This window comes from Bacillus sp. BSL6 (assembly GCF_052928345.1).
Map to the genome: position 1 here is coordinate 459,615 of NZ_JAVGCW010000001.1, position 228,025 is coordinate 687,639.

Annotated in this window: 260 protein-coding genes, 1 tRNA gene, 3 pseudogenes, 2 riboswitches and 1 other annotated feature (2 of these 267 only partly in view); of the genes and pseudogenes, 206 read left to right on the top strand and 58 right to left on the bottom strand. The window is 36.2% G+C overall.

Going from position 1 to position 228,025, the window contains the following annotated elements; genetic code table 11:
- From RCJ96_RS02540 to RCJ96_RS02565, 6 genes are all read left to right on the top strand, one after another.
- Positions 1–884, top strand: the 3' portion of a protein-coding gene (locus RCJ96_RS02540) for a cysteine desulfurase family protein (protein WP_000439909.1). 262 nt of this gene lie to the left of the window's left edge; only the last 884 of its 1,146 coding nucleotides appear in the window; its start codon lies off the left edge, out of view; the stop codon is at positions 882–884.
- Positions 885–900: 16 nt separating this feature from the next.
- Positions 901–2,016, top strand: coding sequence for a tRNA 2-thiouridine(34) synthase MnmA (gene mnmA, locus RCJ96_RS02545; RefSeq protein WP_316149181.1), 1,116 nt, complete (start codon positions 901–903; stop codon positions 2,014–2,016).
- A 110-nt stretch (positions 2,017–2,126) separates the two neighbouring features.
- Positions 2,127–2,786 (top strand): tetratricopeptide repeat protein, encoded by a 660-nt coding sequence (locus tag RCJ96_RS02550; protein ID WP_000066395.1) that lies wholly within the window; start codon positions 2,127–2,129, stop codon positions 2,784–2,786.
- A 95-nt stretch (positions 2,787–2,881) separates the two neighbouring features.
- Positions 2,882–5,218: an SF1B family DNA helicase RecD2 gene (recD2, locus tag RCJ96_RS02555; protein WP_074607709.1), complete on the top strand. Its 2,337-nt coding sequence runs from the start codon at positions 2,882–2,884 to the stop codon at positions 5,216–5,218.
- Positions 5,219–5,345: 127 nt separating this feature from the next.
- Positions 5,346–5,534 (top strand): hypothetical protein, encoded by a 189-nt coding sequence (locus RCJ96_RS02560; protein WP_000469281.1) that lies wholly within the window; start codon positions 5,346–5,348, stop codon positions 5,532–5,534.
- 18 nt (positions 5,535–5,552) lie between these two features.
- Positions 5,553–5,681, top strand: coding sequence for a YrzQ family protein (locus RCJ96_RS02565; RefSeq protein WP_446699719.1), 129 nt, complete (start codon positions 5,553–5,555; stop codon positions 5,679–5,681).
- 35 nt (positions 5,682–5,716) lie between these two features.
- On the opposite strand, the gene RCJ96_RS02570 is transcribed toward RCJ96_RS02565, so the two are convergent.
- Positions 5,717–5,929 carry a hypothetical protein gene (locus tag RCJ96_RS02570; protein ID WP_000242545.1) on the bottom strand — a complete coding sequence of 71 codons (213 nt, stop codon included), beginning with the start codon at positions 5,927–5,929 and terminating at the stop codon, positions 5,717–5,719.
- A gap of 176 nt (positions 5,930–6,105) precedes the next feature.
- On the opposite strand from RCJ96_RS02570, the gene RCJ96_RS02575 reads away from it, so the two are divergent.
- Positions 6,106–7,173, top strand: coding sequence for an AI-2E family transporter (locus tag RCJ96_RS02575; protein WP_000793117.1), 1,068 nt, complete (start codon positions 6,106–6,108; stop codon positions 7,171–7,173).
- A gap of 38 nt (positions 7,174–7,211) precedes the next feature.
- Here the strand turns inward: RCJ96_RS02575 and RCJ96_RS02580 are convergent, their stop codons facing one another.
- Positions 7,212–7,556 (bottom strand): PH domain-containing protein, encoded by a 345-nt coding sequence (locus tag RCJ96_RS02580; RefSeq protein WP_316149186.1) that lies wholly within the window; start codon positions 7,554–7,556, stop codon positions 7,212–7,214.
- A gap of 222 nt (positions 7,557–7,778) precedes the next feature.
- Positions 7,779–7,998, top strand: a binding site (T-box leader).
- A gap of 40 nt (positions 7,999–8,038) precedes the next feature.
- Here RCJ96_RS02580 and alaS point away from each other — a divergent pair.
- The 12 genes from alaS (at position 8,039) to RCJ96_RS02640 (ending at position 20,125) form a co-directional block, all read left to right on the top strand.
- Entirely contained in the window at positions 8,039–10,681 is a 2,643-nt protein-coding gene (alaS, locus tag RCJ96_RS02585) for an alanine--tRNA ligase (RefSeq protein WP_000811836.1), read from the top strand.
- A gap of 76 nt (positions 10,682–10,757) precedes the next feature.
- Complete coding sequence (locus RCJ96_RS02590; protein ID WP_000348590.1) at positions 10,758–11,024, top strand: IreB family regulatory phosphoprotein; 267 nt, start codon at positions 10,758–10,760, stop codon at positions 11,022–11,024.
- Between the two features lie 3 nt (positions 11,025–11,027).
- Positions 11,028–11,441, top strand: coding sequence for a Holliday junction resolvase RuvX (gene ruvX / locus RCJ96_RS02595; RefSeq protein WP_001221197.1), 414 nt, complete (start codon positions 11,028–11,030; stop codon positions 11,439–11,441).
- Between the two features lie 12 nt (positions 11,442–11,453).
- Positions 11,454–11,732 carry a DUF1292 domain-containing protein gene (locus RCJ96_RS02600; protein WP_000392247.1) on the top strand — a complete coding sequence of 93 codons (279 nt, stop codon included), beginning with the start codon at positions 11,454–11,456 and terminating at the stop codon, positions 11,730–11,732.
- A gap of 218 nt (positions 11,733–11,950) precedes the next feature.
- Entirely contained in the window at positions 11,951–13,021 is a 1,071-nt protein-coding gene (mltG, locus tag RCJ96_RS02605) for an endolytic transglycosylase MltG (RefSeq protein WP_074607712.1), read from the top strand.
- A 202-nt stretch (positions 13,022–13,223) separates the two neighbouring features.
- Positions 13,224–13,865, top strand: coding sequence for an O-methyltransferase (locus RCJ96_RS02610; protein WP_000389089.1), 642 nt, complete (start codon positions 13,224–13,226; stop codon positions 13,863–13,865).
- 7 nt (positions 13,866–13,872) lie between these two features.
- On the top strand, positions 13,873–14,802 hold the full coding sequence (locus tag RCJ96_RS02615) for a peptidase U32 family protein (RefSeq protein ID WP_000742781.1): 930 nt from the start codon (positions 13,873–13,875) through the stop codon (positions 14,800–14,802).
- 18 nt (positions 14,803–14,820) lie between these two features.
- Positions 14,821–16,101 (top strand): peptidase U32 family protein, encoded by a 1,281-nt coding sequence (locus tag RCJ96_RS02620; protein WP_000217969.1) that lies wholly within the window; start codon positions 14,821–14,823, stop codon positions 16,099–16,101.
- A 17-nt stretch (positions 16,102–16,118) separates the two neighbouring features.
- Entirely contained in the window at positions 16,119–16,757 is a 639-nt protein-coding gene (gene udk / locus RCJ96_RS02625) for a uridine kinase (RefSeq protein ID WP_000537087.1), read from the top strand.
- A 277-nt stretch (positions 16,758–17,034) separates the two neighbouring features.
- Complete coding sequence (gene greA, locus RCJ96_RS02630; protein WP_000179966.1) at positions 17,035–17,511, top strand: transcription elongation factor GreA; 477 nt, start codon at positions 17,035–17,037, stop codon at positions 17,509–17,511.
- 92 nt (positions 17,512–17,603) lie between these two features.
- Complete coding sequence (locus tag RCJ96_RS02635; protein ID WP_316149193.1) at positions 17,604–19,358, top strand: peptidoglycan D,D-transpeptidase FtsI family protein; 1,755 nt, start codon at positions 17,604–17,606, stop codon at positions 19,356–19,358.
- A gap of 116 nt (positions 19,359–19,474) precedes the next feature.
- A complete protein-coding gene (locus tag RCJ96_RS02640) occupies positions 19,475–20,125 on the top strand; it encodes a YrrS family protein (RefSeq protein ID WP_074607716.1) in 651 nt (216 codons plus the stop codon).
- Between the two features lie 35 nt (positions 20,126–20,160).
- On the opposite strand, the gene RCJ96_RS02645 is transcribed toward RCJ96_RS02640, so the two are convergent.
- Positions 20,161–20,376, bottom strand: coding sequence for a YrzA family protein (locus RCJ96_RS02645; protein WP_000010984.1), 216 nt, complete (start codon positions 20,374–20,376; stop codon positions 20,161–20,163).
- 136 nt (positions 20,377–20,512) lie between these two features.
- Between RCJ96_RS02645 and RCJ96_RS02650 the strand changes: the two genes are divergently transcribed.
- From RCJ96_RS02650 to RCJ96_RS02710, 13 genes are all read left to right on the top strand, one after another.
- On the top strand, positions 20,513–21,151 hold the full coding sequence (locus tag RCJ96_RS02650; protein WP_000536319.1) for a class I SAM-dependent methyltransferase: 639 nt from the start codon (positions 20,513–20,515) through the stop codon (positions 21,149–21,151).
- 14 nt (positions 21,152–21,165) lie between these two features.
- Positions 21,166–21,861 carry a 5'-methylthioadenosine/S-adenosylhomocysteine nucleosidase gene (gene mtnN, locus RCJ96_RS02655; RefSeq protein WP_001217039.1) on the top strand — a complete coding sequence of 232 codons (696 nt, stop codon included), beginning with the start codon at positions 21,166–21,168 and terminating at the stop codon, positions 21,859–21,861.
- Between the two features lie 82 nt (positions 21,862–21,943).
- A complete protein-coding gene (locus RCJ96_RS02660) occupies positions 21,944–22,867 on the top strand; it encodes an O-acetylserine dependent cystathionine beta-synthase (RefSeq protein WP_074610332.1) in 924 nt (307 codons plus the stop codon).
- Positions 22,868–22,870: 3 nt separating this feature from the next.
- Complete coding sequence (locus RCJ96_RS02665; RefSeq protein WP_001201908.1) at positions 22,871–24,004, top strand: bifunctional cystathionine gamma-lyase/homocysteine desulfhydrase; 1,134 nt, start codon at positions 22,871–22,873, stop codon at positions 24,002–24,004.
- A 258-nt stretch (positions 24,005–24,262) separates the two neighbouring features.
- Positions 24,263–26,866, top strand: coding sequence for a bifunctional acetaldehyde-CoA/alcohol dehydrogenase (gene adhE, locus RCJ96_RS02670; protein ID WP_416503958.1), 2,604 nt, complete (start codon positions 24,263–24,265; stop codon positions 26,864–26,866).
- 126 nt (positions 26,867–26,992) lie between these two features.
- Positions 26,993–27,220 carry a YrhC family protein gene (locus RCJ96_RS02675; RefSeq protein ID WP_000661445.1) on the top strand — a complete coding sequence of 76 codons (228 nt, stop codon included), beginning with the start codon at positions 26,993–26,995 and terminating at the stop codon, positions 27,218–27,220.
- Between the two features lie 156 nt (positions 27,221–27,376).
- Positions 27,377–28,324, top strand: coding sequence for a helical backbone metal receptor (locus RCJ96_RS02680; protein WP_000748469.1), 948 nt, complete (start codon positions 27,377–27,379; stop codon positions 28,322–28,324).
- Positions 28,325–28,329: 5 nt separating this feature from the next.
- Entirely contained in the window at positions 28,330–29,358 is a 1,029-nt protein-coding gene (locus tag RCJ96_RS02685) for a FecCD family ABC transporter permease (RefSeq protein ID WP_242304697.1), read from the top strand.
- Positions 29,345–30,163 (top strand): ABC transporter ATP-binding protein, encoded by an 819-nt coding sequence (locus RCJ96_RS02690; protein WP_446699720.1) that lies wholly within the window; start codon positions 29,345–29,347, stop codon positions 30,161–30,163. Before RCJ96_RS02685 ends, RCJ96_RS02690 begins: the two co-directional genes overlap by 14 nt.
- Positions 30,130–30,528 carry an ankyrin repeat domain-containing protein gene (locus tag RCJ96_RS02695; protein WP_001258469.1) on the top strand — a complete coding sequence of 133 codons (399 nt, stop codon included), beginning with the start codon at positions 30,130–30,132 and terminating at the stop codon, positions 30,526–30,528. The genes RCJ96_RS02690 and RCJ96_RS02695 overlap by 34 nt, the downstream gene beginning before the upstream one ends.
- Before the next feature lie 306 nt (positions 30,529–30,834).
- Positions 30,835–31,341, top strand: coding sequence for a GNAT family N-acetyltransferase (locus RCJ96_RS02700; RefSeq protein ID WP_000469134.1), 507 nt, complete (start codon positions 30,835–30,837; stop codon positions 31,339–31,341).
- Between the two features lie 56 nt (positions 31,342–31,397).
- Complete coding sequence (locus RCJ96_RS02705) at positions 31,398–31,856, top strand: GNAT family N-acetyltransferase (protein WP_000276116.1); 459 nt, start codon at positions 31,398–31,400, stop codon at positions 31,854–31,856.
- Between the two features lie 111 nt (positions 31,857–31,967).
- On the top strand, positions 31,968–32,345 hold the full coding sequence (locus tag RCJ96_RS02710; RefSeq protein ID WP_000025006.1) for a MaoC/PaaZ C-terminal domain-containing protein: 378 nt from the start codon (positions 31,968–31,970) through the stop codon (positions 32,343–32,345).
- Between the two features lie 32 nt (positions 32,346–32,377).
- On the opposite strand, the gene RCJ96_RS02715 is transcribed toward RCJ96_RS02710, so the two are convergent.
- On the bottom strand, positions 32,378–32,923 hold the full coding sequence (locus tag RCJ96_RS02715) for a helix-turn-helix domain-containing protein (protein ID WP_001020702.1): 546 nt from the start codon (positions 32,921–32,923) through the stop codon (positions 32,378–32,380).
- A gap of 156 nt (positions 32,924–33,079) precedes the next feature.
- Here RCJ96_RS02715 and RCJ96_RS02720 point away from each other — a divergent pair, with 156 nt between their 5' ends.
- The gene (locus RCJ96_RS02720) at positions 33,080–33,484 is read left to right on the top strand and encodes a DoxX family protein (RefSeq protein WP_001071557.1); all 405 of its coding nucleotides are present in this window, start codon (positions 33,080–33,082) and stop codon (positions 33,482–33,484) included.
- A gap of 21 nt (positions 33,485–33,505) precedes the next feature.
- Positions 33,506–34,363, top strand: a complete 858-nt coding sequence (locus tag RCJ96_RS02725; protein ID WP_074610313.1) for a VOC family protein — start codon at positions 33,506–33,508, stop codon at positions 34,361–34,363.
- A 16-nt stretch (positions 34,364–34,379) separates the two neighbouring features.
- Here the strand turns inward: RCJ96_RS02725 and RCJ96_RS02730 are convergent, their stop codons facing one another.
- From RCJ96_RS02730 to RCJ96_RS02740, 3 genes are all read right to left on the bottom strand, one after another.
- Positions 34,380–34,694 carry a 4a-hydroxytetrahydrobiopterin dehydratase gene (locus RCJ96_RS02730; RefSeq protein ID WP_074610311.1) on the bottom strand — a complete coding sequence of 105 codons (315 nt, stop codon included), beginning with the start codon at positions 34,692–34,694 and terminating at the stop codon, positions 34,380–34,382.
- A complete protein-coding gene (locus tag RCJ96_RS02735; RefSeq protein ID WP_074610309.1) occupies positions 34,675–36,429 on the bottom strand; it encodes an aromatic amino acid hydroxylase in 1,755 nt (584 codons plus the stop codon). Before RCJ96_RS02735 ends, RCJ96_RS02730 begins: the two co-directional genes overlap by 20 nt.
- 190 nt (positions 36,430–36,619) lie before the next feature.
- Positions 36,620–39,373, bottom strand: coding sequence for a S8 family serine peptidase (locus tag RCJ96_RS02740; RefSeq protein WP_316149208.1), 2,754 nt, complete (start codon positions 39,371–39,373; stop codon positions 36,620–36,622).
- Positions 39,374–39,601: 228 nt separating this feature from the next.
- On the opposite strand from RCJ96_RS02740, the gene RCJ96_RS02745 reads away from it, so the two are divergent.
- The gene (locus RCJ96_RS02745) at positions 39,602–40,834 is read left to right on the top strand and encodes an eIF2A-related protein (protein WP_242304701.1); all 1,233 of its coding nucleotides are present in this window, start codon (positions 39,602–39,604) and stop codon (positions 40,832–40,834) included.
- 47 nt (positions 40,835–40,881) lie between these two features.
- On the opposite strand, the gene RCJ96_RS02750 is transcribed toward RCJ96_RS02745, so the two are convergent.
- Positions 40,882–41,004, bottom strand: a complete 123-nt coding sequence (locus tag RCJ96_RS02750; protein ID WP_316149211.1) for a DUF4023 domain-containing protein — start codon at positions 41,002–41,004, stop codon at positions 40,882–40,884.
- A gap of 70 nt (positions 41,005–41,074) precedes the next feature.
- The gene (locus RCJ96_RS02755; protein WP_000871756.1) at positions 41,075–41,413 is read right to left on the bottom strand and encodes a hypothetical protein; all 339 of its coding nucleotides are present in this window, start codon (positions 41,411–41,413) and stop codon (positions 41,075–41,077) included.
- 164 nt (positions 41,414–41,577) lie between these two features.
- On the opposite strand from RCJ96_RS02755, the gene RCJ96_RS02760 reads away from it, so the two are divergent.
- From RCJ96_RS02760 to RCJ96_RS02770, 3 genes are all read left to right on the top strand, one after another.
- A complete protein-coding gene (locus tag RCJ96_RS02760; protein ID WP_139302932.1) occupies positions 41,578–42,186 on the top strand; it encodes a histidine phosphatase family protein in 609 nt (202 codons plus the stop codon).
- Positions 42,187–42,204: 18 nt separating this feature from the next.
- Positions 42,205–42,741 carry a delta-aminolevulinic acid dehydratase gene (locus RCJ96_RS02765; protein ID WP_074611021.1) on the top strand — a complete coding sequence of 179 codons (537 nt, stop codon included), beginning with the start codon at positions 42,205–42,207 and terminating at the stop codon, positions 42,739–42,741.
- 264 nt (positions 42,742–43,005) lie between these two features.
- Positions 43,006–43,506 (top strand): DoxX family protein, encoded by a 501-nt coding sequence (locus RCJ96_RS02770; protein WP_000236600.1) that lies wholly within the window; start codon positions 43,006–43,008, stop codon positions 43,504–43,506.
- 36 nt (positions 43,507–43,542) lie between these two features.
- Here the strand turns inward: RCJ96_RS02770 and RCJ96_RS02775 are convergent, their stop codons facing one another.
- Positions 43,543–44,427, bottom strand: a complete 885-nt coding sequence (locus tag RCJ96_RS02775) for an alpha/beta fold hydrolase (protein ID WP_242304705.1) — start codon at positions 44,425–44,427, stop codon at positions 43,543–43,545.
- A 15-nt stretch (positions 44,428–44,442) separates the two neighbouring features.
- Positions 44,443–45,276: a GNAT family N-acetyltransferase gene (locus RCJ96_RS02780; RefSeq protein WP_000691523.1), complete on the bottom strand. Its 834-nt coding sequence runs from the start codon at positions 45,274–45,276 to the stop codon at positions 44,443–44,445.
- Positions 45,277–45,537: 261 nt separating this feature from the next.
- Here RCJ96_RS02780 and RCJ96_RS02785 point away from each other — a divergent pair, with 261 nt between their 5' ends.
- Positions 45,538–46,923 (top strand): alkaline phosphatase, encoded by a 1,386-nt coding sequence (locus RCJ96_RS02785; RefSeq protein WP_316149219.1) that lies wholly within the window; start codon positions 45,538–45,540, stop codon positions 46,921–46,923.
- Positions 46,924–46,977: 54 nt separating this feature from the next.
- Complete coding sequence (locus tag RCJ96_RS02790) at positions 46,978–47,445, top strand: hypothetical protein (RefSeq protein ID WP_074607066.1); 468 nt, start codon at positions 46,978–46,980, stop codon at positions 47,443–47,445.
- A gap of 53 nt (positions 47,446–47,498) precedes the next feature.
- Here the strand turns inward: RCJ96_RS02790 and RCJ96_RS02795 are convergent, their stop codons facing one another.
- Positions 47,499–48,149 (bottom strand): GTP pyrophosphokinase, encoded by a 651-nt coding sequence (locus RCJ96_RS02795; RefSeq protein WP_000456225.1) that lies wholly within the window; start codon positions 48,147–48,149, stop codon positions 47,499–47,501.
- 338 nt (positions 48,150–48,487) lie between these two features.
- Between RCJ96_RS02795 and rpmG (RCJ96_RS02800) the strand changes: the two genes are divergently transcribed.
- Complete coding sequence (gene rpmG / locus RCJ96_RS02800; protein ID WP_001265617.1) at positions 48,488–48,637, top strand: 50S ribosomal protein L33; 150 nt, start codon at positions 48,488–48,490, stop codon at positions 48,635–48,637.
- Positions 48,638–48,725: 88 nt separating this feature from the next.
- On the top strand, positions 48,726–50,219 hold the full coding sequence (locus RCJ96_RS02805; protein WP_316149226.1) for a YcdB/YcdC domain-containing protein: 1,494 nt from the start codon (positions 48,726–48,728) through the stop codon (positions 50,217–50,219).
- Positions 50,220–50,273: 54 nt separating this feature from the next.
- On the opposite strand, the gene RCJ96_RS02810 is transcribed toward RCJ96_RS02805, so the two are convergent.
- A complete protein-coding gene (locus RCJ96_RS02810; protein ID WP_000667453.1) occupies positions 50,274–50,504 on the bottom strand; it encodes a hypothetical protein in 231 nt (76 codons plus the stop codon).
- Positions 50,505–50,762: 258 nt separating this feature from the next.
- Between RCJ96_RS02810 and sigK the strand changes: the two genes are divergently transcribed.
- The gene (gene sigK, locus RCJ96_RS02815) at positions 50,763–51,476 is read left to right on the top strand and encodes an RNA polymerase sporulation sigma factor SigK (RefSeq protein WP_000051382.1); all 714 of its coding nucleotides are present in this window, start codon (positions 50,763–50,765) and stop codon (positions 51,474–51,476) included.
- 290 nt (positions 51,477–51,766) lie between these two features.
- Entirely contained in the window at positions 51,767–52,555 is a 789-nt protein-coding gene (locus tag RCJ96_RS02820) for a phosphatidylserine decarboxylase (protein ID WP_001254997.1), read from the top strand.
- Between the two features lie 146 nt (positions 52,556–52,701).
- Here RCJ96_RS02820 and sda read toward each other — a convergent pair whose 3' ends face one another.
- Positions 52,702–52,857 (bottom strand): sporulation histidine kinase inhibitor Sda, encoded by a 156-nt coding sequence (gene sda, locus RCJ96_RS02825; protein WP_000850094.1) that lies wholly within the window; start codon positions 52,855–52,857, stop codon positions 52,702–52,704.
- 247 nt (positions 52,858–53,104) lie between these two features.
- Here sda and RCJ96_RS02830 point away from each other — a divergent pair, with 247 nt between their 5' ends.
- From RCJ96_RS02830 to RCJ96_RS02865, 8 genes are all read left to right on the top strand, one after another.
- On the top strand, positions 53,105–53,617 hold the full coding sequence (locus tag RCJ96_RS02830) for a YqeG family HAD IIIA-type phosphatase (RefSeq protein WP_000765311.1): 513 nt from the start codon (positions 53,105–53,107) through the stop codon (positions 53,615–53,617).
- A 3-nt stretch (positions 53,618–53,620) separates the two neighbouring features.
- Complete coding sequence (yqeH, locus tag RCJ96_RS02835) at positions 53,621–54,727, top strand: ribosome biogenesis GTPase YqeH (protein ID WP_000140795.1); 1,107 nt, start codon at positions 53,621–53,623, stop codon at positions 54,725–54,727.
- Between the two features lie 15 nt (positions 54,728–54,742).
- Entirely contained in the window at positions 54,743–55,576 is an 834-nt protein-coding gene (gene aroE, locus RCJ96_RS02840) for a shikimate dehydrogenase (RefSeq protein ID WP_074607062.1), read from the top strand.
- A 5-nt stretch (positions 55,577–55,581) separates the two neighbouring features.
- Positions 55,582–55,875 (top strand): ribosome assembly RNA-binding protein YhbY, encoded by a 294-nt coding sequence (gene yhbY, locus RCJ96_RS02845; protein WP_000955224.1) that lies wholly within the window; start codon positions 55,582–55,584, stop codon positions 55,873–55,875.
- Between the two features lie 131 nt (positions 55,876–56,006).
- The gene (gene nadD / locus RCJ96_RS02850; protein WP_001233255.1) at positions 56,007–56,576 is read left to right on the top strand and encodes a nicotinate-nucleotide adenylyltransferase; all 570 of its coding nucleotides are present in this window, start codon (positions 56,007–56,009) and stop codon (positions 56,574–56,576) included.
- Positions 56,566–57,135: a bis(5'-nucleosyl)-tetraphosphatase (symmetrical) YqeK gene (gene yqeK / locus RCJ96_RS02855; RefSeq protein ID WP_001078246.1), complete on the top strand. Its 570-nt coding sequence runs from the start codon at positions 56,566–56,568 to the stop codon at positions 57,133–57,135. Before nadD ends, yqeK begins: the two co-directional genes overlap by 11 nt.
- Positions 57,132–57,488: a ribosome silencing factor gene (rsfS, locus tag RCJ96_RS02860; protein WP_000653200.1), complete on the top strand. Its 357-nt coding sequence runs from the start codon at positions 57,132–57,134 to the stop codon at positions 57,486–57,488. The genes yqeK and rsfS overlap by 4 nt, the downstream gene beginning before the upstream one ends.
- Positions 57,485–58,234: a class I SAM-dependent DNA methyltransferase gene (locus RCJ96_RS02865; protein ID WP_074607060.1), complete on the top strand. Its 750-nt coding sequence runs from the start codon at positions 57,485–57,487 to the stop codon at positions 58,232–58,234. The genes rsfS and RCJ96_RS02865 overlap by 4 nt, the downstream gene beginning before the upstream one ends.
- A gap of 171 nt (positions 58,235–58,405) precedes the next feature.
- On the opposite strand, the gene comER is transcribed toward RCJ96_RS02865, so the two are convergent.
- Positions 58,406–59,233: a late competence protein ComER gene (gene comER / locus RCJ96_RS02870; protein WP_061132138.1), complete on the bottom strand. Its 828-nt coding sequence runs from the start codon at positions 59,231–59,233 to the stop codon at positions 58,406–58,408.
- A gap of 77 nt (positions 59,234–59,310) precedes the next feature.
- Between comER and RCJ96_RS02875 the strand changes: the two genes are divergently transcribed.
- The 3 genes and pseudogenes from RCJ96_RS02875 to RCJ96_RS02885 all read left to right on the top strand — a co-directional run bounded on the left by RCJ96_RS02875 (position 59,311) and on the right by RCJ96_RS02885 (position 62,779).
- Positions 59,311–59,910: a helix-hairpin-helix domain-containing protein gene (locus tag RCJ96_RS02875; protein ID WP_074607057.1), complete on the top strand. Its 600-nt coding sequence runs from the start codon at positions 59,311–59,313 to the stop codon at positions 59,908–59,910.
- 63 nt (positions 59,911–59,973) lie between these two features.
- Positions 59,974–60,531 carry a ComE operon protein 2 gene (locus RCJ96_RS02880; protein WP_000439783.1) on the top strand — a complete coding sequence of 186 codons (558 nt, stop codon included), beginning with the start codon at positions 59,974–59,976 and terminating at the stop codon, positions 60,529–60,531.
- A 14-nt stretch (positions 60,532–60,545) separates the two neighbouring features.
- Positions 60,546–62,779: pseudogene (locus tag RCJ96_RS02885) on the top strand (DNA internalization-related competence protein ComEC/Rec2).
- Positions 62,780–62,805: 26 nt separating this feature from the next.
- Here the strand turns inward: RCJ96_RS02885 and RCJ96_RS02890 are convergent.
- Entirely contained in the window at positions 62,806–62,940 is a 135-nt protein-coding gene (locus RCJ96_RS02890; RefSeq protein WP_000997609.1) for a YqzM family protein, read from the bottom strand.
- Between the two features lie 345 nt (positions 62,941–63,285).
- Between RCJ96_RS02890 and holA the strand changes: the two genes are divergently transcribed.
- Positions 63,286–64,296: a DNA polymerase III subunit delta gene (gene holA, locus RCJ96_RS02895; RefSeq protein ID WP_001279918.1), complete on the top strand. Its 1,011-nt coding sequence runs from the start codon at positions 63,286–63,288 to the stop codon at positions 64,294–64,296.
- An 83-nt stretch (positions 64,297–64,379) separates the two neighbouring features.
- Here the strand turns inward: holA and rpsT are convergent, their stop codons facing one another.
- The gene (gene rpsT / locus RCJ96_RS02900; RefSeq protein ID WP_001274011.1) at positions 64,380–64,637 is read right to left on the bottom strand and encodes a 30S ribosomal protein S20; all 258 of its coding nucleotides are present in this window, start codon (positions 64,635–64,637) and stop codon (positions 64,380–64,382) included.
- Positions 64,638–64,818: 181 nt separating this feature from the next.
- Here rpsT and gpr point away from each other — a divergent pair, with 181 nt between their 5' ends.
- The 32 genes from gpr to RCJ96_RS03060 all read left to right on the top strand — a co-directional run bounded on the left by gpr (position 64,819) and on the right by RCJ96_RS03060 (position 95,936).
- Positions 64,819–65,922: a GPR endopeptidase gene (gene gpr, locus RCJ96_RS02905; protein WP_000662626.1), complete on the top strand. Its 1,104-nt coding sequence runs from the start codon at positions 64,819–64,821 to the stop codon at positions 65,920–65,922.
- Positions 65,922–66,284: a YqxA family protein gene (locus RCJ96_RS02910; protein ID WP_270795249.1), complete on the top strand. Its 363-nt coding sequence runs from the start codon at positions 65,922–65,924 to the stop codon at positions 66,282–66,284. Before gpr ends, RCJ96_RS02910 begins: the two co-directional genes overlap by 1 nt.
- Positions 66,285–66,494: 210 nt before the next feature.
- On the top strand, positions 66,495–68,318 hold the full coding sequence (lepA, locus tag RCJ96_RS02915) for an elongation factor 4 (RefSeq protein WP_001030955.1): 1,824 nt from the start codon (positions 66,495–66,497) through the stop codon (positions 68,316–68,318).
- 131 nt (positions 68,319–68,449) lie between these two features.
- The gene (locus tag RCJ96_RS02920) at positions 68,450–68,824 is read left to right on the top strand and encodes a winged helix-turn-helix transcriptional regulator (RefSeq protein WP_001293546.1); all 375 of its coding nucleotides are present in this window, start codon (positions 68,450–68,452) and stop codon (positions 68,822–68,824) included.
- A gap of 52 nt (positions 68,825–68,876) precedes the next feature.
- Positions 68,877–70,016, top strand: a complete 1,140-nt coding sequence (gene hemW, locus RCJ96_RS02925) for a radical SAM family heme chaperone HemW (protein WP_074607051.1) — start codon at positions 68,877–68,879, stop codon at positions 70,014–70,016.
- A 133-nt stretch (positions 70,017–70,149) separates the two neighbouring features.
- Positions 70,150–71,166, top strand: a complete 1,017-nt coding sequence (hrcA, locus tag RCJ96_RS02930; RefSeq protein ID WP_000954949.1) for a heat-inducible transcriptional repressor HrcA — start codon at positions 70,150–70,152, stop codon at positions 71,164–71,166.
- A gap of 114 nt (positions 71,167–71,280) precedes the next feature.
- Entirely contained in the window at positions 71,281–71,847 is a 567-nt protein-coding gene (grpE, locus tag RCJ96_RS02935) for a nucleotide exchange factor GrpE (protein WP_000392709.1), read from the top strand.
- 26 nt (positions 71,848–71,873) lie between these two features.
- On the top strand, positions 71,874–73,709 hold the full coding sequence (gene dnaK, locus RCJ96_RS02940; protein ID WP_074607049.1) for a chaperone protein DnaK: 1,836 nt from the start codon (positions 71,874–71,876) through the stop codon (positions 73,707–73,709).
- Positions 73,710–73,913: 204 nt separating this feature from the next.
- Positions 73,914–75,029, top strand: a complete 1,116-nt coding sequence (gene dnaJ / locus RCJ96_RS02945) for a chaperone protein DnaJ (RefSeq protein ID WP_074607047.1) — start codon at positions 73,914–73,916, stop codon at positions 75,027–75,029.
- Between the two features lie 28 nt (positions 75,030–75,057).
- A complete protein-coding gene (prmA, locus tag RCJ96_RS02950; protein WP_074607044.1) occupies positions 75,058–75,996 on the top strand; it encodes a 50S ribosomal protein L11 methyltransferase in 939 nt (312 codons plus the stop codon).
- 144 nt (positions 75,997–76,140) lie between these two features.
- Positions 76,141–76,890 carry a 16S rRNA (uracil(1498)-N(3))-methyltransferase gene (locus RCJ96_RS02955; RefSeq protein ID WP_416503955.1) on the top strand — a complete coding sequence of 250 codons (750 nt, stop codon included), beginning with the start codon at positions 76,141–76,143 and terminating at the stop codon, positions 76,888–76,890.
- A gap of 6 nt (positions 76,891–76,896) precedes the next feature.
- Positions 76,897–78,249 carry a tRNA (N(6)-L-threonylcarbamoyladenosine(37)-C(2))-methylthiotransferase MtaB gene (gene mtaB, locus RCJ96_RS02960; protein WP_000108677.1) on the top strand — a complete coding sequence of 451 codons (1,353 nt, stop codon included), beginning with the start codon at positions 76,897–76,899 and terminating at the stop codon, positions 78,247–78,249.
- 393 nt (positions 78,250–78,642) lie between these two features.
- A complete protein-coding gene (gene rpsU / locus RCJ96_RS02965; RefSeq protein WP_000048061.1) occupies positions 78,643–78,816 on the top strand; it encodes a 30S ribosomal protein S21 in 174 nt (57 codons plus the stop codon).
- 15 nt (positions 78,817–78,831) lie between these two features.
- Positions 78,832–79,275, top strand: a complete 444-nt coding sequence (locus RCJ96_RS02970) for a GatB/YqeY domain-containing protein (RefSeq protein WP_000054571.1) — start codon at positions 78,832–78,834, stop codon at positions 79,273–79,275.
- Between the two features lie 107 nt (positions 79,276–79,382).
- Positions 79,383–79,676, top strand: coding sequence for a sporulation protein YqfC (gene yqfC / locus RCJ96_RS02975; protein WP_000732266.1), 294 nt, complete (start codon positions 79,383–79,385; stop codon positions 79,674–79,676).
- A gap of 296 nt (positions 79,677–79,972) precedes the next feature.
- Entirely contained in the window at positions 79,973–81,172 is a 1,200-nt protein-coding gene (yqfD, locus tag RCJ96_RS02980) for a sporulation protein YqfD (protein ID WP_000792485.1), read from the top strand.
- A 3-nt stretch (positions 81,173–81,175) separates the two neighbouring features.
- Complete coding sequence (locus RCJ96_RS02985; protein ID WP_000840516.1) at positions 81,176–82,135, top strand: PhoH family protein; 960 nt, start codon at positions 81,176–81,178, stop codon at positions 82,133–82,135.
- A gap of 193 nt (positions 82,136–82,328) precedes the next feature.
- Positions 82,329–84,473, top strand: a complete 2,145-nt coding sequence (locus RCJ96_RS02990) for an HD family phosphohydrolase (protein ID WP_000946450.1) — start codon at positions 82,329–82,331, stop codon at positions 84,471–84,473.
- Positions 84,470–84,940, top strand: coding sequence for an rRNA maturation RNase YbeY (ybeY, locus tag RCJ96_RS02995; protein WP_000054692.1), 471 nt, complete (start codon positions 84,470–84,472; stop codon positions 84,938–84,940). Before RCJ96_RS02990 ends, ybeY begins: the two co-directional genes overlap by 4 nt.
- The gene (locus tag RCJ96_RS03000) at positions 84,937–85,290 is read left to right on the top strand and encodes a diacylglycerol kinase family protein (RefSeq protein WP_000715482.1); all 354 of its coding nucleotides are present in this window, start codon (positions 84,937–84,939) and stop codon (positions 85,288–85,290) included. Before ybeY ends, RCJ96_RS03000 begins: the two co-directional genes overlap by 4 nt.
- A gap of 99 nt (positions 85,291–85,389) precedes the next feature.
- A complete protein-coding gene (locus RCJ96_RS03005; RefSeq protein WP_074607036.1) occupies positions 85,390–85,788 on the top strand; it encodes a cytidine deaminase in 399 nt (132 codons plus the stop codon).
- Positions 85,781–86,686 (top strand): GTPase Era, encoded by a 906-nt coding sequence (gene era, locus RCJ96_RS03010; protein ID WP_001080241.1) that lies wholly within the window; start codon positions 85,781–85,783, stop codon positions 86,684–86,686. Before RCJ96_RS03005 ends, era begins: the two co-directional genes overlap by 8 nt.
- Before the next feature lie 176 nt (positions 86,687–86,862).
- Positions 86,863–87,006 carry a YqzL family protein gene (locus RCJ96_RS03015; RefSeq protein WP_000883924.1) on the top strand — a complete coding sequence of 48 codons (144 nt, stop codon included), beginning with the start codon at positions 86,863–86,865 and terminating at the stop codon, positions 87,004–87,006.
- A 33-nt stretch (positions 87,007–87,039) separates the two neighbouring features.
- Positions 87,040–87,786, top strand: a complete 747-nt coding sequence (gene recO / locus RCJ96_RS03020; protein WP_000487010.1) for a DNA repair protein RecO — start codon at positions 87,040–87,042, stop codon at positions 87,784–87,786.
- Positions 87,787–87,893: 107 nt separating this feature from the next.
- On the top strand, positions 87,894–88,526 hold the full coding sequence (locus RCJ96_RS03025; RefSeq protein WP_000583759.1) for a helix-turn-helix transcriptional regulator: 633 nt from the start codon (positions 87,894–87,896) through the stop codon (positions 88,524–88,526).
- A 29-nt stretch (positions 88,527–88,555) separates the two neighbouring features.
- Positions 88,556–89,368 (top strand): pyruvate, water dikinase regulatory protein, encoded by an 813-nt coding sequence (locus RCJ96_RS03030; RefSeq protein WP_000368943.1) that lies wholly within the window; start codon positions 88,556–88,558, stop codon positions 89,366–89,368.
- Between the two features lie 47 nt (positions 89,369–89,415).
- Complete coding sequence (locus RCJ96_RS03035) at positions 89,416–89,547, top strand: hypothetical protein (protein ID WP_001110543.1); 132 nt, start codon at positions 89,416–89,418, stop codon at positions 89,545–89,547.
- Positions 89,548–90,219: 672 nt separating this feature from the next.
- Complete coding sequence (gene dnaG / locus RCJ96_RS03040) at positions 90,220–92,016, top strand: DNA primase (RefSeq protein ID WP_000528216.1); 1,797 nt, start codon at positions 90,220–90,222, stop codon at positions 92,014–92,016.
- A gap of 59 nt (positions 92,017–92,075) precedes the next feature.
- On the top strand, positions 92,076–93,203 hold the full coding sequence (gene rpoD / locus RCJ96_RS03045) for an RNA polymerase sigma factor RpoD (protein WP_000764060.1): 1,128 nt from the start codon (positions 92,076–92,078) through the stop codon (positions 93,201–93,203).
- Between the two features lie 385 nt (positions 93,204–93,588).
- The gene (gene cccA, locus RCJ96_RS03050; protein ID WP_000828145.1) at positions 93,589–93,945 is read left to right on the top strand and encodes a cytochrome c550; all 357 of its coding nucleotides are present in this window, start codon (positions 93,589–93,591) and stop codon (positions 93,943–93,945) included.
- A 165-nt stretch (positions 93,946–94,110) separates the two neighbouring features.
- Positions 94,111–94,818 carry a tRNA (adenine(22)-N(1))-methyltransferase gene (locus tag RCJ96_RS03055; RefSeq protein ID WP_001006540.1) on the top strand — a complete coding sequence of 236 codons (708 nt, stop codon included), beginning with the start codon at positions 94,111–94,113 and terminating at the stop codon, positions 94,816–94,818.
- Positions 94,815–95,936, top strand: coding sequence for a Nif3-like dinuclear metal center hexameric protein (locus RCJ96_RS03060; protein WP_242304715.1), 1,122 nt, complete (start codon positions 94,815–94,817; stop codon positions 95,934–95,936). The genes RCJ96_RS03055 and RCJ96_RS03060 overlap by 4 nt, the downstream gene beginning before the upstream one ends.
- 40 nt (positions 95,937–95,976) lie before the next feature.
- Here RCJ96_RS03060 and RCJ96_RS03065 read toward each other — a convergent pair whose 3' ends face one another.
- Together RCJ96_RS03065 and vrrA are read right to left on the bottom strand one after the other, a co-directional pair.
- Positions 95,977–96,927 (bottom strand): 4-hydroxy-3-methylbut-2-enyl diphosphate reductase, encoded by a 951-nt coding sequence (locus RCJ96_RS03065; protein WP_000706669.1) that lies wholly within the window; start codon positions 96,925–96,927, stop codon positions 95,977–95,979.
- 89 nt (positions 96,928–97,016) lie between these two features.
- On the bottom strand, positions 97,017–97,760 hold the full coding sequence (vrrA, locus tag RCJ96_RS03070) for a VrrA/YqfQ family protein (protein WP_316149416.1): 744 nt from the start codon (positions 97,758–97,760) through the stop codon (positions 97,017–97,019).
- 180 nt (positions 97,761–97,940) lie between these two features.
- Between vrrA and RCJ96_RS03075 the strand changes: the two genes are divergently transcribed.
- On the top strand, positions 97,941–99,251 hold the full coding sequence (locus tag RCJ96_RS03075; RefSeq protein ID WP_000194030.1) for a DEAD/DEAH box helicase: 1,311 nt from the start codon (positions 97,941–97,943) through the stop codon (positions 99,249–99,251).
- A gap of 230 nt (positions 99,252–99,481) precedes the next feature.
- Positions 99,482–100,378: a deoxyribonuclease IV gene (locus tag RCJ96_RS03080; RefSeq protein WP_000912469.1), complete on the top strand. Its 897-nt coding sequence runs from the start codon at positions 99,482–99,484 to the stop codon at positions 100,376–100,378.
- A gap of 26 nt (positions 100,379–100,404) precedes the next feature.
- Here RCJ96_RS03080 and RCJ96_RS03085 read toward each other — a convergent pair whose 3' ends face one another.
- Positions 100,405–100,659: a DUF2624 domain-containing protein gene (locus tag RCJ96_RS03085; RefSeq protein WP_001048963.1), complete on the bottom strand. Its 255-nt coding sequence runs from the start codon at positions 100,657–100,659 to the stop codon at positions 100,405–100,407.
- Between the two features lie 150 nt (positions 100,660–100,809).
- On the opposite strand from RCJ96_RS03085, the gene RCJ96_RS03090 reads away from it, so the two are divergent.
- From RCJ96_RS03090 to RCJ96_RS03105, 4 genes are all read left to right on the top strand, one after another.
- Positions 100,810–101,688, top strand: coding sequence for a YitT family protein (locus tag RCJ96_RS03090; RefSeq protein WP_000435966.1), 879 nt, complete (start codon positions 100,810–100,812; stop codon positions 101,686–101,688).
- Between the two features lie 180 nt (positions 101,689–101,868).
- Entirely contained in the window at positions 101,869–102,639 is a 771-nt protein-coding gene (locus RCJ96_RS03095) for a metal ABC transporter ATP-binding protein (RefSeq protein ID WP_001059652.1), read from the top strand.
- Entirely contained in the window at positions 102,639–103,472 is an 834-nt protein-coding gene (locus RCJ96_RS03100) for a metal ABC transporter permease (protein WP_000613831.1), read from the top strand. The genes RCJ96_RS03095 and RCJ96_RS03100 overlap by 1 nt, the downstream gene beginning before the upstream one ends.
- Positions 103,473–103,485: 13 nt before the next feature.
- A complete protein-coding gene (locus tag RCJ96_RS03105) occupies positions 103,486–103,899 on the top strand; it encodes a Fur family transcriptional regulator (protein WP_001054512.1) in 414 nt (137 codons plus the stop codon).
- A gap of 80 nt (positions 103,900–103,979) precedes the next feature.
- Here the strand turns inward: RCJ96_RS03105 and ispG are convergent, their stop codons facing one another.
- The 3 genes from ispG to RCJ96_RS03120 form a co-directional block, all read right to left on the bottom strand.
- Positions 103,980–105,083, bottom strand: a complete 1,104-nt coding sequence (ispG, locus tag RCJ96_RS03110; RefSeq protein ID WP_011040674.1) for a flavodoxin-dependent (E)-4-hydroxy-3-methylbut-2-enyl-diphosphate synthase — start codon at positions 105,081–105,083, stop codon at positions 103,980–103,982.
- Between the two features lie 164 nt (positions 105,084–105,247).
- Positions 105,248–105,613 (bottom strand): hypothetical protein, encoded by a 366-nt coding sequence (locus RCJ96_RS03115; RefSeq protein WP_000825406.1) that lies wholly within the window; start codon positions 105,611–105,613, stop codon positions 105,248–105,250.
- 53 nt (positions 105,614–105,666) lie between these two features.
- On the bottom strand, positions 105,667–106,431 hold the full coding sequence (locus RCJ96_RS03120) for a DUF1189 domain-containing protein (protein WP_074610557.1): 765 nt from the start codon (positions 106,429–106,431) through the stop codon (positions 105,667–105,669).
- Positions 106,432–106,673: 242 nt separating this feature from the next.
- On the opposite strand from RCJ96_RS03120, the gene RCJ96_RS03125 reads away from it, so the two are divergent.
- From RCJ96_RS03125 to glcK, 14 genes are all read left to right on the top strand, one after another.
- Positions 106,674–106,747, top strand: a tRNA-Ile gene (locus RCJ96_RS03125).
- A 221-nt stretch (positions 106,748–106,968) separates the two neighbouring features.
- The gene (sodA, locus tag RCJ96_RS03130) at positions 106,969–107,580 is read left to right on the top strand and encodes a superoxide dismutase [Mn] (protein WP_446699721.1); all 612 of its coding nucleotides are present in this window, start codon (positions 106,969–106,971) and stop codon (positions 107,578–107,580) included.
- A gap of 116 nt (positions 107,581–107,696) precedes the next feature.
- On the top strand, positions 107,697–108,974 hold the full coding sequence (locus tag RCJ96_RS03135) for an MFS transporter (protein WP_000871368.1): 1,278 nt from the start codon (positions 107,697–107,699) through the stop codon (positions 108,972–108,974).
- A gap of 109 nt (positions 108,975–109,083) precedes the next feature.
- A complete protein-coding gene (locus RCJ96_RS03140; RefSeq protein WP_074610554.1) occupies positions 109,084–111,204 on the top strand; it encodes a peptidoglycan D,D-transpeptidase FtsI family protein in 2,121 nt (706 codons plus the stop codon).
- A gap of 322 nt (positions 111,205–111,526) precedes the next feature.
- Positions 111,527–112,444, top strand: a complete 918-nt coding sequence (gene phoX / locus RCJ96_RS03145; RefSeq protein WP_074610551.1) for a phosphate ABC transporter substrate-binding protein PhoX — start codon at positions 111,527–111,529, stop codon at positions 112,442–112,444.
- Between the two features lie 27 nt (positions 112,445–112,471).
- Positions 112,472–113,422, top strand: a complete 951-nt coding sequence (gene pstC, locus RCJ96_RS03150; RefSeq protein ID WP_000323875.1) for a phosphate ABC transporter permease subunit PstC — start codon at positions 112,472–112,474, stop codon at positions 113,420–113,422.
- 1 nt (position 113,423) lies between these two features.
- Positions 113,424–114,290, top strand: coding sequence for a phosphate ABC transporter permease PstA (gene pstA / locus RCJ96_RS03155; RefSeq protein ID WP_001242545.1), 867 nt, complete (start codon positions 113,424–113,426; stop codon positions 114,288–114,290).
- Positions 114,291–114,318: 28 nt separating this feature from the next.
- On the top strand, positions 114,319–115,134 hold the full coding sequence (gene pstB / locus RCJ96_RS03160) for a phosphate ABC transporter ATP-binding protein (RefSeq protein ID WP_000226683.1): 816 nt from the start codon (positions 114,319–114,321) through the stop codon (positions 115,132–115,134).
- Between the two features lie 168 nt (positions 115,135–115,302).
- Entirely contained in the window at positions 115,303–115,959 is a 657-nt protein-coding gene (gene phoU / locus RCJ96_RS03165) for a phosphate signaling complex protein PhoU (RefSeq protein ID WP_000251231.1), read from the top strand.
- A 379-nt stretch (positions 115,960–116,338) separates the two neighbouring features.
- Positions 116,339–118,693: a sugar phosphate nucleotidyltransferase gene (locus RCJ96_RS03170; protein ID WP_316149250.1), complete on the top strand. Its 2,355-nt coding sequence runs from the start codon at positions 116,339–116,341 to the stop codon at positions 118,691–118,693.
- A gap of 69 nt (positions 118,694–118,762) precedes the next feature.
- Positions 118,763–118,912 (top strand): 50S ribosomal protein L33, encoded by a 150-nt coding sequence (gene rpmG, locus RCJ96_RS03175; protein ID WP_001265616.1) that lies wholly within the window; start codon positions 118,763–118,765, stop codon positions 118,910–118,912.
- Between the two features lie 104 nt (positions 118,913–119,016).
- Positions 119,017–119,595, top strand: coding sequence for a 5-formyltetrahydrofolate cyclo-ligase (locus RCJ96_RS03180; RefSeq protein ID WP_061132151.1), 579 nt, complete (start codon positions 119,017–119,019; stop codon positions 119,593–119,595).
- Positions 119,596–119,698: 103 nt separating this feature from the next.
- A complete protein-coding gene (locus RCJ96_RS03185; protein ID WP_000949156.1) occupies positions 119,699–119,899 on the top strand; it encodes a YqgQ family protein in 201 nt (66 codons plus the stop codon).
- A 19-nt stretch (positions 119,900–119,918) separates the two neighbouring features.
- Entirely contained in the window at positions 119,919–120,902 is a 984-nt protein-coding gene (gene glcK, locus RCJ96_RS03190) for a glucokinase (protein WP_000391706.1), read from the top strand.
- 80 nt (positions 120,903–120,982) lie between these two features.
- On the opposite strand, the gene RCJ96_RS03195 is transcribed toward glcK, so the two are convergent.
- Complete coding sequence (locus RCJ96_RS03195; RefSeq protein WP_000524853.1) at positions 120,983–121,156, bottom strand: DUF2759 domain-containing protein; 174 nt, start codon at positions 121,154–121,156, stop codon at positions 120,983–120,985.
- 170 nt (positions 121,157–121,326) lie between these two features.
- On the opposite strand from RCJ96_RS03195, the gene RCJ96_RS03200 reads away from it, so the two are divergent.
- Together RCJ96_RS03200 and RCJ96_RS03205 are read left to right on the top strand one after the other, a co-directional pair.
- Positions 121,327–121,956 (top strand): MBL fold metallo-hydrolase, encoded by a 630-nt coding sequence (locus RCJ96_RS03200; RefSeq protein WP_000871248.1) that lies wholly within the window; start codon positions 121,327–121,329, stop codon positions 121,954–121,956.
- A 9-nt stretch (positions 121,957–121,965) separates the two neighbouring features.
- Positions 121,966–123,078, top strand: coding sequence for a class I SAM-dependent methyltransferase (locus RCJ96_RS03205; RefSeq protein WP_074610544.1), 1,113 nt, complete (start codon positions 121,966–121,968; stop codon positions 123,076–123,078).
- A gap of 143 nt (positions 123,079–123,221) precedes the next feature.
- On the opposite strand, the gene RCJ96_RS03210 is transcribed toward RCJ96_RS03205, so the two are convergent.
- The 4 genes from RCJ96_RS03210 to metI all read right to left on the bottom strand — a co-directional run bounded on the left by RCJ96_RS03210 (position 123,222) and on the right by metI (position 126,894).
- Positions 123,222–123,512: an ArsR/SmtB family transcription factor gene (locus RCJ96_RS03210; RefSeq protein WP_000894375.1), complete on the bottom strand. Its 291-nt coding sequence runs from the start codon at positions 123,510–123,512 to the stop codon at positions 123,222–123,224.
- 433 nt (positions 123,513–123,945) lie between these two features.
- Positions 123,946–124,458 (bottom strand): cysteine hydrolase family protein, encoded by a 513-nt coding sequence (locus tag RCJ96_RS03215; protein WP_316149253.1) that lies wholly within the window; start codon positions 124,456–124,458, stop codon positions 123,946–123,948.
- Positions 124,459–124,621: 163 nt separating this feature from the next.
- Positions 124,622–125,785, bottom strand: coding sequence for a cystathionine beta-lyase (gene metC / locus RCJ96_RS03220; protein WP_316149254.1), 1,164 nt, complete (start codon positions 125,783–125,785; stop codon positions 124,622–124,624).
- Positions 125,782–126,894, bottom strand: coding sequence for a cystathionine gamma-synthase/O-acetylhomoserine thiolyase (metI, locus tag RCJ96_RS03225; protein WP_000103875.1), 1,113 nt, complete (start codon positions 126,892–126,894; stop codon positions 125,782–125,784). The genes metC and metI overlap by 4 nt, the downstream gene beginning before the upstream one ends.
- Positions 126,895–126,987: 93 nt before the next feature.
- A riboswitch (SAM riboswitch) is annotated at positions 126,988–127,097 on the bottom strand.
- 203 nt (positions 127,098–127,300) lie between these two features.
- A riboswitch (SAM riboswitch) is annotated at positions 127,301–127,410 on the top strand.
- A gap of 70 nt (positions 127,411–127,480) precedes the next feature.
- On the opposite strand from metI, the gene RCJ96_RS03230 reads away from it, so the two are divergent.
- The 6 genes from RCJ96_RS03230 (at position 127,481) to RCJ96_RS03255 (ending at position 135,178) form a co-directional block, all read left to right on the top strand.
- Positions 127,481–129,313 carry a bifunctional homocysteine S-methyltransferase/methylenetetrahydrofolate reductase gene (locus RCJ96_RS03230; RefSeq protein WP_316149257.1) on the top strand — a complete coding sequence of 611 codons (1,833 nt, stop codon included), beginning with the start codon at positions 127,481–127,483 and terminating at the stop codon, positions 129,311–129,313.
- Entirely contained in the window at positions 129,313–132,711 is a 3,399-nt protein-coding gene (gene metH, locus RCJ96_RS03235) for a methionine synthase (RefSeq protein ID WP_316149259.1), read from the top strand. The genes RCJ96_RS03230 and metH overlap by 1 nt, the downstream gene beginning before the upstream one ends.
- An 18-nt stretch (positions 132,712–132,729) precedes the next feature.
- The gene (gene murG / locus RCJ96_RS03240) at positions 132,730–133,788 is read left to right on the top strand and encodes an undecaprenyldiphospho-muramoylpentapeptide beta-N-acetylglucosaminyltransferase (protein WP_242304720.1); all 1,059 of its coding nucleotides are present in this window, start codon (positions 132,730–132,732) and stop codon (positions 133,786–133,788) included.
- 96 nt (positions 133,789–133,884) lie between these two features.
- The gene (locus RCJ96_RS03245) at positions 133,885–134,145 is read left to right on the top strand and encodes a DUF3966 domain-containing protein (RefSeq protein ID WP_000817964.1); all 261 of its coding nucleotides are present in this window, start codon (positions 133,885–133,887) and stop codon (positions 134,143–134,145) included.
- 90 nt (positions 134,146–134,235) lie between these two features.
- Positions 134,236–134,610, top strand: a complete 375-nt coding sequence (locus RCJ96_RS03250; protein WP_242304721.1) for a nucleoside 2-deoxyribosyltransferase — start codon at positions 134,236–134,238, stop codon at positions 134,608–134,610.
- A gap of 79 nt (positions 134,611–134,689) precedes the next feature.
- Complete coding sequence (locus RCJ96_RS03255; protein ID WP_242304722.1) at positions 134,690–135,178, top strand: hypothetical protein; 489 nt, start codon at positions 134,690–134,692, stop codon at positions 135,176–135,178.
- A gap of 36 nt (positions 135,179–135,214) precedes the next feature.
- Here RCJ96_RS03255 and RCJ96_RS03260 read toward each other — a convergent pair whose 3' ends face one another.
- The gene (locus RCJ96_RS03260) at positions 135,215–135,526 is read right to left on the bottom strand and encodes a hypothetical protein (RefSeq protein WP_001093243.1); all 312 of its coding nucleotides are present in this window, start codon (positions 135,524–135,526) and stop codon (positions 135,215–135,217) included.
- 254 nt (positions 135,527–135,780) lie between these two features.
- Here RCJ96_RS03260 and RCJ96_RS03265 point away from each other — a divergent pair, with 254 nt between their 5' ends.
- Both RCJ96_RS03265 and RCJ96_RS03270 read left to right on the top strand, forming a co-directional pair.
- Complete coding sequence (locus RCJ96_RS03265; RefSeq protein ID WP_001008320.1) at positions 135,781–135,996, top strand: DUF3912 family protein; 216 nt, start codon at positions 135,781–135,783, stop codon at positions 135,994–135,996.
- Between the two features lie 87 nt (positions 135,997–136,083).
- Positions 136,084–136,476 (top strand): hypothetical protein, encoded by a 393-nt coding sequence (locus RCJ96_RS03270; protein WP_242304723.1) that lies wholly within the window; start codon positions 136,084–136,086, stop codon positions 136,474–136,476.
- 79 nt (positions 136,477–136,555) lie between these two features.
- On the opposite strand, the gene RCJ96_RS03275 is transcribed toward RCJ96_RS03270, so the two are convergent.
- From RCJ96_RS03275 to RCJ96_RS03285, 3 genes are all read right to left on the bottom strand, one after another.
- Positions 136,556–137,950 carry an L-cystine transporter gene (locus RCJ96_RS03275; RefSeq protein ID WP_001094339.1) on the bottom strand — a complete coding sequence of 465 codons (1,395 nt, stop codon included), beginning with the start codon at positions 137,948–137,950 and terminating at the stop codon, positions 136,556–136,558.
- Positions 137,951–138,057: 107 nt separating this feature from the next.
- Entirely contained in the window at positions 138,058–138,300 is a 243-nt protein-coding gene (locus tag RCJ96_RS03280; protein ID WP_000440717.1) for a DUF2626 domain-containing protein, read from the bottom strand.
- 125 nt (positions 138,301–138,425) lie between these two features.
- Positions 138,426–139,121 carry a helix-turn-helix transcriptional regulator gene (locus RCJ96_RS03285; RefSeq protein WP_316149265.1) on the bottom strand — a complete coding sequence of 232 codons (696 nt, stop codon included), beginning with the start codon at positions 139,119–139,121 and terminating at the stop codon, positions 138,426–138,428.
- Positions 139,122–139,325: 204 nt separating this feature from the next.
- Here RCJ96_RS03285 and comGA point away from each other — a divergent pair, with 204 nt between their 5' ends.
- The 10 genes from comGA to RCJ96_RS03335 all read left to right on the top strand — a co-directional run bounded on the left by comGA (position 139,326) and on the right by RCJ96_RS03335 (position 144,942).
- Positions 139,326–140,369, top strand: coding sequence for a competence protein ComGA (comGA, locus tag RCJ96_RS03290; protein ID WP_316149267.1), 1,044 nt, complete (start codon positions 139,326–139,328; stop codon positions 140,367–140,369).
- Entirely contained in the window at positions 140,362–141,393 is a 1,032-nt protein-coding gene (comGB, locus tag RCJ96_RS03295) for a comG operon protein ComGB (RefSeq protein ID WP_316149269.1), read from the top strand. The genes comGA and comGB overlap by 8 nt, the downstream gene beginning before the upstream one ends.
- Positions 141,394–141,404: 11 nt before the next feature.
- Positions 141,405–141,704, top strand: coding sequence for a competence type IV pilus major pilin ComGC (gene comGC, locus RCJ96_RS03300; RefSeq protein WP_074607108.1), 300 nt, complete (start codon positions 141,405–141,407; stop codon positions 141,702–141,704).
- The gene (comGD, locus tag RCJ96_RS03305) at positions 141,701–142,156 is read left to right on the top strand and encodes a comG operon protein ComGD (RefSeq protein ID WP_000810388.1); all 456 of its coding nucleotides are present in this window, start codon (positions 141,701–141,703) and stop codon (positions 142,154–142,156) included. Before comGC ends, comGD begins: the two co-directional genes overlap by 4 nt.
- Positions 142,149–142,451: a competence type IV pilus minor pilin ComGE gene (gene comGE / locus RCJ96_RS03310; protein WP_316149272.1), complete on the top strand. Its 303-nt coding sequence runs from the start codon at positions 142,149–142,151 to the stop codon at positions 142,449–142,451. The genes comGD and comGE overlap by 8 nt, the downstream gene beginning before the upstream one ends.
- Entirely contained in the window at positions 142,421–142,891 is a 471-nt protein-coding gene (gene comGF / locus RCJ96_RS03315) for a competence type IV pilus minor pilin ComGF (protein WP_139302741.1), read from the top strand. The genes comGE and comGF overlap by 31 nt, the downstream gene beginning before the upstream one ends.
- Complete coding sequence (gene comGG / locus RCJ96_RS03320; protein ID WP_208735414.1) at positions 142,888–143,259, top strand: competence type IV pilus minor pilin ComGG; 372 nt, start codon at positions 142,888–142,890, stop codon at positions 143,257–143,259. The genes comGF and comGG overlap by 4 nt, the downstream gene beginning before the upstream one ends.
- A 175-nt stretch (positions 143,260–143,434) precedes the next feature.
- A complete protein-coding gene (locus RCJ96_RS03325) occupies positions 143,435–144,085 on the top strand; it encodes a 2OG-Fe(II) oxygenase (protein WP_212804234.1) in 651 nt (216 codons plus the stop codon).
- A gap of 120 nt (positions 144,086–144,205) precedes the next feature.
- Complete coding sequence (gene aroK, locus RCJ96_RS03330; protein WP_242304728.1) at positions 144,206–144,703, top strand: shikimate kinase AroK; 498 nt, start codon at positions 144,206–144,208, stop codon at positions 144,701–144,703.
- Between the two features lie 38 nt (positions 144,704–144,741).
- Positions 144,742–144,942, top strand: coding sequence for a YqzE family protein (locus tag RCJ96_RS03335; RefSeq protein WP_000106079.1), 201 nt, complete (start codon positions 144,742–144,744; stop codon positions 144,940–144,942).
- Positions 144,943–145,009: 67 nt separating this feature from the next.
- Here RCJ96_RS03335 and RCJ96_RS03340 read toward each other — a convergent pair whose 3' ends face one another.
- Both RCJ96_RS03340 and RCJ96_RS03345 read right to left on the bottom strand, forming a co-directional pair.
- Positions 145,010–145,642 carry a VC0807 family protein gene (locus RCJ96_RS03340; protein ID WP_103141794.1) on the bottom strand — a complete coding sequence of 211 codons (633 nt, stop codon included), beginning with the start codon at positions 145,640–145,642 and terminating at the stop codon, positions 145,010–145,012.
- 128 nt (positions 145,643–145,770) lie between these two features.
- Positions 145,771–145,887 carry a hypothetical protein gene (locus tag RCJ96_RS03345; protein ID WP_003279814.1) on the bottom strand — a complete coding sequence of 39 codons (117 nt, stop codon included), beginning with the start codon at positions 145,885–145,887 and terminating at the stop codon, positions 145,771–145,773.
- Between the two features lie 73 nt (positions 145,888–145,960).
- Here RCJ96_RS03345 and RCJ96_RS03350 point away from each other — a divergent pair, with 73 nt between their 5' ends.
- A complete protein-coding gene (locus RCJ96_RS03350) occupies positions 145,961–146,188 on the top strand; it encodes a hypothetical protein (RefSeq protein WP_000032699.1) in 228 nt (75 codons plus the stop codon).
- Between the two features lie 104 nt (positions 146,189–146,292).
- The gene (locus tag RCJ96_RS03355; RefSeq protein WP_074607115.1) at positions 146,293–146,424 is read left to right on the top strand and encodes a hypothetical protein; all 132 of its coding nucleotides are present in this window, start codon (positions 146,293–146,295) and stop codon (positions 146,422–146,424) included.
- Between the two features lie 35 nt (positions 146,425–146,459).
- Here RCJ96_RS03355 and RCJ96_RS03360 read toward each other — a convergent pair whose 3' ends face one another.
- Together RCJ96_RS03360 and RCJ96_RS03365 are read right to left on the bottom strand one after the other, a co-directional pair.
- Positions 146,460–147,254, bottom strand: a complete 795-nt coding sequence (locus tag RCJ96_RS03360; protein ID WP_070172262.1) for a YqhG family protein — start codon at positions 147,252–147,254, stop codon at positions 146,460–146,462.
- Positions 147,241–148,923, bottom strand: a complete 1,683-nt coding sequence (locus tag RCJ96_RS03365) for a DEAD/DEAH box helicase (protein WP_316149281.1) — start codon at positions 148,921–148,923, stop codon at positions 147,241–147,243. Before RCJ96_RS03365 ends, RCJ96_RS03360 begins: the two co-directional genes overlap by 14 nt.
- Before the next feature lie 391 nt (positions 148,924–149,314).
- Here RCJ96_RS03365 and gcvT point away from each other — a divergent pair, with 391 nt between their 5' ends.
- The 12 genes from gcvT to RCJ96_RS03425 all read left to right on the top strand — a co-directional run bounded on the left by gcvT (position 149,315) and on the right by RCJ96_RS03425 (position 158,404).
- On the top strand, positions 149,315–150,415 hold the full coding sequence (gene gcvT, locus RCJ96_RS03370; RefSeq protein ID WP_000631771.1) for a glycine cleavage system aminomethyltransferase GcvT: 1,101 nt from the start codon (positions 149,315–149,317) through the stop codon (positions 150,413–150,415).
- 20 nt (positions 150,416–150,435) lie between these two features.
- Complete coding sequence (gene gcvPA / locus RCJ96_RS03375) at positions 150,436–151,779, top strand: aminomethyl-transferring glycine dehydrogenase subunit 1 (protein ID WP_000903231.1); 1,344 nt, start codon at positions 150,436–150,438, stop codon at positions 151,777–151,779.
- Positions 151,776–153,251: an aminomethyl-transferring glycine dehydrogenase subunit 2 gene (gene gcvPB / locus RCJ96_RS03380; RefSeq protein WP_000795699.1), complete on the top strand. Its 1,476-nt coding sequence runs from the start codon at positions 151,776–151,778 to the stop codon at positions 153,249–153,251. The genes gcvPA and gcvPB overlap by 4 nt, the downstream gene beginning before the upstream one ends.
- 291 nt (positions 153,252–153,542) lie before the next feature.
- Positions 153,543–153,746 carry a DUF3929 family protein gene (locus tag RCJ96_RS03385; RefSeq protein ID WP_000262496.1) on the top strand — a complete coding sequence of 68 codons (204 nt, stop codon included), beginning with the start codon at positions 153,543–153,545 and terminating at the stop codon, positions 153,744–153,746.
- A 70-nt stretch (positions 153,747–153,816) separates the two neighbouring features.
- Positions 153,817–154,008 carry a hypothetical protein gene (locus RCJ96_RS03390; RefSeq protein WP_000535933.1) on the top strand — a complete coding sequence of 64 codons (192 nt, stop codon included), beginning with the start codon at positions 153,817–153,819 and terminating at the stop codon, positions 154,006–154,008.
- Between the two features lie 118 nt (positions 154,009–154,126).
- Positions 154,127–154,501 carry a GntR family transcriptional regulator gene (locus tag RCJ96_RS03395; protein ID WP_001021352.1) on the top strand — a complete coding sequence of 125 codons (375 nt, stop codon included), beginning with the start codon at positions 154,127–154,129 and terminating at the stop codon, positions 154,499–154,501.
- Between the two features lie 3 nt (positions 154,502–154,504).
- Positions 154,505–155,377, top strand: a complete 873-nt coding sequence (locus RCJ96_RS03400) for an ABC transporter ATP-binding protein (protein ID WP_316149286.1) — start codon at positions 154,505–154,507, stop codon at positions 155,375–155,377.
- 82 nt (positions 155,378–155,459) lie between these two features.
- Complete coding sequence (locus tag RCJ96_RS03405) at positions 155,460–156,023, top strand: ABC-2 transporter permease (RefSeq protein ID WP_316149288.1); 564 nt, start codon at positions 155,460–155,462, stop codon at positions 156,021–156,023.
- An 11-nt stretch (positions 156,024–156,034) separates the two neighbouring features.
- Positions 156,035–156,667 carry an ABC-2 transporter permease gene (locus RCJ96_RS03410; protein ID WP_046946787.1) on the top strand — a complete coding sequence of 211 codons (633 nt, stop codon included), beginning with the start codon at positions 156,035–156,037 and terminating at the stop codon, positions 156,665–156,667.
- Between the two features lie 69 nt (positions 156,668–156,736).
- Positions 156,737–157,360, top strand: a complete 624-nt coding sequence (locus RCJ96_RS03415) for an ABC-2 transporter permease (RefSeq protein WP_074607118.1) — start codon at positions 156,737–156,739, stop codon at positions 157,358–157,360.
- Between the two features lie 13 nt (positions 157,361–157,373).
- Positions 157,374–157,967, top strand: a complete 594-nt coding sequence (locus tag RCJ96_RS03420; protein ID WP_074607120.1) for an ABC-2 transporter permease — start codon at positions 157,374–157,376, stop codon at positions 157,965–157,967.
- Positions 157,968–158,218: 251 nt separating this feature from the next.
- Entirely contained in the window at positions 158,219–158,404 is a 186-nt protein-coding gene (locus RCJ96_RS03425; RefSeq protein ID WP_139302737.1) for a hypothetical protein, read from the top strand.
- A 16-nt stretch (positions 158,405–158,420) separates the two neighbouring features.
- Here the strand turns inward: RCJ96_RS03425 and RCJ96_RS03430 are convergent, their stop codons facing one another.
- The 5 genes from RCJ96_RS03430 to RCJ96_RS03450 form a co-directional block, all read right to left on the bottom strand.
- On the bottom strand, positions 158,421–158,678 hold the full coding sequence (locus RCJ96_RS03430; protein ID WP_074607125.1) for a DUF3975 family protein: 258 nt from the start codon (positions 158,676–158,678) through the stop codon (positions 158,421–158,423).
- A gap of 15 nt (positions 158,679–158,693) precedes the next feature.
- A complete protein-coding gene (locus RCJ96_RS03435) occupies positions 158,694–159,008 on the bottom strand; it encodes a DMT family transporter (RefSeq protein WP_074607127.1) in 315 nt (104 codons plus the stop codon).
- Between the two features lies 1 nt (position 159,009).
- Complete coding sequence (locus RCJ96_RS03440) at positions 159,010–159,342, bottom strand: DMT family transporter (protein ID WP_000312349.1); 333 nt, start codon at positions 159,340–159,342, stop codon at positions 159,010–159,012.
- 71 nt (positions 159,343–159,413) lie between these two features.
- Positions 159,414–159,995, bottom strand: a complete 582-nt coding sequence (locus RCJ96_RS03445) for a TetR/AcrR family transcriptional regulator (RefSeq protein WP_316149294.1) — start codon at positions 159,993–159,995, stop codon at positions 159,414–159,416.
- A 96-nt stretch (positions 159,996–160,091) separates the two neighbouring features.
- Positions 160,092–161,069 carry a LacI family DNA-binding transcriptional regulator gene (locus RCJ96_RS03450; RefSeq protein ID WP_416503953.1) on the bottom strand — a complete coding sequence of 326 codons (978 nt, stop codon included), beginning with the start codon at positions 161,067–161,069 and terminating at the stop codon, positions 160,092–160,094.
- Between the two features lie 314 nt (positions 161,070–161,383).
- Here RCJ96_RS03450 and RCJ96_RS03455 point away from each other — a divergent pair, with 314 nt between their 5' ends.
- Positions 161,384–161,920, top strand: a complete 537-nt coding sequence (locus tag RCJ96_RS03455; protein WP_139302743.1) for a DNA polymerase III subunit delta — start codon at positions 161,384–161,386, stop codon at positions 161,918–161,920.
- A gap of 39 nt (positions 161,921–161,959) precedes the next feature.
- Here the strand turns inward: RCJ96_RS03455 and RCJ96_RS03460 are convergent, their stop codons facing one another.
- Positions 161,960–162,343 (bottom strand): rhodanese-like domain-containing protein, encoded by a 384-nt coding sequence (locus RCJ96_RS03460; protein WP_000108655.1) that lies wholly within the window; start codon positions 162,341–162,343, stop codon positions 161,960–161,962.
- 170 nt (positions 162,344–162,513) lie between these two features.
- On the opposite strand from RCJ96_RS03460, the gene RCJ96_RS03465 reads away from it, so the two are divergent.
- On the top strand, positions 162,514–163,350 hold the full coding sequence (locus RCJ96_RS03465) for a lipoate--protein ligase family protein (RefSeq protein WP_000514083.1): 837 nt from the start codon (positions 162,514–162,516) through the stop codon (positions 163,348–163,350).
- A gap of 28 nt (positions 163,351–163,378) precedes the next feature.
- On the opposite strand, the gene RCJ96_RS03470 is transcribed toward RCJ96_RS03465, so the two are convergent.
- The 4 genes from RCJ96_RS03470 to RCJ96_RS03485 form a co-directional block, all read right to left on the bottom strand.
- Positions 163,379–164,221 carry a hypothetical protein gene (locus RCJ96_RS03470; protein ID WP_074607133.1) on the bottom strand — a complete coding sequence of 281 codons (843 nt, stop codon included), beginning with the start codon at positions 164,219–164,221 and terminating at the stop codon, positions 163,379–163,381.
- Between the two features lie 200 nt (positions 164,222–164,421).
- The gene (locus tag RCJ96_RS03475) at positions 164,422–165,090 is read right to left on the bottom strand and encodes a DUF1129 family protein (protein WP_316149308.1); all 669 of its coding nucleotides are present in this window, start codon (positions 165,088–165,090) and stop codon (positions 164,422–164,424) included.
- A gap of 7 nt (positions 165,091–165,097) precedes the next feature.
- Positions 165,098–165,784, bottom strand: a complete 687-nt coding sequence (locus RCJ96_RS03480; protein ID WP_062923522.1) for a DUF1129 family protein — start codon at positions 165,782–165,784, stop codon at positions 165,098–165,100.
- Between the two features lie 5 nt (positions 165,785–165,789).
- Positions 165,790–166,107, bottom strand: coding sequence for a PadR family transcriptional regulator (locus tag RCJ96_RS03485; protein ID WP_000556083.1), 318 nt, complete (start codon positions 166,105–166,107; stop codon positions 165,790–165,792).
- 156 nt (positions 166,108–166,263) lie between these two features.
- On the opposite strand from RCJ96_RS03485, the gene splB reads away from it, so the two are divergent.
- From splB to RCJ96_RS03500, 3 genes are all read left to right on the top strand, one after another.
- Complete coding sequence (splB, locus tag RCJ96_RS03490) at positions 166,264–167,289, top strand: spore photoproduct lyase (RefSeq protein WP_000802117.1); 1,026 nt, start codon at positions 166,264–166,266, stop codon at positions 167,287–167,289.
- A gap of 144 nt (positions 167,290–167,433) precedes the next feature.
- Positions 167,434–167,862, top strand: coding sequence for a transcriptional regulator MntR (gene mntR, locus RCJ96_RS03495; RefSeq protein ID WP_001143076.1), 429 nt, complete (start codon positions 167,434–167,436; stop codon positions 167,860–167,862).
- Positions 167,863–167,915: 53 nt separating this feature from the next.
- Complete coding sequence (locus tag RCJ96_RS03500; protein WP_139302738.1) at positions 167,916–168,578, top strand: HAD family hydrolase; 663 nt, start codon at positions 167,916–167,918, stop codon at positions 168,576–168,578.
- Here the strand turns inward: RCJ96_RS03500 and RCJ96_RS03505 are convergent.
- Both RCJ96_RS03505 and RCJ96_RS03510 read right to left on the bottom strand, forming a co-directional pair.
- Positions 168,575–168,976, bottom strand: coding sequence for an SA1362 family protein (locus RCJ96_RS03505; protein WP_001014446.1), 402 nt, complete (start codon positions 168,974–168,976; stop codon positions 168,575–168,577). The two genes, RCJ96_RS03500 and RCJ96_RS03505, sit on opposite strands and share 4 nt — an antisense overlap.
- A 79-nt stretch (positions 168,977–169,055) precedes the next feature.
- The gene (locus tag RCJ96_RS03510) at positions 169,056–169,976 is read right to left on the bottom strand and encodes a DUF1385 domain-containing protein (RefSeq protein WP_000807112.1); all 921 of its coding nucleotides are present in this window, start codon (positions 169,974–169,976) and stop codon (positions 169,056–169,058) included.
- A gap of 244 nt (positions 169,977–170,220) precedes the next feature.
- Between RCJ96_RS03510 and RCJ96_RS03515 the strand changes: the two genes are divergently transcribed.
- From RCJ96_RS03515 to efp, 4 genes are read left to right on the top strand one after another with little or no spacing between them, the layout of a single operon-like run.
- A complete protein-coding gene (locus RCJ96_RS03515; protein WP_316149319.1) occupies positions 170,221–170,709 on the top strand; it encodes a YqhR family membrane protein in 489 nt (162 codons plus the stop codon).
- 52 nt (positions 170,710–170,761) lie between these two features.
- Positions 170,762–171,202, top strand: coding sequence for a type II 3-dehydroquinate dehydratase (gene aroQ / locus RCJ96_RS03520; RefSeq protein ID WP_000757087.1), 441 nt, complete (start codon positions 170,762–170,764; stop codon positions 171,200–171,202).
- Positions 171,203–171,206: 4 nt separating this feature from the next.
- Positions 171,207–172,268: a Xaa-Pro dipeptidase gene (gene pepQ, locus RCJ96_RS03525; protein ID WP_000411043.1), complete on the top strand. Its 1,062-nt coding sequence runs from the start codon at positions 171,207–171,209 to the stop codon at positions 172,266–172,268.
- Between the two features lie 21 nt (positions 172,269–172,289).
- Positions 172,290–172,847 carry an elongation factor P gene (gene efp / locus RCJ96_RS03530; RefSeq protein WP_000626512.1) on the top strand — a complete coding sequence of 186 codons (558 nt, stop codon included), beginning with the start codon at positions 172,290–172,292 and terminating at the stop codon, positions 172,845–172,847.
- Between the two features lie 34 nt (positions 172,848–172,881).
- Here efp and RCJ96_RS03535 read toward each other — a convergent pair whose 3' ends face one another.
- Together RCJ96_RS03535 and RCJ96_RS03540 are read right to left on the bottom strand one after the other, a co-directional pair.
- A complete protein-coding gene (locus RCJ96_RS03535; RefSeq protein ID WP_074607140.1) occupies positions 172,882–173,184 on the bottom strand; it encodes a hypothetical protein in 303 nt (100 codons plus the stop codon).
- Positions 173,165–173,744: pseudogene (locus RCJ96_RS03540) on the bottom strand (GNAT family N-acetyltransferase). The gene RCJ96_RS03535 and the pseudogene RCJ96_RS03540 overlap by 20 nt, the downstream one beginning before the upstream one ends.
- Before the next feature lie 188 nt (positions 173,745–173,932).
- Here RCJ96_RS03540 and RCJ96_RS03545 point away from each other — a divergent pair.
- Genes RCJ96_RS03545 through RCJ96_RS03585 form a run of 9 tightly spaced genes read left to right on the top strand, consistent with a single transcriptional unit; the run spans position 173,933 to position 179,455 of the window.
- On the top strand, positions 173,933–174,214 hold the full coding sequence (locus RCJ96_RS03545) for a YqhV family protein (RefSeq protein WP_000816054.1): 282 nt from the start codon (positions 173,933–173,935) through the stop codon (positions 174,212–174,214).
- Between the two features lie 28 nt (positions 174,215–174,242).
- Positions 174,243–175,169 (top strand): stage III sporulation protein AA, encoded by a 927-nt coding sequence (gene spoIIIAA, locus RCJ96_RS03550; protein WP_316149322.1) that lies wholly within the window; start codon positions 174,243–174,245, stop codon positions 175,167–175,169.
- On the top strand, positions 175,163–175,678 hold the full coding sequence (spoIIIAB, locus tag RCJ96_RS03555; RefSeq protein WP_000238697.1) for a stage III sporulation protein SpoIIIAB: 516 nt from the start codon (positions 175,163–175,165) through the stop codon (positions 175,676–175,678). The genes spoIIIAA and spoIIIAB overlap by 7 nt, the downstream gene beginning before the upstream one ends.
- A gap of 14 nt (positions 175,679–175,692) precedes the next feature.
- Positions 175,693–175,896 carry a stage III sporulation protein AC gene (spoIIIAC, locus tag RCJ96_RS03560; RefSeq protein WP_000020914.1) on the top strand — a complete coding sequence of 68 codons (204 nt, stop codon included), beginning with the start codon at positions 175,693–175,695 and terminating at the stop codon, positions 175,894–175,896.
- Between the two features lie 23 nt (positions 175,897–175,919).
- Positions 175,920–176,303 (top strand): stage III sporulation protein AD, encoded by a 384-nt coding sequence (spoIIIAD, locus tag RCJ96_RS03565; protein ID WP_077317075.1) that lies wholly within the window; start codon positions 175,920–175,922, stop codon positions 176,301–176,303.
- A 10-nt stretch (positions 176,304–176,313) separates the two neighbouring features.
- Positions 176,314–177,486 (top strand): stage III sporulation protein AE, encoded by a 1,173-nt coding sequence (gene spoIIIAE, locus RCJ96_RS03570; protein ID WP_000943695.1) that lies wholly within the window; start codon positions 176,314–176,316, stop codon positions 177,484–177,486.
- Between the two features lie 12 nt (positions 177,487–177,498).
- The gene (spoIIIAF, locus tag RCJ96_RS03575; protein WP_001161050.1) at positions 177,499–178,131 is read left to right on the top strand and encodes a stage III sporulation protein AF; all 633 of its coding nucleotides are present in this window, start codon (positions 177,499–177,501) and stop codon (positions 178,129–178,131) included.
- Positions 178,121–178,783: a stage III sporulation protein AG gene (gene spoIIIAG, locus RCJ96_RS03580; RefSeq protein ID WP_000368876.1), complete on the top strand. Its 663-nt coding sequence runs from the start codon at positions 178,121–178,123 to the stop codon at positions 178,781–178,783. The genes spoIIIAF and spoIIIAG overlap by 11 nt, the downstream gene beginning before the upstream one ends.
- 15 nt (positions 178,784–178,798) lie before the next feature.
- Positions 178,799–179,455, top strand: coding sequence for a SpoIIIAH-like family protein (locus tag RCJ96_RS03585; RefSeq protein WP_000914701.1), 657 nt, complete (start codon positions 178,799–178,801; stop codon positions 179,453–179,455).
- A gap of 98 nt (positions 179,456–179,553) precedes the next feature.
- Here the strand turns inward: RCJ96_RS03585 and RCJ96_RS03590 are convergent, their stop codons facing one another.
- Entirely contained in the window at positions 179,554–179,742 is a 189-nt protein-coding gene (locus tag RCJ96_RS03590; protein ID WP_074607145.1) for a DNA recombination protein RecO, read from the bottom strand.
- A gap of 471 nt (positions 179,743–180,213) precedes the next feature.
- Here RCJ96_RS03590 and accB point away from each other — a divergent pair, with 471 nt between their 5' ends.
- The 14 genes from accB (at position 180,214) to spo0A (ending at position 194,740) form a co-directional block, all read left to right on the top strand.
- Positions 180,214–180,702 carry an acetyl-CoA carboxylase biotin carboxyl carrier protein gene (accB, locus tag RCJ96_RS03595; protein WP_000472870.1) on the top strand — a complete coding sequence of 163 codons (489 nt, stop codon included), beginning with the start codon at positions 180,214–180,216 and terminating at the stop codon, positions 180,700–180,702.
- 16 nt (positions 180,703–180,718) lie between these two features.
- Positions 180,719–182,071 (top strand): acetyl-CoA carboxylase biotin carboxylase subunit, encoded by a 1,353-nt coding sequence (gene accC, locus RCJ96_RS03600; protein ID WP_000592876.1) that lies wholly within the window; start codon positions 180,719–180,721, stop codon positions 182,069–182,071.
- 22 nt (positions 182,072–182,093) lie between these two features.
- A complete protein-coding gene (locus tag RCJ96_RS03605; protein ID WP_000807630.1) occupies positions 182,094–182,486 on the top strand; it encodes an Asp23/Gls24 family envelope stress response protein in 393 nt (130 codons plus the stop codon).
- Positions 182,487–182,833: 347 nt separating this feature from the next.
- The gene (gene nusB / locus RCJ96_RS03610) at positions 182,834–183,226 is read left to right on the top strand and encodes a N utilization substance protein NusB (protein WP_000830249.1); all 393 of its coding nucleotides are present in this window, start codon (positions 182,834–182,836) and stop codon (positions 183,224–183,226) included.
- A gap of 23 nt (positions 183,227–183,249) precedes the next feature.
- A complete protein-coding gene (folD, locus tag RCJ96_RS03615) occupies positions 183,250–184,110 on the top strand; it encodes a bifunctional methylenetetrahydrofolate dehydrogenase/methenyltetrahydrofolate cyclohydrolase FolD (RefSeq protein WP_000226728.1) in 861 nt (286 codons plus the stop codon).
- 26 nt (positions 184,111–184,136) lie between these two features.
- Positions 184,137–185,495, top strand: coding sequence for an exodeoxyribonuclease VII large subunit (xseA, locus tag RCJ96_RS03620; RefSeq protein ID WP_000415266.1), 1,359 nt, complete (start codon positions 184,137–184,139; stop codon positions 185,493–185,495).
- Positions 185,485–185,715 (top strand): exodeoxyribonuclease VII small subunit, encoded by a 231-nt coding sequence (gene xseB, locus RCJ96_RS03625; protein ID WP_000428423.1) that lies wholly within the window; start codon positions 185,485–185,487, stop codon positions 185,713–185,715. The genes xseA and xseB overlap by 11 nt, the downstream gene beginning before the upstream one ends.
- A complete protein-coding gene (gene ispA / locus RCJ96_RS03630; RefSeq protein ID WP_000150362.1) occupies positions 185,715–186,605 on the top strand; it encodes a (2E,6E)-farnesyl diphosphate synthase in 891 nt (296 codons plus the stop codon). Before xseB ends, ispA begins: the two co-directional genes overlap by 1 nt.
- A 302-nt stretch (positions 186,606–186,907) precedes the next feature.
- On the top strand, positions 186,908–188,800 hold the full coding sequence (gene dxs, locus RCJ96_RS03635) for a 1-deoxy-D-xylulose-5-phosphate synthase (protein WP_000366458.1): 1,893 nt from the start codon (positions 186,908–186,910) through the stop codon (positions 188,798–188,800).
- A gap of 3 nt (positions 188,801–188,803) precedes the next feature.
- On the top strand, positions 188,804–189,643 hold the full coding sequence (locus RCJ96_RS03640) for a TlyA family RNA methyltransferase (RefSeq protein WP_001274745.1): 840 nt from the start codon (positions 188,804–188,806) through the stop codon (positions 189,641–189,643).
- A 142-nt stretch (positions 189,644–189,785) separates the two neighbouring features.
- Positions 189,786–190,235, top strand: a complete 450-nt coding sequence (gene argR / locus RCJ96_RS03645; RefSeq protein WP_001032581.1) for an arginine repressor ArgR — start codon at positions 189,786–189,788, stop codon at positions 190,233–190,235.
- A 266-nt stretch (positions 190,236–190,501) separates the two neighbouring features.
- A complete protein-coding gene (gene recN, locus RCJ96_RS03650; protein WP_074607153.1) occupies positions 190,502–192,241 on the top strand; it encodes a DNA repair protein RecN in 1,740 nt (579 codons plus the stop codon).
- Positions 192,242–192,359: 118 nt separating this feature from the next.
- Positions 192,360–193,658, top strand: a complete 1,299-nt coding sequence (spoIVB, locus tag RCJ96_RS03655; protein ID WP_074607155.1) for a SpoIVB peptidase — start codon at positions 192,360–192,362, stop codon at positions 193,656–193,658.
- Positions 193,659–193,945: 287 nt separating this feature from the next.
- On the top strand, positions 193,946–194,740 hold the full coding sequence (spo0A, locus tag RCJ96_RS03660; protein WP_014297988.1) for a sporulation transcription factor Spo0A: 795 nt from the start codon (positions 193,946–193,948) through the stop codon (positions 194,738–194,740).
- 253 nt (positions 194,741–194,993) lie between these two features.
- On the opposite strand, the gene RCJ96_RS03665 is transcribed toward spo0A, so the two are convergent.
- Positions 194,994–195,140 carry a YycC family protein gene (locus tag RCJ96_RS03665; RefSeq protein ID WP_001247671.1) on the bottom strand — a complete coding sequence of 49 codons (147 nt, stop codon included), beginning with the start codon at positions 195,138–195,140 and terminating at the stop codon, positions 194,994–194,996.
- A 50-nt stretch (positions 195,141–195,190) separates the two neighbouring features.
- On the opposite strand from RCJ96_RS03665, the gene RCJ96_RS03670 reads away from it, so the two are divergent.
- On the top strand, positions 195,191–195,919 hold the full coding sequence (locus RCJ96_RS03670) for a glycerophosphodiester phosphodiesterase (RefSeq protein WP_000172563.1): 729 nt from the start codon (positions 195,191–195,193) through the stop codon (positions 195,917–195,919).
- Positions 195,920–195,968: 49 nt separating this feature from the next.
- On the opposite strand, the gene RCJ96_RS03675 is transcribed toward RCJ96_RS03670, so the two are convergent.
- On the bottom strand, positions 195,969–196,202 hold the full coding sequence (locus tag RCJ96_RS03675) for a DUF2627 domain-containing protein (protein WP_001190187.1): 234 nt from the start codon (positions 196,200–196,202) through the stop codon (positions 195,969–195,971).
- Between the two features lie 136 nt (positions 196,203–196,338).
- Here RCJ96_RS03675 and RCJ96_RS03680 point away from each other — a divergent pair, with 136 nt between their 5' ends.
- The 19 genes from RCJ96_RS03680 to RCJ96_RS03770 all read left to right on the top strand — a co-directional run bounded on the left by RCJ96_RS03680 (position 196,339) and on the right by RCJ96_RS03770 (position 214,961).
- On the top strand, positions 196,339–198,411 hold the full coding sequence (locus RCJ96_RS03680) for a sigma-54 interaction domain-containing protein (protein WP_000811008.1): 2,073 nt from the start codon (positions 196,339–196,341) through the stop codon (positions 198,409–198,411).
- A 195-nt stretch (positions 198,412–198,606) separates the two neighbouring features.
- On the top strand, positions 198,607–199,506 hold the full coding sequence (gene yqiS / locus RCJ96_RS03685; protein WP_074607157.1) for a phosphate butyryltransferase: 900 nt from the start codon (positions 198,607–198,609) through the stop codon (positions 199,504–199,506).
- Positions 199,507–199,540: 34 nt separating this feature from the next.
- Positions 199,541–200,641: a leucine dehydrogenase gene (locus RCJ96_RS03690; RefSeq protein ID WP_001162675.1), complete on the top strand. Its 1,101-nt coding sequence runs from the start codon at positions 199,541–199,543 to the stop codon at positions 200,639–200,641.
- Between the two features lie 87 nt (positions 200,642–200,728).
- Positions 200,729–201,832 (top strand): butyrate kinase, encoded by a 1,104-nt coding sequence (buk, locus tag RCJ96_RS03695; RefSeq protein ID WP_000115774.1) that lies wholly within the window; start codon positions 200,729–200,731, stop codon positions 201,830–201,832.
- A 4-nt stretch (positions 201,833–201,836) separates the two neighbouring features.
- A complete protein-coding gene (gene lpdA, locus RCJ96_RS03700; RefSeq protein ID WP_001051291.1) occupies positions 201,837–203,258 on the top strand; it encodes a dihydrolipoyl dehydrogenase in 1,422 nt (473 codons plus the stop codon).
- A 27-nt stretch (positions 203,259–203,285) separates the two neighbouring features.
- Positions 203,286–204,287, top strand: a complete 1,002-nt coding sequence (gene bfmBAA / locus RCJ96_RS03705; RefSeq protein WP_000852555.1) for a 3-methyl-2-oxobutanoate dehydrogenase subunit alpha — start codon at positions 203,286–203,288, stop codon at positions 204,285–204,287.
- Between the two features lie 13 nt (positions 204,288–204,300).
- Positions 204,301–205,284 (top strand): 3-methyl-2-oxobutanoate dehydrogenase subunit beta, encoded by a 984-nt coding sequence (gene bfmBAB / locus RCJ96_RS03710; RefSeq protein ID WP_000290076.1) that lies wholly within the window; start codon positions 204,301–204,303, stop codon positions 205,282–205,284.
- Positions 205,285–205,299: 15 nt separating this feature from the next.
- Positions 205,300–206,619 (top strand): dihydrolipoamide acetyltransferase family protein, encoded by a 1,320-nt coding sequence (locus RCJ96_RS03715; RefSeq protein ID WP_316149351.1) that lies wholly within the window; start codon positions 205,300–205,302, stop codon positions 206,617–206,619.
- Between the two features lie 341 nt (positions 206,620–206,960).
- Entirely contained in the window at positions 206,961–208,139 is a 1,179-nt protein-coding gene (locus RCJ96_RS03720; protein WP_000831197.1) for an FtsW/RodA/SpoVE family cell cycle protein, read from the top strand.
- Between the two features lie 106 nt (positions 208,140–208,245).
- The gene (locus RCJ96_RS03725; RefSeq protein WP_000550968.1) at positions 208,246–208,950 is read left to right on the top strand and encodes a DUF421 domain-containing protein; all 705 of its coding nucleotides are present in this window, start codon (positions 208,246–208,248) and stop codon (positions 208,948–208,950) included.
- A 69-nt stretch (positions 208,951–209,019) separates the two neighbouring features.
- Positions 209,020–209,484 carry an NUDIX hydrolase gene (locus RCJ96_RS03730; protein ID WP_316149356.1) on the top strand — a complete coding sequence of 155 codons (465 nt, stop codon included), beginning with the start codon at positions 209,020–209,022 and terminating at the stop codon, positions 209,482–209,484.
- Positions 209,485–209,604: 120 nt separating this feature from the next.
- Positions 209,605–210,012 carry a YjdF family protein gene (locus RCJ96_RS03735; protein ID WP_000366594.1) on the top strand — a complete coding sequence of 136 codons (408 nt, stop codon included), beginning with the start codon at positions 209,605–209,607 and terminating at the stop codon, positions 210,010–210,012.
- 143 nt (positions 210,013–210,155) lie between these two features.
- A complete protein-coding gene (locus RCJ96_RS03740) occupies positions 210,156–210,569 on the top strand; it encodes a BrxA/BrxB family bacilliredoxin (protein ID WP_001998211.1) in 414 nt (137 codons plus the stop codon).
- 249 nt (positions 210,570–210,818) lie between these two features.
- Positions 210,819–211,598, top strand: coding sequence for a transporter substrate-binding domain-containing protein (locus RCJ96_RS03745; protein WP_074606966.1), 780 nt, complete (start codon positions 210,819–210,821; stop codon positions 211,596–211,598).
- 36 nt (positions 211,599–211,634) lie between these two features.
- Positions 211,635–212,294 (top strand): amino acid ABC transporter permease, encoded by a 660-nt coding sequence (locus tag RCJ96_RS03750; protein ID WP_001046917.1) that lies wholly within the window; start codon positions 211,635–211,637, stop codon positions 212,292–212,294.
- On the top strand, positions 212,287–213,009 hold the full coding sequence (locus RCJ96_RS03755; protein ID WP_000590218.1) for an amino acid ABC transporter ATP-binding protein: 723 nt from the start codon (positions 212,287–212,289) through the stop codon (positions 213,007–213,009). The genes RCJ96_RS03750 and RCJ96_RS03755 overlap by 8 nt, the downstream gene beginning before the upstream one ends.
- A gap of 100 nt (positions 213,010–213,109) precedes the next feature.
- Positions 213,110–214,078, top strand: a complete 969-nt coding sequence (locus RCJ96_RS03760; RefSeq protein WP_074606965.1) for an aromatic acid exporter family protein — start codon at positions 213,110–213,112, stop codon at positions 214,076–214,078.
- Positions 214,079–214,094: 16 nt separating this feature from the next.
- On the top strand, positions 214,095–214,655 hold the full coding sequence (locus tag RCJ96_RS03765) for a L,D-transpeptidase (protein ID WP_074606963.1): 561 nt from the start codon (positions 214,095–214,097) through the stop codon (positions 214,653–214,655).
- A gap of 66 nt (positions 214,656–214,721) precedes the next feature.
- Positions 214,722–214,961, top strand: coding sequence for a DUF3894 domain-containing protein (locus RCJ96_RS03770; RefSeq protein WP_000281163.1), 240 nt, complete (start codon positions 214,722–214,724; stop codon positions 214,959–214,961).
- 72 nt (positions 214,962–215,033) lie between these two features.
- Here RCJ96_RS03770 and prli42 read toward each other — a convergent pair whose 3' ends face one another.
- Positions 215,034–215,126 (bottom strand): stressosome-associated protein Prli42, encoded by a 93-nt coding sequence (prli42, locus tag RCJ96_RS03775; protein WP_000549038.1) that lies wholly within the window; start codon positions 215,124–215,126, stop codon positions 215,034–215,036.
- A 190-nt stretch (positions 215,127–215,316) separates the two neighbouring features.
- Between prli42 and RCJ96_RS03780 the strand changes: the two genes are divergently transcribed.
- Together RCJ96_RS03780 and RCJ96_RS03785 are read left to right on the top strand one after the other, a co-directional pair.
- Positions 215,317–215,862: a GNAT family N-acetyltransferase gene (locus RCJ96_RS03780; protein WP_001993297.1), complete on the top strand. Its 546-nt coding sequence runs from the start codon at positions 215,317–215,319 to the stop codon at positions 215,860–215,862.
- A gap of 127 nt (positions 215,863–215,989) precedes the next feature.
- Positions 215,990–217,108: a tripeptidase T gene (locus RCJ96_RS03785; RefSeq protein ID WP_000609811.1), complete on the top strand. Its 1,119-nt coding sequence runs from the start codon at positions 215,990–215,992 to the stop codon at positions 217,106–217,108.
- 43 nt (positions 217,109–217,151) lie between these two features.
- Here RCJ96_RS03785 and RCJ96_RS03790 read toward each other — a convergent pair whose 3' ends face one another.
- Positions 217,152–217,352: a hypothetical protein gene (locus RCJ96_RS03790; RefSeq protein WP_000842869.1), complete on the bottom strand. Its 201-nt coding sequence runs from the start codon at positions 217,350–217,352 to the stop codon at positions 217,152–217,154.
- A gap of 144 nt (positions 217,353–217,496) precedes the next feature.
- On the opposite strand from RCJ96_RS03790, the gene RCJ96_RS03795 reads away from it, so the two are divergent.
- Positions 217,497–218,735 carry a DNA polymerase IV gene (locus RCJ96_RS03795; protein WP_001208839.1) on the top strand — a complete coding sequence of 413 codons (1,239 nt, stop codon included), beginning with the start codon at positions 217,497–217,499 and terminating at the stop codon, positions 218,733–218,735.
- Between the two features lie 42 nt (positions 218,736–218,777).
- Positions 218,778–218,924, top strand: a pseudogene (locus RCJ96_RS03800) (DNA polymerase IV); the annotation flags it as partial.
- 32 nt (positions 218,925–218,956) lie between these two features.
- Here RCJ96_RS03800 and RCJ96_RS03805 read toward each other — a convergent pair.
- A complete protein-coding gene (locus tag RCJ96_RS03805) occupies positions 218,957–219,208 on the bottom strand; it encodes a DUF3932 family protein (RefSeq protein WP_074606961.1) in 252 nt (83 codons plus the stop codon).
- A 189-nt stretch (positions 219,209–219,397) separates the two neighbouring features.
- Between RCJ96_RS03805 and rnz the strand changes: the two genes are divergently transcribed.
- From rnz to sdaAA, 4 genes are all read left to right on the top strand, one after another.
- On the top strand, positions 219,398–220,321 hold the full coding sequence (gene rnz / locus RCJ96_RS03810) for a ribonuclease Z (RefSeq protein ID WP_416503950.1): 924 nt from the start codon (positions 219,398–219,400) through the stop codon (positions 220,319–220,321).
- A gap of 560 nt (positions 220,322–220,881) precedes the next feature.
- Positions 220,882–221,019, top strand: a complete 138-nt coding sequence (locus tag RCJ96_RS03815; protein ID WP_172407365.1) for a hypothetical protein — start codon at positions 220,882–220,884, stop codon at positions 221,017–221,019.
- Between the two features lie 45 nt (positions 221,020–221,064).
- On the top strand, positions 221,065–221,724 hold the full coding sequence (sdaAB, locus tag RCJ96_RS03820) for an L-serine ammonia-lyase, iron-sulfur-dependent subunit beta (protein WP_000877446.1): 660 nt from the start codon (positions 221,065–221,067) through the stop codon (positions 221,722–221,724).
- An 18-nt stretch (positions 221,725–221,742) separates the two neighbouring features.
- Complete coding sequence (gene sdaAA, locus RCJ96_RS03825; protein ID WP_000489462.1) at positions 221,743–222,621, top strand: L-serine ammonia-lyase, iron-sulfur-dependent, subunit alpha; 879 nt, start codon at positions 221,743–221,745, stop codon at positions 222,619–222,621.
- A 50-nt stretch (positions 222,622–222,671) separates the two neighbouring features.
- Here the strand turns inward: sdaAA and proI are convergent, their stop codons facing one another.
- Positions 222,672–223,511 (bottom strand): pyrroline-5-carboxylate reductase ProI, encoded by an 840-nt coding sequence (gene proI, locus RCJ96_RS03830; RefSeq protein ID WP_074606957.1) that lies wholly within the window; start codon positions 223,509–223,511, stop codon positions 222,672–222,674.
- 164 nt (positions 223,512–223,675) lie between these two features.
- On the opposite strand from proI, the gene RCJ96_RS03835 reads away from it, so the two are divergent.
- Complete coding sequence (locus RCJ96_RS03835; protein ID WP_416503949.1) at positions 223,676–224,629, top strand: MBL fold metallo-hydrolase; 954 nt, start codon at positions 223,676–223,678, stop codon at positions 224,627–224,629.
- A 9-nt stretch (positions 224,630–224,638) separates the two neighbouring features.
- Positions 224,639–225,433 carry an SDR family NAD(P)-dependent oxidoreductase gene (locus RCJ96_RS03840; RefSeq protein ID WP_000147803.1) on the top strand — a complete coding sequence of 265 codons (795 nt, stop codon included), beginning with the start codon at positions 224,639–224,641 and terminating at the stop codon, positions 225,431–225,433.
- Positions 225,434–225,463: 30 nt separating this feature from the next.
- Here the strand turns inward: RCJ96_RS03840 and RCJ96_RS03845 are convergent, their stop codons facing one another.
- Complete coding sequence (locus RCJ96_RS03845; protein WP_074606955.1) at positions 225,464–225,649, bottom strand: YqzH family protein; 186 nt, start codon at positions 225,647–225,649, stop codon at positions 225,464–225,466.
- 223 nt (positions 225,650–225,872) lie between these two features.
- On the opposite strand from RCJ96_RS03845, the gene argC reads away from it, so the two are divergent.
- Positions 225,873–226,910, top strand: coding sequence for an N-acetyl-gamma-glutamyl-phosphate reductase (argC, locus tag RCJ96_RS03850; RefSeq protein WP_416503948.1), 1,038 nt, complete (start codon positions 225,873–225,875; stop codon positions 226,908–226,910).
- A gap of 11 nt (positions 226,911–226,921) precedes the next feature.
- Positions 226,922–228,025: the 5' portion of a bifunctional glutamate N-acetyltransferase/amino-acid acetyltransferase ArgJ gene (gene argJ / locus RCJ96_RS03855; protein ID WP_416503947.1), read on the top strand. It continues 120 nt past the right edge of the window; 1,104 of the gene's 1,224 nt are visible here — the first part of the coding sequence; its start codon is at positions 226,922–226,924; its stop codon lies off the right edge, out of view.

The following is a 228,025-nucleotide window of genomic DNA, read 5'->3' on the forward strand; positions in this document are numbered from 1 at the left end:
ATAAAGGTAACCATATTATAACGACGCAAATTGAACATCATGCAATTTTGCATACGTGTGAACTGTTAGAGCGTGAAGGGTTTGAAGTGACATATTTACCTGTTGATGAAACAGGACGCGTTCAAGTTTCTGACATACAAAAGGCATTGACAGAAGAGACGATTCTTGTATCTGTTATGTTTGGGAATAATGAAGTTGGGACGATGCAACCAATTGCAGAAATAGGTAAGCTGCTAAAAGAGCATCAAGCTTATTTCCATACAGATGCGGTACAAGCTTACGGTCTAGTAGAAATTAATGTGAAAGAGTTTGGTATTGATTTATTATCGATCTCAGCTCATAAAATTAACGGACCAAAAGGTGTCGGGTTCTTATACGCTGGTGCAAATGTGAAATTTGAACCGTTATTAATAGGCGGAGAGCAGGAAAGAAAACGCCGTGCTGGTACTGAAAATGTGCCAAGTATTGTTGGTTTACAACATGCAATTTTGCTAGCTGAAAAAACTCGTGAGCAAAAAAATGCCCAATATGAAGAGTTTAAAGATATAATGGTATCTGTCTTCCAAAATGAAGACATTACTTTCGAGGTAAACGGAAACTTAGAATATCGCTTACCACATGTGCTTAATATTAGTTTTACAGGAATGAACATTGAACCGTTTCTTGTGAACTTAGACTTAGCTGGCATTGCAGTATCAAGTGGTTCGGCGTGTACAGCTGGTTCGATTGATCCATCACATGTATTAGTGGCGATGTTCGGAAAAGACTCCGATCAAATACGTTCATCCGTACGCTTTAGTTTCGGACTTGGAAATACGAAAGAGCAAATTGAGAAAGCGGCGTACGAAACAGTGAAAATCGTGAAGCGATTAACACAAAATTAGCATGGGAGGTGACATGATGAACAAACTACCTCACGAAACACGTGTTGTCATCGGGATGTCCGGTGGCGTTGATTCATCTGTGGCGGCTCTTTTATTAAAAGAGCAAGGTTATGATGTAATCGGAATTTTTATGAAAAACTGGGATGATACAGATGAGAATGGTGTCTGCACAGCAACAGAAGATTACAATGATGTAATTGAAGTGTGTAACCAAATTGGTATTCCGTATTATGCAGTAAACTTTGAAAAACAATACTGGGATAAAGTATTTACGTACTTCTTAGATGAATACCGAGCTGGTCGTACACCAAACCCAGATGTAATGTGTAACAAAGAAATTAAATTTAAAGCATTTTTAGAGCATGCCATTGCGCTTGGTGCTGATTATGTAGCGACAGGTCATTATGCACGCGTTGCTTATATGGACGGCGAATATAAAATGCTTCGCGGCGTTGATGACAATAAAGACCAAACGTATTTCTTAAATCAATTAAGCCAAGAGCAATTATCAAAAACAATGTTCCCGCTTGGTGAACTGAAGAAACCACAAATTCGTGAAATGGCGAAAGAAGCTGGTTTAGCGACAGCGGCGAAGAAAGATAGTACTGGTATTTGCTTCATTGGTGAGCGTAACTTTAAAGATTTCTTAAGTAACTATTTACCAGCACAACCAGGTGTGATGCAAACATTATCTGGTGAAGTGAAAGGAAGGCATGACGGTTTAATGTACTATACAATTGGACAACGTCATGGTCTTGGTATTGGCGGTAACGGTGATCCGTGGTTTGCTGTTGGGAAAAACTTGAAAGAAAACATTTTATATGTTGATCAAGGATTCCATAACGAACTTCTATATGGCGACGAAGTTATTGCTACCAATGTTGGCTGGGTAAGTAATGAAGCGAAAGAAAAAGAATTTAAGTGCACAGCGAAATTCCGTTATCGTCAAGAAGACAATAAAGTAACGGTTCAAATCGTTGATGAAAATACAGTTCGTATTCTTTGTGACGAGCCAATTCGTGCAATTACACCAGGACAAGCAGTTGTTTTCTATGATGGAGATGAGTGCTTAGGCGGTGCTACAATTGATGAAGTGTACCGTAGCGGTAAGAAACTGGATTATTTAGGATAAAACGAGAAGCCTCTGCCGATTCGCGGTTAGAGGTTTCTTTTACATAAGGCGAATTTTCGTTCGCTTGGAAAATACATTCTTTGTTATAATTTGTTGTAGAGGTGAAGGACATGTCAAACAAACTTGAAACAGGTATTCAATATATGCAAGAAGGAAACTGGGAAGAAGCTGCTAAAAATTTCACAGAAGCAATCGAAGAAAATCCGAAAGATGCGCTTGGGTATATTAATTTTGCAAACTTATTAGATGTATTAGGTGACAGTGAGAGAGCAATTTTATTTTATAAACGTGCATTAGAGTTAGATGATAAATCTGCGGCTGCTTATTATGGATTAGGGAACGTATATTACGGTCAAGAGCAATTTGCAGAGGCGAAAGCTGTATTTGAACAAGCGATGCAAGCTGGATTACAATCAGCTGATGTAACATTTATGCTAGGTATTACGCATGTGCAACTTGGAAATGATCGTCTAGCACTGCCGTTTTTACAAAGAGCAACAGAATTAGATGAAAACGATGTAGAAGCTGTGTTCCAGTGCGGACTTTGTTTTGCACGATTAGAACATATTCAAGAGGCGAAACCTTATTTTGAAAAGGTATTAGAAATGGATGAAGAGCACGCGGATGCGTATTATAATTTAGGTGTTGCGTACGTGTTTGAAGAAAATAACGAGAAGGCTCTTGCTTTATTTAAGAAAGCAACTGAAATTCAGCCAGATCACTTTTTAGCTGGTAATGGTGTTCGTTTATTAGAGCAAGAAGCTGAATAAGAAAAATATTGTTTAATGGGTAGTTATCCCTCATCTAAAGAGGTGGGGGATGTACTGCTCATTAAAGTGAAACGAAACCGGAAAGGAGAGGAAAGATGGGAAATCAACATGCAATGGATTTGTTTGAGGAAGAGAAAAAGTTTATAAAAGCGCAAGTTCTTCATACCATTTTCCACAACGAAGAAAACCTCTATTCCGTTGTCAGTATGAAAGTCATTGAAACGAATGAAACGTACGACGAAAAAAAAGTGATGATAAACGGTCATTTTCCCCGCATGCATGAAGATGAAGTGTTTACGTTGACAGGACATTTTAAAGACCATCCGAAGTATGGGAAACAATATTTAGTTGAAACGTTTAAGAAAGAATTGCCGCAAACAAAAGCAGGTATGGTGCAATATTTAGCGAGTGATTTATTTAAAGGGATAGGAAAACGTACAGCTGAAAAAATTGTGGACCATCTAGGGGAACATGCTATTTCTAAAATTATGGATGATCCTGAGGCTTTAAACGGTGTTGTTAACAAACAAAAAGCGCAAGAAATATATGAGACAATTGTTGAACATCAAGGATTAGAGAAAGTAATGAGTTTTTTAAATGGTTACGGTTTTGGAACGAAGCTTTCTATTAAGATTTATCAGCAGTATAAAGAGATGACATTAGAAGTGATTCGGAATAACCCATATCAGCTTATTGAAGAAGTGGATGGGATTGGATTTGGAAGAGCGGATGATATCGGACGTGCGTTAGGTATATCGGGTAATCATGATGATCGTGTACGCGCGGGATGTTTTTATACGTTAGAGAATGTATCATTACAACTTGGTCACGTTTATATGAGAAAAGATCAACTTATGAGAGAAACGATGTCACTTTTAAATAATCAAGAAGGAAGAGTGACAGAGGAAGACATTATAAGCTGTATTGAAATGATGCAAAGTGAAGGGAAAGTCATCATCGAAGAAGAGCGAGTATATTTGGCATCGTTATTCTATTCTGAAAAAGGTGTTGTAAAGTCTATTCGCAGGCTCATGAATCAGGAAGAAACACCTTCATTTCCTGAAGCAGAAGTGTTAAAGACGTTAGGTGAAATTGAAGAACAATTGAACGTACAGTATGCACCGCTTCAGCAAGAAGCAATTCAAACGGCACTTCATAAACCGATGATGTTATTGACGGGTGGACCAGGAACGGGAAAAACAACAGTTATTAAAGGAATTGTTGAAATGTATGCGTCACTTCACGGGCTATCGTTAAATCCGAATGAATATAGTGATGATAATCCATTTCCGATACTATTAACAGCTCCAACAGGAAGAGCAGCGAAGCGAATGAGTGAATCAACAGGGCTTCCAGCTTGCACAATTCACCGTTTACTTGGATGGACGCCAGAAGGGTCTTTCCAGCGTAATGAAACAGATCCGGTACAAGGGAAATTACTCATTATTGATGAATTTTCAATGGTTGATATTTGGCTTGCAAATCAGCTGTTTAAGTCATTGCCGACTAACATTCAAGTTATCGTTGTAGGCGATGAAGATCAATTACCATCTGTAGGACCTGGGCAAGTATTGAAAGATTTATTAAATGCAGGTGCAGTTCCAACAGTAAAGCTTACTGAAATTTATCGTCAAGCGGAAGGTTCATCAGTGATTCAACTTGCCCATGCGATAAAAAATGGAACGCTCCCACCAGATTTAGCGCAAAATCAAAAAGATCGTTCATTTATCGGCTGCACAGGAGCTCAAATTGTTGAGGTTGTTAAGAAGGTTTGCGAAAACGCTAAGACAAAAGGGTTTAGCGCAAGAGATGTACAAGTATTGGCCCCGATGTATCGTGGACCGGCTGGTATTAATGTACTAAACGAAGCGTTGCAAGAAGTGTTTAATCCGAAAAGAGAAAAGAGTAAAGAAATTGCTTACGGTGATGTTGTATACCGAAGAGGCGATAAAGTTTTACAACTCGTTAATCAGCCGGAGAGCCAAGTATTTAATGGTGATATCGGCGAAATTGTTTCGGTGTTTTATGCGAAAGAAAACGTTGAGCAACAAGATATGATTATCGTTTCATTTGATGGAATTGAGGTAACATATACAAAACCAGATTTAAATCAAATTACACATGCTTATTGCTGTTCCATTCATAAATCGCAAGGTAGTGAGTTTCCGATTGTGATTATGCCGATAGTGAAAAGTTATAATCGTATGTTACGTCGTAATTTAATTTATACTGGTATTACAAGAAGTAAGAAGTTCCTTATTATTTGCGGGGAGGAAGCTGCTTTTCAGTCTGGTGTAAATCGCCTTGATGATGCAATGCGTCAAACGACTTTAGCTAGCCGCTTGCAAGAATCACAAGGAGAAGTACAGATGGTAACGGTTAATGGCGAAGAAATGGACGTGGAAAACATTTCACCGTATGATTTCATGTAACAAGGTGAAATTATATAGTGAAACTTTCAAACGTATAACGTTGAAAGGATCCAGCAATGTATAAATGAATGCAGTTTGGACATAATGGCGAATAGAATCCGGGAGACTGTAAGGAGATGAACGCCATATGTTTATTTGTCCAAATTGCAAAGGGAAAGACATTGGAAAAATAGGTGTCAACCAATTTTATTGCTGGAATTGTTATATCGAATTATCGGTTTCAAAGGGGAAAATCCATACGCATCAAGTAGAAGAAGATGGTTCACTAAGCTCTCTTGATGATTTATTTGATGAGAATGAAAGAACGATCGGATAACGAAAAGGGGGATTTACTTTGAATCTACGCAATTCATTAATCGCATTAGGTGTTGGAGCGGCAGCATATCAATATGTTCGCAAACAAGATGTATTTTCAAAACGCAATATGAAAAAAGCACGTAAGATGATTAAATCTTATTTATAAGCGTAAAAAACTCCCTTCATGATAAGGGAGTTTTTTTATGCACTTGTATGCAAATATAAAAGTCCAATTTCAGAGAAGAGATAAGATAGGCCGTAACATCCAACGCCAAGCATTCCGTAATGAAATAATTGCTTCGCTTTTTCTTTTCGTGAGGAACGAACAAAGAAGCCTTTCCAAATACCAAACCCGATACAAATCCATTCAAGAATCATAAAAAGTGCAGATAATATGAGCATAAATAAAACCATTATGAGCCCTCCTGATTATATTGTTTCATGCTGCATTCTCAGGGGTGGTTGTCCTTGTTACGTTATGTATATGTACGTCTTTACAAAACAGTATGGTCTGCACAAAAAGATTTTAAAACTTTTGCACATAACCTACCCTATTTATTTTCACAATAAAGGTGGAGGAGGTTTTTCGTGTGAAGAATCTTAAAATCATTTGGATATACCGTTTAGGATTATTGTTACTTGTCTTTCTTTGTTTGCTCGTCTTTTTAAAAATTAAGCCGCTATGGGCACCGATTATTTTTGTATGTAAAGTGGCCATTACACCGTTTCTTATTGCATGTTTTATTGCGTATTTATTGCATCCTTTAATTGAAAAAATTCATAAGGAAGGGATGCCGCGCACACTCGCTATTTTGCTTATTTACATCCTTTTCTTTGGTGGAATTGGTTATGGAATTTACAAAGGAACTCCGGTTGTGATTAAGCAATTACAAGAAATCAATGAACAATTCCCGCAGTTTACAAAGATGTATGATTCGTGGATGGATGGTGTTACAGAACAAACAGCGAATTTCCCGTCATTTATTCATGAAAAGGTGAAACAAATTTTTGTCGGAGTAGAGACGAAGATACAAGCGCTTTTAAATAAAGTGATGAGCACAGCTCGTGGTGTACTAGATTCGTTACTCATTATTTTCTTAATTCCGTTCATTGTATTTTACATATTAAAAGATTACGGCGAGTTTTATCATATCTTTTGGAAACTAGTCCCGAGTAAGTGGCGTAGTACGGGGCAAATGTTGGCGAAAGAAATTGATAAGTCACTCGGAAGTTATATTCGCGGACAGTTATTCGTTTGTTTAGTATTAGGAGGAGTATCGGTTCTTTCTTTTTGGTTTATCGGTATGAAATATCCATTATTACTTGGCATCATCATCGGGATAACAGATATAATCCCATACTTTGGCCCTATTTTAGGAGCGATTCCAGCGTTGATGATTGCAGCAACGGTATCAACAAGTTTACTCATTAAAGCGGGGATTACGATTGCTATTTTGCAATTCGTAGAAAGTAACATTTTATCCCCTTATATCGTTGGTAAGTCGCTTCGCATGCATCCTGTTATTATTATGCTTGCATTATTAGTTGGGGGAGAAGTGGCAGGAATTGTAGGGTTATTAATATCAGTTCCTATTTTAGCGGTCATTCGTACAGTAATCGTTCATGTAAGGCCTCTTTGGAAAAAAGAAGATGTGTAATAGGAAGGCCCTCTACTTATAAAAGTAGAGGGCTATCATTATTTAGAGAGTTGCTCATTTATTTTTTGAAGGAGAGAGCTTACATCATTTGTTTGAATATGTTTTATTTTTTTCCATTCATTATCGTACATAAATACAATTTGATTGCTGAAAAGCCACTTTTGCTTTTTTAAATTTGAAATTTTCGCGAAAGCGTACTCTTCAAATAAAGGGTTCTTACTTACATCTGGTCCATAAAAGAAGAGCCGTTTGTCTGTTAAAATTAGCAATCCTGGCCTTGCGACGGAACGATAAATAAATATGTCTAGTGAACAGGCTACGTAAAACAATATTGTTTCATCAGTCGTTAACATATTTGTAGCTTTGTTCAATAAGGTCGTCATTATAATCGCTCCTTTATTATTAATAATTTAATTATAACAAAAATAAAATATTCAGAAAAGTACGTGGGAGTAGTACAATTTGTTAATACATGCATAATATATGAAAAGGCTGTTAAGAATGAATAGTAGAATAGCTATGATTAATAAGTAATTGATATAATATAAATGATTATCTACATTGACAAACTTAAGAGAATTCTATTATATTTAGTCATATAATACATTAAATCAATGATGGAACAAGTACGTTACAGTCCATTTATAGAGAGAAGCTTCCATATGGCTGAAAGAAGCTTTAAATGAAGGGTAACAGAAAGCTAATCCTGAGAGCAGCTAATCACTGCCGTCTTGCCACGTTACGGCACCATGAGGTGATGAATTGATTGTTATAGTAATCAATTCATAATTAGGGTGGTATCGCGAGTTAACTCTCGTCCCTTTTATAGGGGCGGGAGTTTTTTATATTTAAGGAGGAAAATACAATGAAACAACTAACAGGCGCACAAATTCGTCAAATGTTTTTAGACTTTTTCCAAGAAAAAGGACATGCAGTAGAACCTAGTGCATCACTAGTTCCACATGAAGATCCATCTCTTCTATGGATTAACAGTGGTGTAGCAACATTAAAAAAATATTTTGATGGACGTGTAATCCCGCAAAATCCACGTATTACAAATGCTCAAAAATCAATTCGTACAAACGATATTGAAAACGTAGGGAAAACAGCTCGTCACCATACATTCTTTGAAATGTTAGGGAACTTCTCAATCGGCGATTACTTCAAAGAAGAGGCAATTACTTGGGCTTGGGAATTTTTAACGAGCGACAAATGGATTGGATTCGATAAAGAATTACTATCCGTTACAATTCATCCAGAAGATGAAGAAGCATTCACAATTTGGAATGAGAAAATGGGTGTTCCAAAAGAGCGTATTATCCGTTTAGAAGAAAACTTCTGGGATATCGGTGAAGGACCAAGTGGACCGAATACAGAGATTTTCTATGACCGCGGAGAAGCTTACGGTAATGACTTTAGTGACCCAGAATTATATCCAGGCGGAGAAAACGAGCGTTACTTAGAAGTATGGAACCTTGTATTCTCTCAATTTAACCATAATCCAGACGGTTCATATACACCACTTCCTAAGAAAAACATTGATACAGGGATGGGTCTAGAGCGTATGACATCTATCGTTCAAGATGTGCCTACAAACTTTGACACAGACTTATTCATGCCAATGATTGGTGCAACAGAAACAATCTCTGGCGAGAAATATCGTAATGGTGACTTAGAAAAAGATATGGCGTTTAAAGTAATCGCTGACCATATCCGTACAGTAACATTCGCTGTTGGTGACGGTGCTCTTCCATCTAACGAAGGCCGTGGTTATGTGTTACGTCGTTTATTACGCCGTGCTGTTCGTTACTCTAAGAAATTAAACATTAACCGTCCGTTCATGTTTGAATTAGTACCGGTTGTTGGAGAAGTAATGAAAGACTTCTATCCAGAAGTACTTGAAAAGAAAGATTTCATCGCAAAAGTTGTGAAAAATGAAGAAGAGCGTTTCCATGAAACACTTCATGATGGGGAAGCAATTTTAGCTGAAGTTATCGCAAAAGCTAAAGAAGAAAAAACAACTGTTATTTCTGGAGTAGATGCGTTCCGTCTATATGACACATACGGCTTCCCAATTGAATTAACAGAAGAATATGCAGAAGAAGCTGGTATGACAGTTGATCATGAAGGCTTTGAAAATGAAATGGAAAAACAACGTGAGCGCGCACGTGCTGCTCGTCAAGATGTTGATTCTATGCAAGTTCAAGGCGGTGTCCTTGGAGAAGTGAAAGTAGCGAGCGAGTTCGTTGGTTACGGTACAGTTGCAACAGAAAGTAACGTTGTTGCACTTGTGAAAAACGGTGAATACACAGACAGCTTACAAGTTGGTGAAGAAGGACAATTAATGCTTGATGTAACACCATTCTATGCTGAGAGCGGTGGACAAATTGCAGACCGTGGTTACCTTCTTGCTGATGGCGTGAAAGTTCTTGTAAAAGACGTACAAAAGGCACCAAACGGCCAAAACTTGCACAAAGTTGTTGTGGAAGAAGGTACGTTAACGAAAGATGCAGCTGTAAAAGCTATTATCGATACGAAAAACCGTAGTAGTGTTGTGAAAAACCATACAGCAACTCACTTACTACACCAAGCATTAAAAGATGTACTTGGAACGCACGTTAACCAAGCGGGTTCTCTTGTAACTTCTGAACGTTTACGCTTTGACTTCTCTCACTTCGGTCAAGTACAAGCTGACGAATTAGAAAAAATTGAGCGTATTGTAAACGAGAAAATTTGGGAAAGTATTGATGTTGAGATTTCTCAAAAAGCAATCGAAGAAGCGAAAGAAATGGGCGCAATGGCATTATTCGGTGAAAAATATGGTGATGTTGTACGCGTTGTACAAGTTGGCGATTATAGCTTAGAGCTTTGCGGTGGTTGTCACGTTGATAACACAGCTTCTATCGGTATTTTCAAAATCGTTGCTGAGTCAGGTATCGGTGCAGGAACTCGTCGTATTGAAGCAGTAACTGGTAAGTCTGCTTATGAATTAATGAACGATCAAGTAGGTTTATTAAAAGAAGCAGCTGGAAAAATGAAAACAAATCCGAAAGATATTTTAACAAGAGTAGATGGTTTATTCGCTGAAGTAAAACAACTACAAAAAGAAAACGAATCTCTTGCAGCAAAATTAAGCAATATTGAAGCTGGAAACTTAACTGATTCAGTAATGACAGTTGATGGCGTGAACGTATTAGCGGCAAAAGTAAATGTTGCAGATATGAACAACTTACGTACGATGATGGATGACCTGAAAAATAAATTAGAATCTGCAGTTGTCGTATTAGCATCTGTAAATGATGATAAAGTAAACATCTTAGCTGGCGTAACGAAAGATTTAATTAGCCAAGGATACCATGCTGGTAAACTTGTGAAAGAAGTAGCTTCTCGTTGTGGCGGTGGCGGTGGCGGCCGTCCTGATATGGCACAAGCGGGCGGTAAAAACCCAGCGCAAGTTGAGGAAGCTTTAGCATTTGTACAAGAGTACGTTAAATCTGTTTCAAAATAAAGAGATAGTAGTGTACAATGGTAGGGAGAGGAGAAGTTCTTCTCCCTATACTTACTATATAAGTGAGGTGCTTGAAATGGACGGTTTTGATAAAACAATGAAGTTTAGCATTCAAGATGAAAAACAGAGTGTCCATGTAAATGATGTACTTTTAACTGTGTATGATGCACTTCAAGAAAAAGGCTATAATCCGATTAACCAAATCGTCGGTTATTTATTAAGTGGAGACCCAGCATACATACCTCGCCATAAAGATGCACGAAGCATCATTCGCAAGCTTGAACGTGATGAATTAATTGAAGAGCTTGTGAAGTCTTACTTGAAACATCATCGTGAGGAGTAATTTATGCGGATATTAGGTTTAGATGTAGGTACAAAAACAGTCGGAGTTGCAATTAGTGACGAAATGGGCTGGACAGCGCAAGGGCTTGAAACAATCAAGATTAACGAAGAACGAGGTCAATTTGGTTTTGACCGCATTTCTGAGTTAGTAAAACAGTATGATGTGGACAAGATAGTAGTAGGTTTACCTAAAAATATGAATGGTACAATTGGCCCGCGTGGTGAAGCATGCCAACAATTTGCAGAAAACCTACGAGAGCTGTTACAATTAGACGTTGTAATGTGGGACGAGCGTTTGTCAACGATGGCAGCGGAACGTCTACTCATTTCAGCCGATGTAAGCCGTAAGAAGCGAAAGCAAGTAATTGATAAGATGGCTGCAGTCGTAATCTTACAAGGATTTTTAGATAGTAAATAAGAGGTGACCAAAATGGAAGAAAATCAAATTACAATTGTAGACGAAAAAGGTAACGAACATTTATGTGAAATTATTTTCACTTTTGACGCTGAAAAATTTGGCAAAAAATCATACGTAGTCTTCTCTCCAATCGGTGAAGTAGACGAAGATGGAGACCAAATTTATGATGCAATGGCTTATGAGCAAAATGAAGAAGAGGGCGGAACTTTACTTCCAATCGAATCTGAAGAAGAGTGGGAAATGGTACAAGAAATGTTCAACACTCTAGCTGATGAGCAAGAAGCTGAATAATAAGTACTGAAAAGGTGGACGATATATCGTCCACCTTTTTTTATATGTAAAATGAAAGATTTTTTTGTCGAAACTGCGTAATCCTTTGTAGTATAATGAGACGGATTGTAGAAAAATAAAATATCTGTCAAAAATGATAGGTAAGTTTATTGTGATTTTTCATCATGTTGTATAGAAAGATGTACATATGGCCTACAATTGAATAAGGAGGAAGAGTTTTGATAGAGAATCAAGTGAAAAAGAAGCGTAGACGCATTTTTTTATTTTCGATTATTGCACTGCTTTTAGTTTGTGGTTCAGTCTATGCGTATATTTCATCCGCATTAGGACCAGTTGATAGCGGGAATAAAAAAGAGATTGAAGTAGAAATTCCAAAGGGATCATCTACTAGTAAAATTGGTGAGATTTTAGAAGAAAAAGGTGCTGTGAAAAACGGTACAGTTTTTAGTTTTTATACAAAGGCTAAATCTAAAAATTTACAAGCGGGTACATATTTATTAAATCCTTCAATGAGTGCGAAAGATGTAATGGAGCAAATGTCATCTGGTAATGTACATCGTCCAGCTCTTTATAAAGTGACGATAAAAGAAGGAGCACAAGTAACTGAAATTGCAGAAACGGTTGCAAACGAATTAAAGTGGAATAAAGATGATGTCGTACGTCAATTAAACGATAAAGCATTTATTCAAAAAATGCAGCAAAAGTATCCAAAGTTGTTAACCGATAAAATCTTTGATAGCAATATTAAATATCCATTAGAAGGTTATTTATATCCTGCGACGTACTCTTTCTATAAAAAAGATACGACGTTAGAAGAAGTTGTAATTCCAATGCTTGAAAAAACGAATGCAATCATTGTTCAAAACGAGGCAAAAATGAAAGCGAAAAACTGGGATGTTCACCAGCTTTTAACATTTTCTTCACTTATTGAAGAAGAGGCAACAGGCTTTACAGATCGTCAAAAGATCTCTAGTGTCTTTTATAATCGTTTAGCAAAAGGCATGCCACTGCAAACTGATCCGACGGTATTATATGCACTTGGAAAGCATAAACAACGTGTGTTATACGAAGATTTAAAGGTTAACTCACCGTACAATACGTATGTTGTGAAAGGATTGCCTGTCGGTCCGATTGCAAACTCTGGCAAACATTCGGTGGAAGCGGCGTTAGAACCTGCGCAAACAGAGTATTATTATTTCTTAGCTGCACCAACTGGTGAAGTGTATTATGCGAAAACATTGGAAGAGCATAATGCATTAAAGCAAAAATATATTACGAAAAAGCAGTGAAATGGGGAGGGATAGCGAAAAAGGTCGCACATCCCTCTTTTTTGTGGTAAAATATATCGGGTTAAAAACTGGCAGAAGAATCGTTTTTAATATCAAAACGGGACGTACAAGCTAAGGGTAAAGCTGGCTTGTATTTTTATTGCATTCTATGTGTGAAAAGACGTCATAGAGGCACTTCTCCATGTAAATAAGGAGGACCATTATGGAGGATGCAGTTAACGAGTACCTATTATCATTTATTGATCCGAAAGATAAATTAATTCTTGAAATGGAAGACTATGCGAAAGAAAATCATGTGCCAATTATGGATCGACTTGGAATGGAATTTATGTTGCAATTTTTACGTTTAATTGGACCGAAGAGTATTTTAGAGCTTGGTACAGCAATTGGCTATTCTAGCATTCGTATGATGCAAGCTATTCCAAATTCTCGCATTGTGACAGTTGAGCGCAATCGCGATCGATATGAAAAAGCACTTGAATATATAGAACGTTCACCAGTTAAAGAGCGTATTTCCGTTATTTATGGTGATGCGTTAGAAACAGGCGAGCAAGTAGAAGAACATGGAACATTTGACGTTATTTTTATTGATGCAGCAAAAGGACAATATCGTCGCTTTTTTGATTTATATGAACCATTATTAAATCCTGGTGGCGTAATTATTTCAGATAATGTTATGTACCATGGCCTTGTAACGACAAAAGAGAAAATTGAAAACAGGCGTACACGTGGTTTAATCCGTCGTATTAAGACGTACAATGAATGGCTTATGAACCATGAAGGATATGATACAACGATTTTCCCAATTGGTGATGGAGTAGCTGTTAGTAAAAAGAAAGGGTGACCAAGGTATGAAGAAACCAGAATTGTTAGTAACACCAAAAGCAGTGGCGGATATCGAACCTCTTGCGAAAGCAGGAGCAGATGCGGTAATGATCGGTGAGCAAAAGTTTGGTTTACGTTTAGCAGGGGAATTTTCACGTGAAGATGTGAAACAAGCTGTGAAGATTGCACATGAAAATGGTGTAAAAGTATACGTAGCAATGAACGCTATGTTCCACAACGATAAAGTAGAAGAATTAACAGACTATGTTGCATTTTTAAACGAAGTACATGTAGATGCAATTGTTTTCGGAGATCCAGCAGTATTAATGGCGGTTCGCGAAGTAGCGCCAAATATGCAATTGCACTGGAATACAGAAACAACAGCAACAAACTGGTTTACTTGTAACTACTGGGGACAAAGAGGAGCAAAACGTGCTGTATTAGCTCGCGAGCTTAGCTTAGATGAAATTGTTGAATTAAAAGAAAATGCTGAAGTGGAACTTGAAGTACAAATTCACGGTATGACTTGTATGTTCCAATCGAAGCGTTCATTAGTAGGAAACTACTTTGAGTATCAAGGACGTCATCTTGACATTGAAAAGAAAAAATATGAAGAGAATATGTTCTTATATGACCCAGAGCGTAACAATAAATATCCAATTTATGAAGATGAAAATGGTACTCACATTATGAGTCCAAACGATATTTGTTTCATCGATGAGTTAGAAGAGCTAATTGATGCTGAAATTGATAGCTTAAAAGTTGATGGTGTACTAAAAAGCTCTGCATACATTATTGAGGTAACGAAGAAATATCGTAAAGCAATTGATTTATGTGTAGAAGATCGTGATGCGTATTACGACGTGAAAGACGACTTATATAAAGAGATAGAAGAAATGCAACCGGTGAATCGTCCGTTAGATACAGGATTCTTCTTTAAAGAGACGGTTTACTAAACGAGGAGGGTGTAGGAAATGACTGTACAAGAAATTTCACGAGTGATCGATGGCAAACGCGTTATTGTGAAGAAACCTGAACTGTTAATCCCTGCGGGTAACTTAGAAAAATTAAAAGTAGCTATCCATTACGGGGCAGATGCTGTATATTTAGGTGGACAAGAATTTGGTCTTCGTTCGAATGCAGGTAACTTTACACTGGAAGAAATGGCAGAAGGTGTGGAATTTGCAAAGAAATATGGAGCGAAAATATATGTAACAACAAATATCTTTGCACATAATGAAAATATGGACGGGCTAGAGGAATATTTAAAAGGGATTGAAAAAGCTGGCGTAACGGGAATTATCGTTGCTGATCCGCTTATCATTGAGACTTGTAAACGTGTAGCGCCTTCTGTTGAGGTGCATTTAAGCACACAGCAATCACTATCCAACTGGAAAGCAGCACAGTATTGGAAAGAGGAAGGTTTACATCGTCTTGTATTAGCTCGTGAAGCAAGCTATGAAGAAATGAAAGAGATTAAAGAAAAAGTGGATATTGAAATTGAAGCATTCGTCCATGGTGCAATGTGTATCGCATATTCAGGAAGATGTACGCTAAGTAACCATATGACAGCGCGTGACTCTAACCGTGGTGGTTGTTGTCAATCTTGTCGCTGGGATTATGATTTAGTTCAAACAGTATCACAACATAAAGATGCGAAAGAGCTTCCTCTATTCCAAGAAGAAGATGCTCACTTTGCAATGAGTCCAAAAGACTTAAATTTAATTTTATCAATTCCGAAAATGATTGAAATTGGAATTGATAGCTTAAAAGTTGAAGGACGTATGAAATCAATCCATTACGTAGCTACTGTAGCGACAGTATACCGTAAAGTAATTGATGCATATTGTGCGGATCCTGATAACTTTGAGTTTAAACAAGAATGGTTAGATGAGCTTGATAAATGTGCAAATCGTGATACAGCTCCTGCATTCTTTGAAGGGGTTCCAGGACATCAAGAGCAAATGTTTGGAAATCATAGTAAGAAAACAACGTATGATTTCGCTGGTTTAGTGTTAGATTATAATGAAGAAACGGGCATCGTAACGATTGAGCAACGTAATCATTTCAAACCAGGACATGAAGTGGAGTTCTTTGGGCCAGAAATAGAAAACTTTACGCAAACGGTGGAGAAAATTTGGGATGAGGATGGAAACGAATTAGATGCAGCGAGACATCCGTTGCAAATCGTGAAATTCAAAGTGGATCAACCAGTGTATGTGAATAATATGATGCGCAAAAGCATACTTCAATAAGAAAGAGTGATAGTCGAATGGGGACGAATAAGCCTGTTGTAATTGGAATTGCTGGTGGTTCAGGGTCAGGTAAGACAAGTGTAACGAAAGCGATTTTTGACCATTTTAAAGGTCATTCCATTTTAATCTTAGAGCAAGATTATTATTACAAAGATCAAAGCCATTTACCAATGGAAGAGCGTTTAAAAACAAATTATGATCATCCATTAGCGTTTGATAATGATTTGTTAATTGAACATTTGCAGCAGTTGCTTGCATATAAACAAGTAGAGAAACCTGTATATGACTATACATTGCATACGCGTTCAGATGAAATTATTCCAGTTGAGCCGAAAGATGTAATCATTTTAGAAGGAATTCTTATTTTAGAAGACCCACGTCTTTGTGAGTTAATGGACATTAAGTTATTCGTTGATACAGATGCTGACCTTCGTATTTTACGCCGCATGCAGCGTGATATTAAAGAACGTGGTCGTACGATGGATTCAGTTATTGATCAATATGTAAATGTTGTACGTCCAATGCACAATCAATTTATTGAGCCTTCTAAGAAATTTGCGGATATTATTATCCCTGAAGGTGGACAAAACCACGTTGCAATTGATATTATGGTTACAAAAATTGCAACAATTCTTGAACAAAAAGTAAATTTGTAATAGCATAGTAAAAGATATACGGTAGGAAGGGATTTTTTCCCTTCCTATCGAATACAATGAAACATGCAACCTCATCTATATATAGGTGAGGGCATATTTATATCAACTTTCCATACATATCTTCTTTATATAAAGAAGAATTGGGAATACGGGGTTGTATGTGACAACTCCGCTAGTACAGGCGTGCTAGAAACCTCCGCTTTACATATAAGCGGGGGAGTTTTCATATGGAACTCCTCTTTTTTCGGGGGATTGGTATATAAAAGGAGTGGAAAATATGGCAACAGAAAAAACATACCCTATGACGCAAGAGGGTAAGCAAAAGCTAGAGAACGAACTTGAAGATTTAAAAACGGTAAAACGTAAAGAAGTTGTAGAGCGCATTAAGATTGCACGTAGCTTCGGAGATCTTTCTGAGAACTCTGAGTATGATGCAGCGAAAGATGAGCAAGCGTTCGTAGAAGGACGTATTACACAATTAGAAAACATGATCCGTAACGCAGTTATCATCACAGATAATGGCGAAGAATCTACTGTTGTTACATTAGGTAAGACAGTAACATTTAAAGAATTACCAAATGGAGATGAAGAAGCTTACACAATCGTAGGTAGTGCGGAAGCAGATCCATTTGAAGGAAGAATTTCTAACGATTCTCCAATCGCGAAAAGCTTATTAGGTAAGCAAATTGGTGAGAAGGTAGCAATCCAAACACCAGGTGGAGAAATGCAAGTAGAGATTATCTCTGTAAAATAATTAAAAATCACTCGTGTAAAAGCGAGTGATTTTTTTATTTGTATAAAAGATGAAACACTCCGTCCAAACTATAATAGACGAGGTGTTTTTTTATGAAAATAAAACGGAGAATTACAATTGTTTTAATTTGTTTTATATGTGTCATGTTTATATTACTTTGTCGTTTAATTCAAATACAAATTATCGATACGGAATCATTTACGGATCGTAAGATTAATTTAATTGAAAAAAGTGTTACACAGCGGACGCAATCCATTACGTTAGATGATGGACGAGGCCATTTTATAGATCGTAATGGTCAGGAAATAGGTGAGAAAAAGTATCCTGTTTTAATTATTTTTCCCTTTCTACAAATAAAAAATGACATGTTAGAGAAGATTGCGCATATCATTGGTATGTCGAGACAAGAGATTGAAAGTCAAATGAAAGATAAGAAAAGTGCATTTATTATGCAAAGAGGAAATGGACCATTTCGCTTGGCACGAGAGCAGATGGAGAAGGTGAATCAATTAAATATATTAGGCATTGTAGCAGCTGAAGTTCGTTTGCGGCAAACTAGCGTGATGAATCATTTAATTGGCAATGTGGGTGAGAATGAACGAGAATTTCAAAAACGGTACGGAGAAGTAAGAAAAATTTCAAAACAAACACCGATTGGCATTTCAGGATTGCAGCAATCATTTGATGAATTTCTTTTGACTGATGGAGAGGCAAAAGTATTGTATCAAGTGGACCGGCAAGGAGAACCGATTTTTGGAAAACAAGCGAAATATACATCACCTGGAAATCCATTTTATCCAGTGACGATTCAAACTACTTTACATAACGAGTTACAGAAGAAAGCAGAAGAAGTAGTTGAAGCAAGTGAAATAAAGAAGGGAGGAGTAGTGCTACTTGATGTAAAGAAAAATGAAATTTTAGCGATGGTCAGCAAACCATCTGTACAGGTGAAAGATGAGAGTTTATATAAAACTACACTTGAAAATCAAATGTTAACACCACATTTTCCCGGTTCTGTTTTTAAAACAATAGTTGCAGCGGCAGTGATTGATCAAAATAAAAATGTTTTTAATCGCGCATTTAATTGTAATAAAGATTTATATGGTGAAGACCACCCAAAAGTTATGATGGGTACACTTAGTTTTAAAGAGAGCTTTGCTAGAAGTTGTAACAGGACATTTTCAGAGTTAGGCAACGAGTTAATACAAAAGGATAGGATGGTGTTAGAAACTTATGTAGCGGCTTTAGGAGGCGCTGATAAGGTTGGATGGAGAGGTTCTGTATTTCATACAACTCATTTTGAACAAATGCCAGAGGAGAAGAGTGCTACGATTTGGCGGAGTGAAGGAAATAAGAATAGTAAAAAGGCGGTAGCGCAAACAGCAATTGGACAGAAAGATGTACGCATGTCACCTCTAGCGATTGCAAATATGATGGCGACGATTGCTAGAGGTGGAGAAAAGATGGAAGTGAAAGCTGTTGAAAAAATAATATACAAAAATGGAACGGATTTTTATACATTTGAAGACCATACATTAGGTGGGAAACAGCTTTCATATGAAACAGTGAAAACATTACAACAGTTATTAAGGAGCGTTGTAACAACGGAGAAAGGTACAGGAGCAGCATTTAGTTCATTACCATTAAGCGTTGCTGGAAAATCTGGGACAGCACAAACAGGAAAAGGAACGAAAGAGAATCGTTGGTTTGCAGGTTATTTTCCATATGAAAATCCAAGATATGCTTTAGTTGTCGTGGATATAGAAACGAATAGCAATGTAAATGCAGTTACACCTATTTTTAAAGCAATCGTAGAATCAATCTATCGATTAGAGAATGAAAAGTAATCTTGCAATTCATAGTGAAATGTTTTCATTTCGTGAAAATATTATTGTAAATGTTCAACCTTTCTAGATTTAATGTTACAATAGCAAGTATGAAAAACTGCATGGAGGTTTGAAGAATGGCAGGAGGATCTAGATTCCAACAGAAACAACAAAAACGTCGTCAAAACGGTGTTTTAAATATTGCAATCGCTATTGTACTAGTAGCAGTAGCTATTGTAGCATATCAATTGTTTGTTCCTGATACGAAAGAGCAAGCGTCTTCTAGCGATAAAAAGGTGTCTCAGCAAACAACGAAAGAGAATAAGTCTGAGAAAGCTAAAGGCAAAGAAGAGACGAAGAAGAATGAACAAGAGAAAACAGAGGCTAAGAAGAAAGAAGAAGAAGAGAAGCTAAAGGCTGAAGAAGAACAGAAAAAAGCTGAAGAAGAAGCGAAAGCTAACGAGAAAGTACCAGCTGAAAAAACACAGCCAAAGGCAACTGACGCTTATACGAAGTCTTCTTGGAAGCCAGTAGGAACAGAGCAAGGTGCAACACCTGCGATGACGTTTAAAAAAGGTACAGCAGATTGGAATGAGATGAATCAAGCGATTTCGGCTGCAATTGATGTTCCAGTAGAGCAATTAATTATTCATCGAATCGGAAATAACGGTAAGAATAAAGCTTACGGTAACGTACAAGATAAACAAACAGGTAAAAGATATTATGTAAATATTGATTGGGTAGACAATGAAGGCTGGAAACCAGTACTTGTTCAAACTCTAAACTAAAAAAGAGAAGCTCCTTAGGAGCTTCTCTTTTTTAGTTAGCGTAATTTCTTTAATTTAAAATGAACAACCGCGCTATAATATGGTCTTTTACTTTCAGGATCCATAACCATTTGATGCGAGATGTGATGAACTTCAAGCATAAGTGCTTTATTATTATCGATTTGTTCACTGATTTTACGTTCTAAAGAAGCTAAGTCTCCCGCTTCAAAAAATTCTACTTTATCTTCTAACATTTCAAAGGTAAATGACATGAAGACGGCCCCTCTCCTATGTAATCAACTATAGTGTAACAAAGAAAAGAAGGAAATACCATGTACATTTCAATTGACATTTTTAGAAAGAGGGAATATCATACTGATAAAACCGATAAGAAAAAGGGGAATTTTTATGGGTACAGAATTTAATGGTTTATTTGATGAGTGGGCTCATACGTACGACTCATTTGTACAAGGCGAAGATATACAATATAAAGAAGTTTTCGCCCATTATGAGGACATTCTAGAGGATGTAGTTAACAAGTCATTTGGTAACGTATTAGAATTTGGTGTCGGCACAGGTAATTTAACAAATAAATTATTACTTGCTGGCCGCACAGTTTACGGTATAGAACCGTCACGTGAAATGCGCATGATTGCAAAAGAGAAATTGCCAAAAGAGTTTTCCATTACAGAAGGTGATTTTCTTTCGTTTGAAGTCCCGAATTCCATTGATACCATAGTAAGCACCTATGCATTTCATCATTTAACAGATGATGAAAAAAATGTAGCGATTGCGAAGTATAGTCAATTGCTAAACAAAGGTGGTAAAATAGTGTTTGCTGATACGATATTTGCAGATCAAGATGCATATGATAAAACTGTTGAAGCAGCAAAACAAAGAGGTTTTCATCAGTTAGCAAACGATTTGCAAACGGAATACTATACACGTATTCCAGTTATGCAGACTATTTTTGAAAACAATGGCTTCCATGTAACGTTTACGAGATTAAATCATTTCGTGTGGGTAATGGAGGCAACTAAGCAATAGAAAGAGGGATTAGATTGAGAATTGCTGTAATTGGAGCAATGGAAGAAGAAGTACGTATTTTACGTGACAAATTAGAACAAGCAGAAACAGAAACGGTTGCGGGTTGTGAATTTACGAAAGGACAATTAGCAGGACATGAAGTAATCTTGTTAAAGTCTGGTATTGGTAAAGTAAATGCAGCGATGTCAACGACAATTTTATTAGAAAGATATAAGCCTGAAAAAGTCATTAATACTGGTTCAGCTGGTGGATTCCATCATTCTCTAAATGTTGGGGATGTCGTTATTTCAACAGAAGTTCGTCACCATGATGTAGATGTAACAGCATTTAACTATGAGTATGGGCAAGTACCAGGAATGCCGCCTGGATTTAAAGCTGATGAAGCATTAGTTGCATTAGCTGAAAAATGTATGCAGGCAGAAGAAAATATTCAAGTTGTAAAAGGTATGATTGCAACAGGTGATTCATTTATGAGTGATCCGAACCGAGTTGCAGCCATTCGTGATAAATTCGAAAATCTTTATGCAGTAGAAATGGAAGCAGCAGCTGTTGCACAAGTATGCCACCAATACGAAGTTCCGTTTGTTATCATTCGCGCACTTTCTGATATTGCTGGTAAAGAATCAAATGTTTCATTTGATCAATTTTTAGATCAAGCAGCTCTTCATTCTACAAACTTTATTGTAAAAGTATTAGAAGAGTTAAAGTAATGTAACAAAAAGGCAACTGTCTCATATAAAGAAAATACATACAGTTGCCTTTTCTTTATTGGCAAATAAGGGGGAGAACACGATGAATGTATATCGTGGAGTTCATGAGTTAATTGGTCATACACCAATTGTGGAAATTACTCGTTTTTCACTTCCAGAAGGGGTCCGTTTATTTGCAAAGCTTGAATTTTATAACCCAGGCGGAAGCGTTAAGGACCGATTAGGAAGAGAATTAATCGAAGATGCGCTAGAAAAAGGGCTTGTTACAGAGGGCGGAACAATTATTGAACCGACAGCTGGAAATACTGGTATTGGACTGGCACTCGCAGCGTTACAACATGATTTACACGTTATCGTTTGTGTACCAGAGAAATTTAGCATTGAAAAACAAGAATTAATGAAAGCACTAGGCGCAACGGTCGTGCATACGCCGACTGAGCAAGGAATGACCGGTGCAATTGCAAAAGCAAAAGAGTTAGTAAATGAGATACCGAATTCATACTCTCCAAGTCAGTTCGCAAATGAGGCAAATCCTCGTGCATATTTTAAAACATTAGGGCCTGAACTGTGGGACGCATTGAATGGAGAGATTAACATATTTGTTGCTGGAGCAGGAACTGGCGGTACGTTTATGGGGACTGCATCTTACTTGAAAGAAAAAAATGTAGATATAAAAACGGTTATTGTGGAACCAGAAGGATCTATTTTAAATGGTGGTAAGGCTGGTTCACATGAGACAGAAGGAATTGGACTGGAATTTATCCCGCCATTTTTGAAGACATCTTATTTTGATGAAATTCATACGATTTCTGATCGCAATGCATTTTTACGAGTGAAAGAATTAGCGCAAAAAGAAGGACTTCTTGTTGGGAGCTCTTCAGGAGCAGCATTTCATGCAAGTTTACTTGAAGCAGAGAAAGCGGCGCCAGGTACAAATATCGTAACGATTTTTCCTGATAGTAGTGAGCGCTATTTAAGTAAAGACATATACAAAGGATGGGAATAAAAAATGAGAGCAAAGACAAAGTTAATTCATGGTATTCGCATAGGAGAACCTTCAACTGGATCTGTAAATGTACCGATTTATCAAACGAGTACGTACAAACAAGAAGCAGTTGGTAAGCATCAAGGATATGAATATTCACGTACAGGAAACCCAACACGTGCAGCTTTAGAAGAAATGATTGCTGTATTAGAAAATGGCCATGCTGGTTTCGCATTTGGTTCAGGAATGGCGGCTATTACAGCTACAATTATGTTGTTCTCAAAAGGTGACCACGTTATTTTAACAGATGATGTGTATGGCGGAACGTACCGCGTGATTACGAAAGTGTTAAACCGCTTCGGTATTGAGCATACATTTGTAGATACAACAAACTTAGAGGAAGTTGAAGAAGCCATTCGTCCAAATACGAAAGCGATTTATGTAGAAACACCAACGAATCCATTACTAAAAATTACTGATATTAAAAAAATATCTACTCTTGCTAAAGAGAAAGATTTATTAACAATTATTGATAACACATTCATGACGCCATATTGGCAGTCGCCGATCTCTTTAGGAGCAGACATTGTACTTCATAGTGCAACGAAATATTTAGGAGGTCATAGTGACGTAGTTGCAGGTTTAGTAGTTGTAAATAGCCCGCAATTAGCAGAAGACCTTCACTTTGTACAAAACTCAACAGGAGGCATTCTTGGCCCACAAGATAGCTTCTTACTACTTCGTGGTTTAAAAACATTAGGAATTCGAATGGAAGAGCATGAAACGAATTCACGCGCAATTGCTGAGTTTTTAAATAATCATCCAAAAGTGAATAAAGTATATTATCCAGGTCTTGAGTCACATCAAAACCATGAATTAGCAACAGAACAAGCAAATGGATTTGGTGCTATTATCTCATTTGATGTAGATAGCGAAGAAACATTAAATAAAGTACTTGAGAAATTACAATACTTTACACTGGCTGAAAGTTTAGGAGCAGTAGAAAGTTTAATTTCTATCCCCTCTCAAATGACGCATGCATCAATCCCAGCAGATCGTCGCAAAGAACTAGGAATTACAGATACATTAATTCGAATTTCTGTCGGTATTGAAGACGGAGAAGATTTAATTGAAGATTTAGCACAAGCGTTAGCGTAGTAAAAATGCACTGCTAGTATAGGCAGTGCATTTTTACTACATTATTTTGTGAAATATTTCACAAAATAGACATACACAAATAAAATGATTTCATGTATATTGAATTCATGAAGTGTTACTCACGAACAAACTTGTGAAATATTTCACAAACAATGAGGTTCATGTAGGAAAGCAATTCTATTTTTTTGTGCTAATCGGGACTGATTATGACCTGTAGGGTCTTATTTAGTCCAAGATAGCAGAATAGGAGGAATTTACATGGTAGTCAAAGAGAAAGTTGTAAATGAAATGCAGGAAGTAAAAGAGATGATTGATACGTTAGTGAATAACGGTCGGAAGGCTTTACAAGCATTAGAAAGTTTTACACAAGAGCAAATTGACAACATTGTTCATGAAATGGCATTAGCAGGTGTTGATCAACATATGCCTCTTGCGAAGTTGGCTGTTGAAGAAACAGGTCGTGGTGTATACGAAGATAAATGCATTAAAAATATTTTTGCTACTGAATATATTTGGCATAGCATAAAGAAAGATAAAACAGTAGGGATTATTCACGAAGACCCTCATGAAGAAATAATAGAAATTGCGGAGCCCGTCGGTGTAGTAGCTGGGGTAACTCCAGTAACGAATCCAACATCGACAACAATGTTTAAAGCATTAATAGCGATAAAAACGAGAAATCCAATTATTTTCGCATTTCATCCTTCCGCACAAAAATGTTCTATTGCAGCCGCGAAAACAGTATACGATGCAGCGGTGAAGGCGGGTGCACCAGAACATTGTATTCAGTGGATTGAAAAACCTTCTGTCGAAGCAACGAAACAATTAATGAACCATGAAGGTATTGCTCTTGTTTTGGCAACTGGAGGGGCTGGTATGGTGAAATCAGCTTATTCTACTGGAAAACCAGCGCTAGGTGTAGGTCCTGGTAATGTACCATGTTATATAGAGAAATCAGCGCATATAAAACGAGCGGTTAATGATTTGATTTTATCAAAAACGTTTGATAACGGGATGATTTGTGCATCAGAACAAGCAATCATTGTAGACAAGGAAATTTATGATGATGTGAAAACAGAAATGATTACAAATGATTGTTACTTTGTAACAGAGGAAGAGAGAAGAAAATTAGAAAAGCTTGTTATTAATGAAAATACATGTGCAGTAAATAGTGATATTGTAGGGAAATCTGCACAGTATATTGCCGAATTAGTTGGAATTACTGTACCTAAAAATACAAAAATGCTTGTAGCTGAAATACAAGGCATCGGAGCCGCATATCCACTATCTCGTGAGAAGTTAAGTCCAGTATTAGCTTGTGTAAAAGCAAATTCATTAGAAGAAGGATTTACATATTGTGAAGAAATGTTAAACCTCGGTGGCTTAGGACATTCAGCAGTTATCCATTCTGTAAATAAAGAAGTGCAAAAGCAATTTGGATTACGTATGAAAGCTTGCCGCCTTATTGTAAATGCTCCTTCATCACAAGGTGGGATCGGTGACATATATAATGGATTTATTCCATCACTTACGCTTGGCTGCGGTTCCTACGGGAAAAACTCGGTTTCTCAAAACGTAACAGCGACGCATTTATTAAATATAAAAAGGTTGGCAAATAGAAAAAAGAATATGCAGTGGTTCAAATTACCACCAAAAATTTATTTTGAAAAACATGCGACAGCATATTTAGCAAATATGCCTAACATTTCACGTGCGTTTATTGTAACGGATCCAGGAATGGTTGAGCATGGATATGTAGATACGGTTACGCATTATTTACGTAAACATGCAAATGATGTGAAAGTTGAAGTTTTCTTTGAGGTTGAGCCAGATCCGTCAGATGAAACTGTGTTTAAAGGTGCGGAAATGATGAGAAGTTTTCAGCCTGATGTCATTATCGCACTTGGTGGTGGTTCAGCGATGGATGCAGCGAAAGGGATGTGGCTTTTCTATGAGCACCCAGAAACAACATTCTATGGAATTAAACAGAAGTTTTTAGATATAAGAAAACGTACATGTAAATATCCGGAATTAGGAAGTAAGGCGCAGTTTGTTGCTATTCCAACAACATCTGGAACAGGATCAGAAGTGACACCATTTGCGGTTATTACAGATAAGAAAAATAATATAAAGTATCCACTTGCCGATTATGAATTAACGCCAGATGTAGCAATTGTTGATCCACAATTTGTAATGACAGTACCGCCACATGTAACAGCAGACACTGGGATGGACGTATTAACGCATGCAATCGAGGCGTATGTGTCTGTTTTAGCAAATGACTATACAGATGGATTAGCATTAAAGGCTATTGATCTCGTATTTAAATATTTACCAAGAGCATTTAAAGATGGACATGATGAAGAAGCACGAGAAAAAATGCATAATGCTTCTGCAATTGCAGGGATGGCATTTGCAAATGCTTTCCTAGGTATTAATCACAGTTTAGCACATAAAATTGGACCAGAATTTCATATTCCGCATGGGCGTGCGAATGCAATTCTTATGCCGCACGTAGTTCGCTATAATGCTATTAAGCCAAGAAAACACGCATTGTTCCCAAAATATGAGCATTTTGTAGCTGATGAACGCTATGCACATATTGCGAGAATGCTCGGGCTTCCAGCAAGTTCGGCGGCAGAAGGTGTGGAATCACTTGTCCAAGCAATTATTGAACTTGGAAAAAGCTTAAATATTAATATGAGTATTGCAGGACAAGGAGTAGATAAAGACCAATTTGAAGAGGTTGTTGGATTATTAGCAGAAAGAGCTTTTGAAGATCAATGTACGACAGCTAATCCAAAACTTCCTCTCATTTCAGAACTGAAAGAAATTTATATGAAAGCATATAAAGGTGAGTAATGGTTGTGAAAGAGCCGCCATAAAGCGGCTCTTTGTCTTTTGGAAAACATCTCCCAGAATGGCTGTATTTACTTGTCTTTAAGTGTAATAGAATATGATACAGTGAAATGGAGGAGTGAGAATATAATGAAAGAATTACAAGAGAAAATAGAAGATTATACTCGGTTCGGACAAATTCTTCTCGCTGTAAGTACATTGTTAATGGTTGGCTTATTGATTCCAAGTGGAGCAAAAGAAACATCACAACCTTTTGTTATGATGGGGAGCATTGTTATATTTTTAAGTTTATCCTTCTTTTTCTTTCAGCGTGTGAAAGTGATGCGAGACGAGTTAGAGGGAAACGAATGTGAATAATATTGATAAATAGAGCGTTACAAAAAGAAGGAATCTTTTTTGTAACGCTTTTTGTTTTTCTAGAAAATGTATGCGTTTTATATTGACAGTGATAATCCTTATCAATTAAAGTAGAATAGTAGTTAATGATTATCATTATCAATTAGAGGTGAAAGAATGAAAAAATCTATTACGCTATTCACAGCGATTTTATCTATTTTTTTCTTATTAATAGGTTGCAGTGCAAAAGGAGACGAAAAAGCATCGGCAACAAAAACAGAAAAAGGAAAAGAGAAAATAGAAGTTACCGACCTGTCAGGAAGAAAGGTGACATTCGATAAAGTGCCAGAGAGTTTTGCGACATTAAGTATGGGAGACATGAATATTATTCATGCTTTAGGCGGAAAAATAGTAGGTCGTCCGGATGCAAAAATAACTCTTCCAGAGGATATAAAGAAAATACAAGTAATCGGGAATGCACATCAGCCAAATTTTGAGCAAATTGCTAGCTTAAAGCCTGATGTACTTATTGCTAACAATGGATTTCAAAAGAACATTCCAACGGTGGAAGGACAAGGAACGAAAGTAATGATTTCTTCTGCGAATTCTGTACAAGATATTCAAAAGAATATTGAGCTATATGGAACGATAATGAAGAAAGAAGATAAAGCAAACGAACTTAATCAAAAAATTAATGTTCAAATGAAGAAATATGAGAAAAAGAGCGATGTGAAAGCACTGCTAGTGTATGGAGCACCAGGTACATATTTAGCCGCATTACCAACCTCTTTATCAGGTGATATTTTAGAAAAGACAGGCGGAAAAAATATCGCTGCTGATTTTCCAGAAATGAAGGAATATCCGCAATATGCGCAGTTAAGCGTAGAACGCATTATTGAGGCAAATCCAGATGTGATTTATTTAATTACACATGGAGATCCAAATAGTGTTAAAAAAGCATTTGAAGGTGAAATGATGAAAAATGAAGCATGGAAAAATTTAGATGCAGTAAAACAAAATCGTGTAGTTATTTTGCCACCTGACTTATTTGGATCAAATCCTGGAACAAAAGTTACAGAAGCGATGGACTTTATGTATAAAAGTATACAAGATGTAAGGAAATGATAAGTATGGAAAGTAGTGAAGTAGTAAGGGAAGAGGAACATCCTTTTGCGAAAAAAAGATGGATCATAGCAGTTAGTTTAGTTATATTAACGATTTTAGGTCTTTTTTACGGCCTTTTCGCAGGAAGCTTATCCTTTTCTTTACGAGATATTCTAACAGGGATACAAGATGAAGGGTCGACAGTTCATCGAATTGTATGGGACCTTCGTATACCAAGAGTGCTCGTTGGATTTATAGTAGGAACATGTTTAGCTGCATCTGGCGCAATGCTGCAAGGGGTGATGAGAAACCCTCTTGCAGACCCCGGTATTATTGGGGTTTCATCTGGAGCAGGCCTTGTAGCAATCGTAATTATGATTTTATTCCCTCAGCATATGGCTTTTTTACCGCTCGGGGCGTTTTTAGGAGCTTTCATAACGGCGATGATCATTTATGCTTTATCGTGGCAAAAAGGGGCGCCACCTTCAAGAATTGTCTTAGTAGGCGTGTCAATCAATGCATTAATTGGTGCAGCAACATCAGCGTTAATGTTATTGCATAGTGACAAAGTACAGTCCGTGTTACCGTGGTTAGCAGGTGGCATTGGTGGTGTGAGCTGGGCACATTTAAACATGATTATTTATTATGCAATATTCGCTATTATATTAGCTTTCTTTGGTATCAAACATATTCGAGTATTAATGCTTGGAGATGAAATGGCGAAATTATTGGGGCATAACGTGGAGAGAAGCCGGTTTTATTTAATAGTAGTAAGTACATTATTAGCTGGAATTGCGGTGAGTGTTTCTGGTCTTATTGGATTTGTCGGTCTCGTCGTACCACATATGTTACGTTTATTAGTTGGGAATGATTATAAATATTTACTGCCATTATCATGCCTTGGCGGAGGAATATTACTTGTTTTCGCAGATGCGATAGCTCGAAGTTGGTTCGATCCAATTGAATTACCTGTCGGTATTTTATTATCCTTCTTAGGCGGTCCGTTCTTCTTATATTTAATTCATAGGGGAGGCAAGCAACGTGATTTCCGTTAACAAAGTGTTTTACGCACATTCTGAAAGATTTCAAATGCAAAATATGAATGTACATATTAAAGCTGGAGAGGTCGTTAGTTTAATTGGACCGAATGGGTCAGGGAAATCTACTTTGCTTCGTTTAATGGCAAGACTACTTAAACAGAGCGAAGGAGATATCGTTTTAGATGGAAAAAGTATTCATACGATGAAAAGTGCCGATGTAGCGAAGCAATTAGCGATGTTACCACAAATGCATGATCATCAATTAGATTTAACAGTGAAAGAATTAATCGAATTTGGAAGAGGCCCTCATAAATCATGGAGAGGTCGCTTAAATAAAGAAGGTGAAGAAATTGTTGATTGGGCATTGTCTGTTACAAATCTTGAAGGGTATGAATATCGTCTTTTACAATCTTTATCAGGAGGGGAAAGACAACGCGCTTGGATTGCAATGACGCTAGCACAACGTACGAACGTCTTATTATTGGATGAGCCAACAACTTTTTTAGATATCGTTCATCAGTTGGAAGTAATGGAACTTGTGAAACGACTAAACGAGGAATTTGGTATGACAATTATAATGGTTTTACATGATATTAACCAAGCGGCTCAATATAGTGATCGTTTACTCGTATTAAAGCGAGGGAAGCTTCAGTATGATGGTGTACCAGAAGAAGTGTTATGTCATGAAATGTTTCAACATATATTTGGCATAGAGGTAGATATTTTTCAAGGAAGCGAAAAGCCATTTTTTACACCGAAACGAATTTCTAAAAAAGGAGGAGCAAAATGCGAACAGAAGAACGTGTTACCACTGAGTTAGTAAGGGAATTTGTTATGGCAGCTCACGGAGATTTAGAAAAAGTACAAGAACTGTTGGCTGAATCGCCAAGTTTACTTCATGCCTCTTACAATTGGGGTGGGTCAGATTGGGAAAGTGCGTTAGGAGCAGCGGCACATGTAGGGCGTAAAGATATTGCTCTTTACTTATTAGAAAAGGGTGCTCGAATGGATATTTTCGCGGCCGCTATGCTGGGAGAAATAGAAGTTGTACAAGCTATTTTAGTAGCACAACCAGAAGCATTACGTGCATCTGGTCCACATGGTATTTCTCTTCTTCAACATGCACGAATGGGTGGAGAAAAAGCACAGCGTGTATTTGACTACTTAACGGTGCTTTCTTACTGACCGCCAAAGTTCTTATGTGCGGTAAACTTTTCACTTTTATATAATTGGAAAGTTTACCGCCCGTTAGAACGGGATAAGTATCTAGTATATTTGAAAATCCTACACCCCCCTCAATTGTAGTTTTCTTTATGCTAGTTATGATATGGATGCAGTAGACAATATTTGTCTACTGCCTTTTTTAAATTCTTTTGAGATTGAATATTCTGTATTTAAACGTTAGTTCATTTATAATAGATAGTAACATTTAGTATGGATACAAGACGTGAGCGTGTAATTAAGTAAAAATTCGTGGGAAGGAGTACAGAAATGTTTCATACAGATCGTTTACAAATTCGCAAATATACAATGGATGATTTACAGTTCTACGCTTCACTATGGGGAAATGAGAAGGTAATGCGTTATATTGGAAATGGGACGTTAAAAACATATATGCAGTGTAAAAAAAGTTTGGAGGAGTGGGTGATTCCTAGCTATAAAAATGGTCTCGGTTTATTTGTATTAATTGAAAAGAAAACGGGAATACGAATTGGTCATGCAGGATTAGTGAAGCAACAAATAGATGGAAAAGAGGAAATTGAAATTGGTTATTGGTTATTACCTCAGTATTGGGGAAAAGGGTACGCGAAAGAAGCAGCGGCAGCATTTCGAGATTATGGCTTCCAAGCGTTACGAATGAATAAATTAATCTCTCTTATTAATCCGGACCACCCCGCCTCAATCTTTGTTGCTAGAAAAACAGGGCTTAGTTATGAGAAAACAACTTCATTTCATGGGATCGATGTTCTCGTTTATTCTATTAGGCGTGTTGGATGAAAAAAGGTAAATTGCATCTTTTGAAGAATGGTATATAAAAATAAAGGGGGGATTACATGTACATTTATCATAATGGACTTATTATTCGTGAGGGAACGAATGGTGTACCTGCATATGCAATTAAGACCTTATTTGAAGATGCCGGTTGGAGCAATGATAATATCCCTTCTTGGCAAATTGAAAAATTTACGATAGCATTTGAAAATTCAACATGGGCATTCACAATTTGGGATGAAGAAGAGATGATTGCAATGGTTAGAGTCATTTCTGATGGAATCATGGTCGCGAACATAGTAAATTTAGTTGTGAAATGTGAATATAGAGGGAAGGGATTAGGTAAGAAACTTGTCGCTCTTTGTTTGCAAAAATTGCCACATGGTGACTGGTTTGCGCATACTTCTGCGAGTAATTTTGATTTTTATAGAAGTTGTGGTTTTGAGGTGAGAGAGTTATCGAGAAATGGAACATGTGCGTACTATGGATATCAAATAGCCAAAAAAGAGGGGCACCGATAAGGAGAAAAAGTAGAACAGAAAAAGGCATACTATTTTAATAATATAAACTGAACTAAGATTCATTTTATGGTAAAATGAAAGAAAATTCTGTTTATTATTAGGGGGATAAAAATGAGTATAAAAGTTGGGGATGTATTTAAATACGAAAGAAGATTTACTGAGGAAGAGGTTTTTGAATTTGCAAATATTACAGGGGATAAAGGTAGGCATCATATGGAATATGATGAAAATGGACGTTTAATGGTTCATGGTTTATTGACTGCTAGTATTGGAACGAAAGTAGGAGAAGAATTACATTACATAGCAAGAGAATTAGTAAGTGAGTTTATTAGACCAGTTTTTGCAGGAGATACGATCACTTGTGAATTAACTTTAACGAATGTTGAACAGATGGAAGGATACAAAAAGGTTTCAATCGAGTCAGTTTATCGCAATCAAAACGAAAAAACTGTACTAGTTGGGACAAGCTATGGAGTTATAAGAGGATAAAAAGAAGCCTGATTTACAGGCTTCTTTTTTGTTTAATAAACACGTTTTCGATTTTCAGCATGACTAGAGATGAGTAATAATGCAGTTTCTTCTCCTATATTACGAACGATATGAGGAACACATGCATTCCAGGAGAAAGAATCCCCTTCTTCTACAATTGCAACATCTTCTCCGTGTTGAACTTCTAGTTTTCCGCGTAATACAAGGTGACATTCTTCTCCTTCATGGGCATTTGGTGTGTTTTCTTTCGGAAACCCAGCAGGAATTTCTACGAGATTGAGGCGAAGGCCACCTTGCTCTGCAACATGTTCAATTCTTTGTTCATCTTTTCCGTATACACTATATTTACGCTCTACCTTTTTGACAACTTTTAATCGATCTTTTTGTTCTAACAATAAATAGGGAAGAGGAACGTTTAAAAAATTGGAGATTGTTTCTAAAGTTGAGATAGATGGTGATGTTTTATTATTTTCAACCTGACTCATAAACCCTTTAGAAAGACCTGTTCCCTCACAAATTTGTGCAATTGTTATGCCTCTACGTTGACGAATTTCACGTATTGCAGAACCAATATTCATAAAATCAAGCTCCTTTTTATAAACAACTATTTGTATCATAGCAAAAAAAATATATATTTTCCCAGTGAAAATGAATTGACGAATAAAAAAAATTAGTGTATGTTTTGTAATGTGAATAAAAGTTTTGTATAAGAAAACTATAAAGGAGAGAAGGAAATGAATCAACATATTGGTAACTTAATTATTCGTATCGTGTTAGGGGTAACGTTCTTTATGCACGGTTTAACAAAATTCCAATCGGGAATTGACAATATTGCAGGGTGGTTCACAAGCATTGGTTTACCAGGAGGACTTGCATACGGTGTAGCAACAGTTGAATTAGTTGGCGGTCTATTATTAATCCTAGGTTTAGGTGTAAGATATATTGGATTATTATTTGCACTAGTTATGGTTGGAGCAATTGTAAAAGTAAAATGGTCAGCTGGTTTATTAGGAGATGGAAAAAATCCTGGTTTCGAATTAGAGCTTGCATTACTAGCAATGGGTGCGTACTTATTTGTTGCGAAAGCGGATGGTTTTGTAGATAATTTCTTAAAAGAGAAAATGTCAAAGAAGAACTAATTTAAATGGGAGGCTAACAAGATGAGTTTTCAACTTCATCCCGATACAACGCTTGATGTTGTTCATTTATATGTATCAAATATAAAGAAATCACTAGAGTTTTATACAGAAGTATTAAGTATGAAAGTACTAAAAGAAGATGAAATGGTCGTTACATTTGGGAATGAAAATAACGAACCACTCCTTATCATTGAAGAAAAGAAAGAAGCCTTACCAAAGCAAAGAGGGAGAACGGGTTTATATCATTACGCAATTTTATTACCGAGCAGACAGGATTTAGCGAATATCCTTCGTCATCTTGTAGAAATGGTTTATCCACTGCACGGCGGAGCTGACCATTACTTTAGTGAGGCCCTTTATTTAGCTGATCCAGATGGAAACGGGATTGAAATTTATCATGATCGTCAAAAAGAAGTTTGGCGTGATGAGAATGGAGAGCTACCATTTGTTAGTAACCCGTTAGCTGGTGAAGAATTATTGCAGCAAGGAAGTAAATGGAACGGATTTCCAGCTGGTACTGTGATGGGACATATTCATTTCCATGTAGCTGATTTAGAAGAAGCGAAACGTTTCTATGTGGATGGTCTTGGTTTTGAAGTAACGATCCCAGCCCGTAATGGGGCGCTCTTTGTATCGGCAGGTGGCTACCATCACCATATCGGTTTAAATACGTGGCAAGGTGAAGGAATATTACCGCAAATGCCAAATTCCGTTGGCTTGAAATATTTCACAATTGTATTAGCAAATGAAAAACAAAAAGAGCAAGTATGTGAAAGCTTAAAAAATATTGGCAAGATTGCTACGTACAAAGATGGAATATTACAAGTAGAGGATCCATTTGGACATTGTATCCATTTCAAAATAAAAGGAGAAGCCTAATAAAGGCTTCTCCTTTTTACTTTCTTATAATGGCTTTTTCATTTTGGACAAATAGTTCATCAAATTGCTTCGCAAGCTCAAAATCGAGTTTCGTTAAACCTTTTGCATTCCAAGATGACAAAGTAATAATGACTACTTTATACTGGATAAGGATAAATGGGTGGTGATTATGTTCTTCTGATAGTTTGGCGGCTTCAGAGACAAATTCGACTCCTTTTAAGTAGTCGGAAAACATATATTTTCTTTCAATCCATTTTTCATCTTTTACTACCCATTTATCTAACTTCAATAATTCCTCTTGAACTTCTTCTTCAGTTAATCGTAGCATCATTTTTCACATCCTTTACTGGAAGTAGCGTAAGACCATTGTTAATAAGACGTGTTACAGCTTCATCCGTTGTGAAAGTAGAAAGTTGTTGTAATAATGCTGCTGATGTTTCATGCCCTTTGTTATGCTCTAAAAGCAATTCTAATATTTCAAGGCGAAGTAACCATTCTTTCGGATACAATTTATTTAATATTTCTTGAATTGCTACTAATTGCTCGATATGCGCGTCGTGTAAAATACCTTCATTTCGAATGTCACGAACGGTTTGATACATACGTTCAAGTTCATTCAGTACAAGTGGAGCAGGTATTTTTTGAACTTCTTCATCCGTTGGGAAAAATGCTGCAGCATCTGCGGCACCTGGGAATACCGAAGTAATTGTTGAACCAACAGCCATATCAAATGCGCCCCATGAAGCATCAAATAAAACGCGGTCGTTATAAGTAACTGTGCAATTGATAAAGGAAATAAGCGCAATTTTTTTATCGTTTTTTACAATATCTGTTACTGTTCCTTTTACATGAATACCACTTGCAAAAGTAAACTCAGCAATATTTCCAATTGAAATTCCTAATGCTTGTAGTTGTTCATCTGTACAATTTTCTAATGCAATATTTTCAGTGAGTAATCCAATCGGTGTTCCAAAGCCGTCACTGTGTACAGCCGTAGAATGATTCGCTAGCTGTTTATTGTGAATGGCTAATGCTGTTGGCGAGCTCGTTCGCATGTAAATCAATTCACCTGCATCGTTTTCAATTGTCTCGGTAAATGTACCTGTAATTTGTAAGCCGCTATTTAATTCAGCAGTTGCATGATTTTCAGAGCGAATTGCTTTTTCTAATCCTTCTTTACCACCTGTTTTAAAGGCCATCGTTTCAGAGAATTTCTCAAGTGCTTCTGTTAATTCTTCAAATGATTCACAAACAAATAGTTGTGGTTGCATTTTTGTTACGTCATAAGTTGTACTTGTACATGCCTCTATAGAGAATGGAACCTTTTCTACAGCGTCTGTTAAGCAATATTTGCTTTCGCCAACAGAAGAAAGGAGACCAGCACCATATATTTTTGGAGCATCTATATTTCCAATTAATCCATATTCTACTGTCCACCAGAAAAGACGTGAAATTTGTTCCGCTTCTGATAAGCCAGAAACTAACTTTTGTTTTTCAAGTACATTATTCTCAGCAGCTGTAACTTCATCAGGAGTAGAAGTAGGGCTTTCTTTTACAATTGTTAATGTACGAACAGCTTCGAATGCATCATGTTCTTCTTTTGTTGAGAAAGCTTTTGCACCAATTTGTCCAAATCGTTTCACATATTTTGCATATGTAGGATCAAGTAAAATAGGTGCGTGTCCTGCAGCTTCGTGTACAATATCTGGAGCTGGTGTATACTCGATATTCTCTACCTTGCGAATATCTGTTGCGATTGGTAGCAATCCGTGCCCTTGAAAATCGAAAAATGCGACGCCAGGAATAAGTCCGTCAATCGTTACAGCGCCCCAGCCGCTTGGCGCCAAACATTCATTCATTTCTTCTACCTTTGGTATTGCATCTATATTAATACCAGATGATTGTAGTCCGTTCACATAGGCTGGATGAGCAACGTCTTTTAAGAAGCTATGATTTTGTCTCATAATGTAACGCCATACAGCGTGGTTCACCGGTGTGTATTGATCATAATGCTGTGTGGATACGAATGGTTTTAAATGCGATGGAATTTCTGTTTTCTTTGTCATTTAGACATCCTCCTTTTTTCTGTAAAATTAAATATCAGTTTCGTATAGCTTGTACCACCACCCTTCAAAATTGTAAGCGCTTATAAAATTTTATCATAAGATTCGGAATTATTTAACATTAGTTTCCGTGAGAAATAGAAAAAGCCCTTATCGGAACATCTGATAAGGGCAAAAGCATCGTGGTGCCACTTTATTTTACTTCTAAATCAACATTTAAATTAGAGGTATTTCCAGCTGCATCTGTTGCTACAATGTGAATTGTATTTTTACCTTCTTGTAATTGAGTACGATCTAAATAAATGCCGTAATTTTTCTCCCAAGGATTTAGGAATGCACTTTCCCATACACCATTTCCGTTGATTTCATACTGTAGTCTCACTGGAATTCCAGGTGCTACCCAACCAGATTCTGTCATCCAATCTAGTAAGATATCATCCACTTTTCCTGTGATTACAAGGTTTTCTTGGTCAATTTCGTATGTTAACTTAGGTGCAGTTCGATCCAGAAATACAGCAGCTGTTTGTTTTGTTTCCCCACCAGAATTAGAGGCAACTGCTTCGATTTGGTATAGACCGTCAGCTAACGGAGTACCATCTGCTTTTGTACCATTCCATTTGAAAGGTTTGTATCCAGCTGTTTCATTTTTAGCTTGATGGATAATCCCTTGGTACGTTACACGTTCTTTTGTAACTAAATTTGCATGCAATGTTACATCATCTACAGGTGCAACTAAATAGTAGTTGATGAGATTATCGTCTAATATTTGGTCACCATTTGGACTAAATGTAGAATTAATAATTTCGAGTCCATCTATACGTTTGTAATCTTTAGGATCGATACTAAATGTAAATGGAATGCGAGTTTCTTCCTTCTTACCTTGTTCTTTTATATACACATTTCCAGTATAGACACCTTGGGGTAGCGAACTATCGACAGTGATAGTAAATGGTTTTTCGGTACTACTATTCGGCTGTATGCTAATCGATGAAGGTACAGAAGTTTTTACTTTTGCTTTTGTGTTTGTATCTAGCAATTCCACACGAGTTGAAAAACTTTTCTTTTTACTAGATAGATTTTGTAACGTAATATTTTGCGTCAGTTTTACTTTACCACTGTTTGGCTTAATAAGACCGAAGCTCACATTGTTAGGTTTGACTAATACATCTGTTTGAGCTGCTTTCGGGATGTTAATTAAACCAGATCCTTGTGTCATAATAGGATATGTATTTTCATTCACATCTTTTAAAGTTTTTGCGGTATTGGCAAGGGATGCTTTTAATTGCTCTGTCGTCCAATCAGGATGCATTTGACGCAAGAGGGCAACCGCTCCAGCTACTTGTGGAGCAGCCATACTTGTACCATTATGAGATTCATAGCCGCCTCTCGGTACTGTACTCATAATTTGTACGCCAGGTGCAATTATATCTGGTTTTATAAGCCAACTTCCTTGTGACGGACCTCTGGAACTGAAGTTAGCAATCAATTCGGTTGGATTTGGTTGGCCAATTTTTATATTTTTCTTACGCTTTGTAATTAAGTTTTTCAACTCTTCACCGTGTACATTTGATAATTGCATAACTGGAAGGGCTAGATTTTCACGCATAAAATATTCTGGCATAATATTGATTTCTTTTTCTGTAGAAATGAATAGTACACCAACTGCACCAGCTTGTTTCGCTTGTTCTGCTTTTACTAACGTACTAGAAGTACCTTGTAAAACAAGTGCAAATTTCCCTTTCACATCTTGTTTTGCATAATCACTTGGATTACCATAGCCAACGTATACAAGAGGGGAATCATTTCCTATTGGGAAATCGGACTTTGATAACGGTAACCCTTGATATGTTTTGCTGGAACCAGCTACTTGGAACGTTGGAAACGGGATAGAAACAGTAGATGCTCCAACTGATATAACGCTGCTTGCATTTCCAGGTGCATCAACAGACCAAGGATGTGGGCCATCATTTCCATTTGAAACAACTGCAGTAACCCCAAGTTTTGCTGCACGTTCTAATGTTAATGTTACAGGCTGATCAGGTGTATTTAAGCTTTGTCCAAGAGATAAATTTAAAACGTCAGCACCGTCTTGGATTGCTCGTTCAATACCTTGAATAATATCTTCTGTTGTACCAGTTCCACCATCATTCATTACACGATAGGCTAGAATAGAAGCATTTGGAGCAACGCCTTTAATTTTTCCGTTACCAGCAATAATTCCAGCTACATGGGTACCATGTACGTTACCATCCATTGGATCGTTATCTTCATCAACTGTGTCATATCCACCGATATAATTTGCTTTTAAGTCAGGATGTGTATAGTCTACACCAGAGTCGATAATCGCTACTTTCATACCTTTTCCATCAAGCGGTTTGCCAGATGGGTCTTTTAAATTCCATGCTTCAGTTGCACCAATTGTCGGTCCGCCGATATTTGGTGCTTCTTCATTAGTAGTGCTTTTTGATGCTTCATGTAATTTATATGTTAAGTTCGGGTAGACTGCTTTTACTTCGGGTAAAGAAGCAAGAGCGGTAATTTGATCTCCAGGAACTGAAATAGAGAATCCAGAAAATAACGTATTATACACTTCTTTAATTTTTGCACCAGGTGCTTTTTCTTTTATTTTCTTAGTCGTATCTTCTTGTGCTTTTTTAAGCACGGTATGATAAGACTGTGCATTATTATTTTGTAAATCTGGAGCATGCTGAATGTTACTTTGTGAAGCGAGTGGAGCATGTTGCAATTCTACAATGACAGAAATTTCTTTTGATGTTTTTGTTTCAACATTTTGCGCAATTTTGTTTTCTCCCCATTGTTCAATGTTCGCTTTTAACTGTGGACTAAATTGTTTCTCCTTTTGCAGCGATTCAGCATGTGCGCTTAAAGCTCCAAAACTGGAAAAGACGAGCGCCATACTTAATAGTGTAGATGTAGTTTTTTTCATTGAAACTCCCCTTAATAAAAAGTGCTAATATTCCGAAAAGTAATCTTACAAATTTATCTCGAATTACATAATCGGATGTTAGCTAAACTATATTTTCGACATAATTCATACCAACCCTCTGTGAATTTAAAATTTCTTGGGAAATTTTTTCTGATTATGTCGAATAGGTATTTTTTACATATTGTAGGTGGACATTGAGGAATGCTATGAGGGAAATGGAGGGGTGTTATGAAACGGTTCATAGTAAGCGTTGGTACAATGTTAGTCGTATTTTTATGTTCACCCATTAATAGTAGCGCAGAAAATAATGAAGCGAAAATTGCTTTTATTCGTCATCATGACCTCTGGATTAAAGTTGATGGAAAAGAAAAACAACTTACAAAAGGAGAGTATATAACAGGGCCAAAGTGGTCTCATGATGGAGAGTGGCTGGCATATGTAAAAGGAAAGAAACAAGGTAGTCTTGAGTTATATCGGCTGAAAGATGGAAAGAAAGTTACGCCGTTTCACTCAGAAGCATCGAATTATCAATGGTCACCAACAGAAAATATAATTGCATTTATATTTACAGGTACATTACATACATTTGATGTAGAAAAAAAGAATACAGATTTTGAAAATGTATCGGCAGGTGTAGGAGATTATGCATGGTATCCTGATGGAAAGAAGTTTTTTGTATCCTCTGAAGCACACTTACTTCCAACAGGATGGACAGGGGCTCAGCTATATGAAGTGCAAAAAGATGCACATATGAATCCTCACAAAATGAAGCATTTGTATGCATTACCAAATGAACATGATGATTTCCTAGCGTTAGTTGCAAGTGGGTTTCAGTGGTCACCAGATCAAAAGTGGATTTCATTTTTAGCAGTACCGACAGCTTCATGGTCAGCTGATAGCAATACGCTTTGCTTAGTTCGTGCAGATGGTAGTCGTTTTGAAAAGGTAGATCAAATGTTATTAAACACACAATGGTTCAAATGGGCGCCAGCCAACAATATATTGGCCTATATTGAAGGAAGCGGGAGAGTTGCGTTAGAGAATAAACATTTAAAAGTAAAAGAATTGCCAGCACTTCAGCAGAACATATTTACGCCGCAAGGATATGTTGATTGGGATTTTGCATGGAAGAACGATAACGTAATTATCGTCTCTCGAGCAAAAGAGGGAGGATTTGAAACATTGCCAGAAAAAAGGCCACTACCATCTTTATATGAGGTTGATAGTACAAGCAATGTACAGCATCGAATCACAAAGCCACCTCATAAGCAGGGTGATTATCATCCAATCTTTATGAAGAAGAGCAATCAATTAATATGGATACGTTCAGACCGTAAGAAAGCAGATGTATGGCTTGCTCATAGAGATGGAAAGCATGAAATGAAGTGGATTGAAAATATAGATGTACCAGAGTGGTATTACGAGAAATGGAATTGGGAACATGTTATCTCGGTGAAATAAGAATAAAAAACCTGCCTAAAAGATAATTTTAGGCAGGTTTTTTATTCTTATTTATGTGTTTTATTTGGCTTCTTTTTCGCTGGGTTTCCGTTTCCCTGACGTTTTCTATTTTGTTCATCTTTTGCTTGTTTTTTATGCAGTGTATCTAAAAAGTCATTCGAGTTACTCATTTTTCTATCGCTCCTTTCATCTTGTCCTAATTACTATAACCATTTAGGAGGATAATCATGAGATAAAAAATTAAGCGCTTAGTTTTCTTCGATAGTATACGTAAAATATGCCATACGTAATAAATAGCATAAATAAAATTTGTAACTCTACATTTTCTTTTAAAATAGTTGCGACAGAAGTTGGTAAGTATGGTGATGTATTACTCGTTTCTATACCTAACCATTTGTTTAAGAGATTAATGGTACAAAACATAAAAACACCGGACCAGCTTGCAATAATTGCCTTCTGTTTAATTTTTGTTTCACGTTCATCATCTGTAATCCAAGGGTTAGCAGTTTTATCACTACTAAAAAATCCGTTTATATATCCCCATATAATCATGCCAATTAAGATGGTTAGCCATTTCATATGCATGTTTCTCCTCTCTCTTGTAAAAAGTGTTTTACACATATAATTGTAATGTTTTCCAATTTGTTGTGTCAAATATTTTTTACATATCGATGTTTCATATAGCAGGAATAAAGAATGGAATAGGGAAGAAATATGTAAGAGGATTTCATATTGAGAGGAGGATGGGTATGAAACTCGTCTTTGTTCGGCATGGTGAAGGAGAACATACAAAAGATTTGCCGGCAAGTTTACAAGTGCTTCATCCACCATTAACGGATGAGGGAAGGAATCAGGCTAGATTCATTCAATACAATGTACCATTACAGGAAACGGATATATTAATCGCTAGCCCTACACTTAGAACTTTACAAACGGCGGCGATATGGAGTGAGAAAGTAGCTTGTCAAAAAATCGTCCATCCATATGCATCCCCACGTATTTTTCCTTATCGAGAAGGAGCAAAAACATTACCATGTGACCACATAGTAGATCAGGGGGTAATAACAAATTTATTTCCACATTTTTTGATAGAGAAAAGTACAAATAAACAGCTATGGACGGAAGGTATAAATACTATTCCAGAGGATCGTTTTCAGCAAATCGTAGATGAATTTCTTCTTTGGTGTTGTCAGCTAGGCGCTGAAAGAATTTGCATTGTATCTCACGACGGGACAATTACTGCGTATCGGCAATATTTACAAAAAGTCGTTTTAACTAGAGCTGATTTTTTGAAAGAAACGGGTATATATGAAATGGATGTATCCTTTAAAAGTCTAATTGGTGAAATCTAATTATAGGATGGAGGGTGTATGTTGAATGTTGCACTAGTAGTTGGTTTTAATTCGGATTTAGAGGCGCAATCAATCCGAGCATCGCTTGAATATTTTGGTGCAAGAGTTGTAACATATTGGATTGGTAGACCGAAAGATTTTATAGAAGTTCTTTCTGGAAAGAACTTATTTAACGATATCAATTATATTATTTTTTGCTTTCATGGTGAGGAAGGAAAGTTTGTCATGGAAGAGTTGGGTGAAGATATATATGAACAAGATGAACCGAGAGGATACTTTGGTGCAGAAGAAATTTATAAATATGCAAAATTGCATAATACAAATATTGTAAATAGCGGGTGTACGTTAGGGGAACAAAAACTAGCAGAATCTTTCTTACGTAGTGGTGCGAAATCGTATATTGGATCGATAGATTATGTAGATGGGAATGCAGCACTTATGTTTACAATACGCTTATTTTACGGGCTTATTAACCATGAAAAAACGTTAGGAGAGGCTTTTGAAGAAGCACGGTTAATTGATAAAGAGACACATACATTTCGATTATATAAGTAGTGTGAAACACGTTTATTCTATATTCGAATAAACGTGTTTCACATTTAACTCACATTTTTTTTACATTTTCTTCAATGAAAACCATTATCACTTATGGTATGATATGTTCAAGTTTTTACAGGTAATAAAAGTTACTATATAAACGTTAGTTTTTAATGTTTCATACACATGTCACTGAATATTCATAATTAACGTTTGAAAAATAAGTAACTAATGTTATTATATTATCTGTAACTAACTTAATTACAACTTTAGGAGGAATATATGGTTATTCAATTTTTAAGAGAAAACAAAGCAGTTTCTTTTGTATTAGCAGTAATTCGAGTATATCTTGGTTACACATGGTTAATGGCTGGAATCGGTAAACTACAAGGGAAAGGATTCGATGCAACTGGTTATTTACAAGGTGCAATTGAAAAATCTAAAGGAGCACAACCGGCTGTTCAATCTTGGTGGGCATCATTTTTACAAGATTTCGCAATTCCAAACGTTGATCTATTTAATACACTTGTAACGTGGGGAGAAATTTTAGTCGGAATTGGTTTAATTGTAGGCTGTTTAACAAAAACAGCGGTCTTTTTCGGTCTTGTAATGAACTTTTCCTATATGTTTAGTGGGTCAATTGGTGTGAATCCTGAAATGGTTATTCTATCAATGTTCGTTCTAGTTTCTGGTATGAATGCTGGTAAATTTGGAATAGATGGTTTCGTTATTCCGAAAGTATTAGGTTCAAAAACTCAAAAACGCCAAAAGCAAGCTGCTTAATATATGAAAGCGGGTATCTCAAAATGAGATACCCGCTTATTTTTCAGTTATTATAGGGTTTTTGTCAAAGAATTCTTTCACATACCCTACAAACTCCTGTGGTTCCTGACGAAATGGTGCGTGATAACCTTTTTCGATAATATGGAAAGTACTATTTTTTAAAAATTGATGATACGTTTCGCCCTCTTTCCAAGAAACGCTACTATCATTTCTTCCCCATATAATTAAGGTTGGTTGTTTTATTTCATTTGCATTAATTTGAAGACGTCTAGGCCATAATTTCATTTTATTGTAATGCTCTTCATCATTACGTTTAAATTTCACTTTGCTCTCATCATAATCTGCAATGGCAGAAACGGTATTTAAATCAGTCGACAACTGTGGTCTTGGTGATCCTTGTTTATTAACGAGTGTATGAGGACCGCCCGTAGCATCAGTTAAAATAAGGTGGGTAACGGCTTCTGGATATAAATATGTTAAATTAAGAGAAATTTCTCCGCCCATTGAGTGGCCCAATATTGCAAACGAATCGTAACCTAGTTTTTTCATTAATTTATAATACAAATTTGCATGGGTTGGGAAAGAATAATAAAAATCCATCGGCTTAGATGAGCGCCCGAATCCTAAAGCATCTACAGAAATAATTGTATGATCTTTTGCTAAGTCTGAGTAAATCTTTTGAAAACCATCTGATGATCCTCCAAATCCATGGATCATAAGTAAAGGTGGCTTTTCGTTACCAATCTGCTTAAAGTAAATGGTTTGACCATCTACTTCCACCATCTTTTCCTCAGTAGCTAGTTTCGCTGTAAGTGTATTTTTAACTTGTTTTACTTGTTCTACTGGTTTTTCTGCTGCACTACATCCTACTAATAGTGTAAGAGTAAGACAACCTACCATAAAATAGCTAAATCGCTTCAATTAGGTGTCCCCTTTCTAACATAACGCTGTATCTATCATAGCAAATAGCATATTACGATTTCCAGGAAGTTGGCTACCATTTTTTATCATAAGAGGTGAAAGGAGCGTTTCTTGGAAATTTTCTGTTTGAAGGAATTTGCGAAATACAAATTGTGAATGTGGGACATCAATTCGTACTGTGCCATTCCAACATTCACATATGTTTTGTAGTAATTGAATAGCATCTTCTTCTCGTTTGGCGATAAGTGGATTGATACATAATATATTACCTTTTTGTATGCATAAGGAAAAAGCTTCTATACAGTTATGTCTCTCAATTTTAAAAGAGTGGTTCGTTTTTGGTAATAGTAATGAATAAAGTAAAGAACGATCGGCACCAGTTGTAATTTGATCGAGAGAAATAAGAGATATAAGATCTTTTTCTTTTACTTGTTTTGTAGGAGTGATATGTGTCTTAGTAGTTTGTTTTTCAAAACGATGAATCGTCGTTACTGTTTGAAATCCGCATGATGTATACAGAGGCTCGCCAGCCTTTGTTGCAATAAGTGCAATTGGCTGTTTTGGATGAGTGTGTTCTAAGCAGTGATTAAGCAAAGTCCGCCCGATGCCTCGGCCTTGAAAATTAGGATGGACGATTAACATGCCAATAGTAGAAAACCTATCTTTAAAAGGAAATACGCCTCCAGCTGCAATCAGTTTATTTTCATGCATATAACCGACAAGTGTACCGAGAGAAAGATACATTTCGAATTGTTTTTTCATAAATGCTTTATCTTGTAACCATCCAATAGCTTTGCAAAGGTCCAATAAATCAAAAATATAAGTTTTGTCTAGCTTTATTATTTTCATAAATATTCACCACATTTCTATTAATTTTTATAAAAGTAGATGGAAAATGTTAAATAAGAGATTTACGTTAAATGAAATCCAACTTGTTTATATTTTGATTGTAAAGGCGAAGATGGTTGATATGAAAAGACAAAGTTATACAAATTATAACTGATATTTACATAAGTTAACAAAAAATTTACATATAACTAATTTTCCCTTAACAGTCTTCTATTAAATTTGATAGTGGGAAATGAATAACCTAATTAGGGGGACAAGACAGTGAAAAAGTTTGTGAAAAAAGCATGGCCATTTGCAGTTGTGGCATCATTAGCAGTTACTTCGGTAGCAACATGGAATTTTACACGTTCTAGTGAAGTGAGCGCAGATGAGAACGGAAGCAATGCAAAGATTAAAAATGTTATTGTGTTAATTGGAGATGGTATGGGCCCTTCATATATGACAGCTCACCGTTATATGAAAGATAATCCAAAAACATTCGAGATGGAATCTACAGAGTTTGATAAACATCTTGTAGGAACACAAAAAACATATCCGGAAGATGAACATGAAAATATCACAGACTCAGCATCAGCAGCAACAGCTATGTCAGCAGGAATTAAAACATATAATGCGGCAATTGCAGTTGATAATGATAAAGCAGAAGTGAAAACTGTTCTTGAGCAAGCGAAAGAGAAAGGGAAATCAACAGGATTAGTTGCTACTTCTGAAATTACACATGCAACACCAGCTGCTTTCGGTGCGCATGACATTAGTCGTAAAAATATGGACGCAATTGCAAATGATTATTTTGATGAGAAAATTAAAGGGAAGCATAAAGTAGATGTTATGCTTGGCGGCGGCGTAAAAAACTTTGTTAGAAAAGATCGCAATCTTACAGAAGAATTTAAGAAATCTGGTTATAGTTACGTAACAAATCGAGATCAATTGTTAAATGATAAAAATGATCAAATTCTTGGTTTATTTGCACCAGGCGGTTTAGATAAAATGATTGACCGCAATGAGAAGACACCTTCATTAGAAGAAATGACAAATGCAGCAATTGAGCGTTTGAACAAAAATAAAAAAGGTTTCTTCTTAATGGTTGAAGGAAGTCAAATTGACTGGGCAGGACACGATAATGATATCGTTGGTGCAATGAGTGAGATGGAAGACTTTGAAAAAGCATTTAAAGCTGCGATTGAGTTTGCGAAAAAAGATAAAAATACGTTAGTCATTGCAACGGCAGATCACGCTACTGGCGGGTTATCTTTAGGTGCGAATGGTGAGTACAACTTTAAAGTAGATCCAATTAAAGCTGCAAAACGCACACCGGACTTCATGGCAAATGAGATTGTAAAAGGTGCAAATGTAGAAGAAACATTGAAAAAATATATTGATTTACAATTAACACCTGAAGAAATTAAAGCGGTAAATGATATTGCTCCTTCAAAAGATGTAACAAAGATTGATAATGCGATTGAAGATATTTTCAATAAGCGTTCGGTTACAGGTTGGACAACAGGTGGACATACAGGAGAAGATGTAAACGTATATGCATTTGGCCCTGGTAAATACTTGTTCTCTGGCGTTCAAGAGAATACAAATCTCGCTAAACGTGTCTTTGATATTGTTGGCGGTGGTGATCCGAATAAAGGAAGACGCTAATTATAAATGAGAGTGAGGCGAAATGCCTCACTTTTCTTTTTAGGAGATGGGAAGATGAGAGCTTTTTTCAGGGGGGTAGGCCCCTTTCTAATAGTTGTATTATTGCTAGTTGGATGTCAATCCAAAGAGAATAAGATAGAACAAAAAGCTACTACTACAAAAGCTGAGGAAAAGGTACAAATAACAAAAGAAGAAGAGAAATCGATTCAAGATGTTATGGATAAATTTGTAAGTACAACGAATGAAAAAAATCTTGCTGAACATATAGAATTATTTTCAAAGAAGATGCCTAGTGCCGAAGACTTAAAAACGCAAAAAGAAGCAGCTTTTCAAAAGGGAAATAAGAAAATTGAATTGGAACATATAGACATAAAAGCTAGTAAAGCAGGGTATGTTGTTGTTGAAACAAAAGAAAAGGAAATAGATGGAGAAATCACTCTTCAGAAAAAAGTACAGTATGCAATTGGAAAAGAAGAGGATGGTTGGAAAATTGAAGAGGTTCGTACGATAGAGAAGAAATAAAGTAGAACTTTTCGTAAATAGCAAAAAAGGTTCTCATTGGCGAGAACCTTTTTTTATAGTGGTAACATAATTTGATTTGAGCATGCTTCGATATCATCAATATCTTGGCGAATGGTTGCCATTTTATTATCGAGATCTTCAGCTTTCATTGCTGCATCATGTAGTTCATCTTTTAAATACTCAGGTATTTTTCCCTCATATTTATAATAAAGTTTATGTTCTAAACTTGCCCAAAAGTCCATTGCAAGCGTACGTAATTGAATTTCTGCAAAGACTTCTTTTGTACCAGAATTTAGTGATAAAGGGTATTTGATAATCATGTGTAAACTTTTATAGCCATTTTGTTTTGGATTAGCGATATAATCTTTTACTTCTATGATTTCCATATCTTCACGTTTTTGAATGACATTTTTTAAATGATAGATATCTTCTACGAAGCAACATGTAATACGAATGCCGATGATGTCTTGTAAATGCGTTTGCGCATTTTCAACTGTCGGTAATAAATTTTTACGCTCAAGTTTTTTAATAATACTTTCAGGTTGTTTTAATCTTGTTTTTATATGTTCAAACGGGTTGTAATCCTCTAAAAATTGGGCTTCCCGGTTCATAATTTCAAATTTAGTTTTTAACTCTTCTAAAGCAAATGTATATGGTAGTACAAAAGCTTTCCAGTAGTTAACTGTTGATTGATTATATTCCATTTATATACACACCTTTTCCTATTTACAAGTGAGGTTGTTATTATACTAAATACCAAAGCATATAAGCGCAAGCAGCAAATGATGAAATCATAAAGCGATATTTAGTTTTCATACTTTCAACTCCTTTCGATTAAAAATTCTATATGAATAAACGTGATTGTTAATAAGTTCACTATGTACAGTTTCTATAGTAATAGATTCGTGTGAATTTCGTATGAACTAATTGTTTCAGCTTTTTGTCTTTTTTTGCAATTGACAAATAGAATGAAGTTATATAATATATAAATCGTAATCATTACGATTTAGTTTGCGATCTTTAAAAGAAAGGAGAATTACATATGCGTGTAAATATTACACTAGCTTGTACGGAGTGCGGTGATCGTAATTATATTTCTAAAAAAAATAAACGAAACAATCCAGAGCGCATCGAACTAAAAAAATATTGTCCACGATTAAAGCGAGTAACGTTACATCGTGAAACGAAGTAGAAGACTAGAGATATCTCTAGTCTTTTTTGTTTATATTTTTTTGGTTGAGTTTGTTATAATTACCTTAAATTGTAATAAAGAGAGCGGTATGATGAATCAAAAAGATAAAGAAAGAAAAGAGCAAGTGGCTCATATTATTAAAATTCCAGATGATTATAGGCTTGTTGTAGATGATCAAGATGGTGTGGATGACCCATATCATCTATTATGGTGGGAACATAAAGCGAATGAGGAGAGAACAATACGGATTACGTTGAATAGAAATACTGGTAGTTTAATTGACTTTAGGATAGAGGATGAAAAAGCTTTTTCGAGCGGTGAGGAAGCGATAGAGGAGAATAAAGCAAGAGAGATTGCAAATATATTCTTAAAAAAATATACAAAAGAAGGATATGAATTTTATACATATGTAACTGTTAAGGATGACAGGCGCGGTTGGAAAGAAGTAAATTATATGCAAGAAGTAAATGGCTATCCATTGCCAAATACAGGATATGTTGTGCAAGTTCACTCTTCAGGGAATGTTGTGAATTTCCATTACAATGGACAAAAAGCTATAGAGAAAAAACCATCATGGCCAAGTGAAATTGTTGAGGAGAACGTCGTTTTAGAAAATTTGAAAGCTAGACAAGATATGAGACTTGTATTTGTAGATTTAACATACTCTTCATGTGAGGATGAAAACGGGGAAGAAGTAAAAGGGTACCGTCTTGTATATGAACCAGATCCTAGCCATGCGTTTATTAAAGCAAGTACAGGCAAAGATTTGTTTGGGCCAGATCACTATAGAATAGCTTCTACAGTACCAGTTGTTAAAGCGATAAAAAACAGTGAAAGAAAAGATGTGCTCGATTTATTAGATTGGGATAAAGAAAAATTTATAAAAGTAGATGAAAAAGAGGATAGGTATGAAATTCAGATGAGATTTGTACTGGAGAAAGAATTACAAAAAGAAAGAAAAGAGAAAGATGCATATTCAATGGAGGCATTCTATAAAAAGTATTCCCCGATATTGAAACATGATAACTTCGTTGTAATTACTTTAGATAAAGAAACAAATCAATTACTTTCCTGTTTAATGTGGAAGGATGAGCGAGAAAGGAAAACGCTCTTATCTAGAGACCAATGTTTAGACAAAGCACTTCAATTTTTGGAGCATATTATTCCAGGTACAACCAATTATGTTCAAATTTGGGATAATTATGAAAAGGAAGATGGAATTGAGAGATTTTCCTTTTCAATATATGTAAATGACATTCAAGTAGAGGGAAAATATATTATGATTAATATTAATACAGAGAATGGTGCTGTGATGCACTACTCTGGAGAGTCTAGCAATTTTATAAAAGAATTGCTCACATACGAAACAACACCAAAAGTAACAAAGGAAAAAGCGTTAGAAATATACAGAGGGGCCATGCGAGTTCATTTAGAATGGTTTTTAGAAAATGAGGTAGAGGAAACAAATTACGAACTATTGTATAAACAAACAACGGATGAAAATCATAAAGAATCCTTCGACTGTAGTCGAGAAATTCGTTATATTGATGCGCATACTGGGGAGAAAATTTGGAGTAAATAAACTTTTAAATAGGGAAAAAGGTCTTCGAGAGAAGACCTTTTTTAGAAAGAACGATTATTCTTCGTATGTATCAATTTTATATAACCACTTCTGTACACTAGCAGGCGGTCCTTCTGTTCTCCACTTTATTGTACACATTCCACAAGAACAGTGAACTTTTCCTTTTGCAAAAATACCGGCAATTTCAGGAGTATATCCCCATGCGTGTTTTGCAATATTCATTTTTCGACGCATTGTACGTTGACGTTGGTGTCTTGTATAAGCACGTGTTCTTTCAAATTTCATATTTGTAATCCCTCCTTGTAGTACAAGTAGCTTGCAAGAGCGTACAAGGAGTTCATCTCTTACAAGCTACTCAGGTACAAGAGGGAAATGAAATATTTCATATTCCACTCTCCAATCTTTTGTTTAAGTATACGTAGTGAAGCTTTATGAGACAATTATTATGCTTAAAAACATACGGGAATGATATCGTACAGACACAAACAACCTCATGCCCACATACACTTAGTAAAGACCACTATTTTGGCGGAGGTGAAAGGTTTGAGTCTATTCGCCGCAATTGGATATATGGTTCGAGAAGTGTTTGTTTTTGTTTCTTATGTGAAGAACAATGCGTTTCCGCAGCCATTATCATCAGACGATGAGAGAAAGTACTTAGAGTTAATGGAGCAAGGTGATGCTCAAGCGAGGAATCTGTTAATTGAACATAATTTACGGCTTGTAGCTCATATCGTTAAAAAATTTGAAAATACAGGGGAAGATGCAGAAGATTTAATTTCAATTGGTACAATCGGGCTCATTAAAGCAATCGAGAGCTATTCGGCAGGAAAAGGAACGAAACTTGCAACGTACGCAGCACGCTGTATTGAAAATGAAATTTTGATGCATTTACGTGTATTAAAGAAAACGAAAAAGGACGTTTCACTTCATGATCCAATCGGGCAAGATAAAGAGGGGAATGAAATATCGCTTATTGATATATTAAAATCAGAGTCTGAAGATGTAATTGATATGATCCAGCTTAGTATGGAGTTAGAAAAGATTAAAGAGTATATCGATATTTTAGACGAACGAGAGAAAGAAGTAATCGTGAAGCGTTTTGGACTGGGGCTTGATAAGGAGAAGACGCAACGAGAGATTGCGAAGGCACTTGGTATTTCCAGAAGCTACGTATCAAGAATTGAAAAGCGCGCTTTAATGAAAATGTTCCATGAATTTGTAAGAGCAGAGAAAGAGAAAAAAGCAAAAGAATAATGTACATTACAAGCAGCCGTATTTTAAAATGGGCTGCTTTTCTTTTTGGAAATAAGGAAAGAAAAAGAGTTGTGTTCAGAAGAAATCCATGTTCACTGTTGAAAATGATGGATTCTATCTGTAATATTAGAAGGTGCTAAACAATTTAAGAATGATACCGTACTTAGTTTTCTGCATGTATAATATGGCGGTTCTATATGATATGTGGGAATAAGAACTAATTTTACATATGATATAGAAGGAAAAGAAGGGGAAGCTAAAGTTATAGACTGATTAGGAGGTTCCGCAATTTGCGACGTACATTATATCGACTTATGATCGAACTTACAAATGGTCGTTTTACTTCTTATATATTACGTAAATTTGCACAATCTCGTTTGAGCTCTATCATTATTCCATCGTATGCGAAAGTATTTCAAATTAATCAAGATGAGATGGAAAAGGGTTTGAAGGAATATAGAACATTGCATGAATTATTTACACGTAAGCTAAAAGAAGGAAAGCGTAGTATTGATACAGATGCATCGAGTATCGTTAGTCCTGTTGATGGTGTTTTTGCTGATCACGGTCCTATTGAGGACACAAAAACATTTGATATTAAAGGCAAGCGTTATTCGATTGTGGATATGCTAGGTAATGAAGAACGTGCACAGCGATATGCAGGTGGTACATATATGGTTATTTATTTAAGCCCAAGTCATTATCATCGTATTCATAGTCCGCTTTCTGGTTCTGTGACTGAAAGGTTTGTACTCGGTAGAAAATCATATCCGGTAAATGCAGCTGGTATGGAATACGGGAAAGAACCATTGTCAAAAAACTATCGCTCCGTTACAGAAGTGAATAGTGACGGTGAACATATGGCGCTTGTAAAAGTAGGAGCTATGTTTGTAAATAGTATTGAGCTGCTGCATGAAAGAGACACTGTTCAAAAAGGTGAAGAAATGGCATACTTTACATTCGGTTCAACAGTTGTGTTATTGTTTGAAAAAGATATGATAGAAGTAGTGCAAGAATTGAAGAGTGGACAAGAGCTTCGCCTTGGTGAAAAGATTGCTACTCGATTGGCTCATAAGTAAAAAAGATTTTATAACTGTAAGCAAGATTTATGGACAAAGATGCGTAATGATGAAATTCCCTAGATGGGAGTACTTGTTTATTCGAGAGCCATCGCAGGATGGCTCTTTTTACAAGTTAGTTACTTAAAACTTCACTTTATATGTAATCAAGACGATTTGACGAGCTTGTCCTCTAATGAGCGTCTAATAATTTCTTGTTTTATAAGTAAAATGAAGTCGGGATTTAATTTTAGTTCTTTTGCTTTATAATAAGACTCAGTGAGTAACTCAGTAGATAACTGTTCCATATGTTTTGTTTTCAAGGTGAGTCACCTCCTAATAATATAAGGATTGATTCGTTGTTGCATTTAATGTACCAAAAAAATATGACAGTCACAAACGGGTGGTTATCCACATACCTAGGTGGATAAAATGTGTATAGATTGTTAGTAAATTCCAAATTAACCGAAAAATTAATGTGGAAAATGTGTACAATTTTATCCACAGGCCATATATCGAAATATGTTGTCGAAAAATTTTTATGAAAACTCCTCAAAGAGGTGAAAGAAATTGAAACTATTTTTACCAAATGAATATGTGAAAAATGTATATCATGTTCAACCAGAAGATTTGAAAAAACGTGGAATTAAAGGTGTTATTACTGATTTAGATAACACTTTAATTGAATGGGATCGTCCAAATGCAACGCCACAACTTGAAGAATGGTTTTTGAAAATGAAAGAGCAAGGCATTCAAGTAACGGTCGTTTCAAATAATAATGAGCAACGAGTGAAAGATTTTGCTGATCCATTAGGCATTCCATTTATTCATAGTGCGCGTAAGCCATTTGTTCGTGCGTTTAAGCGTGCGATACGAGAGATGCAGTTGCAACCAGATGAAGTTGTAGTAATTGGGGATCAGTTACTGACAGATGTGCTAGGTGGAAACCGAGTTGGACTGCATACAATTTTAGTTGTACCAGTAGCACAAACAGACGGATTAGTAACGCGCTTTAATCGAAAAATTGAACGAAGAATTATGAGAAACATGAAGAAAAAAGGTTTAATTAACTGGGAGGAATAAAGTTTGACTGAAACAATTAAATGTATTGGTTGCGGTGTAGAAATTCAAACAGAAGATAAAAATGAAGTGGGATATGCTCCTGCCTCATCTTTAGAAAAAGAACAAGTCATTTGTCAACGCTGTTTTCGATTGAAACATTATAACGAAATTCAAGATGTCTCATTAACAGATGATGATTTCCTACGTATTCTAAACGGTATTGGAAAATCGGATGCGTTAGTAGTTAAAATTGTAGATATTTTCGACTTTAATGGTAGCTGGTTACCTGGCTTACATCGTTTCGTGGGAAATAATAAAGTATTACTTGTTGGGAATAAAGCTGATTTAATTCCTAAGTCAGTAAAACATGATAAAGTAAAGCATTGGATGCGCTATAGTGCAAAGCAGCTAGGATTAAAGCCAGAAGATGTCTTTTTAATTAGTGCAGCGAAGGGACAAGGGATTGCTGAGCTGGCAGATGCGATTGAGTATTACCGCGGCGGAAAAGATGTTTACGTTGTTGGATGTACAAATGTAGGGAAATCAACATTTATTAATCGAATGATTAAAGAATTTAGTGATGAGACTGAAAATGTAATTACAACATCTCATTTTCCAGGAACAACGCTTGATTTAATTGATATTCCGTTAGACGAAGAATCTTCTTTATATGATACACCAGGTATTATTAACCACCATCAAATGGCTCATTATGTTGGAAAACAAAGCTTAAAGCTTATTACACCAACAAAAGAAATTAAGCCGATGGTGTTCCAATTAAATGAAGAACAAACATTGTTCTTTAGCGGATTGGCACGTTTTGATTACGTAAGTGGCGGTCGTCGTGCATTTACTTGTCACTTCTCAAATCGTTTAACAATCCATCGTACAAAGCTTGAGAAAGCAGATGAATTGTATAAAAATCATGCAGGGGATTTACTAAGCCCGCCAACACCAGAAGAATTAGAAAATATGCCAGAGCTAGTGAAATACGAGTTTAATATTCGTGAACCAAAAACGGATGTTGTATTCTCTGGATTAGGATGGGTTACTGTGAACGAACCTGGAGCAAAAATTGTTGCACACGTACCAAAAGGAGTAAGTGTTTCATTGCGTAAATCTTTAATTTAATATGGAGAGGGATTTATGAAACAATTATATGGTGTAATCGGAAATCCAATTGGACATTCATTATCACCCGTTATGCATAACGATGCATTTGAACACTTGAATATGGATGCCCATTATCATGCTTTTCTTGTTAAAGAGGAAGTGCTAGGGGAAGCAGTAAGAGGTTTAAAAGCGTTAGGTATTTCAGGATTTAATGTAACAACTCCGCACAAAGTTGCGATTATGGATTATTTGGATGAGATTGACCCGCTAGCAAAACAAATTGGTGCAGTAAATACGGTGGTTCATAAGGATGGGAAATTGATTGGCTACAATACAGATGGAATTGGTTTTGTCCGAGCGCTACAGTCAATTAGTAGTGAACCACTTCAAGAGAAACGTATTTTATTGCTTGGCGCAGGTGGTGCTAGTCGAGCTATTTATTTTTCACTTGCTGATGTAGGTGTGAAAGAGATTGATGTAGCGAATCGTACAGTAGATAAGGCGAAAGAACTTATTGCTGCATGTACGGCTACTGTTCATTCTGTTGCTTTATCGTTAGAGAAAGCAACAGAAGAACAAGAGAATTATGATATTATCATTCAGACGACAACAATAGGTATGCATCCACGTGTCGAACATACGCCGTTACAAATTTCTTCGTTGAAAAAGGGAACGATTGTATCAGATATAATTTATAATCCATTTGAAACGAAAATTTTATGTGAGGCGAAAGAGCAAGGTGCAATGATTCAAAATGGTATTGATATGTTTGTTTATCAAGGAGCGCTTGCATTTGAAATGTGGACAGGGCGCACGCCAAATATCGAACGAATGAAACAATTAGTTATAAGAAAGCTTGGAGGCTAACATATATGTTAACAGGAAAACAAAAAAGATTTTTACGTGCACAGGCACATCATTTAACACCAATTTTTCAAGTAGGAAAAGGCGGAGTAAATGAAAATATGATTAAACAAATCGCAGATACTTTAGAAGCTCGTGAGCTATTTAAAGTAAGTGTGCTACAAAACTGTGAATTCGATCGCCGTGAAGTTGCGGAAGAACTTGCAAAAGGTGCACGTGCGGAAATCGTTCAAGTAATTGGAAGCACAATTGTTTTATACAAAGAATCAAGAGAAAACAAGCAAATTAAACTTCCTCGATAAAAATAGCATATGCTATTTTTATCACTAGTAATGGTGTAGAGATCGAAACCAATTGAACTTTTATTAACAGTAAACTCTCTTCGGATGGCAATGAAGAGAGTTGCTGTATGTAAAAGGAAGGGGCGTTTCTTTTGAGAAAAGTTGGCATCATTGGCGGTACATTTGATCCGCCACATTATGGACATTTGCTCATTGCAAATGAAGTATATCATGCTTTGAATTTAGAAGAAGTATGGTTCTTACCGAACCAAATTCCGCCGCATAAACAAGGGCGGAATATTACAAGTGTAGAAAGTCGCTTACAAATGTTAGAACTTGCGACTGAGGAAGAGGAACATTTTTCTATTTGTTTAGAAGAGCTAAGCAGGAAGGGCCCATCTTATACGTATGACACTATGCTACAATTAACGAAGAAGCATCCGGATGTGCAGTTTCACTTTATTATTGGTGGAGATATGGTTGAGTATTTACCGAAGTGGTATAACATTGAAGCGTTACTTGATCTTGTAACGTTTGTTGGGGTTGCAAGACCGGGTTATACATTGCATACACCTTATCCTATCACCACTGTGGAAATTCCGGAGTTTGCAGTTTCTTCATCTTTATTACGTGAGAGATATAAAGAGAAGAAAACATGCAAATATTTACTTCCTGAAAAAGTACAGGTATATATCGAGAGGAATGGGTTGTATGAATCGTGAGGAAGCACTTCATATTGTGAAACAACAAATGCATGAAAAACGTTATATACACACAATTGGTGTAATGGAGACGGCAATTGAACTTGCTAAATTATACGGTGTGGATGAAAAAAAGGCTGAAGTTGCAGCTATATTCCATGATTATGCGAAGTGTAGGGCGATTTCAGAGATGGAAGAGATCATTAAAAGTGAAGGTTTGCCGAAAGATTTACTTTGTTATAACAAAGAGTTATGGCATGCACCTGTTGGGGCATACTTAGTAGAAAAAGAAGTAGGTATTACAGATCCTGAAATCCTGCAAGCTATTACATATCATACAAGTGGTCATGAGAAAATGACGATGTTAGATAAAGTAATTTATGTAGCTGATTACATTGAGCCTGGGCGAAAGTTTCCAGGGGTGGAGGAAGCTCGTAAACTCGCATATACGGATATAGATCAAGCTTTATTATTTGCGCTAAAGAGAACAATTCAATTTTTAATGGAAAAAGATCAAACGATTTATCCATTAACATTCCAAACATACAATGCAGTTATCAAGGAGGAAATGAGTAAATGAAAGATAAAGATTTATTAGTATTAGCAGCAAAAGCAGCTGATGATAAGAGAGCAGAAGATATGGTTGTCCTAAATATGCAAGGTATTTCACCAATTGCAGATTATTTCATTATTTGTCACGGTAACTCAGATAAGCAAGTGCAAGCAATTGCACGTGAAATTAAAGCGAAAGCACACGAGTTCCAAATCGACGTACAACGTATGGAAGGTTTTGACGAAGCTCGCTGGGTATTAGTTGACCTTGGAGATGTAGTTGCTCATGTATTCCATAAAGATGAGCGTAATCACTATAATTTAGAGCGTCTATGGGGCGATGTGCCACGTGAAGATATTACAGAAGAGTTAGGCCAATGAACTACGAGCAATTTGCGTTGCTGTACGATGAACTAATGAATGATGTCCCTTATAATAAATGGGTGGAATTCACAGAGGAAAGCTTGCAGCAAGCGGATATGAAAGAGGCGAAGATTCTTGATGTAGCATGCGGTACTGGTAATGTAACGCTTCCGCTTGTACAAAAGGGTTACGATGTAATCGGTGTCGATCTTTCGGAAGAAATGTTAGCAGTCGCACAGCAAAAACTAGGCGAGGCAGGATATTTTATTCCTTTTTACCAACAAGATATGCGGGAGCTTGATGTTCCAGGTGAGTTTGACTGTGTAACTATCTTTTGTGATTCATTAAACTATGTATTGCAAGAAGATGGAGTGCAAGAAACATTCCGAAGAGTGTTTCATCATTTACGTCAAGATGGTTTGTTTTTATTTGATGTACATTCTTTATATAAAATACATCATGTATTTCAAAATGAAACATACACAGTGAATGGAGAAGAAATATCTCTTATTTGGAATTGCTTCCCTGGTGAAGATTCAAACAGTGTAGAACATGATTTAACATTCTTTGTTCAAGACCCAGAAGAAGATGTGTACCATCGTTTTGACGAATGTCACGTACAACGTGCATATCCGGTTGAAGAGTTAACGAAATGGCTTGAAGAAGCTGGTTTTACAGTGCTTCGTGTAACTGGTGACTTTGAGCGACTTGAAGTTACAGAACAAACAGAGCGTATTTTCTTCATGGCGAAGAAAAACGGATAAAACAAAAGCAACCGAGAAGGTTGCTTTTGTTTTATGAAGAAGCTGTAATTTTAGTTCTAGGATAATAAGAAAATGACATACGTGAATGGTGAAAATGCTAGTTTAAGTAAAAATGTAATGTGAAAAATTAAGTATTTATAAAAAGGATTTGGAATGACGATGACGTATTTATTATGTGTGTTTATTGAATTGCTGATCAACGCATTTTAAATCTTCATCAAATTTCTCGTGTGTCCGCTCGATTAATTTATGAAACATATCTCCAACATGTTCTTCTAAAACCCGAATACCTTCTCCTGTAACGCCGCCTTTCACACATACTTTTTCTTGTAAAGTAGGCAATGTGAAAATTCCCTTTTCGAGTAGTTTCCCCATTCCAACGACCATTTCACTTACTAAAGTAGTGGCTTCTTCATGTGTAATATTTGTTTTATCTACAGCAGCATTAATGAAACATTGTAATAAATAACTAAAGAATGCAGGGCCGCAGCTTGCTATATCAGATGAAACGCGCGTTATATCTTCTTCTATTACAAGGGGAGTAGAAATGTTTTTGAATAAGCGAAATAGTTTTTGTTGCCATTCTTCAGAGCAGTTACTTCCAAATGTAAATAGTGATGCGCCGGATAGGGCGCGGTTTGTAATGCTCGGAATAATACGAGCAACATGGCAAGGTACAAGTGTCTCTAATTGTGATGGAGATATTGGACTTGTGATAGAAACTAAGCACTTTTCATCAGAAAAATGTTCGGCGTATTTTTGTAAGATTGGGTATATATCTATCGGCTTTACACAAATAAAAATAAGATGCGATCGTTCGATTACCTCATCAATAGTTTTGGCTATATGAACAGAAGGGTATTTTTCCTTTATATGATATGCTTTGGCGGGCGTTCGATTAATGATCGTAAGGCACGAAGGTTTGGTAGCACGGGTTTCTAAAAATGCATCGATTAGTATATTCCCCATGTTTCCTGTCCCTATAATTCCTATGTTCAATGTTTCATCCCTCCTTCGTAACAGCTTTCTCCTAAACAATATGAATGATGTTATAAATTTATGATTAGAGGTGAAAAATGATGTGGGATTTTCCAAAGAAATGGTTAGGATTAGCAGCTATTATTGGAACTGTGCTTTTTCTTCTTTTCTGGAAAACGAACGAGCATACAGAGCAATCAGCTATTGCAACGGATGTTCAAGCGAAAGATATAGAGAAGAAAAGTAAACCGAAAATATCGGATACAAAGCAGCAGAAAAAAATAATTGTAATTGATATGAAAGGGGCTGTTGTTAAAGAGGGGGTGTATGAAATGAAAGAAGGGGACCGGGTCAAGGATGCCATTGAAAAAGCAGGTGGTTTTTTGCCTGAGGCAGATAGGATGAAGGTAAATTTAGCGCAAATGGTACAAGACCAAATGCTTCTTTATGTACCGAATAAAAACGAACAAGTGCAAGAGGTAGCTGCTGTTTCAAAGGGAGAGGGAAAAGTTCAAATAAATGCAGCTTCTAAAGAACAACTTGAAAAAATTACAGGTATTGGTTCTCGGAAAGCAGAAAGTATTTTGAAATATCGAGAGGAACATGGTCCGTTTCAAAAAATAGAAGATTTGTTAGAGATTGATGGGATTGGTGTGAAGTCTTTGGAGAAAATAAAAGATCAAATTATTATTCCGTAAAAGATTGACGAAGTTTTTCTTCATTCGATACACTACAAGTAGACAAAAAAGTAGGTGAAGAATATGGAACGAATTTCATGGGATCAATATTTTATGACGCAAAGCCATTTGTTATCTTTACGTAGTACATGTACAAGGCTTGCAGTAGGAGCGACAATTGTTCGTGATAAACGAATTATTGCTGGTGGATATAATGGTTCAATTAAAGGTGGCGTACATTGTATAGATGATGGATGCTACGTTATTGATAATCATTGTGTTCGTACAATTCATGCAGAAATGAATGCTTTATTACAGTGTGCAAAATTTGGCGTGAAAACGGAGGAAGCGGAAATTTATGTTACGCATTTTCCTTGTTTACAATGTTGTAAGGCGATTATTCAAAGTGGTATTACAGCAGTTTATTATGCACAGGATTATAAAAATCATCCGTATGCCGTAGAGTTATTTGAAAAAGCGAATGTAACGGTGAAACACGTTCCGCTAGAATATGATATTGCAGCATTAGAGGATCAAAAACGTCATATGGAGTTAAAAGAACTATTTGCATCTTTAGAAAAAGAGAACTTATCAATGGAAGAATTACAGCATGTATTCACGAAAGCAAAAATGATGCTATAAGGAGTGGGTATGAGTTGCAAGGACAATGGGGCTATGTTGCAATCTCATTTATAATAGGGATTGCAATTGCCTTCTCCTCTTCAGTTGTATTGCTAATTTGTTGTCTCGCTCTAAATGTTTTCTTTTGTTTATATCGTACTTCGCGTAAAACCTTCTTTTATTGTATGATAGCGTGTTTAAGTGGCGCTATGTACACCACGTATGTTCAAGGGCAAAACAAGCCTCTGGGAGAGTCCTATGAAGCTACAAGAGGAGTGATACATAATACACCTCTTATTAATGGAGATCGCCTCTCGTTTCAAATTGAAGATCAGAATAAAAATATAGTGCAGTTAAGTTACAAAATGAAATCAGCTTTGGAAAAGAAACAGATGCGACAATTACATGCAGGAGTATCATGTGTATTCGAAGGTGAGAGGAAAGAACCACAAATAGCTCGGAATTTCCATGGGTTTAATTATCGTGATTATTTATATAAGCAAAATATTCATTTCATATTGGACGCTACATATATTTCTGAATGCCATAAAACATCGTTGTCACTCGTGCAATGGATTCTTCTTTTGAGGCAACAAGCAATCTCAGAAGTTGCAGAAATGTTTCCAGAACAATCAGGTGCTTTTATGAATGCATTAGTATTTGGTGATAGACAACAAATGACATTTGAAGTTGAAGAGCAATATCAACAATTCGGTCTCGTGCATTTGTTGGCGATTTCAGGATCGCATATCGTATTGTTAATGGTAATCGTGTATTTTATTTTGCTAAGAAGCGGTGTGACAAGGGAGGTAGCAACAGTATGTCTTATCTTCTGCATTCCTCTATATATGATTTTAGCAGGAGCGTCACCATCTGTTATAAGAGCTTCTATAACAGGAGTTTTCATGTTAATTGCTTTTATGTGTTCTATTCGTTTATCTAGCTTAGATGCTTTAAGTATAACAGCTATATGTATGCTTATATTTGATCCATATCTCGTGTTTAATATTGGTTTTCAGTTTTCTTTCGTCGGTAGTTTTGCTTTACTTTTATCTGCCCCGCTTTTACTAGAGAGTGGTAATGGAGTAATTCAAAATTCTATTTATATTTCTTTCATTTCACAGCTCGTTAGTACTCCGATTTTGTTATATCACTTCGGTTATTTTTCTCCATATAGTATTTTCTTAAATATCCTATACGTTCCGTTTTTATCTCTCGTTGTATTGCCGTGCAGTATTGTTATTTTGATATGTATACCGATCATTCCGTTTCTTGCAAAAAGGCTTGGGAATGTACTATCAATAGGTTTGAATCTTTCTAATGATTTTTTAAGTTATTGCGAAAACTTACCATTTACCCGTCTTAATTTCGGGCAAACACCTATACTTCTTGTAGCCCTATATTGCGTGAGTATTATTAGTATATTGGTGGTTTGGGAAAGGCGCATGACGAAGGGGATTCTGTTTATATCTGCGGGTGTATTTCTTTTTATTAGTACATGCCATTATGTATATCCGTATTTTCGAGAAAGTGGGAGTGTTACCTTTCTCGATGTTGGACAGGGAGATGCAATATTAATTCGTCTCCCGTATGATCAAGAGATTTACCTTATTGATACTGGTGGAACAATTCGTCCAAACAAGGAAGAATGGCAACGTAAAAAGCATGAATTTTCTGTCGGAAATGATATTTTGATTCCTTATTTACAAAAGGAAGGTATTAAAAAGATCGATAAATTAATTATAACGCATGGAGATGCGGATCATATAGGTGCTGCGCAACAGTTATTATCAAATATAACCGTAAAAGAAGTTGTATTTGGCCGAAAGGAACAAGATGCGGAATTAGAAAAAATAGTAAAGAAACAGGCTTTAGAAAAGAAAGTGAAAATAACGCTTCAATTGTAATGTTGGCAAAATTAGGAGGACTAACGTGGTTGTTTACAGGTGATTTAGAAGAAGAAGGTGAGAAGTTTTTAGTAGCTACGTATCCAGAGTTGCGAGCGGATGTTTTAAAGGTTGCTCATCATGGGAGTAATACGTCATCTACAACAACTTTTCTGAGCGTCGTACAGCCTAATATAGCGGTTATTTCTGCCGGTGAGCGTAATAGGTATGGGCACCCTCATAAGGACGTTATAGAGCGTTTTAAGAAGAGGGGGATTGAAATATGGCGTACGGATAAGCAAGGGGCTATCTCCTATGTTTTTAAAGGGGAAAACGGAACCTTTCGCAGCAAAATCACATATGATGAAACACATAATAGATAAAAAAGACTGCCAGTAAGCAGCAGTCTTTAAGAACCGATAAATTTAATAACAGTTGCAATGATGAAAAGTGTTGCGAAAAAACCAAATGAGACGATAAATCCTACCCCTGAATCAATAGCGTCATTGCGTTTACTTTGAACGTTTTGTTCAAAATCATTCATTTAGAATCCCTCCCCAACATTCCACTTTAGTATAAAATATTGTCAGAAAAAAATCTACAATTTCCATGTGAGGAGAAATAGAGCGTTTTTACTACTTTTAGATCATGAAGTAATGTGAATTTTTGTTTCCAAGCATGTTAACAGTTGGCACTTATACTCGAATTTTTATTGCGAATAATAAAGGGAAGGTGATTACCGCACACCAATAAGAAACCCGGGGCTTATTGCGTGGCGTTTAATATAAATAAAGGGACGGGTTATATTGCCTGTTCCTTTGTACTTGTAAAACAAAAGCTAGGGCATTAGTATAAATATATATTGCCAAGTTAGGGAGTAGGAAAAAGTATGAGTGATATACATAAAAAGATTAAAAAAAAGCAGTTTGCTCCGTTGTATTTACTGTATGGGACGGAAGCGTTTTTTATAAATGAAACGATAAAGCTTATTACAACAGAAGCGCTTGAAGAGGAAGATCGCGAGTTTAATGTTGTGACATATGATTTAGAAGAAGCGTATTTAGAAGATGTGGTTGAGGATGCACGCACACTTCCTTTTTTCGGAGAACGTAAAGTGTTATTAATAAAATCACCACTCTTTTTAACTTCACAAAAAGAAAAGTTAGAACAAAATATAAAAATTTTAGAAGAATATATCGGGGAACCTTCTCCCTTTTCTATTCTTGTTTTTGTTGCGCCTTACGAAAAGCTGGATGAACGAAAAAAAATTACAAAACTATTAAAGAAAACAGCGGATGTAGTAGAAGCGAATGCAATGCAAGTGCAGGATGTTCAGAAGTGGATTGTTGCTCGGGCAGATGAAGTGCATGTGCATATTGATCATGCGGCTGTTAGTTTGTTGTTAGAGCTTGTGGGAAGTAATGTAACGATGTTGGCGAAGGAAATGGACAAGTTAACGTTATATGTCGGTATGGGCGGAGACATTACACCGAAACTCGTTGCAGAGCTTGTGCCAAAATCAGTTGAACAAAATGTGTTTGCTTTGACAGAAAAAGTGGTAAAAAAAGATATCGCGGGTGCGATGCAAATTTTGGATGGATTATTTACGCAGCAGGAGGAACCTATTAAATTGCTTGCGTTATTAGTAAGTCAATTCCGTTTACTGCATCAAGTGAAAGAGTTACAGCAGCGTGGTTACGGCCAAAATCAAATCGCGTCTCATATTGGTGTGCATCCATATCGTGTAAAATTAGCGATGAATCAAACGAAGTTTTTCTCTTTTGAAGAATTAAAAAAAGTGATAATGGAATTAGCGGAAGCTGATTATAGTATGAAAACGGGAAAAATGGATAAAAAACTTGTGCTCGAGTTTTTCTTAATGCGGTTAAATCATATGTGATGAAACAAAAAAGTTCACGTGCTAAGAGCGTGAACTTTTTTGTATATAAAAAAACGATCCAAATGGATCGTTTTTTAAACGCCTTACGCGTTTACTTGTTTCGCTAAGCGAGATTTTTGACGAGCTGCAGCGTTTTGGTGGATAAGACCTTTACGAGCTGCTTTGTCAAGTTTTTTAGAAGCAGTTTTGAAAGCTTCTTTAGCATTTTCAAGATCGTTATTAGTAACTAAAGCTTCTACAGTTTTAACAGCAGAACGCATGTCAGACTTGATAGAAGCGTTATGTGCACGACGCTCTTCGCTAAGTTTAGCGCGTTTGATAGCAGATTTGATGTTTGCCATACTTTTCACCTCCCTGGTGCAATCGAATGACTCGATTCTTAACATAGAACAAGTGATATTCTATCAAACGGTGAAGAGAATTGCAATAGTATATCTATGAAATTTCACGTAAAGGAAAGAATGACCTTATATAACTTTGGGAAATCTAACGATATTTACTATGAATGACGGAGGAGATACGATGAAAGAACCATTAGATTTAAGTAAATATAGCGTTAGAACTGACCTTGCTGTAGAGGCACATCAAATGCTGCAAGAGCGACAAGAAGAGGAGAAAGGGATACAAGGCGTTATTGTAAAAGAGAGGGAAGAAGAAGGTATTATCATTACGAAAGTAACGATTGATGAAGTTGCCTCTGAATCGATGGGTAAAAAACCTGGGAATTATTTAACGCTTGAAGTACAAGGTATACGTCAACAAGATACGGAATTGCAACAAAAAGTAGAGCGCATTTTTGCCAAAGAATTTTCCTATTTCTTAGAAGAGGTTGGCGTTACGAAAGAAGCGAGTTGTTTAATTGTTGGTCTTGGAAATTGGAATGTAACCCCTGATGCGCTTGGACCGATAGTGGTAGAAAATGTATTGGTAACGAGACATTTGTTTCAATTGCAGCCTGAAAGTGTAGAAGAAGGCTTTAGGCCTGTTAGTGCAATTCGCCCCGGGGTAATGGGGATTACAGGAATTGAAACGAGCGATGTCATTTATGGAATCATTGAGAAGACAAAACCAGACTTTGTCATTGCAATTGATGCATTAGCTGCTCGTTCTATTGAAAGGGTAAATAGTACGATACAAATTTCTGATACAGGAATTCATCCTGGATCGGGTGTTGGGAATAAACGTAAGGAACTGAGTAAAGAAACATTAGGTATTCCTGTTATCGCAATTGGTGTTCCGACTGTGGTGGATGCCGTTTCAATTACAAGCGATACAATTGATTTTATTTTGAAACATTTTGGCCGGGAGATGAAAGAAGGAAACAAACCTTCTCGATCTTTGTTACCAGCTGGTTTTACATTTGGAGAAAAGAAAAAATTAACAGAAGAAGATATGCCGGATGAAAAGAGCCGAAATATGTTTTTAGGTGCTGTAGGTACACTGGAAGATGAAGAGAAGAGAAAATTAATTTATGAAGTGTTATCTCCTCTTGGTCATAATTTAATGGTGACTCCGAAAGAAGTGGATGCTTTCATAGAGGATATGGCAAATGTAATAGCAAGTGGTTTAAATGCAGCACTGCATCATCAAATTGACCAAGATAATACAGGAGCGTATACACATTGATGGAAAGAGACAATAATCATGTAAGCCGCTTTTCCCTTTTATGTATATGTAGTGCGATCATATGCTTACTTATGGTGGCAGCAGGGGTGACACTTGCAAATCACGGATTGAAAAGTATGAAAGGTTATCAGCAAATGTCGTATGAACAAATCGCTCATATGACAGGAACAAAAGGTGAGGCCGCTGAATCAGGAATTTTGGAGAGTTCGTTTTCCGCTACTGAAAAACAAAAACAATTAGAAAGCTTAAAAAGTTTTAATGTTGTAGAAGGAGTGGGTATGGCGATAGCAAGCGTTGCCTATGAAATAACAAAGTTTGGAACAGATATAGTTGTCGGGAAAGTAAAAGGGATTTTTAGTTAAGAGTCAAACGGAGGACGGTTGTTTTACAGATTTGTAAGACGACCGTTTTTTAATTTGAAAAAGGTTTGTCTCTTATGGTTTGTTCGCATAAGATATAGATAGAATGATTTGTATTGTAAGCAGCACGAGTTTTCATTGAATCTTTGCTGCTCTATTGATATAATCAGTGCTAGTGTATATTGGCGAGACTATTAGGAGTTGAGAACATAGATGAACAAAGAAGAAAGAGCAAAAAGACAGTCCAAAATTCGTAATTTCTCTATCATTGCTCATATTGACCACGGAAAGTCAACGTTAGCAGACCGTATTTTAGAGAAAACAAACGCGTTAACACAACGTGAAATGAAAGCTCAGTTGCTTGACTCTATGGATTTAGAGCGTGAGCGTGGTATTACAATTAAATTAAACGCAGTACAATTAAATTATAAAGCAAAAGACGGCGAAGAATATATTCTTCACTTAATTGATACACCAGGACACGTCGACTTTACGTACGAAGTATCTCGTAGTTTAGCGGCTTGTGAAGGTGCGATTCTTGTAGTAGATGCAGCGCAAGGTATTGAAGCGCAAACGTTAGCAAACGTATACTTGGCGCTTGATAACAATTTAGAAATTTTACCGGTTATTAATAAAATCGACTTACCAAGTGCAGACCCAGAGCGTGTACGCCAAGAGGTAGAAGATGTAATTGGTTTAGATGCATCAGAAGCTGTACTTGCTTCTGCAAAAGCTGGGATTGGTATTGAAGAGATTTTAGAACAAATCGTTGAAAAAGTACCAGCACCAACAGGTGATTCTGAAGAGCCATTACAATGTATGATTTTTGACTCTTTATATGATCCGTACCGCGGTGTAATTGCTTATATCCGTGTTGTAAATGGAACGGTAAAAGTTGGCGATAAAGTACGTATGATGGCAACTGGTAAAGAATTTGAAGTAACAGAAGTAGGTGTATTTACACCGAAAACTACGCAACGTGACGAGTTAACAGTAGGTGATGTAGGTTTCTTAGCAGCATCAATTAAAAATGTTGGTGATACACGCGTTGGTGATACGATTACACACGCGAAACGTCCAGCAGCTGAGCCGTTAGCAGGTTATCGTAAATTAAACCCAATGGTATTCTGTGGTTTATATCCGATTGATTCTGCACGTTACAACGACTTACGTGATGCATTAGAAAAGTTAGAGTTAAACGATTCTGCTCTTGAGTTTGAACCAGAAACATCTCAAGCGCTAGGATTTGGTTTCCGTTGTGGTTTCTTAGGACTTCTTCACATGGAAATTATTCAAGAGCGTATTGAACGTGAATTTAAAATTGACTTAATTACAACGGCGCCAAGCGTTATTTATAAAGTTTATTTAACAAACGGTGAAGATGTTATTGTTGATAACCCATCTAATATGCCAGATCCACAGTCTATCGATCGTGTAGAAGAGCCGTTTGTGAAAGCTTCAATTATGGTTCCGAATGACTATGTTGGAGCTGTAATGGAAATTTGCCAAGGTAAACGTGGAACGTTTATTGATATGCAGTATTTAGATGAAACACGTGTTACATTAACATATGAAATCCCGTTATCAGAAATCGTATATGATTTCTTCGATCAATTGAAATCAAACACAAAAGGATATGCATCATTTGATTACGAGTTAATTGGTTACAAACCATCTAAACTTGTGAAAATGGATATTCTTTTAAATAATGAACAAGTGGATGCTCTATCATTTATCGTACACCGTGATTCAGCGTATGACCGTGGTAAAGTAATCGTAGAAAAATTAAAAGATTTAATTCCAAGACAACAGTTCGAAGTGCCAATTCAAGCGACGATCGGAAACAAAGTTGTAGCACGTTCTACAATTAAAGCGATGCGTAAAAACGTACTTGCGAAATGTTACGGTGGTGACATTTCTCGTAAGCGTAAACTTCTTGATAAGCAAAAAGAAGGTAAAAAACGTATGAAGTCTGTTGGTTCTGTAGAAGTACCGCAAGAAGCATTCATGGCTGTACTGAAAATGGATGACAACTAATATTTGGAGTGGAAAAAGAAGTCGTTTATGCGGCTTCTTTTTTATGTATAATTACTTTTTAGACATCTGAGTAGCTCTCATTTACAATAGTGAGAGAGCTTTTTAGTTCATATAAAGTTAGGAGTTTGTTAATGTCCGAAAATATTCGAAAAGATATTCAAGAAAAAATACAAAATGGCAATTTTAATTGTGAAAAGGAATTGACGCTTTCTATTATTAGTGGAAAGTGGAAAGTTGTGATATTGTGGCATCTTGGTGTGGAAGGGCCTCATCGTTTTAGTGAATTACAGCGATTATTTCCGAGCATTTCTCATAAAGTTTTATCAAACCAATTAAAAGAGTTAATGGAAGATGGGATTGTTGATCGAACAGTATACCCAGAAATTCCACCGCGAGTGGAATATTATATGACGGAATTAGGCATGTCGCTTTTACCAATCGTTGAAATGATGTATGATTGGGGAAAAATGCGAATGGAACAAATTCGTAATACGTTAGAGAAGTAAAAGAAGCCTCCCGAGCGCGGAGGTTTTCTTTTTAGAAAGGTAGGAGTTATTTTTGGTGCAAGCTGCATATATTCATATTCCGTTTTGTCAGCATATTTGTCACTATTGTGATTTTAATAAAGTGTTTATTGAACGCCAGCCGGTCGATCAATATTTAGAGTATTTAGAGAAAGAAATAATAAATACAGTTCAAAAGGTACCGTTTGATAGTATGAAAACGATTTTTGTTGGCGGGGGAACTCCAACAGCATTAAATATGGAACAGACAAAGAAATTATTAAATATTATAAATCGTCGTTTACGTCCGTTTGCCCCGAATTGTGAATTAACATTTGAAGCGAATCCAGGTGATTTGCCGAAAGAGAAATTAAATGTATTGCTAGAAGGTGGAGTGAACCGAATTAGTTTTGGGGTGCAAACATTTCGAGATGAATTGCTTGAGAAAATTGGACGTAAGCATACGAGAGAAGATGCGTTTGTAGCAATTAGAGAAGCGCAGGAAGTAGGCTTTAAAAATATAAATGTAGATATTATTTATGCTCTGCCAGGACAGACGATAGAAGATGTAAAAGAAACATTAGACATTGCTTTTACGCTTGGTGTACAACATTTCTCGGCATATTCATTAATTGTGGAACCGAAAACGGTATTTTATAACTTAATGAATAAAGGGAAATTAAGACTACCAGGTGAAGACCATGAAGCGAAAATGTACGAAATGGTAATGGATGAAATGGAGAAACACGGCTATACCCAGTATGAAATTAGTAATTTCTCAAAAGGTAATAATGAAAGTAGACATAATCTCACATACTGGAATAATGAAGAGTATTATGGATTTGGAGCTGGGGCGCATAGTTATGTAAATGGAGAACGTATCCAAAATGTAGGGCCGCTCAAGCAATACTTCAATAAAATCGATGAAACCGGATTTCCGTATTTAGATGTTCACGTGGTGACGGAGAAAGAAAAGATGGAAGAAGAGTTGTTCTTAGGACTCCGAAAAACAAAAGGTGTATCTAAAATAGCGTTTCAAAAGAAATTTAATATGGAAATGGATCAAGTTTTCGCGAAGCAGTTACAACACAACCAAGAACAAGGATTGCTTGAAGAGAGCGATGGATATGTTCGTTTAACGCGAAAAGGAAAATTATTAGGGAATGAAGTATTCCAATCATTTTTGATTGACTAATTAAATGTTCCATTAACGTGAAAAAGTTTCATTATTTCGTGACGTTTCCGTTGACAATTGAATGTCAATTTTGGTAAGTTATTAATAGATTTAGCACTCGAAGACAAAGAGTGCTAACAGAGGTGATGATGAGATGCTTACGGAACGTCAGCTCTTAATTTTACAAACAATTATTGATGACTTTATTGGATCAGCGCAACCTGTTGGGTCAAGGACGTTGGCTAAAAAAGATGAAATTACATTTAGTTCAGCTACTATACGAAATGAAATGGCTGATTTAGAGGAACTAGGATTTATTGAGAAAACGCATAGTTCTTCTGGACGTGTTCCTTCTGAAAAAGGATACCGATTTTATGTAGACCATCTTTTAGCGCCGCAAAATTTACCGAACGATGAAATTGTACAAATTAAAGATTTATTTGCTGAAAGAATTTTTGAAGCGGAAAAGATTGCACAACAATCAGCTCAAATTTTATCAGAGCTTACAAATTATACGGCCATTGTTCTTGGACCGAAGTTAAGCACAAATAAACTTAAAAACGTACAAATTGTTCCGCTTGATCGTCAAACCGCAGTCGCTATTATTGTAACGGATACAGGGCATGTACAAAGCAAAACGATTACCGTTCCGGAATCTGTTGATTTATCAGATTTAGAAAAAATGGTTAATATTTTAAATGAAAAGCTATCTGGCGTACCGATGGAAGAACTTCATAATAAAATCTTTAAAGAGATTGTTACAGTTTTACGTGGGTATGTTCATAATTACGATAGTGCAATAAAAATGTTGGATGGTACATTTCAAGTTCCGTTATCGGAAAAGATATACTTTGGAGGAAAAGCAAATATGCTTTCCCAGCCAGAGTTCCATGACATTCACAAAGTAAGGTCCTTGCTGACGATGATTGATAACGAAGCCGAGTTTTATGATATTTTGCGTCATAAACAAGTAGGTATTCAAGTGAAAATTGGTAGGGAAAACTCTGCGACAGCCATGGAAGATTGTAGTTTAATTTCTGCAACATATTCGATTGGAGAAGAACAGCTTGGAACAATTGCTATTTTAGGTCCGACAAGAATGCAATATTCTCGGGTAATTAGTTTGTTACAGTTATTTACGAGACAATTTACAGATGGACTTAAAAAGTAAATGAGAGTAATACATTCGCTCAAGTGATGAACTTTTCATTGCTGTGTGTAATATATAATGCTTAGGTAATCATGCTATGCATGATACCTAATACCTTTTAAGGAGGTGAATATTGTGGAAGAGCGTAACGAACAAGTGGTAGAAGAAGTAAAAGAAGCGCAAGTTGAAGAAGCTGTCACGCCAGAAAACAGTGAAGAAACTGTAGAAGAAAAAAGTGAGGCTGCTCTTTTACAAGAAAAAGTAGATGAGTTACAAGCGAAACTAACGGAAACGGAAGGTCGCACATTACGTCTACAAGCTGATTTTGAAAATTATAAGCGCCGTGTCCAAATGGATAAACAGGCTGCTGAAAAATATAGAGCACAAAGTCTAGTTTCAGACATTTTGCCAGCTCTTGATAATTTTGAAAGAGCGATGCAAGTGGAAGCAACTGATGAGCAAACGAAATCCTTACTACAAGGTATGGAAATGGTGCATCGTCAATTGCTAGAAGCGTTGGCTAAAGAAGGTGTTGAAGTGATTGAAGCTGTTGGTAAACAGTTTGATCCTAATGAGCACCAAGCTATTATGCAAGTAGAAGACAGTGAATTTGAATCAAACGCGGTAGTTGAAGAATTCCAAAAAGGTTATAAATTAAAAGACCGTGTAATTCGCCCATCAATGGTAAAAGTAAATCAATAATTTACATAAAAGTAGGAGGATTCGCCATGAGTAAAATTATCGGTATTGACTTAGGTACAACAAACTCTTGTGTAGCTGTTATGGAAGGTGGAGAACCAAAGGTTATCCCAAATCCAGAAGGAAACCGTACAACGCCTTCTGTTGTAGCTTTCAAAAATGAAGAGCGTCAAGTTGGGGAAGTTGCAAAGCGTCAAGCAATTACAAACCCAAATACAATCATGTCTGTTAAACGTCATATGGGTACAGACTACAAAGTAGAAGTTGAAGGTAAAGATTATACACCACAAGAAATTTCTGCAATTATTTTACAAAACCTAAAAGCTTCTGCTGAAGCATACTTAGGTGAAACAGTAACGAAAGCTGTTATTACAGTACCTGCATACTTCAACGATGCAGAACGTCAAGCAACAAAAGATGCTGGTCGTATCGCTGGTTTAGAAGTTGAGCGTATTATCAACGAACCAACAGCAGCAGCGCTTGCTTACGGTTTAGAAAAACAAGATGAAGAGCAAAAAATCTTAGTATATGACTTAGGTGGCGGTACATTTGACGTATCTATCCTTGAGTTAGCAGATGGAACATTCGAAGTTATTTCAACTGCTGGTGACAACCGTCTTGGTGGAGATGACTTTGACCAAGTTATTATTGACCACTTAGTGGCTGAGTTCAAAAAAGAAAATAACATTGATTTAAGCCAAGATAAAATGGCACTTCAACGTTTGAAAGATGCAGCTGAAAAAGCGAAAAAAGATCTTTCTGGCGTAACACAAACACAAATTTCATTACCATTCATTAGTGCTGGAGCTGCTGGCCCATTACACTTAGAATTAACATTAACAAGAGCGAAATTCGAAGAGCTTTCAGCAGGTCTTGTTGAAAGAACATTAGAGCCAACTCGTCGTGCATTAAAAGACGCTGGTTTTGCTCCAAGCGAATTAGATAAAGTTATTCTTGTTGGTGGATCTACTCGTATCCCAGCTGTACAAGAAGCTATTAAACGTGAAACTGGTAAAGAGCCATATAAAGGTGTAAACCCTGATGAAGTTGTAGCGTTAGGTGCTGCAGTTCAAGGTGGCGTACTTACTGGTGATGTAGAAGGCGTACTATTATTAGACGTAACTCCACTTTCTTTAGGTATTGAAACTATGGGTGGCGTGTTCACGAAATTAATCGAGCGTAACACTACAATTCCAACAAGTAAGTCACAAGTATTCTCAACAGCTGCTGATAACCAACCAGCAGTAGACATTCACGTATTACAAGGTGAGCGTCCAATGTCAGCTGACAACAAAACATTAGGTCGTTTCCAATTAACAGACCTTCCACCAGCACCACGTGGTATTCCACAAATCGAAGTAACATTCGATATTGATGCGAACGGTATCGTTAACGTACGTGCGAAAGATTTAGGAACAAGCAAAGAGCAAGCCATTACAATCCAATCTTCTTCAGGTCTTTCTGATGAAGAAGTAGATCGTATGGTAAAAGAAGCAGAAGCAAACGCTGACGCTGACCAAAAACGTAAGGAAGAAGTTGAACTTCGTAACGAAGCTGACCAACTTGTATTCCAAACAGATAAAGTTGTAAAAGATTTAGAAGGTAAAGTAGATGCAGCTGAAGTTGCAAAAGCAACAGAAGCGAAAGAAGCATTACAAGCTGCGATTGAGAAGAACGAGCTTGAGGAAATCCGTGCAAAAAAAGACGCTTTACAAGAAATCGTACAACAACTAACTGTTAAACTATATGAGCAAGCTCAAGCAGCTGCAGGGCAAGCAGAAGGTGCACAAGGAGCACAAGATGCTGGCGCGAAGAAAGACAATGTAGTAGACGCTGAGTTTGAAGAAGTAAAAGAAGACAAGTAATTCAACTTTAAACATAATAAGTAAGATGACAAAAAGTCAAAGTCAAGCGTGCCTTGGCTTTGGCTTTTTTCACGAATGAGAAGGAATGTGTGAGGGTCTTAAGTTTTTTACTTTGCATACTGTAAGTGAGGAAACTTTGTTGCAAAGCACTTTCTTTCGGTGTTAAAATTACGTTTATGTGAAAGATTCGGGGGTTGTAAATTTATGAGTAAACGAGATTATTATGAGGTCCTTGGACTTAGCAAGGGTGCTTCAAAAGATGAAATAAAAAAAGCGTATCGTCGTTTGGCTAAAAAATACCATCCAGACGTAAGTAAAGAAGAAAATGCAATTGAAAAGTTTAAAGAAGTACAAGAAGCATACGAAGTATTAAGCGATGATCAAAAGCGTGCGCAATATGATCAATTTGGTCATGCTGGTGCTAATCAAGGCTTCGGTGGCTTTGGCGGCGGAGGAGACTTCGGCGGTGGCTTCGGTTTTGAAGATATCTTTAGTTCATTCTTTGGCGGCGGTGGCGGCAGACGTCGTGATCCAAATGCTCCGCGCCAAGGTGCTGACTTACAATATCAAGTCACTTTAGATTTTGAAGAAGCTATTTTTGGTAAAGAGTTAAATGTTGAGATTCCAGTAGAAGATCCATGTGATACTTGTAAAGGTAGCGGGGCAAAACCAGGAACTTCAAAAGAAACATGTAAACATTGCTCAGGATCAGGGCAAGTAAGTGTAGAACAAAATACACCATTTGGTCGTATCGTAAACCGTCAAGCTTGCGGTCATTGTTCAGGAACTGGGCAAATCATTAAAGAAAAATGTACGACATGCCACGGTTCTGGTAAAGTTCGTAAACGTAAAAAAATCAATGTTAAAATTCCAGCAGGTATCGATAATGGTCAACAAATCCGCGTATCTGGAAAAGGTGAAGCGGGCGTAAATGGCGGACCAGCAGGAGATTTATATGTTGTTGTTCATGTAAGAAGTCATGAATTCTTTGAACGTGAAGGAGATCACATTATTTGCGAAATGCCATTAACGTTTGCGCAAATGGCACTTGGTGCTGAAGTAGAAGTTCCTACTGTTCATGGTAAAGTGAAGCTGAAAATTCCAGCAGGAACACAAACTGGAACAGAATTCCGATTAAAAGGAAAAGGTGCTCCGAATGTACGTGGATATGGTCAAGGAGATCAATATGTAGTCGTTCGTGTTGTTGTACCGACGAAATTAACTTCACATCAAAAAGATTTATTACGTGAATTTGCAGGGCAAGAAGAGCAGGATGATAGTTTATTCGGAAAGCTTAAACGTGCTTTCAAAGGGGAATAATGGAAATAAAAAATGGAGTTGGTAAATTGTGAAATGGTCAGAAATTAGTATTCATACAACAGAAGAAGCAGTAGAAGCTGTCTCTCATATTTTACATGAAGCTGGTGCTAGTGGAGTTGCGATTGAGGATCCAGCGGAGTTAACGAAAGAGCGCGAGCAACAATACGGTGAAATTTATGCATTGAACCCAGATGAATATCCGGCGGAAGGTGTATTAATAAAAGCATACTTCCCGCAAACGGATTCTTTACATGAAACGATTGCAAGTGTAAAATCATCTATTGATGTGCTTCCATCTTACGACATCGAAATTGGTACTGGAAATATTACCGTTAACGAAGTCAATGAAGAAGATTGGGCTACTGCTTGGAAAAAATATTACCATCCAGTACAAATTTCTGATACATTCACAATTGTACCGACTTGGGAAGAATATACACCATCTTCTCCGGAAGAAAAAATTATTGAATTAGATCCAGGTATGGCGTTTGGGACAGGAACTCATCCAACAACGACGATGTGTATCCGTGCTTTAGAAAAAACAGTACAGCCAGGTGATACGATCATTGATGTAGGGACGGGTTCTGGTGTACTGAGTATTGCAGCGGCAAAATTAGGTGCGTCTTCTGTTCAAGCCTATGATTTAGATCCGGTTGCAGTTGAAAGTGCAGAAATGAATGTACGTTTAAATAAAACAGATGACGTCGTGTCTGTTGGACAAAATAGTCTTTTAGAAGGTATTGAAGGTCCTGTTGATTTAATCGTAGCTAATTTATTAGCAGAAATTATTTTATTATTCCCTGAAGATGCAGCAAGAGTTGTGAAATCAGGCGGATTATTTATTACATCGGGCATTATTGCTGCAAAGGAAAAAGTAATTTCTGAAGCGCTGGAAAAAGCTGGATTTACAATTGAAGAAGTGTTGCGAATGGAAGATTGGGTAGCAATTATTGCACGAAATGCGTAATATAGATTTTAGTCTATAATGAAAAGGGGAGTCTCTCACTATAAGGTGAGGGACTTGCCGTTTGTTATATGAAAAATGATAACGTTTCGTTCTTTTCGTAAGTATTGGCTTACGAAAGGAACGAAACTCTACTAAGGTGATTATATGCAACGTTATTTTGTAGAAGAGAAACATGTAAATGAGACAAGTATTCGCATTGTAGGTGATGACGTACATCATATCGCAAGAGTGATGCGTATGTCAGTTGGTGATCATATTTATTGCTGTGTAAATGGAAGAACGGCAGTATGTTCAATTGATGAAATTACCAGTGAATTTATTCATACGGCTATTGTAGAATGGGTAGAGGCGTCAAGTGAACTTCCTGTTTTCGTGACGATTGCAAGTGGACTGCCGAAAGGAGACAAGCTAGAGTTAATTTTCCAAAAAGGAACTGAGCTTGGGGCAGCTGCATTCTTACCATTTCAAGCATCTCGCTCTATCGTAAAATGGGATGCGAAAAAAGCTGATAAAAAAGTTGAGCGTTTAAGAAAAATTGTGAAAGAAGCTGCGGAACAATCACATAGAAGTGAAATTCCAGAAGTACATGCTCCGGCATCATTTAAGCAATTGCTTTCAATGAGTGGTGAGTATGATGTTTGTCTTGTTGCTTACGAAGAGGAAGCAAAACAAGGCGAGAAATCTAATTTTGCGAAAGCTTTAACGATGATGAAACCAGGTCAAAAGTTATTGATTGTATTTGGCCCAGAGGGCGGTTTAGCAGAGGAAGAGATTACAGTGCTTCGTGAACATAATTTTGTACCATGTAGTTTAGGACCAAGAATTTTAAGAACAGAAACGGCGCCGTTATACGCGTTAAGTGCTGCTTCGTATCATTTTGAATTGATGGGGTGATGATCAATGTCAACTGTTGCGTTCCATACGTTAGGTTGTAAAGTAAACCACTATGAAACAGAAGCCATTTGGCAATTGTTTAAACAAGGTGGATATGAAAGAACGGAATATGAAAAGAAAGCTGATGTATATGTTATTAATACATGTACAGTAACAAATACGGGAGATAAGAAAAGTCGTCAAGTTATTAGACGTGCTGTTCGTCAAAACCCAGATGCAGTCATTTGTGTAACAGGATGTTATGCACAAACATCTCCAGCGGAAATTATGGCGATTCCAGGTGTAGATATTGTAGTTGGTACACAAGATCGTGAAAAGATGCTAGGATACATCGAAGAATTCCGTAAAGAGCGTCAACCAATTAATGCTGTCCGTAACATTATGAAAACACGTGTATACGAAGAACTGGATGTACCTTATTTCACGGATCGTACACGTGCATCTTTAAAAATACAAGAAGGTTGTAATAACTTCTGTACATTCTGTATTATTCCTTGGGCGCGTGGTTTAATGCGTTCTCGTGATGGGAAAGAAGTTATTAAACAAGCGCAGCAATTAGTAGATGCAGGCTATAAGGAAATCGTATTAACAGGTATTCATACAGGTGGATACGGTGAAGATATTAAAGATTATAACTTAGCTGGATTACTTCGTGATATGGAAGCGGAAGTAGACGGATTAAAACGTCTTCGTATTTCTTCTATTGAAGCGAGTCAGATTTCAGATGAAGTAATTGAAGTGTTAGATAAGTCTGAAGTAGTTGTACGTCACTTACACATTCCGTTGCAATCTGGATCTAATACTGTATTAAAGCGTATGCGTCGTAAATATACGATGGAATTTTTCCAAGAGCGCTTAGATCGTTTGAAAGAAGCGTTACCAGGTCTTGCGATTACATCAGACGTAATCGTTGGTTTCCCAGGTGAAACAGAAGAAGAATTCATGGAAACATACAATTTCATTAAAGAGAATCGCTTCTCTGAGTTGCACGTATTCCCGTACTCAAAACGTACAGGAACACCTGCAGCGCGTATGGAAGATCAAGTTCCTGAAGATGTGAAGAATGATCGTGTTCACCGTTTAATTGAACTATCTAATCAATTAGCGAAAGAGTATGCATCACAGTTTGAAGGAGAAGTACTTGAAATTATTCCAGAAGAACAATTTAAAGAGGGCGACCGTGAAGGCCTATATGTAGGTTATACAGATAACTACTTGAAAATTGTATTTGAAGGATCAGAAGAATTAATCGGTAAACTAGTGAAAGTAAAAATCACAAAAGCTGGTTATCCATATAACGAAGCGCAATTTGTTCGTGTCCTTGAAGATGATGTGAAAAAGGAATCAGCAAGCGCATAAAGTGAAACTTTAATGAGCGTGGGATTCATTCCCCGCTCATTATTAGCCCGCACCAATCGGGATAAAAAAGCATGCAAACGGAAACGATTTGCATGCTTTCTTTTTTAGTGGAGAAGTTAAGTACTGAAAATGTACGAAATGAGTAGTTTTCCGTACGTTTCTGCATGAAAAAAGGTATAATGACAAAAATATAGTTGCCTTCAGGGGAAAAGATAACAGCTATCTGCATAGTTTTTGAAAAAGGAAGAGCATCTATTCTTCTTTTATTCTGCCAAATAGTTGACCTGAAGTGATAAAATGTATTATAATCGTAAAAGACATGCTGAAGAAGTGTTTCTTTTTGCATGCTGGAGTTAGTATGTAAGTGTGATGTTTCGGAGGGAGGGAAAGAGAATGTCAAAAACAGTCGTTCGTAAAAACGAGTCTTTGGAGGATGCACTTCGCCGTTTTAAAAGATCGGTTTCTAAAACTGGTACACTTGCTGAAGCAAGAAAGCGCGAGTTTTATGAAAAACCAAGTGTAAAACGTAAGAAGAAATCTGAAGCGGCAAGAAAGCGTAAATTCTAAGAGAGGGTGTAAGTTATGAGTCTTCTCGGTCGTTTAAACGATGATATGAAACAAGCGATGAAGAATAAACAAAAAGAAAAATTAACCGTCATTCGTATGGTTAAGGCTGCTTTACAAAATGAAGGTATTAAACTACAGCATACTCTTACTGAAGAAGAGGAACTAACAGTTTTAGCTCGTGAAGTAAAACAGCATAAGGACTCCCTCCTTGAATTTAAAAAAGCTGGTCGTGAAGACCTTGTTAATAAACTGCAAAGTGAAATTCAGATTTTAAGCGCATATTTGCCGGAGCAATTAACGGAAGAAGAGCTAGTTGATATAATCAAGCAAGTTATTTCTGAAGTTGGTGCGACGTCTAAAGCAGATATGGGTAAGGTGATGACTGCTGTTATGCCGAAAGTAAAAGGTAAAACAGATGGATCGCTTGTGAATAAGCTGGTTATCCAGCTATTAGCATAAAAAAACGTCTCATTTCGTATGAGACGTTTTTTTATGCTTTTTTCAGTTTGGACGTGATATTACAAGCTCTTTTTTCATACATATGGGATGAGAGGGGGTCTTTTGGGATGAAAAAATTAGAACAAATGAAGAATTGGTTAACGAAGCAAATAGACCTGCCAGTGGATGTGCTAATGGATCTACCTCGGATCACGCTTGTTGGGCAAGTGCATATCTATATAGAAAATCATCGAGGTTTATTAGTGTTTTCAGATAAAGAAGTAAGATTGTTGTTAAAACATGGTCAATTATTGATTAAGGGGCAGTCCTTTGTTATTAAAACAATCCTTCCGGAAGAACTTTTGCTTGAAGGGATAATTGAGCAAGTGACGTTTTTAGAAGACGAACAGAAAGAGAAGTAAGGGAAACTTCCGTATGTGAAGTTTTTCTTCTTTATTTTAATGATTTACCCCTACTATTTAAGTTTATCCCGCTTTAATGGGCAGTAAGCCCCCGCCTCAAAATTCAGCGAAAGCAAAGAAGTTAGGTGGGGGTCGGGCTATCCATTAAAGTCCAATTGGTGAGGGCTGATTAAAGTCTCACTTTATCCCGCTATTTATGGAAAATAAAACTCTTTATTTCATTTTCGTACGAGCTATTTTGCTAATTAAAGTGAAAAGTAGTGTGTCTACTTTTGGAAAGGTAGTGAAGGTAGTAGATGAAAAATAAATGGTTTATAAAGTGGCTTGGATATGTAAAGGTACGAATTGAAGGTAGAGGAGCGGAGCGGTTTGTTAACGAATGTGTGCGTAGAAAATTATTAGTTTGGGACGTTAAGAAAATCGCCGATGAAACGTTAGTCTTTTGTATGCTATTACGAGATGTGAAAAAAATAAAGCCGATTTATAGAAAAAATGAGTGTAAACTATATTTTATTGGGCGTTACGGTTTTCCATTTTGGAATAAGCGCTTAATTAAAAATAGTGGATTCTTAATTGGTTTTTTAATTTTCTTCTTTGGCATGATTGCATTATCGAATATGGTTTGGAAAATTGAAATTACAGGAGCGAAACCTGAAACAGAATATATATTGATGAAAGAATTGGACAAAATGGGTATTAAAAAAGGAAAATTACAATTCCAAATGCCTAGTGTAGAAGATGTACAACGTCATTTGACGGACAATATTAATGCGATTACTTGGGCAGGACTAGAAGTAAGGGGAACGACGTACCATTTTAAAATTGTTGAAAAAAATGAGCCGAAAAAAGAAAAAGAACAAAGGCCGCAAAATTTAGTGGCAAAAAAAGAAGCGATTGTTACAAAAACATTTGTTGAAGTTGGAAAACCAGTCGTTTTAAAAAATGATCATGTAGAAAAAGGGCAGCTTCTCGTATCAGGGATATACGGTAATGAGGAGAGTCCAACGATTGTTTCGGCGAAAGGTATTGTATATGGAGAAACGTGGTACACATCTGAGGTGAATGTACCACTCAAGACGCAATTTCAAGTATATACTGGTAATACGTATAATGAGCATTACCTTACATTTGGGAGTACAAAAATAAAAATATGGGGATTTCAGCATGATAAGTATAAACGTTCTCGTACGGAAAGTGTAAAACATGATGTGAAATTATTTGGTTTTACACTGCCGATTGCATATGAAAAAGATGTAGTGCGAGAAGAGGAAGAGGCGAACCGAGAATATACAGAAAAACAGGCAATGAAAGTAGCGAAAGAAATGGCTGAAAAAGAACTAAAGAAAAAATTGGATGAACATGCTATGATTGTAAGTGATAAGATTTTGAGTAAAGAGGTTGAGGCGGATCAACTAAAAGTCACTTTGCATTATACTGTGATTGAAAATATTGCAGAGCCACAACCAATATCCGAATCCGATATTCAAGGAGACTGAGTAATGGCAGAACAATTAGTAGAAATGAACCAACAATTGGAAAATACTAACGAAGCAATCGCTCTTTTTGGAGTCAATGATGCTCATTTGAAAGTAATTGAACGGGAACTGAATGTATCAATCGTAACTAGAGGTGAAACTGTTCATGCATCTGGAGCAGTTGAAACTGTGACACTCGTAGAAAAAATCTTACAACAACTACTTGTTGTTATTCGAAAAGGTGTGTCAATTACAGAAAGAGATGTTGCGTATGCAATTCAGCTCGCACAACAAGGGAAAATTGCTCAATTTGAAGAGTTATATGAAGAAGAAATCTTTAAAACGGCAAAAGGTAAATCCATTCGTGTAAAAACGATGGGACAAAGAAGATATATTCATGCAATGAAGAAAAATGATATTGTATTTGGAATAGGACCTGCCGGGACTGGGAAAACATACTTAGCTGTAGTAATGGCTGTAAGAGCTTTAAAGCAAGGGTATGTAAAGAAAATCATTTTAACGAGACCGGCTGTAGAAGCTGGAGAAAGTTTAGGATTTTTACCAGGTGATTTGAAAGAGAAGGTAGATCCGTACTTACGTCCATTGTATGATGCTCTGCACGATATTCTTGGACAAGAATATACGCAGCGTATGATGGAGAGAGGTGTAATTGAAATCGCGCCTCTTGCTTATATGAGAGGACGTACGCTCGATGATTCATTTGTTATTTTAGATGAAGCGCAAAATACAACGGGTGCACAAATAAAAATGTTTTTAACTAGATTAGGTTTTAGTTCTAAAATGGTTATTACGGGGGACCCTTCACAAGTAGACTTACCAAAAGGGGTAAAATCAGGGCTTACGCTAGCTGCTAACATTTTATCTGGTGTATCAGGTCTTTCATTCATTACGTTAGAACAAACGGACGTTGTAAGGCATCCACTGGTACAACGTATTATTGAGGCATATGATAAAATGGAATGATCCTATTTGTCAGGATCATTTCTTTTTGTATTAAGGTTGGCGAACGGCATATTTTTTACTATCATAAAAGATAAGAGAAATAAACTATAGGTACTGGTGTATAAAAATGTTACCTAAAAGTATCGTTGGCTAGAAGAAATGAAAGCTATAAATAGTTTCACTTTATTTCTAGAGAGGAGAAGGTATTGAAATCATGTTAAGATCTCAAGAAATTTCTAAGTGGTTTCGTAATTTACAACATTCGAAAAAACTAAGTTGGATTTCTTACGTTTTATTAGGAGCAGTGCTGTTTTTTGCACTTATGAATAATGTGAAACCAGAGCAATTAGATGTTGATATGTATTCTATTGCGAAAAAAACAATTCATTCTCCTATTAAAATTGAAGATAAGGTTATAACGGAAAGAAAAAAACAAGAGGCCGCTCAAAAAGTCGGGGATCAATATACATATAGAAGTGAATATAAACAAAATAGAGTAGATATTGTGAATGATGTTTTTGCTAAGGTGAATGAAGTAATTCAGGAGATGAAAGCTGCTGGACCTGAAGAGCAAAAAAAGATGACCGATGCGAATAAATTAGAAAAGTTGAAGAAGAAGTTGCCCTCCAATTTAACGAAGGAATTATCGGATGAGAATTTATTATACTTTATTAATGCAGAACCGGATCAATTAGAATTAGCAAAGAATGCGGCTTTAACGTCTGTTAGCGTTATCATGGGTGGAAATATTAAAATGTCCGAAGAAATGGCAGCGAAAGAGCGATTTGTTAATGAAATGAAAAGCCTGAATGTGAATAGCGGATTGAAAGAAGCTGTGAATGCGCTAGGATCATATGCGATTACAGCAAATTATTTCTATGATCCGGCTGTAACGAAAGAGAAGAAGAAAGCAGAAGAAGATTTAGTTCCACCTGTTTATATTCTTCAAGGACAAGTTATTGTTAGAGAAGGTGAAACAATTTCAAGTGATATGTATAATCAGTTGAAATTAGTCGGTTTATTAGAAAAAGGTAATAGTTTTCAGCCTTATGTTGGATTAGCGGTGCTCATTGGTGTGTTACTATACTTTATGCATAAACAGTTTGAAGTATTTTTACAGCGGAAAAGAGAAGATAAACCGTACATTTTAGCGTATATTACAATTTTGTCTATCACGATTGTTTTAATGAAAATTATTAGTTTGTTTCAAAAGCTTGAATATGCAGGAATTGCGTATGTTGTCCCAGTTGCGATGGGAACGATACTTGTAAAACTAATGATTGGCGATCGATTTGTATTTTTAACAAGTATGATTTTTTCTGTGTGCGGAAGTATTATGTTTAATGAAGGAGTAACAAGTACACTAAATTATAGTGTAGGCATTTATGTGTTATTAAGTTCATTATCAGTGAGCATTTTCTTAAGAGAAAAAAATCGTCGTACGATGATTTTACAAGCTGGTATACTCGTTTCAATCTTAAATGTAGTCGTCTTGGCGGCGTTATTATTATTACGTAATGGGAATTTTTCGCCTCTTGAAATTGGTACCCAATTATTAATGGCTTCCCTTTCAGGAATTATCTCATCCGTTTTGGCTATGGGGATATTACCATATTTAGAAAGTGGACTTGGAATTGTATCAAGTATGAAGCTTATGGAATTATCAAGTCCGAATCATCCGCTGTTGCGTAGAATTTTATTAGAAGCGCCAGGGACATATCACCATAGTGTAATGGTAGCGAATCTTTCTGAGGCGGCTTGTGAAGCAGTTGGAGCAAATGGTGTATTAGCGCGTGTAGGGGCGTACTATCATGATGTAGGAAAAACAGTACAACCACAATTCTTTATTGAAAACCAGATGGGAATTGAAAATCCGCATGATAAATTAGATCCTGTGACGAGTAAAGATATTATCATTGCTCATGTAACCGATGGAGTAAAGATGCTCGAAGAATACCATATTCCGCAAGAAATTATCGATATTGCTGGACAACACCATGGTACAACGCTCCTGAAATATTTTTATTATAAGGCGATTAAAGAAGATAAAGAAAAATATACAGAAGAGATGTTCCGTTATCCGGGATCAAAAGCAACTTCTAAAGAATCGGCAATCGTTGGTATTGCGGATAGTGTTGAGGCAGCGGTACGTTCTATGAATCACCCAACGCCAGATCAAATTAATAATTTAGTACAAAGTATTATTAAAGATCGCCTGCAAGATGGGCAATTTAGTGAATGTGATTTGACATTTAAGGAACTACAAATCGTTGGAAAAACGTTATGTGAAACGTTAAATGGTATTTTCCATTCGCGTATTACATATCCGGAACCACCGGAAGATAAGGAGAAAGAATGAGTTTATTAATTGATTTCATTGATGAAACAGAAGAAGTGAAAGAAGAGTATGTGAATTTAATTCGTGAGATATTAGGAAAAGCAGCTCAAATGGAAAAAATAGAGGATGGTGCAGAGTTATCAGTAACATTTGTAGATAACGAACGCATTCGCGAGATTAATCGTGATTACCGAGATAAGGATCAGCCTACTGATGTCATTTCTTTTGCTATGGAAGAAATGGGAGAAGGAGAAATGGAAATTGTAGGTGTAGAGATGCCGCGTATGTTAGGTGATCTTATTATTTCTATTCCGAGAGCGAAAGAACAAGCTGAAGAGTATGGACATTCTTTTGATCGTGAACTTGGCTTTTTAGCGTTACATGGCTTTTTACATTTACTTGGTTATGACCACATGACAGAAGAGGATGAAAAAGAAATGTTCGGAAGACAAAAAGAAATTTTAGAAGCATTTGGATTAGGACGATGAAAAAAGGAAAACTTATAGATAGTTTTGGGTATGCTATAGTTGGTATATTCTTTTGTCTTCGTCATGAACGAAATATGAAAATTCATTATTTAGCCGCAGTTGTTGTTATATGCTGCGGCTTTTATTTCCATATTACAAAAGTAGAATGGATGGTATTACTTATTGTAATAGGAATTGTAATGAGTTTAGAGATGGTAAATACGGCTGTGGAAAAAACAGTAGATTTAGCGACTACCGATATACATCCGTTTGCGAAGGTCGCAAAGGATGTCGCAGCGGGAGCGGTTTTATTGTTTGCGATAATAGCCGTTATAATTGGTGCTATTATCTTTTTACCGTATGTGGTATAGTTGCATTCCAAAGCTTTTCTTAAGCTTTGAAGGTGCCGTAAAGGCCTTTAATAAGAGAGTGTATCTATTCACAGCTGTGAACAGGAAGGATGCGGGAATATGAATAGTCAACAATTAATTCAAGAAGCAATCGAAGCGCGTAAACAAGCGTACGTACCATATTCTAAATTTCAAGTAGGTGCAGCATTATTAACGCAGGATGGAAAAGTATATCGTGGATGTAATGTTGAGAATGCTTCATATGGCTTATGTAACTGTGCAGAAAGAACAGCTTTATTTAAGGCGGTTTCTGAAGGAGATAAAGAGTTTGTAGCTATCGCAATTGTGGCGGATACGAAGCGTCCAGTACCTCCTTGTGGAGCATGTCGACAAGTTATGGTAGAATTATGTAAACAGGATACGAAAGTATACCTATCAAATTTACATGGTGACGTTCAAGAGACAACAGTCGGGGAATTGTTACCAGGAGCATTTTTAGCGGAGGATTTACATGAATAGAAAAGGTTATAAATCAGGTTTTGTCTCTATTATTGGCAGACCGAATGTTGGGAAATCTACATTTTTAAATCGTATTATTGGTCAAAAAATTGCTATTATGAGTGACAAGCCACAAACAACTCGTAATAAAATTCAAGGCGTATATACAGAAAATGATTCACAAGTAATTTTTATTGATACACCAGGAATACATAAACCGAAACATAAACTAGGCGACTTCATGGTGAAGATGGCGCAAACGACATTAAAAGAAGTTGATATCGTTCTATTTATGGTGAATGCTGTTGAAGGCTTTGGTCGTGGTGAAGAATTCATCATCGAGAAGTTAAAAGAAACGAAACAACCAGTATTTTTAGTTATTAATAAAATTGACCAAGTTCACCCAGAACAATTATTAGAGCTAATTGATCAATATCGCAAATTACATGACTTTGCAGAAATCGTACCAATTTCTGCATTAGACGGTAATAACGTAGAGGCCCTAATTGGTACAATTAAAAAGTATTTACCGGAAGGACCACAATACTACCCAGATAATCAAGTAACGGATCATCCGGAGAGATTTATTATTGCAGAGCTTATTCGTGAGAAAGTACTACATTTAACGCGTGAAGAAGTGCCGCATTCTGTAGCTGTTGTTATCGATGCGATTCAAAAACGCGAGGGCGGGGCAGTTTATATTAATGCAACGATTGTTGTGGAACGTCCGTCGCAAAAAGGGATTATTATCGGAAAACAAGGGAAGATGTTAAAAGAAGTCGGTAAGCGAGCTCGTTTTGATATTGAAGCATTACTTGGTTCTAAAGTATTTTTAGAAGTATGGGTAAAAGTGCAAAAAGATTGGCGTAATAAAATGTCTCAGCTTCGTGACCTTGGTTTCCGCGAAGACGAGTATTAAAATAGAGTAAAGCTGTAATCAGCGGATGTTTTGTTCATCCGCTGATTATTGGTTTTTACGAGTTTTGATAAATTAGGAAAAATTTTTCTCACATGAAAATGGACAAAATGGGTCAATTTAATAACAACAAAGGAAATTGGTTTATAGGCTACGCTTATTGAGAAAGGTGGATTCTTATGCTAGATTTTACCTGGAAGTTTTTCTCCAAAACAGGAAGCATTGAGACGTATTTGCTTTTGAAAGAAATGGAAAAAGACGTAAACGATGAGATGGATCAACATGAAGAGGAGCTAGCGCATTTAGACTCTCCAATTTCTTGACCCGTTTTGTTCAAACCTTGGATGGTGACGAACATGTTTCAAAAAGTTGAGGGCATCGTTATCCGTACGACAGATTACGGAGAAACGAACAAGATTGTTACAATATTCTCAAGAGAATTGGGTAAGGTAAGTGCAATGGCAAGAGGAGCGAAAAAACCGAAAAGCCGGTTAGCATCTGTTTCGCAACTTATGACACATGGTCATTTTCTTATTCAAATGGGATCTGGACTTGGAACTTTGCAACAAGGCGAGATTATTTCAACTATGAAAGAAATTCGCGAGGATATATTTTTAACTGCTTATGCATCATTTATTGTTGAGTTAACTGATAAAGCAACAGAAGATAAAAAACATAATCCATATTTATTTGAAATGTTATATCAAACGTTGCATTATATGTGTGAGGGTGTTGATCCAGAAGTATTATCATTAATTTATCAAACGAAAATGCTTCCGGTATTAGGGATGCGCCCGTACTTTGATACATGTGCGATTTGTCATCAAGAAACAGATTTTGTCGCCTTCTCTGTTAGGGAGGGCGGTTTTCTGTGCTCACGTCATGCTGAGCAAGATCAGTATCGTATACCAGTGGGGGAAGCCGTTCATAAATTATTACGTCTTTTCTACCACTTCGATTTACATAGACTTGGCAATGTATCAGTGAAGGATAGCACAAAAAAACAAATGCGTTTAGTATTGAATACATATTATGATGAATATTGCGGGATTTATTTGAAATCAAGACGTTTCTTAGAACAACTTGATAAGTTTCAAATATAATTTGGGGCCGTATACGGTCCTTTTTACATCCTTTCTTTTTCGAATAGCATATTTAGTATATAATATTTAAGAGATAGTATAACTTTTTTCGTTGTGCATTAAAGGTGGTGATTATCATAGAGCTGAATAAACGGCAAGAACATATCATTCAGATTGTAAAAGATCACGGTCCTATTACAGGGGAGTCAATTGCTGCGCAATTGGGATTAACACGTGCAACGCTAAGACCAGACTTAGCAATTTTAACGATGGCTGGTTATTTAGAAGCACGTCCACGCGTAGGTTATTTTTATACGGGTAAAACTGGGGGGCAGTTATTATCTGAAGCTGTTAAGAAAATTAAAGTACAAGATTATCAATCTAGACCGGTTGTAATTGATAAAAATGTATCGGTATACGATGCGATTTGTACTATGTTTTTAGAGGATGTAGGTACATTATTCGTTGTAGATCAATCGACTCTATTAGTAGGCGTTGTATCTCGTAAAGATTTATTACGAGCTAGCTTAGGGAAGCAGGATTTAACCTCACTTCCGGTTAATATTATCATGACAAGGATGCCAAACATTGCGATGTGTCGTAGAGAAGATTCTTTATATGATATTGCGATGGAATTAATAGAAAGACAGATTGATGCGATGCCAGTTGTAAAAGATACGAAACAAGGTTTAGAAGTGGTTGGACGAATTACAAAAACAAATATTACACGTGCGTTTGTAAACTTAGTAAATAACGAATAAGTGTAATTTGTTTAAAGTGAGGTAATGTAATGGATAATAAAATCGTATATGTCGTATCTGACTCTGTAGGAGAAACGGCTGATTTGGTTGTTCGAGCAGCAATGGGGCAATTCCCATTTGCTCCTGATATTAGACGTGTGCCGTATGTAGAAGATACAGGGACATTAAAAGAAGTGATTTCGATTGCTAAGAGCAATCAAGCACTTATTTGTTTTACGTTAGTAAAGCCTGACATGCGCCAATATTTAGTGACAGAGGCTGCAAAAGAAGGTGTAGAGGCATATGATATTATTGGCCCTCTAATCGATCAAATTGAAGAAATTACCGGGCAAGTGCCTAGATATGAGCCTGGTGTTGTTCGTAGGTTAGATGAAGAATACTTTAAAAAGATTGAAGCGATTGAGTTTGCTGTGAAGTATGATGATGGTAGAGATGCACGTGGTATTTTAAAAGCAGATATCGTGTTAATTGGGATTTCGCGCACATCAAAAACACCACTTTCTCAATATTTAGCTCATAACAAACGTTTGAAAGTTGCCAACGTACCACTAGTACCAGAAGTAGATCCGCCTGAAGAATTATATCAAGTGGCTAAAGAAAAATGCTTCGGTTTGAAAATTACGCCAGAGAAGTTAAATCATATTCGAAAAGAGCGATTGAAATCACTTGGACTAAGTGATGGAGCAACATATGCCAATATTAATCGTATTAAAGAAGAGATTGATCACTTTGAGAATGTAGTTAGTAAAATAAATTGTCAAGTAATTGATGTATCGAACAAAGCGATTGAAGAAACAGCTAACATTATTGTGAATGCAGTGCAAAACCAAAAAATGTTTTAGCACATTTACCAAAGGTGAATGTGCTTTTTTCGCTCGTGAGAAACATAGTGCCTGCTGATTTCGTAATAGATGATAGCGAAGTGGTTATGCTTATATTTTTCGGTCTTTTTATTATGCTAAAGGTAGGGTTTCGCTATCCTGAAATAGAAGATGAAAAAATAAAGGGATATGTAGCGTAGTTGAAGAAAATATATTATAATAAAAAATTGTGATAAAAACCTATATTTTACGTTTAGACTTTAATTTTTCAGAATAAACTAGGGATAGGATTTAAGAAATGACATGTAATTACGTTAAATCGACAAAATCTATACAAGAAAACGCACATTATGGAAGGATTCGCAGAAGGGATGTAGAATACAGAAATATGCAAAACATCATTATGGTATGAGTTGATGCAGATGCATATACTGTGAAGGCTGACAATTGTGCGAGCTGGAACGAAATTTCATGTCAAAATTTTGTTTGTCACATCGTATGCTCATCGTTTAAGGAAGCAGCGAGGGAATTTGGATCTATGTAGATGCTGAATAAGCAAAAGTTGATTTCTTTATATGTATCAACATGCAAAAAACAGATCTCGTGATCACATAGGATATGGTGCTTGCTAGTCTTCTTATGAAAAAGTACATATGTATTGTCGCCATGAGGTACATTTGTAATAGATGAGCAAATGGATACAATTTTATATAGTAGGTACGTATCTGCGAAGTTACGCAGAAAAGAGTCTGCAAAATCGCTTGATAATGTGATCGACAACACTTTCTAATAAGTTTAGAAAAAATATTGTCGAATTATAAAGGAATTTTTTAATTTATATCGAATACAAAATACGACACGGAGATGGAGTTATGGGGAACAGAATTCCTGAAGAAGTTGTTGAACAAATTCGAACATCATCCGATATCGTCGAAGTGATTGGTGAATACGTTCAACTTAGAAAACAGGGACGTAACTATTTCGGCCTTTGTCCGTTTCATGGTGAGAATTCTCCTTCATTCTCTGTTTCATCTGATAAGCAAATTTTTCATTGCTTCGGATGTGGAGAAGGTGGAAATGTATTTTCCTTTCTAATGAAAATGGAAGGGCTGGCTTTTACCGAGGCTGTTCAAAAGCTAGGTGAAAGAAATGGAATTGCGGTTGCAGAGTATACATCAGGGCAAGGACAACAAGAAGACATATCTGATGACACTGTCATCATGCAACAGGCTCATGAACTTTTGAAAAAGTATTATCATCATTTATTAGTAAATACAGAAGAAGGAAATGAAGCACTTTCGTATTTGTTAAAACGTGGTATTACAAAAGAGATGATTGAGAAGTTTGAAATTGGTTATGCGTCACCTGCTTGGGATGCAGCAACAAAAATTTTACAAAAAAGAGGTTTATCGCTATCAAGTATGGAACAAGCTGGTCTTCTCATAAGAAGCGAGAAGGATGGTAGTCATTATGATCGCTTCCGTGGAAGAGTTATGTTTCCAATCTATACGTTGCAAGGTAAAGTGATAGCGTTTAGTGGAAGGGCGTTAGGAGATGACACTCCGAAATATTTAAATAGCCCAGAAACACCAATTTTTCACAAAAGTAAATTGTTGTATAACTTCCACCAAGCGAGGCCGTTTATTAGAAAACGTGGGCAAGTGGTCCTTTTTGAAGGGTATGCTGACGTACTAGCTGCGGTAAAAAGTGGTGTGGAAGAAGCTGTTGCGACAATGGGAACAGCTTTAACTGAAGAACAAGCAAAACTTCTGCGACGTAACGTTGAAACTGTTGTTCTTTGCTATGATGGTGATAAAGCAGGGCGAGAAGCGACGATGAAAGCAGGGCAATTATTGTTGCAAGTTGGTTGCCAAGTGAAAGTTACATCCTTGCCAGATAAGCTTGATCCTGATGAATATGTGCAACAATATGGGACAACTGCTTTTGAAAATCTTGTGAAATCAAGTATAAGTTTTGTTGGTTTTAAAATAAATTATTTGCGTTTAGGGAAAAATTTGCAAGATGAGTCGGGCAAAGAAGAGTATGTGAAAAGTGTTTTAAAAGAGTTATCGTTGTTACAGGATGCGATGCAGGCAGAATCATATTTGAAGTCATTATCGCAAGAATTTTCGTATTCAATGGAAACACTTTTGAATCAATTGCACCAATATCGCAAAGAACAAAAGGTACAGCAAAAACAAGTAAAGCAGGTTTCTAAGCCGTCTCAAATTGTTCAAACAAAACCGAAGTTAACAGGTTTTGAAAGGGCAGAAAGAGAAATTATTTACCATATGTTGCAAAGTCCAGAAGTGGCCGTTCGTATGGAATCCCACATAGAAGATTTTCATACAGAAGAACATAAAGGGATTTTATATGAACTATACGCATATTATGAAAAGGGAAATGAACCTTCAGTCGGAACATTTTTAAGTTGGCTCTCTGATGAAAAGTTGAAAAATATTATTACTGATATTTCGACGGATGAATTTATTAATCCAGAATACACAGAAGAAGTGTTACAAGGCCATTTGGAGACGCTTAGACGTCATCAAGAAAAACTTGAAAAGATGGAAATCATCTTCAAGATAAAACAAATGGAAAAAACAGATCCTGTAGAGGCTGCTAAATATTATGTAGCATATTTACAAAATCAAAAAGCGAGAAAATAGCTTTTTTGATAAATTTTTAGTATAATGAATGTTTGTATCTCGCGTAAGGAGGGGAACAGATGGCTGACAAACCAGCTCGTTCTAAACAAATTGAAACTGAAATGACCCTTGAGCAAGTGAAAGAACAACTCACTGAGCTCGGAAAAAAACGTGGCGTTCTTACATATGAAGAGATTGCAGAACGCATGAATGGATTTGAAATCGAATCCGATCAAATGGATGAATACTATGAATATTTAGGTGAACAAGGGATTGACTTAGTTGGCGACAATGACAACGACGAAGGCCCTAATAATCGCCAAATAGCAAAATCGGAAGAAGAATTCGACCTCAATGATTTAAGTGTACCACCAGGGGTTAAAATCAACGATCCTGTTCGTATGTATTTAAAAGAAATTGGTCGTGTAGATTTACTATCTGCAGAAGAAGAAATTCGACTTGCAACGCGTATTGAAGAAGGCGATGAAGAAGCGAAACGTCGTCTTGCAGAAGCAAACTTACGTCTTGTAGTAAGTATTGCAAAGCGCTACGTGGGCCGTGGCATGCTTTTCTTAGACTTAATCCAAGAAGGGAATATGGGTCTAATTAAAGCGGTTGAAAAGTTCGATTATCGTAAAGGTTTCAAATTTAGTACGTATGCAACTTGGTGGATTCGCCAAGCAATTACACGTGCGATTGCAGACCAAGCAAGAACAATTCGTATCCCAGTTCATATGGTTGAAACGATTAATAAGTTAATTCGTGTACAACGTCAATTATTACAAGATTTAGGACGTGAACCATCTCCTGAAGAGATTGGTGAAGAAATGGATCTTGCTCCAGAAAAAGTACGTGAAATCTTGAAAATTGCACAGGAGCCAGTTTCTCTTGAAACACCGATTGGTGAAGAAGATGACTCCCATTTAGGTGATTTCATTGAAGACCAAGAAGCAACATCGCCTGCGGACCATGCAGCGTATGAATTGCTAAAAGAACAATTAGAAGATGTGTTAGATACACTAACAGATCGTGAAGAAAATGTTCTACGTCTTCGTTTTGGTTTAGATGATGGACGAACTCGTACGCTTGAAGAAGTTGGGAAAGTATTCGGCGTAACGAGAGAACGTATCCGTCAAATTGAAGCAAAAGCACTTCGTAAATTGAGACATCCAAGCCGTAGTAAGCGTCTTAAGGATTTCTTAGAATAGGCTACCTTTAAGTTTACTTCACCTTTGTGAAGTAAACTTTTTTATTTTGTTAATTTTTGTTAAACTTTAGCTATCAGCAACGATTACAATTTCTTGTAATTTATTTTACAGAATTGTCTTTTGATTTGCAAATGCTCATTTTTCGATTTTTCGATTAATTTTGTTTATTCTATACAAAAATATATGTAGAAAAGTGAAAAATATGATGAGAAACGTTAATAATTATCGAAATAATAAGCGATATAATAATAAAAAACAATAAACTGAATTTATGGAATATTTTTAACGATTAGTAGTTTACTCTTTTCTGATAGAGCGTTTTCAAGTACAATGGAAATGACTGAATCATCTAACTATTTAGGGGTATAGAGGGGGGAGAAGAGATATGAAACGTAATCCGCTGATTCCGTTCGCTCTTATTGCAGCATTGGGTATTATCGTTATGTTTGTATTTTCATTTCAGGGGCTAAATAAATCTAAAGAGTTAGCTGATGCAAAAAATGGCGGGAAGCCAGCACAAACAGCATCCAAGCCAGAGGATATTGTGAAGCAAAGCTGTACGAGCTGCCACGGTGATCAGTTACAAGGGGCGGTAGGACCTAATTTACAAAAAATTGGTGGGAAACTTTCAAAGGATGAAATTAAAGAAATTCTTTCGAAAGGAAAAGGCAATATGCCACCGAATATAGTTCCAGCTGATCAAGCCGCTAAAGTAGCTGATTGGTTATCGAAGAAAAAATAAAGTTCCGTATGACAAGCCTTTTGCTTAAGCAAAAGGCTTGTTTTTCTATATTTTCTAAAATACGATGAATGATAGAGAAGTGAATTGTTGTTATAGGCTTGCAACAACTACTATAAATTCATTATCATGGAGACAGACTGACAAGAGAAGGAGTAATGGAAATACATGAATGAAGTAAAGCTTTCAAAACGATTAGAAGAAGTTGTGCGTGAAATACCAGTAGGATCTACAGTTGCCGATATTGGATCGGATCATGCGTATTTACCGTGTTATACAATTATAAATAATATTGCTACTAAAGCAGTTGCTGGAGAGGTTGTAGATGGACCATTTCGCTCTGCGCAGGCAACTGTAGCTGAAAGTGGCTTACAAGATAAAGTAGATGTGCGTAAAGGGAATGGATTAGCTGTTATCGCGCCAGGAGAAGTAGATGTAATTACGGTTGCCGGAATGGGTGGAGCGTTAATTCGTGATATTTTAGAAAGTGGTAAAGAAAAATTAGAAGGTGTAACACGTTTAATCTTACAGCCGAATATTGCAGCGCATCACATTCGTGAATGGTTTATTGAGAATGGATGGGAGCTTATCCATGAAAAAATCGTAAAAGAAGATGGGAAAATTTACGAGATTTTAGTAGGGGAGCGAGGAAATATCACGGTTCCTTACTCTGAAAATAAACAGGCTGAATTATTTATGGGACCATTTTTAATGAAAGAAAAAAGTGAAGCTTTCGTTGAAAAGTGGGAAGGAGAATTAAAAAACTTCCAAAATATTTTAAAGCAGTTAGAACGTGCGGCTGATTCTGAAGAAACAAAAGCGAAGCGTGCGGAAGTAGAAGCGAAAATGAAAATGATAGGGGAGGTTTTATCATGAGTAAAATTCCAAATGGCCATGAAATTATTTCGTTATTTGAAAGTATGTATCCGAAGCATTTGGCTATGGAAGGAGATAAGATTGGCTTGCAGATTGGAGCGCTTAATAAACCCGTGCAGCACGTATTAATTGCGTTAGATGTAACGGAAGAAGTTGTGGATGAAGCAATTCAATTAGGAGCGAATGTCATTATTGCGCATCATCCTTTAATTTTTAACCCGCTAAAAGCGATTCATACAGATAAGGCATATGGGAAAATTATTGAAAAGTGTATTAAAAATGATATTGCAATCTATGCCGCACATACAAATGTGGATGTTGCTAAGGGCGGGGTAAATGATTTACTTGCTGAGGCGTTAGGATTGCAAAATACAGAAGTTTTGGCACCGACATATGTAGAAGAAATGAAAAAAATTGTTGTGTTTGTGCCTGAAACTCATGCAGAAGAAGTACGAAAAGCATTAGGAGACGCAGGTGCTGGTCATATCGGCAATTATAGTCACTGTACGTTTAATAGCGAGGGTACAGGTACGTTTGTACCTCAAGAGGGGACAAATCCTTATATCGGGGAAACTGGACAGTTAGAGCGCGTAGAAGAAGTGCGAATCGAAACGATTATTCCAGCTTCACTACAACGAAAAGTGATTAAAGCAATGGTAACAGCACATCCATATGAAGAAGTAGCCTATGATGTGTATCCACTTGATAACAAAGGTGAAACGTTAGGGCTTGGAAAAATAGGGTATTTACAAGAAGAAATGACACTTGGACAGTTTGCGGAACATGTAAAGCAATCGTTAGATGTAAAGGGTGCGCGAGTTGTTGGGAAATTAGATGATAAAGTGCGCAAAGTAGCTGTACTTGGTGGCGATGGTAACAAATACATCAATCAAGCTAAATTTAAAGGTGCGGATGTATATGTAACAGGTGACATGTATTATCATGTTGCCCATGATGCGATGATGCTCGGTTTAAATATCGTCGACCCAGGACATAACGTTGAAAAGGTAATGAAGCAAGGTGTACAAAAGCAATTACAAGAAAAAGCAGATGCAAAGAAACTGAATGTACATATTCATGCTTCGCAGTTACATACAGATCCATTTACATTTGTATAAGAAAAATAAAAACCGTTGCTCATATAGGCAACGGTTTTTATTATTGTTCTTTTTTCACTTTTACACGAGGTAATATTTTTTGTAACGGTACTTTTCGAACTCTTTCCCATGTAGCAGGATTCATTGGGTCATATTGCTCTAAGAAAGCGATAACCTCTTTTGTAATTGGTGTTGGAGTAGAAGCGCCTGCTGTAACAGCTACGTTCTCGACACCTTGTAGCCATTCTAATTTGATTTCACTTACGTCCGCAACGCGGTATGCTTTCGTACCAGCGATTTCTTGCGATACTTGTGCTAAACGGTTTGAGTTATTACTTTTCGGGTCACCAACAACAATTGTTAAGTCTGCAACATCAGCTTGTTTGGCAACCGCTTCTTGGCGAACTTGAGTTGCTAAACAAATTTCCTTATGGAACTCTGCTGTTGGGAATTTCTTCTGAATGTCCTCCATTAAATGTTGAACATCCCATTGACTCATCGTTGTTTGATTTGTAACTAAAATTTTATCCGTTGGAATTTCTAATGTTTTTAAATCATCGGCTCTTTCGATAAGATGAACGATGTCAGGTGCGATACCAACTGCGCCTTCTGGTTCTGGATGATTTTTTTTGCCAATATAAATGACATGGTAACCTTCAGCTTTCTTTGCTTCAATAAGGTCATGTGTTTTTGTAACATCTGGGCAAGTGGCATCGATTGTTGTTAAACCTTTTTCTTTTGCACGTTGTTTAACTTCTGGAGAAACACCGTGTGCAGTGAAAATAACAGTACCAGAATCGATTTTATCTAAAATGTCTAATCGACTTGGACCATCTAGTGTGATGATGCCATCTTCTTCGAACGCATCTGTTACATGTTTGTTGTGAACAATCATACCTAAAATATAAATAGGTCTTGGTAATGATGTATCTAATGCGGCGTTACGTGCAATAACCATCGCGTCCACAACACCGTAGCAATAACCACGAGGGGAAATTTTAACAATTTTCATATGAGTAATCCTCTCCTTCTAAACAAGGGATACTTTTGTGCATAGTCCTTTACATTATAAAGGAGGAGTGGATAGAAAACAAAGGATTGTTACACATATAGTTTTGGTTTTGTTGCTATTTTTTGAACAGGCTCCTCTCGTACTTCTTTTTCTATGACTGGCTCAATCACCATTTTTTTTCTTTTTCTTTTTCTTTTTTGGGATGGAGGATGTGGAGTTGCTACCTCAACCTTTTCTGTTACGTCTTCAGTTTGATCTTCGGTTGGATTTTCTTCCGTACTTTTTCCAGAGGTTAGAATTTTAACAATGCTTGGTAGGTTACGCATAATGGGACCGTACTGTTCGACGACAGGGCTTACAGATTGAACGACTTGTGATACTTTTTCGATATTATTTATCATATTAGTTGGATTCGAAATTAAATTCGAAAAAAAACTACCGATGCCGCTACTTGATGTGTCTGTAGTTGCTGCACCGCCGCGCGTGTTGTTTGATTCATACATTTGAGGAGGGATCATTTGCTCGGGATGCTGCTGCATGTATGGTTGATATTGCTGTTGATATTGTTGCGGGTATTGTTGCGGGTATTGTTGCTGATATTGCTGTCGATATTGAGGTGGCGGTTGCTGGTGCATCATTGGCGGTCCTTCCATTTGTCGATAAGGCGGAACCATTTGCATGAAAGCTTCGGTTGGATCGTGTTTTTTAAAGAGTTTAGCAAGAAATCCTTTCTTTTTTTGTGCCATCGGTGGTAGTTGTGGAATTGGATATGGTGTATAAGGTTGCTGCCCTGGATTCGGATACATTTGCCTCATGGGGGATTTTGGAAACATGTGAGAAATCCTCCTTTCTTCAGTTAGGTATATACACATACAATATGCAATAAGAGGGAAGAAGGTTAGTTTTTGAAGTAAAAACCTAAACTAAAGATGGATTTTACTTGTAGATTTCGATATAATGTAGACTTGACTGATTTGTGCGCGCAGTAGAAATTTAGAAAGAAGGTGTAACTTATGACACAACAAACTTTTACACAGTATGATTTTAAACCATTTTTAATAGATGCAGTTCGTGAACTACGCTTTACAGAGCCGACAGGAATTCAACAGAAAATTTTCCCGGTCGTGAAAAAAGGTGTAAGTGTAATTGGACAATCCCAAACAGGTTCTGGGAAAACACATGCATACTTACTTCCTACATTGAACAGAATTAACCCAGGTCGTGAAGAAGTACAACTTGTTATTACAGCGCCTACTCGTGAGTTAGCACAACAAATTTACGAAGAAATCGTGAAATTAACAAAGTTCTGTGCGGAAGATCAAATGATTACAGCACGTTGTTTAATTGGTGGAACTGATAAACAACGATCAATTGAAAAGTTGAAAAAACAACCTCATATTGTAGTTGGAACACCAGGACGTATTAAAGACTTAGTAGAAGAACAAGCACTGTTTGTTCATAAAGCAAATACAATTATTGTCGATGAAGCAGACTTAATGCTTGATATGGGATTCATTCATGATGTAGATAAGATTGCAGCACGCATGCCTAAAAACTTGCAAATGCTAGTTTTCTCTGCAACAATTCCTCAAAAACTAAAACCGTTTCTGAAGAAATACATGGAGAATCCAGAGCATATTCATATCAATCCAAAACAAGTTGCAGCTGGAAATATTGAACATTATTTAGTTCCGTCTAAACATCGTAACAAAATCGATTTAGTGAATAAAATGTTGCTACAATTTAAACCGTATTTAGCAGTTGTTTTTACGAATACGAAGAAGATGGCAGATCAGGTTGCTGACGGATTAATGGAGCGCGGCTTAAAAGTTGGACGAATTCACGGAGATTTATCACCGCGTGATCGTAAAAAAATGATGAAACAAATTCGTGACCTAGAATTCCAATATATTGTTGCAACTGATTTAGCGGCACGTGGTATCGATATTGAAGGAATTAGTCATGTTATTAACTATGAGCTTCCATCAGATTTAGATTTCTTCGTTCACCGCGTTGGAAGAACAGCACGTGCAGGGCATTCAGGTATTGCAGTGACGATTTATGATCCAGCAAACGAAGAAGCGCTAGATAGTTTAGAAAAACAACGTCATATTGAGTTTAAACATGTAGATTTACGCGGAGATGAGTGGGCGGATTTAGGTGAACGCCGTCGTCGTAAGAGCCGTAAAAAACCAAATGATGAACTTGACGTTATGGCAACGAAAGTTATTAAAAAGCCGAAAAAAGTAAAACCAAACTATAAACGCAAACTTGCAACTGAACGTGACAAAGTGAAGAGAAAATATAGCAATAAAAAAAGATAAGGGATTTCCCTTATCTTTTTTTATTCAGCTATTTGTGAGAGCCGTAATCAATATGGATAGAAAATATTGATTAAAGTTTCGCTTCATCTAGATAATGTAAATGAAGAGTATAGTCTGTTTAAATAGTCATATAAATTTGTGTAGTGCGTTTTTTGTGAACAAACAATTCACTACATATTTCTACAAATTATGCTATCATTATATCTATTGTATATTGAAGAGGTGATTGTATGTTAAAGATTGGATCTCATGTTTCTATGAGTGGTAAGAAAATGTTATTAGCAGCAAGTGAAGAGGCTGTTTCATACGGTGCAACGACGTTTATGATTTATACAGGTGCACCGCAAAATACACGAAGAAAACCAATTGAAGAATTGAACATAGAAGCAGGAAGAAAACATATGGAACAAAACGGTATCGAAGAGATTATCGTACATGCGCCATATATTATTAATGTCGGAAATACGACGAAGCCAGAAACATTCCAATTAGGTGTAGACTTCCTTCGCATGGAAATTGAAAGAACATCAGCGTTAGGTGTGGCGAAACAAATTGTTCTTCACCCAGGTGCGCACGTTGGTGCAGGGGCAGACGCTGGTATTCAACAAATTATTAAAGGGCTGAATGAAGTATTAACGCCAGATCAGACGGTGAACATTGCGTTAGAAACGATGGCAGGAAAAGGAACAGAATGCGGCCGTAGCTTTGAAGAAATTGCAAAAATTATTGATGGTGTAACATATAATGAAAAACTATCAGTATGTTTTGATACATGCCATACGCACGATGCAGGATATGACATTGTAAATGACTTTGACGGTGTATTAAACGAATTTGATAAGATTGTTGGTATTGATCGTTTACAAGTACTTCATATTAATGATAGTAAAAATGTACGCGGCGCAGGAAAGGACCGTCATGAAAATATCGGTTTCGGTCATATCGGTTATAAAGCATTGCATCATATTGTGCATCATCCGCAATTAATGCACGTACCAAAAATTCTGGAAACACCATATGTAGGTGAAGATAAAAAGGACAAGAAGCCGCCATATAAATTGGAAATCGAAATGCTGAAAAATGGTACTTTTGATGAAGGACTTCTTGAGAAAATTAAAGCGCAATAAGCAATAAGGAGGGGAATATCCCCTCCTTATTTTAGTAGTTGTTGAAATAAAGTATTTACTTGTTGGGCAGTAGCGGGCGAGGTTACTTGAGCTATTTGTTTTAAGAGCGCTAGTCGTTCGTCATTATCGTAAATGTTAATATTCTTTCCTTTCATAAGTCCAACAATTTGATCAGCTTGTGCAGTCGTAATTGGAACATCATATTCTTTACTATATTTCAATAATTCCTTTGTAGAAATATGATTTAATTTTTTATTTACAAGTTGTTTAATGAGGTTCATCGAGTTATCCTCCTTCACACGTTCTTCTATCGAAATATATGAGTACGTAGCTTGTACATATTCATATAGAGCTTCTTTTTTCATGAGAAAAAGAAGCGTATGTTATAATATAAGGACAAAACTATAGAAAAAGAGTATAAGGGAGGACTTATGGAGCAGAAGCAACATCGAAAAGAAAGTGTTATCCATCTTATGTATCGTTTAGTTATGATTATTTTTGGAGCAGCATGCGCAGCGGTAGCGATTGAATTATTTTTAATGCCAAATAAAATTATTGATGGTGGAATTATTGGTATTTCTCTTATATTAGATTATCTTACTCCTAATATTTGGTGGTTAAGTTTCTCTACTTTGGTCGTTATTCTCAATATCCCATTTATGTATTCGGGTTATAAGCAAATTGGAAAAACGTTCATGTTATCTTCGGCGTTCGGTATTGTAGCTTTAGCGTTTATTGAATCAACGTTACATGCTGTTCCGCCATTTACAACAGAGCCAATTTTAGCGACAGTGTTTGGTGGTCTTATTTTAGGTCTTGGTGTAGGGCTCGTTATTCGTCATGGTGGATCAATGGACGGAACAGAAATTATGGGTATTTTATTAACGAAGAAATTACCTTTCTCCGTAGGCGAATTTGTAATGTTTGTGAACTTATTCATTTTTGCATGGGCAGCATTTGTATTTGGTGTTGAACAAGCGATGTATTCTGTTATGACGTACTACATTGCATTCAAAACAATTGATACAGTCATTCAAGGTTTAGATGAAACGAAAGCTGTTTTAATTGTATCAGATCAATATGAGGAAGTATCAAATGCGATTTTGCATCGTCTTGGTCGTGGAACTACAAAGCTTGTAGCGAAAGGCGGTTACACGGATAAAGAAAAAGAAGTGATCTATGCAGTTGTAACGCGTTTGGAAGTGACAAAGCTGAAATCAATTGTGTATGAAATTGATGCGAATGCATTTGTTACGATTATGAGTACACAAGAGACAAATGGTGGTAAGTTTAAATCGGCTATTCACTAAAAAATTAATTATAATATCTTTTGAAAGCAGAGAATTTTTCTCTGCTTTTTGTTATAATAGTAAGGTTTCTTGAAAAAGTAGATATATTTTAGGCAGATTGGTTTACAACTATAATAAGCTGTACTATAATTCAAATAGATATAAATCGGAATCATTCTGAATTAAAATAGGTGAGATGCTATGAACAATATATTAGAAATAGAAGGATTGTCATTTCGATATGAAGATCGAAATGTGTTAGAAGATATAAATTTGCAAGTTCCGAAGGGAGCTTTTTTAGGTTTAGTTGGGCCAAATGGTTCAGGGAAATCCACTTTGCTAAAATGTTTATTAGGCGTTTTAAAGCCAAAACAGGGAAGCATTCGTTTGTTTGGTGTTGATAGTAAGAAGTTTAAAGAATGGAACAAAGTTGGTTATGTGTCGCAAAAGGCAAATAGCTTTAATTCTGGTTTTCCGGCAACTGTGTTTGAAGTTGTGTCAATGGGACTCGTTTCGAAAAAAGGGCTGTTTCGCTTTTTTACGAAAAACGATAAGAAAAAGGTAGAAAAAGCGATTGCTGATGTAGGAATGAGTGAGTTTCAAGGGCGTAATATTGGAGAACTTTCTGGTGGACAACAACAGCGCGTATTTATTGCTCGTGCGCTCGTTAGTGATCCTGAATTACTTATTTTGGACGAGCCCACTGTTGGAATTGATGTGAAGAATGTAGAAAGTTTTTATGAGATATTAGAGGATTTAAACAAAAGGCTAGGAATCACATTAATTCTCGTTACGCATGATATGGGAGCTGTTACCGAGAAAGTAACACATGTTGCATGCTTAAACAAACATTTACATTTCCATGGAAATGTAGAAAAGTTCCGAGAGTTAGAAGATGCAGAAATGTCCGTCTTATATGGACACCATGTTCATCGTTTAGAACACGAGCATGAGCATCACGGGAGGATATAATGATACAAGATTTTTTACAATATGACTTTTTACGTAATTCTTTATATGCAGGGGTTTTAATAGGACTTGTTGCGCCGCTTATAGGTGTATTTGTTGTCATTCGCCGTATGTCGCTTATTGCGGATGCATTAAGCCACGTGACATTATCGGGTATTGCTGCAAGTTTACTACTAGAAAAAACAATTTTCACAGGGGGATTTTTAAATCCGTTATATATGGGGATGATTTTTTCTATTGGTGGGGCGTTACTTATTGAAAAACTACGTACTGTATATAAACATTATCAAGAATTAGCAATTCCAATTATTCTTTCAGCAGGAATGGGGATTGGCGTTATTTTTATTTCACTTGCAAATGGGTTTAACACAGATTTATTTAGTTATTTATTTGGTAGTGTAAGTGCTGTAACAAGTACGGATTTAATAATTATCGGCATTGTAGCAATTGTTGTTATTGTAACGATTACTTTATTATACAAAGAGTTATTTTTACTATCGTTTGATGAAGAATACGCTGTATCAACCGGTTTGAGTGCAAAGTGGATTCACTTTATTTTCATTATATTGGTTGCGCTTGTCATTGCGGTATCAATGCGTGTAGTGGGGGTTCTTCTCGTATCATCATTAATGACGTTACCAGTTGCAGCAAGTATTCGTATTGCGAATGGATTTAAACAAACAATTTTCTTCTCCATTTTATTTGGTGAAATTGCAGTAATTGGTGGAATGTTTGCTTCGTATCAACTTGATTTAGCACCAGGTGGTACAATTGTTATGATAGCGGTTCTTATTTTAATTGGTGCGATTTTATGGAAAAAGAAAAAAACTGCATAAAGTAGGGATAGATATGAATCTAACAGAAGCTTTACGCCTAATGAAAGATAAAGGATACAAACATACTGGGAAAAGGGAAGAAATGCTCAGGTTATTTGCAGCTCACAATCGTTATTTAACGGCGAAGGACGTTTTAGAGCATATGAAGGATGATTATCCAGGTCTTAGCTTTGACACGATTTATCGTAACTTAACGGTGTTTGCTGAAATCGGTGTTTTAGAACAAACGGAATTAAATGGTGAAAAACATTTTCGTTTTACATGTTCTATTATGGAACATCATCATCATTTTATTTGTTTAGATTGCGGAGGGACGAAAGAGATTACTTCTTGCCCGATGGATTTTATGAATAAAGATTTTAATGGTTATGAAGTAACAGGTCATAAGTTTGAAATATACGGACGTTGTCCAAAATGTGCAAAGTAAAAGCTCGTTAGTTCTATAACTGACGAGCTTTTTTACGTATAAAAGAAGGTTGCTCACAAATGTTGTGGGCAACCTTCTTTTTATTGTTCTTGTGTTTCTTTTTCTTTTTCTCGTTCAGCAGCCATTTCAGCAGCAATTACGTCGATTTCTTTTTTCAGTTCTTCTACCATTATTTCTTCTGGTACTTTACGAACGACTTGCCCTTTGCGGAATAATAGTCCTTCTCCGCGCGCGCCGGCAATACCGATATCAGCTTCACGAGCTTCACCAGGACCATTTACAGCGCAGCCAAGTACTGCAACCTTAATTGGTACTTGTAGTGTAGAAATGTACTCTTCCACTTCGTTAGCGATGCTAATTAAATCAATTTCAATACGACCGCAAGTTGGACAAGAAATAAGTGTTGCTGCATTAGATGCAAGGCCGAATGACTTTAATAGTTCACGCGCAACTTTTACTTCTTCAACTGGGTCAGCACTTAATGAAATACGTAGTGTATTTCCGATGCCTTTACTTAAGATTGCTCCAAGACCAGCGGCACTTTTTACAGTTCCGGCAAATAACGTTCCAGATTCTGTGATACCTAAATGTAGTGGATAATCAAAAGCACGTGCAGCTTTTTCGTATGCTTCAATTGCCAAGTTAACATCAGAGGCTTTCATAGATACGATAATATCATGGAAATCTAAGTCCTCTAAAATTTTAATGTGATGCAGGGCGCTCTCAACCATACCATCTGCAGTTGGGTATCCGTACTTTTCTAAAATGTGACGCTCTAATGAACCTGCGTTTACACCGATACGGATTGGAATACCACGTTCTTTTGCTGCATTTACAACAGCTTCTACTTTATGGCGACGACCAATGTTACCTGGATTGATACGTACTTTATCAATGCCGCCTTCAATTGCTTTTAAAGCAAGGCGATAATCAAAATGAATATCAGCAACAAGTGGAATGTTGATTTGTTTTTTAATATCAGCAATAGCATTTGCTGCGCGTTCGTCTGGAACAGCAACACGCACGACTTGGCAGCCAGCTTCTTCTAAACGTTTAATTTCAGCAACTGTTGCTTCAACATCATGTGTTTTTGTTGTTGTCATACTTTGTATAATTAATTCATTATTACCGCCAATTGTTAAATTACCGACTTTAACTGGACGTGTTTTTGTACGATGAGTCATTTCATTCACGAATAGATCGCTCTCCTTATAAAAGAAGTTTCTTATTTAGTCCCTTATATCAATGATAGTATACGTGATACAGGGCTATAGAAACCGAAGTGCTCGGTTTCACTTTTACTATTGTATCAGCGCCTTTATGTAATTGACAAGGATTAAGTGATTGCTTATTGATATAACGGGAATTTATAAGACTTTCCAAGTTGTATTTTTGTAGCAGGTGTATTTTTATTTAATTGTTTAAAATCATCAATTACTTTTTCGATAGAAGGAATTTTCTTCTTATTAATCGCTTCTGTAATGGAAAGAACCGTATCACCTGTTTTGACTTCAATTGTTTTATAAGTGACATCTGTTTCTTTTTCCGCTTTGTTTTCTTTCTTTTGTTTTGTATTTGTACTTTCTTGTTTTATCGTTTCGGCCGCATTTGTCTTTTTATATGAACTTAACATCGGTAAAGTGCCGATTTTTATATCGTAATAAAATATATAACCAAGAACAAGCACGAATAAGAATATACCTAATCTCTTCATATTCTTCACTCCTTTGCTAGGAATATATGCTTGTCCAAAAAAAAAATGCCTATTTAGGCATTTTTTTCGTTCGGTTTTGGAACTTCTTTAATTGTTAAGTATAGAACAATTAAAACAACTGCGATATAAATGAATGTTGAGCCAGGTACAACAATTTTGAATAAATCCATAATCATAAAGAAGATGGTTGGAATTGTGTAGCTGTAGGCAGTTAACGTCCATACTTGCTTATAAGATAATTTACGTTGACCACTCATAGCAGAACCGATAAACGCAAGTAAAGTAATTCCTAAGAAAGTAATGAACAATTGGAATAGATATACTAACACTCCGATAACAGCTAGTAAAATTGGATAAATACTATCGAATACAGAAATGAAATCTTGCAAATCTTTTTTCTCAAGAGATGTCCCTAATAAATCATTGTAGGAGTATGTTTGCGTCTGGCCATTTCCTATAGAAACTACTTTATCTTTTAAAATAAATAAACCAGTTTTATTTTGATACTTTTCGATATCTGTTGTATTTGGATCAAATACGAAAAGAGCATCTCCCTCTTCTTTTTGAATAGGTTCTTCAATATCAGCTTTTAGTTCACCATTTTCGATTTTAAAATCAGGTAAATCTTTTTCAATTGCTTGATTTACCATAGTAACACTATCTTGGATAAAGCTACCGTAAAAGAATGTTCTTGGAATAGTAGTGATTAGACAAAGTAGCATAATATACAAAATGGTTTTTCCGATTTTTTGAAAACGGAATAGCGCCATATCTTTAGGCGAATATACGCTTTTGACTAATTGGGTAAATATGGACATAGATTCACTTCCTTTATGTATGTATAAAATCATTGTAACGTAGGAATCTAGGGAATCTCAAGATATATTATATTTACATATAGTAGAGATAACTAAATTTCTTTTTATTAATTTTCTTCTTTTAAATGAGAAAAATACAATTGACAGTTTTCTTTTCTATATGGTAAATTTATCTTACATTTCTTAAAGGGTATATCCGATAGGAATTCCTTTATTTGATGTATTATTACATACATAATTTTGGACCCTTAGCTCAGCTGGTTAGAGCAGACGGCTCATAACCGTCCGGTCGTAGGTTCGAGTCCTACAGGGTCCATATCCATTTCACATGTTTATTATGTCAGTAGGAAGCTTCCTTGTAGAAGGGAGCTTTTTTTATGAAATATATGAGCATTTTAATTGAAAAGAAGTGGGAATTTTGCTACTTTAATGATAGCAAGACAATGTGATTTATTTGTTTGCACCCTATGGCAATTAGGGTAGAATGTAGTTGTATGTCACTTAAGTGGCAATACATAAACTGGGAGGAATATAACAATGGCAAAACACGAATTACCAAATTTACCTTATGCGTATGATGCTTTAGAGCCTCACTTTGACAAAGAAACAATGAACATCCATCATACAAAACACCATAACACGTACATCACAAACTTAAACGCTGCTTTAGAAGGTCATGCAGAATTAGCTGACAAAAGCGTAGAAGAATTAGTTGCAAACTTAAACGAAGTACCAGAAGCAATCCGTACAGCAGTACGTAACAATGGTGGCGGACATGCTAACCACACATTCTTCTGGACAATCTTATCTCCAAACGGCGGCGGACAACCAGTAGGCGAACTTGCAACTGCAATTGAAGCGAAATTCGGTAGGTTCGATGCATTCAAAGAAGAATTCGCAAAAGCTGGCGCAACTCGCTTCGGTTCTGGTTGGGCTTGGTTAGTAGTAAATAATGGTGAGTTAGAAGTAACAAGCACGCCAAACCAAGATTCTCCTCTAACTGAAGGTAAAACTCCAGTTATCGGTTTAGATGTTTGGGAACATGCTTACTACTTAAATTATCAAAACCGTCGTCCAGACTACATCGGTGCATTCTGGAACGTTGTAGATTGGAACGCTGCTGAAAAACGTTACCAAGAAGCAAAATAATTGTAATAACGATAGAAAAAGCTAGGAGAATGCTCCTAGCTTTTTTCTATGCTTTCCTTTTACATAATTGAGCTTGTCTTTGGAAGACTAGAACATGAAGTAAAGGAGAGTTGTGTATGAAGTGGAAACATATAATTGGTGACGTTGAAGTGAATCGGGATTTAGTGTTATTACTCCTTATTGGAGGTTTATACACGCTCGCAATTTCTTTATCGAATACGTTTGTTAACATTTATTTATGGAAACAAACACAAAATTATGTGAATCTCGGCTTGTATAATTTGGCCAGCGTTGTATTGCAGCCCCTCACATTTCTTATAGGTGGGAAATTAGCGAAGCGTATTGATCGCTCGATCCTGTTACGAATAGGCGTAGGCACGTTAGCGATTTTTTTTATCGTTGTTTTAGTAGCGGGGAAAAGCGCTTCTCACTATATTTTATTAATGGGGGCTCTTTTAGGAGTCGGATATGGTTTTTACTGGCTCGCGTTTAACTTATTAACATTTGAGATTACAGAACCAGAAACAAGAGATTTCTTTAACGGGTTTCTTGGGCTTCTTACATCCTTCTCTGGCATGATTGGACCGATAGCAGCTGGATACACAATTTCACGTATGGAGAAGTGGAGTGGTTATACGGTCATATTCTTTCTCTCGTTATTGTTATTTGCAATTGCTGTCGTTTTAAGCTTTTTTGTATCTAAGAGAGAATGTGAAGGTCGTTATGAGGTTACACAAGTTTTGAAAGAGCGACGGATTGATAAAAATTGGGGGAGAATTACACGTGCTCATTTTTTCCAAGGATTGAGAGAGGGGACATTCATTTTTGTTATTTCAGTATACGTGTACTTAGCAACCGATAGTGAGCTTGCATTAGGGAAATATAGCTTAGTAAATTCTGCTGTATCATTTGTATGTTACTATTTAGTTGCTCGTATGTTAAAGAAAGAGTGGCGAAAAAAAGCAATTTTACTTGGAGGCATTATTTTATATGCTGTCGTATTTTTAGTTATATTCAATGTTACATACACAAAATTACTTATTTATGCAGCATGCATTGCGATTGCATACCCTATTTTACTCGTTCCATATGGATCGATGACATATGATGTAATTGGTAGAGCGAAAAATGCGAGAGAGTGGCGTGTAGAGTATGTTGTTGTCCGAGAATTATGGTTAAATGCCGGGAGAATTTGTTCAGTTTTAAGTTTTTTATGTGCTGTATTATTCTTTCCGCCTGAAAAGAGTTTACCTGTCTTACTATGTATTTTAGGTGCTGGACATTTTCTTATTTATTTTGCAGTTAAAAATGTCAAATATGATGAAGGAAATGCAGGGAACACAAGTGTCGTAGCGCAAGGAACCACGCAGAATCAAACAGAACCAGAAGGTTAACTTATCGTTTGTTTTATGCTAGAATAGAAAAAGATGTAAGACAGCAGTGAGGACACCTGTATGAAGGTGTCCCTTTCAAATTACATAGCTGTTGGTAGAGGGGGTTTGTATGGGCAAGAAGCAGAAACAACAAAAGAAAAAGACTCACGTTCCTTTTCGGTTAAACGTGCTGTTTTTCTGCGTGTTTTTAATGTTCTCCGCGGTTATTGTAAGGCTTGGTTATGTACAAATTGTTCGCGGTGAGGAATATAAGAATGAAGTGGAGAGGAAAGAAAACTCGACGATAAGTAATCCTGTACCACGTGGGAAAATATTTGACCGTTATGGGCGAGCTGTAGTAGATAATGCAGCTGTACGTACGATTACATTTACAAAAATGAAAGGATCAACTGCAGAGGCTCGCTTAGAAACAGCGAAAAGATTAGCAGATTTGATTGAAGTACCGACAGATAAATTAACAGATCGCGATAAAAAAGATTATTGGCTTGCTATTCATAAAGAAGAAGCGCAAGAAAAAATTACGAAAAAAGATCGTCAAGAGCTTAAAGATAAAAAAATTGACGATAAAGAATTAGATGAGCGTCAACGAAATCGCGTGACGGAAGAAGAAGTGAATCAATTATCCGCAAAAGATTTAGAAGTGCTAGCGATTAAAAGCAAAATGGACGGCGGATATGCGATGACGCCACAAGTCATTAAAAAGGATGCTACAGAACAAGAATATGCGATTATTAGTGAAAATCTAGCAACATTACCAGGGGTAGATACGAATGTCGATTGGGATCGAAAGTATGTTTATGATGATTTATTCCGAAGTGTACTTGGCGGCGTGTCAACGTCTGATGAAGGTTTACCGAGAGAAAGACTAGATTACTATCTTGTTCGTGATTATAATCGAAATGACCGCGTAGGGAAAAGTTATCTTGAGCAGCAATATGAAGATAGTTTGCACGGTAATAAAGCGGAAGTGAGAAATATTACAGATAAAAACGGTAATATTTTAGAAACGATTAATGTATCAAAAGGGCAAAGTGGTAACAATCTGAATTTAACAATTGATATGGAATTACAAAAGCGTGTAGAAGAAATTATCACGAAAAATTTATTGAGATATAAAGGGGGACAACCTCTTTTAGATCGCGCATTCGTTGTAATGATGAATCCAAAAAATGGTGAAGTTTTATCTATGGCAGGGAAACAGTTAGTGGAAGAAAATGGCGAAACGAAAGTGCAAGATTTCGCATTAGGAACGATGACAAGTTCTTATCCGATGGGATCAACTGTAAAAGGTGCGACAGTACTTACAGGATATCAAACAAAAGCGATTCAACCGGGTTCCTACCAACTGGATGAACCAATCGTATTGAAAGGAACGCCGAAAAAATCTTCTTGGAAGACGATGGGATCTATTAATGATCTGACAGCATTAAAAATGTCTTCTAACGTATATATGTTTAAAACAGCGATGAATATCGCAGGTGTTCAATATGTGAGAGGTGGTACGTTAGATATACCACAAAAAGCATTTGATACGATGCGCTATTATTTCGGACAGTTTGGACTTGGTGTAAAAACAGGTATCGATTTACCAAACGAATCTGCGGGTCAAATAGGTAGAGGAAATCAGCCTGGTTTCTTATTAGATTTATCAATTGGACAGTATGACACATATACGCCACTTCAATTAGCACAATATGTTTCAACAATTGCAAATGGTGGTTACCGTATGCAGCCGCAAGTTGTAAAAGAAATTCGTCAACCGGAAGCGAAACAAGGCGAAGTTGGAAAAGTCGTTCACTCAATGGAACCAAAAGTACTAAACCGTATTGATATGCCTGAATCACAAATTAAACGTGTTCAGGAAGGATTTAGACAAGTATTTAATGAGTCTGGTGGTACAGCTGCGAAATACTTTACAGGCGCATCATATAAAGCTGCTGGTAAAACAGGTACAGCTCAAACTGTGTATGGCGGAGATAAAGAGATTGGTAGAAAAGCAAACGGTGAGCGTAAAGAAACATATAACTTAACATTAGTAGGTTATGCGCCACTTGAAGACCCTGAAGTAGCATTTTCTGTTGTTGTACCTTGGGTAGATGATAAATCAGGTATTAACGGATATATTAGTCGTGACATTATGGACGCGTACTTTGATTTGAAAAAGGTAGAAAATGGCGAAGCTACACAAGAGGAAATAGATAAGAAAAATAAAAAGCAAGATGATGAATAAAAAAGTTGTAAAAAAAGCACACTATCTGAAAAGATAGTGTGCTTTTTTTTTTGATTCATGCATACGTTTTAATAAAGTGGACAAGCAGATCATATCGGAATTTTAAGGGGCCTCGCAAATAATACGTATGCATTCACTATGGAAGTTATGGACCAATCCTCAGTGAAGATGAACAGTGGCTACGGATTAATAATTTACCTAATGTTGATTCTTGTGGAACTTTACAAAACTTTTACAAACAATTAAAACCGAATTAATAGTTTAGCAGTATTCTTATATCTGTAATCCTGTTATTTCCGGTTACTTCTAGGAGGAAGAACACGTGAAATGGATAAGTGCATCAATTAAAGTTTTCATACTGTCGACATGTTTCTTTTATGTTGGCACGTCTACTGCATTTGCTGTGAATGAAATGGGAGAAGTGAGAGTTGATGGATCCTCAACGGTTTTTCCTATTATAGAAGCAGTAGCGGAGGAATATACAAAGGTGCATCCGAACGTGAAAATTTCCATCAGTGTTTCTGGAACAGGAGGAGGATTTAATCGTTTCAGTAAAGGAGAAGTAGATATAAATAATGCTTCGAGAGTAATGAAACAAGTGGAAGAAAATGAAATGAAGAAAAACTCCATTCAGTTTACACCGTTTGAAGTCGCTTATGACGGCCTTACGATCGTTGTGAATCGTCAAAATACTTGGGTAGATAATATGACGGTAGACGAGTTACGTCTATTATGGAGTGAAGATGAAAGTGAAAAGCGATGGTCACAAATTCATTCATCATGGCCACGTGAACAGGTAAAGTTTTATGCGCCAGGTGTAGACTCTGGTACGTATGATTATTTTCAAAATGTCATCTTACAAAAAAGTCGCATTGTAAAAAAAGTCTCTTTGTCTGAAGATGATCAAGTTATTATGCAAGGGGTAATGAATGATAAAAATGCCATTGCTTTTGTAGGATATGCTTATTATATGGCCAATCGAGATAAGGTGAGAGCAATAAAAGTGAATGGTGTACTTCCGACGAAAGATACCATCCAATCAGGTGAGTATAAGCCGTTATCTAGGTCGCTATTTGCTTATGTGAATCATGCATCTATCCGAAATAAAATGAATGTAGCAAATTATATTGAGTTTATGATTCAGCATGTTGGTAATCTTGCTGAAGAGGTTGGATATGTAAAATTACCAAAAGAAAAATACAATGAACAACTGCGGATGTTAACAGAAATAAAAAGGTAATGTCAGGGTGGAAAGGAGTTTTCATCTTTGGCTTATAATGACAAAAGTCAAATTACATTTTCTGTACAACATTTGATTGAAAGAAATACAAAACATAGAAAAAAAACGCAGCGAATCAATCGAATTGTTCCATTATTACTAAAAATAATTGCTAGCGTGTCTATTGCGACGACACTTGGAATTATTTTTACGCTTTCTAATGAAACAATAATGTTTTTTAAAAAAATATCATTGCTCTCCTTTTTGACAGAGAAAGAATGGTTACCTTTTTTTGAAAATCCTAAATTCGGTATATTACCACTTATATGTGGAACGGTACTTGTAACAGCAATCGCTATGTGCGTAGCAGTTCCTATCGGTTTAGCGTGTGCCGTATTTTTAAGTGAATATGCTTCAAACAGTGTAAGGAAAGTATTAAAACCGATGTTAGAACTATTAGCAGGTATCCCGACAATTGTATATGGCTTTTTTGCATTAACAGTTGTTACACCGCTTTTACAACGGATTATACCTGATTTACAGTTTTTTAATGCGATTAGTCCAGGTATTGTTATTGGCTTTATGATGATACCTACAATTGCATCTCTGTCTGAAGATGCAATGAGAGCTGTAGCAAAAGGAACGAAAGAAGCTTCGTTGGCACTTGGAGCAACTCGGTTTGAGATGGTAAAACAAGTCGTGTTTCCTTCAGCTTTCGCAGGGATTATGGCAGCGATTATATTAGCTGCTTCAAGAGCAATCGGTGAAACGATGATCGTTGTAATTGCAGCAGGGTCCACACCGAACGTATCTCTCGATCCGACACACTCTATTCAAACGTTAACAGCTTATATTGTGCAAGTGAGTTTAGGTGATGCTCCGCATGGAACAATTACTTATTACAGCATGTACGCTGTAGGCGCAACGTTATTCTTGTTTACTTTTATAATGAACATCATTTCGCAGTTTATTATGCGCCGCTTTAGGAGGGTGACATAATATGCGCATGTTGAATCATAAAAAAATACAAGAAAATATGGCATCACGTTTTTTAAAAGATCGAATTTACAAATTGTTATTTTATATGGCAATTTTGTTTTCAATAGTAATCCTGCTTATTTTGCTTTTTCAAATTTTTGAAAAAGGTGTCAGTTACCTTTCGTTAGATTTCTTTACAAACTTCGCTTCGCGTAATCCGAAAGAAGCTGGGATTGCTGCAGCTTTGTCAGGAACAATATTATTTATGAGTATTGTTATACCACTCTCCTTTATATTTGGGGTCGGAACTGCTCTTTATTTAGAGCAATATGCGAAGGAATCTATATTTAAAAAGGTAATAGAAATTAATAATCAAACGTTAGCGGGAGTACCTTCCGTCGTATTTGGATTACTCGGCTTAACCATTTTTGTATACGCTCTTCACTTAGGTGAGAGTATTATTGCAGCGGCACTGACGATGAGCTTACTCGTCTTACCGACAGTTGTTGTAGCGAGTCAAGAAGCGATACGATCTGTACCGAGGTCATTATTAGAAGCTTCTTACGGGTTAGGTGCTACGAAGTGGCAAACGATGTATCAAGTTGTATTGCCATATGCGTTCCCAGGAATTATAACAGGTTGTACGTTAGCGATATCAAGAGCGATTGGAGAAGCGGCACCGTTATTAGTTATCGGGGCACTTGCATTTGCAAATTATGTTCCGTTTAGTATGTTTGATAGATTTACAGTTTTACCAATTCAAATTTTTAATTGGATGAGTAGACCACAGGAAGAATTTCAGTATGTAGCAGCTGCTGGGATGATTGTTTTGTTAGGTTTGTTGCTCTTGATCAATATAGTTGTTCTATGGTTACGAAATCGAAAATAAGTTGGAAATGGATGAAAGGGGAATTCAAATGGTAGCAACAGTAGTAAATGTACAGGTGAAAAACGAGGAGAAAATCGAGACTGCGCCAAAGAAAGTAGTATTTGATACGAAAAACTTAAATTTATGGTATGGAGAAGACCATGCTTTAAAAGATATTAACTTAAGTATTCATGAGAATGAAGTTACAGCAATTATCGGGCCAAGTGGTTGTGGTAAATCAACGTACTTAAAAACATTAAATCGTATGGTAGAGTTAGTACCAATCGTGCGAACTACAGGCGTAATTGAATATAGAGAGCGCAATATATTTGATAAATCATATCCAGTTGAAGAATTACGAACACATGTAGGAATGGTGTTCCAAAAACCAAATCCATTTCCAAAATCTATTTATGAAAATGTAGCATATGGCCCGAAAATTCATGGGATTAGCGACAAGAAAACGTTAGATGAAATTGTTGAAAAAAGTTTACGTGGAGCAGCGATTTGGGATGAGTTAAAAGATCGTTTGCATGATAATGCATACGGTTTATCTGGTGGACAGCAACAGCGTCTATGTATTGCACGTTGTTTAGCGATTGAACCAGACGTTATTTTAATGGATGAGCCAACATCAGCACTAGATCCAATTTCAACATTAAAAGTAGAAGAATTAATTCAAGAGTTAAAGAAAGATTTTAGTATCGTTATCGTAACGCATAACATGCAACAAGCTGCGCGCATTTCAGATAAAACTGCTTTCTTCTTAAGTGGAGAAGTTGTGGAGTATACAGATACAAATAAATTATTTACGACACCTTCAGATAAGCGTACAGAAGATTATATTACAGGCCGATTCGGTTGATGTCGCTAGCAAGGCTAAGAGCAAATACCCTCTTAACAGAGGGTATTTCTTATTTTTACCTTATTTAAGATAGGAGAAGTAATACTTCTCCTATCTTAAGGTTTATTATAAGTAGGCTAGGTAGGAGAGTTATATATAGTGGCACATAATATTGAGGGGGAAGAAACAATGGTACGAGAACAATTTCAATGTGATTTAAAAACGTTACAGCAAAAGGTGATTGAGCTTGGTGAACTAGCGAGAGAAGCTTTATTGCTTGCTATGGAAGGGCTTCATAAAAAGGATGTAGAGAAAGCGTTAGAGGTAATAGATGGTGATTATCGTATGGATAATTTAGAAGAGGAAATAAATGATCTTGCGCTTATGCTCATTACGAAGCAGCAACCTGTAGCAAGTGATTTAAGAAGGATTTTCATTTCAATTAAAACAGCGACAGATTTAGAACGGATTGCAGATCATGCTGTTAATATTGCGAAATCAACCATTCGTCTCGGGGAAAAAGACGTGTCTGTTAGTTTGCACAATCTTGATGAGATGTTTGCGATTGCAAATAAGATGTTACAGTTAGCGCTAGATGCATATGAGCAAGAAAATTTAACTTTTGCGAAGCAAATTGCCGAAATGGATGATTCTGTTGATGAAATATATGGGAAAGCGATTCGTGAATTTATATCTTCAGTTCCAGAACAACCAGAAGCAATTACACAAATTACACAATTATCCTTTGTAGCGAGATATATCGAACGTGTAGCAGACCATATTACAAATATTGCTGAAAATGTTTTTTATTTAGTAAAGGGAAAGCATTACTTATTAAATGAATAAAGAAAAAAGCAGGTGAAACATCACCTGCTTTTTTTAGTCAAAACATGACAAAAAAAGCTCGTTGTTTCCTTTAGTTTATGATGATAAGATGTATCATAATATAATGGAAAAAATAGGGCGTATATGTTATTCGCTTATTAAGTAATATTTTAAAAGTTAATAGTAAGCGCTTTCTTCGGTTATTGAAAGGTGAATGTATATAAGGGGAACTTTACTGCCTGCCGGCCCGATTGGTCAAGGCTAATAATCAATAGGGGATGAAGAAAACTCCCACTGATTAAAGTTTCACTTTATTTTATACTGCTAGTTAATGCTGGGTAGATAATATACATATCGTATATGAAGTTACTGAACATTATATAAGTGGAGGCTGAAGTATATGAAGGGGGTTATTTTAGCTGGAGGAAAAGGACGACGCCTTAGACCATTAACATGTAATACTCCAAAGCCGATGTTGCCATTATTAGAAAAGCCAGTTTTAGAATACAACATTGAATTATTGCGTCAGCATGGTATACGTGAGATTGCAATTACTGTTCAGTATATGAGTGCGGCTATTAAGCAATATTTTGGTGACGGTAGCAAATGGGGCGTTAACTTGTACTACTTTGAAGACTCTCCACCGCTTGGAACTGCAGGGAGTATCAAACAAGCGGAAAAATTTTTGGATGAACCGTTTGTTGTCATAAGTGGGGATGCGTTAACTGATTTTCAATTATCAGAAGGAATTACGTTTCATGAACAAAAGAAAAGAATGGTAACTATGTTTGTAAAGGAAGTAGAAAATCCACTCTCATTTGGTTTAGTTGTAATGAACAAAGAACAAGAGGTTACACGATACATAGAAAAACCGAGTTGGAATGAAGTAGTCTCTAATATTGTGAATACAGGTATATATATTATGGAGCCAGAAATTTTTTCTTACATACCGCCCCGAGAATTTTTTGATTTTAGTCAAGATGTGTTTCCGTTATTGGCAAATAAGAACGCATTATTTGCATATTTGTCAGAAGGTTACTGGTTAGATATCGGTACATTTGATCAATATCGACAAGCACAATTTGATTTGTTAACGAAAAAATTGCAAGTACCTATCCCATATACGGAAGTATTACCGATGGTATGGATGGGAGAAGGGGTAACGATTGGAAAAGGAACGAAAATTCATGGTCCTTCTTTTATTGGTGAAGGAGCAAGAATTGGTGCTGGATCTGTAATTGAGCCATACTCTATTATCGGGAAAAATAGTGTTGTTTCAAGTTATTCTCATCTTCAAAAGAGTATTATTTTTGCAAATGCGCACATTGGGAAATATTGTGAGTTACTAGAAACGACAATAGGAGAACATACAATGGTGGAAGATGATGTTACATTGTTTCAAAAAAGCATTGTAGCGGACCATTGTCATATAGGGAAAAGTACGGTAATTAAGCAAAAGGGAAAACTATGGCCATATAAGGCGATTGATAGTCATTCGGTAGTAGGATCGGCTGGTGTTCAAGAAAGTGAGAAGAGTGCAGGATGGTTGCAAAAAAGCCGCATTGTAGGAAGAGGTAATGTGGAGATTACGCCTCAATTTATTGTAAAGGTTGCGATGGCGTACGGATCTCTTTTTACAAAAGGGGAAAGTATATTAATCGGGAGTCAAGAACATATAGAAACGACTTCTTATAAAAATCTTTTTCTTCATGCAATTCATGGTATTGGGATTCATACGATGGAATGCAAAGAAATGAACGAATCACTTTTTCAGTACAGTATTCAAGATTTGCAATGTACGGGCGGGGTTTTCATTCAAGCGGAAAAAGAAAAAGAGATTGTTATAAAGTTGTATGGTAAGGATGGGGCACAGTTAACGTATAAGCAGCAAAAAGCGATAGAACAAGTGTATATGTCTGAGTCGTTTTATTACGTATGTGAGAAGGAAATGGGGCGGAATAAGCTAGTACACGTTTCTTTACATAATTATATAGAGGCTGTATTAGAGCGTATTGATATTGAGAAAATAAAAAAACAGAAGTTCCATCTTCTTATTAATAAGAGAAATGATATGTTACAGCATTTGCTTATGCTCTTTTTGCAAAGGCTCGGATGCACAGTTACGTGGATTTATGCGGGCGAACAAAAGGATCATGTGAAAGCTTTGATGAAATCAAGTAAAGCAAATATGGCGCTTATGTTTTCAGAGCAAGGAAATTATTTCGAGTTATATGATAATCATAGTAATATTTACCAAGGGACGGATTTTGAAGAGATTGATATTCCAGATTTATTACTGGAATCGGCAGGAAATATTTACCCAATGTCTTTGAAATTAGGAGAATGTTATCTTCTATTTTATACGCAGGATGAAAAAAAATCGTTTCAAGCGAGATGGAAGCGAGATATTTTATATCGAATTGGAAAATTATTCGAGTTAATAGCATTGCAGGGAAAAACCTTTCTCAGCATAGTAGAGCAATCCCCGCCGCTTTATTTACTTTGTGATGAAGTTGTATGTTCGTGGAATGAAAAAGGGAAGGTGATGAGGAAATTATTGGCTGATATCGAAAGGAAGGAAGAAGGCATATTTGAAGGAGTACAGTTCAAATATACCGAAAAAGAGTGGTCTTATATCGTTTCTGACACAAAACAACCGAAATTTTTAGTGTATTCACATGCTAGAAACCCAGTAATAGCAAGGGAAAACATGAAAAATCTTATAGAAAAAATTAGACAATATCAAAAGGTGTAGAATTTTTATTTTAAAAGTGGTATTATAGTATAGTCTGATTTAAGTTATTAGTACTGGAGGGAAATAAGAATGCGTGTGAATATTACTCTAGCATGTACAGAATGCGGAGATCGTAACTATATCTCAAAGAAAAACAAACGTAACAACGCTGAGCGTATCGAGCTTAAAAAGTATTGCAAGCGTGACAAGAAGTCTACGTTACACCGTGAAACAAAGTAAGCAGTAGGAATATTTTCCTACTGTTTCTTTTTTTATTCGATTCCTCTCTTAAAAGTGATACACTATCATCGTAGAGCAAAGTATCACTGTGAGGGGGAAAATGTGTGAGAGAAGAGAAACTACGTTTACGTAAACAAATAATAGAGCACATGAATTCTTTATCAAAAGAACGGTATACAACTTTATCAGAGCAAATTGCATTTTCGTTGTATGCACAAAAAGAGTGGGCTGAAGCTAAAACAATTGGAATCACTCTTTCAATGGAAAATGAAGTGAATACATATCCTATTATCGAAAAAGCTTGGGAAGAAGGAAAGAAAGTTGTTGTTCCGAAGTGTAATAAAGAAACAAGAACAATGTCCTTTAGGCAAATTAGTAATTTTGATCAATTGGAAACAGTGTATATGAATTTACGTGAGCCAATTCCAGCGCTTACGGAAGAAGTGAATGCAGATGAAATTGACCTTCAAATTGTACCAGGTGTAGCTTATACAGAGCGAGGAGAACGGATTGGATATGGTGGTGGCTATTATGATCGTTATCTCATGCATTATAAAGGGAAAACGCTATCATTAGCTTATAGTTTTCAAATGGTAGACCATATTCCAATAGAGCCGTTTGATAAAAATATAGAAAAAATTATTACAGAAAAAGGAACAATGGTTAAAAATGGGCTTGTATAGACAAATAAAAATTGACGAGACTTTTTCTTCTTGATTATAATAAAATATGTGAACGTTTTCTTATTATAATTTTTTATAGTAAGTGAGCATAGAGGGTGATGAAATGTTATCTATATATGATATTCAGCAATTGCTAAAGAAATTTGGTACGATTATTTATACAGGAGATCGAATTGCAGATTTACAATTAATGCAAGATGAATTGCGTGAATTAAATCAATCACAGCTAATCGATTCACAAGACTATCAAACAGCTTTATTTTTATTGAAGCAAGAAATTCAAAAAGAGCTAAATAAGAATTAGATAAAGGTAGGTAAGTAACATGGAAGAGAAATGGTTAGTTGGTGTTGACCTTGGTGGTACAACGATTAAATTAGCATTTATTAATGTATACGGTGAAATTTTACATAAGTGGGAAATCCCTACGAATACAAATGAGCAAGGAAAACATATTACACTTGATGTAGCGAAAGCAATTGATAAAAAGTTAGAAGAGTTAGGCGAATTAAAAAGTAAGTTAATCGGTATTGGTATGGGAGCTCCTGGCCCTGTACACGTGGCGTCTGGAATGATTTATGAAGCGGTTAACTTAGGATGGAAGAACTATCCGTTAAAAGATTTATTAGAAGTAGAAACAGGATTACCTGTTGTGATTGATAATGATGCGAACTTAGCAGCGCTTGGTGAAATGTGGAAAGGTGCTGGTGAAGGAGCAAAAGATTTAATTTGTATGACGCTTGGCACTGGTGTTGGCGGCGGTGTAATTGCCAATGGAGAGATTGTACACGGCGTAAGCGGTGCTGCTGGTGAAATCGGACACATTACAGTCGTTACAGAGAATGCTTTCCCATGTAATTGCGGGAAGTCTGGTTGCCTAGAAACTGTAGCATCTGCAACAGGTATTGTGCGTGTTGCTATGCAAAAAATACAAGAGACTGATAAAGAAAGTATTCTACGTTCTATGTTAGCAGAAGAAGGACGTATCACATCAAAAGACGTATTTGAAGCACATGGACAAGGTGATGAACTAGCAGGCGAAGTAGTAGAAAAGGTAGCTTCTTATTTAGGATTAGCTGTAGCGAACCTTTCTAGCACGTTGAACCCAGAGAAAATCGTTATTGGCGGAGGCGTTTCTAAAGCTGGAGATGCACTTTTAGAACCAATTCAACGCTATTTTGAGCAATATGCTTTCTCACGTGCTGTAAAGAGCACGAAGTTAGCTATTGCAACACTTGGTAATGATGCAGGTGTTATCGGAGGAGCTTGGCTTGTAAAAAAGCACAAATACGAAGCGAAGATGATATAAGTTGTGAAGTATGAAAAGAGGAAGGGGAAACCCTTCCTCTTTTTGTGCGAAATCTTGATGAAGACGAGCATGTAAATGAATTAAGCTGCTGGTGGGTACCCGTTATATAGAACAGTCATGATTGTAAACCATCCGAAAACGAGTACAGTTGCAATTGCAAAGCCGCCCGCGAGAAAATTCTTTTCGCGAAGTGTTCTAAGCGTAGCAAATACAGCTAACAGAGTGACAAGCGTAAAAATAATAACAAGGCCCATACAATATCCTCCTCTGTCTACCCATTCCTTAATATGAGTTTTTGGAATATTTACTCTTTTATATTGTACATGTTTTAAAAATGATTGTCGAGATAGCATCCTTTCTTTTCCTAAGAGAAAAAAATGTTGTATCATTGAAAGTAAGTTTAATAATTGGAGGAGATTTTCATATGAAATGGATACAAATGCCGTTAGGCCCATTACAAACAAATGCTTATATTTTAACGAATGAGCAAAATGAGTGTATTATCTTTGATCCTGGTCACGAAGGAGAGAAGCTCGTTACATATTTACAAGAAGAACAATTAAAGCCACTGGCTGTTTTATTAACACATGCTCACTTTGATCATATTGGTGCTGTTGATGCGGTAAGAGACGCTTTTCATATTCCTGTGTACGTACATAAAGAAGAAGCAGATTGGTTAGGCGATGCAACTGTAAATGGTTCTCAAATCTTTATGATGAATCGCAGCATTACAGCAAAACCAGCAGATCATATTATTGATGCAGAAGGTGCATTAGCAATTGGTTCATTTAACTTTGAAATTTTTGAGACACCAGGACATTCTCCAGGCAGTATTTCTTATTACTGTAAAGAGGCGAATGCTGTATTTTCTGGAGATGTATTATTCCAAATGAGTATTGGAAGAACAGATTTACCTGGTGGAAGTTTTGCAGAGTTGATTGGAAGTATTGAAGAGAAATTATTTGTATTACCTGATGAAACAGCGGTGTTATGTGGACATGGTCCAGAAACAAGCATTGGTTTTGAAAAAGAAAATAATCCATTTTTACAGTAAGGAGCTAGTATGGGGATGGAGCTCATTTTAAAAGAATGGATGGAAAAAGAAAAGGATTATTCAATTTCATACAGTACATATATGAACCTCGCATTATATGCAGAGGAACATGGATATTATATGAAAGAACGTGAAAAAATAGGAAGACAAGGGGATTTTTTTACAAGTAGCAACGTATCCTCTGTGTTTGCAAAAACTTTTGCTAAGTTTTTTATTCGTCTTGTTGAAAATGGTGAAGTTGCTCCACATATTTGTGAGATTGGTGGGGGGACAGGAAGGTTTGCCTATGATGTTTTACAAGAATGGAAGCAATTATCACCGGAAACCTTTATTGATTTAAACTATTCGATAATTGAAATGAGCCCTTTTCATAGAAAATTGCAGCAAAAGACTCTTTGTTCGTTTTCTAATGTGTCATATTATACGTCGCATAGTGAAATGGGAGAATCGTTCGAGGGGATTCTTTTTTCGAATGAGTTATTTGATGCATTTCCTGTTGAAGTAATTGAGAAGAGAAATGGAATATTGTATGAAGTACGTGTTACGTACACAGAGGAAGGGAAACTTGCAGAAGTATGTAGGCCGTTACATAAAAGAATTGGTCGATACTTATTGAAATATAATATTCATCTCGCTGAAGGCCAGCGTTTTGAAGTGCCAATTGCGATGGAAGAATATATAAAAGAAATTGCGAAATGGTTTCAACGAGGTGTATGTATTACAGTTGATTATGGATATACAAAAGAAGAATGGATGCATCCTGCACATCAAGAAGGTAGTTTACGAGGATATTACGAGCATAAGTTAATTCGTAATCCTTTAGCGTATCCAGGTGAAATGGATCTTACTACTCATATTCATTGGGACGAACTGAAAGAAATGTTTAGCCTGCAAGGTATGAATATGGTATGGCATAAGAAACAATCTGAGTTTTTGTTAGCAGCAGGAATACTAGAGCTGCTTACGAATCATCAAGATCGGAATCCTTTTTCTGAAATTCAAAAACAAAATCGTGCAGTTCATTCTATGATTTTGAGCGGAGGATTAGGGAGTGCATGTGATGTTGTTATACATACGAAACATATGCAACAGTTACACTTGGGTCGGTATTTGAAAATATAAAAAACAAGACACAGCATAGTTCTGTGTCTTGTTTTTTAATACGACTTATGTAGCATCATATATTTCCTCTCATGATATATATTTATATTAAAGATATGAGATAAAAAATATAAAATACGTCCTTTTTCTCTGTCTATGAGTCCCTAACCCAATAATACGCGAACGAGTTGAATAATTGTCTCGTTTTCTACTTTGTAATAAATTTCCAATCCTTTTCTTTCACTTGAAACGATTTTAGCACTTTTTAACTTTGCTAAATGCTGTGAAATTGTAGATTGTGGCATGTTTAAGCCAGTGTACATTGTAGAAACGTTGCTTGGACCGCGTTCAATTAATCCTTTTACAATACATAAGCGAACAGGATGAGCAAGTACTTTCAATAATTCTGCATTGCTTTCATATAGTTCTATTTCTTTTTGAAAGGTTTCTAACATGTTCTTTTCCACCTCCGTGTGAGCTGTTATACCATACTATACATACCAAAAAATTAAAGAAAAGAAAACAGTTGTTGCAGAAAAACATTCCTAAAGTAAAGAAATTGTAAGAAAAGAGACCCTGATGTAAATAAAGTAGATAATTTAGCACGGTTTTGTAAAATGACATTTTTGGGTGAAAATTTCGATGCATTTTAAAAATTGAAAGATATAGATATATTTGTAACACAATTTTATCATGATTTTCTTATTCTTTCAAATGAATATACGAAATTTTTAAAATAATATGACAAAGGAATTATAATGTTATATATAGAATATAAAACAGGTTAAAAGAAAAGAAGCCGAATGTAGTCAGCTTCTTTATGGTGAAAATGAAATGTTTGAATATAGCTGATAAATCTTATAATTACCAAGACGTTAGTTATGTATTCTAGATTTCATCTTTCATCAATTTTAAAAATCTGTGGTTCCATATATTTTCATAAAAATCAATCGTCTCTTTTGCGGACATAAATGGATTATTTAACGTAGAGGTTGCTTTCTGGAACATGAAGTTTTCGTACCCTAGTCCATGGGCAAATTTAATCGTGGTATCCATACAGTACTCTGTTTGGGCACCACAAAATTCAATACGATGTACAGATAATTGATCTAAAATCTCTTTCAAGTTTGTGTTATAAAAAGAATTGGCATGTGTTTTTCTTACAAAAAAATCTTGTTTTTGAACATCTAAATCTGAATGAATAGCCCAAAGGTCTTTTTCAGGTACTAAATCATCGTCACAATGTTGAACGAAAAGAATTGGTTTATTTGATTTTCTGTATGAAGAAATTCTTTTATTTACTTTTGTAAGTAAATTTTGTAAATTAAATAAATGCTCCTCACTATAACATACTCCATTTTGTAAATCGATAACGATTAAAACATCTGCACATGTATCCATTATTTTTGCCCCTTTTTTACTTCTTAATATATCAATTAATTCATTACTTGGAAATAGATAGTGATCTGTCATTTTTTTTATGAATTATACGAAGGGTTGACAAATATACTTATCAGCGTAAAAAAGAAGATATGATAACTTAATTTCATATCTTCTCTGCTCTCTATGCATTTACAGGCTCTTCTACATAAGAAAGGGCATTTTCAAAATCGGATATTAAATCGTCAACATTTTCAAGACCGACGGATAGCCGAAGTAATGAATTTGAAATCCCTCTTTCATCACGAGCTTCTTGCGATAGTGCTGCATGTGACATTTTAGCTGGGTAGGAAAGGATCGATTCGACAGCCCCTAAACTAACTGCAAAGACAGGTAATTTTACTTTTGATAAAAATTGGCGAAGTGCGTCTTCTGATTGTAAAGTGAAAGATAGGACAGCTCCTGCTGATGTAGCTTGAGATTGTTGAATGTGAAATCCAAGATGTGTTTGTAATCCTGGATAATAGACATTTTGAACTTTAGCGTGCTCTTGTAAATAGTGTGCAATTTTATTGGCATTAGCAGCTGAATGCTCAAGACGTACATGCAATGTTTTTAGACCACGAAGTACGAGAGAACAATCTTGCGGGCCTAGAATAGCGCCGAATGAATTTTGTAAAAAGCCAAGTTTTTGGGCGAGATCGGTATCTTTTACAACTGCTAATCCGGCAGTAACATCACTATGACCGGCAATGAATTTTGTGGCACTATGAAGAACGACATCAGCGCCAAGGTCAAGTGGTTTCTGGAATAATGGTGTCAAAAATGTATTATCAACAAAAGTAAGGGCGCCAATAGATTTTGCAAGTTTAGAAACAGCACGAATATCTGTCACTTTTAAAAGTGGATTGGAAGGTGTTTCTACATAAAAGAGTTTTGTATTTGGCTTAATGTTTTGCTTTATTTCTTCTAAATTGGTCATATCAACAAATGTATGTGAAACACCGTAACGGGAGAGAACTTCAGTTATCATTCGATAAGTTCCTCCGTATACGTCTTCTGAAATGAGTACGTGATCACCTTGTGAAAGGAGGAGGAATGCAGTAGAAATCGCTGCAATTCCTGATGCGAAGGCAAATCCTTTTGTTCCGCCTTCTAATAAAGCAATGATGTCTTCAAGAGCTTCACGAGTTGGATTGCCTGACCTGCTATAGTCATATTTCCCGAACGTATCTACATCAAATTGGTGAAATGTTGATGTGTTATAGATGGGAACGTTAACAGCTCCTGTTTGCGAGTCATGTTTATATTGGTTGTGCAGTAAGAGTGTATCTATAGAATAACTCATATTCTTACACCTTCTTTTACAAGTTTAATGGCTTGCTTTAAGTCTTGAATTAAATCGTTACTATTTTCAATACCAACGGAAAATCGAAGAAGACGATTACATACACCGTTTGCTGTTCTAATTTCTTCAGGAATATCAGCGTGTGTTTGTGTTGCTGGATATGTCATTAAACTTTCAACACCACCGAGACTTTCGGCAAATGTAATTAAGGATAAAGATTGTAAGAATGGATTAATCCATGTTTCATCTTTCAGACGAAACGAGATCATGCCGCCTCTTCCAGGATAAAATACATCTGTCACCCCATCCTCATCATTTAAATAAGCAACAACTGCTTTTGCATTTTCTTCATGTTGTCTCATGCGAAGCGCTAACGTTTTCATACCACGAATTAATAGCCATGAGTCAAATGGACTTAAGACTGCACCAGAGGCATTATGATAATGAGCGATTTCCTCACAAAGTTCCTTTCCTTTTGCAACGACAAGTCCGCTTAGTACATCGTTATGACCACCTAAATATTTCGTTGCACTATGAAGTACGATATCGGCACCTTCTGTTAATGGCTGCTGTATATAAGGTGTGTAGAATGTGTTGTCTACAATAAGAAGTAGTCCGTGTCTTTTCGCTACAGTTGCAACAGCGGCAATATCGGTAACTTGCATTAATGGATTAGTTGGAGTTTCTATGAAAATAGCCTTCGTTTTCGTTGTGATGGCTTGCTCAATTTGTTTAATAGATTGTGTATTTACGTATCTACATCGAACGTTCCACTTTTTTTCGTGCTCAGAAAATAATCGATAAGTGCCACCGTATAAATCTTCGGAAACAATAAGTTCGTCTCCAGAGCGGAATAGGGAAAGGACAAGAAGAACGGCTGCCATCCCTGAACTACAGGCATAACCTTGTTCACCGCATTCTAAGTCTGCGATTGCCTGTTCTAATAGGCCGCGCGTTGGATTTCCAGTTCGTGAATAATCAAATCCAGTAGATTTACCAATTCCTTCGTGACGATAAGCAGTTGAAAAATAAACAGGTGGATTAACAGTTCCTGTTGTAGTTTCACTCCGGTTTCCGATTTGCGCTAATTTTGTTTCGATAGTTGACATGTGAAAATTCCTCCTTTTTAAATTGAACCATTAGTTGAATATAAAATAAAAAAGCCTTCTAAGAAGAAGGCTTTCGGTTTGAATAGAGTCTTCTTCTCATCTGTCAAATCTTTCACAATTTGCTGGAATTAGCACCTTATTAACAAATGTTAATGGTTGCTGAGGCGTCATAGGGCCAGTCCCTCTACCTCTCTAGATAAGAATGTTCGTATGAAATTTTATTATGTTTTTAACTTTACAACAAAAGATAATTGAATTGCAACTTTATTTTAAATAATTTTTATTTTTCCGCAAGTGTCATTGACTTTTGTATTTGTGCGTGCTAAATTTATAAAAAAATTAACAAACATTGTTAAAAGGGGAACGCATTTCCTTTTAGCTACATAAATAAAATAATAAAGACAAACTCTTATTGAGAGCGGTGGAGGGAAAGGCCCTGTGAAACCCGGCAACCTTCAAACGAAATGTTTGAAACGGTGCTAATACCTGCAAAACGAATGTTTTGCATAATAAGAGGAGGATCGATTATGTCCCCCTCTTCAAAGTGAAGAGGGGGTTTTTATATTGATAGAAATGAGGGAGATTTGTGAAATTACTAGATTTATTATCAAAAGGAATTGTAATAGGTGATGGTGCGGTTGGGACGTTATTACATTCACATGGTTTGCAAAGTAGTTTTGAAGAATTGAATATATCTGATCCAGATTTAATTGTATCGATTCATAAGCAATATGTAGCGGCTGGGGCAGATGTGATTCAAACAAATACGTACGGAGCAAATGAAGCGAAATTACGTATGTATGGATTAGAAAATCAAGTTACTGAAATTAATAGAGCGGCAGTAAAACTGGCGAAAGCATCTGTTACAGACAGAAATGCAATTTTAGGCACAATTGGTGGTATGAAACATATCGGGGCGGTTACGACAACTGATATGGAGCGAGAATTTATGTTACTGGAACAGGCAAGTGCATTATTAGAAGAACAGGTTGATGGACTGCTATTAGAGACTTTTTATGATGAGTTTGAATTACTTCATGCTGTCCAGGTGTTACGAAAAGAAACAAATATTCCAATTGTAGCGCAATTGGCGTTACATGAGGCGGGTACGACTCAAAATGGAAATGATGTAAATGAAATATTAAAACAGCTTTTAGATTACGGTGCAAATGTTGTTGGATTGAACTGCCAACTAGGGCCACTTCATATGACGGAAGCTCTTAAAATGATATCGATTCCGAAAAATGGTTACTTGTCAGCATATCCAAATGCAGGTCTCCCAAATTATGTAGAGGGACGATACGTATATGAGGGAAGTCCAGCTTATTTTGAAGCGATGACACCGAAATTTATTGAGCAAGGTATTCGGTTATTGGGCGGTTGTTGTGGCACGACTCCAGAACATATTGAAAGTATGAAACGTGCTACTCTAAATGTTACGCCTGTAATAGAAAAGGATACGGTTCAAAGACCGAAAGTAGTTCATACACATGAGAAACGTTCAAAAGCTCATGTCACTTTAGCAGAGAAAGCAAAAAAACAAACGACCGTAGTAGTGGAATTAGATCCACCAAAAACGTTAGATACGCAGCGGTTTTTTGAAGGCGCAAGAGCATTGAAAAGAGCTGGAGCAGATGCTATTACTCTAGCAGATAATTCATTAGCATCGCCCCGTATCTCGAATATGGCAATGGGAGCATTATTAACGAAGCATGATATTCCGGTATTGACGCACTTAACATGTAGAGACCATAACGTCATCGGACTACAATCTCATTTACTAGGATTATCAGCGTTAGGCATGGAAGAAGTGTTAGCTTTAACTGGAGATCCAGCGCGCGTTGGTGATTTTCCAGGTGCCACTTCTGTATATGATTTGTCCTCTATCGAGCTCATTAAAATGATTAAAGAAATGAACGATGGGCGTTCCGTTTTAGGGAAATCCATTGGACCGGCAACAAGGTTTTCTGTGGGCGGTGCATTTAACCCGCATGTAAGACATTTAAAAGCAGCGGTTAAGCGAATGGAACGGAAAATAGATGCTGGAGCAGAATATTTCTTAACGCAGCCGATTTATGATATCGCGTTAATTGAAGAAGTGTATGAAGCGACAAAGCATTTAGAACAACCTATTTTTATTGGGATTATGCCATTAATAAGTAAACGGAATGCAGATTTTCTTCATTTTGAGGTGCCAGGTATTACTTTACCTGAAGCAGTAAGAGAGAGAATGGATGGACATGAAACGAAAGAGGCAGCAATTGAGGAAGGGATTCGTATTTCTCAAGAATTGATCGATGCGGCGATGAAATACTTTAACGGCATTTATCTTATTACACCATTTTTAAAATATGAAATTACAGAACATCTTGTTAAATATGTGAGAGAAAAGCAAGAAGTGAAAGAAGGTATTAATTGATGAAATGTATAGAAGAAAAATTACAAAATAACATCTTAATATTAGATGGTGCAATGGGAACGATGATCCAGCAAGAGGATTTAACTGCGGAAGATTTCGGAGGAGAGGAGTACGAAGGGTGTAATGAGTATTTAGTAGAAACAAGACCAGATGTTATTTTAAAGATTCATAAAGCCTATATTGAAGCTGGAGCGGATATTATTGAAACAAATACATTTGGGGCAACCAATATTGTACTAAGTGATTATGCGTTATCTCATTTAGACGAGGAGCTAAATGAGAAGGCAGCGCGTTTAGCGAAGCAAGCAGTCGAAGAAAGCGGGAAGGAAGTATATGTTGCGGGAGCAATGGGACCGACAACGAAAGCGATTAGTGTTACTGGTGGTGTAACGTTTGAAGAATTAATTGAAGCTTATACACGGCAGGCAAGAGGATTGTTGAAAGGAGAAGTGGATGTATTACTCGTTGAGACGAGTCAAGATATGCGTAACGTGAAGGCTGCTTATATTGGAATTCAAGCGGCTTTTGATGAACTAAATACAGTTGTACCTATCATGATTTCGGGAACGATTGAACCGATGGGAACGACTCTAGCTGGGCAAACAATTGAGGCTTTTTACTTATCGGTAGAACATATGAAGCCATTATCTGTTGGATTAAACTGTGCGACTGGTCCGGAGTTTATGAGAGACCATATTCGTTCTCTATCTGATTTATCGGAGTGTTACATTTCTTGTTATCCAAATGCAGGTCTTCCTGATGAAGATGGACATTATCATGAATCTCCATCTTCTCTCGCTGAAAAAGTGAAGCGATTTGCTGAAGAAGGATGGGTTAATATTATCGGTGGTTGTTGTGGCACAACACCAGAACATATAAAAGCAATGAAAGAAGCACTAGCATCCCTAAAGCCTCGTGAACATCATGAACGAGAAGGTCATGGAGTTAGTGGATTAGAGGCACTGCAATATGATGACTCTATGAGACCATTATTTGTTGGTGAAAGAACAAATGTTATTGGATCACGTAAATTTAAAAGATTAGTAGCAGAAGGGAAATTTGAAGAGGCTGCTGAAATCGCTAGAGCGCAAGTGAAGAAAAATGCTCATATTATTGATATTTGTATGGCAGACCCGGACCGCGATGAAATAGAAGATATGGAAAACTTCTTGGCAGAAGTTACGAAAGTGTTAAAAGTACCGATTATGATTGACTCAACAGATGAACATGTGATGGAGCGAGCTCTTACTTATATTCAAGGGAAAGCTGTTATTAATTCAATTAATTTAGAAGATGGAGAAGAGCGATTTAAAAAAGTGACACCGCTTCTTCGTAAATATGGTGCTGCAATTGTAGTTGGAACAATCGATGAAGATGGAATGGCAGTAAGTGCGGAAAGAAAACTAGAAATTGCGAAAAGAAGTTATGAGTTATTGACGACGAAATATGGTATACGCCCATCAGATATTATTTTTGATGCACTTGTATTTCCTGTAGGGACAGGTGATGAAGAGTATATTGGCTCGGCGGCTGCGACGATAGAAGGGATTCGCCTTATTAAAGAAGCATTACCAGAGTGTTTAACGATTTTAGGTGTAAGTAACATATCATTTGGTTTACCACCAGCTGGTCGCGAAGTGTTAAATTCCGTCTTTTTATATCATGCAACGAAAGCAGGGTTAGATTACGCGATTGTAAATACGGAAAAATTAGAGCGCTATGCGTCAATTCCTGATGAAGAAAAACGCCTTGCAGATGCATTGCTTTTTGAAACGACGCAAGAGACGTTAGAAAAATTTACAAACTTCTATCGCGTGGCAAAAAAGAAAGATATTGTTGTCCAAGAAACATTAACACTTGATGAAAGGCTCGCAAATTACATTGTAGAAGGTACGAAACAAGGTTTACACGAAGATTTAAGTCTCGCACTTACAGAAGGAAGAAAACCTTTGGATATTATTAATGGCCCACTTATGACAGGAATGGATGAGGTAGGACGATTATTTAATAATAATGAGCTTATCGTTGCTGAAGTATTGCAAAGTGCTGAAAGTATGAAAGCTGCTGTAAGTTATTTAGAGCCACATATGGAATCTAGCGATAGTGCGAAAAAAGGAAAAGTATTATTAGCAACTGTAAAAGGTGATGTGCATGATATTGGGAAAAATCTCGTTGAAATTATTTTAGCAAATAACGGATATGAGATTATTAATTTAGGAATTAATGTTCGCTCGGATCGAATTGTGCAAGAAGTACAAGAAAAGAAGCCTGATATTATAGGCCTTTCTGGTTTATTAGTAAAATCGGCTCAACAAATGGTAACGACTGCTGAAGATTTAAAAGCGGCGGATATTGATATTCCAATTGTTGTAGGCGGGGCAGCGTTAACGAGAAAGTTTACAGATAATCGCATTTCGCCATCTTATAAAGGGCTCGTATGTTATGCGAGTGATGCGATGACGGGGCTGGATATTATTAATAAGCTTCAAAAAGAAGAAGAGCGTGAGAAGATGAAGCAGGATAAAAAAGAACGTCATCTTCATATCGTAACAAAAGAAGAGAAGAAAGTAGAAATTCCAGCAGTAATTGAGCCATTGCCGAAGGCTGAGGTTATCGTGCCGGATTCAACAAAACGAATTGTATTAAGAGATGTTCCTGTTTCACATCTCGCGCCATTTCTAAATAGACAAATGCTGCTTGGACATCACCTTGGCCTAAAGGGAAGTGTGAAGAAACTTTTGCGAGAGGGAGATAAAAGAGCGCATGAATTAAATGATTTAATAGATGAATTATTGCAGGAAGGACAATCTTGGTTAAAACCGAAAGCAGTGTATCAATTTTTCCCAGCGCAAAGCGACGGACAGAATATTGTAATATATGATCCAGAAGATCATACGCGTGTTATAGAGCGTTTCACATTCCCAAGACAAGGAAAAGCACCATATCGTACTTTAGGTGACTATTTACGCCCAGTTGGAGATGAGATGGACTATGTTGCTTTCCTATCTGTTACGGTTGGAGAAGGTGTTCGTGACATTGCTGAAGAGTGGAAAGCGAAAGGTGATTATTTACGCAGTCATGCTATTCAATCGTTAGCGCTTGAACTAGCAGAAGGACTTGCTGAAAAAACACATATGCTCATTCGCGATCGCTGGGGGATTCCAGATTCGCCAGAATTGACGATGGAAGAACGCTTCCGTACGAAATATAGAGGGATACGAGTGTCCTTCGGTTATCCAGCATGTCCAGAACTCGCAGATCAAGAAAAGTTATTTCGCTTAATTCATCCAGAGGAAATAGGTATTTCATTAACGGAAGGATTTATGATGGAGCCAGAAGCGTCTGTAACGGCTATGGTATTTTCTCACCCCGAGGCAAGATATTTTAGTGTATTATAGTCTAGAAGGGGGAGACGTATGAAAAAAATAGTCTTTACAGGTGGCGGTTCGGCAGGGCATGTAACACCTAATTTAGCCATCATTCCACATTTACAAGAACAGAATTGGGATATTTCTTATATTGGTTCTCATCAAGGAATTGAGAAAACGATTATAGAAAAGGAAGGCATTCCGTACTATAGTATTGCGAGCGGAAAGCTACGCCGTTATTTTGATTTAAAAAATATAAAAGATCCTTTTCTTGTGATGAAGGGTGTTATGGACGCGTATGTAAGGATTCGAAAACTAAAACCAGATGTGATTTTTTCAAAAGGTGGTTTCGTATCTGTACCAGTCGTAATTGGAGGATGGCTAAATAGAGTACCAGTTTTATTACATGAGTCTGATATGACGCCAGGACTAGCAAACAAAATTGCGCTCCGTTTCGCTTCGAAAATATTTGTTACATTTGAAGAAGCTGCGAAACATTTACCGAAAGAAAAAGTAATTTATACAGGATCTCCTGTACGTGAAGAAGTACTAAAGGGAAATCGTGAAAAAGGTTTAGCATTTTTAGGTTTTTCACGTAAAAAGCCAGTTATTACAATCATGGGAGGAAGTTTGGGCGCAAAAAAAATTAATGAAACGGTTCGAGAAGCGTTACCAGAACTTCTGAAAAAATATCAAATTGTTCACCTTTGCGGAAAAGGTAATCTTGATGATAGTTTACAAAATAAAGAAGGATATAAACAATTTGAGTATGTACACGGAGAACTGCCAGATATATTAGCCATAACAGATTTTGTTATTTCACGTGCGGGCTCTAATGCCATTTTTGAGTTTTTAACATTGCAAAAGCCGATGGTTTTAATTCCACTATCGAAATTTGCAAGTCGTGGAGATCAAATACTAAATGCAGAGTCTTTTGAGAGACAAGGATATGCTTCCGTATTGTATGAAGAAGATGTGACTGTGAAATCTCTTATAAGGCATGTCGAAGAATTAAATCAAAATAATGAAGTGTATAAAACAGCTCTAAAAAAATATAATGGAAAAGAAGCAATTCAAACAATCATTCAACATATTTCAGAGGCATGATGAAACAATCATGCCTTTTTTAGTAGGATGAAAGATTCCAAGAAACGGTGTTTTTATGTTACAATAGCAAATGGATTAGTAGGGAAATTCCAATTAATGAAGCGTGAAAATACGAATGGATTAGGAGTGACTGTGTTGGAGCTAAGTCTCTATGAAAATACTGCACTTATTATATGCTTTGTGTTGTACGTTGGTAGTGTTATTGTTTATATTTCAAGGAAATTTTCGCAAGAAAGAGAGCTTGAAAAATCAGAAATAACAGCTGAACTAGAAATGTTAGCTGATGAAAGTTATAAAAAACAAAAAATAAAAGAAGACCATGAGGCATCCCATCATTTAAACGCAAATAAGTTTTAAAGATGGGGATTTTTTTTGAAGTCGTTTTTTATTATATAGCAAGTAACGCTAAAAAGGAGTTTCCCGTATATAAAGAAGGGGTGTATAGAAATGAATTTTTACATCGCTTCAGGATTCCAAAATAAACATCTTGTAAGTTCTATAGCAAATGAACTGAAATATGCAGGATGGCACCATACATATGATTGGACAAGAAACGAAAGAGCTGTGAATCAAGAGCAATTAAGAGAAATTGGTCAGGCAGAAAAGAATGCTATTAAAGAAGCGGATATATTTTTACTTATATTAGATGGCGGAAACGGGAGCCATACAGAGTTTGGAATGGCGATCGCGTTAGAGAAAAAAATATATGTATATCATGAAGGAAATCCGCTCCAAACAACGTTCTATCATTTGCCAGAAATAAATATTTTTGAAGGAGATGCAGCAGAATTTGCATCTTATGTTATGAATCATGTGAAATAATAATAACTACCTAAAAGGTTATAAAAGTGATCTTTTGGGTACAGTGATGATAAGAAACATATATAAAGGAGTACATAATATGAAATTAGAAAATGGATGGGAAACGAGCTTTTTAGAAGTCGTACAAAATAGCGAATTTAAGAAAGAGGCACTTCTTAGCCAATTACTTTTTGCAGATAGTGAAGAAGTTGAGGAGCTTGTAGATGATTATGGTTATGAAGAAATCATTGACCGCGAACATGATGATGAATTAGCTGATATTTTAGGAGAAGAACTTTTTAGTGAGATGGAACGACACGTATTCTTATCTTCACAGTCAGAAGAAAAACTTATTTCATTCGTAAATGGATTAGGTTTTCATGTGTTAGATTGGATCGTTCTTCTTGAAACAGAATTTGGCATCGATAGTGCACACTTTACGTCGGATGCTGTGAAAATGTTAGAAAAGCGTTTCAGACAATTTCCATACGTAGAAGATAAAACAATTTTTGACATGACATTTGGAGAAGCAATGGATGTATTAGAGTCTATTACAGGATTACAACTGAAAGAAAAGATGAATGTATAATGTAAAAAAAGAACGTGATCACCTCACGTTCTTTTTTTACATTATAATAATTTTATCATCTAGTTTCGTTTGTCCGCTAAGAAGTGCGTTTAAATATTCCACTTTTCTTATACAGGCTTGTATATGTCTTTCAACCTCTTGTAACTCTGCTTGGTGATGCGTTTCAATAGGATGAATTTGTACGTTGAATTTTTCAAATTGACTACTATATGTTATTTCTGCATAGCCGCTCATAATATCTGTTTCGTTATGAAATAAAAATTGCTTCGTTTTGTCACAGAATGATACATTCTGAAAGCCATATACTTTTAATGCTTCAATTACTTTTTTTATCATTTTTGTATTCATTTTTTTTAACCCTCTTTACGAAGTTCTACTTATACATTATAACATAAAAAATTACATAGAAAGCGCTTCCAAGTGTATTTTATTATAAACTTTACGTTTCAATCACAAAAATGAAACAAAGAAAAAATAATTGTAAAGAAGGAAGGACTCTTTTATTGTTTCGTCATATATATAGAGAAATAGTGCAATGAAAGGAAATTTTCCGAGGTGGAGATTGTATTTCCAATTTGAGCGCAGTAAAAGAGGTGAAAATCTTGAACTTTGATATTGTAGGACAAAAAGCATATATAAAAGATGGAGCGCATCGGAACCGAATTGGAATTGTAAAGAAAAACGAGACAAAATTAGAATCGCAGTTTGCTATTGTAATTGGAGAACAAAGTATTGATGTAGAGCTCAAGGATATCGTGTTAGTTGGAGTAGATGTAGGACAATTTCATAAATGGTGCGAACAAAATGGTTATTTGTGAAAAGGACGGGCTGTGAGATAATGAAATATATGTGAGGAAAGAGAATATGTTATTGTATTCTCTTTTTCTATGTGTAAGGAGACGGAGATGAAGTATAAAGAACGGGATTTTACATTGGAGCTAAAAGAGAAAATTCAGTGTATGGAGAAGGAAATAAAGCGAATATCACTTAAACTGTATAAAGAGTATTCGCATTTATACATAGAAAAAAACATGGAATTAGATATGGGATTTGCAAGAGAGAAAGAGAATCCCTTTGAGGTGGGATATAATTCATCAGTTGCTATAGCTATATTAGATGAAGAAAAAGAGATGATTGAATTTCACAATATTTCAATTTGGAAATGCGAAAGAATCTTTTTAGGAATGTCAATTCAATCAAACATTTTTGGGAGTAAGCAAGTAGGGGAACTAGTTGATGAATCTTGTGATGAGATTGAGGAGGAGTTAAAAGAGCAGCTAGAAGAATACTTGGTGTGATAATTCTCAAGATAAGATCTATAAAGAGGGAACGGAATAAAAAAGACGCTAACAATTGTATGTTAGCGTCTTTCTTTCATTATGAAGCAATTTCACCAGTTTTTGTATCATCTTGATTGTACGTATCTTGATCTAATTCACCAAGCCATTTGCTTGAAATAAGACCTGCTGTCATAGAACCACTTACGTTAAGAGCTGTACGCCCCATATCGATTAATGGCTCAACTGAGATCACTAGAGCAACAATACCGATTGGTAAGTTCATTGTAGATAGTACGATTAATGCTGCGAATGTTGCACCGCCACCAACGCCGGCAACACCAAATGAGCTAATTGCAACGACAGCGATTAAAGTTAAAATAAATTGTGGTTGTAATGGATCAATTCCTACAGTTGGAGCGACCATCATTGCAAGCATTGCTGGGTAAATACCTGCGCAACCATTTTGTCCGATAGATACTCCAAATGATGCTGCGAAGTTAGCGATTCCTTCAGAAATACCAAGTTTTTCTTTTTGTGCTTCAATATTTAATGGCATTGCACCGGCACTAGAGCGAGATGTGAATGCGAATGTTAATACAGGGAACACCTTTTTCAAATATTGAATTGGATTTAAACCAGATAGAGCAATTAATAATAAGTGGATAACGAACATTACGATAAGTGCTACGTAAGACGCTAACACGAAGTTACCAAGTTTTAAAATAGCATTTATATCGCTACCAGCAACTGTTTTTGCCATAAGAGCTAATACGCCGTATGGAGTAAGACGTAAAATTAATGTTACCATACGCATTACAATTGCATATACAGCATCAAGCATTTTCTTAAATAGCTCTGCTTGTTCTGGATATTTTCGTTTTACACCTATAAAGGCGATGCCGATAAAGGCTGCAAATATTACAACAGAAATTGTTGATGTTGGACGAGCGCCTGTTAAATCAAGAAATGGATTTGTAGGCAATAGTTCTAATAATTTATCTGGAATTGTTGTTTTTTCAATAGAAGTAAATCTTTCTTCAACTAGCTTCAGACGAGCAGATTCTGCATCACCTTGTTGCAGACCAGTTGCAGATACATCAAATCCTGCACTTGCAGCGATACCGACAGCTGCAGCAATTCCTGTAGTCAGAATTAAAATTCCGATAATAAGACCACTAATTTTACCAAGGTTTTTCGTTAACTGTAATTTGGTAAATGCTGAAATAATAGATACTAAAATAAGTGGCATAACGATCATTTGAAGTAACTTCACATAACCGTTACCAATTAAGCCAAACCAAGTATTTGATTCAATAATGACTTTAGAAGTAGGCTCATAAATAAATTGTAATATAAGACCGAAGATAATTCCGACTCCTAAAGCAGTAAATACACGTTTATTAAAAGATACATGCTTACGTTGCATATAATATAATACGCCAACTAAAATGAGCATGACTGCAACGTTAATTCCGACAAGCAGTGTATTCATGATGATTCCCCCTAATTCCAATCTGTTATATAGAATATAAATCAATAAAACCTATAAGTCAACTAGGGAATTCCGGAATTAAAAAAAAGATGGCAAAATGCCACCTTTTAATGTCCAGCCCCAGGGACAAGTAAGAATGTCGTGTAGTATGTAAATCCTATGAAGAAAACAGTCAAATATGCCCCGAATACGTATATATACATACGCTCTGTTAATTTTAAATAGCTTAAAAGTACGAAGAATCCTGTTTGTCCTAAAAATAGTAGTGCGGCCTGTTGCATATCCCCTACGTAAAACATAACCGAGAAAATTCCAGTCCAAAAGCCGAGAACGCGAAACATGCGCTCCATGCCATCTCCCTCCTTTTCTAAAAAAAGTAAACCTCACTTCATTATAGTTTATTTTTCTTACTATTGTAAATATTCGTTCATATAAAAAGAAGCCAATTATAATTGGCTTCTTTTTATATGAGAGATTAAATTGTTAGTTTATAATTACAAGATTTACATCCATCTAGTAAACTATCGTTTCGTGTTAATTCCGTGTTAGGGAATAGGATTTCAAAAATCCCTTTCATCATATCTCCGTGCATATTACAAATTTCAGTTGGGTGATGGACAGCAACTTCTTTAAATGGACAATTGTGTACATCATAGAAAATTTTCGTTCCATCTGTACTTAATTCAAATGCAGGTGATAAGCCAGCTGTTGAAAAGGCTTCTTTTGCAATTTGAATTTTTTGTTCAACTGTTAAGGCATCTTCACTCACATTTAAACGCTGCATATGTTGTTGCATTAATTCGGCCCCGAATTGCTTCCCTGTTTCGTAGAGCGCTTTTTCACCAGCAGCACCAAGGCTAAGTAAAGAATTAAACGCGATTCTTGCTAACAATTGATAGTCACGGAATGGGAATTGTAATTGGATAACATCTTCAGATAATACATATAATCTGCTTGGTCTTCCGCCTTTTCCAGTTTTCTTCGTTTCGGATTTCAGCATATGAACATCTTCTAATTTAGATAAATGTAAACGCGCTACGTTTGGATGAATTTCAAACTCATCTGCAATTTCTTGTACAGTTACGTAACTATGTTTTTGAGAAATATATTTATAAATGTAATAACGAGTTGGGTCAGATAATACACCTGTAATTTTTAAAGCTTGTTCCATGAGGATCTCCACCTTTATCACTTTATCCAAGATAATAACATTATAATACAGATAAACATGAGTATAGGTAATTTCAGACAATAATTCGGAAATTGTTCATAATTTCACAAACATATTTTTCCTTTTTAATCTAGTGAAAATACAAAAATACCGATTTTTCTTATGAATTTTTTCATGCTATATACATAGTGGGGAGGGAAAATGATGAATGGAATTGAAAGCTTTGCGAATACGATTTTGAAAGAAGCGTGCAGGGTACAAGCGTCGGACTTACATATTGTGCCCCGACAGAAGGATGTAGTGGTTCAACTGCGTATAGGAAAAGATTTAATGACGAAACAATGCATTGAAAAGGAGTTTGGAGAAAAACTTGTTTCACACTTTAAATTTTTAGCATCCATGGATATAGGGGAGAGGCGGAAGCCACAAAATGGTTCACTGTATTTACAAATGGATGGACAGGAAGTGTATTTACGTCTTTCCACGCTTCCAACTGTATATCAAGAAAGTCTCGTTATTCGTCTTCATTTACAAGCATCTATTCAGCCGTTATCTCATCTTTCGTTATTTCCAAGTACAGCGAAGAAACTACTTTCTTTTTTACATTATTCCCATGGGTTACTCGTATTTACTGGACCGACTGGATCGGGGAAGACAACAACAATGTATGCATTATTAGAGGTAATTAGAAAAAAGAAAACACGCCGCATCGTTACACTGGAAGATCCAGTTGAAAAAAGAAATGACGATGTATTACAAATTCAAATAAATGAAAAAGCAGGTATCACATATGAGGCGGGACTAAAGGCTATTTTGCGTCATGATCCAGATGTTATTTTAGTGGGTGAAATTCGTGATGAAGAAACAGCAAAAATCGCTATAAGAGCAAGTTTGACTGGCCATTTAGTAATGACGACACTGCATACGAATGATGCGAAAGGAGCAATACTTCGGTTTATGGACTTTGGCATAACAAGGCAAGAGATTGAACAATCTTTATTGGCTATAGCTGCACAGCGACTTGTTGAATTGAAGTGTCCGTTTTGCAAAAGAAAGTGCTCAACTGTATGTAAATCAATGAGGCAAGTAAGGCAAGCGAGTATTTATGAGTTGTTATATGGATATGAGTTAAAACAAGCGATTAAAGAAGCAAACGGGGAATGTGTCACGTACAAGCATGAGACATTAGAGTCTTCGTTGCGAAAAGGATACGCTTTAGGATTTTTAGAAGAGGATGTTTATGTTTAAGAAAATATGGAGTTTAAGTGATCAAGTCATATTATTGAAACGATTAGGAGAACTATTAGAAAAAGGATACTCTCTTTTGCAGGCATTAGAATTTTTACGGTTTCAATTACCTTTAGAAAAGAAAGTACAATTGCAGCACATGATTGATGGATTAAAGAATGGAAAAAGTCTACACGATTCTTTTCATCAATTAAAGTTTCATCAGGAGATGTTAAGCTATTTATTTTATGCCGAACAACATGGTGATATTTCTTTTGCGTTGCAACAAGGGAGCGCACTTCTTTATAAAAAGGATAAGTATAGGAAAGATATGATGAAAATAATGCAGTATCCTATGTTTTTGGCGTTCTTTTTAATAATCATGATTTTGATTTTTAACCGCATTTTATTACCACAAGTTGACATGGTATATAGTTCATTTGGTTCTACAGCACCGTTATTCACAGAACAAATATTAAGTACAATTAAGCTACTACCCTATCTTATTTTTAGCACAATTTTTATCGTTATGATTGGCTGTAGTGTATATATATTGTACTTTCGAAAACTTCCACATATGAAGCGAGTAAAAATTATACTTCGTATCCCCCTCGTAAAAACATTTCTTATTTTAAAGCATTCGCATTATTTCGCCACTCAATTGAGCGGTTTATTACACGGTGGATTATCAGTACTTGAGGCTCTAACAATAATGATGGAGCAAAAATATCATCCGTTCTTTCAATATGAAGCGGGGCGAATTGAACGCCAATTAATTGCGGGAGAACCGTTGCAATCTATTATTGCTAAAAGCGGATATTATGAGGAAGAACTTTCTTATATTATTACACATGGACAAGCAAACGGTAATTTGGCGATTGAATTAGGTGACTATAGCGATCTTATTATGGAAAAGATGGAGCAAAAAATAAAACGTATGTTGGTGATTATTCAACCGATTTTATTTACGTGTATTGGAGGAATAGTTGTTCTTATGTATTTAGCGATGATTATGCCAATGTTTCAAATGATGAATTCTATATAGGAGGCATTTACATGCAGAATGAGGAAGGGTTTACCCTTTTAGAAATGTTATTAGTTATGGTCGTCATAACTGTATTATTACTATTAATTATTCCTAATGTAGTTACGCAGCGTTCATCCGTCGAAGGAAAAGGATGTAAAGCCTATGTGAAATCTATAGAAGCGCAAATACAAGTATATCAACTACAATATAATAAAATTCCCTCGCTAAAAGAGCTAATTGATGGGAAATATATTACAAAGGATGAGTGTCCGAATGGTGAAGCTATTCATATTTCCAATGATGGCACGGTAACAAGTGGGAAACTGTGAAGCAAAAAGGTTTTACACTTTTAGAAATGCTACTCGTTTTATTTGCAATTTCTGTACTAAGTATGGTCACGTATTTTCATGTACATTCATTATACGAAAAACAAAAAATCGAACAATTTTTAAGACAGTTTTCAAATGATATTTTGTATATGCAACAATTAGCCATAAATCGTCAAAAACACTATACATTACGATGGCATAAAGATAGACATATGTATTATATAGGGGAATCGAGTACGGATCTTTCTATCATTAAAAGAGAATATGATAGCGATATACAATTGGATTTGAATACTTTTCCAAATCCGATGACATATAATCCGAGTGGAAATATTAATAGAGGTGGCACGATTTTACTTTCGTATCGAAGTTATAAATATGAGATTGTATTCCAGCTTGGAAGAGGGAGATTTACGTATCGTGAAATGTCAAAAAGGGTCAGTGATGGCTGAAATGATTGTAGCATTAAGTATAGTAATGATGATGGTATCTTTACTACTTCCGCAAACAGTATTGATTATGCAAGAACGAAAAAACATACAAATTCGTTATAAGGCATTTGTATTATTAAAAAAAGAAGCAGCTTTATATATGTATGAGAATGAGGTAAAACAACAGGAAGAAAAATTCATAAATGGAAATATATATTACACACATTGGGGAGGAAATGAAGTTTGTGTGATGTGGAAAGATGTGAAAGGAAAAATGATGGAACAATGCTTTTATGCGGGAGAAAAAATGAATTAGAAGTTGGATTTACATTAATTGAAATGATCGTATGTTTTTTTCTGTTATCACTTTTCTTTTTACTCTTACCACGTTTAAGCTTTATTGGAATAGAAAACAAGCAATCAAAAGGGTTAAATAATTGGGAATGGGATGTGTTTGTAGGACAAGTACAGTTAGAGTTTCGTGAAGTATCATTTGTGGAAAAAATAGTTCCTGAAAATAGAGAGAGTATGTTGCGCTTCCGTCTTCGCACTGGAGATGAAGTGACGTATGAAAAATTGAATAATCACCTTATAAGAAAAGTGAACATGCGCGGAAGAGAAGTTATATTACAAAATGTTGAAATGGTTTCGTATGAAGTAACACCTCATTTGCTTTTTATCAATGTGAAAGATAGGACCGGGAAAATATATGAAGGTGTAGCTATAAGGTATAGCGAAATGGGAATACATGTATGATAAAACAAGATGGATTTACGATGCCAGGAACAATCATTTTTCTTATATTATTAACTTCGTTCTTTATATACGAAACGAATATGTTGCTTATAGATAAAAATTTTTATATTGAAATAGAGCAAAAGTTTGTACTGGAGGAAATACTAAATCAATCTATTACAAATATAAAAAAAGACTTACGGCAAAAAGAAAAGGAAGATACTTTTTTCTTTTCATATGAAAAGGGCGAAGCGAGTGGAAATTACGTATTTGAAAACGACGTTATTCTCGTTTCATTGCAGTGCAAAATAAAACAGGAAGTTTTCTATAAAGTAAGCTTTCGGTATAGAAAAAAAGATGAGAAAATATTCGATTGGATAGAAGGATAGTATGTGAAATATATGGATAGAAAACCATGATTTATCATTTGAAAATAGGCTGTTTTTTAAAAGGAAATGGATAAATAAAACAATTAAAAGTTTAAATTTTCTCAAAAAAGAGAAAGGTAGAAAGAATATGATATATTCATGCTATCCAATCATTATTTTTAGGGAGAATAGGGAAATGACAAACAACAATCAAATAGGTGAAAATAAGGAACAAACTATTTTTGATCATAAAGGAAATGCAATTATGACAGAAGATAGGGAAATACAAATTATTTCAAAATTCGAAGAACCTCTTATTGTCGTGTTAGGAAATGTATTAAGTGATGAAGAGTGCGATGAATTAATTGAATTGTCTAAAAATAAATTAGCACGTTCAAAAGTTGGTTCATCACGTGATGTAAATGATATTCGAACGAGTAGTGGTGCATTTTTGGACGATAATGAACTTACGGAGAAGATTGAAAAACGAATTTCATCTATCATGAATGTTCCTGCGTCGCATGGAGAAGGCTTACACATTTTAAATTATGAAGTGGATCAACAATATAAAGCGCACTATGATTATTTTGCGGAACATAGTAGATCCGCTGCTAATAATCGTATTAGTACGCTTGTTATGTACTTAAATGATGTCGAAGAAGGCGGAGAAACGTTCTTTCCGAAATTAAATCTTTCTGTGCACCCTAGAAAGGGAATGGCAGTATACTTTGAGTATTTCTATCAAGACCAATCATTAAACGAGCTTACGTTACACGGAGGGGCACCTGTAACGAAAGGTGAGAAATGGATTGCAACGCAGTGGGTGAGAAGAGGTACTTATAAGTAAAAGGGTGTATGTGACGTTTTGTTCTTCAATGCATAAGGAGAACAAAACGTTTTTTTATTAAATAAAGGAGCATCTTTCGTTATAATAACAAGTAATACATGACGATTGAGAGGAAAGAACATGAAATCTATATACATAACCGGTTATATGGGAGCTGGGAAAACAACAATTGGAAAAGCATTAAGTAAAGAATTTCATATGGATGTTGTAGATACAGATCAAAAAATTGAAGAGAAGCAGGGAAAAGCAATTCGTGATATTTTTGCCGAAGAAGGTGAAATGGCTTTTCGGGAATATGAAAGTAAGATGTTATGTTCACTACCTGTTGAAAATGTAATCATTACAACTGGCGGCGGAATCATTGAGCGAGAGGAAAACCGAAAGTGGATGAAGGAAAATGGAACTGTCGTGTATTTATATTGTGATCCACATGTAATTGCAGAAAGGCTTCGTGAAGATACGACACGTCCACTATTTCAGAAGAAAGATATAGATGCATTTGTAATGAAATTCGAATTGCGCCGAGCTTATTATGAAGAGGCCCATATCCATATTGATACGACGAATAAGTCTGTAAAGCAAATTATGGATGAATTAAAAGAAAAGATTAATGAATAAAAAAGTGGACATACTAATCAAGTAGAGGTGATGATAATATGTCTACTAATGATTATGTTCGCTTTGTGACACAGCAGTTTGTGTCGTATATGGATGCTCCAAAAGAAGATCGTAAACAAAAGAAAGAACAACGCCGTGCTGAAAAAGAGCCATTTATGAATAAGTGGTTTGGTGTTATGCCGCTAAGTGCTGCTTTGTTTTATCAAAACGTAAAAAATAAAAGAAAAAAATCAAGTTAAAGATTTCGTAATATGTGTAGCAAAATGAAAATCCCCTAGTAGCATCATACTACTAGGGGATTTTCATTTACTGCATAGACTCTTTTTCGTCTGTAACGGCATGTATTTTATTGTTCACCCAGACAAATCCAATTCCGATACAAATGGAAATGCCCCATCCAACAGCGGTCATAATTGCTCTCATTTCACCGTAGCCATCTACACCGAAAACAGAGATGAAATAAATTTTTAAGAAGCTTTTTAATATGAATTGTAGACCGAAAAAGAGCGTTAAATATTGCAACGCTGGATAGATACGACTATCACGATACAGTTCACGACTTTTATCACGGTCATGGCCTTGCAGTGCAGCAATATCTGCTGCGAAATATAACATAAGTGGTTTTTTTATAAAAATTGTACATATAACGATAATACCGAGTACGATGTGATAATACGCATCGTTCCACAACATTCGTTCAGCTGATCCAGATAATAGATCTACCGTTGTATTAGAAATGAGTGTAATTAAAATAAAGAACCCTGTTACGTTAAACTGTTTTTCTTTTTTAAAGGTATACAGTGTATAAATAATTCCCGGAACAGAGGAAAGTAACATCGCGTAATACGGATCGATATAAGGTTTTGCGAATTTCCAAATGAGGAATGGGATTACGAGATAAAAGACAAGATCTAATATAGCTTTTTTATTTTGATTCATATACAGCCTCCTTAAGTCATACATATATTTTATAATATAATTTCTGAAAATTGTATAAGGTTTATTGAAAAAAGAAAAAGTATATGATTAGTAGATTGAAAAAATTGCCCCTAGCGTAGTAAGTTTTTTTAGTATATAATAAAGGAAACGCTTTCATTTTTAGTTTGTTCACAAAATGGACGGAAAATCACATATTTACTATCGATATGTTGCTTTATAATGAAACTAATTAAATATACATGCATACAATATTGTGAAATAAATAACATAAATAATTTATATAAATGTAAACGTTATCAAAAGAGAGAGGTGGAGGCAATGAGTAAATTTTTCTTCAATCATAATCCAGCAACAGTAGAGGATGGAAGGCTTGTTGAATATGCTGAAATTATTTATGGAGAAGGCGGCCGTTCTGTATTAGAAAATTTAATGGTGAAGGCATCTATCAGATTGCGTGATCGTTATCCGAATAAATCTGACGAACAGATCTCGAACCTAGTAAATAAAGGCATCCATGATATGTTTCAAAAATATGTGAGTGAGTAAGAAGTAAGAGTAGCTAACGGCTGCTCTTATTTTTTTGTATAAGGATGGTGCCTCTAGCTGAAAATAAGGGTGTATTTTAAAGTGTGTAAAAAGGAGGGGAAAAGATGAGCAATGGAATTGGTCGTTCAAAAGAAAATCTTCCAACTGATGCTAATCATGTGAGTGCAAAGGATCGTGCGTATCAAAAACGTATGGCAAAGCAAAAACAACAAGAGCGTAATGACGATAGAGGATAACTCAAAAAAGCTCCTTCTAAAACAGAAGGGGCTTTTTAAGTTAGAAAATGATTCGCCGTAACATAAAAGAGTCCACCGTTAATAATTTGCACTGTAATACGGGGTTCATATTGTTCTTGCAGTGCTTGCTTTTCAATTTCATAGCTTTCGGGAAGTTCATCACTTTCTTCATAAAAACGATTTAAAAGATCTAAATCGTGATTCCAGCGTACTCTTGCTTCTTTCGCCCACGTATGGTCATCTTCTGCAATTATATTTTTTAAAGCATCCTCTATACGTTGTAAACCACTTTGAGGTTTAATGATAGGTGAGAGCGTAAAACAAAAGTCAGGTATTTTTGGTGTAAGCTTAATTTTAGTTAATGTGTCATGAAAGTTTGCCATCATTGTTCCAGAAATGAGATGAATACCAATGGAGTGAAGAATGTCTTTTTTTCGATCACATTGGTAGGAAACTTTTATATTTATACCGAGCCACGGGTGGAGTGGGGTATGTGTTGCTCCATTATGCCGTACGTCCTCATATAAACGTATGTAAGATCCTAGTTCTTTTGTTGTCTGGAAAATTTGATGTAGACGCGGTGAACCGTAGTGAATAAGCTCGCCATCATTTTCTTCATTTTCTGGATTTGTAATAAGAGTAAGGCGCATCGGATTCGGTACGCCTCCTGTTTTCTCAAGATAGTGCCAATAAAAAGGACGGTTCATTAATAATTTATCCATCTCAATTGTTAATTGTACGTCTAATAAGTGAGGGGAACGCTCTAAAATTTCACAGTTATTCGCCTCAAAAAAATTGTATAAGTAATTATGAATTTCATGTTGCTGCATAGCCTTGCACCTCAGCTTCGTTTCGTTTCGCAAAGTCGATAATAGATGTTAAGTTTTCCATCTTAATTCGGATTTCTCCTTCGCTTTTTGATTGCGCAAATATTTCTTGAATGTGTGCATCGATATTTTCCATATTAATTCTCGTTAAAATTTCATCCAGCTCACCGATCACACGCTCAAATAAATTGATTTTTTCATATAACAGTTTCAAAATATGTTCTTCAACTGTGTGTTTTGTAGCTAAGTTATAAATATGGACATCATTCTTTTGACCAAGACGGTGAATACGTCCGATTCTTTGTTCCAGACGCATTGGGTTCCATGGTAAATCATAATTGATCATATGGCTACAAAACTGTAAGTTAATTCCTTCACCACCAGCTTCCGTTGCGATTAGCACTTGCGCATGATTTTGGAAAAGTTCCTTCATCCAATCTTTCTTTCCCCGTTTAAATCCGCCGCGGAATGGGACAGAAGAAATACCGTGCTGTTGTAAAAACCATTGTAAGTACATTTGTGACGCTCGGTATTCTGTGAAAATGACGACTTTATCGTCAATTTCTTTTATAAGCTCTAGCGCTTTATTTGCTTTTGAGTTAAAAGGAATACGGTTAATTTTGTCCATTAGCACATCAATATGCGGATCTTTTACGTAATTCTCATTTTCCTTCTGTCGTTTTTCTACATGTTTTTTTAATGAATAGTAAACGGCCTCGCGACTACTACACGCTTCCCGTTTTAAAGTTAAGGATGAGAAAGCAGATGTGAAGGCGTCTTGTCCTCGCCAATTTTCGATATCATTATATAGAGCTTGCTCTTCTTCATTAAACTCAACAAAAATTGTACGTACATGTCTCTTTGGCCAATCAATCCCGGTATTATGACGCCGATTTCGGACCATTACTTTGTTAATAAGAGCTTTTAAATCTTCATCAGATTCGGCTGAACGATTTTTTGAAGCATAATATTCTTCAAAATTGGATTGATTGCCTAAATGTCCTGGTTTTAATAAAGAAACGAGGTTGAAAATTTCATCAATCTTATTTTGGACAGGAGTAGCGGTTAATAATAAACAAAATTTCTTTTTTAATCGCTGTGCAAATTCATAGTTTTTTGTTTTATTATTTTTAAGTTTATGTGCTTCATCGATAATAATAAGGTCATATTCTAAGTTCAAAACGATATCACGATGTGGTGAACGTTTTGCGGTATCAATCGATGATACAATCACATCGGCCTGTTCCCACGAGTAGCTTTTCTTTTGAGCTACAGCTGGAATGAAAAACTTTGTATTTAATTCGTATGCCCATTGTGATACGAGAGAGGCTGGAACGAGTATAAGTACTTTTTTCACAAGGCCGCGGACCATATATTCTTTTAAAATAAGTCCAGCTTCAATCGTTTTTCCAAGTCCTACTTCATCTGCTAGAATCGCTTTACCATTCATTTGTTCAATAACATTTTGAGCGACTTCTAATTGATGAGGAAGTGGTGTGAAATGGGATAAATGTTTCGGTGCTTGTAATCCATCAAAAGTAGGAACAAGTAATGATTTTTCTGTTTCATAAGCTAAATGATATAAATCCCAGTTTGTCCAAGGACCATCTTCATCAATTCTATTTAAAAAATTGTTTTGCCACGTTCGATCTATGGAAATATCGACATTCATTACGACTCTCCCACCTTTTATAAACTAAAGTAATTATGAAAAAATCTTTACTATATAAGCCTTGTGATAAGGCGCTATTACACTTACTGAAAGGTAAACAATAAGTAAAGATAAAGGACTAAATCTTAAAAACTGTATGTAATAAGATTAAGCGTAAAAAATTCTAAATTATTTTTTATGCTAGAATATTGATGAAATATAGCGAATAATGTTAGGATAATGGTGTGAAATGTGTGGAATCTTTCGTATTTTATCCAAGAAAGCGATTTTTTATTTACGCTTTCATAAAAAAATATAATGAGATTCCGTATATCCTATCTTTTTAGAATGAAAATGTTTAGAAATGAGTAACAACTTTTATTGATTTGTCAGAGCATAAGGGGGAGAGATCATGATTACATTACAACGTACACCGTTATTTGATGTATACGCGAAGTATGGTGGGAAAACAATCGACTTCGGTGGTTGGGAGTTACCAGTTCAATTTTCAAGCATTAAAGAAGAACATGAAGCTGTACGTACAGCGGCAGGTTTGTTCGATGTGTCTCATATGGGAGAAGTTGAAGTAAAAGGTGTAGATAGTTTAGCATTTTTACAACGTGTTGTTACAAATGACGTATCTACCTTAAAGGTAGGGGGCGCACAATATACAGCAATGTGCTACGAAAATGGTGGTACAGTAGATGATTTATTAATCTACAAACGTGGTGAAGAAGACTATTTATTAGTTATCAACGCATCAAATATCGAGAAAGATTACGAATGGTTAGCTAGCCATGTAATTGGCGATGCGACAGTAGTCAATGTTTCTAGTGAAGTTGCACAGCTTGCAATTCAAGGACCAAAAGCAGAAGGCATTTTACAAAAAGTTGTGTCAGAAGATTTGAAAGAAATTAAGTTCTTTAAATTTAAAAACGATATTCTTGTAGATGGAATTCCAGCACTTGTATCTCGTACAGGTTATACAGGTGAAGATGGATTTGAAATTTACTGTAAGAGTGAAGATGCTGCAAAACTTTGGGAGAAACTTCTTGAAGTTGGAGCAGAAGAAGGCTTAAAACCATGTGGTTTAGGTGCTCGTGATACACTTCGCTTCGAGGCAACATTACCACTTTACGGTCAAGAATTATCAAAAGATATTACACCGATTGAAGCTGGAATTGGCTTTGCGGTAAAACCAAACAAAGAAGCAGACTTCTTTGGAAAAGCAACGTTAAAAGAGCAAAAAGAAAACGGTGCACCTCGTAAATTAGTCGGCATAGAAGTAATTGAACGTGGAATTCCTCGTACGCATTACCCTGTATTTATCGGAGAAGAAAAAATCGGGGAAGTAACGAGTGGTACACAATCTCCAACGTTAAAGAAAAGCATTGGTTTAGCACTAATTGATGTAAAATACGCAGCAGTTGATACAGAAGTAGAAATTGAAATTCGTAATAAACGCGTCAAAGCAGTAGTTGTTCCAACACCATTTTATAAACGTTCAAAGTAACGGGGAGAGGGGTAGATTTCATGTTGCATCGTTATCTTCCAATGACAGAAGAAGACAAAAAAGAAATGTTACAAACGATCGGCGTTCAAACGATCGATGAGTTATTCTCTGATATTCCAGAGAGTGTTCGTTTTAAAGGGGATTTAAAAATTAAAGAAGCAAAATCAGAGCCAGAGCTTTTAAAAGAGTTATCTCAAATGGCTAGTAAAAATGCGAACTTAAAAGAGTATGCTTCTTTCTTAGGAGCAGGCGTATACGACCATTACGCTCCAGTAATCGTAGATCATGTTATCTCTCGCTCAGAATTTTATACAGCTTACACGCCATACCAACCGGAAATTTCACAAGGGGAATTACAAGCAATTTTTGAATTCCAAACAATGATTTGTGAGTTAACAGGAATGGATGTAGCAAACTCTTCTATGTACGACGGAGGTACAGCTTTAGCTGAAGCGGCAATGCTAGCAGCTGGCCATACTCGTAAAAAGAAAATTCTTGTATCTAGTGCAGTGCACCCGGAATCAAGAGCAGTACTTGAAACATATGCAAAAGGTCAACATCTTGAAGTTGTTGAAATTAATCATAAAGATGGTGTAACAGATTTAGACGTATTACAAAGTGAAGTAGATGATACTGTTGCTTGTGTAATCGTTCAATATCCAAACTTCTTCGGACAAGTTGAAAAATTAGCTGATATTGAAAAAATCGTTCATCAACAAAAATCATTATTTATCGTTTCTTCAAATCCATTATCATTAGGCGCATTAACACCACCAGGAAAATTTGGTGCTGATATTGTCATCGGTGATGCACAACCATTTGGTATCCCAACGCAGTTTGGTGGACCACACTGTGGTTACTTTGCAACGACGAAAGCATTTATGCGTAAAATTCCAGGACGTCTTGTCGGACAAACTGTAGATTCAGATGGTAAACGTGGATTTGTATTAACGTTACAAGCTCGTGAACAGCATATTCGCCGTGATAAAGCGACGTCTAACATTTGTTCAAACCAAGCGTTAAATGCATTAGCAGCTTCTGTTGCAATGACAGCACTTGGTAAACAAGGTGTGAAAGAAATGGCACGTCAAAACATTTCTAAAGCACAATATGCAAAACGTCAATTTGAAGCGAAAGGCTTCACAGTTACATTTGCTGGACCATTCTTCAATGAGTTCGTTGTAGATTGCAAGCGCCCAGTGAAAGAAGTAAACGATGCATTATTACAAAAGAATATTATCGGCGGTTACGACCTAGGCCGTGATTATAAAGAGCATGAGAACCATATGCTTGTAGCAGTAACTGAGCTTCGTACAAAAGAGGAAATTGACACACTTGTAAACGAAATGGGGGCTATCCAATGAAGAATCAAGACCAAGCACTTATCTTTGAAGTGAGTAAAGAAGGACGCATAGGATATAGCTTACCAAAATTAGATGTAGAAGAAGTGAAACTAGAAGATGTGTTTGAGAGCGATTATATTCGAGTAGAAGATGCAGAGCTACCAGAAGTATCTGAACTTGATATTATGCGCCACTATACAGCACTTTCAAACCGTAACCACGGCGTTGATTCTGGATTCTATCCACTTGGATCTTGTACGATGAAATATAATCCGAAAATTAATGAGAGTGTAGCTCGCTTTGCAGGATTTGCAAATATTCATCCACTGCAAGATGAAAAGACAGTACAAGGTGCAATGGAATTAATGTACGATTTACAAGAGCATTTAATTGAAATTACAGGTATGGATACTGTTACATTACAACCAGCAGCTGGTGCACACGGAGAATGGACAGGCTTAATGTTAATTCGTGCATACCATGAAGCAAATGGTGACTTTAACCGTACGAAAGTAATTGTTCCTGACTCTGCTCACGGAACGAATCCAGCATCTGCAACTGTAGCTGGTTTTGAAACAATTACGGTAAAATCAAATGAACATGGTCTTGTTGACTTAGAAGACTTAAAACGTGTTGTAAATGAAGAAACAGCAGCACTTATGTTAACAAACCCTAATACATTAGGTTTATTCGAAGAAAATATTTTAGAAATGGCAGAAATCGTCCATAACGCAGGCGGTAAATTATACTATGATGGTGCAAACTTAAATGCGGTATTAAGCCAAGCGCGCCCAGGAGATATGGGATTTGACGTTGTGCATTTAAACCTTCATAAAACATTTACAGGTCCTCACGGCGGCGGTGGCCCAGGTTCTGGTCCAGTCGGTGTGAAAGCTGATTTAATTCCGTACTTACCAAAACCAATTTTAGAGAAAACGGAAAATGGCTATCACTTTAACTATGATCGTCCAGAAGCAATTGGGCGCGTAAAACCATTCTACGGTAACTTCGGAATTAACGTTCGTGCATACACATACATTCGTTCTATGGGGCCAGATGGACTACGTGCAGTAACGGAGTATGCGGTATTAAATGCGAACTATATGATGAGAAGATTAGCACCATTCTATGATCTTCCATTCGATAGACATTGTAAGCATGAGTTTGTATTATCAGGTCGTCGTCAAAAGAAACTTGGTGTACGTACATTAGATATCGCAAAACGTCTGCTTGATTTCGGTTACCATCCACCAACAATTTACTTCCCATTAAATGTGGAAGAATGTATTATGATTGAGCCGACGGAAACAGAATCAAAAGAAACATTAGACGGTTTCATTGATAAGATGATTCAAATCGCTAAAGAAGTAGAAGAAAATCCAGAAGTTGTACAAGAAGCACCTCATACAACAGTTATTAAACGTTTAGACGAAACGATGGCTGCACGTAAACCAGTTTTACGTTATGAAAAGCCAGCTCCTGTACAAGTTTGATTAGAATAACAAAGGAAGAACTCGCTGCGGCGGGTTCTTTTTTTGTATGGAGAATTTGTGCAGAAATAGTGAAGAAAATGTTAAAAAATTATATTTTTTGTTTCCTAATGGTGTAAAGGTGTAGTTTTATAGGTAGTTTTGTTGAAAAAGTCAGTTTGATAAAAGTATTTATTTTTGTTAGAATTTTATTGAAATTAAGAAGATGTGATGAGGCAAAAATTACTCATTTTTATGTATATGTGAAAAAACGAGCAAGACGGGGGTGAAAGTGTGGGATATCGATGTTATAGAATGGTATACCATCTAGAAAATGGAGAAACAATTAAAGATGTAAAAGAATTTTGCTATCGAGACCAAGGGAAAGTATTAGAAAGAGTAGCGAATCGTGTAATGGATAATAGAGAAGTGACGGCGATTGATAAACAAGGAACAATCATTTCAATAGCATGTGAGGACATTGTAAAGGTGGAACTTGATTACATAACAGAAAGTTAACCTTGAGTCATATCGAATTATTCGATAAAATAAACTGTTGAATGGTGAAGTGAGAAGAAAGGAGTTTATCATGGGTAGTACAAGACACTTTTATATGTTTATCTTAGCGTTTGTTCTTGTTGTGGCATTAACGATTTATTTAATTGTTGACAGCAGCTGGTACAACACAGTTCATCCGGCATTCCTTCTGTTTATGTATATAGGAATTGCAGTAGTAAGTTTCGGAATGAGAGACGAGATGTTAGATCGCTTTGAAAAGTGATACATATACGAAAGACCAACAGGAAAATGTTGGTCTTTTTTTCTTGCCGAAAATAGGATGCTGTGTATATACTGTATATATAAGGTATATACAGTATATACACACACTGGAGGAAAACATGAATATTATTATTTCGAATTCTTCCCAAGACCCTATTTATGTGCAAATAAGAAAACAATTAAGCCAGCTTATTTTAAATGGTGGTTTAAAGGGTGGAGACCAATTACCGTCTATTCGTAGCTTAGCGAAGGAATTGCAAATTAGTGTCATTACAACGAAGCGTGCGTACGAGGAGCTTGAGAAAGAAGGATATATAGAAACTGTTGCTGGGAAGGGGACTTATGTTTCACGTAAAAATAATGAACTATTAAAAGAACAAAGGCTTCGTCTATTGGAAAGTAAAGCGGAAGAGATTGTAAATGAAAGTAAAGCGTTACAGCTTTCACTTGAAGAATTACAGCAGATGATTGCGTGTTTATATGAGGGGGAATAAGAGATGTTAGAGTTAAAAAACGTATGTAAAAGTTATGAAGATTTTGCAGTAAAAAATATAAGTTTTACATTACCACGCGGATATATTATGGGATTTGTCGGACCGAACGGGGCCGGGAAAAGTACGACGATCAAAATGATTATGAATTTAATTAGAAAAGATAGCGGCGATATAAAAATTTTTGGCAAGGACAACAAGAAAGCCGAAAAGGAAATAAAGCAAAATATCGGCTTTGTATATGATGAAAATCATTATTACGAAGATTTAACGTGTGAGCAAATGAAGCGTATTATTGCACCGTTATATAAAAAGTGGGATGAAGAGCAGTATCAATCGTATATGCATAGATTGCAAGTTCCGAAGTATAAAAAAATTAAAGAATTATCAAAAGGAATGAAAATGAAATTTGCGATTGCCATCGCGCGCTCGCACCACGCAGAATTTATCATCATGGATGAACCAACAGCAGGATTAGATCCAGTTGTTCGAAGTGAATTACTTGATATGTTGCAAGAAATTGTAATGGAAGATGAAGTATCGGTATTATTCTCAACGCACATTACAACAGATTTAGAGCGCATTGCAGATTATATTACGTTTATCAACGATGGAGAAATTATATTTACTGGTGAAAAAGAAGACTTGATGGAGAACTACGTAATCGTAAAAGGAAGTAATGATTTATTAGATCGAGAAGGAAAAGAACTATTTGTTGGATTACGAAAAAATAAATTTGGTTTTGAAGGTTTAGCGAAGGATAAACAAGCAATTATTGACTGGTTTGGAAATGAGGTTGTACTAGAAAAGCCTACATTAGATGATATTATCGTTTACACCGCGAAAGGGAGAAGTGCCTATGCGTCAGCTAATCTATAAAGATTTATTCTTTTTTCGGGTTATGTGGTTAGTGTATTTTATTATGCCCCTTGTTCTCTTTTGATTAGATCCAGATGGTGAATTGTTGTTTCCAATGAGTTGCTTACTCATAACGATATCATCTTCTATGATACTAATAGCGATGGATGAAAAAAATAAAAGTGATGTTATTATAAATAGTTTACCTGTTGGACGAAAGGATATCATTATTGCTAGATATATTTCGGGTGTAATATTTATTGTAGGTGGCATGATTTCTACTACGCTAGTTGTTTTTCTTATAAGAGGTATCGCTGTCATTGGTGATATTGGAGTTTATCATCCCAATTTATATATTGAAATTCCTTGGTATGTAGTAGTCAGAGGTGGTGTATATTCTTTAGTTTATATTACAGCATTATTCCCGAGTTATTACGGGACAAAATCAAAAATAGTACGTGGAATATTTACAGGTGGAGCCGCTGGAATAGGTGTTATTGTTGGAGTGTTTATTGGTGACGGAGAAAGCGCTACGGCATCATTCATTGAGTGGATTGTGAATCCATTACATATTGGTGTATTTGTAGTTGGATTCATTACATTAGTTAGTATTTATATCGCTTCTATGTTTCTTACAATTAAAATTTATGGAGCACGTGATTTGTAGGGGGGAACTGTATGCAGCAATTAATTTTGAAGGAGTTTTTCTTACAAAGAAAAATGTTTCTTATCTATTTGATCTTACCAATATACGGAGCATTCCAAAACTCTATAGAGCCATTTCAAATGGCGTATGTTTGTTTTGCTATATGTCTTTTGATGATTTCAATCTCTTTATCAAATGAAGAGAAAAATAGTACGGAAAAAATATTAGTAAGTCTACCTTTTACTAGAAAAGATATTGTCATTGCGAAATACATATCGACACTATTTTTTATGGCATTCAGCTTAATCATTACATTCATTTTCTTTGTACTACCTGTATTTGTATTAAAAGAAAATATAAATATTCCTTGGTATGCAGCATTTATAGCCATTTTCTTTTCTGTTCTGTATGCTGTTATGATCCTTCCCATAAAATATAGTGAGGATAAGCGAACGGTTACTATGCTGGGATTAGTTATGCTTTTTCCTATAATAGGTTTACTAGGATTTATGTGCAATATATTTACGGATGAAAGGCTTATGTTAATGGTTTTTCGAACTTCAAATGTGCTATTAGTTGTAAGTGTTTTAAGTATAGGCGCGTGTATAAGTTATGTAGCTTCAATGTTTGTAGCTATTGTGAGTTTCAAAAAGAGAGAGCTTTAATACTTATGCCTTGTCTTATACAAAAACGAATAATTGATGTTAAGGAATGAGTTTAGTGAGGTGTAATACATGATCAAGCAACTAGTTTTAAAAGACATGATGTTACAAAGAAAGTTGGGATTTATTAGTTTTATATGTTTGCTTTTCCTTATAATTGTTGATTTTGGTAGCGACAATTTTCTTTTGAAGCTTAGCATATCTATACCTATCCTTGGAACGATATGGTCGACGAGTTATGAGGCTAGAAGTAAGAGTGAAAAAATATTAAATAGTTTACCGTTTGATCGTAAAGACATTATCGTAGCAAAATACGTATTTGTAAGCATTTTAGTTCTTTTAGGTGTGATTTTCTCACTTTTAGTTGGTCTAATTCAGTTGCAAAATGAACATATAACTGGATTTATGCTGTGGGGAGAGATTCTTGGCGGAATAACGGGAGGATTGGTTTATAGCATGATCGTACTACCAATTGAATTTTCGGTAGAACATAGCAGTTCGAAACAGGCTGCTTATTTTATGGGAATTATAGTTGGTGGATTAAGTGGAGTTATTGTAAGTAGTGAATGGCTAGATGTAGAGAATGCTTGGAGCACGAGTTTAGTCGTAAATGTTTGTTTTATTGCTGGACTTCTTATTTTGTATATGATCTCCATGTTACTCTCAATTAATTTATATAATGAGCGTGATTTATAAGGAGGGAGCGATTGTGAAGCAACTTATAATAAAAGACTTTATCGTACAATGGAAGTATTTAATATGGCACTTAATCTACCCTCTTTTCATGTATATGACATTATTAGACATGAAAAGTTTTTATATAATTATGTCAGCTATAATTCCAGTAATAGCAATTTTAAAAACATTTAATGACGATAAAAAATATAATAGTGAAGTAATAGTAAATAGTTTACCGCTAGCGAGAAAGCAAATTGTGTTAGCTAAATACATAATGGCACTTATTCTTTTTATTATAAGTATGATAGTGTCTAGTCCTATAGTAATCAATCGATTTGAAGATGGAACTTTTGAATTTATAACGACAACAGTAATTACGATTTCTGGCTTTGTTTTTATATATTTAAGCATTGTATTACCGATATTGTTTTGGTTTGGGTATAAAAAGGCTTCTTTTATTACACTTTTCATACTAATAGCACCAACAGCAATTGGTACTATGTTCTTTGAAATCAGTATGGAACAAATTCAACTATATAACAGCGTGTTATTCATTAGTTCGATATGCATGTTCATAGCATCTGTTTTCGTTTCAGTGAAATTGTATGAGAAGAGAGAATTTTAAAAGGTGCCTTATGTAAGGCACCTTCTTCAATAGCGACAATAGGAAAGTAAAAGTTTATAAACAGAGAGGCTATTCGGTACAACATCTTTTGGAGTATGTAATATAAAGCTGAAAACGATAACGAGAATAAGAAAGAGGAAAAATAAAAATAGGATCTGCTTATGTACGGAATTTTGCATATTATTCACTCCTTTTTTAGGTAGTATGTCCAAAAGAAAGGAGTGTATGAAAAATTTTAGGAGGGGAGAATGATGAGCAAAAGAAAATGGTTATATAGAATAGGGGTACTTTTCGTTTCAATTGGTCTCATATTAGCAAATGTTTATTCAGATATACCACCGCTATTTCCTAGTTTGCATAAAGGGGTTGGTATGAGCGTTGCTATAATTGGCCTGTTTTGTCTTATCGCATCAAATTTTTATAGAAAATCTAAATAGACGTAAAAAAGGACAGTTACTCTTTTTCAGAAGTACTGTCCTTTTTAAATAATTTATTCCATAGCTTGGCGATACTCCATATAATGACGATTGCAATGGAGGAAATAATGGACCAAACGATTGATATCATTTCAAGTGTCATGTTAGGAAGGAATGTGAGAATGGATACTACTTTATGAAACAACCATTCTATTATATGAAAACTTATTTGTAATAGAATGCCGATACCAAGTGTGATCCATGCTAACAGTTGCTTCCCTTTTTCTTTCCACATGACATTCACCTCACGTTAGCTCAATAGTTTTAAGCCAACAGCGCCGCATAGAATACAGCTTAAGAAAGCAAGACGACGCCAATCCGCTGATTCGCGGAAAATAAGGATGCCTAGAAGTGCACTTCCGGCAGTTCCGATTCCAGTCCAAATCGCGTAAGAAGTTCCCATCGGTAATGTGTTCATCGCAAGGGATAAGAAGAAGAAGCTTACGCCGAAGTTAGCGATTAAAATAACTTTTGGTGCCCAGCCTTTCTTTTCAGTGGCTACTTTCATAAAGAGTACACCAATAATTTCACAAATACCAGCTAGAATTAAAAATACCCAAGCCATTTTATGCGGCCTCCTTCGCTTCTTTTTCTTCTGTTACTCGTTTTAAACCAATTACGCCAAAGAAGATTAAACCAATTAATAATACTTTTACGATAGAGAATGGCTCTCCGAAAACGAAAATTTCTGTAAGAACGATTCCACCAGCTCCAATTCCAGTGAAGACTGCGTATACAGTACCAACAGGTAAATCTTTATAAGCTCTAAATAATAAGACGAAACTAATTGTAATTAATAACGCAACACCAGCCCATTCAAGTGGAGCCTCCGCGTGTTTTAATCCAATTACCCAAAAGATTTCAATAATACCAGCTAAGATTACATAAATCCATGCCATATGTCATTTCTCCTTCCTACCAGTCGTTAGGTGAAGGGCTTAAAAACGACGCATTGCAAAGGAGCAATCCGTCAGTTTGAAAGTCCACGCCAGAATACTTTCCAAGAAGCGTCTAAACGTGTCTCAAAACGATTTAAACCTGCGTATAGTAGTTCAACCATAAGACCGTCAAGTAAGCATAGAAAAGCCTCTAAGGCGTCTTTTACTTCAATGTTATGCAACTCATCTCGTTCGCTTGCTCTTTTAAATACAGGGAATAAAAGTTTTCCGACGTTTTCAATGTGTACATTTGCTTTATTAATAATTTGTTCGCGAAATGCATCAGGCGGAAAATAAGAAGTTCGTAACCAAAACATTGATTCTTCACTTTCACCAAATCGTTTTGCATAGCCCTTTAGTAATTGTAAGAGCAATTCTTCAGTAGACGAATTTGAAAACCTTTCGATATCGCCTGTGAAGCTCTGTAAATCTTTTTGAAGAGCGGATTCTAAGCATATAAAATATAGCTCTTCTTTTCCTTTAAAGTGTGCGTAAATTGATGGTTTTTTAATCCCGACTTCTTGAGCAATATTTGCTAATGAAGTTCCTTCGTAGCCGTAGCGTGCGAAATGAGAAAGTGCTACAGCTTTAATGCGGTTTGCTGTCATTTTCATCCCCTACCTACCGTTCGTTAGGTTTATTATATGCGAGTGAAAATATAAAGTCAATAGGTGAAGAGCTGAATAAGAGCGCTATAGGTAACGCTCTTATTAGACAGTATCTCGTTCGATTAAATGGAATGAAAGCTCTTTTGCGTTCCCGATAATTTGCTCGCTTTGGATTTGTTTATGGAATAAAGAAAACGCATGTGAGCCCATTTCGAGACCGGGATGTTCAATTGTTGAAATTTCTAACGCCTTTGAAATTTCATGATTATCAAATCCGAGGATAGCAAGTTCTTCGGGTACTCGAAGACCTTGCTTTCGAGCCTCTGTTAATAAACCTGCTGCAACTTGATCGTTCGCTGTAAAAATAGCGGTTGGACGATTTTTCATGTTTACAATACGATGGAGTAATTGTGCACCGTCTTGCATTGTATAGCATTGATGAAAAATCCATTCGGGATGTAACGTTTTGCCTTCCTTACGAAGTGTATCAGCAAACGCCTTTTCGCGCTCCATAGAATTTGCGCTCGTTTTTCTTGCTAAACAAATTCCGATTTTTTCATGGCCTTTCTTGAGTAAATAGGCGGTGCCGAGACGGAATCCTTCATAATGATCTACGTAGACGGATGAAATGAGAGGGTGGTTCATTTTTTCGCATGAAATAATAGGAGCAAATTTTGCAAAAGGTTCAATTTGTTCCCATGAACTCGTTCGAGAGCAAATAATCATCCCGTCGAATTGTTTCATTTTCATCATTTCCAGAACACGAATCTCTTCAATACTATCGTAATTCGTTTGACATAAATTAATGTGATAGCCAGCTGCTAACGCTTCGTTACCGATTCCTTCAATAATGGTACTGAAGTATGGAAGGTTAATGAAAGGGAGCATAACACCGATCGTATATGTTTTTCCCTTTATTAAATGAATAGCATTTATATTTTTGGCATAGTTCAATTCTTCAACAGCATCTAGAACACGCTTACGTTTTTCTTCTTTTACGTAAGGGTGATTATTCAGGACACGAGAAACAGTTGATATGGATACACCAGCGGTTTTTGCAATTTGTTTTATATTGGCCATATGTATCACCTCTTCCTCTTATTATAAAGGGAAAATAATAAGAAAGAAAAAATCTTGACCTGAAAAGCTTTTCACAAACTATGGTATGAATAAGACTTCTTTTTATTCGCGTAACCTTTTCACTTGGGCGTAAGAATGACAGGGGTCTTTTTTGTTTGCAAAAAAGTTTTGTCAAAATGTGTGAGAATAACGTGGAAAGTTTTCAAAGGGGAGTTTGTTAATGAGGCGAATATGAATAGCATATAAACACATGGTTCATAAAGATAGCGGTATGAAAGGGCGGAAACAAATTGAAAAAAGGAATCATTTGTTTCTTGTTTTCTAGTCTAGTGCTAAGTTCATGTTCGTTTCAGCACACGATGCAAGAAGAAAAGCAATTTGTTGGAACAACAGGGGGAGCTATGGATCGTGTTACGGATCCAATTCCGCTGAAGGAGCTTTCGGAATATTTTCCAGTGAAATTTAAAGTTCCGACGTTTTTACCGTATGACATTACGAGTGATGTGAAGGGAGAAGTCAGAACGATTGGAAAAAAGAACGCTGTCTTAATGATTAAATATAAACAGCAGGATCCAGGTAGAAATGAGTATATTGAGTTAAATGTTGCGAACTTTCCTTATAGTTTTCCAGATCTTGTGGAAGAGAAACGATTTCAAGAACAAATGAAATTGAATAATGGAGCATTCGCTTATTTTAAAAATAAGGATGACTCCGAGCGAGGAGACGAATTTGCTGCGCTTATATGGAAAGAGAAAGGACTTGAATATCAGCTGCTGTATCGTAATGCACAAGAAAATGATAAAGATGTGATTAAGAAAAATTTAGTATACATTGCAAATAATATGGAATGAAAAAACTAGCTGAATTATTCAGCTAGTTTTTGTATGTTATTATTTCTTTTTAATTTTTCCAGTCCACGTTTTAAATCCACCTTGTAATTGGTAGAAATCTTTGTAGCCTTGTTTCTTTAAGTATTGAGCCGCACGACCAGTACGGAATCCGCTTTGGCAGTATAAGTAAACTGGTTGATCTTTACGAAGTTCTTTATGACGAAGGCGAATTTGTGATAACGGAATGTTACGTGCGCCTAAAATATGCCCTGCAGTATATTCGTCTGCTTCGCGAATATCGATAAGCTGTGCTTTACGGTAGCCAGCGCGAAACTCTTCTTCTGAAAGTGTTGTAATTAATTTCTTCTGATAGAAATACATCCATACAGTGTAACCGATGAACGCTACGATTACGGCTAATAAAATAATCCAAGTTGTTGACACGATTCTATCGCTCCCTTTTTTCTTATCCTACTTTCAATATTATAATGCCCGTATGTATTTATGCAACAGATTCATTTGTATATAAGAAGAAATTTCGTATTCTTTCACAAATTTTGTCGAATTTGGTAGACTAGAGAATGTGAAAAATAATTGGTTATATGAGGTGCAGGATGGGAAAAGAAAAATGGTGTTATATTAACTCTGGTCAATGTTCACCGGCATTTAATATGGCGTTAGATGAATGTTTATTAAATTGGCAAAGTGAAAAGAAAATGCCACCAACCATTCGTTTTTACGAATGGGAAGTACCAACATTAACAGTCGGGTATTTCCAACGTGTTGAAAAAGATATTAATATGGATGTAGTTAACGAAAAGAAATATGGATTCGTTCGTCGTCAAACAGGCGGCAGGGGTGTACTACATGATAAAGAATTAACGTACAGTGTTATTGTGTCTGAAGATCATCCAAATATGCCAAAAACAGTTACAGAAGCGTATCGTGTTATTTCGCAAGGTTTATTAGATGGTTTTAAAGCATTAGGGTTAGAAGCGTATTATGCAGTTCCAAAAACAGAAGCAGATCGTGAAAATTTGAAAAATCCACGCTCAGGCGTATGTTTTGATGCACCGTCTTGGTATGAAATTGTAGTAGAAGGAAGAAAAATCGCAGGTAGTGCGCAAACACGTCAAAAAGGTGTTATTTTACAGCACGGGTCGATTCCATTAGAAATAGATTTAGATGAGTTATATGATCTGTTTTTATTCCCGAATGAACGTGTGAAAGAACGTATGAAGAGTATGTTCTCTTCTAAAGCGGTAGCAATTAATGAATTAACAGACCGTACGTTTACAATCGAGCAGTTAATTAAAGCGTTTGAGGTTGGGTTTGAAAAAGGATTAGATGTAGAGCTTGTTCCGTATGAATTAACAGAAGAACAATTACGTGAAGTGCAAACATTAGCAAAAGAAAAGTATGAAAGTAAAGAATGGAATTATAAAAAATAAGAGGTGGCAATTGCCGCCTCTTATTTTTTTATAGTAAATTAAGTACTTTTTCTACTTTGATTCCTTTATCTTGTAAAGAACGAAGGCGATTTACAACGTCCATAATTTCTTTGTCAAATGTAACGCTAATACCTTGGCTTTGTAGTTCTTCTTTTAAGCCTTCAATAGAATCATCTATGTCGATGCCAAGCTCGTAATCTTGACAAACTTCAATTGTCTTTTTCACGAGTTTCACATAATTTTCTTGTAGTTTTGAATTTGTTTCAGTCAAAGCAGGTTGCTTCGGTTTTGCAGGCGCGACCGGTGCTGTCTCTTGCTTTGTAACTGGAGTTGGTGCTTCTCGTTTCACAGGTGCTGGAGTAGATAATTCCACAGCTGCTTCTACACTTACTGGCTTCGGTGCCGGAGTAGGCTTAGGTGTTGGTGCTATAGCAGGTGTTTCCACACGTGTAACAGACTTTGGAGCAGGTGTAACTGCTTTTGGAGCTTCTACAATTACTTCTTTTTTCGGAGTAGCTTCTACAACTGTTTCTTCTTGTTCAGCAGCCTCTTTATTTTCTTTACTCCACATAACGCGTTCTATTTCTAGAGAAACATTATTTTTGTTCATCGCTGTTAATGTAACTTTACCAACTTCAGCGTTTCCAGTGAAATCAACAATTTTATAAATAACACTCTTGTTCCAATCCACGTTTCCGCTCAAAAATAATTCTTCGTTACATTTCGGCGTTAAGCCCTCGATTTTAATTTCTGCGTTTACACCGTTTTCACTATATACCATAATTAGCGAAGCATTTACATCTTCGTCTGCTAACATTAGTTCACGTACCATTTTGCCGGTGCGTACTTGCGTTTTCTTCTTAACTGACATCTAATTTCTCCTCTCAAAAATTCAGTAATAATAAAAAAATCGTATAACGAAAAATAATTGCTCACGAAGATTTATGATACCGATAATAAAAGCATCACGTCAACAATTAACTTTAATTATTTTGCATTTTTCTTATTTTCTTTATGAAATTTTTCAATTTGTAAAATTAGACAGAAGAAAAACAGCCTTTTGAAGGGCTGTTAAAATTTAGATGTTTTATATAAAAATTTGTATAAAATATAAAAAGAAAGTGTAACAAGGGCACCTTGCAAAATAGACAAATTATAAAATAAGTATGGTCGTGTTTTGAAAAATACGTTTGAAAAAACTGATAAGATAAAAGGTATAAATACTGATAATAAGAGGAGTACTTTTTGTTTCCAGGAAACCATTATTGTAAAAGAAAAACGTCTGAATAAAGAAAAAGTTATGAAAGCGCCAATTGCTAAAACAATAGCAGATAATATTGTTCCAGGAATACTAAATGGAATTCCTGAAGTGTTTGTATTTGAAAATAATTTTTGCATAAGAGTAGTGAATGTATCGTATCCAATTTGAACAGCTAATAATAAACTAACTGCAAACCCAATAACGGCAGCTTGTTGGAAAGAATTTTGATGTTCCGAAGACTTAATTAATTCATCGCAGTACGCTTTTAAATCTTCTCCGAAAATGTCATGTGCAGTTTTACCGTCTTCTTGCGCTTCTAAAAGATGATCCAATATTTCTAAAAGTAATTCTTCCATTTGTTTTTGTGGAACGCTAGTAAGGCGTAAATAAATAAGTATATCACCATAAGCAGCTTCGTTTTCAGCTGTTAATAACTTTCTTTTTTCATTGTTTAACTGAACCATTTCTTTTTCGGTCATCGTAGCGTTACTCCTTTTTAAAGTCTAAATATTCTCTTTTGAAGAAGATTTTGTATAGTGCATAGCAAGAGATAGCCAGTAAAGCGCCAATCCAAGGTGAGATTTGTAATGTAGTATAGGGCTGTTTAATAAATAAAAAGGAAATACCGATTAATAATATCCATAGGCTATGGCGTATGAAAAATCCTCCAATATGCCTCCAAATAGTTGTTTTATTTTTAAATAAATCAGTATTTATAAAATCGAAAACAAAACGTATCATAAGATGTACGGACAATATAAATGCAAGCAGATAAATGAAATCGATGTGTACAAATTTAAAACGTGCTTCATTTGAAAATAAGGGAAATACCAATGCAATTACGGAAGAAACAGCAAAATATATTGCTAATAAATAACTAGTTATAAATAAAGGAATCGATAATTGTTCCCATAAACTTGGCTTAGGTAGGGCAGCAATTAGTTCGTCGCAGTATGCCTGTAAGTCATCGCCGAAAATATCATAAGCATTTTTTTCTTCTTGCTGCCCTTCAATAAGGTGATCTAGAATTTCAATTAGCAATTCTTCCGCATGGTATTCTGGCACTTTAGCTAAGCGGATGTATATTAACATGTCGCTATAGGCGTTTTCATTTTCTGTAGTTAATAATTTACGCTTTTCATTATTTAGTTCGATTAAATCTTTCGCTTTCATCCTCATCACTCCCCCTGTAATAAATTGTTCACCGTAGTTGAAACCATTCCCCAGCTTTGTTTAAATTCTTCAAGCTGTTCTAATCCTTTATCAGTTACGTGATAATATTTTCTCTTTGGACCAAGTGAGGAGGCTTTTAATGTTCCTTCAATCAATTTTTCTTTTTGCATACGTAACAATAACGGATATATGCTTCCTTCGCTTACGAATGTAAATCCGTGTTTATTTAATTTTGTACTCAGTTCATATCCGTACACTTCTTCTTGTGAAATGATGTACAGGATACAACCTTCGAGTACACCTTTTAACATTTGGCTGTGCATGATTTCACCACCTTTTACTCAGGTAACTTGCTGTGCAAGGTAGCTGTTATCCAAATTATAACATTCAGTAACTTGCAACGCAAGTTACTGAAGTGGAAAACTTTAATGCGTGTTAATTTTTAAACGTTTCCCATACTAACGAGAGGAGGGAAGCGTATGAAACCATTTATGCCAAAACTCGTTTACTTTGAACCGAAGGCACTTGAATATCCACTTGGAAAAGAGCTATATGAGAAGTTTACGAAGATGGGACTAGAGATTCGTGAAACGACATCCCATAATCAAATTCGAAATTTGCCGGGTGAAAATGATTTGCAAAAGTATCGTAATGCAAAAGCAACGCTTGTCGTTGGGGTGAGGAAGACATTAAAGTTTGATACGTCAAAACCGTCAGCTGAATATGCAATTCCGCTTGCAACAGGATGTATGGGACATTGTCATTATTGTTACTTGCAAACGACACTTGGGAGTAAGCCTTACGTTCGCGTGTATGTGAATCTTGATGAAATATTTGAGAAGGCACAGCAATATATGGATGAAAGAGCACCTGAAATCACAAGGTTTGAAGCTGCTTGTACATCAGATATCGTTGGGATCGATCATTTAACACATGCATTAAAGCGCGCGATTGAATTCATTGGAGAAAGTGAGCATGGGCGTTTACGTTTCGTTACGAAATATTCGCACGTTGATCATTTGTTAGATGCAAAACATAATGGGAAAACTCGTTTTAGGTTTAGTATTAATTCACGGTATGTAATTAAAAATTTTGAGCCGGGGACGTCACCCTTTGAAGAGCGTATTGAAGCAGCACGTAAAGTAGCAGGCGCTGATTATCCACTTGGTTTTATAGTTGCGCCACTTTATATGCATGAAGGATGGGAAGAAGGATACCGTGAATTATTTGAACGACTGTACAATGCACTAAAAGATTTGTCCATACCGAATTTAACATTTGAATTAATTCAACATCGCTTTACAAAACCAGCAAAAAAGGTCATTCAGGAGCGTTATCCGAGTACGAAGCTTGAAATGGATGAAGAGAAGCGTAAATATAAATGGGGACGGTACGGCATCGGGAAATACGTATATAAAAAAGATGATGCGGAAGTATTGGAAGAAACGATAAGAGGCTATATATATGAGTTTTTTCCTGATGCAGAAATACAATACTTTACTTAAGAGGAGTCTGTATACAAATACAGATTCTTTTTTGTTTTATATATTTAGGCTTGTTTTCAACTTGTCACGTTATTCTTTCTGGTGTATCATTTTATTGATTGCTTCGTACGGAATGAGCAAAATGAAATTGGATGGAGGAAACCGATGCCTACCCCTAGTATGGAAGATTATATTGAACAAATTTATTTGTTGATTGATGAAAAGGGTTATGCCCGCGTATCTGATATTGCTGAAGCGCTTAGTGTACATCCATCCTCTGTAACAAAAATGGTGCAAAAATTAGACAAAGATGAATATCTAATTTATGAAAAATATAGAGGGCTTGTATTAACATCAAAAGGTAAAAAAATCGGAGAACGTCTCGTATATCGTCATGAATTGTTAGAGCAATTTATGCGTATTATCGGTGTGGATGAAAGTAAGATTTACAATGATGTAGAAGGAATTGAACATCATTTAAGCTGGGAAGCAATTGATCGCATTGGTGATTTAGTGCAATACTTTGAACAAGATGAGGTTCGAGTGGAAACACTTCGTGGCGTTCAAAAAGCAAATGAAGAGAAAAGTAATTAAGGGGAACGTACGTCGTTTCCTTTTTTATTTCAATCGAAAAGGATGGGAGAATTATGAAAGCAATTATTTTTGATTTTGATGGATTAATTGTGGATACAGAAACAATATGGTTTCACTCTTTCAGAGACGCCGTTCGTGAGTACGGTGGAGATTTACCTTTAGAGGAATTTGCAAAATGTATTGGAACGACAGACGATGTACTGTATGAATATTTAAATGAGCAGTTAAAAGAGAAGTTTGATAAGTATGCATTAAAAGAAAAAGTGAAAAATTTACATAAAGAGAAAATGAAAATACCAGAAGCTCGTGACGGGGTAAAAGAATACTTAGAAGAAGCGAAAGAAATGGGATTAAAAATCGCATTAGCTTCCAGTTCCTCTAGAGAATGGGTTATTCCTTTTTTGGAAGAACTACAAATTCGAGATTATTTTGAAGTCATTAAAACGAGAGAAGATGTTGAGAAGGTAAAACCAGATCCAGCACTTTACCGAGTAGCAATAGAAGATTTAGGGATAGATTCGTCTGAAGCGGTTGTATTTGAAGACTCGTTAAACGGATTAAAAGCAGCGATTGCAGCGGGATTAACGTGCGTTGTTGTACCGAATGATGTGACACGTAATTTACCATTTGTAAATCATCATCTTCGAATTGAAAGTATGAAAGATAAAAGTTTGAAAGAAGTACTGCAAAATATAAAGAAAGACCGTATTTCCTAAAAGGAAGCACGGTCTTTCTTTTTGTTTTTTTTACCTTCAATGACAGTTAAATGAGATTGTTTTCTTTTTCGCTTTAAAGAAGAAAGATTCCCTTTTTTCCCTTTGTCATTAGAAGCGTTTGATTTAAAGAAAGAATTGCTTAGGGGTGCTACATTTTGTTTCCCATGCTTGCGGCTCGATTGTTTTGCAGCGCGCTTATATGAGCTTTGCGAATTTGCTGAACCGCTAGAGTTTGTAAACATTTTGTAGAGTAAATAAAAGATACCAACGACAGCCAACATGATACCAATATTTCTTAACACTCCCATTGGATCTGTAATGACAGATGAAACAAGGCCGAATATTGCTAATCCGATAATAAGCACAAATATAGCGAAAGTAAACGAACGACCGTTCATAAGGAACACCTCCTAAAAACATATATTAAAATTAGTATATTAACGATGAGGAAAGGAGTTGAACACCATTTTTAAATAATTATTGTTTGTTTTCTAAACGTAATAATTCTTCAAACGATGCAATGGCTACTTCCACTTGATCATCGGTTGGTTCTTTCGTTGTTAATAGTTGTAGCCATAATCCGGGATATCCAAGTATGCGTAATACTGGAATATCGCGTAATCGATTCGTAAATTGTAACACTTCAAAAGAAATGCCGAGCACGACTGGAATTAATAAAATTCGGTTTACCACTCTGGCCCAAAGTGGATCTGTAGGGACAAGGAAATAAACAAACATTCCAATAATGACTGTAAATATAATGAAGCTACTGCCACAACGATAATGAAGGCGAGTTTGTTTTTGAACATTTTCTACAGTCAATGAAAGATTATTCTCATAGGCATTAATTACTTTATGCTCCGCACCATGGTACTGAAATACCCGCTTAATGAGTGGCGTTAAAGAAATAAAGTATATATAGCTCAATAATAACATGAGCTTAATGACACTTTCGACAATGATTTGCCCTGTATGAGATGGGAAAATCGGTCTCGTTAATTCAGCTAGTAATGCAGGAACTGCTGTGAAAATGACTTTACCGAATATGAAAGATAAAACGCCAACTGCTGCAACTCCTAATACCATCGTTAACTTCGATTGTTCTTCTTTTTTATTTGCAATTTGTTCGTCTTCTTCTGGGTGAACATCAAATCGTTCTGAAGCAAAGTTTAAATGTTTTGCCCCGTTCGCGCTTGCATCCACAATAGCGGCAATCCCTCGTAAAAATGGAATTTTTTTTAGGATAGATAATGCTTTATTACGAACGCGTGGTAATCGATAAAATTCAATCGATTTATCTTTACGACGAACCGCTGTAACAGTATATTCTCTACCGCCAAACATAACTCCTTCTATGACTGCTTGCCCGCCATATATTTGTTTTGACTCTTCTGCCATGTTAACACCAACCTGTATTTGTTTCTCTCTTATGTAGAAAAAGAGGCAATTGTCATACTGGGTTCTGTCATTTTGAAATAAGACAATCACCGAGTTTCCTTTATTTTATCGACAAATACAAGTATATGACAAGGAAAAATGTTACGAGAGTCGGACATTTCTTATTCTTTTTATAGACAAATTTCGCAGTATTTAAACATGGTTCAAAATAGTTTCGGGCATACTATTGAGCGGAGGTGTCGATGTGAGTCAAGAACAATTAGGAACAAGGAATTTTGTACAAATTGGTTTATTTGGTGGACTCTTTTGGGGAGGGATATGGTATTTCCTTCATATATTTTCATTTACGGAAGCGGGACCGAACTATTTATTATTACCATTTGCCTTTGGAAGCTGGAAAGAAGGGGTATGGGGCAATGTGTCAGGAATTGTTTGTATGGCACTACTCTCGATTTTAATTGCCTTTTTATATAAAGCGTTTTTGGCAAAGTTTGAAGGAGTTCTTCCAGGGATGATTTATGGTCTATTTTGGTGGGCGTTACTATTTTTCGGAATGGGGTTAATAGCGCCTGCTATTAAAAGTGCACTCCATTTACCGAAAGAAACAATTGTGACGACGATATGCATTTTTATATTGTATGGTGTGTTTATAGCATACTCTGTTTCCTATGCAGTAAATACAAATAAAGCTGGGCGAGAAGGGGAAGAGAAGACAAACTATTCAAACAAGTAACTCCTATGTTAAAATGTTGTATAGACATTTAATATTAAGGAGTTTTAAGCATATGAAAAAGGTACTCCTCGTAAACGGTCCTAACCTAAATCGCCTCGGTGTCAGAGAGGTAAATGTATATGGAAAGGGCACGCTAGCGACACTTGAAGCAGATATGAAGCAAGAAGCAGAAACAATGGGAGTGGAGTTAGAATGTTTCCAATCGAATCATGAAGGTGCGATTATCGATCGTATTCATGAGGCGGAAGATATATATGAAGGGATCATTTTAAATCCTGGAGCATTTACGCATTATAGCTATGCGATTCGAGATGCAATTGCGAGCATTTCGATTCCTGTTATTGAAGTACATATTTCTAACATTCACCAGCGTGAGTCGTTCCGTCACGAATCTGTGACGGCAGCTGTTTGTGCGGGACAAATTGTTGGATTTGGTTTTTATGGCTATAAGTTAGCGTTATTTGCATTAATGGAGAAATTGAGGGAGGCATAAAGTAATGGAGAAAATCGAAAGATTAAGAAGTGCATTTGATGAGGCTGGTATTGACGGTATTTTGTTAACAAATGAACATAGTCGCAGATATATGGCTAACTTCACAGGAACAGCTGGTGTTGTACTCATTTCGAAAAAACATGCTCGATTTATTACAGATTTCCGTTACGTAGAGCAGGCTAGTAAACAAGCGGTTGGATACGAGATTGTACAGCATGCGGGATTAATTATCGATGAAGTTGCAAAGCAAGTGAAAGAATTAGGAATTCAAAAGCTTGGCTTTGAGCAAGATACTCTTACATATAGTTCTTATTCAGCTCATAAAGAAGCGATCGATGCTGAATTTATCCCAACTTCTGGGCTTGTAGAAAAGTTACGCTTGATAAAGACTGATTCAGAGATTAAGATATTAAAGGAAGCTGCACAGATTGCAGATGCTGCCTTTGAACATATTCTATCATTCATTCGCCCGGGAGTATCTGAAATTGAAGTGTCAAATGAACTTGAATTTTTCATGAGAAAACAAGGAGCAACATCTTCTTCGTTTGATATTATCGTTGCTTCAGGTCTTCGTTCGGCATTACCGCACGGCGTGGCATCTGAAAAAGTGATAGAAACAGGAGATTTCGTTACATTAGACTTCGGCGCTTATTACAAAGGATATTGCTCTGATATTACTCGTACGATTGCAGTTGGTGAACCATCTGATAAATTGAAAGAAATTTATAATATCGTTTTAGAAGCACAATTACGTGGTGTGAACGGTATTAAAGCTGGTTTAACTGGCCGTGAAGCGGATGCGTTAACGCGTGATTACATAACGGAAAAAGGATACGGTGAATACTTCGGACATTCTACTGGTCATGGAATCGGTCTTGAAATCCATGAAGCACCAGGTTTAGCATTCCGTTCTGATACAGTACTTGAACCAGGTATGGCTGTAACAGTAGAGCCAGGTATTTATATTCCAGGTATTGGCGGCGTACGTATTGAAGATGATATCATTGTGACAAGTGAAGGTAATGAAGTAATTACGAAATCACCAAAAGAACTTATTATTTTGTAATACACAGGAGGATTTTTTTACATGATTTCAGTAAACGATTTTCGTACAGGTTTAACAATTGCAGTGGATAATGGCCTTTGGCAAGTACTTGATTTCCAACACGTAAAGCCAGGTAAAGGTGCTGCATTCGTTCGTTCTAAACTACGTAACCTTCGCACAGGTTCTGTTCAAGAGAAAACATTCCGTGCTGGTGAGAAAGTAGAAAAAGCACACATCGAAAACCGTCGTATGCAATACTTATACGCAAGCGGTGAGTCTCACGTATTTATGGATAACGGAACTTATGAGCAAATCGAACTTGGTGAAAAACAAATCGAGCGCGAGCTTAAATTCCTAAAAGAAAACATGGAAGTATCTATTATGACTTACCAAGGCGAAGTACTTGGTGTTGAACTTCCAAACACAGTTGAATTACAAGTTACAGAAACAGAGCCAGGTATTAAAGGTGATACTGCTTCTAACGTAACAAAACCAGCTACATTAGAAACTGGCCTTGTTGTACAAGTACCAATCTTCATTAACGAAGGTGAAACACTTATCATCAACACTGGTGAAGGTAAATACGTTTCTCGTGCATAGTAGAAAAGCACTCGTGATTATCACGAGTGCTTTTTTATAGAAAATAGGGCAAATAATAAATAGTAGTTATTATAAAACTGAAAGCTGTAAGACTAGCAGCACCTGTTGTGTAAGGACCCCATGTCATTTGAAAAGGTTTTACTGTACCTGTTTTATATATAGTGTGATCAATGTTGTTATTTTGGCTTATATTTAAAGCAACGAGCCAAATTGCCCCGAATATCGCTAAACTACCAAGGAAAAAGGCCTCCATAAATGACCAGCCGACCAGTAATGAAAAAAGATAAATAAGAGCTAATTCTACTACAACTGTTAAACTAATTTTTAATACCTTCATATTTTCCCCTCCTCATTCTGTAATTCCAACCATTTTAAAAATTTTTCACGTGACACGACGTGCAGAGAGCAAGGTGACCTTACTTCTTTCTCTAGTGCAGCGTGTTCGTCTGGAAATTTGTTTTCCACATGCAATGAAATATAAGGTAGTTTTTCTTGTGCTTTTAAAGAGCGAATATTATTCGTTTTAGCACCAGCAAATACATAGGAAAGTTGTAAGTCTAAAAAAGCAATCTTAAAAATTTCTTTTTTTGCAGCCTCATTATATCCTTTTCCCCAGTATGGATAGCCGAGCCAGCTGCCAATGTGAGATTGTTTCTTCTCGTAATTAATATGTTTAAGTGCGGTGAGACCGATTATTTCGTTTTCTTCATTTACAATCATTCTCGATAAAGACCTCTTTTGGCGCTCTTCTTCTATTGCGAAAAGAAGGAATGCTTTCGTATCTTCGATTTTTTCTACCTTTATTCCTAAAGCGTTTTTTACATGTGAATCACTGGATAGCTTAAAAATCACATTTGCATAGCGTAAGTCGAGTGGTACTAAGGTAACGTGTTGCATCGTCTATACCCCTTTTAAATTAAATATACCATAATATACCATAAAAAATAAGAATATTCAGACTAGATAAAGACGATAGAGAAAAATTATGTTTTTACTTCTGAAATAGACAACCTCTGCATATGGTTGTACAAATATATTCTTTTTGGAGTGCAGCACTAGTAACCGTTATGGGAGAAGGTGGGAGAATGAAACAGTGGCTAGCGGCAATGGAAACGTCCGTGCTTGTAATGGGGTTACTTCGGTTGTTTTCAGGTAGCGCGGAAATATTCGCCGCTTTGCTCATGCTTTATGTGAATGATGCGAAGAAAGCATTGTTTATAAATGGTATGTTGGCGTTTGTTGGACCGACCGTATTAATTTTAACAATGACAATAGGTATAGCGAGTGTGGCAAGTGAGATTTCTTTTTTGAAACTCTTTTTTCTAGCGCTTGGAATTGGCTGCATTTTTATCGCGTTGTTGAAATAAGTAAGCCAGGTATAGTGGGGAGAAGCTGATGAAAGAAGTATTAGAAGTTTTACCGAAAACGATGAAGCAGTTAGTGGAAAGTTGTAAGCAGTACGATGCTCTAGAGGAAATCCGTGTTCGAATTGGAAGACCGCTAGAGTGTATTGCTCATGGTGAAGTGTTTTTTTATGACTATATCGTTACAGCAGAGGATGCTATTTACTTATTGAATAAATTAAGTCAATTCTCAATTTATACGATGGAAGAGGAATTAAAGCGTGGGTATGTGACACTCCGAGGAGGTCACAGAATCGGCTTAGCAGGGAAAGTCATTACAGAAAAAAGCGCAGTGAAAATGATCCGAGATGTCTCTTCCTTTAATATTCGTATTGCTCGCCAAAAAATAGGAATTGCTGAACCGCTTTTGCCCTATTTGTATGAATCACGATGGTTAAACACGATGGTAATTGGCCCGCCGCAAACGGGGAAAACAACACTTTTAAGAGATGTAGCACGTTGCATGAGTCAAGGTGTAAGTGCTTCGAAAATACCTTCGTGTAAAGTAGGGATCGTTGATGAACGGTCAGAAATTGCTGGCTGCGTGAAAGGAATTCCGCAATATGATTTTGGCACACGAGTAGATGTGTTAGACGCATGTCCAAAAGCTGAAGGAATGATGATGATGATTCGTTCTATGAGCCCAGATATATTAATTGTGGATGAAATTGGTCGTAAAGAAGATAGTGAAGCAATTATGGAGGCAGTACATGCAGGGGTTCAGCTTTTTATAAGCGCACATGGCTTTTCTTATGATGATGTTGTGAAACGCCCATCACTAAAGGCAGTGCTAGAGCTCGGCATTTTTGATAGGTTTGTGGAATTGTCAAAAGCAAGAGGGCCAGGAACAGTTATGCAAGTGAAAGATAAGAATGGGAAATCGGTATTATCTCATAGAAAGGCTGAGGGCGTATGGTGAAAATATTTGGTGCAGTGTTAATCGTTGCGGTCAGCACCTTCTTCGGGTTTTCATACGCTAAAAGATATAGTGAGAGGCCAAGGCAACTTAGATTATTAAAAGCGGCACTTCAATCACTAGAGGCAGAAATTATGTACGGGCATACACCTTTGTCTGAAGCCGCTGAGCGATTAGTAAAACAAATGCCGAAGCCGTTAAATTGGATATTTCAAAGTTTCGCTAGCAGGCTAGAAAGCGGAGAACAAACAGTAAGAGAAGCTTGGATAGATAGCTTGAAAGAAAATTGGAAGCTAACAGCATTTCAACAAACCGAGTATGAGATTTTGCAGCAATTTGGTGAAACGCTCGGACAACATGATCGTGAATCACAACAAAAACATATTCGGTTATGTATTACACATTTAGAGAGAGAGGAAGAAGAAGCGAAAGCATTACAGCTGCAATATGAAAAGATGATTAAGAGCTTAGGAGTACTAGCGGGGCTACTTATCGTAATTTTACTGCTATAGGGGGGAGAAAGGCGATGTCCATTGATGTTGGATTAATATTTCAAATCGCCGGAATCGGCATTGTTTTAGCTTTCATTCATACTGTACTAAAAGAATTAAAGCGTGAGGATATTGCAAATTGGGTTATCCTCGTCGGTTTTGTCGTTATTTTATTTCATGTCGCATTTTTAATTAATACACTATTCGACAAGATTAAAAGTGTCTTTCTCTTCCAGTAAAGGGGGCGGTTCGAATCGAGATTATACAAATTGTCGGATTAGGCCTCGTTGCTACGTTTTTAGCGGCTGTATTGAATCAGCATAAATCTAGCATTACGTCATTATTTATTGTGTTCGTAGGTAGCGTAATGTTTCTTCTTTTAATCGATCAAATTCACGCTATTTTACAAATGATTGAGAGAGTAGCGAGTGAAGCGAAAGTTAGCAACGTATATGTAGAAACGTTACTGAAAATTATTGGGATTGCTTATATCGCTGAGTTTGGAGCGCAAATTACAAAGGATGCAGGGCAGGGGGCAATCGCTTCGAAAATTGAATTAGCTGGAAAGATTTTAATTCTCGTTATGGCGATCCCTATTTTGACGGTTGTAATTGAAACTATTCTCGGATTTTTACCGACGGGATAAGGGGGAGTGAATGTTGAGGGGGTTTGGAGCTAAGCTGCTATTTGCTTGCTTCCTTTTCTTTTCTTTACCGGTTGTTGTACAAGCTTCTCCTGTAGAAACAAACGTCGTTGATCAACAATTGGATAAGCTCGGAATTGAAGATGTGAAGCAATTTTGGGACGGGCTTGTTACAAAATATGGAGGTTACTTACCAGAGAGTCAAAAAGGTAGCTTTATGGAGTTTGTAAAGGGAGAAAAAGAAATCTCTATAAAAGAGTGGATGCTAGGTTTATTAAAGTACTTATTTCACGAACTTGTTGCAAATGGGAAACTACTCGGAACGCTCATTATGCTCACAATTTTTAGTGCATTGTTGCAATCACTGCAATCTGCATTTTCAAAGAGTAGCGTAAGCAAAATAGCCGATGCAGTTGTATATATGGTACTAATTATTTTCGCTTTAAATAGCTTTTATGTCGTTATGACATATGCAAGAGAAACGATACAAACAATGGTAGATTTCATATTAGCGTTATTGCCTATCTTGCTTGCACTCATAGCGACAGGTGGTGGTGTTGTATCCGTATCGTTTTTTCATCCGATTATCATCTTCTTAATGAATACGAGTGGGCTTTTGATGAATTATATCGTTCTACCACTTTTATTACTTGCAACGATATTAAGTATTGTAAGTACGATGAGTGATCAATATAAAGTTACGAAATTGTCCAAGCTTCTGCAAAACGTTAGCGTCGGGATTATCGGTATCTTTTTAACGATTTTTTTAGGCGTATTATCTGTACAAGGAACAGCGACAGCTGTTGCGGATGGAATCGCTGTGAAAACAGCTAAATTTGTAACAGGAAACTTTATTCCCGTAGTAGGAAGAATGTTTACAGAGGCGGCGGATACAGTTATTAGTGCGTCGGGATTATTAAAAAACACAGTCGGAATTATCGGACTCGTCATTCTATGTTTAATTGTCGCTTTTCCAGCGATTCAAATTTTTTGCATTGCATTTATTTATAAGTTCGCAGCAGCAGTATTGCAACCAGTTGGCGGCGGAGCAATTATTCAATGTTTAGATATCATTGGACGGAGCATCATTTATGTATTTGCTTGCTTAGCTATCGTATCGTTTATGTTCTTTTTAAGTATCACAATTATTATTGCTGCGGGGAACATTACACTTATGATGCGGTAGGAGGTGAAGGGTATGCAATTTGTTACAGAGTGGATTAGAAATATTATCGTTTTTTTACTCTTAGCGACAATGCTTCATCTTATTCTTCCAAATTCCAATTTGCAAAAGTACGTTAAATTCGTTGTAAGTCTATTATTAGTTGTTTTAATTTTAACGCCTCTATTTAAACTATTGCAAACAGATGTAAATGAAGTAATCGCAAATTTTAATGAAGAGAAGTACGTAGCAGAAGGATCTGTAAAAAATTCAATAGATTCGAAGAAAAAAGAAATACAAGCTCTAACACGTGCATATAGTTTAGAAGAGATGGCTACCAAAATGAAAAAAGAAGTAGGAAAAGAGTTTGAGAAACAGTATGGTATGTCAGTCTCTGAAATACAAATAGTCGCAGCGGAAAGCACAGCGGAAGTAAAGTCAGCGAAAGATATTCAATCTGTTGTTGTGACGTTGAAAGAAAAAGAACGTAGTAAAAATGATGCAATCGAAACAGTAAAACCAGTTGAAATTAATACGAAAGAACCACCGAAAAAAGTAGAGGAAACGAATGGAGAAATGAAAGACTTCTTTTCAAGCAGGTGGCAACTAGAGAATAAACAAATCCAAGTTCAAATGGAAGGGAGGACAGGTAGAGTAAATGGACAATAAAGATAAAAATTCGAAGTTCTCATTTTTTCGAAACTTATTGAATGGAGATGAAAAAGAAAGTAATGAGAAGGGAAAAAAGGTAACACCTAAGTTCTTACTTGTCCTACTCATACTTGGAATGTTGCTTATGTTTTCTAGTAGTTTCTTTTCAAGTAAAAAAGAAGAAGTACCTGTATTTAAAGAACAAAAAACTCAAAACCAAGAAAAAGACGTACCAACTTTTGGACAAAAAAATAATGATAATATGTCAAATGTAGAAAAATATGAAAAAGCGTATGAACAAGAATTAAAAGCAGCCTTAGAAGAAATAGCAGGAGTAAAAGATGTAACGATTAATGTAAATTTAGACTCATCAGAGGAAAAAATATTAGAAAAAAATACAGTGAAACGTTCACAAACAACAGGTGAAACAGATAAAACAGGTGGCAAGAGGGAAGTAGAAGATGAGTCTCTTGATGAAAAGACAGTCATTATACGTGAAGGGGATAAAGAAACTCCCGTTGTTTTACGAACAGAGAAACCGAAAGTGCGAGGTGTTCTTGTCGTAGCAAAGGGAGTGGATAATATACAAGTTAAAGCGATGGTAAAAGAAGCTGTCATACGGCTACTAGATGTACCAGCCCATCGCGTTTCAGTTTCACCGAAAAATTGATAGGGAGGAAATAAAGTGTTAAAAAAACAAACGGTTTGGCTATTAACGATGTTAAGTTTAGTTGTTGTATTATCTGTGTATTACGTAACAACTCCAGACAAAATGAATACAGCATCGCCGGCAACAGGTGAAAAGATTGGACAAGAAAAACAAGGTACTGATAAAGCAGTAACAAACGAAGCACCTAAAGAAACGCCTAAAAAAGAAAATACAAACAAGGAAACATCAAATAAAGAAACAAACAAAGAAACAGATAAAAAAGAGAGTGCTACAAAAGAAACAAGCAAAAAAGAAGCTAACGTAACAGTTCAATCAAGTGATGAAAATTTCACAGCATTACGTATGCAAATGGAAGATCAGCGAAGTGAACAAAAAGCAAAATTACAAGAAGTGATGAGTTCAACAAAAGCTTCAGCAACAGAAAAGAATAAAGCGAAAGAAAATTTTGATGCAATCACTACAATGGAAACGAAGCAAGAATTACTTGAGACAGTAATTAAATCTCAAGGTGGATATAAAGATGCCCTTGTAAGAGCCGATGGAACTGACATTAAAGTAACTGTAAAAGCAGCAAAACATTCACAAAAAGAAGCGAATAAAATTATACAACTTGTAAGAAGTGAAGGCGGATCAAAAGATGTAGGTGTAAAATTTGATCCACCAACAAAATAAAACGAATAATCCGCGGGGAATTCCTCCGCGGATTATTCGTTTTTAGTAATCGGATTGTTTGAAAATAGTTAGATAAAAATAATAATAGAAAAAAGCTATCATTTTCGATAGCTTTTTTCTGTTTCGTCTTTGTTTTTACTATGTTCAACTCGGAACGGAGAAATACGTTGTGAGTAAAAGATTAGCGGTTCATGGTAGTGATGATTACTTTTTCCGGATTTGACGTGGATGAAGAGAACGAATGCCCAGACTATTACGGCAGGTAAGAAGAGAATGAGCCATATCATATGTCCACACCTCGATACGATATATTTTCTACACTTTGAACATACTATTCTTATATGAAGGAATGATGAACGACGTGTAAACAAAAAAATAATATTTGGTAAAAATACGTTATTGACTATAGATGTGGCGAAGGGTAGAGCGGGAATGGGGTGTTTACTGTGTACAGTTTTGAATAAGTAGTGGATGTTTTTTAGGAAGTGGTCTTGCCAATTTCATGTGAAACTTGGTATTATTACTAGGTATTAAGTTTTTAATGGGATAACATTTTTACAGGAATTTCGATTTATTATAAAGAAATATAAATTGGAATGTTTAAAAAATTTATCGTAAGATGGAAATAGTAACTATTTCTATTAGTAAATGAAATGCATTTTCTAATAGAGTACATCGTATTTTTACAGTCAATCTAGTTTTTAGTGACGAGAAATCTGTAAAAACGGGACAAACAAGAGTATGGGAGTGGATTTTACATGTTTAAAATTCAAGAAGTTCGTGAATTAATTAAATTAATTGATAGCTCTAATATTGATGAATTTGAATACAAAAAAGATGGTACGACAATCAAAATGAAAAAGCGTGGTAATGAAGTTGTTGCGGTGCAAGCACCTGTAGCAAAACAAGCCGTGCAACCAGTAGCACCTGTTGAAGTTGAAACAACAGTAGCGGCAGCACAAGTGGAAGTGCCAAAACAAGAAGAGAAAAAAGCTGTTCAGAATGAAAACCTACATAAAATTACATCACCAATGGTAGGTACATTCTATTCTTCTTCTTCTCCTGATACGCCTCCATATGTAAGTGTTGGGGATAGAGTATCGAAAGATTCTATCGTATGTATTGTCGAGGCTATGAAGTTATTTAACGAAATCGATGCAGATGTAGATGGAGAAATTGTTGAGATTCTTGTTAATAACGGACAGCTTGTTGAGTATGGACAACCGCTATTTCTTGTAAAAGCGTAATAAGGGAGTCTTTGTGATGATAAAAAAAGTATTAATAGCCAATCGTGGGGAAATTGCTGTACGAATTATTCGTGCTTGTAAAGAAATGGATATTGAAACAGTCGCAATTTATTCAGAAGCAGATAAAGAGTCACTTCACGTACAAATTGCTGATGAGGCGTATTGTGTAGGACCAACGATTTCGAAAGAAAGCTATTTAAATTTGACGAACATTATTAGTGTTGCGAAGTTAACAGGCTGCGATGCAATTCATCCAGGATACGGATTTTTAGCAGAGAATGCAGATTTTGCAGAGTTATGCCGTGAGTGTAACTTAATTTTTATCGGTCCAAGTCCAGAAGCTATTTCAAAGATGGGCACAAAAGACGTTGCTCGTGATACAATGAAAGAAGCAGGGGTTCCGATTGTACCAGGTTCACAAGGAATTATTAAAAATACCGAAGAAGCGATCGAACTTGCGAATCAAATTGGATATCCTGTTATTATTAAAGCGACTGCAGGTGGCGGCGGAAAAGGTATTCGTGTTGCGCGCCATGAAGAAGAGCTTGTAAAAGGAATTCAAATTACACAGCAAGAAGCTAGTACCGCTTTTGGGAACCCTGGTGTATACTTAGAAAAGTACGTTGAAGATTTCCGCCATGTTGAGATTCAAATAATGGCAGATACACACGGAAATGCCATTCATTTAGGAGAGCGTGATTGTACGATTCAGCGCCGCTTGCAAAAACTACTAGAAGAAAGTCCATCACCAGCACTTGATGAAAATGTGCGTAAGCAGATGGGTGAGGCGGCAGTTAAAGCGGCGGTAGCGGTTGATTATACAGGTGCTGGTACGGTTGAGTTTATTTATGAATATAAAACGAAAAGCTTTTATTTCATGGAGATGAATACGAGAATCCAAGTTGAGCATCCAGTTACTGAAATGGTAACAGGGGTAGACTTAATTAAAGAACAAATTCTTGTTGCTTCTGGAGAAAAGTTATCGTTACAGCAAGAAGAAGTACAATTTAATGGTTGGGCAATTGAATGCCGAATTAATGCGGAAAACCCTGCCAAAAAATTTATGCCATCTCCAGGTAAAGTAGAAATGTACTTGCCACCAGGCGGATTTGGTATTCGCGTCGATTCAGCTGTATATCCGGGATATTCAATCCCACCTTTCTATGATTCGATGGTTGCTAAATTAATTGTTCACGGAAAAACACGTGAAGAGGCAATTGCAAAAATGAAGCGTGCACTCAGTGAGTTTGTCGTTGAAGGCGTACATACAACAATCCCGTTCCATTTGCAATTGTTAGATCATCCTGATTTTGTAAAAGGTGAGTTTAATACGAAATTTTTGGAAGAGCATGAACTTGTGACGCAGTGATACATTAAAGGAGGTTTTTTTCATGGCTGAACATATGTTAGATATGGGTCAAGATACAACTCTTGGTAAAGTAGAAATTGCACCAGAAGTAATTGAAGTAATCGCAGGTATTGCAGCTGCTGAGGTAGAAGGCGTAGCGGCAATGCGTGGTAATTTTGCTACAGATGTTGTTGAGAAGTTAGGTAAGAAAAATCATGGTAAAGGTGTAAAGGTTGAATTAGCAAACGAAGATATTATCGTTGACCTTTATGTTGTAATGTATTTTGGCGTAGCAATTCCAGTTGTTGCACAAAAGATTCAAGACAACATTCGCCAAGCACTCTTTACAATGACAGGGCTTGAGCCAAAAGAAGTGAATGTTCACATCGTTGGCGTAACATTCGAAACACAAAAAACAGAAATCGAACCAGTGTAAGAATGAAAAAGGTGCCTAGTAACATAGGCATCTTTTTTATCGTTTCATTTCTTCACAAATTACAACCCTCTAATTATTATACTATTTCAAAAAATGAGAAATAAAAAAGAAAATGTTTCGTTTTACCAAAAAACGTACATTGTGATAAGATATGGAACTTGAAGTTAATCTTTTTATTATTTTTCAGCCTTGTAACCCGTGTGTGAAACGATAAATTGTGTTATTATCATTGTATTATAAGGTTGGAAAATCAATGAAAACTGTAAGAGTAAGTGAATTGACGGCTTATAAATTATAATAATATAACAAAGTATAAGGAAAGACTTGAAGCATAAAGGAGAGTTACAATGAAACGTAGGACGGCTAGAGAAAGAGCTATGCAAGCATTATATCAAATGGATATTACAGGTGAATTAGAACCGAAAGTAGCAGTGGAAAACACGCTAGATGAAGGTGAAGAAACAAATGAGTTTCTAGAATCACTTGTTGTAGGTTTTGTAGAAAATAAAGAAGTAATTGATGAAGCGATTCGTCAAAATTTAAAAAAGTGGAAGCTTGAGCGTATTAGTATTGTTGATCGCAGTATTTTACGTGTAGCTGTGTATGAAATGAAATACATGGAAGAAATTCCACACAACGTAACAATTAACGAGGCAATTGAAATTGCTAAAACATTTGGGGATGAGGAATCTCGTCGTTTTATTAACGGCGTTTTATCTAATATAAAAGATACACTGTAATTTCTTTAAGGGGGAATCTTAAAATGGTAGCAGTAATCATCAAAGGAAATGAAGTTGCGGAGAAAAAACGAGCACAATTAACAGAAGAAGTTGTGAAGTTGAAAGAGCAAGGGATTGTACCAGGATTAGCAGTTATTTTAGTTGGAGAAGATCCAGCATCTCGTTCTTATGTAAAAGGAAAAGAAAAGGGCTGTGAACAGGTAGGAATCTATTCAGAGCTAATTGAATTTCCTGAAACAATTACAGAGGAGCGTTTGCTTGCTGAAATCGATCGCTTAAATGGCGATGACCGCATTAATGGCATATTAGTGCAATTACCTTTACCAAAACATATTGAAGAAAAAGCTATCATTGAAAGAATTTCACCAGAAAAAGATGTAGATGGATTTCACCCAATCAGCGTAGGACGTATGATGACGGGACAAGATACATTCCTTCCATGTACACCGCATGGTATTGTAGAGTTAGTAAAAGAAACAAATCTTGATATCTCAGGAAAACATGTTGTAGTAATTGGAAGAAGTAATATTGTCGGCAAGCCAGTGGGACAATTGTTCTTAAATGAAAATGCAACTGTCACATACTGTCATTCTAAGACGCAAAATATGAAAGAGTTAACGAAATTAGCTGATATTTTAATCGTAGCAGTAGGACGACCTAAAATGGTAACAGCTGATTATATGAAAGAAGGAGCAGTTGTAATCGACGTTGGTGTAAACCGTTTAGAAACAGGAAAACTTTGTGGTGATGTTGACTTTGACAACGTGTTAGATGTTGCAGGTTACATTACACCTGTGCCAAAAGGTGTTGGTCCAATGACGATCACAATGCTTCTTCATAATACTGTTGAATCGGCTAAGCGTGCAGGTGTCGTTTGTAAATAATTTGAGTCGGCTATGAGGAGAGAGAAATGGAGAAACAATATTTAACCGTTACAGCGTTAACACGCTATATAAAAACAAAAATAGAATATGATCCGCATTTACAGTCTGTTTGGTTAAAAGGTGAAATTTCCAACTTTAAAAATCATAGCCGTGGCCACATGTATTTTACATTGAAAGATGAAAATGCAAGAATCGCAGCGGTTATGTTTGCGGGTCATAATCGTAATATTAAATTCAGACCTGAAAATGGGATGAAGGTACTCGTGAAAGGGAAAATTTCTGTTTACGAGGCGAGTGGTTCTTATCAAATTTATATTCAAGACATGCAGCCTGACGGAGTCGGAAACCTGCATTTAGCTTACGAACAATTAAAGGTTCGTTTAGAGGAAGAAGGATTGTTTTCTCAAGTTTATAAAAAAACAATCCCTCCTTATGCGAAAACAATAGGTGTGATTACGTCACCAACAGGAGCAGCGATTCGTGATATTATAACAACGATTAAACGTCGTTATCCAATTGGAAATGTTATTGTGTTTCCAGTACTTGTACAGGGGGAGTCAGCAGCTCCCTCAATTGTACAAGCGATCCGTACAGCGAATGAAATGGAAGGGATAGATGTCCTAATCGTTGGGCGCGGTGGAGGTTCTATTGAGGAATTGTGGGCGTTTAACGAAGAAATGGTTGCAAGAGCTATTTTCAAGAGTGAGATTCCTATTATTTCAGCAGTAGGCCATGAAACAGACTTTACAATTGCGGATTTTGTTGCCGATTTAAGAGCACCAACACCAACTGCAGCGGCTGAGCTGGCAGCGCCTAATATTATCGAGTTACAAGAAAAGGTATTACAAAGAACTCTAAGGTTGCAAAGAGCAATGAGAGAGTTAGTACATAAAAAAGAAGAAAAACTACAAGTATTGCAAAAATCTTATGCGTTCCGTTATCCAAGACAAGTATATGAGCAAAAAGAAGAGCAATTGGATAGAGCGTTAGAACAGCTTGTGTTAGCGAAAGAGCGCTATATTGATAAAAAGGTAAATCAGTTAAAACAGCTTTCATTTTATTTAGAGAAGCACCACCCATCTCAAAAAATTATGCAAACAAAGGTAGCAGTTGAAACATTGCAAAAGCAATTGCAACGTGAAATGCAAACGTTACTCCAAACGAAAGAATTTGCCTTTGTAAGAGCTGCTCAAAAGCTTGAAGCGCTAAGTCCGCTTAAAGTAATGATGAGAGGGTACGGGCTTGTATATGATGAAGAGAAGCAAGTGTTAAAAAGTGTGAAAGATGTTAGCCTTGGAGATGCTGTTTCAGTTCAATTACAAGATGGAATATTAGATTGTAGCGTATCAGGAATAGAGGAGCGTGAATTGAATAATGGAAAATAAATTAAGCTTTGAAGAGGCAATTTCGCAACTTGAGCACCTCGTTTCTAAATTAGAGCAAGGTGACGTACCTTTAGAAGAAGCAATTTCTTATTTTAAAGAGGGTATGGAATTATCTAAGCTTTGTGATGAGAAGTTGAAGAACGTACAAGAACAAATGGCAGTTATTCTTGGGGAAGATGGAGAGCTTGAACCGTTTACTGCTTTAGGAGATGAAGCATAGTGACAATTGCTTTTGATACTTTTTTGAAAGAAAGTAAAACTTTCGTAGAAGAGAAGCTTGTAAGCTATGCAAATGAATTACAATGTCCAAATGTACTTCGTGAAGCGATGGCATATTCTTTGGAAGCGGGTGGAAAGCGTCTCCGCCCGTTACTTTTATTTGCAACATTACAAGCGTTTGGTAAAGAAAAAAATCTTGGTGTAGGTGCTGCTTGTGCTCTTGAAATGATACATACATACTCGTTAGTTCATGATGATTTACCTTGTATGGATGATGATGATTTAAGAAGAGGGAAGCCCACAAATCATAAAGTATTTGGTGAAGCGATGGCAGTTTTAGCAGGAGATGGTTTGTTGACATATGCTTTTCAAGTTATTATGGCATATGAGCAAAAGGAAATCTCTGCTGAGAAAAAAGTAAGACTTGTACTTGAGCTTGCAAAGGCGGCAGGGCCAGAGGGAATGGTTGGCGGACAAGTAGCAGATATGGAAGCGGAAGGGAAACAGCTTACGATCGATGAGCTAGAGTATATTCATAAGCATAAGACTGGGAAACTACTTGAATTCGCTGTACTTGCAGGGTCGATACTTTCTAATGCCACAGAAGAACAGGAAGAAAAATTACTTGAGTTTGCAAAATATATCGGCCTAGCTTTCCAAATTCGAGATGATATTTTAGATGTGGAAGGAACTGAAGAAGAGATTGGAAAACCGATTGGTAGTGATGTTTCCAACGAAAAGAGCACATATACGACGTTATTTACTGTAGATAGAGCAAAGGATATTTTAGAAGAAACGATTGCAAAAGCAAAAGATGCTATTAGTTCCTTGCAATTACAAGATGAATATTTACTATCTATTTGCGATTTGATTGCAAAACGTAATAACTAATATAACAGCGTTTTCATTTGTTGAGTCATTCATCATTTTATGATATAAATGTAGGAAAAGGTTTTTCTTTTCTTGTTATTGGCAAAAATATATGTAGATTACATTGCCGTTATCACTTCGTGTTAGCGGCTATTTTTTTCATCGCCTAAAGAAATATGGTTTATAATAAGATTAGGGCGCAATAGACTGGTTAATAGCAGGACAAGGTGAAAAATAAAAAAAGAGAATTTCTTGTTTTGTGTAAATGTTTTTTATAATATTTGACATGTTGACAGATTATGAAATGAAAGTGAGTGATCCATGTGGATCTAACGCAAATTCAAAACCCTAGTTTTTTGAAAGAGATGTCTATCAGTGAACTAGAGGGATTGAGTGAGGATATTCGTAAGTTTTTAATTGAAGAGCTCTCTCAAACAGGTGGACATATTGCGCCTAATTTAGGTGTAGTAGAACTCACAATTGCTCTGCATAAATTATTTGATAGTCCGAAAGATAAATTTTTATGGGATGTAGGACATCAATCCTATGTACATAAAATTTTAACTGGACGTGCAAAAGAATTCGGCACATTAAGGCAATATCAAGGTCTATGTGGTTTCCCAAAACGTTGTGAGAGTGAGCACGATGTATGGGAAACTGGCCATAGCTCGACATCATTATCTGCTGCAATGGGAATGGCTCTAGCACGTGATTTAAAGAAAACGAAAGAATATGTTATACCAATCATTGGTGATGGCGCTTTAACGGGCGGAATGGCTTTAGAGGCATTGAACCATATTGGACATGAAAAAACAGACATGATTGTTATTTTGAATGATAATGAAATGTCAATTGCGCCAAACGTTGGTGCGCTTCATAATGTGCTTGGACGTCTACGTACCGCAGGAAAATACCATTGGGTAAAAGATGAGCTAGAGTATATTTTGAAGAAAATTCCAGCTGTCGGTGGGAAAGTTGCTGCGACAGCAGAGAAAATAAAAGATAGTCTTAAATATTTACTAGTATCTGGTGTCTTTTTCGAAGAGTTAGGCTTTACATATTTAGGTCCAGTCGATGGACATGATTATGAAAAGTTATTCGAAACGTTGCAATATGCAAAGAAAACAAAAGGCCCAGTGCTTGTTCATGTTATTACGAAAAAAGGAAAAGGTTACAAACCAGCTGAGAGTGATGTTATTGGCACTTGGCATGGAACAGGACCTTATAAAATTGAATCAGGTGACTTCGTTAAACCGAAAGAAGTTGCACCAGCATGGAGTGCTGTTGTTAGTGAAACAGTACTTAAGTTAGCGAGAACGGATGAGCGTATCGTTGCAATTACACCTGCAATGCCTGTTGGATCGAAACTTGAGAAATTCCAAAAAGAATTCCCAGATCGTATGATTGATGTAGGTATTGCAGAACAGCATGCTACAACAATGGCAGCGGGTATGGCAACGCAAGGTATGAAACCATTCTTAGCGATTTATTCAACATTTTTACAAAGAGCTTATGACCAAGTTGTTCATGATATATGCCGCCAAAATTTAAATGTTTTCATCGGAATTGATCGCTCTGGTTTAGTAGGAGCAGATGGTGAAACGCATCAAGGTGTATTTGATATCTCATTCTTACGCCACTTGCCGAATATGGTACTTATGATGCCAAAAGATGAAAATGAAGGGCAACATTTAGTATACACGGCGATGCAATATGAAGATGGACCAATCGCATTACGTTATGCGCGAGGTAATGGACTTGGCGTTCATATGGATGAAGAATTAAAGGCGATTCCAATCGGTTCATGGGAAACGTTAAAAGAAGGTACACAAGCAGCTATTTTAACATTTGGTACGACAATACCAATGGCAATGGAAGCGGCTGAGCGTCTTGAAAAGGCTGGTATTTCAGTGAAAGTAGTGAACGCTCGCTTCATTAAACCAATGGATGAAGCATATTTACATGATCTCTTAGGAAAAAATATACCAATTTTAACGATTGAAGAAGCTTGCTTAATTGGTGGTTTTGGAACAGGAGTAGTTGAATTTGCGTCTGAGAACGGGTACCATAGTGCGTTAGTTGAACGAATGGGTATTCCAGATCGTTTCATAGAGCACGGTAGTGTAACAAAATTATTAGAAGAAATCGGTTTAACGACAGATGCTGTTGTAGACCGTATTCATACAATGATTCCATCAAAACAAAAAAGGGCGTAACAAATGAGTGCGAAAAAAGAAAGAGTAGATGTACTATTAGTAGAGCGAGGGCTTATAGAAACACGTGAGAAAGCAAAACGCGCCATTATGGCCGGCCTTGTATATGCGAATGAGATGAGATTGGATAAGCCAGGGGAGAAAATCCCACAAGATACAGAGATTACGGTGAAGGGGCAAGTTATGCCGTATGTAAGCCGTGGTGGTTATAAACTTGAAAAGGCATTAGAGACATTTCATCTTGATTTACAAGATAAAGTTATGATAGATATTGGTTCATCAACTGGTGGCTTTACCGATTGCGCGCTTCAAAATGGAGCGAAATTATCTTATGCATTAGATGTAGGGTACAATCAACTTGCGTGGAAATTGCGTCAAGATGAGCGTGTTGTCGTAATGGAACGAACGAACTTCCGTTACGTAACACCAGCAGACTTAGAACGTGGTTTACCGCAATTTGCTAGTATCGATGTTTCGTTTATATCATTAAAACTTATATTGCCAGTTTTAAAAACAATGCTTATGCCGAATGGGGATGTAGCAGCGTTAATTAAACCGCAGTTTGAAGCTGGAAGAGAGCAAGTTGGTAAAAAGGGTATCGTTCGTGATCGAAAAGTACATGAGGCTGTCGTAGAAATGATTGTCGACTTTTCTATAAAAGAAGGATACGACGTAGAAGGCTTAACATTCTCACCAATTACGGGCGGGGATGGTAACATTGAATTTTTAATTCATCTGAAATGGCATGGTGAACGTGAGAATGGCGAAAATCATTCTCCAGTTTCTGTTGAGCAAGTAGTTACAGAGGCCCATGATGTCCTAAAACAAAAAGGGAAAGGGGAATAACATATGTTGTTCCTCTTTTTGTTGTAATTGTATAATGATTGTAAAAACAATTGTGTACAAGTAACGAATTATAAGTTAACATAAATAAGTGAAGTATACCAATGTTTAAACTATGGTAAGAGATAGTGTGAGGTGCAAATGTATGAATAAAGGTCAGCGCCATATTAAAATCAGGGAAATTATTGCGAACAAAGAAATTGAAACACAAGATGAATTAGTTGATATTTTACGTAATGAGGGATTTAATGTAACGCAAGCAACAGTATCGCGCGATATTAAAGAATTGCACTTAGTGAAAGTGCCATTACATGATGGTCGCTATAAATATAGTTTGCCAGCAGATCAACGATTTAACCCGTTACAAAAATTAAAACGTAATCTAGTGGATTCATTTGTAAAATTAGACACGGCAGGACATATGCTTGTGCTAAAAACATTGCCTGGTAACGCTCATTCACTTGGAGCACTTATTGATCATTTAGAGTGGGATGAGATCATCGGAACCATTTGTGGTGATGACACTTGCTTAATTATTTGCCGTACACCTGAAGATACAGGTGTTGTCTCTGATCGTTTCTTAAATATGCTGTAACAAAAAATCTTGTTTGCTTTCCTCTGTAAAGTGGAAAGTGAACAGGATATTTTTATTGGTTAAAAACGTGAATTCTTAATTGTAATATAATATTTTCTTTGAATAAAATTAGGAAATAGGTGGATTGACCCGTAAAACAAATGTTTGGTACAATGGAGCGGTTAGAAAAGTAATTTATACATACAAACATATAGTATGACTATTTGAATAAAGAACTGAGAAAAGCCCTTCATAGGGGATTAGTTTATAACGAGGTGAATGGGGCATTGTTATCGGAATTATCGATTAGAAACTTTGCTATTATTGAGGCATTAAATATTTCTTTTCAAAAAGGATTAACGGTTTTAAGTGGTGAAACAGGGGCCGGAAAATCGATTATTATTGATGCGATTAGTTTACTTGTAGGTGGCCGTGGTTCAGCAGAATTTGTTCGATACGGAACAGAAAAAGCTGAGATAGAGGGGCTATTTTATGTGGAAGATGATAAGCATCCATGTATTGAAAAAGCAGAAGAGTTGGATATAGAAATAGAAGACGGCATGATTATTTTGAAGCGTGATATCGCTGCAAACGGAAAAAGTGTATGTCGTGTAAATGGAAAACTAGTTACCCTTAGTGTGTTAAAAGAAATTGGAAAAACACTTGTTGATATTCATGGACAACACGAAACGCAAGACTTAATGAATGAAGAACGTCATCTATTTATGCTCGATCATTTTGATGGAGAGCGTATCGTTAAACAATTAGAGATATACCAAAACGTATATGCTGACTATGAGAAATTAAAAAAACAGTTGAAATCGTTAAGTGAAAATGAACAACAAATGGCACATCGTTTAGATTTAATTCAATTTCAGCATGAAGAAATCCGTAAAGCGGATTTAAAGATAGATGAAGAAAATGACTTAACTGAAGAACGATTGCAAATTTCTAATTTCGAAAAGATTTATAAAGCATTAGGTGACGCGTATCGCTCGTTAAGTGCTGACGGACAAGGGTTAGATAATGTACGAAGCGCAATGGGACAAATGGAGAGTATTACACATTTAGATGAAGTGTATCAAGAAAATCATGATTCCATTGCCAATAGTTATTATTTATTAGAAGAAGTTGCCTATCAACTAAGAGAAAAGCTCGATATGATGGAATATGATCCGAATCGCTTAGATGAAATTGAAACGCGTTTAAATGAAATTCGTATGCTAAAGAGAAAATATGGAAATACTGTAGAAGAGATTTTAGCGTATGCTGATAAAATTGAACAAGAAATTTTTACGATTGAAAATAAAGACGTTCATATTGAAACGACGAAGAAACAGTTGAAGGAATTAGAAAGTGTTATTCTGAAAGAAGCAACGTTGTTAAGTAATATGCGTCATGAACTTGCAGAGCATCTTACAAATGCCATTCATCAGGAATTAAAAGAATTATATATGGAAAAAACAAAATTTGAAGTGAGAATTATGAAGCGAGAAGGAAATGCAGAAGAGCCTCTCGTGGAGGGAGCACCGGTAAGACTTACAGCGGATGGTTACGATCATGTGGAATTTTATATTTCAACAAATCCGGGTGAGCCGCTAAAACCACTTTCAAAGGTTGCTTCTGGCGGAGAGTTATCCCGTATTATTTTAGCTTTAAAAAGCATTTTTTCTAAGCATCAAGGTGTTGCATCTGTTATTTTTGATGAAGTGGATACTGGTGTAAGTGGCCGGGTCGCACAGGCTATTGCGGAAAAGATTTATCGAGTATCAGTAAACTCACAAGTACTTTGTATTACGCACTTACCTCAAGTAGCTTCAATGGCGGATTCGCATTTATTTATTCGAAAACAAGTAGCAAATGATCGAACAATTACATCAGTTACCGTTTTAACTATGGAGGATAAAGTAACAGAAATAGCTCGAATGATTTCTGGTGTGGAAATTACAGATTTAACGACAGAACATGCGAAAGAATTACTTACGCAAGCGCATCATTTTAAACAGACAGCAGAGGCTATCCAGTAATGGATAGCTTTTTTTCTCAAATGATGATTTCTTAATTCTTCCGGTTATAAATAAAGCATTGCAAGGAGAGATTAAAAAGTGAAGCCAAAAGGCTGAATGTGGGGTAGGAGCGAGGAGAGTGAACAAATTGAAATTAGAAAGATTTCGCAAAATAATAGGTATTTTTCTCCTTGTTTCTTTAGTTTTTATTGGGTGTTTTAAACCGCTTCGGACGTTTATTTCATCTCCGAAGCAACTTGTTGTTTTTGAAGGACAACAATCAGAAATAGCTTCATTACCAGTGTTTCAAGCTTCATCTACAGATCGTCATGTGTTTACAGTAAGTTCAAATGAACAAAAACAAGGACTTATGGTAAATTCTCATCAAAATGGTGAAGCAGATATGGTGTTTCAGCTTGCTGGTTTTCCAGTGAAAAAAGTAAATGTGAGAGTATTAAAAGATTTCAAAGTTATTCCAGGTGGACAATCAATTGGTGTAAAGTTAAACACAAAAGGGGTACTTGTTGTAGGCCATCATTTAATTCAAACTGAAAAAGGGAAAGTATCTCCTGGTGAAACAGCTGGTGTGCAAATTGGAGATATGATTACTGAAATTAATGGTAAAACAATTGAAAGAATGAGTGATGTAGCACCATTTATTCATAATAGTGGGGAAACAGGCGAACCGCTTAATCTCGTTTTGTTAAGGGATGGAAAGCATATCCGCACTAAATTAACACCACAAAAAGACAGTGGAGAATCGTCTTATCGTATTGGTTTATATATTCGTGATTCGGCAGCTGGAATCGGAACAATGACATTTGTTCATCCGGATTCTATGAAATATGGGGCACTTGGTCATGTCATTTCTGATAACGATACGAAAAAACCGATTCAAGTCGAAGATGGACAAATTATGCGTTCGACAGTTACATCAATTGAAAGAGGTAGTCATGGGAATCCAGGGGAGAAATTAGCGAGGTTCTCACCTGATCGTGAAGTGATTGGCAATATTACAATAAATAGTCCATTTGGTATTTTTGGCAAATTGAATACAAATATGACAAATGGCGTAATGGATAAAGCAATGCCTATTGCACTATCTCATCAAGTAAAAGAAGGACCAGCAAAAATATTAACGGTTATTGATCAAGATAAAGTGGAAGCGTTTGATATTGAAGTTGTGAGTACAGTACCGCAAAAGTTTCCGGCAACAAAAGGCATGGTAATAAAAGTAACAGATAAACGTTTATTAGCGAAAACAGGTGGTATCGTACAGGGGATGAGCGGAAGTCCAATTGTACAAAATGGAAAGGTAATTGGCGCTGTTACACATGTATTTGTAAATGATCCAACATCAGGGTATGGTGTTCATATTGAATGGATGTTACATGAGGCTGGAATTAACATTTATGATCAAGAAAGAAAAGCGAGCTAATTAATAATTAGCTCGTTTTTCTATTGAAAAATTCGTTGAAATTTTGTAAAAGCTCCGCAAGAGGTGTTTTTTGTTGTAAAATAAAAGGAAAGGGTTGAACGTTTCGTTGTTTTTCTATGATGGAATGTGTTGCGAAAAGGAATAAATAAACGATAAACATATTTTTTTGTGATTTTATCGGAAAGTAACAAACTTTAAAAGGGAATTTTCACACAATTGTCGAACAATTCATGTAGCCTAGAAGGATACACATGTCGGAGAATCGATTCGGTAAGGGAGGAAAAGCTGTGGAGAAAATTAAAGTATGTCTTGTGGATGATAATAAAGAATTAGTATCAATGCTAGAGAGTTATGTAGCTGCTCAAGAGGATATGGAAGTAATCGGTACTGCTTATAATGGTCAAGAGTGTTTAAATTTATTAAAAGATAAGCAGCCGGATGTACTTGTATTAGATATTATTATGCCACATTTAGATGGGTTAGCTGTACTAGAGAAAATGCGCCATATTGAAAGGTTAAGACAGCCTAGCGTAATTATGTTGACAGCGTTTGGACAAGAAGATGTGACGAAAAAAGCAGTTGACTTAGGTGCGTCATATTTCATATTAAAACCATTTGATATGGAGAATTTAACGAGTCATATTCGTCAAGTGAGCGGTAAAGCGAACGCTACTATTAAACGTCCACTGCCATCTTTCCGATCAGCAACAACAGTAGATGGAAAACCGAAAAACTTAGATGCAAGCATTACGAGTATCATTCATGAAATTGGTGTGCCTGCTCATATTAAAGGGTACATGTACTTAAGGGAAGCAATTTCTATGGTGTACAATGACATCGAATTACTTGGATCTATTACGAAAGTATTGTATCCAGATATCGCGAAGAAATATAATACAACAGCAAGCCGCGTTGAGCGTGCAATCCGTCACGCAATTGAAGTAGCATGGAGTCGTGGGAATATCGATTCTATTTCGTCCTTATTCGGTTATACAGTATCTATGTCAAAAGCAAAACCTACGAACTCTGAGTTCATCGCAATGGTTGCGGATAAGCTGAGACTTGAACATAAGGCTAGCTGAGAATAGAAGAAGTAAGGGATTTAAGTTTTAATAAAGCTTAATAATTCTTGAAATGTATACTCGATAGTAAATTTAAAACCAATGAACTTTTTAATTAATGACCAATGAATGTTAGAATTCGTTGGTCTTTTTATTGTACATGTTCGAAGTGAAGGTTAAATTGAATCATGGTATATCCAATGAGGGATTTTAGCAAGGAAGCCATCCATGATATAATAGAAAATAATAAAAAGTCCTGCGAAACAGGACTGTATTATTCTTCGTCTTTATTTTGTTTTTCTAATTCAACTAACTTTTGAATTAAAATGTGCTGCGGCATATGCATAAGTTGTTCAAGTGGAACACCTAATGCTTTTGATAGGCGGACTGCAGTGTCTGGAGAAATTTGTAATGGTCTCATAGAAGTACCTCCTTTTTCGTATAGTATAGCATAAGATTGGGGGAGTGAGGATGACTCTTATATTTGCACATCGTGGTGCAGCGGGAACGTACCCAGAAAATACGATGATTTCATTTGAAGCAGCTGAATCTTTTAAGGCAGATGGAATTGAGCTGGATGTTCAATTAACGAAAGACGGAAAGGTTGTCGTCATTCATGATGAAACAGTGAATCGGACAACGAATGGAAAAGGTGCGGTTCGAAATTATGTATATGAGGATTTATGTAAATTAGATGCGAGTTATAAATTTGGTGATAAAGTAGGATTTTGTAAAATACCTCTTTTAGAAGAGGTGTTAAAATGGATTGAAAAAACAGAGTTGTTACTTAATATTGAACTTAAAAATAATAAAATTCCATACAGAGGTTTAGAAGAAGAAGTTATAACGCTTGTACGGAAATTTAATCTAGAAGATCGTGTTATATTTTCTTCATTTAATCATTACAGTATGAAAAGGTGTCATATGATGGCTCCAGATATTCAAACAGCGATTTTATATCGCGAAGGTTTGCATAGTCCGTGGGCATATGCAAAAAAAATGGGGGCTACAGCAGTGCATCCTAATTATCGTTATCTTCAAGATGCTGTTGCCGAACTAACGATGGAAAGTGATGTAGAGGTTCGGCCCTATACAATTAATGAAGAAACACTTATGCGTAAATATTTTGATATGAATATTTCGGCGATTATTACGGATTATCCTGAAACGGCAAGAACATTATTGCCAATAAAAAAATGAGACCGCTTGTAACGGTCTCATTTTTTTATTTGTAAATAGTAGGGCTTTCCTATCTTCGAAAGCGAGCTTGTACTTTATTTCGTTTACGATCTCGGTGTAAGACGAAACCACCAAAGATATAAAATCCGAGCGCGAAGCAGAGAGCCCCGATTAAAAATTGTAACCATAGTATAGAGAGTGGAGGAAATAAAATCCCGAATACGGTATCTCTCATTAACTTAATGCCAAACACAGCTAATGAAATAGGGATGAGTGCTAATAATAGAGCAAGGTAACGCTGCATATAAACGCTCCTTTTCAGATTATTTTGTTTATTTTAATGATGTTATATGAAAAGGGGGTTTGTCAAGAGGGGGCTGAACGAGTAAGATAAGGGTGTGAAAAATTTTGCAGAGATACTCCGAGAGGAAGTGTAATATATGAAACAAAAAGTTTTAATTGTTGGTGCAGGTGAAGGTGGTAGTACACTGCTGCGTCTGTTACAGAGTTCGAATATATTTCAAATTATAGGGATTATTGATATAAATCCGATAGCAAAAGGGTTACAGATGGCAAAGGAATACGGGATTGCAATTGGAGAGAGTGTGACTCCGTTTCTTTCTATGCACATTGATGTAATGTTTGATATGACAGGTGACGATGATTTACATAAAGATTTATTAAAGAAAAAGCATAAAGATACTCTTCTTATACCAGGTGATATTGCAAAAATTGTTACGAGATTAGCACATGAGAAGGAAAATTTAATTGGAAAGTTAGAAGAGCAAACGCAGCAAGGTGATTTAATTTTAAACTCTACGCATGACGGTATGATAGTGATTGATCAAGAAGGACAAGTTCGCCTATTCAATAAAAGTGCAGAACGTATTATCGGATATAAAAAAGAAGATGCGGTAGGGAAATATATTTTAGAAGTTATTCCGACTAGTAAGTTGCTTCGTATTATACGTACGAAACAAATAGAAGTAAATTATGAACTGACGCTTGAAAATGGAAAGAAAATTATTACAACCCGTATTCCAATATTAAAAGAGGGAGGAGAAGTGCAAGGGGCATTTGCAATTTTTAAAGATATAACAGAGGTTGTAGATCTTGCGGAAGAAGTTACAGATTTAAAGGAGATTCAAACGTTACTTGAGGCGATTATTAACTCGTCTGAGGAAGCCATTTCGGTCGTGGATGAAAAAGGTCGAGGGTTAGTAATTAACCCTGCATATACGAAATTAACAGGTTTAACAGAAGAGGACATTATTGGAAAGCCAGCTACAACTGATATTGTAGAAGGTGAAAGTATGCATATGAAAGTACTTCGAACGCGTAGGGCGGTACGAGGCATACATATGAAAATCGGACAAAAAAAGCGAGATGTAATTGTAAACGTAGCACCAGTTATTGTGGATGGAATATTGAAAGGGAGCGTCGGTGTAATTCGCGACGTATCAGAAATTCAAAAATTAACAAATGAACTGAATAGAGCAAGGCAAATCATTCGAACGTTAGAAGCGAAATATTCATTTGATGACATTGTCGGAAATTCAGATGAAACAACGGCTGCTATTGAACAGGCGAAACTGGGGGCGAATACACCAGCAACAGTGTTGTTACGCGGGGAGTCGGGGACAGGTAAAGAATTGTTTGCGCATGCTATCCATAATGGAAGTAATCGGAAATATAATAAGTTTGTTCGTGTAAACTGTGCGGCTATTTCGGAGACGTTGTTAGAAAGTGAATTGTTTGGTTATGAGGAAGGGGCATTTTCTGGCGCGAAAAGAGGGGGAAAACGTGGATTCTTTGAGGAAGCGAATAACGGCAGCATCTTTTTAGATGAAATAGGGGAACTATCTGCAAATACGCAAGCGAAACTCCTTCGCGTTTTGCAAGAGAAAGAAATTGTAAAAGTTGGTGGAACGAAAGCAATTCCTATCAATGTCAGAGTAATTGCAGCGACGCACGTGAATTTAGAAAAAGCCATTCTAGAAGGGAAGTTTAGGGAGGATTTATATTATCGATTAAATAAAATTCCAATTCAAATTCCATCTCTTCGTCAGCGTAAAGGGGATATACCGGCAATCGCAGACAGATTAATTCAAAAAATCAACCAAGATTATGGCCGAAATATAGAGGGGCTCACTAATTCTGCTATTTCATATTTACAATCATATGAATGGCCAGGGAATGTGAGGGAACTTGAAAATATTTTGGGGAGAGCTATTATCTTTATGAATTATAACGAGACCTATATTGATGTACAACATTTACCGCCATTACATAACGAAGAGCAAGTGGAGTCAAAGCAAGCTCATTTATTGCCTGAGTTAGAAGAAAAGCCACTTGAGCATTTAGTGACGGAGTTTGAAGGGAATATCATTCATGAATATTTAGAGAGATTTGGTGGAAATAAAACACAAACAGCAAGAGCGTTAGGAATTTCGGTTCGAAATTTATATTACAAGCTAGAAAAGTATGAGTGTGCAAAAAATAGCATGCAATAAATTGCGTACCGTGCAATTTATTGCATGGTATACAAAAAGCGACAAAATAAGACAGAATCTTTTGTTATTTTCCAAAGTATTGATTTTACTGTGTTTTGAATGCGTTTTCATTATTGGTAAGACCACTTTTAAAAGTTGGCACGGTATTTGCTTAATAAAAAGACGAGGGACGACGGAAAGGGTTGATTACAAAATATGAAGTTAGAACACTTAATTGATCAAGCGGCAGGCCAGCCTAAAAAAACTGTGGCTGTAGCAGTAGCTGAAGATCATGAAGTAATTGAAGCTGTAGCGAAAGCAATTACATTACAGCTAGCTCAATTTCGTCTATATGGAAATCAAGAAAAAATAATGGGGATGCTACAAGAACATAGTTTACAAACTTCAGAACATATTGAAGTGATTGCAACACAGTCAAGTGCTGAGGCTGCAGAACTTTCTGTTAAAGCTGTAAGAAATGGCGAAGCAGATGTGCTTATGAAGGGGAACATCCCAACAGCAAATATTTTGAAAGCTGTATTAAATAAAGAGTGGGGACTTCGTAAAGGTAGCGTACTTTCACACGTTGCAGCATTTGAAGTTCCGAACTACAATCGTCTCATTTTTGTTACAGATGCAGCGATGAACATTGCACCTGATGTAACACAAAAAGCTGCTATTATACAAAATACTGTAGAAGTTGCCCGGGCAATAGGAATTGATTTGCCGAAGGTAGCACCAATTGCAGCGGTAGAGGTTGTGAATCCTGCGATGCAAGCGACAATTGATGCAGCGATGTTAACTCAAATGAATCGCCGCGGACAAATTAAAAATTGTGTCGTTGATGGACCACTTGCTTTAGATAATGCAGTATCACAAATTGCAGCAGAACATAAAGGCATAGTAAGTGACGTAGCAGGTAAGGCAGACATTTTACTCGTCCCAACAATTGAAGCTGGAAATGTACTATATAAATCACTCGTATACTTTGCGGATGCAAAAGTAGGAGCAATAATTGCTGGCGCAAAAGCACCGATTGTTTTAACATCTCGTGCTGATTCAGCAGAAACAAAAGTATATTCATTAGCATTGGCAGTTGCCACTGCTTCAAAATAAACCAAATAGGGTAAAACATTAGGGGGAAACGACAATGGCATTAGAAATCTTCGAATACTTAGAAAAATATGATTATGAGCAAGTAGTATTTTGTCAAGATAAAGAATCAGGTTTAAAAGCAATCATTGCAATTCATGATACAACACTTGGACCTGCTCTTGGTGGAACAAGAATGTGGACATATGATTCTGAAGAAGCGGCGATTGAAGATGCATTGCGTCTTGCAAAAGGAATGACATACAAAAACGCAGCAGCTGGTTTAAACTTAGGTGGTGCGAAAACAGTAATTATCGGTGATCCACGTAAAGATAAGAGCGAAGCAATGTTCCGTGCATTAGGTCGTTATATTCAAGGACTAAACGGACGTTACATTACAGCTGAAGATGTTGGTACAACAGTAGATGATATGGATATTATCCACGAAGAAACTGACTTTGTAACAGGTATTTCACCATCATTCGGTTCTTCTGGTAACCCATCTCCAGTAACTGCATACGGTGTTTATCGTGGTATGAAAGCTGCTGCGAAAGAGGCTTTCGGTACTGATAATTTAGAAGGAAAAGTAATTGCTGTTCAAGGTGTTGGTAACGTAGCATATCACCTATGCAAACATTTACACGCTGAAGGCGCAAAACTAATCGTTACAGATATTAATAAAGAAGCTGTACAACGTGCAGTAGAAGAATTCGGTGCAACAGCAGTTGAGCCAAATGAAATTTACGGTGTTGAATGTGATATTTACGCACCATGTGCATTAGGCGCAACAGTTAATGACGAAACTATTCCACAACTTAAAGCAAAAGTAATTGCAGGTTCTGCAAATAACCAATTAAAAGAAGATCGTCACGGCGACATCATTCATGAAATGGGTATTGTATACGCACCAGACTATGTAATTAATGCAGGTGGCGTAATTAACGTAGCAGACGAGTTATATGGATACAATAGAGAACGTGCATTAAAACGCGTAGAATCAATTTATGACACAATTGCAAAAGTAATCGAAATTTCAAAACGCGATGGCATTGCAACTTATGTAGCAGCTGATCGTCTAGCTGAAGAGCGCATTGCAAGCTTGAAAAACTCTCGTAGCACATACTTACGCAACGGTCACGACATTATTAGCCGTCGCTAATCATTCATATATTACTTTTACAAAAGGTGTGGTTACCTCTTATGAGGTTTCCACCTCCTTTTGAATTTATTAGTGGAGGTAGCAACAGTGTCTGTAAATCGAATTCTTGTTATTAATCCGGGTAGTACATCCACAAAAATTGGTGTTTTTGATAATGAAAGACCCGTTTTAGAAGAAACTATTCGTCATGACGAAGAACAGATTGGAAAATATAAGCGAATTATCGACCAATATGAGTTTCGTAAAGAAACGATCTTAGAAGTTCTACATTCTCACGGTATTAACATTTCAAAATTAAACGCAGTTTGTGGCCGTGGGGGATTACTTCGTCCAATCGAAGGCGGAACATACACAGTAAACGATGCGATGTTAGAAGATTTAAAAAATGGTTTTAGTGGTCATCACGCTTCAAACCTTGGGGGCATTTTAGCATATGAAATAGCTTCTGGATTAAATATTCCGGCATTCATTGTAGACCCTGTCGTTGTAGATGAAATGGAGCCTATTGCTCGTATAAGTGGTATTGCTGGTATGGAACGCAAAAGTATCTTCCATGCATTAAATCAAAAAGCAGTTGCTCGTAAAGTAGCTGAACAGTTAAATCACAAATATGAGGATTTAAATTTATTAGTTACACATATGGGCGGCGGTATTACAGTTGGTGCTCATAAAAAAGGAAGAGTAATCGATGTAAATAACGGTTTAAACGGAGAAGGCCCATTTAGTCCAGAGCGCGCTGGTACAGTACCAGTAGGGCAACTAGTAGAAATGTGTTTCTCTGGTGAGTATTACCGAGATGAAATGATTAAAAAACTTGTCGGACAAGGTGGACTTGTAAGTCTTATCGGTACAAATGATGCGATTAAAGTAGAACAAATGGTTGAAAAAGGTGATCCTGAAGCAACTCTTATTTATAAAGCTATGGCATATCAAGTTGCAAAAGAGATTGGCGGAGCTAGCGCTGTACTTCACGGGAAAATCGATGCAATCGTATTAACTGGTGGACTTGCTTACAGTAAAATCCTTGTTGATGAAATAAAAGAACGAGTAGACTGGATTGCAGATGTTATCGTACATCCAGGAGAAGATGAATTACAAGCATTAGCAGAAGGGGCACTTCGTGTACTACGTGAAGAAGAAGCTCCAAAAGAATATATTGTACGTGAAAAAGAAACGGTAGCTAGGGGTTGAGATAATGGCAAAAGAATATGATTTAGTCATCGTTGGCGGCGGTACTGGTGGATATGTTGCTGCAATTCGTGCATCACAACTAGGGTTAAAAACTGCACTTGTTGAAAAAGAAAATCTTGGTGGTACTTGTTTACACAAAGGATGTATTCCTAGTAAAGCCCTTTTACGTAGTGCGGAAGTATACGCAACTGCTAAAAAAAGCGAAGAGTTCGGAGTTATTGCAAGCAATGTAGAACTAAACTTTGCGAAAGTACAAGAGCGTAAAGAGAAGATTGTAACGCAACTTCATAAAGGTGTTCAGCACTTAATGAAACAAGGTAAAATTGATGTGTTTGAAGGTATTGGCCGTATTCTTGGCCCATCTATTTTCTCTCCGATGCCAGGGACAATTTCAGTTGAACTTGCAAGTGGAGAAGAGAATGAAATGTTAATTCCAAAAAATGTACTTATTGCAACAGGTTCTCGTCCGAATTCATTACCAGGTTTAGAATTAGACGGAGAGTATGTAATGTCTTCCGATCATGCCCTAAAAATGGAAACGCTTCCTAGCTCGATTATTATCGTTGGTGGCGGTGTAATTGGTATTGAGTGGGCATCTATGCTTGCTGACTTCGGTGTAGAAGTTACAGTATTAGAGTATGCGAAAACGATACTACCACTAGAAGACCAAGACGTTTCAAAAGAAATGCAACGTCTATTCAAGAAAAAAGGTATTAAAGTGGTAACTGGTGCAAAAGTATTACCAGAAACATTGGTAAAAGATAATGGAGTAACAATTCAAGCTGAACATAACGGTGAGAATAAAGAATTTAAAGCAGAAAAAATGCTTGTATCTGTAGGACGACAAGCCAATACGCAAAATATTGGTTTAGAGAATACGGATATCGTTGTGGAAAAAGGATACATTCAAACAAATGAGTTTTATCAAACGAAAGAATCTCATATTTACGCAATCGGTGATGTAATCGGTGGCTTACAGCTTGCTCACGTTGCTTCTCATGAAGGAATTGTTGCAGTAGAACATATTGCTGGTAAAGAAGTTACACCAATTGATTATTCTATGGTATCAAAATGCGTATATAGCAGTCCGGAAGTTGCTTCTGTCGGTTTAACAGAACAAGAAGCGAAAGAAAAAGGCTATAAGCTAAAAGTAGGTAAGTTCTCATTCCGTGCAATCGGAAAAGCGCTTGTATACGGCGAATCAGATGGTTTCGTAAAACTTGTAGTTGATGAAGAAACAAATGATATTCTCGGTGTTCATATGATTGGACCGCATGTAACAGATATGATTTCTGAAGCGGGTCTTGCAAGAGTACTTGATGCAACACCTTGGGAAGTAGCACATACAATTCATCCGCATCCATCATTATCTGAGGCGATTGGTGAAGCAGCATTAGCTGTAGATGGAAAAGCGTTACACGCATAAAAATGTGGATTTAGGAGGTTATGAAAAATGGCAGAAGTAAAAGAAAAGCGCCATGAAGAGCTTGGCTTAAGTGATGAGCAAGTATTAGAAATGTTCCGTACGATGTTACTTGCACGTAAAATTGACGAACGTATGTGGTTATTAAACCGTGCTGGTAAAATTCCATTCGTAATTTCTTGTCAAGGACAAGAGGCAGCACAAGTTGGAGCAGCATTTGCTCTTGATAGAGAGAAAGATTATGCATTACCATACTACCGTGATATGGGTGTTGTACTAGCGTTTGGTATGACAGCGAAAGAACTGATGCTATCTGGTTTCGCGAAAGCTGGAGATCCAAACTCTGGTGGTCGTCAAATGCCTGGTCACTTCGGTCAAAAGAAAAATCGTATTGTGACAGGTTCATCTCCAGTAACAACGCAAGTACCACATGCAGTTGGTATTGCATTAGCTGGAAAAATGGAAAAGAAAGATTTAGTAACGTTTGTTACATTCGGTGAAGGTTCTTCCAACCAAGGTGATTTCCATGAAGGTGCAAACTTTGCTGGCGTACACAAGTTACCTGTTATTTTTATGTGTGAAAATAATAAATACGCGATCTCTATTCCAGTTGAAAAACAATTAGCATGTAAAAATGTATCCGACCGTGCAATTGGATACGGTATGCCTGGATATACAGTAGACGGAAACGATCCGCTTGCAGTATATAAAGCTGTAAAAGAAGCAGCAGACCGTGGCCGCCGTGGTGAAGGTCCAACTTTAATTGAAACAGTATCATATCGTTTAACAGCACATTCAAGTGACGATGATGATCGTGTTTATCGTGATAAAGAAGAAGTAGAAGAAGCGAAGAAAAATGATTCAATTGTAACATTTGCTGCTTATTTAAAAGAGGTTGGCGTGTTAACTGAGGAATCTGAAAAACAAATGTTAGACGAAATTATGCATATCGTAAACGAAGCAACAGAATATGCAGAAAATGCTCCGTATGCAGCACCTGAAGATGCATTGAAGCACGTATACGCAGAATAGGGGGGAACGTTTCATGGCTGTAATGTCTTATATTGATGCTATTACATTAGCAATGCGCGAGGAAATGGAACGCGATGAGAAAGTATTCGTTTTAGGTGAAGATGTTGGTAAAAAAGGTGGCGTATTTAAAGCGACACACGGATTATATGATCAATTTGGTGAAGATCGTGCGCTAGATACACCACTTGCAGAATCTGCAATCGCTGGGGTCGCAATTGGTGCAGCAATGTATGGAATGCGTCCAATCGCTGAAATGCAGTTTGCGGATTTCATCATGCCAGCAGTAAACCAAATTGTTTCTGAGGCAGCAAAAATTCGTTACCGTTCTAATAATGATTGGACTTGTCCAATTACAGTTCGTGCGCCATTTGGCGGCGGTGTTCACGGTGCATTGTATCATTCGCAATCTGTAGAAGCGATGTTTGCAAACCAACCTGGTTTAAAAATCGTTATCCCTTCTACACCATATGATGCAAAAGGCTTACTAAAAGCTGCAATTCGTGATGAAGATCCAGTATTATTCTTTGAGCATAAACGTGCATATCGCTTAATTAAAGGTGAAGTGCCAGAAGATGATTACGTATTACCAATCGGAAAAGCAGATGTAAAACGTGAAGGTGATGATATTACTGTTATCACATACGGATTATGTGTTCATTTTGCTCTTCAAGCAGCTGAAAAGTTAGCACAAGATGGCATCTCTGCACACATTCTTGATTTACGTACTGTATATCCATTAGATAAAGAAGCAATCATTGAAGCAGCTTCTAAAACAGGTAAAGTTCTTCTTGTAACAGAAGACAATAAAGAAGGAAGTATTATGAGTGAAGTGGCAGCAATTATTGCTGAAAACTGTCTGTTTGATTTAGACGCACCAATCGCACGTCTTGCGGGTCCAGACGTTCCAGCAATGCCATATGCACCAACAATGGAAAAATTCTTTATGGTAAATCCAGATAAAGTTGAAAAAGCAATGCGTGAACTTGCGGAATTTTAATCGGGGGGACTATACATGGCTGTAGAAAATATTACAATGCCTCAGCTCGGGGAGAGCGTTACAGAGGGTACAATTAGTAAATGGCTCGTTAATGTTGGCGATCACGTAAATAAATATGATCCGCTTGCAGAAGTAATGACTGATAAAGTAAATGCTGAAGTACCATCTTCTTTCACTGGTATTGTGAAAGAGTTAATCGCTAGTGAAGGTGATACGTTAGCTGTAGGTGAAGTAGTTTGTGTAATTCAAGTAGAAGGCGCAGATGAAGTAGCAGCAACAGCTGTTGAGGAAAAAACAAAAGAAGAACCAAAGGCAGAAGTAGCTACGCCTGAAAAAGCACCGAAAGCAAAACAACCAACTGATGGAAAACCTCGTTTTTCACCAGCTGTGTTAAAACTTGCAGGTGAACATAATGTTGATTTAGATCTAGTAGAAGGTACGGGAGCAAACGGCCGTATCACTCGTAAAGATATTTTAAAGCTAGTGGAATCTGGAAATATTCCGCAAGCAGGTGCGGCGAAGAAAGAGGAAACGGTAGCAGCTGTAGTAGAAGCGCGTCCAGAAGCACCAAAAGCAGCGCCAGTAGCGCAAAAAGTAGAAGCTGCGAAACCAGTTTCTGTACCAACAATGCCTGGCGATATCGAAATTCCAGTAACAGGTGTGCGTAAAGCAATCGCAGCGAACATGTTACGTAGTAAACACGAAGCGCCACACGCTTGGATGATGATTGAAGTAGATGTGACAAACCTTGTGTCATACCGTAATTCAATTAAAGGTGATTTCAAAAAGCGTGAAGGCTTTAACTTAACGTTCTTTGCTTTCTTCGTAAAAGCAGTAGCACAAGCGTTAAAAGAATACCCTCAAATTAATTCAATGTGGGCTGGCGATAAAATCGTTCAGAAGAAAGATATTAACCTTTCTATCGCTGTTGCAACAGAGGACGAACTATTTGTACCAGTAATTAAACATGCGGACGAGAAGACAATTAAAGGCATCGCTCGTGAAATTACAGAACTTGCAGGAAAAGTACGTACGAAATCGTTAAAAGCAGACGAAATGCAAGGCGGAACATTTACAATTAATAACACAGGATCATTCGGTTCTGTTCAATCTATGGGTATTATTAATTACCCACAAGCGGCTATTTTACAAGTTGAATCAATTGTAAAACGCCCAGTAATTATGGAAAATGGTATGTTCGGTGCTCGCGACATGGTTAACTTATGTTTATCACTTGATCACCGTGTACTAGATGGTTTAATTTGTGGTAAGTTCTTAGGACGTGTAAAAGAAATTTTAGAAAATACGTCAGAAAATAATACATCTGTATATTAAATAAAAAGCTCGCTTATGCGAGCTTTTTATCATCTTATTTCTTCATCTACATCCTACTATATGTATAATACCTTTCCCAGTAATCTTACAATGAACGATTATGTATTAGGAATTTATGAAAATACATTGCTGATATATGGTATATGGATATAAAATAAGAAAAGAATAATTTTTTTGGCAAATCTTACTGACGAAACTGTAGTATAATATATTGTATTGTATGAAAAAGAGAGTTATTCTATATAAGTGTTTTATAGATAATGTGTAATCAGTCGTCAAAACATGAAGAATGTTGACTCCTGGTTTTTTATTTTGCTGTAACAATGTTTCAGGAGGATGTCATGAAAAGAAGTACCGAGTTTCTAAAAAGTTTAGATGTAAAATTAATATTAATTTTGTTTGCATTATGTGTCACGAGTATAGCTGCTATATATAGCAGTCAGCAAACTGGCCAATATGGAGAGGCAAACTTTGCGATGAAACAGGGTTTGAACTACATAATTGGAGTTGTATTGTTATTGCTTGTTGCAAGCATTGACTTAGATCAATTGCAAAAATTGTCTTGGCCACTTTATATCGTTGGATTTGCTTCACTTATTCTTTTGAAAATACTACCGGTTTCCACTTTCACACCTGAAAAATTAGGTGCAAAAAGATGGTTTGTATTTCCGTTAGTTGGACAAATTCAACCATCTGAGTTTTTCAAAATTTCATTGCTTCTCGTAGTAGCAAGTATAGCAGTGAAACATAATGCACAGTATATGGCAAGGACATTCCAAACGGACTTAAAATTAGTAGGTAAAATTGTGTTAGTATCCCTCCCGCCTATGGCTGTTGTATATAGCCAACCGGATACGGGGATGGTGTTCTTATACGCTGCTGCCATTGCATGTATTTTATTTATGTCAGGTATTCAGAAGAAATTGATAGCGTTATGTACAGTTATTCCAGTCACCATACTATCCACGTTAATATTTATTTACGTAAGGTATGAGGATTTCTTCTTTAATAAGTTAGTTACGCTACTAAAACCGCACCAACAATCACGTATTTTAGGTTGGTTAGATCCATTTGAACATACAGATCAAGGTTATCAAACACAGCAATCAATTTTAGCTGTAGGTAGTGGCGGTATGGAAGGGAAAGGGTTTGGCGAAGGGAATGTTTATATCCCTGAGAAGCATACAGACTTTATTTTCGCTACAATTGCCGAAGAAGGTGGATTTATCGTAGCAGCGTTAGTTGTATTCTTGTTCCTATTACTACTATATAGAACAATTATTATCGGTTATTCTGCTGATAATTTATTCGGTACATTATTATGTGCTGGATCGATTGGGATATTAACGGTTCAAATATTCCAAAATATCGGTATGATTGTTGGGTTAATGCCTGTAAAAGGGATTGCATTACCTTTCTTATCGTATGGGGGAAGTTCCTTGTTCTCGAATATGATTATGATGGGTCTCATATTATCGGTACGAAAAACGTATAAAAAGTATATGTTTTCCGTTAAGTAAAAAAAGCTGGTTCGTTTTTAAACGAACCAGCTTTTTTTACATATATACTCATAAACGTTGCAAACTAAAACAGACTAGCAGTTTGGGATGTAAGGAGTGCAAAGTGATGCATATGCATATTTTTGAGGGAGCACGGCATCTTTCTAATAGTGAATGGGTTATTCGGGCTATTATAGCATACATATTTTTAATATTAGTTGCGAAAGCGATGGGGCAAAGGTCCATCGCACAACTTCGCTTTTTAGATGTTGTATTGGTGTTATTGCTTGGCGGGAATATTTCTAACGCATTGTCTGATGAAAAAGTAGGATTAATGGGCTCGATGATTACAACGTTTATACTCGTTGTACTTCATATTATAAGTTCAGTTTTAATGTTGAAATGGGATAGATGGAGACGCTTTTTAGAGCCAGCACCTATCATTCTTATACACAACGGCTCCATTGATTTTAGCAATTTGAAAAAAGCGAGAATTACCGTGGAATATTTATTTTCAGAACTTCGTATGCGAAATGTGAGCGATATTCAAACAATCAAATTAGCATTATGGGAAGCGAACGGTGTCGTTTCTATATTTCGGTATCCAGAATATGAGGCAGTTTCCCGACTTGATCTAAAAGTGGCGGGAAAAAAATCTCCAGTTTCTTTTGTATTAGTAAAGGATGGGAGCATTCAGCAAGATGTTCTTGCTTTATTAGGGAAAACAGAAGAATGGGCGAGAGAATTTCTAGAGAAAAACGCAGAAGTTGAATCCATTTTGTTAGCTACAGTTGATGAAACACATAAAATAAATATTTTGTTAAAAAAATGAAAAATATACGCATTTTGTCGTTTCATACATATGATACAATAGTGTGGACAACGAAAAAGGAGGGATACGATGGGATATGTAGAAGAATTACGGAAAATAGTTGGTCATCGCCCTTTAATTTTAGTTGGTGCTGTTGTACTCGTTATAAATGAAAATAGATATGTATTATTACAACAAAGAACAGAGCCTTACGGAAAATGGGGGCTGCCTGGCGGATTAATGGAGCTTAGTGAATCACCAGAAGAAACTGCTTTTCGTGAAGTATACGAAGAAACAGGAATAAAGGTGAAGAACCTACGATTAATCAATGTGTTTTCTGGAGCGAACTATTTTACAAAATTAGTAAACGGTGATGAATTTCAATCTGTAACGACCGCTTATTATACGGACGAATACGATGGAGATTTTGTTATGAACAAAGAAGAAGCGGTTCAGCTTAAATTCTTCCCACTAACAGAACTACCTGACTATATTGTTGGGTCGCATAAAAAAATGATTAGTGAATATATGAAGATTATGGAAAAAAAGATATAATAATAGTGAAAGAAATACAAAAACACAGTTCTGGTTGGTAGTCCAGACGCATGATTTCATGTCAGTAACCTTCCCCTCCGGGATGTCCCGTATTTCTAATTTTTTTAGGGGGGGCTGTCAATGGATTTGACAGTATATCACGATGGCCAATTTTTTGTTGGAATCATTACATGTAAAGAAAAAGGGAAGTTGTATGGAGCGAGGTATATTTTTGGAACGGAACCTTCAGACGAAGAAGTGCTTATATTTGTGAACGGTTCAATGTTAGCGTATTTTCAGCACTTTGCAAAATGTGGCGTGGAAGTGAAAGAAAAACAGCGTCCCAAAAATATAAAGCGGATCATACGACAAGCAGCAAAAGAAGTAAATGTAAACCGCTTTACTAAGGCGCAAGAGGCAATTAGCTTATCTTATGAACTGCATAAACAAGAAAAGAAAGTGCAATCTAAGGAGAAGCGAGAGGCTGAAAAACAAAGAAGACGTTTAATCAAAGTACAAAAAGCAAAGCAAAAACATCGTGGTCATTAAGAAAAGGTGTTAGAGCAAGAGCTCTAACACCTTTTCTATGCTGAAATACAAGTAAACTTACTTGTATTTCATAAACATTAACTGGTAAGATACAAATAGGTAGTTTTAGAGGAGGGAAAAGATTGATTAATTTTAACTTTTTTATGAATGATGTTGTCCGCCAAGCGCGTGAAGAGATTGTCTCTGCTGGATATACAGAATTGACGACGCCAGAAGCAGTAGACGAAGCGTTTAAAAGAAATGGAACAACACTTGTAATGGTAAACTCTGTATGTGGTTGTGCAGGCGGTATTGCTCGTCCTGCTGCTGCGCATTCTGTACATTATGATAAACGTCCTAACCACCTTGTAACGGTGTTTGCAGGTCAAGATAAAGAAGCGACAGCAAGAGCTCGTGAATATTTCGAAGGGTATCCACCATCTTCTCCATCATTTGCTTTGTTAAAAGATGGAAAAATTGTAACAATGGTAGAGCGTCATGAAATTGAAGGTCATGAACCGATGCAAGTTATTGCAAAACTACAATCGTATTTCGAAGAGAATTGCGAAGAACTATAAAAAATTGAAAAGGCGCTACGCTCACAATTAAGTGGGTGTAGCGCCTTTTTTATTTGTTATTCAAAATGATAGGATATACAGTAGTTGGTTTCTTTATGCATCTTTTTATGCATTATTAACAGTGATTTTAATGATTTTTTATTTATTTTTATTTTATATATTGCATAAAAATAAAAGTACTGATACAATACAAACATCGAATAAATATTCTATTAAACTTTTAAATATACATCATTAGGGGGAAGAAATATGAAGAAGTTATTATCAATATCGTTTGCACTTATTTTAATTGTAAGTATGTTCAGTGCTTGTAGTAACGGGGAAGAAAAGGCTACTGGAAAAAATAAAAAAGTACTCGTTATGGGGACTTCAGCAGATTATAAACCATATGAATACGTAGAAGCTTCAAAGAGTGATGAAATTATCGGCTTTGATGTTGATGTTGCTAAATATATCGGAAAAGAACTTGGTTATGAAGTGAAAGTGAAAGATATGGATTTTGGTGGTTTATTAGCATCTCTTAGCTCAGGAAAAGTTGATTTCGTAATGGCAGGTATGACGCCAACTGCAGAGCGTAAAAATAATGTTGATTTCACAGATATTTACTTTGTTGCGAAAAACATGATTGTTTCTAAAAAGGACTCTAACATTCAATCTGTAGAGGATTTAAAAGGGAAAAAAGTAGGGGTACAAACAGGATCTATTCAAGAAGAGAAAGCAGCAGAATTTAAAAAACAAGTAGATTTCAAAGTTGAGGGACGTGACCGTATACCAGAAATCGTACAAGAAATTAAAGCTGGTCGTTTTGATGCTGCAATTATAGAAGACACAGTTGCTAAAAATTATTTAGAGAAAATGAAAGATTTACAAGGAATTGAAATTAAAGAAGCTCCAGAAGAAGTTGGAGCAGCAATTGCCCTTCCGAAAAACAGTGATAAAACAGCTGAATTTAATAAAGTAATTAAAAAAATGCAAGAAAATGGAGAAATGGATAAATTAGTGAAGAAATGGTTTGGCAGCGAAAAATAAGCTGCCTTTCACTTTTCTGTGAGGGGAATGAAAAGAATGAACTTAGATTTTTCGGCGATTACGCCTTCGATACCGTATATATTAAAAGGTCTAGAAGTTACTTTGAAAATTGTAGCAGTATCAGCTTTAGCAGGGTTTATTTTAGGGACGCTATTAGCACTTTGCAAAATTGCTAGAATACGAGCATTAAATATAGCGGCAGATCTTTATACATCAATTTTCCGTGGTACACCACTTGTATTGCAATTAATGATTATTTATTTCGGTGTCCCGCAAATAATTGGTTATGAAATACCGGCATTTTTAGCAGCTGTACTTGCATTTAGCTTAAATTCAGGTGCATATATGTCAGAAGTAATCCGTGCTGGCATTCAAGCGGTTGATAAAGGACAAACAGAAGCGGCGATGGCTTTAGGAATTCCTTACGGAAAAATGATGCGAAATATCATTTTCCCTCAAGCATTAAAAAATATATTACCAGCGCTTGTGAACGAGTTTGCGACACTTACGAAAGAATCGGCTGTAGTAACGGTAATAGGAGCAACGGATTTAATGCGTCGTGCTTATATCGTAGGCGGGGAGACTTTTAAATACCTTGAACCATTACTTTTTGTTGGACTCATTTATTATATGCTAGTCATTATTCTTACATTAGTCGGGAAGGCAATTGAAGGGAGAATGAAGAAAAGTGATTAAAATTGAAAACCTTCATAAATCATTTGGAAAAAACGAAGTATTAAAAGGAATTACAACAACGATTGAAAAAGGGGAAGTAGTAGCAATTATTGGACCGTCTGGATCAGGGAAATCAACATTTTTACGTTGTATGAATGTGTTAGAAGCACCGACAAATGGTCACATTTGGATTGGAACGGAAGAAGTAACGAATCCAAAAACGAATATTATGCACGTTCGTGAAAATGTCGGAATGGTATTTCAGCATTTTCACCTATTTCCTCATATGACTGTATTAGAAAATATTACGTATGCTCCTATCAATGTAAAAGGAGTAACGAAACAAGAAGCTGAAAAGAAAGCCGAAAAACTGTTAGAAAAGGTCGGCTTATTAGATAAAAAAGATACGTATCCAAATCGTCTTTCGGGAGGACAAAAGCAACGTGTAGCAATTGCAAGAGCGTTAGCAATGGAACCAGAAGTAATGTTATTTGATGAACCGACATCAGCACTAGATCCAGAGATGGTAAAAGAAGTGTTAGAAGTTATGAAATCATTAGTTACGACAGGAATGACAATGGCGATTGTTACACATGAAATGGGATTTGCAAAAGAAGTAGCAGATCGTGTTCTCTTTTTAGATGGTGGAAAGCTTGTAGAAGATAGTGCGCCAGCAGAATTTTTTGCAGCACCGAAAAGTGAGCGTGCGCAACAATTTTTACAAAAGATATTGTAATATGTAAAGGTTACGTGAATAATAAGTAGAAAAGGATGACATTGTGTCATCCTTTTTTTATACTAACTGTAAATACGTTTATACATATAGGAGCAATGATATGTTCAAAATTGGATACCGTACAGTAAAAACAGCAATAGGGACAGGCGCAGCCGTTTTTATTGCACAGTTATTAGGATTGGAATTTTATAGTTCAGCGGGTATTTTAGTTATATTATGCGTACAAAATACGAAACGTAAATCACTTCAAGTGTCGTTACACCGTTTTTTAGCCTGTGTATTGTCAATGGTGTTCGCGTTTTGTATTTTTGAAACAATTGGATATACACCACTAGCAATTAGCGTACTATTACTTACATTTATTCCGACTGCAGTTATGCTTAAAATTCAAGAAGGTATTGTTACGAGTTCAGTTATTGTGATGCATCTATATTCATTGAAACAAATTACATGGCTTATTGTTGGGAATGAAATTGCGATATTAACGATAGGGATTAGCGTGGCTCTCTTAGTAAATATGTATATGCCAAGTAGTGAAAATAAGCTAAAAGAGTATCAAGGTAAAATAGAAAATAATTTTAAAAAGATTTTGTTTGAAATGGTTGTATATTTACGAAACCGAGAAAGTAGTTGGAGCGGGGCAGAACTTATTGAAACTGAACAGATGCTAAATGAAGCTAGAGATTTATCGTTTAAGAAACTTGAGAATGCATTTATGCGAGAAGATGACTATTACTATCGTTATTTTAATATGCGCATGCAACAATTCGAAATTTTAGAGCGAATGATTCCGTTAGCAGCTTCTTTATCGTGGACATATGAACAGGCGGACATGATTGCGGATGTGGTTGAAAACATTGGAAATGCTATTAGCCCTCAGAGTACCGGGGTTATTTCTTTAAGGCAGCTTCAAGAAATGCGAGAATTATTTAGAGATATGCCATTGCCGGCTACACGTGAAGAATTTGAGATACGTGCGAAACTTGTTCAACTTGTATACGAAATGGAACAATATTTACTCATTAAAAGTCGCTTTAAAGGAAAGGATAATATAAAAGAACTTATATAGAAGGTAGGAATTATCTATGCCGTATCTTCTCTCTTTCATATTATGTCTTTCTTTATCGCCTATTTGGCCTCTTGGTGATAATCCGCGTGCCGGTGATCCTTTCATTATTGTAAATAAAGCGACGAATAAACTAGCTTATATTGACGATGGAAAGATTCAAAAGGTTTTTCCAGTCGCGACAGGGAAAACAAATGAATTAACCCCAGAGGGAACTTTTGATATTGTAATGAAAGCAAAGGATCCATATTATATTGCGAAGAATATTCCTGGGGGATCACCGAAAAATCCACTTGGATCTAGGTGGATGGGATTTAATGCAAGAGGAACTGATGGGAGTAAATATGGAATACATGGAACAAACCAACCGAGTTCAATTGGAAAGTATATTTCACAAGGATGTATAAGAATGAAGAAAAATGATGTGGAATATTTATTTGATCGCATTCCAATTGGAACGAAAGTATGGATTGTAAAATCGAAAAAGTCATTTCAGCAATTGGCAAAAGAAAAAGGAGCCATTGCATATGAAAAAGTCAACGAAAAAGTTGGCTTTTTCTATTGTAATAAGTTGTCTTGACATGTGTACATAACCATGCGTTAATGAGAGTATAGAAAGATAAAATGAGATAAAGGGGTTGCTCATATGTACTTGAATCCAAAACTTTCGTATATGCAGTTTTTTATGGGATTTCTATTTATTATTACATTCATATTGGCAACTTTTAATATATGTTCTTATCTTGTAGCGATTGTATGTATGGCATTACTCAATCTTACTTTTGTTATTGGGGCATTTCAGCAGAAACAATATACAAGTTTTGTGATAGCACTTGTAATGTCATTTTTCTTTAGTATTGTAGCGATTGTGCTTTACATAAAATAAACCATCTCGATTTCGAGATGGTTTATTTTATTATGTGTAAAAAGTAAAAAAAGGACGAACAGATCGTCCTTTTTACCAAAACATACTTGCGCCAGCAAGTAATGTTGTTACAAGCATAGAAATTAGCATTACATAAATCATAACTTTTTGAGCTTTTTTATGCATCGTTAAACCTCCTTGCAAATCAGTACAATATCATTGTAACGAGAAATGATATTGTGGACAAGGGGGAGAGAAATGACAAAATTCGAGAAGTGTGTGTAAAGTATAACAGGAAATTTGTATGTACGTAGAGAATATATAAGAATGATAGGGTATAAGTTTTTTGTTATGCAAGCTGAAGAATGGAGATACGATGATGAAAATATATGAAACAAATCGTTTACATTTAAGGGAAATTGATGAGTCGTATGCTGAAAAAGTTCTTCAATATTACGACAGAAATCGTGAATTTTTAAAAGCCTGGGAAGAGTATAGACCGGATGATTTTTTTACGTTAGATTATCAAAAGAAAAAGTTACAAAAGGATAGAAAAGAGATCGCAGAAGGTAAAATCATCAGACTTTGGATTTTTAAAAAAGGTGATGATACGAAAATAATTGGATGTATTTCATTTAATTTAATTGTTCGTGGAATTTACCAATCTTGTGTACTCGGCTATAAATTAGATAAGGAAGAGTTAAACAAAGGTTATACGACAGAAGCGCTTAGAAAAGCGATTCAAGTTGCTTTTGAGGAATTTCAATTACATCGTATAGAAGCACCGATTATGCCACGAAATTTAGCATCTATACAAGTCGTGACGAAGATAGGTTTTCAGTATGAGGGCGTGTCTAGGAAGATGTTAATGGTTAATGGAGTGTGGGAAGATCATATGCGCTGGGTATTGTTAAATGAGTAATAGAAAGCAGATGGTTATCTAGACATATAAACCGTCTGTTTTTTGTCTTGTATTTCGAAACTTTTGCGAAATTCTGTTATAATTAATAGTGTTACATACATAATGGTAGTGCAGGAGGCGCAGTCTTATGATTAATCAAGAACGTTTAGTAAATGAATTTATGGAGTTAGTACAAGTAGATTCTGAAACGAAATTTGAAGCAGAAATTTGCAAAGTATTAACAAAGAAATTTACAGATTTAGGTGTAGAAGTATTTGAAGATGACACAATGGCTGTTACTGGGCATGGTGCAGGTAACTTAATTTGTACATTACCAGCAACAAAAGATGGTGTTGATACAATTTACTTTACTTCTCATATGGATACAGTAGTTCCTGGTAATGGAATTAAGCCTTCTATTAAAGATGGATATATCGTATCAGATGGTACTACGATTTTAGGGGCGGATGATAAAGCGGGATTAGCATCCATGTTCGAAGCAATCCGTGTTTTAAAAGAAAAAAATATCCCTCATGGTACAATTGAATTTATTATTACAGTTGGAGAAGAATCTGGTCTTGTTGGTGCAAAAGCATTAGATCGTGAGCGCATTACAGCGAAATATGGTTACGCGTTAGATAGCGATGGGAAAGTTGGCGAAATCGTTGTTGCAGCTCCAACACAAGCGAAAGTGAACGCGATTATTCGCGGGAAAACAGCTCATGCTGGTGTAGCACCAGAAAAAGGTGTATCTGCAATTACGATCGCAGCGAAAGCAATTGCGAAAATGCCACTTGGTCGTATTGATTCTGAAACAACTGCAAATATTGGACGTTTTGAAGGTGGTACACAAACGAATATCGTTTGCGATCATGTACAAATCTTTGCAGAAGCGCGTTCTTTAATCAATGAAAAAATGGAAGTACAAGTTGCGAAAATGAAAGAAGCATTTGAAACAACTGCAAAAGAAATGGGCGGCCAAGCAGATGTTGAAGTAAAGGTTATGTATCCAGGATTTAAATTTGCTGATGGCGATCACGTTGTAGAAGTTGCAAAACGCGCAGCTGAAAAAATTGGTCGTACACCTTCTCTTCACCAAAGTGGTGGCGGAAGTGATGCAAACGTAATTGCTGGACACGGAATTCCAACAGTTAACTTAGCAGTTGGTTATGAAGAAATTCATACAACAAACGAAAAGATTCCTGTTGAAGAATTAGCGAAAACAGCAGAATTAGTTGTTGCAATCATAGAGGAAGTAGCGAAATAATATAACAAAAAAGCGTGTAAATCAATTGTGATTTACACGCTTTTTACTTTGATTCGATTGCTTTTACAAGGCGGATAAGCCAATACAAGAAAATCCATGGCAGTATGTAAGTTGTTACTACATGGACTAGACGAGGAAAGAAACCAGCTATGTTTATATCAAATATAGGAAGAAGTAAATAATTGATTGCGACGATTAGTATAATTATGAGAAACGTATAATTGAGTTTATCAGTTGATTTCATAATAATCACCCCTAATTACAAAAATATCCACTTCATTTAAATTATAGCAATAAATATGATGGAAAAGAACAAGTAATAATTATAATTATTGTGCAAAATTTGCTATAATAAAAGAACGAACGTTCTGATTAGGGGGTGAGTACTATGCGAGAAATGTATCCAAAAAAAGGTCGTGTTATTTTACATGTAGATATGAATTGTTTTTTCGCATCTGTTGAAATTGCTCATGACTCATCATTACAAGGGAAGCCGTTAGCGGTTGCTGGAAATGAAAAAGAAAGAAAAGGAATTATCATAACATGTAGTTATGAGGCGAGAGAATATGGAATACGTACAACGATGCCACTTTGGGAAGCGAAAAGGTTATGTCCGCAATTAATTGTAAGGCGCCCTAATTTTACATTATATCGCGAAGCTTCATTTCAAATGTTTCAAATTCTTTCCCGTTTTACGGAAAAAATACAACCAGTCTCTATAGATGAGGGGTATTTAGATATTACAGACTGTTACGCACTTGGTTCACCTCTTGAAATAGCAAAGATGATTCAGCAGGCGTTATTAACAGAATTGCAGCTTCCGTGTAGCATCGGGATTGCTCCGAACCTTTTCTTAGCAAAAACAGCTTCTGATATGAAAAAGCCTCTCGGTATTACCGTGCTCCGAAAACGAGATATTCCAGAAATGATTTGGCCGCTTCCGGTTGGAGCGATGCATGGAATTGGAGAAAAAACAGCTGAGAAATTAAAAGATATTCATATACAAACAATTGAACAGTTAGCAAAAGGAAATGAACATATCATTCGCGCTAAAATTGGAAAGCATGGTGTTGATTTACAAAGAAGGGCAAAAGGTGTGGATGATAGAGAAGTTGATCCGAGTCAAATGGGACAACATAAAAGCGTTGGTAATTCGATGACTTTTTCAAAGGATATGGATGAAGAAAAAGAATTACTTGATATGTTAGAAAGGCTATCAAAATCAGTGAGTAAAAGATTACAAAAGCGAACTCTTGTCAGCTATAATATTCAAATTATGATTAAATATCATGATAGGCGGACAGTAACGAGGAGTAAGCAATTAAAAAATGCCATTTGGGAAGAACGAGATATTTTTCAAGCGGCCTCTCGTTTATGGAAGCAACATTGGGATGGCGATTCCGTTCGTTTATTAGGTGTTACAGCTACTGAAATAGAGTGGAAGACTGAATCGGTGAAGCAATTAGATTTGTTTTCATTTGAAGAAGATGCGAAAGAAGAGCCGCTACTTGCTGTCATTGATCAAATTAATGATAAGTATGGAATGCCGCTTTTACAACGAGGTAGTCAATTATTACGTAAGCAAGAAAAGTCTTTTCAGCAAAAATTAGAAAATAAGTTTATGTAGAAGGTGTCATGAAGCTGTACATATCATGACACTTTTTATTTTTATAAAAAACAAATTGTCGTTTTTGCACTACAAGCAAAACAATTATGTAATAACTCAAGTAAAAAGATAATTTTAGATGAATTTGATTTAAGTATGTATACAAATTTTTTGACGGAATATGCCGATTTGCTAAATAAGTATAAATAAAAAGCACTGTAACCAGTGCTTTTTACGATAGATTAAGAGATTGTATGATTTTCAAAAATAACAATCTCTGAACTGTTTGCAGTTGAAACGCGTTGTGCATAATATGTTAAAGCTGAAGAAATATATGTTGGTAACGAATCATTTGTATGTGTTGTTGTATATTCATGGATTAACTCTTTCAAAGTCGTCCATTCTAATTGTGCTGGGTGATCAGACACGAAAGAACGTACCCAGCGATCAAATGAAGATGAAAAATCAGTTTGTAAACGAAATGCTTCTTTCATAATAAAACGCTCCCTTAAAATGTAGTATAATCATTTTAACATAAAACACGAACGATTGCTAAGTTTTTTAAGTATAACGTTCGTGATATATAGTTGTCTAGATGATTGGTTATGTAAATTCGATTTGCCATTTGAAATAACATTCCGTAAGATGAAAGATAGATTATATAAAGAGCTGGAGGAAAGAAAGTGGAATTTGTATTTTTAGGAACTGGTGCAGGTGTTCCTTCAAAAGGAAGGAATGTTTCGGCAATTGCTTTGCAATTGTTAGAAGAACGAGGACAGACTTGGTTATTTGATTGTGGTGAGGCGACGCAACATCAAATATTACATACATCAGTACGTCCACGCCGCATTGAAAAAATATTTATTACGCATTTACATGGGGATCATATTTTTGGTTTGCCTGGTTTATTAGGAAGCCGTTCGTTCCAAGGAGGGACTACACCTTTAACAGTGTATGGACCAAAAGGAATTAAACAGTTTATTGAAGTCGCATTATCAGTAAGCACGACACATGTAAAATACCCGCTTGAAATTGTTGAGATAACAGAAGAAGGTACTGTGTTTGAAGATAATGAATTTCATGTGGAAACGAAAAGATTGTCACACGGTATTGAATGTTTTGGGTATCGTATTATAGAGAAAGATATACAAGGCGCCCTTTTAGTCGGTAAATTGCTGGAGATGGGCGTGAAACCAGGTCCACTCTTTAAACGTTTAAAAGATGGAGAAGTGGTTGAATTGGAAAATGGTACGATATTAAACGGAAAAGATTTTATCGGCCCACCTCAAAAGGGAAGAATTATTACCATTTTAGGTGATACGAGATATTGTGAAGCGAGTAGAGAGCTGGCACAAGACGCTGACGTACTAGTTCATGAAGCCACTTTTGCGGCAGAAGATGAACAACAAGCTTATGATTATTTTCATTCCACATCTAAGCAAGCTGCGAGTATTGCACTTCAGGCAAATGCAAAACGATTAATATTAACTCATATTAGTTCCCGTTATCAAGGGGATACATATAAGGAATTATTGAAAGAGGCAAGAGAGCTATTTTCTAATACAGAAATAGCTACAGATTTAAAATCATTTCCAGTGGACAGATAATAATGTTGTGAAAAAATGGTGACGAAAGGTTGCCATTTTTTTATTTCTAAAAAAAAATAAAAATAAAACTGTTATCATTTTATGCTTATATAGGATGAAACAGAAAATTTTAATGATGTAAAGATATAAGATGAAACTACATAGTATCGAGTATTTAGAAAAACTGTTATATAAGTCGGACGACATACAAGTAGTACAAATAGCAAAAATGGATTGTTATTCAGAACTTTTAAAATTCATTAAAAGTAAGCGTTTTATTAAAAACAAGCTATAATGAGGACAGATTATAATTTACTGTAGGCTACATGTGTTTGAGACGTTTATCATAACAAGTGAAGTTGAATAAATTGTGAGAGAGCAACATGGAAATTATAATAGGAAGGACATTACTATTATTTGTATGAAGCCTTTTTCACTTTTTAGCTTTAAGGCATCAAAAGGTATGAAAGCAATGGGCGTTTCACTTGTTTGTGCTATGCTTGTAAGGGGTTCTGTGTTAAACTTTGGATTGCTACAAGACTTTACTGTAGATTATCTTATATTATGTGTAAATGAAGGTAATGCTAAGTTTCTTATTTCATATTATAACTAGTATTATTTCAGGATATATCGCTTCACTGTTATTCAAAAACGATCCAATTCGTACAGCAGGACAAATTCGTAGTACAACTGGAAAAGCAACCAATCCGGTAGCTTAATAGAATAGTAAAAAATTTTTTCATAGAGGTTTAGGGGGAGTTATAATGAAGTATCGCTCAGTATTTGATATTATTGGTCCAGTTATGATTGGTCCATCAAGTTCACATACAGCAGGTGCAGCAAGAATGGGGCAAGTTGCTCGCCAGCTGTTTCGTCATGAACCAGAAAGAGTAAGCATTTCATTATATGGATCATTTGCAAAGACGTATCGTGGGCATGGTACAGATGTAGCGCTAATAGGTGGGATATTAGGATTTGAAACAGATGACTTACGTATTCCAGAGGCGCTAGAGATAGCAAAAGAGCGCGAAATTGAAGTGGAATTCATTGAAGAAGATGCAAATGCACCTCACCCAAATACAGCGAGAATTCGCTTGTATAAAGGTGAAGAAGAAATTGAAGTTGTTGCTTGCTCAATTGGTGGCGGTAAAATTGAAGTTGTAGAATTAAACGGATTCGATCTTCAATTATCAGGCACGAGTCCAGCACTACTTATTGTAAATAACGATCGCTTCGGTGCTATTGCAGCAGTAGCCTCAATCCTTGCGAAACACGAGATTAACATTAGTACAATGAGTGTTTCTCGTAAAGAAAAAGGAAGAAGAGCACTAATGGTCATCGAAACAGATGAAATATTAGCAGATGAAGTAATTGAAGAAATAAAAGCGCAACAAAATATTTGTCAAGTAACTATTATGGAATAATTGCAGGGGGGACACACCATGTTTCGGAACGCAGCGGAACTAGTGGCGCAAGCTAAAGAACAAAATGTAAAAATCGCAGAAATTATGATTCAATGTGAAATGGAAACAAGAAGTATTTCACGTGAAGAAGTAATCGCTGGTATGGAAAAGAACTTAGTCGTGATGGAGCAAGCAGTAGAACGTGGTATTCGCGGTGTGAAATCACCAACTGGTTTAACTGGTGGAGATGCTGTAAAAGTTCAGGCGTATATGAAGAGCGGAAAAGGCTTATCTGGAGATACGATTTTGGACGCGGTGAGTAAAGCTGTTGCAACAAATGAAGTAAACGCAGCGATGGGAATTATTTGTGCAACACCAACAGCAGGGTCTGCTGGAACAGTGCCAGGTGTGCTATTTGCACTAAGAGAAAAGTTGCAACCTACACGTGAAGAAATGATTGAATTTTTATTTACAGCAGGAGCTTTCGGTATGGTTGTTGCAAATAATGCTTGTATTTCTGGTGCAGCAGGAGGATGTCAAGCTGAAGTTGGTTCAGCAAGTGGAATGGCGGCCGCGGCTGCAGTTGAAATGGCTGGTGGAACACAAGACCAAGCAGCTACAGCGATGGCAATTTCATTAAAGAACATGCTTGGTTTAGTATGCGATCCGGTGGCAGGACTTGTAGAAGTACCTTGCGTAAAACGTAATGCAGCAGGAGCTGCAAATGCGATGATTTCAGCTGATTTAGCATTAGCTGGTGTAACGAGTACCATTCCATGTGATGAAGTAATTGAGGCAATGTTTAGAATTGGACAAACGATGCCAGTAGCACTTCGTGAAACAGCAGAAGGTGGACTTGCAGCAACACCGACTGGTCGTCGTCTACAAGAAGAAATTTTTGGGAAGACGAATAACTAAAAATATATGTTTATAAAAAATGGAGCTCAAGTAAGATTGAGCTCCATTTTTTATTTTTCTTTTGTTAATTGTTCTAACGTTTTCCCAAGATTATGTGATCGTTGCGCTGCCTGTGTAATACAAGAAATAAGCGCTTGTTGAAATTGGTGTTCTTGTAATATTTCAATGCCCGCTTCGGTCGTTCCACCAGGAGAGGTAATTTCCTTTCGCAAAATAGACGGGTGTTTTTCACTTGCTTTTAGCATTTCAGCAGCACCAATCATCGTTTGGAGAATAAGTGACTTTGCAACATCTTCTTTTAAACCGATTTTTTTTGCAGCTTCTTCCATCGCTTCTACTACGTAATAAATATAAGCAGGCCCGCTTCCGGATAATGCAGTGACAGCATGCATATCTTCTTCCTCTACAACAGAGACGAGACCGATCGTTTCAAATAAAGCTATGGCAGTTTGAATATGTTCCTTTGTTGCATGTTTTGAAGATGAGATAGCAGTAGCTGATTTTAAAATAGCTGCAGATGTATTTGGCATGGCACGAATAATCGGAACGTCTTTTTGAAGTAGATTTCTAATTGAATGAGTAGAAACACCTGCTAATAACGAAATAATAAGCAGGTTATTATGTATGTCTTCTTTAAAAGGGGTAAGCGCTTCTGCAACATCTTTTGGCTTCATTGCTAGAAAAAGAATATTTGTATTAGTAAGTAGTTCTTTTTTATTATGTGTACCTTTGACACCGTATTTGTTATGTAGCTCCTGTAACCTTGTCTCGTTAGAACGATTACTTACAGTAATTTGTTCGCCTTTCACAACATTTGCATGTAACAAGCCACCAATAATCGCTTCAGCAATAGAGCCTGCACCGAGAAAGGAAATGTTTTGAATAGACATGATGTTCCTCCTTTAAATTTGGTAGAAATTCTTATAAATGTACATACATTCGTTTTTTAATAGGAAACACCTCTTTTTATCTGAAAATAATGACAAATATATGTATAAGTTGTAAACTGAAGAAGTATTCATTTTTGAACCGGAAAGAGACAGGGGGGCTAAGCATGACGGCGATTCACCGAATGGAGATTCCTGTGCCATTTGCAGTTGAAACTGTAAATGTGTTTTTAGTTGAGGGGGAGACATTAACATTAATTGATACAGGGACGAATACAGAAGAGGCAAGAAATGCGTTAGAAAGTCAATTAGGTGCATTAGGATATACGATAGAAGATATTAAAACAGTAGTTATTACGCATCATCATGCGGATCATTGTGGGCTTTTAAATATATTTTCTGAGAAAACGAACATTATTGGACACCCTTGGAATGAGCCTTGGATTAAGCAAAATCCAGAATTTTTAAAGCGGTATCATGAGTTTTTTAGAGAGACAGCCTTGCAATTTGGTGTTCCAGCAGCATTTTTGAAAGATGAGGCGTTATTAACGACAAGAACACTGAAATATTCTTGTAATAGATCGTTAACGCATACTGTGCGAGAGGGAGATCGTATTGATTCCTTACCTGGGTTTACAGTAATTGAAACACCGGGTCATGCTTCCACTCATATTTCATTATATAGAGAATCTGATGGAATATTAATTGGCGGAGATGCTCTCATTAGTCATATTTCTTCGAATCCAATATTAGAACCACCATATGAAGGACAAACAGAAAGGGCACGCCCATTATTACAATACAATCAAACGTTAAAGCGTTTAAGTGAAATGAATATTTCGCGCATTTTAGCAGGACATGGAGAAGATGTTCTCCATGTGAAGCAACTTATTGAAACGAGATTACAAAAGCAAGAAACACGTGCATTTAAAGTGCTTGAGTTATTAAAGGAAAAACCAATGACAGCATTTGAAGTATGTGTAAAACTATTTCCGGTATTATATAAGGAACAATTGCCACTTACTATTTCAGAAACGGTTGGACAATTAGACTTTTTAGCATATAATCAACAAGTGATGATTGATGAATCTTCGCAACAATTGATTTATTATGCAAAGTAGGTGACAGCAATGACGGGACGTTTACAAAATAAAGTAATCGTCATTACAGGTGCTTCTAGTGGAATTGGAGAGCAAGTTGCAATGCAAGTTGCAGAGCAGGGAGCGACTCCAGTATTAATGGCTAGAACAGAAGAGAAATTAAAAGCGCTAGCAGACAAAATTAAAGAAACTTATAATACGCCTTGCTATTATTATGTATTAGATGTAAGTGAAGAGATGGGGGTAAAATCTGTTTTTTCAAAAGTATTACAAGAGGTAGGACGTATTGATATATTAGTAAACAATGCAGGATTTGGTATTTTTAAAACGTTTGAAGATGCGTCAATGGATGAAGTGAAAGATATGTTCCAAGTAAATGTATTTGGATTAGTAGCTTGTACGAAAGCGGTACTACCTTATATGGTGAAAAGAAACGAAGGGCATATTATTAATATTGCTTCACTTGCTGGGAAAATTGCAACGCCGAAATCGAGTGCGTATGCAGCAACGAAACATGCAGTACTAGGATTTACGAATAGTTTACGCATGGAGTTGTCTAGTACGAATGTTTTCGTAACAGCGATTAATCCAGGTCCGATAGATACAAACTTTTTTGAAATAGCTGATCAATCCGGTACATATGTGAAAAATATGGGACGATACATGTTAAAACCAACATATGTAGCAGAGCAAATTGTAAAATCGATGCAAACGAAAAAGCGTGAAGTAAATTTACCGAAATGGATGGGCATTGGTCCGAAACTTTATGCATTATTCCCAGGTTTATTTGAGCGTGTTGCAGGTAAATCATTAAGTAAAAAATAGGAGATTTCCATATGGAAATCTCCTATTTTTTTATTTTCCAGTCACATAATCGTAAACGATATCCTCAACTGCCTCGTATACATCAATTTTAGTATTTGAATGAATTATTGCTTGAATGTGTTTAACAAGCAGTTCTTGATCCCCATTTGACACAGGATTACTTTGATATTGCTGAAAACTTTTTATAATCATTTTCTCAATTAATTTTTCATTCATGCTTTCCCCGCCTGTATGTACGTATGTATTGTTTTATTGTACTTGAAGTGGAATAAAAAAACTACTATACACTATTTATGTATAAAAATTCGGTTGTGTATATTGTTTTTCTAATAAAATTAAGTTTTTTAAGTTTATAAAATTTATAAATATTTAATTGACTCTATAAATATACAATATTATAATCATACTTAATTTAAAGAATCAATATGAGGAGGAGCATATGAAGGTCGCGATTATTGGAGCAACTGGGTATGGAGGTATTGAGTTAATTCGGTTATTAGAACAACATCCATATTTTTCGATAGCATCTCTCCATTCTTTTTCACAAGTTGGCGAGTGTATAACAAATGTATATCCGCATTTTCAAAATGTTCTTGTTCATACGTTACAAGAAATTGATGTGGAGGAAATAGGGAAGGAAGCAGAAATTGTATTTTTAGCAACCCCAGCAGGAGTATCAGCAGAGTTAACTCCCAAATTATTAGCAGTAGGCTTAAAAGTAATTGACCTATCTGGAGACTTTCGTATGAAAGATCCTTTCATATATGAACAGTGGTATAAAAGGGCAGCTGCAAAAGAAGGAGTCCTTAGGGAAGCTGTATATGGGTTAAGTGAATGGAAAAGGTCCGAAATTCAAAAGGCAAATTTAATTGCAAACCCAGGATGTTTTGCTACAGCTGCATTATTAGCGATATTACCGTTAGTTCGTAGCGGCATAATTGAAGAAGATTCCATTATCATTGATGCGAAATCAGGAGTATCTGGAGCAGGAAAAACGCCAACAACGATGACTCACTTTCCTGAGTTATACGATAACTTGCGTATTTATAAAGTAAATGAGCATCAACACGTTCCTGAGATTGAGCAAATGCTTGCGGAGTGGAATAGAGAAACGAAGCCAATCACGTTTAGTACACATTTAATACCGATATCACGGGGAATTATGGTTACACTTTATGCGAAAGTAAAACGAGAAATGGAAATAGAACAACTTCAAAAATTATATGAAGAAACGTATGAACAAGCGCCTTTCATTCGAATTTGTACGCAAGGAGAGTTTCCAAGTCCGAAAGAAGTGAGGGGCTCAAATTATTGTGATATGGGGATAGCTTACGATGAAAGAACAGGAAGAGTGACAGTCGTTTCTGTTATAGACAATATGATGAAAGGTGCGGCTGGGCAAGCAATTCAAAATGCAAACATAATAGCGGGACTAGAAGAAACAACAGGTTTACAACATATGCCGCTTTATCTATAAGGGGGGACATGATGATTAAAGTAGCGTCTATTACAAAAGTAGAAAATGGTTCGATTGTAACTCCAAAAGGTTTCTCGGCCATTGGCAATGCAATTGGTTTGAAAAAGGAGAAAAAGGATTTAGGGGCAATCGTTTGTGATACACCAGCATCATGTGCTGCTGTTTATACAACAAATCAAATACAAGCAGCTCCCTTGCAAGTAACGAAAGACAGTATAGCGGCTGAAGGGAAATTACAGGCTATTATCGTCAATAGTGGAAATGCAAATGCTTGTACAGGAATGAAAGGATTACAAGATGCATACGAGATGCGTGCATTAGGGGCGGAACATTTTGGAGTGAAAGAAAATTATGTTGCAGTAGCTTCAACAGGTGTAATTGGTGTTCTGCTACCGATGGAGATAATCCGAAAGGGAATTGTAACTCTTATACCGGCGAAGGAAGAAAATGAAGCTCATTCTTTTTCTGAAGCAATCTTAACGACGGATCTTATAACGAAAGAAACTTGCTATGAAATGATTATTGATGGGAAAAAGGTGACGATTGCTGGTGTTGCGAAAGGTTCAGGGATGATTCATCCAAATATGGCAACGATGCTAAGTTTTATTACGACAGACGCTCATATAGAGCATGACGTATTGCAAACCGCATTATTACAAATAACGAATCATACATTTAATCAAATTACGGTGGATGGCGATACTTCTACGAATGATATGGTCATTGTTATGGCAAGTGGATTATCAGAAACGAAACCAATCGATATGGAACATGCAGATTGGGAAACTTTCGTATTTGCCTTACAGAAGGTATGTGAAGATTTAGCAAAAAAAATTGCACAAGATGGTGAAGGCGCTACGAAGTTAATAGAAGTAAATGTGCTAGGAGCTCAAACGAATGAAGAGGCAAAGAAAATCGCAAAACAAATAGTCGGTTCGAGTCTTGTGAAAACAGCAATACATGGTGAAGACCCAAACTGGGGGCGAATTATTAGCAGCATTGGACAAAGTGAAGTAGCGATTAATCCAAATACAATTGATATTACTCTTCAATCTATCGTTGTGCTGAAAAATAGTGAACCTCAAATGTTTTCTGAAGAGGAAATGAAAATGAGA

Excerpts from the sequence above, each read along its gene's own strand:
- mnmA (WP_316149181.1), top strand. The coding sequence starts at position 901 with ATGAACAAACTACCTCACGAAACACGTGTTGTCATCGGGATGTCCGGT.
- RCJ96_RS02550 (WP_000066395.1), top strand. The coding sequence starts at position 2,127 with ATGTCAAACAAACTTGAAACAGGTATTCAATATATGCAAGAAGGAAAC.
- recD2 (WP_074607709.1), top strand. The coding sequence starts at position 2,882 with ATGGGAAATCAACATGCAATGGATTTGTTTGAGGAAGAGAAAAAGTTT.
- RCJ96_RS02560 (WP_000469281.1), top strand. The coding sequence starts at position 5,346 with ATGTTTATTTGTCCAAATTGCAAAGGGAAAGACATTGGAAAAATAGGT.
- RCJ96_RS02570 (WP_000242545.1), bottom strand. The coding sequence starts at position 5,929 with ATGGTTTTATTTATGCTCATATTATCTGCACTTTTTATGATTCTTGAA.
- RCJ96_RS02580 (WP_316149186.1), bottom strand. The coding sequence starts at position 7,556 with ATGACGACCTTATTGAACAAAGCTACAAATATGTTAACGACTGATGAA.
- alaS (WP_000811836.1), top strand. The coding sequence starts at position 8,039 with ATGAAACAACTAACAGGCGCACAAATTCGTCAAATGTTTTTAGACTTT.
- RCJ96_RS02590 (WP_000348590.1), top strand. The coding sequence starts at position 10,758 with ATGGACGGTTTTGATAAAACAATGAAGTTTAGCATTCAAGATGAAAAA.
- ruvX (WP_001221197.1), top strand. The coding sequence starts at position 11,028 with ATGCGGATATTAGGTTTAGATGTAGGTACAAAAACAGTCGGAGTTGCA.
- RCJ96_RS02600 (WP_000392247.1), top strand. The coding sequence starts at position 11,454 with ATGGAAGAAAATCAAATTACAATTGTAGACGAAAAAGGTAACGAACAT.
- RCJ96_RS02610 (WP_000389089.1), top strand. The coding sequence starts at position 13,224 with ATGGAGGATGCAGTTAACGAGTACCTATTATCATTTATTGATCCGAAA.
- RCJ96_RS02615 (WP_000742781.1), top strand. The coding sequence starts at position 13,873 with ATGAAGAAACCAGAATTGTTAGTAACACCAAAAGCAGTGGCGGATATC.
- RCJ96_RS02620 (WP_000217969.1), top strand. The coding sequence starts at position 14,821 with ATGACTGTACAAGAAATTTCACGAGTGATCGATGGCAAACGCGTTATT.
- udk (WP_000537087.1), top strand. The coding sequence starts at position 16,119 with ATGGGGACGAATAAGCCTGTTGTAATTGGAATTGCTGGTGGTTCAGGG.
- greA (WP_000179966.1), top strand. The coding sequence starts at position 17,035 with ATGGCAACAGAAAAAACATACCCTATGACGCAAGAGGGTAAGCAAAAG.
- RCJ96_RS02635 (WP_316149193.1), top strand. The coding sequence starts at position 17,604 with ATGAAAATAAAACGGAGAATTACAATTGTTTTAATTTGTTTTATATGT.
- RCJ96_RS02640 (WP_074607716.1), top strand. The coding sequence starts at position 19,475 with ATGGCAGGAGGATCTAGATTCCAACAGAAACAACAAAAACGTCGTCAA.
- RCJ96_RS02645 (WP_000010984.1), bottom strand. The coding sequence starts at position 20,376 with ATGTCATTTACCTTTGAAATGTTAGAAGATAAAGTAGAATTTTTTGAA.
- RCJ96_RS02650 (WP_000536319.1), top strand. The coding sequence starts at position 20,513 with ATGGGTACAGAATTTAATGGTTTATTTGATGAGTGGGCTCATACGTAC.
- RCJ96_RS02660 (WP_074610332.1), top strand. The coding sequence starts at position 21,944 with ATGAATGTATATCGTGGAGTTCATGAGTTAATTGGTCATACACCAATT.
- RCJ96_RS02665 (WP_001201908.1), top strand. The coding sequence starts at position 22,871 with ATGAGAGCAAAGACAAAGTTAATTCATGGTATTCGCATAGGAGAACCT.
- adhE (WP_416503958.1), top strand. The coding sequence starts at position 24,263 with ATGGTAGTCAAAGAGAAAGTTGTAAATGAAATGCAGGAAGTAAAAGAG.
- RCJ96_RS02675 (WP_000661445.1), top strand. The coding sequence starts at position 26,993 with ATGAAAGAATTACAAGAGAAAATAGAAGATTATACTCGGTTCGGACAA.
- RCJ96_RS02680 (WP_000748469.1), top strand. The coding sequence starts at position 27,377 with ATGAAAAAATCTATTACGCTATTCACAGCGATTTTATCTATTTTTTTC.
- RCJ96_RS02685 (WP_242304697.1), top strand. The coding sequence starts at position 28,330 with ATGGAAAGTAGTGAAGTAGTAAGGGAAGAGGAACATCCTTTTGCGAAA.
- RCJ96_RS02695 (WP_001258469.1), top strand. The coding sequence starts at position 30,130 with ATGCGAACAGAAGAACGTGTTACCACTGAGTTAGTAAGGGAATTTGTT.
- RCJ96_RS02700 (WP_000469134.1), top strand. The coding sequence starts at position 30,835 with ATGTTTCATACAGATCGTTTACAAATTCGCAAATATACAATGGATGAT.
- RCJ96_RS02705 (WP_000276116.1), top strand. The coding sequence starts at position 31,398 with ATGTACATTTATCATAATGGACTTATTATTCGTGAGGGAACGAATGGT.
- RCJ96_RS02710 (WP_000025006.1), top strand. The coding sequence starts at position 31,968 with ATGAGTATAAAAGTTGGGGATGTATTTAAATACGAAAGAAGATTTACT.
- RCJ96_RS02715 (WP_001020702.1), bottom strand. The coding sequence starts at position 32,923 with ATGAATATTGGTTCTGCAATACGTGAAATTCGTCAACGTAGAGGCATA.
- RCJ96_RS02720 (WP_001071557.1), top strand. The coding sequence starts at position 33,080 with ATGAATCAACATATTGGTAACTTAATTATTCGTATCGTGTTAGGGGTA.
- RCJ96_RS02725 (WP_074610313.1), top strand. The coding sequence starts at position 33,506 with ATGAGTTTTCAACTTCATCCCGATACAACGCTTGATGTTGTTCATTTA.
- RCJ96_RS02730 (WP_074610311.1), bottom strand. The coding sequence starts at position 34,694 with ATGATGCTACGATTAACTGAAGAAGAAGTTCAAGAGGAATTATTGAAG.
- RCJ96_RS02735 (WP_074610309.1), bottom strand. The coding sequence starts at position 36,429 with ATGACAAAGAAAACAGAAATTCCATCGCATTTAAAACCATTCGTATCC.
- RCJ96_RS02740 (WP_316149208.1), bottom strand. The coding sequence starts at position 39,373 with ATGAAAAAAACTACATCTACACTATTAAGTATGGCGCTCGTCTTTTCC.
- RCJ96_RS02745 (WP_242304701.1), top strand. The coding sequence starts at position 39,602 with ATGAAACGGTTCATAGTAAGCGTTGGTACAATGTTAGTCGTATTTTTA.
- RCJ96_RS02750 (WP_316149211.1), bottom strand. The coding sequence starts at position 41,004 with ATGAGTAACTCGAATGACTTTTTAGATACACTGCATAAAAAACAAGCA.
- RCJ96_RS02755 (WP_000871756.1), bottom strand. The coding sequence starts at position 41,413 with ATGAAATGGCTAACCATCTTAATTGGCATGATTATATGGGGATATATA.
- RCJ96_RS02760 (WP_139302932.1), top strand. The coding sequence starts at position 41,578 with ATGGGTATGAAACTCGTCTTTGTTCGGCATGGTGAAGGAGAACATACA.
- RCJ96_RS02765 (WP_074611021.1), top strand. The coding sequence starts at position 42,205 with ATGTTGAATGTTGCACTAGTAGTTGGTTTTAATTCGGATTTAGAGGCG.
- RCJ96_RS02770 (WP_000236600.1), top strand. The coding sequence starts at position 43,006 with ATGGTTATTCAATTTTTAAGAGAAAACAAAGCAGTTTCTTTTGTATTA.
- RCJ96_RS02780 (WP_000691523.1), bottom strand. The coding sequence starts at position 45,276 with ATGAAAATAATAAAGCTAGACAAAACTTATATTTTTGATTTATTGGAC.
- RCJ96_RS02790 (WP_074607066.1), top strand. The coding sequence starts at position 46,978 with ATGAGAGCTTTTTTCAGGGGGGTAGGCCCCTTTCTAATAGTTGTATTA.
- RCJ96_RS02795 (WP_000456225.1), bottom strand. The coding sequence starts at position 48,149 with ATGGAATATAATCAATCAACAGTTAACTACTGGAAAGCTTTTGTACTA.
- rpmG (WP_001265617.1), top strand. The coding sequence starts at position 48,488 with ATGCGTGTAAATATTACACTAGCTTGTACGGAGTGCGGTGATCGTAAT.
- RCJ96_RS02805 (WP_316149226.1), top strand. The coding sequence starts at position 48,726 with ATGATGAATCAAAAAGATAAAGAAAGAAAAGAGCAAGTGGCTCATATT.
- RCJ96_RS02810 (WP_000667453.1), bottom strand. The coding sequence starts at position 50,504 with ATGAAATTTGAAAGAACACGTGCTTATACAAGACACCAACGTCAACGT.
- aroE (WP_074607062.1), top strand. The coding sequence starts at position 54,743 with ATGAAACAATTATATGGTGTAATCGGAAATCCAATTGGACATTCATTA.
- yhbY (WP_000955224.1), top strand. The coding sequence starts at position 55,582 with ATGTTAACAGGAAAACAAAAAAGATTTTTACGTGCACAGGCACATCAT.
- yqeK (WP_001078246.1), top strand. The coding sequence starts at position 56,566 with ATGAATCGTGAGGAAGCACTTCATATTGTGAAACAACAAATGCATGAA.
- rsfS (WP_000653200.1), top strand. The coding sequence starts at position 57,132 with ATGAAAGATAAAGATTTATTAGTATTAGCAGCAAAAGCAGCTGATGAT.
- RCJ96_RS02865 (WP_074607060.1), top strand. The coding sequence starts at position 57,485 with ATGAACTACGAGCAATTTGCGTTGCTGTACGATGAACTAATGAATGAT.
- RCJ96_RS02875 (WP_074607057.1), top strand. The coding sequence starts at position 59,311 with ATGATGTGGGATTTTCCAAAGAAATGGTTAGGATTAGCAGCTATTATT.
- RCJ96_RS02880 (WP_000439783.1), top strand. The coding sequence starts at position 59,974 with ATGGAACGAATTTCATGGGATCAATATTTTATGACGCAAAGCCATTTG.
- RCJ96_RS02890 (WP_000997609.1), bottom strand. The coding sequence starts at position 62,940 with ATGAATGATTTTGAACAAAACGTTCAAAGTAAACGCAATGACGCTATT.
- holA (WP_001279918.1), top strand. The coding sequence starts at position 63,286 with ATGAGTGATATACATAAAAAGATTAAAAAAAAGCAGTTTGCTCCGTTG.
- rpsT (WP_001274011.1), bottom strand. The coding sequence starts at position 64,637 with ATGGCAAACATCAAATCTGCTATCAAACGCGCTAAACTTAGCGAAGAG.
- gpr (WP_000662626.1), top strand. The coding sequence starts at position 64,819 with ATGAAAGAACCATTAGATTTAAGTAAATATAGCGTTAGAACTGACCTT.
- RCJ96_RS02910 (WP_270795249.1), top strand. The coding sequence starts at position 65,922 with ATGGAAAGAGACAATAATCATGTAAGCCGCTTTTCCCTTTTATGTATA.
- lepA (WP_001030955.1), top strand. The coding sequence starts at position 66,495 with ATGAACAAAGAAGAAAGAGCAAAAAGACAGTCCAAAATTCGTAATTTC.
- RCJ96_RS02920 (WP_001293546.1), top strand. The coding sequence starts at position 68,450 with ATGTCCGAAAATATTCGAAAAGATATTCAAGAAAAAATACAAAATGGC.
- hrcA (WP_000954949.1), top strand. The coding sequence starts at position 70,150 with ATGCTTACGGAACGTCAGCTCTTAATTTTACAAACAATTATTGATGAC.
- dnaK (WP_074607049.1), top strand. The coding sequence starts at position 71,874 with ATGAGTAAAATTATCGGTATTGACTTAGGTACAACAAACTCTTGTGTA.
- dnaJ (WP_074607047.1), top strand. The coding sequence starts at position 73,914 with ATGAGTAAACGAGATTATTATGAGGTCCTTGGACTTAGCAAGGGTGCT.
- RCJ96_RS02955 (WP_416503955.1), top strand. The coding sequence starts at position 76,141 with ATGCAACGTTATTTTGTAGAAGAGAAACATGTAAATGAGACAAGTATT.
- mtaB (WP_000108677.1), top strand. The coding sequence starts at position 76,897 with ATGTCAACTGTTGCGTTCCATACGTTAGGTTGTAAAGTAAACCACTAT.
- rpsU (WP_000048061.1), top strand. The coding sequence starts at position 78,643 with ATGTCAAAAACAGTCGTTCGTAAAAACGAGTCTTTGGAGGATGCACTT.
- RCJ96_RS02970 (WP_000054571.1), top strand. The coding sequence starts at position 78,832 with ATGAGTCTTCTCGGTCGTTTAAACGATGATATGAAACAAGCGATGAAG.
- yqfC (WP_000732266.1), top strand. The coding sequence starts at position 79,383 with ATGAAAAAATTAGAACAAATGAAGAATTGGTTAACGAAGCAAATAGAC.
- yqfD (WP_000792485.1), top strand. The coding sequence starts at position 79,973 with ATGAAAAATAAATGGTTTATAAAGTGGCTTGGATATGTAAAGGTACGA.
- RCJ96_RS02985 (WP_000840516.1), top strand. The coding sequence starts at position 81,176 with ATGGCAGAACAATTAGTAGAAATGAACCAACAATTGGAAAATACTAAC.
- RCJ96_RS02990 (WP_000946450.1), top strand. The coding sequence starts at position 82,329 with ATGTTAAGATCTCAAGAAATTTCTAAGTGGTTTCGTAATTTACAACAT.
- ybeY (WP_000054692.1), top strand. The coding sequence starts at position 84,470 with ATGAGTTTATTAATTGATTTCATTGATGAAACAGAAGAAGTGAAAGAA.
- RCJ96_RS03000 (WP_000715482.1), top strand. The coding sequence starts at position 84,937 with ATGAAAAAAGGAAAACTTATAGATAGTTTTGGGTATGCTATAGTTGGT.
- RCJ96_RS03005 (WP_074607036.1), top strand. The coding sequence starts at position 85,390 with ATGAATAGTCAACAATTAATTCAAGAAGCAATCGAAGCGCGTAAACAA.
- era (WP_001080241.1), top strand. The coding sequence starts at position 85,781 with ATGAATAGAAAAGGTTATAAATCAGGTTTTGTCTCTATTATTGGCAGA.
- RCJ96_RS03015 (WP_000883924.1), top strand. The coding sequence starts at position 86,863 with ATGCTAGATTTTACCTGGAAGTTTTTCTCCAAAACAGGAAGCATTGAG.
- recO (WP_000487010.1), top strand. The coding sequence starts at position 87,040 with ATGTTTCAAAAAGTTGAGGGCATCGTTATCCGTACGACAGATTACGGA.
- RCJ96_RS03030 (WP_000368943.1), top strand. The coding sequence starts at position 88,556 with ATGGATAATAAAATCGTATATGTCGTATCTGACTCTGTAGGAGAAACG.
- dnaG (WP_000528216.1), top strand. The coding sequence starts at position 90,220 with ATGGGGAACAGAATTCCTGAAGAAGTTGTTGAACAAATTCGAACATCA.
- rpoD (WP_000764060.1), top strand. The coding sequence starts at position 92,076 with ATGGCTGACAAACCAGCTCGTTCTAAACAAATTGAAACTGAAATGACC.
- cccA (WP_000828145.1), top strand. The coding sequence starts at position 93,589 with ATGAAACGTAATCCGCTGATTCCGTTCGCTCTTATTGCAGCATTGGGT.
- RCJ96_RS03055 (WP_001006540.1), top strand. The coding sequence starts at position 94,111 with ATGAATGAAGTAAAGCTTTCAAAACGATTAGAAGAAGTTGTGCGTGAA.
- RCJ96_RS03060 (WP_242304715.1), top strand. The coding sequence starts at position 94,815 with ATGAGTAAAATTCCAAATGGCCATGAAATTATTTCGTTATTTGAAAGT.
- RCJ96_RS03065 (WP_000706669.1), bottom strand. The coding sequence starts at position 96,927 with ATGAAAATTGTTAAAATTTCCCCTCGTGGTTATTGCTACGGTGTTGTG.
- vrrA (WP_316149416.1), bottom strand. The coding sequence starts at position 97,760 with ATGTTTCCAAAATCCCCCATGAGGCAAATGTATCCGAATCCAGGGCAG.
- RCJ96_RS03075 (WP_000194030.1), top strand. The coding sequence starts at position 97,941 with ATGACACAACAAACTTTTACACAGTATGATTTTAAACCATTTTTAATA.
- RCJ96_RS03080 (WP_000912469.1), top strand. The coding sequence starts at position 99,482 with ATGTTAAAGATTGGATCTCATGTTTCTATGAGTGGTAAGAAAATGTTA.
- RCJ96_RS03085 (WP_001048963.1), bottom strand. The coding sequence starts at position 100,659 with ATGAACCTCATTAAACAACTTGTAAATAAAAAATTAAATCATATTTCT.
- RCJ96_RS03090 (WP_000435966.1), top strand. The coding sequence starts at position 100,810 with ATGGAGCAGAAGCAACATCGAAAAGAAAGTGTTATCCATCTTATGTAT.
- RCJ96_RS03095 (WP_001059652.1), top strand. The coding sequence starts at position 101,869 with ATGAACAATATATTAGAAATAGAAGGATTGTCATTTCGATATGAAGAT.
- RCJ96_RS03100 (WP_000613831.1), top strand. The coding sequence starts at position 102,639 with ATGATACAAGATTTTTTACAATATGACTTTTTACGTAATTCTTTATAT.
- RCJ96_RS03105 (WP_001054512.1), top strand. The coding sequence starts at position 103,486 with ATGAATCTAACAGAAGCTTTACGCCTAATGAAAGATAAAGGATACAAA.
- ispG (WP_011040674.1), bottom strand. The coding sequence starts at position 105,083 with ATGACTCATCGTACAAAAACACGTCCAGTTAAAGTCGGTAATTTAACA.
- RCJ96_RS03115 (WP_000825406.1), bottom strand. The coding sequence starts at position 105,613 with ATGAAGAGATTAGGTATATTCTTATTCGTGCTTGTTCTTGGTTATATA.
- RCJ96_RS03120 (WP_074610557.1), bottom strand. The coding sequence starts at position 106,431 with ATGTCCATATTTACCCAATTAGTCAAAAGCGTATATTCGCCTAAAGAT.
- sodA (WP_446699721.1), top strand. The coding sequence starts at position 106,969 with ATGGCAAAACACGAATTACCAAATTTACCTTATGCGTATGATGCTTTA.
- RCJ96_RS03135 (WP_000871368.1), top strand. The coding sequence starts at position 107,697 with ATGAAGTGGAAACATATAATTGGTGACGTTGAAGTGAATCGGGATTTA.
- RCJ96_RS03140 (WP_074610554.1), top strand. The coding sequence starts at position 109,084 with ATGGGCAAGAAGCAGAAACAACAAAAGAAAAAGACTCACGTTCCTTTT.
- pstA (WP_001242545.1), top strand. The coding sequence starts at position 113,424 with ATGCGCATGTTGAATCATAAAAAAATACAAGAAAATATGGCATCACGT.
- pstB (WP_000226683.1), top strand. The coding sequence starts at position 114,319 with ATGGTAGCAACAGTAGTAAATGTACAGGTGAAAAACGAGGAGAAAATC.
- phoU (WP_000251231.1), top strand. The coding sequence starts at position 115,303 with ATGGTACGAGAACAATTTCAATGTGATTTAAAAACGTTACAGCAAAAG.
- RCJ96_RS03170 (WP_316149250.1), top strand. The coding sequence starts at position 116,339 with ATGAAGGGGGTTATTTTAGCTGGAGGAAAAGGACGACGCCTTAGACCA.
- rpmG (WP_001265616.1), top strand. The coding sequence starts at position 118,763 with ATGCGTGTGAATATTACTCTAGCATGTACAGAATGCGGAGATCGTAAC.
- RCJ96_RS03185 (WP_000949156.1), top strand. The coding sequence starts at position 119,699 with ATGTTATCTATATATGATATTCAGCAATTGCTAAAGAAATTTGGTACG.
- glcK (WP_000391706.1), top strand. The coding sequence starts at position 119,919 with ATGGAAGAGAAATGGTTAGTTGGTGTTGACCTTGGTGGTACAACGATT.
- RCJ96_RS03195 (WP_000524853.1), bottom strand. The coding sequence starts at position 121,156 with ATGGGCCTTGTTATTATTTTTACGCTTGTCACTCTGTTAGCTGTATTT.
- RCJ96_RS03200 (WP_000871248.1), top strand. The coding sequence starts at position 121,327 with ATGAAATGGATACAAATGCCGTTAGGCCCATTACAAACAAATGCTTAT.
- RCJ96_RS03205 (WP_074610544.1), top strand. The coding sequence starts at position 121,966 with ATGGGGATGGAGCTCATTTTAAAAGAATGGATGGAAAAAGAAAAGGAT.
- RCJ96_RS03210 (WP_000894375.1), bottom strand. The coding sequence starts at position 123,512 with ATGTTAGAAACCTTTCAAAAAGAAATAGAACTATATGAAAGCAATGCA.
- RCJ96_RS03215 (WP_316149253.1), bottom strand. The coding sequence starts at position 124,458 with ATGGATACATGTGCAGATGTTTTAATCGTTATCGATTTACAAAATGGA.
- metC (WP_316149254.1), bottom strand. The coding sequence starts at position 125,785 with ATGAGTTATTCTATAGATACACTCTTACTGCACAACCAATATAAACAT.
- metI (WP_000103875.1), bottom strand. The coding sequence starts at position 126,894 with ATGTCAACTATCGAAACAAAATTAGCGCAAATCGGAAACCGGAGTGAA.
- metH (WP_316149259.1), top strand. The coding sequence starts at position 129,313 with ATGAAATGTATAGAAGAAAAATTACAAAATAACATCTTAATATTAGAT.
- murG (WP_242304720.1), top strand. The coding sequence starts at position 132,730 with ATGAAAAAAATAGTCTTTACAGGTGGCGGTTCGGCAGGGCATGTAACA.
- RCJ96_RS03245 (WP_000817964.1), top strand. The coding sequence starts at position 133,885 with ATGAAGCGTGAAAATACGAATGGATTAGGAGTGACTGTGTTGGAGCTA.
- RCJ96_RS03250 (WP_242304721.1), top strand. The coding sequence starts at position 134,236 with ATGAATTTTTACATCGCTTCAGGATTCCAAAATAAACATCTTGTAAGT.
- RCJ96_RS03255 (WP_242304722.1), top strand. The coding sequence starts at position 134,690 with ATGAAATTAGAAAATGGATGGGAAACGAGCTTTTTAGAAGTCGTACAA.
- RCJ96_RS03260 (WP_001093243.1), bottom strand. The coding sequence starts at position 135,526 with ATGAATACAAAAATGATAAAAAAAGTAATTGAAGCATTAAAAGTATAT.
- RCJ96_RS03270 (WP_242304723.1), top strand. The coding sequence starts at position 136,084 with ATGAAGTATAAAGAACGGGATTTTACATTGGAGCTAAAAGAGAAAATT.
- RCJ96_RS03275 (WP_001094339.1), bottom strand. The coding sequence starts at position 137,950 with ATGAATACACTGCTTGTCGGAATTAACGTTGCAGTCATGCTCATTTTA.
- RCJ96_RS03280 (WP_000440717.1), bottom strand. The coding sequence starts at position 138,300 with ATGGAGCGCATGTTTCGCGTTCTCGGCTTTTGGACTGGAATTTTCTCG.
- RCJ96_RS03285 (WP_316149265.1), bottom strand. The coding sequence starts at position 139,121 with ATGGAACAAGCTTTAAAAATTACAGGTGTATTATCTGACCCAACTCGT.
- comGA (WP_316149267.1), top strand. The coding sequence starts at position 139,326 with ATGAATGGAATTGAAAGCTTTGCGAATACGATTTTGAAAGAAGCGTGC.
- comGB (WP_316149269.1), top strand. The coding sequence starts at position 140,362 with ATGTTTAAGAAAATATGGAGTTTAAGTGATCAAGTCATATTATTGAAA.
- comGC (WP_074607108.1), top strand. The coding sequence starts at position 141,405 with ATGCAGAATGAGGAAGGGTTTACCCTTTTAGAAATGTTATTAGTTATG.
- comGE (WP_316149272.1), top strand. The coding sequence starts at position 142,149 with ATGGCTGAAATGATTGTAGCATTAAGTATAGTAATGATGATGGTATCT.
- comGF (WP_139302741.1), top strand. The coding sequence starts at position 142,421 with ATGCTTTTATGCGGGAGAAAAAATGAATTAGAAGTTGGATTTACATTA.
- comGG (WP_208735414.1), top strand. The coding sequence starts at position 142,888 with ATGATAAAACAAGATGGATTTACGATGCCAGGAACAATCATTTTTCTT.
- RCJ96_RS03325 (WP_212804234.1), top strand. The coding sequence starts at position 143,435 with ATGACAAACAACAATCAAATAGGTGAAAATAAGGAACAAACTATTTTT.
- aroK (WP_242304728.1), top strand. The coding sequence starts at position 144,206 with ATGAAATCTATATACATAACCGGTTATATGGGAGCTGGGAAAACAACA.
- RCJ96_RS03335 (WP_000106079.1), top strand. The coding sequence starts at position 144,742 with ATGTCTACTAATGATTATGTTCGCTTTGTGACACAGCAGTTTGTGTCG.
- RCJ96_RS03340 (WP_103141794.1), bottom strand. The coding sequence starts at position 145,642 with ATGAATCAAAATAAAAAAGCTATATTAGATCTTGTCTTTTATCTCGTA.
- RCJ96_RS03345 (WP_003279814.1), bottom strand. The coding sequence starts at position 145,887 with ATGCATGTATATTTAATTAGTTTCATTATAAAGCAACATATCGATAGT.
- RCJ96_RS03350 (WP_000032699.1), top strand. The coding sequence starts at position 145,961 with ATGAGTAAATTTTTCTTCAATCATAATCCAGCAACAGTAGAGGATGGA.
- RCJ96_RS03355 (WP_074607115.1), top strand. The coding sequence starts at position 146,293 with ATGAGCAATGGAATTGGTCGTTCAAAAGAAAATCTTCCAACTGATGCT.
- RCJ96_RS03360 (WP_070172262.1), bottom strand. The coding sequence starts at position 147,254 with ATGCAGCAACATGAAATTCATAATTACTTATACAATTTTTTTGAGGCG.
- RCJ96_RS03365 (WP_316149281.1), bottom strand. The coding sequence starts at position 148,923 with ATGAATGTCGATATTTCCATAGATCGAACGTGGCAAAACAATTTTTTA.
- gcvT (WP_000631771.1), top strand. The coding sequence starts at position 149,315 with ATGATTACATTACAACGTACACCGTTATTTGATGTATACGCGAAGTAT.
- gcvPA (WP_000903231.1), top strand. The coding sequence starts at position 150,436 with ATGTTGCATCGTTATCTTCCAATGACAGAAGAAGACAAAAAAGAAATG.
- gcvPB (WP_000795699.1), top strand. The coding sequence starts at position 151,776 with ATGAAGAATCAAGACCAAGCACTTATCTTTGAAGTGAGTAAAGAAGGA.
- RCJ96_RS03385 (WP_000262496.1), top strand. The coding sequence starts at position 153,543 with ATGGTATACCATCTAGAAAATGGAGAAACAATTAAAGATGTAAAAGAA.
- RCJ96_RS03390 (WP_000535933.1), top strand. The coding sequence starts at position 153,817 with ATGGGTAGTACAAGACACTTTTATATGTTTATCTTAGCGTTTGTTCTT.
- RCJ96_RS03395 (WP_001021352.1), top strand. The coding sequence starts at position 154,127 with ATGAATATTATTATTTCGAATTCTTCCCAAGACCCTATTTATGTGCAA.
- RCJ96_RS03400 (WP_316149286.1), top strand. The coding sequence starts at position 154,505 with ATGTTAGAGTTAAAAAACGTATGTAAAAGTTATGAAGATTTTGCAGTA.
- RCJ96_RS03410 (WP_046946787.1), top strand. The coding sequence starts at position 156,035 with ATGCAGCAATTAATTTTGAAGGAGTTTTTCTTACAAAGAAAAATGTTT.
- RCJ96_RS03415 (WP_074607118.1), top strand. The coding sequence starts at position 156,737 with ATGATCAAGCAACTAGTTTTAAAAGACATGATGTTACAAAGAAAGTTG.
- RCJ96_RS03425 (WP_139302737.1), top strand. The coding sequence starts at position 158,219 with ATGAGCAAAAGAAAATGGTTATATAGAATAGGGGTACTTTTCGTTTCA.
- RCJ96_RS03430 (WP_074607125.1), bottom strand. The coding sequence starts at position 158,678 with ATGTGGAAAGAAAAAGGGAAGCAACTGTTAGCATGGATCACACTTGGT.
- RCJ96_RS03435 (WP_074607127.1), bottom strand. The coding sequence starts at position 159,008 with ATGGCTTGGGTATTTTTAATTCTAGCTGGTATTTGTGAAATTATTGGT.
- RCJ96_RS03440 (WP_000312349.1), bottom strand. The coding sequence starts at position 159,342 with ATGGCATGGATTTATGTAATCTTAGCTGGTATTATTGAAATCTTTTGG.
- RCJ96_RS03445 (WP_316149294.1), bottom strand. The coding sequence starts at position 159,995 with ATGAAAATGACAGCAAACCGCATTAAAGCTGTAGCACTTTCTCATTTC.
- RCJ96_RS03450 (WP_416503953.1), bottom strand. The coding sequence starts at position 161,069 with ATGGCCAATATAAAACAAATTGCAAAAACCGCTGGTGTATCCATATCA.
- RCJ96_RS03465 (WP_000514083.1), top strand. The coding sequence starts at position 162,514 with ATGGGAAAAGAAAAATGGTGTTATATTAACTCTGGTCAATGTTCACCG.
- RCJ96_RS03470 (WP_074607133.1), bottom strand. The coding sequence starts at position 164,221 with ATGTCAGTTAAGAAGAAAACGCAAGTACGCACCGGCAAAATGGTACGT.
- RCJ96_RS03475 (WP_316149308.1), bottom strand. The coding sequence starts at position 165,090 with ATGACCGAAAAAGAAATGGTTCAGTTAAACAATGAAAAAAGAAAGTTA.
- RCJ96_RS03480 (WP_062923522.1), bottom strand. The coding sequence starts at position 165,784 with ATGAAAGCGAAAGATTTAATCGAACTAAATAATGAAAAGCGTAAATTA.
- RCJ96_RS03485 (WP_000556083.1), bottom strand. The coding sequence starts at position 166,107 with ATGCACAGCCAAATGTTAAAAGGTGTACTCGAAGGTTGTATCCTGTAC.
- splB (WP_000802117.1), top strand. The coding sequence starts at position 166,264 with ATGAAACCATTTATGCCAAAACTCGTTTACTTTGAACCGAAGGCACTT.
- mntR (WP_001143076.1), top strand. The coding sequence starts at position 167,434 with ATGCCTACCCCTAGTATGGAAGATTATATTGAACAAATTTATTTGTTG.
- RCJ96_RS03500 (WP_139302738.1), top strand. The coding sequence starts at position 167,916 with ATGAAAGCAATTATTTTTGATTTTGATGGATTAATTGTGGATACAGAA.
- RCJ96_RS03505 (WP_001014446.1), bottom strand. The coding sequence starts at position 168,976 with ATGAACGGTCGTTCGTTTACTTTCGCTATATTTGTGCTTATTATCGGA.
- RCJ96_RS03510 (WP_000807112.1), bottom strand. The coding sequence starts at position 169,976 with ATGGCAGAAGAGTCAAAACAAATATATGGCGGGCAAGCAGTCATAGAA.
- aroQ (WP_000757087.1), top strand. The coding sequence starts at position 170,762 with ATGAAAAAGGTACTCCTCGTAAACGGTCCTAACCTAAATCGCCTCGGT.
- pepQ (WP_000411043.1), top strand. The coding sequence starts at position 171,207 with ATGGAGAAAATCGAAAGATTAAGAAGTGCATTTGATGAGGCTGGTATT.
- efp (WP_000626512.1), top strand. The coding sequence starts at position 172,290 with ATGATTTCAGTAAACGATTTTCGTACAGGTTTAACAATTGCAGTGGAT.
- RCJ96_RS03535 (WP_074607140.1), bottom strand. The coding sequence starts at position 173,184 with ATGAAGGTATTAAAAATTAGTTTAACAGTTGTAGTAGAATTAGCTCTT.
- RCJ96_RS03545 (WP_000816054.1), top strand. The coding sequence starts at position 173,933 with ATGAAACAGTGGCTAGCGGCAATGGAAACGTCCGTGCTTGTAATGGGG.
- spoIIIAA (WP_316149322.1), top strand. The coding sequence starts at position 174,243 with ATGAAAGAAGTATTAGAAGTTTTACCGAAAACGATGAAGCAGTTAGTG.
- spoIIIAB (WP_000238697.1), top strand. The coding sequence starts at position 175,163 with ATGGTGAAAATATTTGGTGCAGTGTTAATCGTTGCGGTCAGCACCTTC.
- spoIIIAC (WP_000020914.1), top strand. The coding sequence starts at position 175,693 with ATGTCCATTGATGTTGGATTAATATTTCAAATCGCCGGAATCGGCATT.
- spoIIIAE (WP_000943695.1), top strand. The coding sequence starts at position 176,314 with ATGTTGAGGGGGTTTGGAGCTAAGCTGCTATTTGCTTGCTTCCTTTTC.
- spoIIIAF (WP_001161050.1), top strand. The coding sequence starts at position 177,499 with ATGCAATTTGTTACAGAGTGGATTAGAAATATTATCGTTTTTTTACTC.
- spoIIIAG (WP_000368876.1), top strand. The coding sequence starts at position 178,121 with ATGGACAATAAAGATAAAAATTCGAAGTTCTCATTTTTTCGAAACTTA.
- RCJ96_RS03590 (WP_074607145.1), bottom strand. The coding sequence starts at position 179,742 with ATGATATGGCTCATTCTCTTCTTACCTGCCGTAATAGTCTGGGCATTC.
- accB (WP_000472870.1), top strand. The coding sequence starts at position 180,214 with ATGTTTAAAATTCAAGAAGTTCGTGAATTAATTAAATTAATTGATAGC.
- accC (WP_000592876.1), top strand. The coding sequence starts at position 180,719 with ATGATAAAAAAAGTATTAATAGCCAATCGTGGGGAAATTGCTGTACGA.
- RCJ96_RS03605 (WP_000807630.1), top strand. The coding sequence starts at position 182,094 with ATGGCTGAACATATGTTAGATATGGGTCAAGATACAACTCTTGGTAAA.
- nusB (WP_000830249.1), top strand. The coding sequence starts at position 182,834 with ATGAAACGTAGGACGGCTAGAGAAAGAGCTATGCAAGCATTATATCAA.
- folD (WP_000226728.1), top strand. The coding sequence starts at position 183,250 with ATGGTAGCAGTAATCATCAAAGGAAATGAAGTTGCGGAGAAAAAACGA.
- xseA (WP_000415266.1), top strand. The coding sequence starts at position 184,137 with ATGGAGAAACAATATTTAACCGTTACAGCGTTAACACGCTATATAAAA.
- xseB (WP_000428423.1), top strand. The coding sequence starts at position 185,485 with ATGGAAAATAAATTAAGCTTTGAAGAGGCAATTTCGCAACTTGAGCAC.
- RCJ96_RS03640 (WP_001274745.1), top strand. The coding sequence starts at position 188,804 with ATGAGTGCGAAAAAAGAAAGAGTAGATGTACTATTAGTAGAGCGAGGG.
- argR (WP_001032581.1), top strand. The coding sequence starts at position 189,786 with ATGAATAAAGGTCAGCGCCATATTAAAATCAGGGAAATTATTGCGAAC.
- RCJ96_RS03665 (WP_001247671.1), bottom strand. The coding sequence starts at position 195,140 with ATGAGACCATTACAAATTTCTCCAGACACTGCAGTCCGCCTATCAAAA.
- RCJ96_RS03670 (WP_000172563.1), top strand. The coding sequence starts at position 195,191 with ATGACTCTTATATTTGCACATCGTGGTGCAGCGGGAACGTACCCAGAA.
- RCJ96_RS03675 (WP_001190187.1), bottom strand. The coding sequence starts at position 196,202 with ATGCAGCGTTACCTTGCTCTATTATTAGCACTCATCCCTATTTCATTA.
- RCJ96_RS03680 (WP_000811008.1), top strand. The coding sequence starts at position 196,339 with ATGAAACAAAAAGTTTTAATTGTTGGTGCAGGTGAAGGTGGTAGTACA.
- yqiS (WP_074607157.1), top strand. The coding sequence starts at position 198,607 with ATGAAGTTAGAACACTTAATTGATCAAGCGGCAGGCCAGCCTAAAAAA.
- RCJ96_RS03690 (WP_001162675.1), top strand. The coding sequence starts at position 199,541 with ATGGCATTAGAAATCTTCGAATACTTAGAAAAATATGATTATGAGCAA.
- lpdA (WP_001051291.1), top strand. The coding sequence starts at position 201,837 with ATGGCAAAAGAATATGATTTAGTCATCGTTGGCGGCGGTACTGGTGGA.
- bfmBAA (WP_000852555.1), top strand. The coding sequence starts at position 203,286 with ATGGCAGAAGTAAAAGAAAAGCGCCATGAAGAGCTTGGCTTAAGTGAT.
- bfmBAB (WP_000290076.1), top strand. The coding sequence starts at position 204,301 with ATGGCTGTAATGTCTTATATTGATGCTATTACATTAGCAATGCGCGAG.
- RCJ96_RS03715 (WP_316149351.1), top strand. The coding sequence starts at position 205,300 with ATGGCTGTAGAAAATATTACAATGCCTCAGCTCGGGGAGAGCGTTACA.
- RCJ96_RS03720 (WP_000831197.1), top strand. The coding sequence starts at position 206,961 with ATGAAAAGAAGTACCGAGTTTCTAAAAAGTTTAGATGTAAAATTAATA.
- RCJ96_RS03725 (WP_000550968.1), top strand. The coding sequence starts at position 208,246 with ATGCATATGCATATTTTTGAGGGAGCACGGCATCTTTCTAATAGTGAA.
- RCJ96_RS03730 (WP_316149356.1), top strand. The coding sequence starts at position 209,020 with ATGGGATATGTAGAAGAATTACGGAAAATAGTTGGTCATCGCCCTTTA.
- RCJ96_RS03735 (WP_000366594.1), top strand. The coding sequence starts at position 209,605 with ATGGATTTGACAGTATATCACGATGGCCAATTTTTTGTTGGAATCATT.
- RCJ96_RS03740 (WP_001998211.1), top strand. The coding sequence starts at position 210,156 with ATGAATGATGTTGTCCGCCAAGCGCGTGAAGAGATTGTCTCTGCTGGA.
- RCJ96_RS03745 (WP_074606966.1), top strand. The coding sequence starts at position 210,819 with ATGAAGAAGTTATTATCAATATCGTTTGCACTTATTTTAATTGTAAGT.
- RCJ96_RS03750 (WP_001046917.1), top strand. The coding sequence starts at position 211,635 with ATGAACTTAGATTTTTCGGCGATTACGCCTTCGATACCGTATATATTA.
- RCJ96_RS03760 (WP_074606965.1), top strand. The coding sequence starts at position 213,110 with ATGTTCAAAATTGGATACCGTACAGTAAAAACAGCAATAGGGACAGGC.
- RCJ96_RS03765 (WP_074606963.1), top strand. The coding sequence starts at position 214,095 with ATGCCGTATCTTCTCTCTTTCATATTATGTCTTTCTTTATCGCCTATT.
- RCJ96_RS03770 (WP_000281163.1), top strand. The coding sequence starts at position 214,722 with ATGTACTTGAATCCAAAACTTTCGTATATGCAGTTTTTTATGGGATTT.
- prli42 (WP_000549038.1), bottom strand. The coding sequence starts at position 215,126 with ATGCATAAAAAAGCTCAAAAAGTTATGATTTATGTAATGCTAATTTCT.
- RCJ96_RS03780 (WP_001993297.1), top strand. The coding sequence starts at position 215,317 with ATGATGAAAATATATGAAACAAATCGTTTACATTTAAGGGAAATTGAT.
- RCJ96_RS03785 (WP_000609811.1), top strand. The coding sequence starts at position 215,990 with ATGATTAATCAAGAACGTTTAGTAAATGAATTTATGGAGTTAGTACAA.
- RCJ96_RS03790 (WP_000842869.1), bottom strand. The coding sequence starts at position 217,352 with ATGAAATCAACTGATAAACTCAATTATACGTTTCTCATAATTATACTA.
- RCJ96_RS03795 (WP_001208839.1), top strand. The coding sequence starts at position 217,497 with ATGCGAGAAATGTATCCAAAAAAAGGTCGTGTTATTTTACATGTAGAT.
- RCJ96_RS03805 (WP_074606961.1), bottom strand. The coding sequence starts at position 219,208 with ATGAAAGAAGCATTTCGTTTACAAACTGATTTTTCATCTTCATTTGAT.
- RCJ96_RS03815 (WP_172407365.1), top strand. The coding sequence starts at position 220,882 with ATGCTAAGTTTCTTATTTCATATTATAACTAGTATTATTTCAGGATAT.
- sdaAB (WP_000877446.1), top strand. The coding sequence starts at position 221,065 with ATGAAGTATCGCTCAGTATTTGATATTATTGGTCCAGTTATGATTGGT.
- sdaAA (WP_000489462.1), top strand. The coding sequence starts at position 221,743 with ATGTTTCGGAACGCAGCGGAACTAGTGGCGCAAGCTAAAGAACAAAAT.
- proI (WP_074606957.1), bottom strand. The coding sequence starts at position 223,511 with ATGTCTATTCAAAACATTTCCTTTCTCGGTGCAGGCTCTATTGCTGAA.
- RCJ96_RS03835 (WP_416503949.1), top strand. The coding sequence starts at position 223,676 with ATGACGGCGATTCACCGAATGGAGATTCCTGTGCCATTTGCAGTTGAA.
- RCJ96_RS03840 (WP_000147803.1), top strand. The coding sequence starts at position 224,639 with ATGACGGGACGTTTACAAAATAAAGTAATCGTCATTACAGGTGCTTCT.
- RCJ96_RS03845 (WP_074606955.1), bottom strand. The coding sequence starts at position 225,649 with ATGAATGAAAAATTAATTGAGAAAATGATTATAAAAAGTTTTCAGCAA.
- argC (WP_416503948.1), top strand. The coding sequence starts at position 225,873 with ATGAAGGTCGCGATTATTGGAGCAACTGGGTATGGAGGTATTGAGTTA.